General features: G+C 69.9%; 223 protein-coding genes, 5 tRNA genes, 1 other RNA gene and 1 pseudogene (2 of these 230 running past the window's edge). 93 read left to right on the top strand and 137 right to left on the bottom strand.

The window, feature by feature from the left end; genetic code table 11:
• The 6 genes and pseudogenes from ASD93_RS02955 to ASD93_RS02930 all read left to right on the top strand — a co-directional run.
• Positions 1–561: pseudogene (locus ASD93_RS02955) on the top strand (ABC transporter substrate-binding protein) (its annotated part extends 765 nt beyond the left edge of the window); the annotation flags it as partial.
• Positions 562–942: 381 nt separating this feature from the next.
• Positions 943–1,767 carry an ABC transporter ATP-binding protein gene (locus tag ASD93_RS02950; protein WP_056119149.1) on the top strand — a complete coding sequence of 275 codons (825 nt, stop codon included), beginning with the start codon at positions 943–945 and terminating at the stop codon, positions 1,765–1,767.
• A complete protein-coding gene (locus tag ASD93_RS02945; protein WP_056118378.1) occupies positions 1,764–2,573 on the top strand; it encodes an ABC transporter ATP-binding protein in 810 nt (269 codons plus the stop codon). The genes ASD93_RS02950 and ASD93_RS02945 overlap by 4 nt, the downstream gene beginning before the upstream one ends.
• On the top strand, positions 2,570–3,649 hold the full coding sequence (locus ASD93_RS02940) for an ABC transporter permease (RefSeq protein ID WP_056118376.1): 1,080 nt from the start codon (positions 2,570–2,572) through the stop codon (positions 3,647–3,649). The genes ASD93_RS02945 and ASD93_RS02940 overlap by 4 nt, the downstream gene beginning before the upstream one ends.
• Positions 3,650–3,651: 2 nt before the next feature.
• Entirely contained in the window at positions 3,652–4,716 is a 1,065-nt protein-coding gene (locus ASD93_RS02935; RefSeq protein WP_056118375.1) for an ABC transporter permease, read from the top strand.
• Entirely contained in the window at positions 4,713–7,013 is a 2,301-nt protein-coding gene (locus ASD93_RS02930) for a glycoside hydrolase family 3 N-terminal domain-containing protein (RefSeq protein ID WP_056118373.1), read from the top strand. The genes ASD93_RS02935 and ASD93_RS02930 overlap by 4 nt, the downstream gene beginning before the upstream one ends.
• A 104-nt stretch (positions 7,014–7,117) precedes the next feature.
• Here the strand turns inward: ASD93_RS02930 and ASD93_RS02925 are convergent, their stop codons facing one another.
• Together ASD93_RS02925 and ASD93_RS02920 are read right to left on the bottom strand one after the other, a co-directional pair.
• Positions 7,118–7,882, bottom strand: a complete 765-nt coding sequence (locus tag ASD93_RS02925; protein WP_056118371.1) for a DUF3027 domain-containing protein — start codon at positions 7,880–7,882, stop codon at positions 7,118–7,120.
• Positions 7,866–8,249 (bottom strand): cold-shock protein, encoded by a 384-nt coding sequence (locus ASD93_RS02920; protein WP_056118369.1) that lies wholly within the window; start codon positions 8,247–8,249, stop codon positions 7,866–7,868. The genes ASD93_RS02925 and ASD93_RS02920 overlap by 17 nt, the downstream gene beginning before the upstream one ends.
• Before the next feature lie 136 nt (positions 8,250–8,385).
• On the opposite strand from ASD93_RS02920, the gene ASD93_RS02915 reads away from it, so the two are divergent.
• From ASD93_RS02915 to ASD93_RS02890, 6 genes are all read left to right on the top strand, one after another.
• Positions 8,386–8,652: a hypothetical protein gene (locus tag ASD93_RS02915; RefSeq protein ID WP_056118366.1), complete on the top strand. Its 267-nt coding sequence runs from the start codon at positions 8,386–8,388 to the stop codon at positions 8,650–8,652.
• Positions 8,653–10,368, top strand: coding sequence for a helicase-associated domain-containing protein (locus ASD93_RS02910; RefSeq protein WP_056118364.1), 1,716 nt, complete (start codon positions 8,653–8,655; stop codon positions 10,366–10,368). It abuts the gene before it with no gap.
• 43 nt (positions 10,369–10,411) lie between these two features.
• Positions 10,412–12,070: a DNA repair helicase XPB gene (locus tag ASD93_RS02905; protein WP_056118362.1), complete on the top strand. Its 1,659-nt coding sequence runs from the start codon at positions 10,412–10,414 to the stop codon at positions 12,068–12,070.
• Between the two features lie 67 nt (positions 12,071–12,137).
• Positions 12,138–12,830, top strand: a complete 693-nt coding sequence (locus tag ASD93_RS02900) for a response regulator transcription factor (protein WP_056118360.1) — start codon at positions 12,138–12,140, stop codon at positions 12,828–12,830.
• 147 nt (positions 12,831–12,977) lie between these two features.
• The gene (locus ASD93_RS02895) at positions 12,978–14,609 is read left to right on the top strand and encodes a sensor histidine kinase (protein ID WP_056118358.1); all 1,632 of its coding nucleotides are present in this window, start codon (positions 12,978–12,980) and stop codon (positions 14,607–14,609) included.
• 136 nt (positions 14,610–14,745) lie between these two features.
• The gene (locus ASD93_RS02890; protein ID WP_056118357.1) at positions 14,746–15,033 is read left to right on the top strand and encodes a WXG100 family type VII secretion target; all 288 of its coding nucleotides are present in this window, start codon (positions 14,746–14,748) and stop codon (positions 15,031–15,033) included.
• Positions 15,034–15,178: 145 nt separating this feature from the next.
• Here ASD93_RS02890 and groL read toward each other — a convergent pair whose 3' ends face one another.
• The 5 genes from groL to ASD93_RS02865 all read right to left on the bottom strand — a co-directional run bounded on the left by groL (position 15,179) and on the right by ASD93_RS02865 (position 19,177).
• Positions 15,179–16,798, bottom strand: a complete 1,620-nt coding sequence (gene groL, locus ASD93_RS02885; protein ID WP_056118355.1) for a chaperonin GroEL — start codon at positions 16,796–16,798, stop codon at positions 15,179–15,181.
• A 173-nt stretch (positions 16,799–16,971) separates the two neighbouring features.
• On the bottom strand, positions 16,972–17,169 hold the full coding sequence (locus tag ASD93_RS02880) for a cold-shock protein (RefSeq protein ID WP_056118354.1): 198 nt from the start codon (positions 17,167–17,169) through the stop codon (positions 16,972–16,974).
• Between the two features lie 134 nt (positions 17,170–17,303).
• Positions 17,304–17,873, bottom strand: coding sequence for a LytR C-terminal domain-containing protein (locus tag ASD93_RS02875; protein ID WP_056118352.1), 570 nt, complete (start codon positions 17,871–17,873; stop codon positions 17,304–17,306).
• 47 nt (positions 17,874–17,920) lie between these two features.
• Entirely contained in the window at positions 17,921–18,175 is a 255-nt protein-coding gene (locus ASD93_RS02870) for a DUF3263 domain-containing protein (protein WP_056118349.1), read from the bottom strand.
• A gap of 9 nt (positions 18,176–18,184) precedes the next feature.
• Positions 18,185–19,177, bottom strand: a complete 993-nt coding sequence (locus ASD93_RS02865; RefSeq protein WP_056118348.1) for a DUF2332 domain-containing protein — start codon at positions 19,175–19,177, stop codon at positions 18,185–18,187.
• Positions 19,178–19,248: 71 nt separating this feature from the next.
• Here ASD93_RS02865 and msrB (ASD93_RS02860) point away from each other — a divergent pair, with 71 nt between their 5' ends.
• Together msrB (ASD93_RS02860) and ASD93_RS02855 are read left to right on the top strand one after the other, a co-directional pair.
• Complete coding sequence (gene msrB, locus ASD93_RS02860) at positions 19,249–19,656, top strand: peptide-methionine (R)-S-oxide reductase MsrB (RefSeq protein WP_056118346.1); 408 nt, start codon at positions 19,249–19,251, stop codon at positions 19,654–19,656.
• Positions 19,653–20,219 (top strand): nitroreductase family protein, encoded by a 567-nt coding sequence (locus ASD93_RS02855; protein WP_056118344.1) that lies wholly within the window; start codon positions 19,653–19,655, stop codon positions 20,217–20,219. The genes msrB (ASD93_RS02860) and ASD93_RS02855 overlap by 4 nt, the downstream gene beginning before the upstream one ends.
• 45 nt (positions 20,220–20,264) lie before the next feature.
• On the opposite strand, the gene ASD93_RS02850 is transcribed toward ASD93_RS02855, so the two are convergent.
• From ASD93_RS02850 to ASD93_RS02840, 3 genes are all read right to left on the bottom strand, one after another.
• Complete coding sequence (locus ASD93_RS02850) at positions 20,265–21,221, bottom strand: DMT family transporter (RefSeq protein ID WP_056118342.1); 957 nt, start codon at positions 21,219–21,221, stop codon at positions 20,265–20,267.
• A 2-nt stretch (positions 21,222–21,223) separates the two neighbouring features.
• Positions 21,224–21,296, bottom strand: a tRNA-Thr gene (locus tag ASD93_RS02845).
• A gap of 70 nt (positions 21,297–21,366) precedes the next feature.
• Positions 21,367–22,326 carry a DsbA family protein gene (locus ASD93_RS02840; RefSeq protein WP_056118340.1) on the bottom strand — a complete coding sequence of 320 codons (960 nt, stop codon included), beginning with the start codon at positions 22,324–22,326 and terminating at the stop codon, positions 21,367–21,369.
• Positions 22,327–22,563: 237 nt separating this feature from the next.
• Here ASD93_RS02840 and ASD93_RS02835 point away from each other — a divergent pair, with 237 nt between their 5' ends.
• Entirely contained in the window at positions 22,564–23,667 is a 1,104-nt protein-coding gene (locus ASD93_RS02835) for an ABC transporter ATP-binding protein (RefSeq protein ID WP_056118338.1), read from the top strand.
• 73 nt (positions 23,668–23,740) lie between these two features.
• Entirely contained in the window at positions 23,741–25,048 is a 1,308-nt protein-coding gene (locus tag ASD93_RS02830; RefSeq protein ID WP_056118336.1) for a DUF4032 domain-containing protein, read from the top strand.
• Between the two features lie 11 nt (positions 25,049–25,059).
• Here the strand turns inward: ASD93_RS02830 and ASD93_RS02825 are convergent, their stop codons facing one another.
• Together ASD93_RS02825 and ASD93_RS02820 are read right to left on the bottom strand one after the other, a co-directional pair.
• Entirely contained in the window at positions 25,060–26,325 is a 1,266-nt protein-coding gene (locus ASD93_RS02825; protein WP_056118334.1) for a 2-oxo acid dehydrogenase subunit E2, read from the bottom strand.
• Positions 26,325–28,505, bottom strand: a complete 2,181-nt coding sequence (locus ASD93_RS02820; protein WP_056119148.1) for a thiamine pyrophosphate-dependent enzyme — start codon at positions 28,503–28,505, stop codon at positions 26,325–26,327. The genes ASD93_RS02825 and ASD93_RS02820 overlap by 1 nt, the downstream gene beginning before the upstream one ends.
• A gap of 169 nt (positions 28,506–28,674) precedes the next feature.
• On the opposite strand from ASD93_RS02820, the gene ASD93_RS02815 reads away from it, so the two are divergent.
• Positions 28,675–29,199: a VOC family protein gene (locus tag ASD93_RS02815; RefSeq protein ID WP_056118332.1), complete on the top strand. Its 525-nt coding sequence runs from the start codon at positions 28,675–28,677 to the stop codon at positions 29,197–29,199.
• 1 nt (position 29,200) lies between these two features.
• Positions 29,201–29,890, top strand: coding sequence for a GntR family transcriptional regulator (locus ASD93_RS02810; RefSeq protein WP_082569126.1), 690 nt, complete (start codon positions 29,201–29,203; stop codon positions 29,888–29,890).
• A gap of 21 nt (positions 29,891–29,911) precedes the next feature.
• Here the strand turns inward: ASD93_RS02810 and ASD93_RS02805 are convergent, their stop codons facing one another.
• From ASD93_RS02805 to ASD93_RS02770, 8 genes are all read right to left on the bottom strand, one after another.
• A complete protein-coding gene (locus tag ASD93_RS02805; protein ID WP_056118329.1) occupies positions 29,912–30,619 on the bottom strand; it encodes an SDR family NAD(P)-dependent oxidoreductase in 708 nt (235 codons plus the stop codon).
• Positions 30,616–31,503 carry an NAD(P)-dependent oxidoreductase gene (locus tag ASD93_RS02800; RefSeq protein ID WP_056118327.1) on the bottom strand — a complete coding sequence of 296 codons (888 nt, stop codon included), beginning with the start codon at positions 31,501–31,503 and terminating at the stop codon, positions 30,616–30,618. The genes ASD93_RS02805 and ASD93_RS02800 overlap by 4 nt, the downstream gene beginning before the upstream one ends.
• A complete protein-coding gene (locus tag ASD93_RS02795; protein WP_056118325.1) occupies positions 31,503–32,885 on the bottom strand; it encodes a M24 family metallopeptidase in 1,383 nt (460 codons plus the stop codon). Before ASD93_RS02795 ends, ASD93_RS02800 begins: the two co-directional genes overlap by 1 nt.
• A gap of 64 nt (positions 32,886–32,949) precedes the next feature.
• On the bottom strand, positions 32,950–35,469 hold the full coding sequence (locus ASD93_RS02790) for an ATP-binding cassette domain-containing protein (RefSeq protein ID WP_056118323.1): 2,520 nt from the start codon (positions 35,467–35,469) through the stop codon (positions 32,950–32,952).
• Positions 35,469–36,656 carry a substrate-binding domain-containing protein gene (locus ASD93_RS02785; RefSeq protein ID WP_056118321.1) on the bottom strand — a complete coding sequence of 396 codons (1,188 nt, stop codon included), beginning with the start codon at positions 36,654–36,656 and terminating at the stop codon, positions 35,469–35,471. Before ASD93_RS02785 ends, ASD93_RS02790 begins: the two co-directional genes overlap by 1 nt.
• Positions 36,657–36,717: 61 nt before the next feature.
• On the bottom strand, positions 36,718–37,761 hold the full coding sequence (locus ASD93_RS02780; protein ID WP_056118318.1) for an ABC transporter permease: 1,044 nt from the start codon (positions 37,759–37,761) through the stop codon (positions 36,718–36,720).
• Entirely contained in the window at positions 37,758–39,140 is a 1,383-nt protein-coding gene (locus tag ASD93_RS02775) for an amidohydrolase family protein (RefSeq protein WP_056118316.1), read from the bottom strand. The genes ASD93_RS02780 and ASD93_RS02775 overlap by 4 nt, the downstream gene beginning before the upstream one ends.
• Before the next feature lie 149 nt (positions 39,141–39,289).
• Positions 39,290–40,723, bottom strand: a complete 1,434-nt coding sequence (locus ASD93_RS02770) for an amidohydrolase family protein (protein WP_056118314.1) — start codon at positions 40,721–40,723, stop codon at positions 39,290–39,292.
• Positions 40,724–40,853: 130 nt separating this feature from the next.
• Here ASD93_RS02770 and ASD93_RS02765 point away from each other — a divergent pair, with 130 nt between their 5' ends.
• Both ASD93_RS02765 and ASD93_RS02760 read left to right on the top strand, forming a co-directional pair.
• Complete coding sequence (locus ASD93_RS02765) at positions 40,854–41,894, top strand: ketopantoate reductase family protein (protein ID WP_056118311.1); 1,041 nt, start codon at positions 40,854–40,856, stop codon at positions 41,892–41,894.
• Positions 41,895–42,032: 138 nt separating this feature from the next.
• A complete protein-coding gene (locus ASD93_RS02760; RefSeq protein WP_056118308.1) occupies positions 42,033–42,746 on the top strand; it encodes a cupin domain-containing protein in 714 nt (237 codons plus the stop codon).
• On the opposite strand, the gene ASD93_RS02755 is transcribed toward ASD93_RS02760, so the two are convergent.
• The 3 genes from ASD93_RS02755 to ASD93_RS02745 are packed head-to-tail and all read right to left on the bottom strand — an operon-like array spanning position 42,747 to position 45,620.
• Positions 42,747–43,814 (bottom strand): zinc-dependent alcohol dehydrogenase, encoded by a 1,068-nt coding sequence (locus ASD93_RS02755; protein ID WP_056118307.1) that lies wholly within the window; start codon positions 43,812–43,814, stop codon positions 42,747–42,749.
• Positions 43,811–44,122 carry a Dabb family protein gene (locus ASD93_RS02750; RefSeq protein ID WP_056118306.1) on the bottom strand — a complete coding sequence of 104 codons (312 nt, stop codon included), beginning with the start codon at positions 44,120–44,122 and terminating at the stop codon, positions 43,811–43,813. Before ASD93_RS02750 ends, ASD93_RS02755 begins: the two co-directional genes overlap by 4 nt.
• Before the next feature lie 31 nt (positions 44,123–44,153).
• Positions 44,154–45,620 carry an amidohydrolase family protein gene (locus tag ASD93_RS02745; RefSeq protein WP_056118304.1) on the bottom strand — a complete coding sequence of 489 codons (1,467 nt, stop codon included), beginning with the start codon at positions 45,618–45,620 and terminating at the stop codon, positions 44,154–44,156.
• A gap of 140 nt (positions 45,621–45,760) precedes the next feature.
• On the opposite strand from ASD93_RS02745, the gene ASD93_RS02740 reads away from it, so the two are divergent.
• Positions 45,761–46,765 (top strand): ketopantoate reductase family protein, encoded by a 1,005-nt coding sequence (locus ASD93_RS02740; protein ID WP_056118301.1) that lies wholly within the window; start codon positions 45,761–45,763, stop codon positions 46,763–46,765.
• Here ASD93_RS02740 and ASD93_RS02735 read toward each other — a convergent pair whose 3' ends face one another.
• From ASD93_RS02735 to cysS, 3 genes are all read right to left on the bottom strand, one after another.
• Complete coding sequence (locus ASD93_RS02735) at positions 46,766–47,407, bottom strand: NAD(P)-dependent oxidoreductase (protein WP_056118299.1); 642 nt, start codon at positions 47,405–47,407, stop codon at positions 46,766–46,768. It lies immediately after the preceding gene.
• An 84-nt stretch (positions 47,408–47,491) separates the two neighbouring features.
• Positions 47,492–48,478, bottom strand: coding sequence for a 23S rRNA (guanosine(2251)-2'-O)-methyltransferase RlmB (rlmB, locus tag ASD93_RS02730; protein ID WP_056118297.1), 987 nt, complete (start codon positions 48,476–48,478; stop codon positions 47,492–47,494).
• Entirely contained in the window at positions 48,471–49,958 is a 1,488-nt protein-coding gene (cysS, locus tag ASD93_RS02725; protein WP_056118296.1) for a cysteine--tRNA ligase, read from the bottom strand. Before cysS ends, rlmB begins: the two co-directional genes overlap by 8 nt.
• Positions 49,959–50,020: 62 nt before the next feature.
• Between cysS and ASD93_RS02720 the strand changes: the two genes are divergently transcribed.
• Complete coding sequence (locus ASD93_RS02720; RefSeq protein WP_056118294.1) at positions 50,021–50,956, top strand: DMT family transporter; 936 nt, start codon at positions 50,021–50,023, stop codon at positions 50,954–50,956.
• Between the two features lie 56 nt (positions 50,957–51,012).
• Positions 51,013–51,525 carry a GNAT family N-acetyltransferase gene (locus ASD93_RS02715; RefSeq protein ID WP_056118289.1) on the top strand — a complete coding sequence of 171 codons (513 nt, stop codon included), beginning with the start codon at positions 51,013–51,015 and terminating at the stop codon, positions 51,523–51,525.
• Here the strand turns inward: ASD93_RS02715 and ispD are convergent, their stop codons facing one another.
• Positions 51,526–52,731 carry a 2-C-methyl-D-erythritol 4-phosphate cytidylyltransferase gene (ispD, locus tag ASD93_RS02710; RefSeq protein WP_056118287.1) on the bottom strand — a complete coding sequence of 402 codons (1,206 nt, stop codon included), beginning with the start codon at positions 52,729–52,731 and terminating at the stop codon, positions 51,526–51,528. It lies immediately after the preceding gene.
• 38 nt (positions 52,732–52,769) lie between these two features.
• Positions 52,770–53,252 (bottom strand): CarD family transcriptional regulator, encoded by a 483-nt coding sequence (locus tag ASD93_RS02705; protein WP_055966369.1) that lies wholly within the window; start codon positions 53,250–53,252, stop codon positions 52,770–52,772.
• Positions 53,253–53,397: 145 nt separating this feature from the next.
• Between ASD93_RS02705 and ASD93_RS02700 the strand changes: the two genes are divergently transcribed.
• Positions 53,398–53,871 carry a hypothetical protein gene (locus ASD93_RS02700; protein ID WP_056118285.1) on the top strand — a complete coding sequence of 158 codons (474 nt, stop codon included), beginning with the start codon at positions 53,398–53,400 and terminating at the stop codon, positions 53,869–53,871.
• 61 nt (positions 53,872–53,932) lie between these two features.
• Here ASD93_RS02700 and ASD93_RS02695 read toward each other — a convergent pair whose 3' ends face one another.
• Positions 53,933–54,616, bottom strand: coding sequence for a response regulator transcription factor (locus ASD93_RS02695; protein ID WP_056118283.1), 684 nt, complete (start codon positions 54,614–54,616; stop codon positions 53,933–53,935).
• Positions 54,613–55,833 (bottom strand): sensor histidine kinase, encoded by a 1,221-nt coding sequence (locus ASD93_RS02690; RefSeq protein WP_056118282.1) that lies wholly within the window; start codon positions 55,831–55,833, stop codon positions 54,613–54,615. Before ASD93_RS02690 ends, ASD93_RS02695 begins: the two co-directional genes overlap by 4 nt.
• A gap of 165 nt (positions 55,834–55,998) precedes the next feature.
• Between ASD93_RS02690 and phoU the strand changes: the two genes are divergently transcribed.
• Positions 55,999–56,679, top strand: a complete 681-nt coding sequence (gene phoU, locus ASD93_RS02685; RefSeq protein WP_056118280.1) for a phosphate signaling complex protein PhoU — start codon at positions 55,999–56,001, stop codon at positions 56,677–56,679.
• Between the two features lie 63 nt (positions 56,680–56,742).
• Here the strand turns inward: phoU and ASD93_RS02680 are convergent, their stop codons facing one another.
• Positions 56,743–57,492, bottom strand: a complete 750-nt coding sequence (locus tag ASD93_RS02680; protein WP_056118278.1) for a phosphoglyceromutase — start codon at positions 57,490–57,492, stop codon at positions 56,743–56,745.
• Between the two features lie 62 nt (positions 57,493–57,554).
• Here ASD93_RS02680 and ASD93_RS02675 point away from each other — a divergent pair, with 62 nt between their 5' ends.
• Positions 57,555–58,397, top strand: coding sequence for a class I SAM-dependent methyltransferase (locus ASD93_RS02675; RefSeq protein ID WP_056118276.1), 843 nt, complete (start codon positions 57,555–57,557; stop codon positions 58,395–58,397).
• Between the two features lie 25 nt (positions 58,398–58,422).
• On the opposite strand, the gene ASD93_RS02670 is transcribed toward ASD93_RS02675, so the two are convergent.
• From ASD93_RS02670 to ASD93_RS02655, 4 genes are all read right to left on the bottom strand, one after another.
• A complete protein-coding gene (locus ASD93_RS02670; protein ID WP_056118274.1) occupies positions 58,423–59,523 on the bottom strand; it encodes an FUSC family protein in 1,101 nt (366 codons plus the stop codon).
• Positions 59,524–59,548: 25 nt separating this feature from the next.
• Positions 59,549–60,658, bottom strand: a complete 1,110-nt coding sequence (locus tag ASD93_RS02665) for a YgfZ/GcvT domain-containing protein (RefSeq protein ID WP_056118271.1) — start codon at positions 60,656–60,658, stop codon at positions 59,549–59,551.
• The gene (locus tag ASD93_RS02660; RefSeq protein ID WP_056118270.1) at positions 60,655–61,251 is read right to left on the bottom strand and encodes an FABP family protein; all 597 of its coding nucleotides are present in this window, start codon (positions 61,249–61,251) and stop codon (positions 60,655–60,657) included. The genes ASD93_RS02665 and ASD93_RS02660 overlap by 4 nt, the downstream gene beginning before the upstream one ends.
• Positions 61,252–61,399: 148 nt before the next feature.
• A complete protein-coding gene (locus tag ASD93_RS02655) occupies positions 61,400–61,690 on the bottom strand; it encodes a hypothetical protein (RefSeq protein ID WP_056118268.1) in 291 nt (96 codons plus the stop codon).
• 138 nt (positions 61,691–61,828) lie between these two features.
• Between ASD93_RS02655 and ASD93_RS02650 the strand changes: the two genes are divergently transcribed.
• The 7 genes from ASD93_RS02650 (at position 61,829) to pstB (ending at position 69,965) form a co-directional block, all read left to right on the top strand.
• Complete coding sequence (locus ASD93_RS02650; RefSeq protein WP_056118266.1) at positions 61,829–62,527, top strand: DNA-binding response regulator; 699 nt, start codon at positions 61,829–61,831, stop codon at positions 62,525–62,527.
• Positions 62,528–62,612: 85 nt separating this feature from the next.
• Entirely contained in the window at positions 62,613–64,775 is a 2,163-nt protein-coding gene (locus ASD93_RS02645; protein WP_056118264.1) for an RNA degradosome polyphosphate kinase, read from the top strand.
• Positions 64,772–65,710, top strand: coding sequence for an NUDIX hydrolase (locus ASD93_RS02640; protein WP_056118262.1), 939 nt, complete (start codon positions 64,772–64,774; stop codon positions 65,708–65,710). Before ASD93_RS02645 ends, ASD93_RS02640 begins: the two co-directional genes overlap by 4 nt.
• A gap of 200 nt (positions 65,711–65,910) precedes the next feature.
• Positions 65,911–67,023: a phosphate ABC transporter substrate-binding protein PstS gene (locus ASD93_RS02635; RefSeq protein WP_056118259.1), complete on the top strand. Its 1,113-nt coding sequence runs from the start codon at positions 65,911–65,913 to the stop codon at positions 67,021–67,023.
• Between the two features lie 70 nt (positions 67,024–67,093).
• Entirely contained in the window at positions 67,094–68,035 is a 942-nt protein-coding gene (gene pstC, locus ASD93_RS02630; protein ID WP_056118258.1) for a phosphate ABC transporter permease subunit PstC, read from the top strand.
• Position 68,036: 1 nt separating this feature from the next.
• Positions 68,037–69,146, top strand: coding sequence for a phosphate ABC transporter permease PstA (gene pstA / locus ASD93_RS02625; protein ID WP_082569122.1), 1,110 nt, complete (start codon positions 68,037–68,039; stop codon positions 69,144–69,146).
• Positions 69,147–69,185: 39 nt separating this feature from the next.
• On the top strand, positions 69,186–69,965 hold the full coding sequence (pstB, locus tag ASD93_RS02620) for a phosphate ABC transporter ATP-binding protein PstB (RefSeq protein ID WP_056118256.1): 780 nt from the start codon (positions 69,186–69,188) through the stop codon (positions 69,963–69,965).
• A 53-nt stretch (positions 69,966–70,018) separates the two neighbouring features.
• Here the strand turns inward: pstB and ASD93_RS02615 are convergent, their stop codons facing one another.
• On the bottom strand, positions 70,019–70,576 hold the full coding sequence (locus tag ASD93_RS02615) for a TetR/AcrR family transcriptional regulator (protein ID WP_056118253.1): 558 nt from the start codon (positions 70,574–70,576) through the stop codon (positions 70,019–70,021).
• A gap of 70 nt (positions 70,577–70,646) precedes the next feature.
• Between ASD93_RS02615 and ASD93_RS02610 the strand changes: the two genes are divergently transcribed.
• A complete protein-coding gene (locus ASD93_RS02610; protein WP_157536845.1) occupies positions 70,647–71,099 on the top strand; it encodes a DUF2867 domain-containing protein in 453 nt (150 codons plus the stop codon).
• A 19-nt stretch (positions 71,100–71,118) separates the two neighbouring features.
• On the opposite strand, the gene ASD93_RS02605 is transcribed toward ASD93_RS02610, so the two are convergent.
• The 6 genes from ASD93_RS02605 to sigK form a co-directional block, all read right to left on the bottom strand.
• On the bottom strand, positions 71,119–72,006 hold the full coding sequence (locus ASD93_RS02605; protein ID WP_056118248.1) for an aminodeoxychorismate lyase: 888 nt from the start codon (positions 72,004–72,006) through the stop codon (positions 71,119–71,121).
• A gap of 152 nt (positions 72,007–72,158) precedes the next feature.
• Positions 72,159–72,797 (bottom strand): hypothetical protein, encoded by a 639-nt coding sequence (locus ASD93_RS02600; protein WP_056118246.1) that lies wholly within the window; start codon positions 72,795–72,797, stop codon positions 72,159–72,161.
• 185 nt (positions 72,798–72,982) lie between these two features.
• On the bottom strand, positions 72,983–73,390 hold the full coding sequence (locus tag ASD93_RS02595; protein WP_056118244.1) for a VOC family protein: 408 nt from the start codon (positions 73,388–73,390) through the stop codon (positions 72,983–72,985).
• 67 nt (positions 73,391–73,457) lie between these two features.
• Positions 73,458–73,799: a helix-turn-helix transcriptional regulator gene (locus ASD93_RS02590; RefSeq protein WP_056119141.1), complete on the bottom strand. Its 342-nt coding sequence runs from the start codon at positions 73,797–73,799 to the stop codon at positions 73,458–73,460.
• Between the two features lie 95 nt (positions 73,800–73,894).
• Entirely contained in the window at positions 73,895–74,731 is an 837-nt protein-coding gene (locus ASD93_RS02585) for an anti-sigma factor domain-containing protein (protein ID WP_056119139.1), read from the bottom strand.
• Complete coding sequence (sigK, locus tag ASD93_RS02580) at positions 74,731–75,333, bottom strand: ECF RNA polymerase sigma factor SigK (protein ID WP_200950570.1); 603 nt, start codon at positions 75,331–75,333, stop codon at positions 74,731–74,733. The genes ASD93_RS02585 and sigK overlap by 1 nt, the downstream gene beginning before the upstream one ends.
• 161 nt (positions 75,334–75,494) lie before the next feature.
• On the opposite strand from sigK, the gene ASD93_RS02575 reads away from it, so the two are divergent.
• Both ASD93_RS02575 and ASD93_RS02570 read left to right on the top strand, forming a co-directional pair.
• Positions 75,495–76,157 carry a fasciclin domain-containing protein gene (locus ASD93_RS02575; protein ID WP_056118242.1) on the top strand — a complete coding sequence of 221 codons (663 nt, stop codon included), beginning with the start codon at positions 75,495–75,497 and terminating at the stop codon, positions 76,155–76,157.
• A gap of 201 nt (positions 76,158–76,358) precedes the next feature.
• Positions 76,359–77,705, top strand: coding sequence for a serine/threonine-protein kinase (locus ASD93_RS02570; protein WP_056118240.1), 1,347 nt, complete (start codon positions 76,359–76,361; stop codon positions 77,703–77,705).
• Between the two features lie 9 nt (positions 77,706–77,714).
• Here the strand turns inward: ASD93_RS02570 and ASD93_RS02565 are convergent, their stop codons facing one another.
• Positions 77,715–78,023, bottom strand: a complete 309-nt coding sequence (locus ASD93_RS02565) for a hypothetical protein (protein ID WP_056118238.1) — start codon at positions 78,021–78,023, stop codon at positions 77,715–77,717.
• A 168-nt stretch (positions 78,024–78,191) separates the two neighbouring features.
• Here ASD93_RS02565 and ASD93_RS02560 point away from each other — a divergent pair.
• A tRNA-Lys gene (locus ASD93_RS02560) sits at positions 78,192–78,263 on the top strand.
• A gap of 37 nt (positions 78,264–78,300) precedes the next feature.
• Here the strand turns inward: ASD93_RS02560 and ASD93_RS02555 are convergent.
• Genes ASD93_RS02555 through ASD93_RS02540 form a run of 4 tightly spaced genes read right to left on the bottom strand, consistent with a single transcriptional unit; the run spans position 78,301 to position 82,363 of the window.
• Complete coding sequence (locus tag ASD93_RS02555) at positions 78,301–78,957, bottom strand: DNA alkylation repair protein (RefSeq protein ID WP_056118236.1); 657 nt, start codon at positions 78,955–78,957, stop codon at positions 78,301–78,303.
• Positions 78,950–79,495 (bottom strand): GNAT family N-acetyltransferase, encoded by a 546-nt coding sequence (locus ASD93_RS02550; RefSeq protein WP_200950569.1) that lies wholly within the window; start codon positions 79,493–79,495, stop codon positions 78,950–78,952. Before ASD93_RS02550 ends, ASD93_RS02555 begins: the two co-directional genes overlap by 8 nt.
• Positions 79,488–80,066: an isochorismatase family protein gene (locus ASD93_RS02545; protein WP_056118234.1), complete on the bottom strand. Its 579-nt coding sequence runs from the start codon at positions 80,064–80,066 to the stop codon at positions 79,488–79,490. The genes ASD93_RS02550 and ASD93_RS02545 overlap by 8 nt, the downstream gene beginning before the upstream one ends.
• The gene (locus ASD93_RS02540) at positions 80,063–82,363 is read right to left on the bottom strand and encodes an MMPL family transporter (protein WP_056118233.1); all 2,301 of its coding nucleotides are present in this window, start codon (positions 82,361–82,363) and stop codon (positions 80,063–80,065) included. Before ASD93_RS02540 ends, ASD93_RS02545 begins: the two co-directional genes overlap by 4 nt.
• Positions 82,364–82,418: 55 nt before the next feature.
• Here ASD93_RS02540 and ASD93_RS02535 point away from each other — a divergent pair, with 55 nt between their 5' ends.
• Positions 82,419–83,372: an EamA family transporter gene (locus tag ASD93_RS02535; RefSeq protein WP_056118231.1), complete on the top strand. Its 954-nt coding sequence runs from the start codon at positions 82,419–82,421 to the stop codon at positions 83,370–83,372.
• A gap of 18 nt (positions 83,373–83,390) precedes the next feature.
• Here the strand turns inward: ASD93_RS02535 and ASD93_RS02530 are convergent, their stop codons facing one another.
• The 15 genes from ASD93_RS02530 to ASD93_RS02460 form a co-directional block, all read right to left on the bottom strand.
• Positions 83,391–83,786, bottom strand: a complete 396-nt coding sequence (locus tag ASD93_RS02530; RefSeq protein ID WP_056118229.1) for a hypothetical protein — start codon at positions 83,784–83,786, stop codon at positions 83,391–83,393.
• Between the two features lie 60 nt (positions 83,787–83,846).
• Positions 83,847–83,919: transfer RNA gene (locus ASD93_RS02525), tRNA-Thr, on the bottom strand.
• Between the two features lie 98 nt (positions 83,920–84,017).
• A complete protein-coding gene (locus tag ASD93_RS02520) occupies positions 84,018–85,571 on the bottom strand; it encodes an alpha/beta hydrolase (RefSeq protein ID WP_056118227.1) in 1,554 nt (517 codons plus the stop codon).
• Positions 85,568–86,743 (bottom strand): DNA polymerase III subunit delta', encoded by a 1,176-nt coding sequence (locus tag ASD93_RS02515; RefSeq protein WP_056118225.1) that lies wholly within the window; start codon positions 86,741–86,743, stop codon positions 85,568–85,570. Before ASD93_RS02515 ends, ASD93_RS02520 begins: the two co-directional genes overlap by 4 nt.
• Positions 86,744–86,780: 37 nt before the next feature.
• Positions 86,781–87,428: a dTMP kinase gene (gene tmk, locus ASD93_RS02510; RefSeq protein ID WP_235566857.1), complete on the bottom strand. Its 648-nt coding sequence runs from the start codon at positions 87,426–87,428 to the stop codon at positions 86,781–86,783.
• On the bottom strand, positions 87,425–90,121 hold the full coding sequence (gene topA, locus ASD93_RS02505; protein ID WP_056118224.1) for a type I DNA topoisomerase: 2,697 nt from the start codon (positions 90,119–90,121) through the stop codon (positions 87,425–87,427). Before topA ends, tmk begins: the two co-directional genes overlap by 4 nt.
• A 67-nt stretch (positions 90,122–90,188) precedes the next feature.
• Positions 90,189–90,506 (bottom strand): Rv3654c family TadE-like protein, encoded by a 318-nt coding sequence (locus ASD93_RS02500; RefSeq protein ID WP_056118222.1) that lies wholly within the window; start codon positions 90,504–90,506, stop codon positions 90,189–90,191.
• Entirely contained in the window at positions 90,506–90,838 is a 333-nt protein-coding gene (locus ASD93_RS02495; protein WP_056118220.1) for a TadE family type IV pilus minor pilin, read from the bottom strand. Before ASD93_RS02495 ends, ASD93_RS02500 begins: the two co-directional genes overlap by 1 nt.
• Positions 90,838–91,053, bottom strand: coding sequence for a DUF4244 domain-containing protein (locus tag ASD93_RS02490; protein WP_056119129.1), 216 nt, complete (start codon positions 91,051–91,053; stop codon positions 90,838–90,840). The genes ASD93_RS02495 and ASD93_RS02490 overlap by 1 nt, the downstream gene beginning before the upstream one ends.
• Positions 91,054–91,101: 48 nt before the next feature.
• Entirely contained in the window at positions 91,102–92,010 is a 909-nt protein-coding gene (locus tag ASD93_RS02485) for a type II secretion system F family protein (protein WP_056118218.1), read from the bottom strand.
• The gene (locus ASD93_RS02480; RefSeq protein ID WP_082569120.1) at positions 92,010–92,816 is read right to left on the bottom strand and encodes a CpaF family protein; all 807 of its coding nucleotides are present in this window, start codon (positions 92,814–92,816) and stop codon (positions 92,010–92,012) included. The genes ASD93_RS02485 and ASD93_RS02480 overlap by 1 nt, the downstream gene beginning before the upstream one ends.
• A gap of 417 nt (positions 92,817–93,233) precedes the next feature.
• Positions 93,234–94,229, bottom strand: a complete 996-nt coding sequence (locus tag ASD93_RS02475; RefSeq protein WP_056118216.1) for a hypothetical protein — start codon at positions 94,227–94,229, stop codon at positions 93,234–93,236.
• A gap of 196 nt (positions 94,230–94,425) precedes the next feature.
• The gene (locus tag ASD93_RS15845) at positions 94,426–94,581 is read right to left on the bottom strand and encodes a hypothetical protein (protein WP_157536844.1); all 156 of its coding nucleotides are present in this window, start codon (positions 94,579–94,581) and stop codon (positions 94,426–94,428) included.
• Positions 94,578–94,916, bottom strand: coding sequence for a hypothetical protein (locus ASD93_RS02465; RefSeq protein ID WP_056118213.1), 339 nt, complete (start codon positions 94,914–94,916; stop codon positions 94,578–94,580). The genes ASD93_RS15845 and ASD93_RS02465 overlap by 4 nt, the downstream gene beginning before the upstream one ends.
• On the bottom strand, positions 94,913–95,143 hold the full coding sequence (locus ASD93_RS02460; protein ID WP_056118211.1) for a hypothetical protein: 231 nt from the start codon (positions 95,141–95,143) through the stop codon (positions 94,913–94,915). Before ASD93_RS02460 ends, ASD93_RS02465 begins: the two co-directional genes overlap by 4 nt.
• Positions 95,144–95,710: 567 nt before the next feature.
• On the opposite strand from ASD93_RS02460, the gene ASD93_RS02450 reads away from it, so the two are divergent.
• Complete coding sequence (locus ASD93_RS02450) at positions 95,711–95,917, top strand: hypothetical protein (protein ID WP_157536843.1); 207 nt, start codon at positions 95,711–95,713, stop codon at positions 95,915–95,917.
• Between the two features lie 103 nt (positions 95,918–96,020).
• Here ASD93_RS02450 and ASD93_RS02445 read toward each other — a convergent pair whose 3' ends face one another.
• The 3 genes from ASD93_RS02445 to ASD93_RS02435 form a co-directional block, all read right to left on the bottom strand.
• Complete coding sequence (locus ASD93_RS02445) at positions 96,021–96,884, bottom strand: hypothetical protein (protein WP_157536842.1); 864 nt, start codon at positions 96,882–96,884, stop codon at positions 96,021–96,023.
• A 5-nt stretch (positions 96,885–96,889) separates the two neighbouring features.
• Complete coding sequence (locus ASD93_RS02440) at positions 96,890–97,171, bottom strand: hypothetical protein (protein WP_056118203.1); 282 nt, start codon at positions 97,169–97,171, stop codon at positions 96,890–96,892.
• 103 nt (positions 97,172–97,274) lie between these two features.
• On the bottom strand, positions 97,275–97,544 hold the full coding sequence (locus ASD93_RS02435) for a helix-turn-helix domain-containing protein (RefSeq protein ID WP_056118201.1): 270 nt from the start codon (positions 97,542–97,544) through the stop codon (positions 97,275–97,277).
• A gap of 472 nt (positions 97,545–98,016) precedes the next feature.
• On the opposite strand from ASD93_RS02435, the gene ASD93_RS02430 reads away from it, so the two are divergent.
• The 3 genes from ASD93_RS02430 to ASD93_RS02420 are packed head-to-tail and all read left to right on the top strand — an operon-like array spanning position 98,017 to position 99,094.
• Positions 98,017–98,379, top strand: coding sequence for a hypothetical protein (locus ASD93_RS02430; RefSeq protein ID WP_056118200.1), 363 nt, complete (start codon positions 98,017–98,019; stop codon positions 98,377–98,379).
• Positions 98,380–98,429: 50 nt separating this feature from the next.
• Positions 98,430–98,678 (top strand): hypothetical protein, encoded by a 249-nt coding sequence (locus ASD93_RS02425; protein WP_056118198.1) that lies wholly within the window; start codon positions 98,430–98,432, stop codon positions 98,676–98,678.
• Positions 98,678–99,094 carry a DUF6941 family protein gene (locus ASD93_RS02420; RefSeq protein WP_056118196.1) on the top strand — a complete coding sequence of 139 codons (417 nt, stop codon included), beginning with the start codon at positions 98,678–98,680 and terminating at the stop codon, positions 99,092–99,094. Before ASD93_RS02425 ends, ASD93_RS02420 begins: the two co-directional genes overlap by 1 nt.
• Before the next feature lie 29 nt (positions 99,095–99,123).
• On the opposite strand, the gene ASD93_RS02415 is transcribed toward ASD93_RS02420, so the two are convergent.
• Genes ASD93_RS02415 through ASD93_RS15840 form a run of 4 tightly spaced genes read right to left on the bottom strand, consistent with a single transcriptional unit; the run spans position 99,124 to position 101,813 of the window.
• Complete coding sequence (locus tag ASD93_RS02415) at positions 99,124–99,765, bottom strand: cation transporter (protein ID WP_056118194.1); 642 nt, start codon at positions 99,763–99,765, stop codon at positions 99,124–99,126.
• On the bottom strand, positions 99,762–100,115 hold the full coding sequence (cmtR, locus tag ASD93_RS02410; RefSeq protein ID WP_056118192.1) for a Cd(II)/Pb(II)-sensing metalloregulatory transcriptional regulator CmtR: 354 nt from the start codon (positions 100,113–100,115) through the stop codon (positions 99,762–99,764). The genes ASD93_RS02415 and cmtR overlap by 4 nt, the downstream gene beginning before the upstream one ends.
• 36 nt (positions 100,116–100,151) lie before the next feature.
• Complete coding sequence (locus ASD93_RS02405; RefSeq protein ID WP_056118190.1) at positions 100,152–101,642, bottom strand: recombinase family protein; 1,491 nt, start codon at positions 101,640–101,642, stop codon at positions 100,152–100,154.
• A gap of 9 nt (positions 101,643–101,651) precedes the next feature.
• Entirely contained in the window at positions 101,652–101,813 is a 162-nt protein-coding gene (locus ASD93_RS15840) for a hypothetical protein (RefSeq protein ID WP_200950568.1), read from the bottom strand.
• A 653-nt stretch (positions 101,814–102,466) separates the two neighbouring features.
• Between ASD93_RS15840 and acs the strand changes: the two genes are divergently transcribed.
• Positions 102,467–104,434: an acetate--CoA ligase gene (acs, locus tag ASD93_RS02400; protein WP_056118189.1), complete on the top strand. Its 1,968-nt coding sequence runs from the start codon at positions 102,467–102,469 to the stop codon at positions 104,432–104,434.
• 57 nt (positions 104,435–104,491) lie between these two features.
• Here the strand turns inward: acs and ASD93_RS02395 are convergent, their stop codons facing one another.
• Positions 104,492–104,959, bottom strand: a complete 468-nt coding sequence (locus ASD93_RS02395) for a RidA family protein (RefSeq protein WP_056118186.1) — start codon at positions 104,957–104,959, stop codon at positions 104,492–104,494.
• Entirely contained in the window at positions 104,956–105,177 is a 222-nt protein-coding gene (locus ASD93_RS02390; protein WP_056118184.1) for a hypothetical protein, read from the bottom strand. The genes ASD93_RS02395 and ASD93_RS02390 overlap by 4 nt, the downstream gene beginning before the upstream one ends.
• Before the next feature lie 111 nt (positions 105,178–105,288).
• Between ASD93_RS02390 and ASD93_RS02385 the strand changes: the two genes are divergently transcribed.
• From ASD93_RS02385 to ASD93_RS02370, 4 genes are all read left to right on the top strand, one after another.
• Positions 105,289–108,078, top strand: coding sequence for a transglycosylase domain-containing protein (locus tag ASD93_RS02385; protein ID WP_056118182.1), 2,790 nt, complete (start codon positions 105,289–105,291; stop codon positions 108,076–108,078).
• Entirely contained in the window at positions 108,078–109,019 is a 942-nt protein-coding gene (locus ASD93_RS02380) for a metallophosphoesterase (protein ID WP_056118181.1), read from the top strand. The genes ASD93_RS02385 and ASD93_RS02380 overlap by 1 nt, the downstream gene beginning before the upstream one ends.
• A gap of 64 nt (positions 109,020–109,083) precedes the next feature.
• A tRNA-Pro gene (locus tag ASD93_RS02375) sits at positions 109,084–109,157 on the top strand.
• A 27-nt stretch (positions 109,158–109,184) separates the two neighbouring features.
• Positions 109,185–109,952, top strand: coding sequence for an HAD-IIB family hydrolase (locus tag ASD93_RS02370; RefSeq protein WP_056118179.1), 768 nt, complete (start codon positions 109,185–109,187; stop codon positions 109,950–109,952).
• Here ASD93_RS02370 and ASD93_RS02365 read toward each other — a convergent pair.
• Both ASD93_RS02365 and ASD93_RS02360 read right to left on the bottom strand, forming a co-directional pair.
• A complete protein-coding gene (locus ASD93_RS02365) occupies positions 109,949–111,226 on the bottom strand; it encodes an alpha-hydroxy acid oxidase (RefSeq protein ID WP_056118178.1) in 1,278 nt (425 codons plus the stop codon). The genes ASD93_RS02370 and ASD93_RS02365 overlap by 4 nt on opposite strands.
• Before the next feature lie 14 nt (positions 111,227–111,240).
• Complete coding sequence (locus ASD93_RS02360) at positions 111,241–111,972, bottom strand: FadR/GntR family transcriptional regulator (RefSeq protein WP_235566856.1); 732 nt, start codon at positions 111,970–111,972, stop codon at positions 111,241–111,243.
• Between the two features lie 74 nt (positions 111,973–112,046).
• Between ASD93_RS02360 and ASD93_RS02355 the strand changes: the two genes are divergently transcribed.
• Positions 112,047–112,880 carry a DUF1295 domain-containing protein gene (locus tag ASD93_RS02355; protein WP_056118176.1) on the top strand — a complete coding sequence of 278 codons (834 nt, stop codon included), beginning with the start codon at positions 112,047–112,049 and terminating at the stop codon, positions 112,878–112,880.
• Positions 112,881–112,882: 2 nt separating this feature from the next.
• On the opposite strand, the gene galE is transcribed toward ASD93_RS02355, so the two are convergent.
• The 5 genes from galE to ASD93_RS02330 all read right to left on the bottom strand — a co-directional run bounded on the left by galE (position 112,883) and on the right by ASD93_RS02330 (position 118,884).
• The gene (galE, locus tag ASD93_RS02350; RefSeq protein WP_056118174.1) at positions 112,883–113,902 is read right to left on the bottom strand and encodes a UDP-glucose 4-epimerase GalE; all 1,020 of its coding nucleotides are present in this window, start codon (positions 113,900–113,902) and stop codon (positions 112,883–112,885) included.
• Between the two features lie 9 nt (positions 113,903–113,911).
• The gene (locus ASD93_RS02345; protein ID WP_056118171.1) at positions 113,912–114,571 is read right to left on the bottom strand and encodes a thymidine kinase; all 660 of its coding nucleotides are present in this window, start codon (positions 114,569–114,571) and stop codon (positions 113,912–113,914) included.
• A 79-nt stretch (positions 114,572–114,650) separates the two neighbouring features.
• Positions 114,651–116,126 (bottom strand): malate:quinone oxidoreductase, encoded by a 1,476-nt coding sequence (locus tag ASD93_RS02340; RefSeq protein ID WP_157536865.1) that lies wholly within the window; start codon positions 116,124–116,126, stop codon positions 114,651–114,653.
• A gap of 152 nt (positions 116,127–116,278) precedes the next feature.
• Positions 116,279–117,349: an aspartate-semialdehyde dehydrogenase gene (locus ASD93_RS02335; protein WP_056118169.1), complete on the bottom strand. Its 1,071-nt coding sequence runs from the start codon at positions 117,347–117,349 to the stop codon at positions 116,279–116,281.
• A gap of 248 nt (positions 117,350–117,597) precedes the next feature.
• Positions 117,598–118,884, bottom strand: a complete 1,287-nt coding sequence (locus ASD93_RS02330; protein ID WP_056118168.1) for an aspartate kinase — start codon at positions 118,882–118,884, stop codon at positions 117,598–117,600.
• A 134-nt stretch (positions 118,885–119,018) separates the two neighbouring features.
• Here ASD93_RS02330 and ASD93_RS02325 point away from each other — a divergent pair, with 134 nt between their 5' ends.
• A complete protein-coding gene (locus ASD93_RS02325; protein ID WP_056118166.1) occupies positions 119,019–119,507 on the top strand; it encodes a hypothetical protein in 489 nt (162 codons plus the stop codon).
• Positions 119,508–119,530: 23 nt separating this feature from the next.
• Here ASD93_RS02325 and ASD93_RS02320 read toward each other — a convergent pair whose 3' ends face one another.
• The 7 genes from ASD93_RS02320 to pta all read right to left on the bottom strand — a co-directional run bounded on the left by ASD93_RS02320 (position 119,531) and on the right by pta (position 130,063).
• Entirely contained in the window at positions 119,531–120,487 is a 957-nt protein-coding gene (locus ASD93_RS02320) for a DMT family transporter (RefSeq protein ID WP_235566855.1), read from the bottom strand.
• A gap of 132 nt (positions 120,488–120,619) precedes the next feature.
• Complete coding sequence (gene recR, locus ASD93_RS02315) at positions 120,620–121,213, bottom strand: recombination mediator RecR (RefSeq protein WP_056118163.1); 594 nt, start codon at positions 121,211–121,213, stop codon at positions 120,620–120,622.
• Positions 121,214–121,216: 3 nt separating this feature from the next.
• A complete protein-coding gene (locus ASD93_RS02310; protein WP_056118161.1) occupies positions 121,217–123,349 on the bottom strand; it encodes a DNA polymerase III subunit gamma and tau in 2,133 nt (710 codons plus the stop codon).
• 40 nt (positions 123,350–123,389) lie between these two features.
• Positions 123,390–125,909: a glycoside hydrolase family 65 protein gene (locus tag ASD93_RS02305; RefSeq protein WP_056118159.1), complete on the bottom strand. Its 2,520-nt coding sequence runs from the start codon at positions 125,907–125,909 to the stop codon at positions 123,390–123,392.
• A complete protein-coding gene (locus tag ASD93_RS02300; RefSeq protein WP_056119118.1) occupies positions 125,906–126,664 on the bottom strand; it encodes an HAD family hydrolase in 759 nt (252 codons plus the stop codon). The genes ASD93_RS02305 and ASD93_RS02300 overlap by 4 nt, the downstream gene beginning before the upstream one ends.
• A gap of 31 nt (positions 126,665–126,695) precedes the next feature.
• A complete protein-coding gene (locus ASD93_RS02295; RefSeq protein WP_056118157.1) occupies positions 126,696–127,922 on the bottom strand; it encodes an acetate/propionate family kinase in 1,227 nt (408 codons plus the stop codon).
• Entirely contained in the window at positions 127,919–130,063 is a 2,145-nt protein-coding gene (gene pta / locus ASD93_RS02290) for a phosphate acetyltransferase (protein ID WP_056118155.1), read from the bottom strand. The genes ASD93_RS02295 and pta overlap by 4 nt, the downstream gene beginning before the upstream one ends.
• 74 nt (positions 130,064–130,137) lie before the next feature.
• Between pta and ASD93_RS02285 the strand changes: the two genes are divergently transcribed.
• The gene (locus ASD93_RS02285) at positions 130,138–130,821 is read left to right on the top strand and encodes an NUDIX domain-containing protein (RefSeq protein ID WP_056118153.1); all 684 of its coding nucleotides are present in this window, start codon (positions 130,138–130,140) and stop codon (positions 130,819–130,821) included.
• On the opposite strand, the gene ffs is transcribed toward ASD93_RS02285, so the two are convergent.
• An RNA gene (gene ffs / locus ASD93_RS15665) (signal recognition particle sRNA small type) lies at positions 130,816–130,912 on the bottom strand. The two genes, ASD93_RS02285 and ffs, sit on opposite strands and share 6 nt — an antisense overlap.
• Before the next feature lie 182 nt (positions 130,913–131,094).
• Here ffs and ASD93_RS02280 point away from each other — a divergent pair.
• The 4 genes from ASD93_RS02280 to ASD93_RS02265 all read left to right on the top strand — a co-directional run bounded on the left by ASD93_RS02280 (position 131,095) and on the right by ASD93_RS02265 (position 135,728).
• Entirely contained in the window at positions 131,095–132,096 is a 1,002-nt protein-coding gene (locus ASD93_RS02280) for an AAA family ATPase (protein ID WP_056119115.1), read from the top strand.
• A 7-nt stretch (positions 132,097–132,103) separates the two neighbouring features.
• Positions 132,104–133,351, top strand: a complete 1,248-nt coding sequence (locus tag ASD93_RS02275) for a DUF58 domain-containing protein (RefSeq protein ID WP_056118151.1) — start codon at positions 132,104–132,106, stop codon at positions 133,349–133,351.
• On the top strand, positions 133,338–135,614 hold the full coding sequence (locus tag ASD93_RS02270; protein ID WP_056118149.1) for a transglutaminaseTgpA domain-containing protein: 2,277 nt from the start codon (positions 133,338–133,340) through the stop codon (positions 135,612–135,614). Before ASD93_RS02275 ends, ASD93_RS02270 begins: the two co-directional genes overlap by 14 nt.
• A gap of 26 nt (positions 135,615–135,640) precedes the next feature.
• A tRNA-Ser gene (locus tag ASD93_RS02265) sits at positions 135,641–135,728 on the top strand.
• A gap of 131 nt (positions 135,729–135,859) precedes the next feature.
• Here the strand turns inward: ASD93_RS02265 and ASD93_RS02260 are convergent.
• Both ASD93_RS02260 and ASD93_RS02255 read right to left on the bottom strand, forming a co-directional pair.
• Positions 135,860–136,126 carry a Txe/YoeB family addiction module toxin gene (locus ASD93_RS02260; RefSeq protein WP_082569117.1) on the bottom strand — a complete coding sequence of 89 codons (267 nt, stop codon included), beginning with the start codon at positions 136,124–136,126 and terminating at the stop codon, positions 135,860–135,862.
• Entirely contained in the window at positions 136,123–136,371 is a 249-nt protein-coding gene (locus ASD93_RS02255; RefSeq protein WP_056118145.1) for a type II toxin-antitoxin system Phd/YefM family antitoxin, read from the bottom strand. The genes ASD93_RS02260 and ASD93_RS02255 overlap by 4 nt, the downstream gene beginning before the upstream one ends.
• A 130-nt stretch (positions 136,372–136,501) precedes the next feature.
• Here ASD93_RS02255 and ASD93_RS15835 point away from each other — a divergent pair, with 130 nt between their 5' ends.
• The 3 genes from ASD93_RS15835 (at position 136,502) to ASD93_RS02245 (ending at position 137,993) form a co-directional block, all read left to right on the top strand.
• Positions 136,502–136,672, top strand: coding sequence for a hypothetical protein (locus ASD93_RS15835; protein WP_157536841.1), 171 nt, complete (start codon positions 136,502–136,504; stop codon positions 136,670–136,672).
• A 46-nt stretch (positions 136,673–136,718) separates the two neighbouring features.
• Positions 136,719–137,423 carry a spermidine synthase gene (locus ASD93_RS02250; protein ID WP_056119112.1) on the top strand — a complete coding sequence of 235 codons (705 nt, stop codon included), beginning with the start codon at positions 136,719–136,721 and terminating at the stop codon, positions 137,421–137,423.
• A gap of 117 nt (positions 137,424–137,540) precedes the next feature.
• Positions 137,541–137,993, top strand: coding sequence for a pyridoxamine 5'-phosphate oxidase family protein (locus ASD93_RS02245; RefSeq protein WP_056118142.1), 453 nt, complete (start codon positions 137,541–137,543; stop codon positions 137,991–137,993).
• A 21-nt stretch (positions 137,994–138,014) separates the two neighbouring features.
• Here ASD93_RS02245 and ASD93_RS15975 read toward each other — a convergent pair whose 3' ends face one another.
• On the bottom strand, positions 138,015–138,668 hold the full coding sequence (locus ASD93_RS15975; RefSeq protein WP_056118140.1) for a pyridoxamine 5'-phosphate oxidase family protein: 654 nt from the start codon (positions 138,666–138,668) through the stop codon (positions 138,015–138,017).
• 148 nt (positions 138,669–138,816) lie between these two features.
• On the opposite strand from ASD93_RS15975, the gene ASD93_RS02235 reads away from it, so the two are divergent.
• Entirely contained in the window at positions 138,817–140,538 is a 1,722-nt protein-coding gene (locus ASD93_RS02235) for a GAF domain-containing protein (RefSeq protein ID WP_056118139.1), read from the top strand.
• Positions 140,535–141,170, top strand: a complete 636-nt coding sequence (locus ASD93_RS02230) for a response regulator (RefSeq protein ID WP_056119110.1) — start codon at positions 140,535–140,537, stop codon at positions 141,168–141,170. Before ASD93_RS02235 ends, ASD93_RS02230 begins: the two co-directional genes overlap by 4 nt.
• Before the next feature lie 9 nt (positions 141,171–141,179).
• On the opposite strand, the gene ASD93_RS02225 is transcribed toward ASD93_RS02230, so the two are convergent.
• Both ASD93_RS02225 and ppsA read right to left on the bottom strand, forming a co-directional pair.
• Complete coding sequence (locus ASD93_RS02225; RefSeq protein WP_082569114.1) at positions 141,180–142,055, bottom strand: universal stress protein; 876 nt, start codon at positions 142,053–142,055, stop codon at positions 141,180–141,182.
• A gap of 108 nt (positions 142,056–142,163) precedes the next feature.
• Positions 142,164–144,548 carry a phosphoenolpyruvate synthase gene (gene ppsA / locus ASD93_RS02220; protein WP_082569158.1) on the bottom strand — a complete coding sequence of 795 codons (2,385 nt, stop codon included), beginning with the start codon at positions 144,546–144,548 and terminating at the stop codon, positions 142,164–142,166.
• 240 nt (positions 144,549–144,788) lie between these two features.
• On the opposite strand from ppsA, the gene ASD93_RS02215 reads away from it, so the two are divergent.
• The 3 genes from ASD93_RS02215 to adhP all read left to right on the top strand — a co-directional run bounded on the left by ASD93_RS02215 (position 144,789) and on the right by adhP (position 148,462).
• Positions 144,789–145,313 carry a flavodoxin family protein gene (locus tag ASD93_RS02215; RefSeq protein WP_056118133.1) on the top strand — a complete coding sequence of 175 codons (525 nt, stop codon included), beginning with the start codon at positions 144,789–144,791 and terminating at the stop codon, positions 145,311–145,313.
• Positions 145,310–147,277: a heavy metal translocating P-type ATPase gene (locus ASD93_RS02210; RefSeq protein WP_235566854.1), complete on the top strand. Its 1,968-nt coding sequence runs from the start codon at positions 145,310–145,312 to the stop codon at positions 147,275–147,277. Before ASD93_RS02215 ends, ASD93_RS02210 begins: the two co-directional genes overlap by 4 nt.
• Positions 147,278–147,451: 174 nt before the next feature.
• The gene (gene adhP, locus ASD93_RS02205) at positions 147,452–148,462 is read left to right on the top strand and encodes an alcohol dehydrogenase AdhP (protein ID WP_056118131.1); all 1,011 of its coding nucleotides are present in this window, start codon (positions 147,452–147,454) and stop codon (positions 148,460–148,462) included.
• A 24-nt stretch (positions 148,463–148,486) separates the two neighbouring features.
• Here adhP and ASD93_RS02200 read toward each other — a convergent pair whose 3' ends face one another.
• The 4 genes from ASD93_RS02200 to ASD93_RS02185 are packed head-to-tail and all read right to left on the bottom strand — an operon-like array spanning position 148,487 to position 151,708.
• Entirely contained in the window at positions 148,487–148,891 is a 405-nt protein-coding gene (locus ASD93_RS02200; protein ID WP_056118130.1) for an arsenate reductase ArsC, read from the bottom strand.
• A 37-nt stretch (positions 148,892–148,928) separates the two neighbouring features.
• Positions 148,929–149,837: a metalloregulator ArsR/SmtB family transcription factor gene (locus ASD93_RS02195; RefSeq protein ID WP_082569113.1), complete on the bottom strand. Its 909-nt coding sequence runs from the start codon at positions 149,835–149,837 to the stop codon at positions 148,929–148,931.
• A gap of 39 nt (positions 149,838–149,876) precedes the next feature.
• Positions 149,877–150,398 (bottom strand): GNAT family N-acetyltransferase, encoded by a 522-nt coding sequence (locus ASD93_RS02190; protein ID WP_056118128.1) that lies wholly within the window; start codon positions 150,396–150,398, stop codon positions 149,877–149,879.
• Positions 150,386–151,708 carry an FAD-dependent oxidoreductase gene (locus ASD93_RS02185; RefSeq protein ID WP_056118126.1) on the bottom strand — a complete coding sequence of 441 codons (1,323 nt, stop codon included), beginning with the start codon at positions 151,706–151,708 and terminating at the stop codon, positions 150,386–150,388. The genes ASD93_RS02190 and ASD93_RS02185 overlap by 13 nt, the downstream gene beginning before the upstream one ends.
• An 86-nt stretch (positions 151,709–151,794) precedes the next feature.
• On the opposite strand from ASD93_RS02185, the gene ASD93_RS02180 reads away from it, so the two are divergent.
• Entirely contained in the window at positions 151,795–152,145 is a 351-nt protein-coding gene (locus ASD93_RS02180; RefSeq protein ID WP_056118124.1) for an ArsR/SmtB family transcription factor, read from the top strand.
• Positions 152,142–152,825, top strand: coding sequence for an aquaporin (locus tag ASD93_RS02175; protein WP_056118122.1), 684 nt, complete (start codon positions 152,142–152,144; stop codon positions 152,823–152,825). Before ASD93_RS02180 ends, ASD93_RS02175 begins: the two co-directional genes overlap by 4 nt.
• Positions 152,826–152,849: 24 nt before the next feature.
• On the opposite strand, the gene ASD93_RS02170 is transcribed toward ASD93_RS02175, so the two are convergent.
• Complete coding sequence (locus tag ASD93_RS02170) at positions 152,850–153,902, bottom strand: DMT family transporter (protein ID WP_056118120.1); 1,053 nt, start codon at positions 153,900–153,902, stop codon at positions 152,850–152,852.
• Between the two features lie 98 nt (positions 153,903–154,000).
• On the opposite strand from ASD93_RS02170, the gene ASD93_RS02165 reads away from it, so the two are divergent.
• The gene (locus tag ASD93_RS02165; protein ID WP_321163612.1) at positions 154,001–155,176 is read left to right on the top strand and encodes a MalY/PatB family protein; all 1,176 of its coding nucleotides are present in this window, start codon (positions 154,001–154,003) and stop codon (positions 155,174–155,176) included.
• 9 nt (positions 155,177–155,185) lie between these two features.
• On the opposite strand, the gene ASD93_RS02160 is transcribed toward ASD93_RS02165, so the two are convergent.
• Complete coding sequence (locus ASD93_RS02160; protein WP_056118118.1) at positions 155,186–155,674, bottom strand: bifunctional nuclease family protein; 489 nt, start codon at positions 155,672–155,674, stop codon at positions 155,186–155,188.
• A gap of 144 nt (positions 155,675–155,818) precedes the next feature.
• On the opposite strand from ASD93_RS02160, the gene ASD93_RS02155 reads away from it, so the two are divergent.
• A complete protein-coding gene (locus tag ASD93_RS02155; RefSeq protein WP_056118116.1) occupies positions 155,819–156,850 on the top strand; it encodes an LLM class flavin-dependent oxidoreductase in 1,032 nt (343 codons plus the stop codon).
• A gap of 18 nt (positions 156,851–156,868) precedes the next feature.
• Here the strand turns inward: ASD93_RS02155 and ASD93_RS02150 are convergent, their stop codons facing one another.
• From ASD93_RS02150 to ASD93_RS02135, 4 genes are read right to left on the bottom strand one after another with little or no spacing between them, the layout of a single operon-like run.
• Positions 156,869–157,231 (bottom strand): bleomycin resistance protein, encoded by a 363-nt coding sequence (locus tag ASD93_RS02150; RefSeq protein WP_056118114.1) that lies wholly within the window; start codon positions 157,229–157,231, stop codon positions 156,869–156,871.
• A gap of 10 nt (positions 157,232–157,241) precedes the next feature.
• On the bottom strand, positions 157,242–158,321 hold the full coding sequence (locus ASD93_RS02145; RefSeq protein ID WP_056118112.1) for a DNA glycosylase AlkZ-like family protein: 1,080 nt from the start codon (positions 158,319–158,321) through the stop codon (positions 157,242–157,244).
• A complete protein-coding gene (locus tag ASD93_RS02140) occupies positions 158,318–159,070 on the bottom strand; it encodes a nucleotidyltransferase domain-containing protein (protein WP_082569111.1) in 753 nt (250 codons plus the stop codon). The genes ASD93_RS02145 and ASD93_RS02140 overlap by 4 nt, the downstream gene beginning before the upstream one ends.
• A 4-nt stretch (positions 159,071–159,074) precedes the next feature.
• Complete coding sequence (locus tag ASD93_RS02135; RefSeq protein WP_056118110.1) at positions 159,075–159,830, bottom strand: NUDIX hydrolase; 756 nt, start codon at positions 159,828–159,830, stop codon at positions 159,075–159,077.
• Positions 159,831–159,901: 71 nt separating this feature from the next.
• On the opposite strand from ASD93_RS02135, the gene ASD93_RS16105 reads away from it, so the two are divergent.
• Both ASD93_RS16105 and ASD93_RS02125 read left to right on the top strand, forming a co-directional pair.
• On the top strand, positions 159,902–160,480 hold the full coding sequence (locus ASD93_RS16105) for a DUF2510 domain-containing protein (protein WP_056118108.1): 579 nt from the start codon (positions 159,902–159,904) through the stop codon (positions 160,478–160,480).
• A 189-nt stretch (positions 160,481–160,669) separates the two neighbouring features.
• Entirely contained in the window at positions 160,670–161,626 is a 957-nt protein-coding gene (locus ASD93_RS02125; RefSeq protein WP_056118106.1) for a lytic transglycosylase domain-containing protein, read from the top strand.
• 98 nt (positions 161,627–161,724) lie between these two features.
• On the opposite strand, the gene ASD93_RS02120 is transcribed toward ASD93_RS02125, so the two are convergent.
• The 3 genes from ASD93_RS02120 to ASD93_RS02110 all read right to left on the bottom strand — a co-directional run bounded on the left by ASD93_RS02120 (position 161,725) and on the right by ASD93_RS02110 (position 164,175).
• Positions 161,725–162,993 (bottom strand): HNH endonuclease signature motif containing protein, encoded by a 1,269-nt coding sequence (locus ASD93_RS02120; protein ID WP_235566853.1) that lies wholly within the window; start codon positions 162,991–162,993, stop codon positions 161,725–161,727.
• 193 nt (positions 162,994–163,186) lie between these two features.
• Positions 163,187–163,741, bottom strand: a complete 555-nt coding sequence (locus ASD93_RS02115; RefSeq protein ID WP_056118104.1) for an NYN domain-containing protein — start codon at positions 163,739–163,741, stop codon at positions 163,187–163,189.
• 89 nt (positions 163,742–163,830) lie between these two features.
• The gene (locus ASD93_RS02110) at positions 163,831–164,175 is read right to left on the bottom strand and encodes a DUF2200 domain-containing protein (RefSeq protein WP_056118102.1); all 345 of its coding nucleotides are present in this window, start codon (positions 164,173–164,175) and stop codon (positions 163,831–163,833) included.
• A 323-nt stretch (positions 164,176–164,498) separates the two neighbouring features.
• On the opposite strand from ASD93_RS02110, the gene msrB (ASD93_RS02105) reads away from it, so the two are divergent.
• Both msrB (ASD93_RS02105) and msrA read left to right on the top strand, forming a co-directional pair.
• Complete coding sequence (msrB, locus tag ASD93_RS02105) at positions 164,499–164,969, top strand: peptide-methionine (R)-S-oxide reductase MsrB (RefSeq protein ID WP_056118100.1); 471 nt, start codon at positions 164,499–164,501, stop codon at positions 164,967–164,969.
• On the top strand, positions 164,966–165,520 hold the full coding sequence (gene msrA, locus ASD93_RS02100) for a peptide-methionine (S)-S-oxide reductase MsrA (RefSeq protein WP_056118098.1): 555 nt from the start codon (positions 164,966–164,968) through the stop codon (positions 165,518–165,520). Before msrB (ASD93_RS02105) ends, msrA begins: the two co-directional genes overlap by 4 nt.
• Before the next feature lie 63 nt (positions 165,521–165,583).
• On the opposite strand, the gene ASD93_RS02095 is transcribed toward msrA, so the two are convergent.
• The 4 genes from ASD93_RS02095 to ASD93_RS02080 all read right to left on the bottom strand — a co-directional run bounded on the left by ASD93_RS02095 (position 165,584) and on the right by ASD93_RS02080 (position 169,735).
• Positions 165,584–166,543, bottom strand: coding sequence for an NAD(P)-dependent alcohol dehydrogenase (locus ASD93_RS02095; RefSeq protein WP_056118097.1), 960 nt, complete (start codon positions 166,541–166,543; stop codon positions 165,584–165,586).
• Positions 166,544–166,700: 157 nt separating this feature from the next.
• Entirely contained in the window at positions 166,701–168,377 is a 1,677-nt protein-coding gene (locus ASD93_RS02090) for an ABC1 kinase family protein (protein WP_200950567.1), read from the bottom strand.
• 54 nt (positions 168,378–168,431) lie between these two features.
• Complete coding sequence (locus tag ASD93_RS02085) at positions 168,432–169,007, bottom strand: PadR family transcriptional regulator (RefSeq protein ID WP_056118093.1); 576 nt, start codon at positions 169,005–169,007, stop codon at positions 168,432–168,434.
• An 89-nt stretch (positions 169,008–169,096) separates the two neighbouring features.
• Complete coding sequence (locus ASD93_RS02080) at positions 169,097–169,735, bottom strand: GyrI-like domain-containing protein (protein WP_235566852.1); 639 nt, start codon at positions 169,733–169,735, stop codon at positions 169,097–169,099.
• Between the two features lie 547 nt (positions 169,736–170,282).
• On the opposite strand from ASD93_RS02080, the gene ASD93_RS02075 reads away from it, so the two are divergent.
• The 5 genes from ASD93_RS02075 to ASD93_RS02055 all read left to right on the top strand — a co-directional run bounded on the left by ASD93_RS02075 (position 170,283) and on the right by ASD93_RS02055 (position 173,096).
• Positions 170,283–170,486 carry a cold-shock protein gene (locus tag ASD93_RS02075; protein ID WP_056118089.1) on the top strand — a complete coding sequence of 68 codons (204 nt, stop codon included), beginning with the start codon at positions 170,283–170,285 and terminating at the stop codon, positions 170,484–170,486.
• Between the two features lie 109 nt (positions 170,487–170,595).
• Complete coding sequence (locus ASD93_RS02070) at positions 170,596–171,051, top strand: SRPBCC family protein (protein WP_056118087.1); 456 nt, start codon at positions 170,596–170,598, stop codon at positions 171,049–171,051.
• A gap of 105 nt (positions 171,052–171,156) precedes the next feature.
• A complete protein-coding gene (locus tag ASD93_RS02065) occupies positions 171,157–172,230 on the top strand; it encodes a DNA polymerase IV (RefSeq protein ID WP_200950566.1) in 1,074 nt (357 codons plus the stop codon).
• Positions 172,231–172,339: 109 nt separating this feature from the next.
• Positions 172,340–172,651: a DUF2510 domain-containing protein gene (locus ASD93_RS02060; RefSeq protein WP_157536840.1), complete on the top strand. Its 312-nt coding sequence runs from the start codon at positions 172,340–172,342 to the stop codon at positions 172,649–172,651.
• A gap of 46 nt (positions 172,652–172,697) precedes the next feature.
• Positions 172,698–173,096 carry a gamma-glutamylcyclotransferase gene (locus ASD93_RS02055; RefSeq protein ID WP_056118082.1) on the top strand — a complete coding sequence of 133 codons (399 nt, stop codon included), beginning with the start codon at positions 172,698–172,700 and terminating at the stop codon, positions 173,094–173,096.
• 21 nt (positions 173,097–173,117) lie between these two features.
• Here the strand turns inward: ASD93_RS02055 and ASD93_RS02050 are convergent, their stop codons facing one another.
• Both ASD93_RS02050 and ASD93_RS02045 read right to left on the bottom strand, forming a co-directional pair.
• On the bottom strand, positions 173,118–174,677 hold the full coding sequence (locus ASD93_RS02050; RefSeq protein WP_056118080.1) for a molybdopterin-dependent oxidoreductase: 1,560 nt from the start codon (positions 174,675–174,677) through the stop codon (positions 173,118–173,120).
• A gap of 64 nt (positions 174,678–174,741) precedes the next feature.
• On the bottom strand, positions 174,742–175,260 hold the full coding sequence (locus ASD93_RS02045; RefSeq protein ID WP_056118078.1) for a helix-turn-helix transcriptional regulator: 519 nt from the start codon (positions 175,258–175,260) through the stop codon (positions 174,742–174,744).
• A gap of 63 nt (positions 175,261–175,323) precedes the next feature.
• On the opposite strand from ASD93_RS02045, the gene ASD93_RS02040 reads away from it, so the two are divergent.
• On the top strand, positions 175,324–176,412 hold the full coding sequence (locus tag ASD93_RS02040) for a serine hydrolase domain-containing protein (RefSeq protein ID WP_056118076.1): 1,089 nt from the start codon (positions 175,324–175,326) through the stop codon (positions 176,410–176,412).
• Positions 176,413–176,625: 213 nt separating this feature from the next.
• Here the strand turns inward: ASD93_RS02040 and ASD93_RS02035 are convergent, their stop codons facing one another.
• A complete protein-coding gene (locus tag ASD93_RS02035) occupies positions 176,626–177,372 on the bottom strand; it encodes a sulfurtransferase (protein WP_056118074.1) in 747 nt (248 codons plus the stop codon).
• Between the two features lie 119 nt (positions 177,373–177,491).
• On the opposite strand from ASD93_RS02035, the gene ASD93_RS02030 reads away from it, so the two are divergent.
• Positions 177,492–178,073: a Dps family protein gene (locus ASD93_RS02030; protein ID WP_056118072.1), complete on the top strand. Its 582-nt coding sequence runs from the start codon at positions 177,492–177,494 to the stop codon at positions 178,071–178,073.
• 137 nt (positions 178,074–178,210) lie between these two features.
• On the opposite strand, the gene ASD93_RS02025 is transcribed toward ASD93_RS02030, so the two are convergent.
• Positions 178,211–178,573 carry a hypothetical protein gene (locus ASD93_RS02025; protein WP_056118071.1) on the bottom strand — a complete coding sequence of 121 codons (363 nt, stop codon included), beginning with the start codon at positions 178,571–178,573 and terminating at the stop codon, positions 178,211–178,213.
• Between the two features lie 286 nt (positions 178,574–178,859).
• Here ASD93_RS02025 and ASD93_RS02020 point away from each other — a divergent pair, with 286 nt between their 5' ends.
• Positions 178,860–179,498: a helix-turn-helix transcriptional regulator gene (locus ASD93_RS02020; RefSeq protein WP_056118069.1), complete on the top strand. Its 639-nt coding sequence runs from the start codon at positions 178,860–178,862 to the stop codon at positions 179,496–179,498.
• Here the strand turns inward: ASD93_RS02020 and fdhD are convergent.
• Both fdhD and moaA read right to left on the bottom strand, forming a co-directional pair.
• The gene (fdhD, locus tag ASD93_RS02015) at positions 179,456–180,364 is read right to left on the bottom strand and encodes a formate dehydrogenase accessory sulfurtransferase FdhD (protein WP_056118066.1); all 909 of its coding nucleotides are present in this window, start codon (positions 180,362–180,364) and stop codon (positions 179,456–179,458) included. The two genes, ASD93_RS02020 and fdhD, sit on opposite strands and share 43 nt — an antisense overlap.
• Positions 180,365–180,368: 4 nt before the next feature.
• Entirely contained in the window at positions 180,369–181,418 is a 1,050-nt protein-coding gene (gene moaA / locus ASD93_RS02010) for a GTP 3',8-cyclase MoaA (RefSeq protein WP_082569157.1), read from the bottom strand.
• A gap of 258 nt (positions 181,419–181,676) precedes the next feature.
• On the opposite strand from moaA, the gene ASD93_RS02005 reads away from it, so the two are divergent.
• From ASD93_RS02005 to cydC, 4 genes are read left to right on the top strand one after another with little or no spacing between them, the layout of a single operon-like run.
• Positions 181,677–183,122, top strand: coding sequence for a cytochrome ubiquinol oxidase subunit I (locus ASD93_RS02005; protein ID WP_056118062.1), 1,446 nt, complete (start codon positions 181,677–181,679; stop codon positions 183,120–183,122).
• A 9-nt stretch (positions 183,123–183,131) separates the two neighbouring features.
• The gene (gene cydB, locus ASD93_RS02000) at positions 183,132–184,163 is read left to right on the top strand and encodes a cytochrome d ubiquinol oxidase subunit II (protein ID WP_056118060.1); all 1,032 of its coding nucleotides are present in this window, start codon (positions 183,132–183,134) and stop codon (positions 184,161–184,163) included.
• 58 nt (positions 184,164–184,221) lie between these two features.
• Positions 184,222–185,895: a thiol reductant ABC exporter subunit CydD gene (gene cydD / locus ASD93_RS01995; protein WP_056118058.1), complete on the top strand. Its 1,674-nt coding sequence runs from the start codon at positions 184,222–184,224 to the stop codon at positions 185,893–185,895.
• Positions 185,892–187,580 (top strand): thiol reductant ABC exporter subunit CydC, encoded by a 1,689-nt coding sequence (gene cydC, locus ASD93_RS01990; protein WP_056118055.1) that lies wholly within the window; start codon positions 185,892–185,894, stop codon positions 187,578–187,580. The genes cydD and cydC overlap by 4 nt, the downstream gene beginning before the upstream one ends.
• Positions 187,581–187,602: 22 nt before the next feature.
• Here the strand turns inward: cydC and ASD93_RS01985 are convergent, their stop codons facing one another.
• The 6 genes from ASD93_RS01985 to ASD93_RS01960 all read right to left on the bottom strand — a co-directional run bounded on the left by ASD93_RS01985 (position 187,603) and on the right by ASD93_RS01960 (position 193,018).
• Positions 187,603–189,228: an SDR family oxidoreductase gene (locus tag ASD93_RS01985; RefSeq protein ID WP_082569108.1), complete on the bottom strand. Its 1,626-nt coding sequence runs from the start codon at positions 189,226–189,228 to the stop codon at positions 187,603–187,605.
• Positions 189,229–189,289: 61 nt separating this feature from the next.
• The gene (locus tag ASD93_RS01980; protein WP_056118053.1) at positions 189,290–189,886 is read right to left on the bottom strand and encodes a GNAT family N-acetyltransferase; all 597 of its coding nucleotides are present in this window, start codon (positions 189,884–189,886) and stop codon (positions 189,290–189,292) included.
• Positions 189,887–189,908: 22 nt separating this feature from the next.
• Positions 189,909–191,015 carry a sulfate/molybdate ABC transporter ATP-binding protein gene (locus ASD93_RS01975; RefSeq protein WP_056118050.1) on the bottom strand — a complete coding sequence of 369 codons (1,107 nt, stop codon included), beginning with the start codon at positions 191,013–191,015 and terminating at the stop codon, positions 189,909–189,911.
• Positions 191,012–191,821 (bottom strand): ABC transporter permease, encoded by an 810-nt coding sequence (locus tag ASD93_RS01970; protein ID WP_056118048.1) that lies wholly within the window; start codon positions 191,819–191,821, stop codon positions 191,012–191,014. The genes ASD93_RS01975 and ASD93_RS01970 overlap by 4 nt, the downstream gene beginning before the upstream one ends.
• The gene (gene modA, locus ASD93_RS01965) at positions 191,818–192,621 is read right to left on the bottom strand and encodes a molybdate ABC transporter substrate-binding protein (RefSeq protein WP_414843692.1); all 804 of its coding nucleotides are present in this window, start codon (positions 192,619–192,621) and stop codon (positions 191,818–191,820) included. Before modA ends, ASD93_RS01970 begins: the two co-directional genes overlap by 4 nt.
• Positions 192,622–192,625: 4 nt before the next feature.
• A complete protein-coding gene (locus tag ASD93_RS01960) occupies positions 192,626–193,018 on the bottom strand; it encodes a TOBE domain-containing protein (RefSeq protein WP_056118044.1) in 393 nt (130 codons plus the stop codon).
• A 111-nt stretch (positions 193,019–193,129) separates the two neighbouring features.
• Here ASD93_RS01960 and ASD93_RS01955 point away from each other — a divergent pair, with 111 nt between their 5' ends.
• From ASD93_RS01955 to ASD93_RS01930, 6 genes are read left to right on the top strand one after another with little or no spacing between them, the layout of a single operon-like run.
• The gene (locus ASD93_RS01955) at positions 193,130–194,233 is read left to right on the top strand and encodes a ThiF family adenylyltransferase (RefSeq protein WP_056118042.1); all 1,104 of its coding nucleotides are present in this window, start codon (positions 193,130–193,132) and stop codon (positions 194,231–194,233) included.
• Positions 194,197–195,468, top strand: a complete 1,272-nt coding sequence (glp, locus tag ASD93_RS01950) for a gephyrin-like molybdotransferase Glp (protein ID WP_235566851.1) — start codon at positions 194,197–194,199, stop codon at positions 195,466–195,468. Before ASD93_RS01955 ends, glp begins: the two co-directional genes overlap by 37 nt.
• Positions 195,465–195,941 carry a cyclic pyranopterin monophosphate synthase MoaC gene (moaC, locus tag ASD93_RS01945; RefSeq protein WP_056118040.1) on the top strand — a complete coding sequence of 159 codons (477 nt, stop codon included), beginning with the start codon at positions 195,465–195,467 and terminating at the stop codon, positions 195,939–195,941. Before glp ends, moaC begins: the two co-directional genes overlap by 4 nt.
• A 4-nt stretch (positions 195,942–195,945) precedes the next feature.
• Positions 195,946–196,554, top strand: a complete 609-nt coding sequence (locus ASD93_RS01940; protein ID WP_056118038.1) for a molybdenum cofactor guanylyltransferase — start codon at positions 195,946–195,948, stop codon at positions 196,552–196,554.
• On the top strand, positions 196,551–196,820 hold the full coding sequence (locus tag ASD93_RS01935) for a DUF6457 domain-containing protein (protein WP_056118036.1): 270 nt from the start codon (positions 196,551–196,553) through the stop codon (positions 196,818–196,820). The genes ASD93_RS01940 and ASD93_RS01935 overlap by 4 nt, the downstream gene beginning before the upstream one ends.
• Positions 196,820–197,053, top strand: coding sequence for a MoaD/ThiS family protein (locus ASD93_RS01930; RefSeq protein ID WP_056118034.1), 234 nt, complete (start codon positions 196,820–196,822; stop codon positions 197,051–197,053). Before ASD93_RS01935 ends, ASD93_RS01930 begins: the two co-directional genes overlap by 1 nt.
• Before the next feature lie 103 nt (positions 197,054–197,156).
• Here the strand turns inward: ASD93_RS01930 and ASD93_RS01925 are convergent, their stop codons facing one another.
• From ASD93_RS01925 to ASD93_RS01910, 4 genes are read right to left on the bottom strand one after another with little or no spacing between them, the layout of a single operon-like run.
• Positions 197,157–197,585 (bottom strand): molybdopterin synthase catalytic subunit, encoded by a 429-nt coding sequence (locus ASD93_RS01925; RefSeq protein WP_157536839.1) that lies wholly within the window; start codon positions 197,583–197,585, stop codon positions 197,157–197,159.
• A complete protein-coding gene (locus ASD93_RS01920; RefSeq protein WP_056118031.1) occupies positions 197,582–198,061 on the bottom strand; it encodes a molybdenum cofactor biosynthesis protein B in 480 nt (159 codons plus the stop codon). The genes ASD93_RS01925 and ASD93_RS01920 overlap by 4 nt, the downstream gene beginning before the upstream one ends.
• 46 nt (positions 198,062–198,107) lie before the next feature.
• Positions 198,108–200,021 carry a helicase HerA-like domain-containing protein gene (locus ASD93_RS01915; protein ID WP_056118029.1) on the bottom strand — a complete coding sequence of 638 codons (1,914 nt, stop codon included), beginning with the start codon at positions 200,019–200,021 and terminating at the stop codon, positions 198,108–198,110.
• Between the two features lie 4 nt (positions 200,022–200,025).
• A complete protein-coding gene (locus ASD93_RS01910; protein ID WP_056118028.1) occupies positions 200,026–200,691 on the bottom strand; it encodes a phosphatase PAP2 family protein in 666 nt (221 codons plus the stop codon).
• Between the two features lie 98 nt (positions 200,692–200,789).
• Between ASD93_RS01910 and ASD93_RS01905 the strand changes: the two genes are divergently transcribed.
• On the top strand, positions 200,790–201,002 hold the full coding sequence (locus ASD93_RS01905) for a hypothetical protein (protein WP_056118026.1): 213 nt from the start codon (positions 200,790–200,792) through the stop codon (positions 201,000–201,002).
• 16 nt (positions 201,003–201,018) lie between these two features.
• On the opposite strand, the gene ASD93_RS01900 is transcribed toward ASD93_RS01905, so the two are convergent.
• The 4 genes from ASD93_RS01900 to ASD93_RS01885 form a co-directional block, all read right to left on the bottom strand.
• A complete protein-coding gene (locus tag ASD93_RS01900) occupies positions 201,019–201,636 on the bottom strand; it encodes a hypothetical protein (RefSeq protein WP_157536838.1) in 618 nt (205 codons plus the stop codon).
• On the bottom strand, positions 201,623–202,615 hold the full coding sequence (locus tag ASD93_RS01895) for a class C sortase (RefSeq protein ID WP_056118022.1): 993 nt from the start codon (positions 202,613–202,615) through the stop codon (positions 201,623–201,625). Before ASD93_RS01895 ends, ASD93_RS01900 begins: the two co-directional genes overlap by 14 nt.
• A gap of 83 nt (positions 202,616–202,698) precedes the next feature.
• On the bottom strand, positions 202,699–204,186 hold the full coding sequence (locus tag ASD93_RS01890) for a SpaH/EbpB family LPXTG-anchored major pilin (RefSeq protein ID WP_056118020.1): 1,488 nt from the start codon (positions 204,184–204,186) through the stop codon (positions 202,699–202,701).
• 79 nt (positions 204,187–204,265) lie between these two features.
• The gene (locus tag ASD93_RS01885; RefSeq protein WP_056118018.1) at positions 204,266–208,678 is read right to left on the bottom strand and encodes a beta strand repeat-containing protein; all 4,413 of its coding nucleotides are present in this window, start codon (positions 208,676–208,678) and stop codon (positions 204,266–204,268) included.
• A gap of 360 nt (positions 208,679–209,038) precedes the next feature.
• Between ASD93_RS01885 and ASD93_RS01880 the strand changes: the two genes are divergently transcribed.
• The gene (locus ASD93_RS01880) at positions 209,039–209,599 is read left to right on the top strand and encodes a nitroreductase family deazaflavin-dependent oxidoreductase (RefSeq protein WP_235566850.1); all 561 of its coding nucleotides are present in this window, start codon (positions 209,039–209,041) and stop codon (positions 209,597–209,599) included.
• On the opposite strand, the gene ASD93_RS01875 is transcribed toward ASD93_RS01880, so the two are convergent.
• A complete protein-coding gene (locus ASD93_RS01875; protein WP_157536837.1) occupies positions 209,596–210,942 on the bottom strand; it encodes a multidrug effflux MFS transporter in 1,347 nt (448 codons plus the stop codon). The two genes, ASD93_RS01880 and ASD93_RS01875, sit on opposite strands and share 4 nt — an antisense overlap.
• A gap of 299 nt (positions 210,943–211,241) precedes the next feature.
• On the opposite strand from ASD93_RS01875, the gene ASD93_RS01870 reads away from it, so the two are divergent.
• Together ASD93_RS01870 and ASD93_RS01865 are read left to right on the top strand one after the other, a co-directional pair.
• A complete protein-coding gene (locus ASD93_RS01870; protein ID WP_056118016.1) occupies positions 211,242–211,958 on the top strand; it encodes a DUF3105 domain-containing protein in 717 nt (238 codons plus the stop codon).
• A gap of 7 nt (positions 211,959–211,965) precedes the next feature.
• Complete coding sequence (locus ASD93_RS01865; protein WP_056118015.1) at positions 211,966–212,640, top strand: DUF305 domain-containing protein; 675 nt, start codon at positions 211,966–211,968, stop codon at positions 212,638–212,640.
• Between the two features lie 98 nt (positions 212,641–212,738).
• On the opposite strand, the gene ASD93_RS01860 is transcribed toward ASD93_RS01865, so the two are convergent.
• The 3 genes from ASD93_RS01860 to ASD93_RS01850 all read right to left on the bottom strand — a co-directional run bounded on the left by ASD93_RS01860 (position 212,739) and on the right by ASD93_RS01850 (position 216,511).
• The gene (locus tag ASD93_RS01860; protein WP_056118012.1) at positions 212,739–213,716 is read right to left on the bottom strand and encodes a carbohydrate ABC transporter permease; all 978 of its coding nucleotides are present in this window, start codon (positions 213,714–213,716) and stop codon (positions 212,739–212,741) included.
• Positions 213,713–215,065: a carbohydrate ABC transporter permease gene (locus tag ASD93_RS01855; protein ID WP_082569106.1), complete on the bottom strand. Its 1,353-nt coding sequence runs from the start codon at positions 215,063–215,065 to the stop codon at positions 213,713–213,715. The genes ASD93_RS01860 and ASD93_RS01855 overlap by 4 nt, the downstream gene beginning before the upstream one ends.
• Positions 215,066–215,176: 111 nt before the next feature.
• Positions 215,177–216,511, bottom strand: a complete 1,335-nt coding sequence (locus tag ASD93_RS01850; RefSeq protein ID WP_056118010.1) for an ABC transporter substrate-binding protein — start codon at positions 216,509–216,511, stop codon at positions 215,177–215,179.
• 246 nt (positions 216,512–216,757) lie between these two features.
• Between ASD93_RS01850 and ASD93_RS01845 the strand changes: the two genes are divergently transcribed.
• Positions 216,758–217,795 (top strand): LacI family DNA-binding transcriptional regulator, encoded by a 1,038-nt coding sequence (locus ASD93_RS01845; protein WP_056118008.1) that lies wholly within the window; start codon positions 216,758–216,760, stop codon positions 217,793–217,795.
• A gap of 76 nt (positions 217,796–217,871) precedes the next feature.
• Here the strand turns inward: ASD93_RS01845 and rplL are convergent, their stop codons facing one another.
• The 5 genes from rplL to ASD93_RS01820 form a co-directional block, all read right to left on the bottom strand.
• On the bottom strand, positions 217,872–218,255 hold the full coding sequence (gene rplL / locus ASD93_RS01840; RefSeq protein WP_056118007.1) for a 50S ribosomal protein L7/L12: 384 nt from the start codon (positions 218,253–218,255) through the stop codon (positions 217,872–217,874).
• 48 nt (positions 218,256–218,303) lie between these two features.
• Positions 218,304–218,792: a 50S ribosomal protein L10 gene (gene rplJ / locus ASD93_RS01835; protein WP_056118005.1), complete on the bottom strand. Its 489-nt coding sequence runs from the start codon at positions 218,790–218,792 to the stop codon at positions 218,304–218,306.
• Between the two features lie 263 nt (positions 218,793–219,055).
• Positions 219,056–220,132: a winged helix DNA-binding domain-containing protein gene (locus ASD93_RS01830; RefSeq protein ID WP_056118003.1), complete on the bottom strand. Its 1,077-nt coding sequence runs from the start codon at positions 220,130–220,132 to the stop codon at positions 219,056–219,058.
• A 115-nt stretch (positions 220,133–220,247) separates the two neighbouring features.
• Positions 220,248–221,720, bottom strand: coding sequence for an NAD-dependent succinate-semialdehyde dehydrogenase (locus ASD93_RS01825; RefSeq protein ID WP_056118001.1), 1,473 nt, complete (start codon positions 221,718–221,720; stop codon positions 220,248–220,250).
• Positions 221,721–221,856: 136 nt separating this feature from the next.
• A protein-coding gene (locus tag ASD93_RS01820; protein ID WP_056117999.1) for an FAD-dependent monooxygenase crosses the window boundary here: on the bottom strand, positions 221,857–223,022 show its 3' portion. It continues 730 nt past the right edge of the window; the window shows 1,166 of its 1,896 coding nt (coding positions 731–1,896); the start codon falls outside the window, past its right edge — the gene reads right to left on this strand; it ends in the stop codon at positions 221,857–221,859.

Here is a 223,022-nt window from a genome sequence, read left to right as displayed (position 1 = left end):
ATCCCGCAGATCGAGGACAGCTACCTCTCGGCCGACCCCGACAACAAGTTCCTCGCCTCGCCCACCGCCGGCGCGGGAACCCTGTTCATGAACCTGCAGACCAAGCCGTTCAACGACCCGGCCCTGCGCGAGGCGCTCGCCTGGACGATCGACCGGCAGGCTTACGTCGACATCGCCCGTGAGGGTGCGAGCGAGGCGATCTGGAGCGTCACGGGCCTCGCCGCCCTGCTCGAGGACGAGGTCATCCCCGAGTACGCCGGCCAGGAGTACTCGGTCGACATCGACAAGGCCCGCGAGGTCCTCACCGATGCCGGCTACACGTGGGAGGGCGAGACCCTCATCGACCCGGACGGCGAGGCGGTCACGTTCTCGATCTCGGTCCCCGCGGGCTGGAGCGACTGGAACACCGAGCAGGCACTGATCGCCGAAGAGCTCAAGGAGGGCCTCGGCATCGAGGTCAAGATCGATCAGCCCGACTGGGGCGGCTGGGATGCCGCACGCCAGGAGGGCACCTTCCAGGCGATCATCCACTGGCTCGAGGACACCGGAAACGCGTACGGCCTGTACACGTCCACGATGGACCCGAAGTGGATCGTCGACAACAAGGCGGCGTTCAACTTCGGCCGCTTCGACGACCCCGCCGTCACCGAGGCGCTCAACACGTACGCCAACGCCTCCACGGACGCCGATCGCGAAGCCGCCCTCGCGGTGATCCAGACGGCCTTCGTCGAGAACGTGCCGGCCATCCCGCTGGGGGCGCACCCGCTCCTGGGCGAGTTCAACACGCGCAACTACGTCGGTTGGCCGTCGGAGGAGGACCAGTACGCCTCCGCCGACCCGACGCAGCCCGCGATCGTGCAGATCCTCACCCAGCAGGCGGGGCGGATGCCGCGGCATCCGCCCCGCCTGCACGTCGGTCCTCATGAAAGCCTGGCCTCACCGATGAGAGATTCCCTGCTCTCCGTCCACGACTTCTCGATCGTCTACGACGTCGATCCCCCCGTGAGGGCGGTGAAGAACGTCACCCTCGAACTCCAGCGCGGTGAGATCCTCGGACTCGCCGGCGAGAGCGGATGCGGCAAGACCACCCTCGCGTACGGCATCCAGCGGCTGCTCAAGCCCCCGGCCGTCATCACGAGCGGCTCCGTCGTGTTCCACGACGCGACCGGCGTCGACGTCGATGTGAACGCCCTCGAGCCCGAGGAGATGCGCCGCTTCCGCTGGGACAAGATCTCGATGGTCTTCCAGGGGGCGATGAACTCGCTCAACCCCGTCGCCACGATCGGCTCCCAGCTGGAGGACGTCTTCGAGGTCCACCGCCCCGACCTCTCGCGGCGCGAGCGTCGCGCGGCCGTCGTCGAGCTGCTCGAGATCGTCAAGGTCGGCGCGCAGCGCTCCCGCTCGTACCCCCATGAACTGTCGGGCGGAATGCGCCAGCGCGTGATGATCGCCATGGCGCTCGCGCTGCGCCCGCAGCTCATGGTCATGGACGAGCCCACGACCGCCCTCGACGTGCTCGTCCAGCGCGAGATCCTGCGCCAGATCTCGCACCTTCGCCACGAGTTCGGCTTCTCGGTGATCTTCATCACCCACGACCTTCCGCTGCTCCTCGAGATCAGCGACCGCATCGCCATCATGCGCGACGGCGAGATCATCGAGCTCGACACCGCCGAGCGGATCTGGACGGACCCGCACACCGACTACACACGGACGCTCCTCGCCTCGTTCCCGCGACTCACCGGAGCGAGGGGGGTGGTCCACCGATGACCGTCCTCGAGTTCGACGCCGTCACCAAGGTGTACGCCGTGCGCGGCGCCGGGCAGATGAAGGCTCTCGACGACGTGAGCTTCACGCTCCGCTCGGGACAGACCATCGGCCTGGTCGGCCAGTCCGGCAGCGGCAAGTCGACGATCGCGAAGATCCTCACCCAGCTCGAGACGCCCACGAGCGGCGAGGTGCGCCTCGACGGCGAGCCGCTTCCCCGCCGCGGAAAGGCGCTGCGCGCCTACCGCCAGCAGCTGCGCATGGTGTTCCAGGATCCGTTCGCCTCGCTGAACCCGTACCACTCGATCCGCTACGCGATCCAGCGGCCGCTCCAGCTCGACGACGTCGTCCCCAAGGACCGGCTCGACGACGAGGTGCGTCGACTGCTCGACCGCGTCCGCCTCGACGCCGACGCGGTGATCGACCGTCGGCCGCACGAGCTGTCGGGCGGACAGCGCCAGCGCGTCGCGATCGCCCGTGCGCTGGCATCCCGGCCCCGACTGCTCGTGGCCGACGAGCCCGTCTCGATGCTCGACGTGTCGATCCGTCTCGGGGTGCTCAACCTGCTCGCCGACCTGCAGCGCGAGGAGGGACTGGGCGTGCTCTACATCACGCACGACCTTGCCACGGCGCGTCATTTCAGCGACGAGATCCTCGTGCTCAACCAGGGACGAGTTGTCGAACGAGGGCCCGCCGACGATGTGATCCTGCGTCCGCAGAGCCCGTACACGCAGGAGCTGCGCGCGGCATCCCCCGATCCCGATACCTACTTCGCGCACGCCGCGGGCATTCTCGGAGGTGAGAAGTGAGCGCCGTCGCCCCCCAGCTGCCGGCTCCGGACTTCGACGCGATCGAGGTCGGCACGACTGCGACCGGCGCCGTCAAGGGCCGCGCTCGCATCCCGTGGCGTTTCCTCGGCAATCGCGTGCTGTTCTATCTGTTCACGCTGTGGGCGGCCATCACGATCAACTTCTTCCTGCCGCGACTGATGAAGGGCGATGCGGTCACCGCGTACCTCGCCCGCAATCGCAACGTCTCCCCCGAGGCGGCCGAGGCGCTGCGTTCCCTGCTCGGCCTCGACACGGACAAATCGCTGTGGCAGCAGTACCTCGACTACTGGGGCCTGCTGCTGCGCGGCGACCTCGGGATCTCGCTGCTGCACGGCATGCGCCCGGTCACCGAGGTGGTCGGCCAGTCGCTGATCTGGACCGTGTGCCTCGTCGGCTTCGCGACGCTGATCGCCTTCGCCATCGGCACCATCGGAGGCGCGATCGTCGGATGGCGCCGTGGCAGCCGCCTCGACGCGCTGATCCCGATCACGACGTTCCTGAGCACGATCCCCTACTTCTGGCTGGGGCTGCTCGCCATCTCGATCTTCTCGGTGACGCTGGGCTGGTTCCCGATCGGCAAGGCGTACGGCGTCGGGGTGGCGCCGGAGTGGTCGTGGGAGTTCATCGGAGACGTGCTCCATCACGGCTTCCTTCCCGCGGCGACCATCATCATCGCCTCACTGGGCGGCTGGATGCTGGGCATGCGCAACATGATGCTCACGGTGCTCGACGAGGACTACGTCACCGTCGCACAGGCCAAGGGCATGCCGAGCAACCGTGTGCTGTGGCGCTATGCCGCGCGCAACGCGGTACTCCCGCAGATCCAGAGCTTCGCGCTCGCGCTGGGCTTCATCGTCGGCGGGACGATCGTGATGGAGATGGTGTTCAGCTACCCCGGCGTCGGCAAGCTGCTGCTCGACGCCACCAACGCGAAGGACTACGCCCTCATGCAGGGAGTGTTCCTCGTGCTCACCATCTCGGTGCTCCTGGCGAACCTCCTGGCCGATGTCGCCTACGGATTCCTCGACCCGCGCACGCGCCAGACGGAGGCCTGAGCATGGACACCATCGTCAACGACACCACGGCACAGCGTTCCGCGAACGCACCCGCGACCGCGACCCTCCGCACTCCCGGGCCTGCCGGCACGAGCGGGCCACCCAAGAAGCCGACCTTCCTGTCGAAGCTGGGCTCGGCCTTCGCGATGTTCCGCAACGGCAAGTCGATCGCCGGACTGTCGATCCTCGCGTTCTTCGTGCTCGTCGCGATCCTCGCCGACGTGCTGGCCCCCTACTCGCCGACGAAGGTCGACAACACCGCGCGATTCCAGCCTCCCTCGGCCGCGCACTGGCTGGGCACGACCCACATCGGCGAGGACGTGCTGAGCCAGGTCATCCACGGCACGCGCGGCGTCATCGTGGTCGGCTTCCTGGCCGCGATCATCGCGACGGTGATCGCGGTCGTGGTCGGCGTCATGTCGGGATACCTGCGCGGGTGGCGCAGCGAGGGCCTGTCGGCGCTCACCAACGTGTTCCTCGTGATCCCCGGCATCCCGCTGATCATCATCGTGGCCTCGATGTTCGACGACCCGCCGCTCATCCTCATCGCGGGAGTCCTCGGCCTCATCGGCTGGGCCTGGGGTGCGCGGGTGCTGCGCGCGCAGACGATGTCGCTGCGCAGCCGTGACTTCGTGCAGGCCGCTCGTGCCAACGGCGAACCGCTGCACCGCATCATCACCGTCGAGATGCTCCCGAATCTCATGGCGCTCATCGCCGCGAGCTTCGTGGGCACGGTGACAGCCGCGATCATCGGCCTCACGACCCTCTCGTACATCGGCATCATCCCCGTCACGACCTACAACTGGGGCACGATCCTCAACTGGGCGAGCGCGCAGGGCGCCTTCCGCCAGGGGCAATGGTGGTGGTTCGTGCCTCCGGGCCTGTGCATCGCTGCGATCGGCGTCGCGCTCTCGCTCATCAACTTCGGTATCGACGAGTACGTCAACCCGCGTCTGCGGTCGGCCGGTGAGCGCGCCCGTGCCCTCAAGAAGAAGGGCATGAACGTCAACGACACCGTCACGGCCGTCCGCAGCGAGCCCGCGACCTCCCGACAGGAGAATCTGTGACCCACGACGCGCCCTACCTCGACCCCGAGCTCCCGGTCGAGGCGCGGATCGCCGATCTGCTGGCCCGCATGACCCGCGAGGAGAAGGTCGGGCAGATGCTGCAGCTCGACGCCCGCGAGGACCTCGACGACCAGATCCTGCGGATGCACGCCGGATCGATCCTGCACGCCTCGCCCGCGCGCGTCCTGCGCGCACGGGACCTGACGCTGCGGACCCGCCTGCAGATCCCGCTGCTCGTCGGCGAGGACTGCATCCACGGTCACGCGTTCTGGGAGGGGGGCACCGTCTTCCCGACCCAGCTGGGCATGGCCGCGACGTGGGATCCCGCGCTCGTCGAGCAGGTCGCCCGGGCGACCGCCGCCGAGGTCTCGGCCACCGGCATCCACTGGACCTTCTCGCCCGTGCTCTGCATCGCACGCGACCTGCGCTGGGGCCGCATCGACGAGACGTTCGGCGAGGACCCGCACCTCATCGGCGAGCTCGCCTCGGCGATGGTGCGCGGGTATCAGGGAGGCGGACTCGACGACCCCGACGCGATCCTCGCGACGGCGAAGCACTTCGCCGGATACTCCGAGACGCAGGGCGGCCGCGATGCGAGCGAGGCCGACATCTCGCGCCGCAAGCTCCGGTCGTGGTTCCTGCCGCCGTTCGAGCGGGTGGCGCGCGAGGGATGCCGCACGTTCATGCTCGGCTACCAGACCACCGACGGCGTGCCGATCACGGTCAACGACTGGCTGCTGGGCGATGTGCTCCGCGGCGAGTGGGGCTACACCGGCACGCTCATCACCGACTGGGACAACGTCGGCCGCATGGTGTGGGAGCAGAGGGTGCAGCCGGACTACGCCCACGCAGCCGCCGCCGCGGTCAAGGCGGGCAACGACATGGTGATGACCACGCCGGGCTTCTTCCCCGGCGCGCTCGAGGCGATCGAGCGGGGCCTGATGGCCGAGAGCGACCTCGATCGCGCCGTGTCGCGCATCCTGCGCCTGAAGTTCGAGTTCGGCCTGTTCGAGAACCCGCGCCTTCCCGACGCGGACCGCATCGAGACGGTGATCGGCAGCGCCGCGCACGTCTCCCTCAACCTCGAGACCGCGCGCCGCTCGCTCGTGCTGCTGCGCAACGACGGCACCCTCCCGCTCGACGGGGGCGGGACTCCTCGCCGCATCGCGGTGGTCGGACCGCTCGCCGACGACGCACAGACGCAGCTCGGCGACTGGGCCGGCTCGTCGGGCCAGGTCGACTGGCTGCCCGACGGACAGCCGCGCGCGCTCATCACCACCGTGCTCGACGGACTGCGCGCACACGCCCCGTCGACGTGGGAGGTCACCCACGCCCGCGGTGCCGACATCCTCACCCTCGAGGCCGACCCCGACGGCGCTTTCTTCCCGGACGGCCAGCCCCGGCCGCAGGTCGTCGTTCCCGCCGCGCCCGACGCCGCCCTCATCGCCGAGGCCGTCTCGGCGGCCGAAGCCGCAGATTACGTCGTCGCCGTGGTCGGCGACCGCGTCGAACTCGTGGGAGAGGGCCGTTCGACGGCCACCCTCGAGCTGCTCGGCGGTCAGCAGGCTCTCCTCGAGGCCCTCGCGGCGACCGGCAAGCCCCTCATCGTGGTCCTCCTCGCGTCGAAGCCGCTGGTGCTGCCCGCCTCGGTGACGGATTCCGCAGCCCTCGTCTGGGCCGCGAACCCCGGGATGGAGGGGGGCCGGGCGATCGCCGAACTGCTGCTCGGGCTCATCGAGCCCTCCGGCCGGCTGCCGATCTCGTTCGCACGTCACGTCGGCCAGCAGCCGACGTACTACAACCAGGTGCGCGGCCAGCACGGCACGCGCTATGCGGATCTCACGCAGAGCCCCGCGCACGTGTTCGGAGAAGGACTGTCCTACACGACCGTCGAGTACGCGGATCTGCGGATCCAGGCGACCGGTCTGGAGGAGACCGACACGGTCCGCGCGACGGTCACTGTGCGCAACACGGGATCCCGTCCTGCGCGCGAAGTGGTCCAGGTCTACGTGCGCGACACCGTCACGTCGGTCAGCTGGGCCGACAAGGAACTCAAGGGGTTCACCGTCGTCGACGTCGAGCAGGGCGCCGAGGCGACGGTCGAGCTCGCGATCCCGGTCAGCGAATGCACGATCGTGGATGCCGACGGCCATCGTGTCGTGGAGTCCGGCGAGTTCGAGCTGCTGGTGGGCCCGTCCTCACGCGACGAGGTCCTCCTGAGCGCGCGCTTCTCGGTCTCGACCCGAGAGCCCGAGCGCACGGTGGAGCTGGTGGCCGGAGCCGCGCTCACCCCTTGAGGCGGAGCGGGTCGATGCGAATCGTTGACGCGCTCCGGGTCAAGGTCGAGTAGCGCGCGAAGCCCGCGTATCGAGACCTTGATCGAGGGCGGCGGCGCGGCGAGTCACTCCTCCGCGTCGTCGTCCTCGTCGGAATCGTCCTCGGAGTCGTCGTCGTCCTCGTCGGCGTCGTCCTCTTCGGAGTCGTCCTCGGAATCGGCGTCCTCGTCCTCGTCCTCGTCCTCGTCGTCGTCCTCGGAGTCATCCTCGTCGACCTCGTCGGCGTCGTCTTCGTCGTCCTCGTCGTCTTCGTCGGAGTCGTCGAGCTCGTCGATATCCACGCCGTCGACGTCGCCGGCGTGCAGGATCGAGGACCCGTCGCCGTCGAAGTCCGCGGCATCGAGGTCGTCGACGTCGTCCAGATCCTCGTCGTCCTCGTCGGACTCGCCCTCGTCGTCCGAGGCGTGAGGAGCTTCGGCGAGTGCGACCTGCGCCGCCTGGTAGTCCGCGAGGCGCACGGCCCACGGCACCCAGTCGGGTGCGAGCAGCGCGTCGTCACCCGGCAGCAGCTCGACTTCGAGCACGGTCGGCTGATCGCCCTCGACGCGCGCCAGGCTGACGGTCCAGAACCAGCCGGGGTATCCGGCGAGCCGGTTCTCGAAGCTCAGCGACACGACGCCGTCTCGCTCGAGGCGGTATCCCGCCGCGTCGCCGATCGTCGCCGCGGGAGTGATCTCGCGCAGCGCGGCGAGCGCGAGGTCGTGCGACTCGAGCAGCGTGGGATCGGGGTCCACGACGGGCGCCGGGGTCGCGGCATCCGTCTCCTCGACGACGATCTCGTCGGGCGCGGGCTCGACGGGAGCGTCGACCGACTCAGGCGTCGAGTTCATCCGCCACCTTGCGCAGCACCGCGGCGACCTTCTTGGCGTGGGCACCGGCCGGGTAGCGGCCGTGACGCAGGTCGCCGCCGATACCGTCGAGCAGCTTCACGAGGTCTTCGATGATGATCGCCATGTCGTCCGCGGGCTTGCGCGAGCGCTTGGCCAGACTCACCGGCGCCTCGAGCACGCGGACCGAGAGCGCCTGCAGCCCGCGCTTGCCGTCGGCAACACCGAACTCGAGCCGCGTGCCGGGCTTGGGGGCGGGAGCGCCCGCGGGCAGGGCTGTGGCGTGCAGGAAGACGTCCTGGCCGTCGTCGGTGGTGACGAAGCCGAACCCCTTCTCCTCGTCGTAGAACCTGACCTTGCCGGTGGGCATCGGGACCTCGCTGTGTACGGCGCCGCCGAGCGGCGGGCATGGCTGAACAGGGATCGGAGGATCCCCTCCCCTCAAGCCTACGGCAACGGAGGTCCGCGACTGCCGCGCGCACCCGCCTGGCACTAGGCTGAGTCGGATGAGCACGAACACCCCGGGCGAGGACGTTCCCGTCCGCCGGATCGACCGCCTCCTGGCCTTCATGTCGCTGGGGCTCCTCGTGCTGTCGATCCTCAGCTTCTTCGCGATCATGATCGCCTCCGCCTCGGGTGCCGATATGGCGTCGGGTGTGTGGCCACTTGTGGGAGTGCTCGTGTACATCGCGCCGATCGTCGCCTTCGCGATGATGCTCGCGGTGCTCATCATGAGCTTCGTGCGGAGGTCTCGGGCCAACCGAGGGGGCTGAGTGGTCTCCGACGAGCGCGCACTCGCGACCTGGCTCGCCGGTCGCGACGACGGCGACCTCGCGGCGACGCTCGCTGCTCGCGGCGTGTCGGCGACGGCGACCTGGAACGACTTCTTCGACGCGGCCGAAGCGCTGCTCGATCCGGCATCCGTCGACCGCGCGCTCGCGCGACTCCCCCGCGCTGCCCTCGCCGCCCTATCGGCCGGCGAGCCGGCGCCGAACCCCGTTCTCACGCGTCTCGCGCTGGCAGCCGACGACGGGCGCCCCTACGCCCCTACGGCCGAGCGGCTGGCGGCACTGACGGCCGCGCACCCGGACGCGTTCGGCACCATCGCCCTCGCGCCCTCGCGCGTACCCGCCGACGACCGCGCGGCGGCCGCGGCGGCGGAGCGCGCATTCACGACCGCCGGTTCGCTGGCCGACGTGCTGCTGGCCGGACTCCACGTTCCGCTGGCACGAACGGGCGCGGGATCGGTGACCGCCGCCGACCGGAAGCGCCTCACCGAAGCGGGCGCGATCCGCGACGACGACGACCTCGAGGACCTGCTCGCGGCCGCGAGCGCGGCGGGTCTGGCGGTGCCTGTCGAGCGCCACTGGCTGGTGACGGATGCCGGAGAGCGGTGGCTGGCCTCGCCGACGGCCGAGCGCTGGGCGGGTATCGCCGAAGGCTTCCGCTCGTCGCTCCCCGTGGGTCTGCGCACCCCGGCGGGCGGCGTCAGCGACCCCGCGACCTGGACGACGGCCTATCCTCTCGACCCGGATTGGCCCGACCGCGTGGCACGCTACCGCCGCATCGGCCGCCAGTGGGGCCTGCTCGCCGATGATCCTGCCGAGTTCGCATGGACGACGACCCTGCGGGAGGGCGCGCCTGCCGACCCGTCCGGACTGGCCGCGCACCTTCCTGCCGAGATCGATCGCGTCTACCTGCAGGCCGACCTCACCGCGATCGCGCCCGGCCCGCTGGCACCCGCGCTCGACCTCCGCCTCCGCGGCGTCGCCGTGCGCGAGTCCCGGGCGCAGGCATCCACATACCGGTTCACCGCGCAGTCGCTGGGCGCCGGCATGACCGAGGGCGAGACGGCGGACTCGATCAGCGCCTTCCTCTCGACGCTGTCGCTCACCGGCATCCCGCAGCCCCTGGCCTACCTCATCGAGAGCACCGCCGCGCGCCACGGCCTGGTGCGGGTCGGTCTGGACGCCGCCACCGGCCGGACGCGCATCGAGGCCGCCGACGCGTCACTGCGGGACACCATCGCCGTCGACCAGGCGCTGCGTCCCCTGGGCCTTCTCCCCGATGCCGGGGGCCTGGTCTCCCGCGCACCGCGCGACGCCGTCTACTGGAGCCTCGCCGACGCGCGGTACCCCGTCGTCGCGCTCGACGACGACGGTGCCCCCGAACTCGTGCGCCGGCGGACCGGCACCGCTGTCCCACCGGCCCCGCCGACGCCGTCGCAGACGTACGCGCGCCTGATGGGGACGCTGCGCGGCGGCCACGGCACCGAGGGCGAGGAGGGCTGGCTCGGTCGCGAGCTCGAGCAGGCGGTGCGCGCGCGCAGCGAGATCGTCGTGGTGGTGCGGATGCCGGACGGCTCCGAGCGCGCGTTCACCCTCGAGGCATCCGGCCTCGGCGGCGGCCGCCTGCGCGGACGCGACCGCGCCGCCGACATCGAGCGCACCCTCCCGGTGTCGAGCATCATCAGCGCCCGGCCTGCCTGACGCGCCGCCGCGACCCGCCGAAGCTCACGTAGACTGGCACGTTATGGCTGACGGCCCCCTCATCGTTCAGAGCGATCGCACCGTGCTGCTCGAAGTCGCCCACCCGGATGCGGAGAGTGCGCGCCACGAGCTCGCGATCTTCGCCGAGCTGGAGCGCGCCCCCGAGCACATCCACACCTACCGCATCACACGGCTCGGGCTCTGGAACGCCCGCGCGGCCGGACACGACGCCGCCGACATGCTGGCGACGCTCGATCGCTGGTCGCGGTTCCCCGTACCGCCGTCGGTGTCGATCGACATCGCCGAGACCGTGGGGCGCTACGGCCGCCTGGTGATCGAGCGCGCGCCAGTCGCCGAGGACGGCTCCGGTGGCGAGCTGGTGCTGCGGTCGACGGATGCCGCGGTCCTGGCGGAGGTCTCGAAGAACAAGCGCATCCAGCCCCTGCTCATCGGGCGTCCCGCTCCCGACGCGTTCATCGTCGATGCGTGGGCGCGCGGGCACATCAAGCAGGAACTGCTCAAGATCGGGTGGCCCGCCGAGGACCTCGCCGGCTACACGCCGGGGACGCCGCATCCGATCGATCTCGCGGAAGACGGATGGCACCTGCGCCCCTACCAGCGCCAGGCGGTCGACATCTTCAGCGACGGCGGTTCGGGCGTCGTGGTGCTCCCCTGCGGCGCCGGCAAGACCCTCGTCGGCGCCGGCGCCATGGCGGCGACCCGGACGACGACGCTCATCCTCGTGACGAACACGGTCAGCGCCCGGCAGTGGCGCGACGAGCTGCTCAAGCGCACCTCGCTCACCGCCGAGGAGATCGGCGAGTACTCCGGCCAGGTCAAAGAGGTCAAGCCGGTCACGATCGCGACCTATCAGATCCTCACCGCCAAGCGGAAAGGCCAGTACGCGCACCTCGCGCTGCTGGATGCTCTGGACTGGGGCCTCATCGTCTACGACGAGGTGCACCTGCTCCCGGCGCCCGTGTTCAAGCTCACCGCCGATCTGCAGGCGCGCCGCCGTCTGGGACTGACTGCCACGCTCGTGCGCGAGGACGGTCGCGAGGGCGACGTCTTCAGCCTCATCGGCCCCAAGCGATTCGATGCGCCGTGGAAGGAGATCGAGGCCCAGGGCTTCATCTCCCCCGCCGTCTGCTACGAGGTGCGCGTCGACCTTCCGGCCGGCGATCGGCTCGAGTATGCGGCCGCGGCCGACGACGAGCGATATCGACTCGCCGCCACCGCCCCCGCCAAGATCGGCGTCGTGCGCCGGCTGGTCGAGCGCCATGCCGGCGAGCGGATCCTCGTCATCGGCCAGTACCTCGACCAGATCGACGTGCTCGCCGAGGCGCTCGGTGCGCCGAAGATCACCGGGGCGACCCCCGTGGACGAGCGCGAAGAGCTCTACCAGGCGTTCCGCGTCGGCGAGATCTCGCTCCTGGTCGTGTCGAAGGTGGCGAACTTCTCGATCGACCTGCCCGAGGCATCCGTCGCCATTCAGGTGTCGGGATCGTTCGGATCGCGCCAGGAGGAGGCTCAGCGGCTCGGACGCCTGCTGCGGCCGAAGGAGTCCGGCCGAACGGCGAGCTTCTACACCCTCATCGCGCGCGACACCGTCGACCAGGACTTCGCGCAGAACCGGCAGCGCTTCCTCGCCGAGCAGGGCTACGCGTACACGATCCTCGATGCCGACGGGATCGCCGCCTGATCGACGCGAGCGCGCCTTTCCGGGCGATATCCCGCCATGGCGTCGCAACCCTGGCCATAATGAGGGCATGACCGCACCGCGCATCCTCGTCGTGGACGACGAGCCGAACATCCGCGACCTGCTCATCACGAGCCTCCGCTTCGCGGGGTTCCAGGTGAGGGCCGTATCCAACGGCGCCCAGACGATCTCGGCCGTCCTCGAGGAGGAGCCCGACCTGATCATCCTCGACGTGATGCTCCCCGACATGAACGGGTTCAGCGTCACCAAACGCCTTCGCGGCGCCGGTTACACCGCGCCGATCCTCTTCCTGACGGCGAAGGACGAGACCGAGGACAAGATCACCGGCCTCAACGCCGGCGGCGACGACTACGTCACCAAGCCGTTCAGCCTCGACGAGATCGTCGCCCGCATCCAGGCGATCCTTCGCCGCACCATGCAGGCGGACGAGGAGTCGGTCATCCGCGCCGGCGAGCTCTCGATGGACCAGGACACCCACGACGTCCAGGTCGGCGAGGCGTCCATCGATCTCAGCCCCACCGAGTTCAAGCTGCTGCGCTACCTGATGCTCAACCCCAACCGCGTGCTCTCCAAGGCGCAGATCCTCGACCACGTGTGGGAGTACGACTTCAACGGCGACGCCGGCATCGTGGAGAGCTACATCTCGTACCTGCGTCGCAAGATCGACCCGCATTCGTCCGAGCCCCTCATTCAGACCAAGCGCGGCTTCGGCTACATGCTGAAGGCGGGCAAGCCCGCGTAACCCCGCGGGACGACTCGAGGAGCTCCTCTGGCGCAGAAGACGGACGCGATCACCCGGTGGTGGCGCGGCACGAGCCTGCGCGCGAAGGTCACCGGGGTCACCGTCGCGCTCCTGGCGATCGGCCTGTTCGTCGCCGGGATCGGCACGATGGCGTTCCTGCGCAATGCACTGGTGCTCAACCTGGACGAGCAGGTGACCGCGCTGGCAGGCAGCGACGTGGCGGGACAGCTTCTCGACTTCAGCGTGCAGGACGGCCGGCTGCGAGTCGAGCCCGCAGAGGACGCCGTGCCCACCGACTACTTCGTCGCGGTGTACGAGCCGGTCGAGGGAGCGCACCTCGCGACCGTCGGCGGTGACGGCGCGGAGGACGGCTCCGAGCCAGTGTTCCCCGAGTCCTACCCCCTGGACTCGGCGCTCACCGCCGAAGGGCAGATCGTGACGCTGCCGTCGCAGGACGGCGACTCGGAGTACCGGGCGACGGTCACCGTGCAGGAGTTCCAGAACATCTTCTATGCGCAGATGGTCGCGGTGCCGGTGGCTCCCATCACGCAGATCGTCGCCAACTACGTCGGCATCTACGGCATCCTGGCCCTGCTCATCCTCGTCGCCGGCGCCGTCGCGACGCGCTGGCTCGTGACGCTGACCTTCCGCAGTCTCGGCCAGGTGGAATCCACGGCCGAGGCGATCGCGGGCGGCGACTTCAGCCTGCGCATGACCGACATCGAGCCGACCACGACCGAGGTCGGACGCCTCAAGACCGCGATCAACGCGATGCTCGACAGAGTGGATGCCGCCATCTCGCAGCGCGACTCCACGGTGCGCCAGATGCGGCGCTTCGTCGGCGACGCCAGTCACGAGCTGCGCACGCCGCTGGTGACCGTGCGCGGCTATGCCGAGCTCTATCGCATGGGGGCGATCCGGGGCGACGAGGACGTCTCGCAGTCCATGGATCGCATCGAGAAGGAGGCGATCCGCATGGGCGTGCTGGTCGAGGACCTCCTGGCCCTCGCCCGCCTCGACGAGCGTCGCGATGTCGTCATCGCTCCGGTGGACCTGCGTCCGGTGGCGAGGGATGCCGCGCTCGACCTGCGCGCGGCGGCCCCGATGCGTCCGGTGACGGTGATCGACACAACTGTCGACGAGCTTCCGCCACCTGTTCTCCCTGCGACACAGGACGAGCCGGATGAGCAGCGGCGCCCGCCCACCACCGCTCTCACGCGCGCCGGGGCGACGCTGTCGCTGCTGCGCCGACGCCCCAAGCCCGTGCCCGCGACGAGTGCGACCGGGATGCGGGCGCTGCCGCCGATCGCACCCGTGCCCGACGAGCCGGCAGCCGCGGGGGCGACGGTGCCGGTCGTGCTCGGCGATGAGAACCGCATCCGCCAGGTCGTGACGAACCTCATCGGCAACGCGCGGCGCTTCACGTCCGACGACTCCCCCATCGAGCTGAGGGTGGGCGTCGATATGACCGCGCTCCTCGGCTGGGTCGAGGTCGTCGACCACGGCGAGGGCGTCCCCGACCAGATCAAGGACAAGATCTTCCAGCGCTTCTGGCGGGCGGACACGTCGCGCACACGAGAGACCGGCGGGTCCGGGCTCGGCCTGTCGATCGTCGCCTCGATCGTCGACGCCTTGCACGGCACCGTCGGGGTCACCGACACCCCCGGCGGCGGAGCGACGTTCCGTGTGGCCTTCCCCCTGGCCGCGGAACGGGATGCGGCCGAGCATCTGCAGATCCAGACCCAGCCGCTCGAGCGCCTCCGACTCGACCAGGACTGACCGGCTCCTCCCCAGCGGCGTGCGTCGATCGCTCCTGCACCTCGGCTGTCAGCCGTCGCGCCGGGCGCCCCTGTTCGTCATAGCGTGACGACGACACCGGGGCGCGGCATCCGATCCGCCCCGAGGAAGGATCACCATGGCCGTCTACTCCGTCGACAGCGATGCCGTGCTCGCCGCCACTGCGGGCGTGCGCGGGACCATCGAGCGTCTGCAGGCCGAGTCCAACGCGATGATGGCGCAGCTGATGCAGCTGCAGAGCACCTGGACAGGCTCGGCATCGGTCGCGTTCCACACCGTGACCGATCAGTGGCGCTCGACCCAGCGGCAGGTCGAAGAGACGCTCTCGGGCATCAGCGTCGCGCTCGCGGCTGCGGGGCGCCAGTACGCCGAAGCCGAGCTGGCGACGACCAGCCTGTTCCGCTGAGATCGGGAACGACGAAGGGCCCCTCCCGGAGGAGGGGCCCTTCGTTCGTTGACTCCGGGTTTCGAATCGGGCCGCTTCGCGGTCCTCGCTCAACCTTGAGTCGATTGCGCATCAACGCGGCTGCGCCGCATTGACCCGCCCCGACTCAAAAGTCCATGCCGCCCGTGGGGTCGCCGGCCGGAGCCGAGACCTTCTCGGGCTTGTCGGCGACGACGGCCTCGGTGGTGAGGAACAGACCGGCGATCGAGGCTGCGTTCTGCAGCGCCGAGCGGGTCACCTTCACCGGGTCGTTGATGCCGGCGGCCAGCATGTCGACGTACTCGCCCGTGGCGGCGTTGAGGCCCTGGCCCGAGGGGAGCTCGGCGACCTTGTTCGCGACCACTCCGGGCTCGAGGCCCGCGTTGAGGGCGATCTGCTTCAGCGGAGCCTCGATCGCGACGCGCACGATGTTCGCGCCGGTCGCCTCGTCGCCCGAGAGCTCGAGGTTCTCGAAGGCCACCTTGCCGGCCTGGATGAGCGCGACGCCACCACCGGGGACGATGCCCTCCTCGACGGCTGCCTTCGCGTTGCGGACGGCGTCCTCGATGCGGTGCTTGCGCTCCTTCAGCTCGACCTCGGTCGCCGCGCCCGCCTTGATGACGGCGACGCCGCCGGCGAGCTTGGCGAGGCGCTCCTGGAGCTTCTCGCGGTCGTAGTCGCTGTCGGTGTTCTCGATCTCGCGACGGATCTGCGTGACGCGACCCTCGAGCTGACCGGCGTCGCCGGCACCTTCGATGATCGTGGTCTCGTCCTTCGTGATGATGACCTTGCGCGCACGGCCGAGCAGGTCGAGGGTGGCGTTCTCGAGCTTGAGACCGACCTCCTCGGTGATGACCTGGCCGCCGGTGAGGATCGCGATGTCCTGCAGCTGCGCCTTGCGACGGTCGCCGAAGCCCGGAGCCTTGACGGCCACGGACTTGAAGATGCCGCGGATCTTGTTGAGCACGAGAGTCGCGAGCGCCTCGCCCTCGACGTCCTCGGCGATGATCAGGAGCTCCTTGCCGTCCTGGATCACCTTGTCGACGATCGGCAGAAGGTCCTTGATGTTCGAGATCTTCTGGTTCGCGATGAGGATGTACGGGTCCTCGAAGACGGCCTCCTGGCGCTCCGGGTCCGTGACGAAGTACGGGTTGATGTAGCCCTTGTCGAAGCGCATGCCCTCGGTGAGCTCGAGCTCGGTGCCGAAGGTCTGCGACTCCTCGACGGTGACGACGCCTTCCTTGCCGACCTTGTCGATGGCCTCGGCGATGAGCGCGCCGATCTCGGGGTCGCCGGCGGAGATGGACGCGGTGGCGGCGATCTCCTCCTTGGTCTCGACCTCCTTGGCGTCGGCGAGCAGCTGGGTCGTGATGGCCGCGACGGCCTTCTCGATGCCCTTCTTGAGCGAGATCGGGTCGGCGCCGGCCGCGACGTTGCGCAGGCCCTCGCGCACGAGCGCCTGGGCGAGCACGACCGAGGTGGTGGTGCCGTCACCGGCGACGTCGTCGGTCTTCTTCGCGACCTCCTTGACGAGCTCCGCGCCGATCTTCTCGTACGGGTCGTCGAGCTCGATCTCCTTGGCGATCGAGACGCCGTCGTTCGTGATCGTGGGAGCGCCCCACTTCTTCTCGAGCACGACGTTGCGACCGCGGGGGCCAAGCGTCACCTTGACGGCGTCGGCCAGGATGTTGAGGCCGCGCTCGAGGCCGCGACGGGCCTCCTCATCGAAAGCGATGATCTTTGCCATGTGTGTTTCGTCCTCCCAGGACGGGGCTTTTGGATTAGCACTCAACGAACCGGAGTGCTAATCCATTCTGGCACTCACCCCTAGGGAGTGCAAGCCGCCGCGAACGGTCCCGAAACACGTGGAAACGGGATGCCGCGGCATCCCGTTTCCGTGCGAGCTGGAGCGTGGGGCGATCAGACCACGCGCACCGCCTCCGCCTGCGGGCCCTTCTGCCCGGTGCCGACGGTGAACTCGACTGTCTGGCCCTCTTCGAGCACGCGGAAGCCCGACATGTCGATGTTCGAGTAATGGACGAAGACGTCCTGCCCCTCAGCCGTGATGAAGCCGAAGCCCTTCTCGGCGTTGAACCACTTGACGGTGCCCTGAGTCATGCGAATCTCCTGATGCTGGTACGACTGGGTTCATCGTATGCACGGCTCAGGACCCGCCGAGGTCCCGAAGGCGAGTTGTTGACATGCAGGGACACAACTATTTACCGGCGTGAAACACTCGCGCCGGTAACCCGTCACGGGGTGGGCGTCGGAGTCTGTCCGGCGGCCGTGCGATCGAGCCCGATCACCACGGTCAGCTGCTTCGTGTCGGGGCTGGCGGGCTGGTAGACCTCGCTCTGCTCCACTCGCGCGCCGCCGATGACACCGGCAAGACCAGCCGCGGCAGCCTCGTCCTCGGCCCCGACGTAGTACACGGTCGTCTCCGGGAAGTCATCGGCGCTCGCGTCGCTGGGCAGCACCGATCCGTCGGGCCAGCCGGCGGCGACGACGACGTCCTTCATCTGCGTCGCGAGACCCTGCTCCGGCGTCGCATTGAGGATGACGACCTGGTAGCTCGTGTCGATGACGGGCGTCACCTCGACCGTCGGCGCGGCGGTGGGCTCGGGCGTCGGGAAGATCTCGATGCGCCCGGATGCCAGCAGCGTGCCGAAGATGCCGACCGCGATCAGGACGATCGTCGCCAGCGCAGCCCACAGCAGCACGACCCACCCGCGCATGCGAGGATTCTCGGCTCGGTGGGCACCGACGCGATCCGCATCCGGGAGGTCGTCGAAGCGATCCCGGGGGAAGGACGATCTCGACACCCGATGATCCTACCGGCAGCCCGCCGGGGAACCCGCCGGGGCCCGGCTCAGAGCGATCTCCCGCCGGCGGCGCTGTCGCTGCGGGCGCGAGCACGTTCGTCGTGCAGGCGGCGCAGCCGCTTCACGAGCATCGGATCGTGCGCCTGCGCCTCGGCGGTATCGATCAGCCGTCCGAGCAGCTGGTAGTAGCGCGCCGGCGACATGCCGAGGTCGGCACGGATCGCCTCTTCCTTCGCGCCGGCGTGACGGCGCCATTCGGCCTCGAAGGCGAGGATCGCGAGATCGCGCTCGGAGAGGGGCACGTCCTCACGCTAGCCGCGCGGCCGCCGATCGTCCTCGCGCCACTCCACGAACGCGCCGAGCGGGTCGACGGCGGCGAGGGGCACGCCGTCCCGGCCGAGCACGAAGCCCCCCCACGTCGCCGGATCGACGGGCGGATTCCACTGGTCGTGGAGTCCCGGCGGGTCGATCGAGATCCACACCGCGTCGAGGCCGCGCAGCGCCGCGAACAGGCGCTCCCGCCCCGCCCGCGGGATGTGCGGAAGCACGCCCGGCGTCGTGATGACGAGCGTCGCCCCCCGTGGCGCGCGTCCCGCCGCGCGCGCGAGCACTGCGGGATCGGTCGCATCGCCGGCGATCAGCAGCGGCGGATCCGCGGCCGCGATGTCGAGGGCCGCCTCGATGCGAGCGGCGCGGCCGGTCTCGCCCGGCCACACCAGCGAGGTGAGGAACCGCCGATCCGCGCGGTCGGCGGCGTCGAGGGGTGCCAGGTCGATGCCCGCCCGCCAGACGACGTCGGGCAGCCGGAGGGGCGGATCTCCCGCGACCGCGCATTCGAGCACCACCGGCGATGTCCCGTCCGCCGGGTCGAGGGCGATCCCGTTCGAGAAGCGGTACGAATACCGGTCCGGGAAGAGACAGAGTCCGGCGCTCGCGCCGAGCTCGAGCAGCGCGATCGGCCCCTCGACCGCGGCGAGCGCCGGCAGCAGGGCGGCACAGCGCAGCGGCTCGTTCGTCTGGAGACTGCGCGCGGATGCCGCGGCCACGACATCGTCCGCGTGCGACGACAGCCATGCTGCCCACTGCCGGAACGGTGCTTCCGGCGCTCCCAGCATCCGCGTGACCGCGAAGACGAGGGGCGGCTGACGGTGCGTCGCGGGAATCCGGGCGATCGTCGCAGCCGACACCGGATCGGCGGCGACGCCCGCGGCCCATTCGGCGTAGAGCGCGCTCCGCCCGGGTGCCTCGTCGCGCGCGAATCGGGCGTAGCGCAGGGCGACGGCGGCAGGAGCATCCGGTTCCACTCCCCCATTCTCGCGGCCGACGTCCAGCCTGCGCGGACCGCCGAGCCCGGGACTGGGGTTGAATGGATGCCATGACCTACGCCGTTGACAAGAGCGACGACCAGTGGCGGGCGGAGCTCAGCCCGCAGCAGTACGCGGTGCTGCGGGAGGCGGGCACCGAGCGCGCGTGGACCGGTGAGCTGCTCGACGAGGGCAGGGCGGGCCTCTACACGTGCGCGGCGTGCGGCACGGAGCTGTTCCAGAGCGGGACGAAGTTCGACTCGCACTGCGGGTGGCCGAGCTTCTACGAGTCGATCCGCCCCGAAGCCGTCGAGCTCATCGAGGACAACAGCCACGGGATGCTGCGCACCGAGGTGCGCTGCGCGAACTGCGGCTCGCACCTGGGCCATGTGTTCCCCGACGGGTTCGGCACGCCCACCGGCGACCGGTACTGCATGAACTCGATCTCCCTCAGCTTCTCCCCCGACGAGACGGCATGAGCCTCCCCGCGCACCCGGCGCTGGAGGCCGTGCGCGCGCGGCGCTCGTGGTCGAAGGTCACCGACGAGGCGCCGACGCACGCGGAGCTGCTCACGCTCGTCTCCGCCGCCGGCCGTGTCGCCGACCACTCCTCGCTGCGGCCGTGGCGCCTCATCGAGCTGCGCGGCAGCGACCGCGAGGCGCTGGGCCGCGCGATCAGCAAGGCCGAGGGAGCAGAAGGCGCTTCGTCGAAGCCGCTGCGCGCCCCGCTGCTGATCGCCGTCGTCGCCAGCTACCGGAAGAGCGACAAGGTTCCCCGCTGGGAGCAGGAGGCCGTCGCCTCAGGCGTCGCCCACGTGCTCAGCCTGCTGCTCGACGAAGCGGGCTGGGGCGTCATCTGGCGCACCGGCGGCTATACGCGCTCGAAGGCGGTCGCCAAGGCGCACGGCCTCGGAAAGAAGGAAGAGCTGCTCGGCTGGCTCTACGTCGGCGGCAAGCCCCCGCGCTCGCGTCTCGGCCGCCGCAAGGGCGTCGAGGCACGTAAGCACGTGTCCCGGATGCCGAAGCCCGACAAGAAGGGCTGAGAGGCCGCGCCGCTGCTCGGCTCCGGCCGTCTCGCTCGGGCCGGTTCAGCGGCGCAGCGAGCGCCACGGCACGGCTGCGACGACGACCGACGCCAGGGCGAGCACCACCATCGCGAGCTCCTGCGCGAACCCCGGACTGGCTGGAGCGGGCCACAGCGCGTCGAGCACGACCGAGGTGAGCAGCTGGCCGACCACGGCGCCGAGTCCGAGCAGCAGCACTCCGGTGTACTGGACGACCGCTGCCGACAGGAAGATGTACACGACGCCGACGGGACCGCCCAGGTAGAGCCATGGCTCGGCGGGGAGCGGCTGAGGAGGACCCACGCTCGCGACGTGTACGAGCGCCGCGACGACGAGCAGCACCGTGCCGCCGGTGAAATTGACGAGGGTCGCGGTGAGCGGCGTGCCGACGCGCTGCCGCAGCCGGCCGTTCGTGGCCTGCTGCCACGCGATCGCGATTCCCGCGAGGAAGGGAAGCACGAGCATCCACAGCGGCACGCCCGACAGGCCGTCGCCGACCAGCGCGAGACCGACCGCGCCGAGCGCCAGGGCGCCGCCGACGAGTCGCGGAACGGTGACGGCGACGACGCCGGCCGGACCGAACCCGATCCGGTCCAGGAAGAGCCCGTTGACGGTCTGCCCGGCCACGACGCCGACGGTGAACAGCGACACCCCGATGAGGCCGACGGCGAGGCCCTGCGTGGCGACGGTGAGCGCCCCGGCGGCGCCGCCTCCCAGCATCCACAACGGGATCCCTCCGGTGCGCACACCGGCGACCAGGCGCGCAACGCCGGCGCGGCCGGACGGCAGCGCCGCGGAGAGGACGACGAGGATCACCAGGCCCGAGCCGAACGACACGACCGCGGCGACGAACCCGTCGTCCAGCCGGAGGCCGAGCTGGCCGTTGATGCGGGCCTGGACGGCGGTCATCACCCCGATCGCGACCGCAAGGGCGAGCGCCAGCCACGCGGGCATGCGCCGCGGCGCAGACGAGGAGTCCATCGAGCCGACTGCGGGACTTGAACCCGCAACCCCCTAATTACAAGTTAGGTGCGCTACCAATTGCGCCAAGCCGGCAATGCGGCCAGTCTACCGGTGGCGATGGCGTGTGCCCGCTCGCTCGGAGCGGCCGCGGGGAGCGGCGCGACTACGGCGTCGGAGTCGTCGTCGGAGTGGGTGTCGGGCTCGGAGTCTCCTCGTAGTACGCATCGCTCGCGACGGTGAGCACGAACTGCGCGAACTCCTTGGGGTCGTTCATCGCGCCGACGTAGGGCTCGCCGTTGACGAGCACCATCGGCGTGCCCGTGAGGGCGATGTCGTCGGTGCCGGGAAGCCCGTCGAGGGCGCGCTCCGTGGCCGTCTTGGCCCACGAGGCGAAGTCCTGGTCCTCGATGCACGCGCGCACGACCTTCGCACCGACAGCGCCCGACGCGATCGCCATGTCGGCGAGCTCGGCGTCGGTGTAGCCGTCCGAGTCGATCTCGGGCTGCTGCGTGAGGAGCGTGTTGTTGTACGCGAAGAAGTAATCGGGCGAGTGGGTGGCCACGCAGGCCGCGGCGCTCGCAGCGCGCAGCGAGTACTTCGTGCCGTTCGACTTCGACGTGAGCATCGCGACGGGGTAGTAGCTGAGGGTCACCGCGTCCTCGGTCACCCACTTCGTGAGCTGCTGCGCGTTGGCGAGCTGGAATTCACGTGAGCCGGTCGAGAGGTAGTCGACGTAGACGCGGATGTCGACCACGGGCTGCTCCGTGGGAGTCGCCTCCGGCGTCGGGGTGGCCGTCGGAGTCGCGGTCGGCGTCTCGCCTTCGACCGTGCCGGTGCCGCCCGGGTCGTCTCCGGCGATCCCGAGACCCATGACCCCGGTCACGACGAACCCGTCGTCACTCACGTTCTGCGGGCTGAGCATCGGCTTCGACGCCGCCGAGGAGACGGCCCAGGTCACGACCACCGCGACGACGGCCACCACCGCGATGACCGCAGTGGTGACGACGGAGCCGCGGATCAGACGCGCTCGCGACTGCTGCGCCTGCACCTGCAGCGCCTTCTCGCGCACGGCGTCACGCCGCTCGCTGGCGGCAGCGGCGTTCGATGACTCGTCGCTCGACATGGAACCTCTCGGGACGGATGCGGGGCCGGGATCGGGATCTGGATCGGCGGGGCCTATCCGGGGGAATCGGCCGCACACGATGCTAGCCAGCCACCCTGGGAAATGCCCAGACGAGGGCTCCATGCGAGCCGTGCCATACTGGTCGTGCGCCCGATGACGGGCGTGCGGGTCAAGCCCCCGCTCATTCCATCACTACGGATCGTCCGGCACGTACCTGCCGGTGAAGGAGAAGAGAACATGGCGTCCGTCACCTTTGACAACGCAACCCGTCTGTACCCCGGGGGCACTCGCCCCGCTGTGGACAAGCTCGACCTGGATGTCGCCGACGGCGAATTCCTCGTCCTCGTCGGCCCCTCGGGCTGCGGAAAGTCCACGTCGCTGCGCATGCTGGCCGGCCTCGAAGAGGTCAACTCCGGCCGCATCCTGATCGGCGATCGCGACGTCACCGACGTCCCGCCGAAGGACCGCGACATCGCGATGGTGTTCCAGAACTACGCGCTGTACCCGCACATGACCGTTGCCGAGAACATGGGCTTCGCGCTCAAGATCGCGGGCATCGGCAAGGAGGAGCGCGCCGCGCGCGTCCTCGAGGCCGCCAAGCTCCTCGACCTCGAGGACTACCTGACGCGCAAGCCGAAGGCGCTCTCGGGCGGCCAGCGTCAGCGCGTCGCCATGGGCCGCGCCATCGTGCGTCAGCCGCAGGTGTTCCTCATGGACGAGCCGCTGTCGAACCTCGACGCCAAGCTCCGCGTCCAGACCCGCACCCAGATCGCGTCGCTCCAGCGCCGCCTCGGTGTCACCACGGTCTACGTCACGCACGACCAGACCGAGGCCCTCACCATGGGTGACCGCATCGCCGTGCTCAAGGACGGCCTGCTCCAGCAGGTCGGCACGCCGCGCGACCTCTACGAGACGCCCAAGAACGTCTTCGTGGCCGGCTTCATCGGCTCGCCCGCGATGAACCTCTTCCCGGCGCACCTCGCCGAAGGCGGCGTGCAGTTCGGCGACACGGTCGTCGCCATCGAGGCCGACACCCTGGGCAAGGCCCACGGGTCCGACGTCACCATCGGCGTCCGCCCCGAGGACATCGTCGTCGCTCCCGAGGACGGCAAGGGCCTCTCGGTCATCGTCGACCTCGTCGAGGAGCTCGGCGCCGACGGCTACCTCTACGGCCACGCCGACGTCAACGGCAAGCGCACCGACATCGTGGCGCGCGTCGACGGTCGCCGTCACCCGAACGCGGGCGACACCGTGACCCTGGCTCCGGTTCCCGGACACGTCCACGTGTTCGACGTCGAGTCGGGCGACCGCCTGACCGACAAGGCCATCGCCTCGGCGTAAGCACGTTTCCGTCGCAACGGCGCGGGTGGGAGAATATCCCCCCGCGCCGTTGCGCATTCCCAGGGGGTGACCGTTGCCGGACGCGTTGAGCATCACGGCGAGCAGCGTCGATCCCGGCCTGCTGACGCTGCCGTGGTCGACCACGCTCGCAGACTGGCCGTCGAGCAACATCGTCTATCTGCCCAAGGGGATCTCGCGCCACCTGGTGCGCTTCGCGAGCCTCTCCGGGCGCGTCGTCGCCATCAAGGAGACGACCGAGCAGATGGCTCGTCGCGAGTACGACATGCTCGGCAATCTCAGCCGGCTCGATGTGCCGTGCGTGCAGCGCGTCGCGGTGATCGCCGGACGCACGGATGCCGCGGGCGACCCTCTCCCCGCGGCGCTGGTCACCGCGCACCTGAAGTTCTCGCTCCCCTACCGTGCGCTGTTCACGCAGGTGCTGCGCCCCGACACCGCCACGCGCCTCGTCGATGCTCTCGCCGCCCTCCTCGTGAACCTGCACAACGTGGGGTTCTTCTGGGGCGATGTGTCGCTGTCGAACACGCTCTTCCGCCGCGACGCGGGCGCCTTCGCGGCGTATCTCGTCGACGCCGAGACCGGCGAGCTCCACGAGAGCGGCCTCACGCCGGGACAGCGTGCGCACGACCTCGACGTCGCCCGGACGAACATCGCGGGCGAGATCATGGACCTCGAAGCCGGCGGCCGCCTCGAGGGCGGGGTCGATGCGATCGCGATCGCCGACGGCATCGTGTCGTCCTACCACGCGCTGTGGGCCGCGCTCACCGACCGCGAGAGCTTCGGCGCCGACGAGGTGTGGCGCATCACCGAGCGCGTGCAGCGGCTGAACGATCTGGGCTTCGACATCGGCGAGATGTCGATCAAGACCACCGAGGACGGCACGCGCGTCTCGATCCAGCCCAAGGTCGTCGACGCGGGCCACCACACCCGCCGACTCATCCGCCTCACGGGACTCGACGTCGAGGAGAACCAGGCGCGGCGGCTGCTGAACGACCTCGACGAGTTCCGCGCGCGGGTCTCGCGGCTCGGCGACGACGAGGAGATGGTGGCCCACGAGTGGCTCACGCGCGTCTTCGAGCCGGTCGTGAAGTCCATCCCGTGGGATCTTCGCGCCAAGCTCGAGCCGGCCGAGGTCTTCCACCAGGTTCTCGAGCACCGCTGGTACATGTCACAGGCGCGCGGTCGCTCCGTGCCGCTGGCGGAGGTGCTCACCAGCTACATCGACGACGTGCTGCGCCACCGCCGCGACGAGGCGACCCTGATGGGACCTCCGACCGAAACGGTGTCGCTGGCGGTGATCACGGCGAGTACGCCCGTCGTGGACGACGACGAAGACGACATCGACTGGCGCGACCTGGTCTGAGACCCCAGAGCTCAGACGATCATGCTCAGAGGGTTCTGGATGCGTCGGACGAAGGCATCCAGCCACTGAGCCGCGAGCGCTCCGTCCAGCACGCGATGATCCGCGGACAGCGTCACCGTCATCACCGTGGCGACCGCCAGCTCGCCGTCGTCGCCGACGACCGGTCGGCGGGTGGCCGCGCCCACGGCGAGGATGCCGGAGTGGGGCGGGTTGATGATCGCCGAGAACTCCGTCGTGCCGTACATCCCGAGATTGGACACCGAGAACGATCCCCCCTCCAGCTCCGCCTGGCCGATCCTTCCGTCCCGCGCGCGTTCGGCGAGCTCGCGGACGCGGCGGCTGAGCTCGCTCAGGCGCAGGCGATCCACACCGCGCACCACCGGCGTCACGAGCCCGCCCGGCACGGATACCGCGACCGCGATGTCGACACCGGAGAACTGACGCGTCGCGTCGTCCGTCCAGATGGCATTCGCCTCCGGCACATCCTCCATCGCCGACGCGACCGCCTTCAGCACGAAGTCGTTGACCGAGATCCGCGCGGCTCCGCCTTCGTTGACCCGTGCGCGCACGGCGAGCAGTTCATCGACGCGGCAGTCCGCCACGAGGAAGAAGTGCGGAACGGTCGTGGTGCTCTCAGTGAGCCGCCGCGCGATCGCACGCCGCATGCGGGTGTGCGGCACATCGGTGTACGCGGCGACGGCGGACGTCCTGGTGTCGGCAGCCGGCGCGGATGTCGCCGCCGCGGGTGCCGGAGCGCTCGCCGGGCCCAGGTCGTCGATGTCGCGACGGACGATCCGGCCGTTCGGCCCCGAGCCGGTGATGGCGTCGAGGTCGAGCCCGCGCTCCTTTGCGAGACGGCGGACGAGCGGGCTCGCGAAGAGCCGACGGGACGAGGTGGTGTCAGCGGATGCGGGTGCTCCCGCGCTCGGGGCGGCGGGGGCAGAGTCGGGCGCGGACGGCTCGGAGGCCGACGGCGCGTCGACGGTGTCCGCGCCGACCGCGGCACCCGCCTCGGCGAGGGCATCCGCCGCGCTCTGGCCGGGGCCGGCAAGCACGGCGATGGGCGCGCCGACGGCCGCAGCCTCACCCTGCGGCACGAGGATGCCGGCGAGAGTGCCGCCCGCCTCGGCCTCGTACTCGACGACGGCCTTCTCGGTCTCGATCTCGACGATCGCCTGTCCGGCGCTGACCTCGTCGCCGACCGCGACGAGCCATGACTGGATTGCGGCCTCCGCCGCTCCTGCGGCGAGCGCCGGCATCCGCACGACGGTGGACATCAGCGCCCTCCCCATGCCGCGCGGACCCGCTCGAGGCCCTCGACGACCTCTTCCGTGCGGGCGATGGCCGCGCGTTCGAGCACCTTCGAGATGCTCGGGCTGGCGATACCGCCCGTGACGCGCTCGATCGGCTGATCGAGCCAGTCGAAGTGCCTGCGCTGCAGCTCGTCGGCGAGCCAGCCCCCGTACGACGGGCCGCGCGCGCCCTGCTCGACGATGAGCACGTTGCCCGTCCTGCGGATGCTCTCGCCGATCGTGTCCCAGTCGAGCGAGGCGCGATCGAGCCAGCGCAGGTCGATGACCTCTGCGTCGATTCCCGTCTGCTCGACCGCGTCGAGCGTGTGCCCGACCATCGAGAGGTAGGTGAGGACGGTGAGATCCTTCCCCTCTCGGCGGATCGCGGCACTGCCCGGGGGGATGACGTAGTCCAGGTCGCCCTCTGGGACGCGGTCGGCGACACCGTAGAGGTCGACGTGCTCGATGACCAGCACCGGGTCGTCGAGGGCGAGCGCCGCGTTCATGAGCCCGACGTAGTCGGCCGCCGTCGATGGGGCGACGATGCGCCACCCTGCCTGCGTCGCGAAGATGCCTGCGGGGTCCATGAGGTGCTGTGACCCGTACCCCGAGCCCATCGCGATCTTGGTGCGCAGCACGAGGGGCACGGTGTTGTTGTCGCCGAACATGTGCCGCGCCTTGCCGACCTGGTTGAAGACCTGGTCGGCGGCGACCCACATGAAGTCGGGGTACATGAACTCGACGACCGGCCGGAACCGGCCATCCAGGGCCATGCCGCCCGCAAGTCCGAAGAAGCCGTTCTCACTGATGGGGGTGCCGATGATCCGCTCGGGGCCGTACTTCTTCGCCAGGCCTTTGGTCGCGCCGTTCGTGCCGCCGTTGAGCCGGTGCACGTCCTCGCCCATGACCACGATCCGCTCGTCGGTCTCCATGCGCCGATCCATCGTCTCCGCGACGGCGTCGATGAACTTGAGGTTGCGCCATCCCGTCCCCGTGGGCTCAGGGTCGAGTCCCGCAAGCTCGGAGGCGTCCCCGCGGATGCCGGTGTCGACCATCGCAGGATCGGGCCAGAGCTCGGGGCGGATGCGCTGACGACCGGCATTCTCCGGGTCGTCCTCGGTCAGCGCGGCTACGGCTGCGGACATCGCGGAGGTCGCCTGCTCCCGCACCGCGAGTACCTCGGCGTCGGAGAGGAGACCGAGCGCGGTCATCTCCCGCGCCATCCGCTGGAGCGGATCGCGCTCACGCCAGCGCGCCTCTTCGTCTTTCGAGCGATAGCCGAAGGCGCTGCCGGGGTAGGGGCCGTTCTGGTGGAAGAAGCGGTAGACCTCCGCCTCGACGATCGCCGCACCCTCCCCGCCGCGGAGGCGGGCGAGGGCCTCCTGCGTCGCCAGGTGCACAGCGAGCGGGTCCATTCCGTCGACCCGCCATCCCGGCACCCCGAAGCCCTGCCCGCGCACGGAGAACCTCACGTCGGCCGTCACCTCTTCGGCGTGCGTCGAGACCGCATAGAGGTTGTTCTCGACGAAGAACATCACCGGAAGCTTCCACGCAGCGGCGAGGTTGAGCGTCTCGAGCACCGAGCCGATCTGACTCGCACCGTCGCCGAAGTAGTTGATCGATACGTCCGTCGTGCCCGCGTGTTTCTGGGCCCACGCGTTGCCTGCGGCGATCGGAGCGCCCCCGCCGACGATCGCGTTCGTGCCGAGGGCGCCTGCGTCGAGCCACTGCAGGTGCATCGAGCCGCCTCGACCGCCCGAGAAGCCCTGTGCGAGCCCGAGGATCTCTGCCAGTGTCCGTTGGAGCAGGGCCTGCAGATCGGCCGTGACGAGTGCGGCGGGATCGAGGCGCCCGCTCGAGACGTGCTCGATCGCCTTGGCGAGGAACTGGTGGTGTCCGCGGTGCGATCCGTTGACGGCATCCGTCGAACGCAGTCCGTGGATGGAGCCGACCGCTCCGCCCTCCTGCCCGATGCTGGAGTGCGCGGGACCGTGCACGAGACCCTGCGCGGCGAGGTCGAGGACCGCCTCCTCGAACGCCCGGACCAGGTGCAGCTCGCCGAGCATCGTCGCCAGCATCGCCGGGTCCGCCGACTTCCAGTCGGCGGCGGTCGTCGACAGCTGCACCCACGCGGTGCCGGTCTCGAGCCTTCGGCGCTTCGGCATGTTCGTCTCCATCGATGCTCATGCTCCGCGATCGCGGATTGATTCGATGATAGGCACGATTGCATCCAATCACAACCATCACCGTCGAAAACCGGGCGGCTTGTCGCGGTTCATCCTCTGATCTGGATACAATTGCGCATCACGCTGCCGTGACCGAGAGGAGACTCCCATGGCCCTTCCCGGAATGCGAGGGATCGATCACTTCGGATTCACCGTGCCCGATCTGGACGAGGCCGAACGGTTCCTCGTCGATGTACTGGGCGCCGTCCCGATCTACGTGCTCGGGGCGAAGCGGGCGGACGACGACTGGATGACCGTGCAGCTCGGCGTGAACGCGCGAACGACGATCAGGGAGATCCGGTTCTATCGACTCGGCAGCGGGACGAACCTCGAGGTGTTCGAGTACGACAGCGCCGACGGGCAGGCGGAGCAGCCACGCAACAGCGACATCGGCGGGCATCATCTCGCCCTGTACGTCGATGACATCGACGCTGCGGCAGACTATCTGCGTGGAGAGGGCGTCGACGTGATGGGCGAGCCGGTGGCCAGTGCGGGAGCATCGGCCGGCCAGCGATGGCTCTACTTCCGCTCGCCATGGGGCATGCAGTTCGAGCTCGTCAGCTTCCCCGACGGCAAGGCATACGAGCGCGGGGCGGCGACCCTTCTCTGGCATCCCGCCCGGCCTGGGGCGTGAGATGACCGACATCGCGACGGATGCTCCGGATGCCGCGCGCCCGCGCGACGGCGATGCCGGCGCGCGCATCGCCGACGGCATCCGATCGGGGATCGTCGCGGGGCTCTACCCACCCGGCACCCGCATCCGCCAGGAGGACCTCGCCGCGCAGTACGGCGCGAGTCGCGTTCCGGTGCGCGAGGCCATCCGGCAACTCGAGTACGAAGGCCTCATCACCGTCGTGGCGAACTCCGGCGCGTGGGTCGCCCGACTCACCCTCGCCGAGTGCGAGGAGATCTACCTCATGCGCGAGCGCCTCGAACCGCTCCTGCTGCGCTACAGCGCCCCGCACCTGACGGACGTCGAACTCGAAGGGCTCGCTGCCCTCGCTCAGCGGATCAGCGTCGTCGGCGCCGACACCGATGCATTCCTCACGCTCGATGCCGAGTTCCACCTCGCCAGCTACGCCGGGGCGAAGACCTCCCAGCTCGACGACCTCGTGCGGCGTCTGTGGAACACCACCGCACCGTACCGGCGCGCGTACGTCGCCTCGTGGGCGCCGGAATCCCGGCGGATCGCCCACGAGGAGCACCACCTCATGGTCGCGGCGCTGCGCGAGGGGGACGTGGAGGAGGCCGAACGCATCCTCGCCGGGCACATCCGTCGCACTCGCCGGCAGCTCGCGAAGAGCCCTGAGATCTTCGAGGGCTGACGACGGGACGCCGCGAGCGACTCAGGTGAGGCGCCATCCCCGATCGACGTAGATGCTCGTGCCGGACACGCCCCGGTTGCGCAGCAGGAACTGCGTGGCATCCACGATGTCCGCCATCGTCGCCAGCTCACCCCCGGGAGTGCGGCTCTCGTAGCCGTCGAGCACGCCCTCGGGCTTGGAGGCCCAGAACGGGCTGTCTCCGATGATCCCGGGGTGGATCGCGTTGACCCGCATCGGAGCGAGCTCGAGCGCGAGCGTGCGGACGAGTCCCTCGACTCCGCCGTTGATCGTCGATACGGTCGTCGACCCGGGGTACGGGGCGTCCTTCGCGCGACCGCCGAACAACACGATGCCCGTCTCCCTCGAGGGATCGAGCCGGTCGAGCAGTGCGTGGACGACCTCCGTGTAGCCGATCAGCTTGAGCGTGACCAGACGCCTCGCGCGAGCGATGTCGTATTCGCGCACGGTGTTGGCGTCGCGCTCGATGGCGGCGAGCACCAGCCCGTGCACGGCGCCCAGCGGGGCCAGCTGGCCGGCGATCGCCTCGGGCTCGGAGATGTCGAGGGCGATCGCCGACGCCCGCTCCCCTATCGTCGCCGCGACCTCATCGGCCCGCGCCTGGTCGCGCCCCGTGATCACGACACGATCCCCGCGCGCCACGATGTCGCGAGCGAGATCGAGACCGATCCCCGACGTTGCGCCGACGACGACGATGGTGCGATCAGTCATGATTCCTCCGCTGGTGGGACGTACAGGTCTCGGCGCATGACCTCGGCGGCCGCGCCCCAGTCGAGGCGCGCGAGGTCCGGATCCGCCACGGCGATCTCGTAGACGCGGCGGATCGCGGGCGCGGTCGGGAGAGCGGCGCCACTCTCCGCAGCGACCTCCTCTGCCAGCCGCAGGTCCTTGAATCCGAGAGCCATGACGAACCCGGGCGGGTCATAGGTCTGCTGGACGATCTCGGCACCGTAGCCGCGATACGCGACCCCGTCGAACAGCGTGCTCGTGAGCAGTTCGTGGAAGAGCGCGGGATCCACACCCTGGCGCTCGGTCATCGCGATCGACTCCCCGAGGGCTTGGATGGCGTGGATGATGTTGTAGTTCACCGCGACCTTGACGGCATTCGCGACGCGGGGCCGCTCGCCCAGGCGCCAGATGCGCGAACCGAGGGTCTCCAGGATCGGAATCACCTCATCGACCGTCCCCTGCGGCCCCGCCACCAGGATGTTGAGTCTGCCCTCGGCCGCCACCGCCGGTCGCCCGAGGACGGGCGCGGCGACGTAGTCCGTCCCGGATGCGCGGAACAGGGCCTCGAGGCGATCGGCGGCGGCGGGACTGATGGAGGCCATGTTGATGTGGATGCCGCGCGCCCGCGCGACGGCCGAGACGTCGAGCACGCCCTCCGCCGCAACGTCGTCCGCCAGCATCGACAGGGAGAGACCGACCTCGAGTGCGTCGCCCGGCGAGTCGACGAGCGTCGCGCCCGCTTCGACGAGCGGCGTCGCGGCGGCCGGTGACCTGTTCCACACCCGCACGTCGTGGCCGGCCGCGACGAGCCGGCGCGCCATGGCGGAGCCCATCGTGCCGAGGCCGAGGAAGCCGATGGTGCTCATCAGGCCTCCCCGCGACCCCAGGGGGTGTTGAGGTGGGATTGACTGTCGCGCTGAAGGTTCAACGGCCCATCGATCGTGTAGTACCGCTTGCCCGCGACGATGAGCTCCTCTGCAGGGAACTTCGTGATGACTTCGCACCCATCGGCGGTGACGACGAGTTCCTCCTCGATGCGCGCGGCACCCCACCCGTCGGCGGACGGCCAGTACGTCTCGAGGGCGAACACCATCCCCTCCTGAAGCACCTCCGGATGGTCGAGTGAGACGAGGCGCGAGAAGATCGGCTTCTCCCAGATCGACAGGCCGACACCGTGGCCGTACTGGAGGGCGAAGGCCGCCTCCTCATCGGCGAAGCCGAACTCCTGGGCGGTCGGCCACACCTTGACGATGTCCGCCGTCGTCGCACCCGGCTTCACGAGCGCGATCGCCCGATCCATGTACTCGCGGGCACGGGTGTAGGCGTCGCGCTGCGCGATGCTCGCCGAGCCCACCGCGAACGTGCGGTAGTAGCAGGTGCGATAGCCGTTGAACGAATGCAGGATGTCGAAGAACGCCGGATCGCCGGGTCGGATGAGGCGGTCACTGAAGACATGCGGATGCGGCGAGCATCGCTCCCCCGAGATCGCGTTGACCCCTTCGACGTACTCGGAGCCCAGGTCGTACAGCGTCTTCGCGACGACGCCGACCGCCTCGTTCTCGCGCACACCCGGCCGGAGGAACCGGTAGAGCTCCTCATACGCGGCATCCACCATCGAAGCCGCCTGCGTGAGCAGTCGGATCTCGTCGCCGGTCTTGATGCGGCGCGCCTCCATGAACAGCTGCTGGCCGTCCACGACCCGGATGCCCTCCTTCTGGAGGGCGAACAGGATCGGCAGCTCGATCACGTCGACACCGAGCGGCTCGTTCGCGACGCCGAACTTCTCCAGCTCGCGCTTGATCTTCTTCGCGACGCCCTCGGCGATCTCCGCATCGGGGGTGAAGGCTCCACGGAGCGTCGAGATCCCCGCGCGGGCGCCGGACTCCAGCCGCGGCCGCGGCGCGTTCTCGTGCGGCGCGTTGGGGTCGGCATCCATCTCCGCCGTCGTGACATCCAGCCACGGGTTGTACAGGGCGTGGTGCTTGGCGGCCGAACCGAAGTCCCACGAGATCGGGTCGCTGTTGCGGGTGAGGAGACTGAAGCGGATCAGCTTGTCCATCGCCCACGTGCCGATGTGCGTGGCCGTCATGTACCGGATGTTCGAGAAGTCGAACGCCAGCACCGCGCCCATGTCGGAGCGGTCGAGTTCGGCCTTCAGTCGCGCGAGACGTTCGCTGCGGAGCCGGTCGAAGTCGACACGGGCCTCCCAATCCACGGCGTTCGTGCCGGTGGTCCCGGTGTTCTTCATGAGTGTCCTCTCTGACGTGCTGCGGCGTTCGACGTGCGGTGGGCGCGGGAGCTGGAGTCGATCATCAGCCCGTCCTGAGCGAGGTCAGTTTCGTGCGATCCTTGCGGACGATCGCGATCACGATCGGCACGATCGCCGCGAACAGGACGAAGGCGCCCTGAATCCAGTACTGCCAGGAGAGACCCACGGACAGGAACGAGAGTGCGCTTGTCACCGTCTGGAGCAGGATGCCGGCCGCAGCGACCGCCAGCGCGGAGCCGGAGCCGCCGAAGATGCTCGCGCCCGCGATCACCACGGCGGTGACCGAGGTCAGCGTGAGTGCCTGGGCGGCGTTCGCGTCCCCGATTCCGGATCGGGAGTAGACCACCAGCCCTGCGAGGGCGGCCAGCACGCCGGCGGCGACGGCAGCGTACAGCCTCGTCCTCGGCACACGCACGCCCATCCGGTTCGCCTTGACAGCGTCGGAGCCCGCCGCGCGCAGCCCTCGGCCCGCTCCCGTGCGCTGGATGACGAACCACATCGCCACGGCCACCGCCACGGCGATCGCCAGAACGAGGGGGATGCCGGCGATCGCAAGCCCGAGCGTCGTGAGGAGCTCGCCGTCCGCCGAGCCTCCCGGGTACGGCCTCAGCACCTGCGCGATACCGAGAACGGCGATCGAGGTGACGAGCGTGGCGATGACCGGAGGAAGACCCAGGCGCGTCACGAGGAGACCGTTCACCAAGCCCACGATCCCCCCGGCCGCCAGGGCGAGCAAGGCGCCCAGCGCGAAGAATCCGATGCCCTGCTGACCGAAGAACGAGACGACGACGGCGGAGAGCGCGACGACCGAGCCGATGCTGAGATCAATGCCGCCGGTGATGACGACGACGAGCTGCGCGAGTCCGACCAGAATCAGCACGGCGGACGCCGCAAGCAGCTGACTGATGCTGAGCGGGCTGAGGAAGGCCGACGAGACGAACGATGCGACGATCGACAGCGTCACCGCGAGACCCAGGAGGATGGCAGCCTGCCCTTCGCCTGCGAGGAGTCCACCTCGCCTGCGGCGTCGCGCCGTGGAGGCGACGACGACGTTCGCGGTCTCCGAAGACAGCACGGCCGCGCCGGTGATCGACCGTTCATCGACGTCGTCGCCCGACAGAATCGCCTGCACGCGTCCGCGGGAGAAGACGACGACGCGATCGCAGAGTCCTTCGAGCTCGACGGCGTCGGTGGAGAGCACAACGACTGCGACGCCCGAGTCCGCCATCGCCCGCAGGAAGGCATAGATCTCCACGCGAGCGCCGGCGTCCACACCCTGCGTCGGATCCTCGACCAGGAGCACCCTGGGGTTGCCGAGCCGGCCGCGCGCGAGGAGGACCTTCTGCTGGCTTCCGCCGGAGAGGGCGCTGACGGGCACCTCGAGGTGTGGGGACTTCACGGCGAGCCCGGCGACGCCCTCACGGGTGAGCGCATATTCGCGTCGCCGATTGACGAGGCCGAACGGCATCGCCACTTTCAGCGACGGCGCGACGGTGTTCTCACGGATCGACATCTTGCCGAACATGGCTTCGCCGATCCGGTCCCCCGGAAGGAATGCGATGCCGGCGGCCGCAGCGGAGCGCAGCGATCTGATAGACACCTGCTCGCCGGCGATCAAGACCTTGCCCTCGGTGGAGCCGCTTCCGGCGATGCCGCGGAGGACGGCACGCTGCCCGTTGCCCTCCACGCCGGCGAGTCCGACGATCTGGCCGGGGTGGACGGCGAAGGAGACGCGCTCGTAGCCGGGCCCGCCGAGCTCGAGGACCTCGAGCGCGGGAATCGCGTCCGAGGGCGGTGCGGGCGCCTTGTCGGGGAACGTGGTCTCGAGGGATCGGCCGATGATGAGTTCGACGATCTGATCGGCCGTGAACTCCGAGACGAGGCCGCTCCCGACGACCCGACCGTCGCGGAGCACGCTGAGGTCGCTCGCGATCTCGATGACTTCGGGGATGCGGTGGGTGATGTAGATCACCGCGACGTTCTTCTCGACCAGCCCGCGCACCCGGTCGAACAGCCACGCGGTCTCCTCGGGGCCGAGAGCCTCGGTCGGCTCGTCGAGGACGAGCACCGACGGGTCGGAGAAGAGGGCGGCGGCGATCTCGACGAGGTGCGCTTCGCGCAGTGACAACGACGAGACGAGGGCGTTCGGATCGATCGAGAGCGAGAGCGAGTCGAAGTGCTGGGTGAGCCAGGAGTTCGCCGAGCGTCGCGACGGTCGCTTCGACTCCGGCAGAAGCAGCAGCACGGCATCGACGACGCTCAACGACGGGGCCAGCGCGGGAGTCTGGTACACGATCGCAAGACCCGCTTCGCGTGCTTCGCGAGGCTGGATGCGATCGTAGGTCCTGCCGGCGAGGCCGATGGATCCGGAATCCGGAACCACCGACCCCGCCGCGATCCCCACGAGGGTCGACTTCCCCGCGCCGTTCTCACCGAGAACGGCATGGACGCGTCCGGCCGCGACATCCACCGTCACACCGTCGAGGGCTTTCACCCCTGGGTATGTCTTCGTGATGTCGGTCAGGGTGAGCGCCGAGGTCACCATCGCGGGGATCTGGTTCATCAGCCGAACAGCTCCTGGATCTCGTCGGCCGTCAGCAGCGTCGACGGAGTCGCGTCGGACGGTGCGTCGGGGAGGCATGCCTCATCAGGGGAGATCGCACCGGCTGCGGAGCCGGTCGAGTCCTCGAAGAGGGCGAGCTCGTACAGCGACGGCTCCTGGTTGCTTCCGCCCTGGAATGCGGCGACCGCCTTGCGGAGCGCGACGCGTCCGATCCAGGTCCGCGACGACACGGTCGACAGCTCGTAGTCCGCGTTGGCGGCCTTGAGCGCTGCGAAGCCGCAGCTGAGGGAGTTGTCGTCGGTCGTCGAGATGATCGGAAGCGGCTCACCCGCGGCCTCGTAGGCGCGGATGATGCCGGACGCGGATGCGCCGTAGTCGGCGATCACCGCGTCGATGGGCGTGCCCTGGGCGAGGACGCCCGCCATGGCCTGCTGTGCCTGGGCGGGATCCCAGTTCGTCGCGATCGGCTCCTCGTTGATGAGCGTGATCTGGGGGTTGGCGTCGAAGATCTCCTTCGCACCCTCGTACTCCTGCGACGACACCAGTGCGCCCGCGGGGCCACCGAAGAAGACCACGTTGCCGCCTTCATCTCCGAGCTGGTCCACGACCCACTGGGCCTTCGACTTGCCGACGAACTGCGGAATCTGGTCGGTGTAGTCGAGGTACTCGACACCGGCCTCACCCTGCGGGTCGGACGCGAAGTTGATCACGATCGCCCCGGCCTCGGTGGCCTGGCGGATCGCGGGGAGGTGGGCCTCGCCGGGTCCGGCGTCCGGGATCACCAGGATGATGTCGGTGCCCTTCGCCGCGAGGCTCGTGATGCCCGAGGTGGTTGCCTCGAGGTCACCGCGTCCCGCGACGAACTCGACGCTCGTGATGGCGGGGCACTTCGCGGCCTCGCTCTCGATCTCAGCGAGGACGGTCTTGGACCAGGTGTTGGTTCCGTAGCCGTCGACGACACCGACGGTCATGTCCTCGGCGTCGTCCGCGCACACCTCGGACATCTCGATGAACTGATCGACCGTCCCGACGCTGAGCGCCGCGATGTCGGCCTCGAGGTTGTTGGGTGTCGTGCCCGAGGGCTCGCCGCCACCCGTGCTGTTGGTGGACGAGCATCCCACCAGGATGAGCGCGCTCAGCGCGAGCACGGCGACGGCGCCGCGTCGCGCAGATGCTGTGGAATTCATGGATTACTCCTCTTCGAGTTGCGTGATTTTCGGGTTGCGTGATGTGTGAGAGACCGCTCGATCACTCGGGTGCGGGGGTGCCGTCCCCCGTTCGACGACGCACCAAGCCACGGATGCGCGACGTTGTTCCGCCCAGTTGCAGCTGGGCGACGATTCCGACGCCGATGATCAGCGCGGTGACGATGTTCTGGACCGCGGTCGCCTGCGTGAAGGTCTGCACCAACTGGGTCAGCTGCGCCAGGAAGAGCGCGCCCAGAGCGGTGCCGATGACACTTCCCTTGCCGCCCGTGAGCGCGGTTCCTCCAAGGACCACCGCGGCGATCGAGGGAAGCAGATAGTCATCGCCCGCTGTCAGCGTCGGCGTGCGCAGCAGCCCGGCGAGCAGCACGCCGCCCACGGCGGCGAGCGCCGTCGAGAGCACGTAGGCAGCGATCGTGTACCCGCGCGTGCCGATGCCGATGTTCGCGGCGCTGCGCGGGTTCTCGCCGACGAGCTCGAAGCGGCGCCCGACGCGCGTGCACTTGACCACGATGTGGGCGATCACGACGAGGCCGACGGCGAAGAACACCAGGACGGGGATGCCCCCGATCCTCCCGAGGGCGAATTGGCTGAGCGCCTCGGGACTCTGACCCGCGAAGCCGCCGGAGAGCGCCTGGACGGTGCCGATCATGAGCGCGTTGATCGCGATCGTCACGACGAGAGGCGGCAGTCCGAAGAGCGTGATGACGAGGCCGCTGATGAGGCCGAACACCGCGGTGCCGATGATTGCGACGCCGATGGCGACGGGCAGTCCGAGCGCGTCCTCTCCCCCGAATCGCGCGACGATCAGGGCGCCGAGCGTCACCGCTCCGGGAATCGACAGATCGAGGCCGCCCTGCTGGATCACGAGGGTCTGTCCGATCGCCACGATCGCCATCAGGGCGGCGAACGGGAGCATCGAGACGATGGCGGTCGGGCCGATGCTTCCCGGCGCGATCAGCGGGCTGACGATGAACAGCGCGGCGACGGCGATCAGCGCCCTCGTGCCCGGCCAGGAGAGGAACATCGCCGGCCACGGCGCGTGATCGCTCGGGACGCGACGCACCTCGGTGGATGCCGAGGTCATGACGACGCCAGCTCCGGGTGCCAGGTGCCGTCGAGGCGGGCTTCGGGCATCTCTCCCAGGAGGTACTCGCGCGACGCGAGTGCGTCGCCCTTGAGCTTCGCGAGATCGACGCCGACGAGCGCGCCGTCCTTCTTGACTCGGCGCCCCTGAACGAACACGTCGCGCACGAGCCCCGGGTGAGCCGAGTAGACGAGGCTGCCCAGAGGATTGTTCAGGGGGGTGAGCGCGAGCGACCGGTCGTCCAGAACGACGAGATCCGCCGCCTTGCCGACCTCGATCGACCCCGTGACCCCGCTGAGGCCCGCGGCGTGGGCACCGTCGATCGTAGCGAAGCGCACCACCTCCGCGCAGGTCAGGCTGATCCGCTCGACGACCTCGCCGGTCTCGACCGACGGCGCGTTGTCGAGCGCCCGCTGCATTCCGATCGCGGTCCGCATGGTCGCGAACATGTCGCCGCCGTTCGAACTGCACACGTCGATCGAGAAGGTGGGACGGATGCCGGCGCGCAGCAGGCGCCCGGTGGCGGGGAATCCGTGTCCCATCTGCATCTCGACGTCGGGCGCGACCGATGCCGTGCCGCCGCTGTCGGCGATGAGCGCGAGTTCGTCGTCGCCGAGGGTGCAGCAGTGGACATACGTGGTGCGATCCGACAGCAAGCCGTCCTCGGCAAGCTTGCGGATGGGCCCGGACTTGCCCCAGTACCCGTCTCCCACGTGGACGGTCACGCGCAGATCGAGGTCCTTGGCGAGTTCGAAGTCTGTTCGGTTGACCTCGGGAGTGGTGAACTGCGGGCCGCGCAGAGCGAGGGCCATGGTGACGAGCCCGTCGTCGTTCGAGAAGTACTCGTCCCGGACGCGACGGGCGTCGTCGGGGTGCGGGACGGACGAGGGAAGCGAACCCCACTGGGCGGCGCCGCCGCCGTGCGCGAAGACCGCGCGCATCCCGGTGTCCTGGAGTGCGTTCACGGCGGCGTCGGCGTGCTGCGGAGTCGCGAGGTTGTGCGACCAGTCCACGAGCGTGGTGATGCCGGAGTCCAGGGCCTCGAGAGCTCCGAGGTAGTTGCCGGTGTAGGTGTCCTCCGGGCGGAAGTGCTTGCTGAGCCCGGTGTGAAGACCCGCGAGGTACTCGGTGAGCGACCAGTCCGATGCGAGGTTGCGGACGATCGACTGCCACGTGTGCCGGTGGGTGTCGACGAAGCCGGGATGAACGATCCGTCCGGCGACGTCGATGATCTCCGCGTCGACGGCGCTGAGGTCGCGGCCGATCTGCTCGATGGTGCCGTCGGCGCCGATGAGGATGTCCGTGTTCTCCAGGACTTCACCCGGCTGTGCAGCCGTGATGACGATTCCGCCGCGGAGAAGAGTGCGAGTAACGCCCATGTTCTTCGTTGACTCCCTTGTCAGCTGAGGCGCCGCAGGTCATCGCGGGCCATCCGTTGTGCTGCCGATCCTAGAAAGCGTGACTGCACGCCGTCAAGTATTAGTTACCAAATTGCCATTTGTGTCCAGTAACGCTTTAGCAACGGTCGTCACGCGCGCTCTCGGTAGAGCGGGATGTCGATCGGCGGCTGCGGAATGAACCCCCCGTGGCGATGCATCTCCTCGTAGAGGCGGTCATGCGAGTCGTCGAGAAGGCGTACCGCGGCCGACGAGTCGACGTCGGTGAGGATTCCGTGGCGCTTCACCACCCGCCCGTCGATCAGGACGGTGTCGACGCATCCCGCATTCGCCTGCGAGATGACCGCCCCTGTCGGGTCCTGCCGGTTCCATCCCGCCTGGCTGATCCCCCGCATGTCGACGAGCACGATGTCGGCGTGCTTGCCGGGGGTGAGGGACCCGACGAGGTGATCCACGCCGGCCGCCCGGGCGCCGTTGATGGTCGCCCACCTGAGAGCATCGCGCGTGGTCCATGCCATCTCCTGCGGCGCGCGCCATTCCTGATAGCCGGGTTCGTCGGCGCGGTAGCGGGATGCCTGGAGCACGAGTCTGCTGTGCGAGATCATGTCGCCGCTGTTGCCGCTCACGCAGTCGATCCCGAGGCTCGGTCCCCCGGTGTGACGCGTCGTCTCGTGGATGGCGGGATAGCCCATCCCCATCTGCATCTCGGTCTCGGCGCAGACCGACACCGTGACGCCCGAGCCGTCGAGCAGCTCCCACTCCTGTGGCGTGTTGAACGTGCAGTGGACGAGCAGGAGGTCATCGGCGAGCAGTCCGCTGCGATGGAGGACCTCGACATCCTTGAAGAGCTGGCGCACCATGACCTGGTTGGCGTGGATGGTGATGCGGGCATCGAGCTCCCGCGCGAGTCGGAACTCGCGTGCCACCTCGTCGACCGGGGCGATCGCGAGCTCCTGCGGCGCGATGCCGAACCGCAGAAGCTGGTCGTCGCTCGAGAAGTACGCGTCCCTGATCTCGCGGGCGAGCTTCGCACGCGTGTCGAGGTCGGCGGGATCGCCGCCGCTGCGCGACCCTCCTCGCGACTCGCCCCACGTGTTGGTCAGGATGGGGGTGAGGCCATGCGCGTAGAGGGCCCGGATGCCGGCATCCCGCAGTCCTCCGACGGCGGCATGTGCGCAATCGGGGTCGAGGATGTTGTGGCAGTAGTCGACCAGGGTGGTGACTCCGCTGTTGATGGCATCAAGAGCACCGACGTAGTTGCCGGCGTACATGTCCTCCGCACGGTACCTCGGAGCCATCTGAAGACGGATCCCGCGAAGATAGTCCGGGATGTTGCCGTCGGCGAGGATGCCACGCAGGGCCGTCTGCCAGGTGTGGCGGTGCGTGTCCACCATGCCCGGAATCGCGATCATCCCGCTGCCGTCGATCACCTCGTCGGCCTCGGCCTCGATATCGGGCGCGATCCGCGCGATGAGGTGGTCGACGATGAGGATGTCGGTGCGCTCGAGATCTCCCAGGAGGTCATCGACGGTTGCGGCGGCGACGCCGCGGATGAGGGTTCGCATCGCGCTCCTTTGCGGGGAATCCGGCTCCCGGAAGCCGGACTGTTGCTGTGGACTGAACAGAACTGTACAGTCGAGACACTTGTGTACAGTGCAAACGCACACGACGCAAGCCCCGCGTCAAGGAGGACCGATGGTGGACACACAGCCGAAGATCGCCGTGCTCGGATCTGGAGCACAGGGATCGGGGATCGGTGCCGACTTCGTCCGAGCGGGCCTCGATGTGACCTTCATCGAGCAATGGCCCTCTCACGTCGAGGCCATGAAGGCGAGTGGAATCGAGGTCCGCCTCCCGGACGAGACGGTCGTCACGCCCGTCAACGCGATCCACCTCTGCGAGGTGGCGACCCTCCGAGAACCGTTCGACATGGTGTTCGTGGCCGTGAAGGCCTACGACACGCGGTGGGCGTGCGAGCTGATCAGACCCCATCTCGCCGACGACGCCCTCGTCGTCGGACTGCAGAACGGGATGTCGCACGACGACATCGCCGCTGCCGTCGGTGCGCACCGCACGATGGGCGCCGTGATCGAGATGGCGTCGAACATGTACGAGCCGGGCATCGTGAACCGGCAGACTCCCGTGAGCGGCGCATGGTTCGCGGTCGGCTCCTACGACGACGCGGCACGCGGCCGCGAGGCCGAGGTGCAGCGGGTGCTGTCGCACGCGGGAACCGTCGCCGTCTCCGACGACATCCGATCATCGAAGTGGATGAAGCTCGTCGCCAACGCGGGGGAACTCGTCCCTTCCGCGATTCTCGACGTGGCCCTGGCCGATGCCGTGCAGATCCCGGGCGTCCACGACTTCATGATCGAGTGCGGCAAGGAGGCGGCGCGCGCAGCGCTGGCCGACGGATGCTCGCTCGTTCCCATCTTCGGGCTCGAGGATGCAGCGGTCACGGAGCCTGACCGATATGCCGCCGACCTGCTCGGCAAGGTACTGGAGAGCTACTCGCTCCCCGATACGAAGACAACGGTGCTCCAGGACTGGATCAAGGGACGCCACTCCGAGTACGCCGAGGTGAACGGCCTCGTCGTCGACGTCCTCGCACGCGCCGGGGCCGCTGCCCCCTTCAACGCGCACACGGTGCGTCTGGCGAAGGAGATCGAGGCGGGTCGGCTGCAGCGCAGCGTGGCCAACCGGGATCTGCTGCTCGATGTCAGCGTCGCCGTCTAGACGATCGACGCATGGTCCCGCAGGAATACTGTGCAGGCGAGGCGTACACGTGCCGGGCGATGAGAACGGTAGCGTAATCCTCCATGGAGGCGGATCGAGTACATGAGGTCTGCCGACTTCCCCGCCAGAGGAGGCACCGTGGTCGCTGAAGACATCGGCACGCGGCTGCGCGTCGCAAGGATGCAGAAGGGCATGAGCCTGCGCAGCCTCGCCGGCTCGCTCGGTGTCTCGGCGAGCCTCATCTCCCAGGTCGAGACCGGCAAGACGCAGCCGTCCGTGTCGACCCTCTACGCGATCGTCACGCACCTCGGGATCTCGATCGACGAACTGCTCGGCGTCTCCGTGCCGACGGCCCCGAGTGCGCCGGCCGCGGATTCGCCGGCGCCGATCGCAGCGTCATCGATTCCCGGCAGAGCCTCGGTGCAGCGCGCCGAAGACAATGCGGTGCTCGAAATGGAGAACGGCGTGCGGTGGGAGCGCCTCGCCGCCGGCGAAGGCCCGGCCGACGCGCTGCTCGTGACGTACGAGCCCGGCGCCACCAGCTCCGTCGAGGGCAAGCTCATGCGCCACGCCGGCGTCGAGTACGCCTATCTTCTCGAAGGCGAACTCACCGTGCAGATCGACTTCGACACCTTCACGATCCGGCCGGGCGACAGCCTGCACTTCGACTCCGTACGGCCGCACCTCTACCTCAACCGCAGCGATCGGATCGCGCGCGGAATCTGGTTCGTCGTCGGCCGACGCGAGCAGAACCAGTCGATGCCCGCAGCGTCGGGCGTGGGCCAGGCTCCCCCGACGTCGATCGGCTCAGCGGTCGATGTCCTGCGCGCGATGGACGACCTCGACCGCTGATCAGTCGCCGGGCCCGCTGTGCACAGCGGGACGAGGCTCGCTGATCCAGGGATCGATCAGCGTCTTGACCTGTCGGCTCGCGCCATCGAGCATCGGGCCGAGGGCATTCTCGGCGACACCCGAGAGCGGAAGCACCTCCGACGCGATATCGCTCCAGTCGTCCCTCGCTGCGAGGAGTTCGACGGCACGCGGCAGGTCTGCGGCGATGGCGTGCGCGACTGTGCCCACGATCGTGTACTCCCTGAGGGTCCAGCTCCCGAGCGGCACGGCGACATCGGTCCGCTGGATGCCGATCGGCACGATCGTCGCGCCGGGCAGCGCGGCATCCAGCACCTCGGCGAGCCCGCCGGCCGATCCGCTCACCTCGAACAGCACATCGGCCTCCCAGCCGAGGTCGTCAAGGTGCTCGCGGAGGGTTCCGTCGCCCGCCATGAGCCCCTCGACCGCGCCGAGCGTGCGGGCGAGCTCGAGCCGTTCGGCGCTCCGATCCACAGCGAGGATGCGCGCACCCGTCGCGACCGCCGCGTGCACGAGGAATGCGCCGATCCCGCCGACGCCGACGATGACGGCCTCCTGTCCCGCACGCAGACCACTGCGGGCGACCGCGTGCACGGCGATCGACATGGGCTGGGCGAGACCCAGGGTGTCGGTCGGCAGGTCGTACGCCGAGACGTCGATGAGCGTCCGAGCGGGGACCGTCACGTGACCCGCGAGGCCACCGTCCACCTGGAGTCCCGCCGTCCGGTAAGACCGGCACAGGTTCGTCCTGCCCTCTCGGCACGGCTTGCACTCTCCACACGAGATTCCGGCGCCGCAGACGACGGTGGCGCCGACCGCCAGGTCGACCCCTTCGCCCACTGCCTCGACCGTGCCGGCGAACTCGTGGCCGAGCGTGACGGGAAGCACCGTGAGAACAGGACCTCGGGAGAACTCCGTGGCGTCCGACCCGCAGACTCCGCACACGGCGACGCGCACGAGTGCATCGCCGGGGCCGACGGGAGAGACCTCGCGGTCCTCGATGCGCAGGTCTCCGGGACCGTAGAGGACAGCGGCCCTTGTCGTCGTCACAGGGCGATCCCTTCGGGGACGGTGAGCTGCGACGCCTGTCGCTCGGCCACCATCGCCGTCAGGTGCTCCGCGTAGACGCGAGCATGCGCCGGATCGTCGAGGTACGCCGAGAGCCCGGCTTCATCGTCGACTGCGGCGACGACGGCGAAGTCGGCGGGGCTGGGACGCAGGCGCAGGTTCGCGCCGCACCGATAGCCGCGGATCTGGGGGATGCCGGCGGCCATGCTCTCGAGCGCCTCGACGAGCGCCTCGACATCCTGCTCGGTGACGGATGGCTTCCACTGGAACAGCGCCACATGCAGGATCATCGAAGCCCTCTCGGTCGCGGACTCCGCGACGTCATTCGGTTCCCTTTGCGACGACGTGCGCGTCGCCGTCGGTGTAGCGATACGGGTTCTCGATCTCCTCGTCGGCCGGGATCTCGGGGTGCATCCCCTCTTGCCACGCCTCCTCGCCGAGCTTCGACCGCACGTACTCCACCGAGGCCGCGACTTTGTCACGAATCGGCGCCAGCGGCAGTCCGATCCGTTCGCCCGCGTACTTCACGACTCGTCCGTTGACGACCACCGTGTGGATGTCCGCGGTGCCCGCCTGATAGACCACGTGCGCATAGGGATGCAGGATCGGGGTCATCGCGGGCGACTCGTCGTTCTTGATCAGGACCAGGTCGGCTCGCTTGCCCGGGGTGATGGATCCGATGGTGTCCTCCATGCCGAGGGACTTCGCGCCTCCCATCGTCGCCATGTGCAGCGCGTCCTCCGCCCGCAGGCGGTTCGTGACGATCGTCTCGCCCAGCGCGTGCGCCTCGAGGTGATCGCGTGACCGGTCCGCACTGAGGGTGGCGCGCATCGCCGAGAAGAAGTCCGCGCTCCACCAGACGCTCGTGTCCATGGACAGGGAAGCCGGGATGCCGTGCTTGCGGATCGCCCAAGTCGAGGGGTACCCCTGGCCGGCGCTCTGCTCGGACTCCGTCGCGACAGACACCGTCCCGCCCGTTGCGGCGATCTTCTGGTAGCTCTGCTCGTTGAGTGACGCCGAGTGGACGTAGGTGACCTTGTCGTCCATGAAGCCGGCCTCGTACATCTGCGTGATCGCCGTGTCGGTCGTCGCGCCCCAGACTCCGGCATGGGTCGTCACCCGGAGGCCGAGCTCACGCGCGGCCTCGAAGGCGCCGCGCTCGGGGAAGTCGGATGCGCCGGGCACATCGAAGGCGAGCTGCAGCCCGAGCATGTCGTCGGGAGCGTTGAAGTTCTTCGTCACGAAGTCTCTGAACTCCGGACTGTTCGACCACTCCCACGGCGCGCCGAGGTAGTTCCCGTAGGCGAGGACGAACCGGCCGGGGATCTCGCGGAACGCCTGAAGCGCCGCTTCACCGTATTCGGGGTTGCGCAGGCCATGCGACCAATCGAGCGTCGTGGTGACACCGGTGTCGACGGATTCGAGGGCGCTCAGGAGGTTGCCCGCGTAGATGTCCTCGGGCCGGAAGACCTCGCCCCAGTTCAGGTAGTAGAACACGAAGTACTGACTGAGAGCCCAGTCGCCGCCGTAGCCGCGCAGGCCGGTCTGCCACATATGGCGATGCGTGTCGACGAAACCGGGCGTGATGATTCCGCCCGACGCGTCCACCTCCAACGTTCCTTCCGGCACGTCCAGCCCGGGGCCGACCGCGGCGATATCCTTGCCGACCACGAGGACATCGGCGTTCTCGATCACTCCCGCGCTGTCCATCGTGATCACGGTGGCATCGCGAAAGACGAAGGGCCGGTCGCCGTCGAACTGGTCGGGGTGGGGGGCTTGTTCGCTCATGTGCTCTCCTCGTTGAGAATGTTCAGTTTTGGTTTACACTCTCACTCGGAATCTCCGCAAGAGCAAGTACTTTGTGAACCAATCGCGAATGAATTGGTCCAGATGCGCGAAAGTGTAAACCAATACTCCAGGGAGCGTGCATGTCAGATCTGTCGATCGCCGTCGTGGGCTCCGGTGCGAACGGCGCGTCCATCGGAGCGGATCTGATCGAGGCCGGCCATGATGTGACGCTCGTCGAGCAGTGGCCGGCGCACGTCGAGGCGATGCGCAGCGACGGACTCACGATCCTGATGCCCGATCGCGAGCTCTCGCTCCGGCCGAAGGCGATCCATCTGTGCGAGGTGGCCGAGCTGCGGCATCCGTTCGATGTCGTGCTCATCGTCATGAAGGCTTACGACACTCGCTGGGCCGCGGAGCTCATCGCGCCGGCGGTCGGGTCGCGGGGACTCGTCGCCGCAGTGCAGAACGGGATGACGACGGATGCCGTGGCGGCAGCGGTCGGCGCGGACCGCACCGTCGGCACGGTCATCGAGGTGTCCTCGACGATGGAAGAGCCCGGCGTCGTCCATCGCCACACACCGCCCGAGCGATCCTGGTTCGCCGTGGCTGCGTCGCCGCGAGCCGACCACGTCGCCGGGCTGCTGGCCGCCTCCGGCACCGTCGCCCGATTCGACGACATCGCGTCGGCGAAGTGGATGAAGCTCGTCAGCAACTGCTCGGTGCTCGTGACCACCGCAGCGCTCGGACTCCCCATGGCGGACGCCATCGCAGTGCCGGGGATGCGCGACGTGATGGTGCGTGCGGGTCAGGAGGCGCTGGATGTCGGCCGCGCACGCGGGCACACACCGCTGCCGATCTTCGGACTCACCGAGGACGACCTCGCCGACGAGAGCGCCATCGTCTCCACGATGCTCGACACGCTGTACGAGCGATTCGTCGTCCCCGCTGCGACCACCACCGTCCTGCAGGACTGGCGGAAGGGGCGGCGCAGCGAAGCGGGCGACCTCAACGGCCTCGTGGCCTCGGAAGGCGCCCGGCTCGGTGTGCCGACCCCGGTCAGCGACGCCCTCGTCGACCTCGCTCGCCGCATCGAGCGAGGCGAGATCGCACCCGAGCCCGCCAACGCGGCCCCGCTCGTCGGGTGATCAGTAGCCGACGGTGAAGCGCTCGCGCGAGTGCCGGGGATCCTCGATCTCGTCCACCACGGCGACACCGAGGTCGGCGCCGGAGATGTAGGACTCGCCGTCCCCGTCGGTCACGAGCACGTCCCCGCCGTCGCGGTAGGTGCCGGTGCGCTCGCCCGGGTTCCAGAACCCGAAGCCGCCTGCCGGGTGCACGTAGAACCAGTCGCGCGAGGCAGGGCCCCGCTGCAGGTCCTCCAGGATCCCGATGGCCTCGAGCGCCTCGGGCTTGTACTCCTCGGTGAACGAGGGCTGATCGACCAGTCGCTCGCCGCCGGGAGCAATGAGGCTTCCCCCGGCGCCGCCGATCACGCCGACACGCACATGAGCGGGCAGCTCGGCGAGCAGCTCGGCGACGTTCGAGCGGACCTGTCCCACCATGTCGCCGCGGGCCGGAACCGTCGAGACGACCACGTCCACACCCTCGAGCTCGGCCACCAGGCTGGGCACGTCGAGGAGCGTTCCCTCGACATACGTGGCGCCCTCCACGCGTTCGGCCGGAACCGAGCGGGCGACGGAGACCACCGTGTGGCCGCGGCTCACCGCCTCGGCGACGATGTGACTGCCGGCGTAGCCGGTCCCTCCGATGACGGCGATGCGAGCCATGCTCTCCCTTTCGACGGTTGTCCTGGATGCAAGACGAGAGCCCGGCGCTTCATTCCCATGAATACGCCGGGCGGCGGCATCCGGTCAGTCCTTGGCGCTGCGCATCGTCGCCACCTGGTACAGGGCGACGGATGCCGCGATCCCGGCGTTGAGCGACTCGGTCGCGCCGGAGATCGGGATGGACACGACCTGGTCGCACGTCTCGGTGACCAGGCGCGAGAGGCCCTTGCCCTCGGAGCCGACCACGATGACGACGGGCCGGTCGGCCAGGGCGAGCGAGGGCAGCGAGACGTCGCCGCCGCCGGCCAGGCCGAGGACGAACACCCCCTGCTTCTTGAACTCCTTGAGCGTCGTGGTGAGATTCGGTGCGATGGCGACGGGGATGCGCGCGGCCGCCCCGGCGCTCGTCTTCCAGGCGGCGGAGTTCACGCTCGCGGACCGTCGTTGCGGAAGGATGACGCCCTGACCGCCGAATGCCGCGGTGGAGCGGATGATCGCACCGAGGTTGCGCGGGTCGGTGATGCCGTCCAGCGCGACGAGCAGCGGGGTCGCGCCGGTCTCGATGATGTTCTCGAGCAGATCCTGCGGGTGGGCGTACTCGTAGGGCGGGACCTTCAGCGCGACGCCCTGGTGCACGCCGTCGAAGCCCGCCATGCGGTCGAGCTCGGGACGGGTGACCTCGAGCACCGGGATGTCGCGGTGCGTGGCGATCGACAGCATCTCCTTGACGCGGTCGTCCATCTCGACGCGCTGCGCGATGTAGAACGCCGTCGCGGGGATCTTCGCGCGCAGCGCCTCGAGCACCGAGTTGCGGCCCGTGACCGTCTCGGTGTCCTCGTCCTTCTTCGCGCGCGGCGCGCGGCCCCCGCCCGACGAGCCGGGCTTGCCCTTGCCGCCCGCTGCGGCATAGCGCTCAGCGGCCGCCTTGCGCTTGCCGGCGGGGTGCCATGCGCGGTCCTCCGCCTTGGGGGTCGGCCCGCGTCCCTCGAGGGAGCGCTTGTTCTTGCCGCCCGTGCCCTTGGTGGGGCCCTTCTTGCCCTTGGCGGCGCCGGGGCGTCCTGGCTTAGTCATGAATACTCCAATGTGTTCCGTCTGCGCTGTCTTCCAGCGTGATTCCTGCCGCGGCGATCGCGTCGCGGATGCGGTCTGCTGCCGCCCAGTCCTTCGCAGCCCGCGCGTCGGCGCGCTGGGTGATCATCGTCTGCACGAGGGCGTCGAGTGCGGATGCCTCGACCGACGCACCGGCGCGCGTCCACTGCGCGTCCAGCGGGTTCAGCCCGAGGATGCCGGTCATCTTCCGCACCTGCCGCCCCCATTCCCACGCCTCGGCGTCGTCGCCCGCGTCGAGGGCCGAGTTGCCGGCCCGGACCGCGTCGTGCACGACGGCGAGCGCCTGCGGGACGCCGAGGTCGTCGTCCATCGCGGCGGCGAACGCGGCGGGGACCTCCTCGGACCACGGGCCGCCTGTTTCCGGCTCCGCGGCCGGCTGCTCGTCGTCCGGGTCGAGTCCCTCCGGGCGTTCGGCGGTCCACCCGAACGGGCTCGGTACGCGCTCCAGTCGCTCGAGGAAGGTGCGGATGCGGCCCACCGCCGCCTGGGCCTCCTCGAATCCGCGCTGCGAGACGTCGAGGCTGGACCGGTAGTGCGCGGCGGCGAGCGCGTAGCGCAGCACGAGCGGATCGAACTCGTCGAGGGCGTCGGAGGCGAGCAGGAAGTTGAACAGCGACTTGGACATCTTCTGGCCGTCGACCGTCACGAGGCCGTTGTGCACCCAGTACCGGGCGAACGCGTCACCGGCCGCCGTGGACTGCGCCAACTCGTTCTCGTGGTGCGGGAAGCGCAGGTCCAGGCCGCCGCCGTGGATGTCGAACTCGGGACCGAGGTAGCGGCGCGACATCGCCGAGCACTCGATGTGCCACCCGGGGCGGCCCGCACCCCACGGCGAGTCCCAGGTCGCCGACGCCGGCTCGCCGGGCTTGGCGCCCTTCCACAGCGCGAAGTCCCGCGGGTCGCGCTTGCCGCGCGGGTCGGCGTCGGCCGCCGGCTCCATCGCGTCGAGCGACTGATTGGTCAGCGAGCCGTAGGCGGGCCACGACCTCACGTCGAAGTAGACGTCGCCCGCGGCATCCGACCCCTCAGGCGCGGCGTATGCGTGCCCGCTTTCGATCAGGCGCTCGATGAGCTCCTGCATCTGCGGGATCGATGCGGTCGCCCGCGGCTCGTAGGTGGGAGGAAGGATGCCGATCGCGCCGTAGGCCTGCGTGAATGCGAGCTCCATGCGGTACGCCAGCGCCCACCAGGGCTCGCCGTCGGCGGCGTTCGCGAGCACCTTGTCGTCGATGTCGGTCACATTGCGCACGAACGTGACGCGCGCGAAGCGGTACGCGAGCCAGCGCCGGAGGATGTCGAAGCTCAGGGCACCGCGGAGGTGGCCGATGTGCGGACCCGACTGCACCGTCGGGCCGCAGACATAGATCGTGACGTTCTCCGGGTCGAGCGGCACGAAGTCGCGCAGAGCCTGCGCCTTGGTGTCATAGAGCTGTACCGTCACCGGACCAGCCTACCGGCGGGCACCTGTGCGAACCGGGTGCGCCGACGCGGTAGAACTGGAGGGTGCTGCACGTTCTCGCCGTCCTCGCCGCCGCCGTGCTCTTCGGCACCACCGGCACGTCGCAGGCGCTCGGCCCGGAGGGCACGACGCCCCTCTCGATCGGCGTCGTGCGCATGGTCATCGGCGGCACGGGCCTCGCGGTGATCGCCTTCCTGCTCGCGGCGCGCCATGCGCGGCGGCGTCCCGCGGATGCCGCTCCCCCGCCGCGCCTCGGCATCCGACCGCTCGCGCTCATGGTGCTCACCGGCGCGTGCATCTCGATCTACCAGCCGCTGTTCTTCCTGGGCACGTCGCTCAACGGCGTCGCCGTGGGCACAGTGGTCGCCCTCGGCTCCGCCCCGATCCTCGCCGGCCTGCTCGAATGGGGCCTCACGCGGCGGATGCCGAGCGTGACGTGGATGGGCGCGACCGCTCTCGCGACGATCGGCGTCGTGCTGCTCGGCTTCGGCGGCGAAGCCGGCAGCACCGGCGGCACCGACCCCCTGGGTCTGCTCGGCTCCGTCGGTGCGGGCGCCTCGTTCGCCGTGATCGCCAACGCGCAGCGCCGGCTGCTCGACGAGGGGTGGGACCCGTTCACCGTAGTCGGTGCGATGGGGGCCTCGTCGGCGCTGATCTGCGCATTCGCCGTGCCCTTCGTCGATCTGTCCTGGCTCGGCACGCCGAGCGGCGTCTCGATGGCGCTGTGGCTCGGGCTCGCCACGATCTCGGTCGCCTACGTGCTGTTCACCTGGGGCCTGAGCGGGCTCACGGCGGCGACGGCGGCCACGCTGACCCTCGGCGAGCCGCTGACGGCGAGCATCCTCGGCATCGTGGTGCTGGGTGAGCGGCTCTCGGCGCTGGCGATCGTCGGACTCGTGGTGCTCGGCGCCGGACTCGCACTGCTCGCGTGGGGGTCGCGAGCACCTCGCGACCCGATGCCGTACGCCGTCGAGGCGTGACCGCGGGCGCGTGACGAAACGCGCACGCAACGCGTCCGTGGCACACTGCTGACGACATGCAGACCACGATCCACATCCGTCCCGACGACCTCAGCGGCGATGCGACCCGCCGCCTCATCGCGCAGCATCTCGCCGGCATGCACGCCACGTCGCCGCCGGAGAGCGTGCACGCGCTCGACCTCGACGCGCTCACCGACGCGTCGATCTCGTTCTGGTCGGCGTGGGCGGCACGCCGGCAGGACGGTGATGTGGCGCAGAACCCCCGCGAGCCCGTCGAGGAGCTCGCCGGAATCGGCGCGCTCAAGACGATCGACGGAGCACGCGGCGAGCTGAAGTCGATGCGCGTGGACGACCGCTTCCTCGGTGCGGGCGTGGGCAGGGCGCTGCTGCGTCACATCGTCGCCGTCGCGCGCGCACGCGGCATGACGAGCCTGTGGCTCGAAACCGGTTCGACCGCGGAGTTCGTCCCCGCCCAGCGCCTGTACGCGAGCGAGGGGTTCGTCGAGTGCGGGCCGTTCGAGGGCTACGCGCCCGACCCGTTCTCGGTCTTCATGACGCGCGCGATCTGATCAGGCCCGAACCACGAGGGCCATCGCGAACGCTGCGACGCCCTCCCCGCGGCCCGTGAACCCGAGTGCGTCGGTCGTCGTGGCCGACACCGACACCGGCGCTCCGCCGAGGGCGGCGGAGAGCACCGCCTCGGCCTCGGTCCGCCGGGTCGCGAACCGCGGTCGATTCGCCTGCACCTGGACCGAGACGTTGCCGACGCGCCAGCCTGCGTCGCCGAGCAGGCCGAGGGTGCGGGCGAGGAAGACCGCGGCATGCGCTCCGGCGTACTCGGGGTGGTCGGTGCCGAAGTGGGTGCCGATGTCGCCGAGCCCCGCGGCCGCCAGGAGCGCGTCCACCATGGCGTGCGCGACCGCGTCGCCGTCGGAGTGCCCCGACAGCGCCGGCTCGCCCGGCCACTCCAGCCCCGCGAGCCACAGCGCGCCGTCGCCGCCGAAGGCGTGCACGTCGGTGCCGACCCCGACTCTCGGGACGGCGAGGTCGTGCTCGAGGCGGGCCGAGACGGGCGCGATGGGGGTGGCAGCCACGAGACCGCGCGCGCGGTCCAGGTCTGCGGGGGTGGTGATCTTGAAGGCGAGCGGATGCCCCGGCACCGCCGCGACGACGTGTCCGGCATCCGCGACCAGCGCCGCGTCATCGGTGAACTCCCGCGACGCGCCGCGGTAGGCGGCATCCAGCACATCGCGGCGGAAGCCCTGCGGGGTCTGCGCCGCCGACAGCTCGGAACGATCGACCATGCCGACGATGACGTCGCCCGCGACCCGCTTGATCGTGTCGATCACGGGGAGCACAGGAACAGCCCCGTCCCGCCCGCTGTCGACCGCGGCGATCACACGCTCGAACACCTCAGGGGGTGTCAGCGCGCGGGCCGCGTCGTGCACGAGCACGACCTCGACGTCACCCCACAGGACGCTCAGCCCGGCGGCGACGGAAGCCTGCCGGGTGTCGCCGCCCGCGACGACGGTCACCAGATCGCGGCGTTCGCCCGCCGCCTCGAGAGCCTCGCTGCGGGCATCGCCCTCGCGACCCGGCGGCGCGACGACGACCACCTGCGCCGACGGCGCCCGGAAGACGCGCTCCAGCGCGTGGCGGAGGATCGTGTGACCGTCGACGCCGACGAAGCCCTTCGGCGCCCCGGCGCCCAGCCGCGTGCCGGACCCGGCCGCGACCACGATGATGCCGATGCGGGGAACGGGAGCAATGGTCACGCGACCACGCTAGCGGGTGCGCTGCACCCGCTCAGCCGTCAACTGGCCAGGACCTCATCGAGGATGACGCCGGCCTTCTCCTCGTCGGTCTTCTCGGCGAGTGCGAGCTCGGAGATGAGGATCTGCTTCGCCTTCGCGAGCATGCGCTTCTCACCGGCCGACAGACCGCGGTCCTGATCGCGGCGCCACAGGTCGCGCACGACCTCGCTCACCTTGATGACATCACCGGACGCGAGCTTCTCGAGGTTCGCCTTGTAGCGGCGCGACCAGTTCGTGGGCTCTTCCGTGAAGGGGGCGCGCAGCACCTCGAAAACCTTGTCGAGGCCTTCCTTGCCGATGACGTCGCGGACACCGACCAGATCGACGTTCTCTGCAGGGACCTCGATGATGAGGTCGCCCTGGGTCACGTTGAGCTTGAGATACTTCTTCGTCTCGCCCTTGATGATCCGGTCTTTGACCTCGATGATCGTTGCCGCGCCGTGGTGGGGGTAAACGACCGTCTCGCCAACCTCAAAAAGCATGGAGTTATGTCCTTTCGGCAACCTCCAGGATACCACAGGCGACATACGCTAAGGTTCGCCGCCCACGGCCCGGCGACGCACCTCACGGCGGTCGCGGCGAACCCCTAGAATGCTGAGGAAGCCGTCATCCGTCCTGGGAGGACCCGTGAAACCCCGTCACTTCGCGTCGATCGCCGTCGCAACCGCTCTGGTTCTCGGCACGACGGGCTGCAGCATGATCTCGCCCCAGGCGACGACGATCGAGTACTCGGCGGCTGAGGGCGTCAACGTCTACGACGCCGGCCCCCTCGACGTGCGCAACGCCTACATCGTCGCCACCGACGACGGCGACACGGGCAACTTCGTGGCCGCGATCGTCAATGACACCGACGAGTCGCACACTCTGCGCGTCGAGCTCGGTGAGGGAGACGACACGATCACGCTCACGCAGCGCGTGCCCGCGCGCACCACGGTCAGCCTCGGCGCCGACGGCGAGGACCCCATCCTCGTCGAGGGCCTCGATACCCCTCCCGGTGCCGACATCCCCGGTTACTTCCAGTCGGGCGACGAGAACGGCACGCTCATCTCCGTGCCGGTGCTCGACGGCGCACTCCCCTACCTGGCGCCGCTCGTCCCCTGACGACCGACCGCACGCAAGAGCCCGCCCGCGCAGATCGCGAGGCGGGCTCTCTCGTTTCGGCTCAGCCTTCGAACCGGTAGCCGAGTCCGCGCACCGTCACCAGCATCTCGGGAGCGCCCGGGTTCGATTCGATGCGCGAGCGGATGCGCTTGATGTGCACGTCGAGCGTCTTGGTGTCACCGAAGTAGTCGCTCCCCCACACGCGGTCGATCAGCTGCCCGCGGGTGAGCACACGCCCGGCGTTGCGCATCAGCACCTCGAGCAGCTCGAATTCCTTGAGGGGCATGCTGATCTCCGAGCCTTCGACAGCGACGGTGTGGCGGTCGATGTCGAGCACCACGCGTCCGCCTTCGAGCACACGGTCGTCGAGGTCGGCGTCGACCTGCGCGAACCGCCGGAGCACCGCGCGCATGCGTGCGAGCAGCTCGCGGGCGGAGTACGGCTTGGTCACGTAGTCGTCGGCTCCGAGTTCGAGACCCACCACGATGTCCACTTCGGAGTCCTTGGCGGTCAGCATGATGACGGGGACCGACGACGAGGCGCGGATCTGACGGCACACCTCGGTTCCCGGCATGCCGGGCAGCATCAGATCGAGGAGCACGATGTCAGCGCCCCGCTCACGGAAGGCCACGAGCGCGGCGGGACCGTCCTCGGCGATGTCGACCTCGAATCCCTCCCGACGCAGCAGGTAGGCCAGCGGGTCGGCGAGGTCGGGCTCGTCCTCGACGATCAGAACGCGGGTCATACGGATTCTCCATTCACGGGAAGGGGTCGGGGTTCCTCGGTGGCCGCGACGCGCTTCTTCTTGCGGCCGCGCTTGGGTGCGGCCCGCTCGACCGGCGCGGCCGTCCCGGGAAGTCGGATGGTGAAGGTCGATCCGCGACCGGGGCGCGACCACAGGCGCACCTCGCCGCCATGGCGCTGCACCGCGTGCTTGACGATCGACAGACCCAGGCCGCTGCCGCCGGTACGGCGGGCTCGGGCCGGATCGGCGCGGTAGAACCGCTCGAAGACGCGGTCCTGCTCGCCTTCGGCGATGCCGATCCCGCGGTCGGTCACGGCGATCTCGACGACGCCGTCCACGAGCTTGACGCCCACTCCGACGCTGGAGCCCTGGGGCGAGTACGCGATCGCGTTGGCGATGAGGTTTCCGACGGCCTCGCTCAGCACCTGCGCGTCGCCGCGCACGTACAGCCCGCGCGTGCCTCCCCGGACCACCTCGACTCCGGCCGAGTCCGCCTGGATCGCGTGGGCGTCCAGCGATGCGGCGACCACCTCGTCGATCGACACGTCGCGCTCCTCGGTGAGGTCCTCCGAGGACTGCAGGCGGGACAGGTTCATGATGCGCGAGGTCAGCAGGGCGAGACGGTTCGCCTCGGCCGTGAGCCGCGCCGCGAAGATGCGCACCTGAGGCGGATCGTCGGCAGCCGATTCGATGGCCTCGGCGAGCAGGCTCACCGCGCCCACCGGGGTCTTGAGCTCGTGGCTCGTGTTGGCGACGAAGTCGCGGCGCATCTGCTCGACGCGCTCGCGCTCGGTGATGTCGCGCAGCACGAGAAGCGTGAGCCGCGGCGAGATGCGCGTCGCCCGCACGATGACCAGGCGCGGTTCCGCCGGCGGAGCGCCTCGCCGCAGCCGGATCGTCTCGGTGGCGGCCCCGGTGGCGCCGCGGGCGGCGCGGGCGACGCCGCGCAGTTCGTCGGCGGGTACCGAGCGCCCCTCGACGAAGTGGAAGGGGGCGGCGGGCGCCGAGGCGGCGAGCACCGTGAACGAGGCGTCGATGACCACCGCGGCGTCATCCATGCCGTGCAGCACCTCGCGCACCCCCTCGGGAATGGCCAGCGAGGTCTCCACACGGGCACGATCGCGCGCTCGCAGGGAGGTGACGATGACCGCGGAGACGGAGCCCCCGATGATGACGCCGGCGAGGAGGGCGAGCAGCGCAAGCTGCGTCGTATCCATGGTGACAGCGTAGAGGGAGCCCGGGAGCGCGGCCCGCCATACGGCCGGAGTCTCGCGGGTGCGCCGGGTACTATTCACCGCGGTGGCACCGTTCGTTAACCTTCGCTGGCGACAATCGCCACTGATCGAGGTGGCAGGTGCTGCCCGAGTCACGAAAGGTGCGTCATGCGCGAAGTCTTCCACCAGTCGCTCGAGGATGTGCAGAGCCGTCTCGTCGAGATCGCCGAGCTGGTCACGGTCGCCATCGACAAAGCGACGCGCGCATTCAGCACGAGCGACGTCTCGCTGGCCGAGGAGGTCATCGAGAACGACGCCGTCATCGACGAGAAGGCCGTCGCACTCGACGAGCTCGCCATCGAGATCCTCGCGCGCCAGCAGCCCGTGGCCCGCGATCTGCGCATCGTCGTCAGCGCGCTGCGCATGAGCGCGTCGCTCGAGCGCATGGGCGACATCGCCGAGCACATCGCCCAGCTCACACGCATGCGATTCCCCGAGCGCGCCATCCCCAAGGGCCTCAAGTCCACGTTCACGAAGATGGGCGAGCTCGACGTCGAGGTGGCGCGCCAGCTCACCGAGCTCCTCCGCACGCAGGACCTCGCCCTCACCGAGCACATCCGCAACGCCGACGACGAGATCGACGACCTGCACGTGTCGGTCTTCGAGAAGGTGCTCAGCGACAGCTGGCAGGGCGAGGCATCCGCCACCGTGGACGCGACCCTCGCGAGCCGCTACCACGAGCGCTTCGCCGACCACGCGGTCTCCGTGGCGAAGAAGGTCGCCTACCTCTCCACCGGCGATTGGACGCCGGCGACCGACGCGCTGGACATCGTTCAGACCCAGCTCTAGCTCGCGCCGCACAGCAAGAGACCGGATGCCCCGCGGAGGGGCATCCGGTCTCTTGCCGTCGACCTACTTCTTGCCCTGCGCGGCGACGGCGGCAGCGCCGGCGGCGGCCGCCTCGGGGTCGAGGTACTCGCCGGGTGCGAGCGGGCGGAGGTTCTCGTCGAGCCGATAGACCAGCGGGATGCCGGTCGGAATGTTGAGCTCGGCGATGTCGGCATCGCTGATGCCGTCGAGGTGCTTGACCAGGCCGCGGAGAGAGTTGCCGTGAGCGGTCACGAGCACTGTCTTCCCGGCCTGGAGGTCGGGCACGATGTCGCTGTGCCAGTAGGGCAGCATGCGGTCGATGACGAGCGCGAGCGACTCGGTGTCGGGCACGTCGCCGTCGATTCCGGCGTACCGCGGGTCTCCGACCTGGCTGTACTGGTCGTCCGCGGGCAGCGGCGGCGGCGGGACGTCGAACGAGCGGCGCCACAGCATGAACTGGTCGTTGCCGAACTCCTCGAGCGTCTGCGCCTTGTCCTTGCCCTGCAGCGCGCCGTAGTGACGCTCGTTGAGGCGCCACGTGCGCTTCACGGGGATCCAGAGGCGGTCGGCGCTGTCGAGGGCGATGTTCGCCGTCTGGATGGCGCGGCTGAGCACCGAGGTGTGGAGGACGTCGGGAAGGATGCCGGACTCGGCGAGCAGCTCGCCGCCGCGCGCGGCCTCGGCCTTGCCCTGTTCGGTGAGGCGGACATCGACCCAGCCCGTGAACTGGTTGGTCTTGTTCCACTCGCTCTGGCCGTGTCGGAGGAGGATCAGCGTGTAGGGCGCGGTCATGGGCCCATGATATCGGCGCCCTGCGAGCGACTGCGGTCGATGACGGCTGGCATCATGGGGACATGGGCTCCGCTCGCTCCTCCGCCGCGCGCGTTCCGAGGGTCGGGCGGATCACCCGCGGGACGACCGGCACGAATCGTCTGCGGCGGATCGACCGCTGGATCGCCCGTCATCCCTCGCTGCGACGGGCCGACGATCCCCTCGTGATCGATCTCGGCTACGGTGCGAGCGGCGTCACGGCGCTCGAGCTGCAGGCCCGCCTGGCGCGCACGCGCCCCGATGTCGAGGTGCGAGGACTCGAGATCGACCCGGCTCGCGTCGCCCGCGCCGACGAGCAGCTGGCGGCGGTGCGAGCCGGCCTGACGTCGTTCGCGCCTGACGCGAAGGTCTCGTTCGGCCTGGGCGGCTTCGAGGTGCCGGTTCCGGGCGGGCGGCGCCCGACGGTCATCCGCGCCTTCAACGTGCTGCGGCAGTACGACGAACCCGAGGTGGCCGCGGCGTGGACATCGATGGCGGCGCGGCTCGCGCCCGGCGGGCTGCTCGTCGAGGGGACGTGCGACGAACTCGGTCGCATCGCGACGTGGATCGCGCTGGATGCCGCGGGCACGCCGGTCTCGTTCACCGTCTCGCTGCGGCTGGCCGGGCTGGAGCATCCGTCCGTCGCGGCGGAGCGGCTCCCCAAGGCGCTCATCCACCGCAACGTCCCCGGCGAGCGCGTGCACGCGCTGCTCGACGCGCTCGACGCGGAGTGGGAGCGAGCGTCCGCGATGTCGCCGTTCGGCCCGGTGGAGCGCTGGCGCGTGGCGCTCGAAGCGCTCGGCCGCGCCGGCTGGCCGGTCCGAGATCGGTCGCGATGGCGACTCGGTGAGCTCACGCTGCCGTGGGAGGCCGTGGCGCCCCTTTAGACGGGCGCGGGCGAACCGCCGCGGATCAGATGCGGGGTACGGCGGCGCGGGCGTCCTCGGGGGTCATGCCCGTCGCGGTGAGCAGGTCGACCACGAGTGGACGCATCGCCGCGATCAGGTTCTGCTCGCCCAGCGACGCGCCGGGGACGAGCGCGGCGGGGTCGAGGCGCGACACGACAGCGGAGATCGCCGCGCGCGCCGCGGGCTCGAGCGAGATGTCGTCGAGCGAGTCCGAGACGAAGCCGGCGCCCCGCACGATCTCCGCCAGCACGTCGGCCGCGACCGGACGGTTGACCCCGTCGTCGCACAGATAGACGACGCGACGCGCGACCACGCGCAGGTTGCGGGTGGCGAGGTCCGTCGAGGCGCGGATGCGCTCCTGCCGCTCCAGTTCGAAACGCTGGCGGCGCAGGAACGGCGAGATGCGGGCGATGGCGCGGCCCGACTCGAGGGAGGATGCCCACTCGTCGAGCAGCGGCTGCAGCGCACGGGCCCTCTCGAGGCCGCGTTCCGCGCGCAGTCGGTCGCCGCGCCGCAGCGCCTGCGTGAGCGCCGCCGACGCCTTGTCGACCGCCGCGAAGACGGCCCGCCCCTCACGGAGGGCGTCTCGCAGCGGATTGCGGGGGATGAGCGCCGTCACGAGCAGGGCGGCGATGCCGCCGATGATCCCGTCGATCAGGCGAAGGAACGGCATCGTCGCGGGGATCACCATCACGATGAGGGACTGGATCGCGGCGGCGATGGCGAAGCCCGCCTGAGCGGACAGCAGGCGCGCAACGACGAGCGTGAGTCCGAGCGCCAGAGCGAGCTGCCACCAGCCGGTGCCGGTCAGGATCAGCAGCAGCTCGGCGATGAGGATGCCCACCAGCATGCCGAGCACGGTCTCGAGCACGCGGCGGGGCCGTGCGTCGCGCACGAGGCCCAGGCTGCCCACGGTGACGGTCGCCGCCAGCAGAGGCGCCGGGTGGCCGAGCGCGTAGTGCGCGAAGGCATACGATCCGGTCGCCGCGACGACGATCTGGATGATCGGGATGCCCGACTCGCGCAGGCGCACGAGCGCCGGGCGAGGGTCGAGCCGGGCGCGCCAGCCCGTGGGGATGGCCGTGGTCGTGGGAGGACCGCTCATCAGCCTTCGCTCCCCCGGCCCGTCGTCACTGCGCGGAGGCGCGTCGCGAAAGCCGTGTGATCCGGGGGATGTTCGCTGTCGCGCCCGCGTCGGGCGGGACCACGACCTCCTGCGTCGCGGCGATCGGTCCGTCGTCGGTGTCGACGAGCAGGGTCGCATCGATCGGAGTCGAGCGCCGCACGATCGCGAGCGCGATCGGACCTTCCTCGAAGTGCAGCGCGGCGGACGTCACCGCACCCACCGCGTCGTCGCCGACGCGCACCGTCGCCCCGTGAGCGGGAAGAACACTCGAGCTGCCGTCGAGCTGGAGCGCCACGAGCCGCCGGGGCGGGTGGCCGAGATTGTGCACCTTGGCCACCGTCTCCTGGCCGCGGTAGCACCCCTTGCTGAGGTGCACGGCCGTGCGCAGCCAATCCAGCTCGTGCGGGAGCGCACGCTCGTCGACGTCGGCCGACCACCGCGGTCGCCAGGCGGCGATGCGCAGGGCGTCGGCGGCGACGAGGCCCGCGAGAGCGAGGTCGCCGCGGGAGGCGGCATCCGCGATCCGCTGCTCCTCCTCGCGCGTGACGATCGCCTCGGCCCAGTCGCGCTCCGTGCCCGGATGCGGATCGACGGCGGCGTACCCGTGACCGCCGGGCGCGACGTCGGGCCACGGATCGATCCACACGAGAGGAAGGCCCGCGGGCACGGCGGGATCGACGGCGGCGAGGCCCGCCGCCGTGCCGCCGATGACGGCGAACTCGTCGCCGGCGTCGCGGGGGTCGACCCGCAGGCGGAACCGCATCTTGCGCAGCCACGACAGGAGCCCCTCGGCATCCGCGCGATCGACGATCAGCCACGTCGTCTGGCCGTCGTCGATGACGGATGCCGCATGCTCGACGTGACCTTGCGGGTCGAGCACGAGCAGCTCGGTGCTCACTCCCGGCGGGAGCGCGGCGAGCGCCTGCGACGTGAGCGAGTCGAGCCACGAGAGGCGGTCCTCCCCGGGAACGGCGAGGACCGTGCGGTCACCGAGCGGCACTACGGCGCGGCCGGCGGCGAGGGATCGCTGCTCGGCGAGCGGGCTGCCGAGGTGCTGCAGTCCGGTCTCGTCGACCACGGCGGCCGGAAGCCCGGCGAACGGCGAGTCCATCATTCCGCCCTCGCGAGGCGAGCCGACGCGTGTGCGCCGAGCTCCTCGTCGAGCGCGGCCATGTCCCACGCCCACAGCAGGTGTCCGTCGACGAGCCCGTACATCCGGGTCGCGGCCGAGTAGGTCTTGGCGGCCGCAGGACGCACGACTGCGTCGGTGGCGATGTCGATGCGCGGGCCGCGGATCTGTCCGAGGTAGAGCTCGCTCACGCCGTCGGCGTGGACGAGGACGACCTCGATGTCGAAGCCGCCTTCCGCATTGCGCAGCAGCTCCACGTCGTCGGCGGTGCGTGGCGGCGCGGTGGCGAGGGGCGGCAGCAGGCCCGGCCCAGCATCGGCGTCGGTCGCGGGCCGCGAGAGTCGCCAGTACCCCATCTCTGCGACGAGGGGCGTGCGGGCGTCGCCTTCGCCGTGGATCCAGGCGCTCGCGGAGTAGTTCAGGTAGTCGCCGCCGTCATGGCTGAAGCTCACGCGGTGCGTGAACTCGCCCGCGTAGGCGTGGTCGGCGTAGTCGATGACCCCAGTGCCCTCCCACACGCCGACGAGCCACGAGAGCGGGGCGAGATCGGCCGGGAGGTCGGTCGGCAGGTCGAACACGGCGCGGACGATCAGCGCTGGCCGCGGTACAGGTTCTTCAGGACGACGACCGAGACGAAGGCGATCGCAAGCGTCGCCAGTCCGAGGAGACCCACGAAGAACATCTCGAGCGCGAAGAGATCCATGGGTCCAGTCTAGCCAGCCGGATTCAGCCCGGGACGATGGAGGCCAGGCCGAAGCCGAGACTGATGACACCCATGACCAGGAGAGCGCCGAGAGCGCTCGCGGCGACCCGTTCGGTGAAGCCCTGCGAGCGACCGCCCCACAGCTGGATGGCGAACGCGAGGATGAGGCATCCGCCCAATCCGACAGCCAGCCACTGCGCGCGCCACTCATCCCCCGCCAGCAGGCCCACGAGCACGCCGATCACAGCAGCCACGACCCACACGGCGATGACGCCGCCGAGGGTGCGACGGGGAGCGAGTTCAGGCACGGCCACGCGCCCATTCTCGCCCACCGCGCCGCGAGATGCATCACTGAGACGGATGTCCCGGGTCATCCGGGCGCGGATCGGCCCCTCGACCACGCCCTACACTGGGGGCGACGGCGTGTCCGCGCACGCCGGGAAGGCAACGCTTTGGCACAGCTCCTGGTTCTGAGCTCCGCACACGGAGCCGGTCCCGTCCTGCCCTCGCTCGAGCTGCTGAGCCACCGCGTCCGCCAGATCCCCGCGGAGCCCGCGCAGCTGGTGAACGCCCCCAGCGCCGACGTGATCTTCGTGGACGCGCGGATCGACCTCGTCGGCGCCAAGTCGCTGTGCAAGATCCTCAACACCACGGGCCTCGACGCCCCCCTGCTGCTCGTCGTCACCGAGGGCGGCCTGACCGCGGTGTCCACGGACTGGGGCATCGACGACGTGATCCTGATGACGGCCGGACCCGCCGAGGTCGACGCGCGCGTCCGGCTCGCGATCGGCCGGATGAGCAAGGAGCAGGTGTCGACCCGGATCCAGACGTCGGGCATCACGATCGACGAGTCGTCGTACTCGGCGAAGGTGCACGGCAAGCCGCTCGACCTCACCTACAAGGAGTTCCAGCTCCTCCACTTCTTCGCGACGCACCCGTCGCGCGTGTTCACCCGCGAGCAGCTGCTGAGCGAGGTGTGGGGCTACGACTACTTCGGGGGCACGCGCACCGTCGATGTGCACGTGCGGCGACTGCGCGCGAAGCTCGGCGACCTGGAGCAGCTGATCGGCACCGTCCGCAACGTCGGCTATCGCTTCAACGTCTACGAGGACGACCAGATCCCCGCACCGCGCGAGCGCACGGGCGCCTGACGGGCGAGCACCTGCACCGCCCTGAGCGAGCGGAGCGAGTCGAACGGTTCACACTCTCGTCATCTGTCCCTGCAATGATGAGGGGATGATCGATCACGAGGTGCTCGACGCGGGGCTCGGCGACGCGGACGACGACGACTTCGACATGGACGAAGAGCCGGATGCGCAGCTTCCCGAGCACCGCTATCTCGACCGCGAACTGAGCTGGCTGGCGTTCAACCAGCGGGTGCTCGAGCTGGCCGAGGACCCGAACCTGCCGCTCCTCGAGCGCGCGAACTTCCTCGCGATCTTCGCGAGCAACCTCGACGAGTTCTTCATGGTCCGCGTCGCCGGCCTCAAGCGCCGCATCGTGACCGGCCTCGCCATCCCCACCAACGTCGGGCGGGCTCCCGCCGAAGTGCTCGCCGACATCTCCGCCGAAGCGCACCGGCTGCAGCTGCGCCACGCCGACGCGTGGATGCGGCTCATCAAGCCCGAGCTCGCCGGAGCCGGTGTCGACGTGCTGAGGTACGACGCCCTCGACGAGGACGATCGCGCCGCGCTGTACGAGTACTTCCAGGCGCAGGTCTTCCCGGTGCTGATGCCGCTCGCGGTCGACCCCGCCCACCCCTTCCCCTACATCTCCGGACTCTCGCTCAACCTCGCGATCCGCATCCGCAACGCCCGCACCGGACGCCAGGAGTTCGCGCGGCTCAAGGTGCCGCCGATGCTCCCCCGGTTCGTCGAGGTGCCCTCGGCCGAGGGCGTGCTGCGCTACCTGCCGCTCGAAGACCTCATCTCGAACCACCTCGACGACCTCTTCCCCGGCATGGAGGTGCTCGACCACCACGCGTTCCGCCTGACCCGCAACGAGGACGTCGCGATCGAGGAGGACGAGTCCGAGAACCTCATCCAGGCGCTCGAGGCCGAACTCCTGCGGCGCCGCTTCGGCCCGCCGATCCGGCTCGAGATCACCGACGACATGGACGACCTGACGCTGGACCTGCTCATCCGCGAGCTCGACATCACGGCGCAGGAGGTCTACCGCCTCCCCGGCCCGCTCGACCTGCGCGGACTGTTCGACCTGCGCATCGACCGGCCCGATCTCAAGTTCAAGCCGCACGTGCCCACCACCGCGATGGCGTTCCAGCCCGGCGACAACAACGAGCGGCCCGACGTCTTCGCATCGATCCGCAAGGGCGACGTGCTCGTGCACCACCCGTACGAGTCATTCGCGACGAGCGTGCAGGCGTTCCTCGACCAGGCGGCCAAAGACCCGCACGTGCTCGCGATCAAGCAGACGCTGTACCGCACCTCGGGTGACAGCCCGATCGTCGAGGCGCTGATCGACGCCGCCGAGGCCGGCAAGCAGGTGCTCGCGCTCGTCGAGATCAAGGCGCGCTTCGACGAGGCGAACAACATCCTGTGGGCACGCAAGCTCGAGAAGGCCGGCGTGCACGTCGTTTACGGCCTGGTCGGCCTGAAGACGCACTGCAAGCTCGCGCTCGTCATCCGCGAGGAGGGCGGCGTGCTGCGCAGCTACAGCCACATCGGCACCGGCAACTACAACCCCAAGACCAGCCGCATCTACGAGGACTTCGGCCTGTTCACCGCAGACGACCAGGTCGGACGGGACCTCACGCGCCTGTTCAACGAGCTCAGCGGCTACGCCATCGAGAAGAAGTTCAAGCGCCTGCTCGTCGCTCCGCTCCACCTGCGCAAGGGCCTGCTGCGCCTGATCGACAAGGAGCGTCGCAACGCCCTCGCCGGACGCACGGCCAGCGTGCGCATCAAGGTCAACTCGATGGTCGACGAGCAGATCATCGACGCCCTCTACCGCGCGAGCCAGGCCGGCGTGAAGGTCGACGTGTGGGTGCGCGGCATCTGCTCGCTCAAGCCGGGCGTTCCCGGCATGAGCGAGAACATCCGAGTGCGGAGCATCCTGGGCCGCTACCTCGAGCACTCGCGCATCTTCTCGTTCCACAACGACGGCGACCGGCAGGTCTACATCGGCAGCGCCGACATGATGCACCGCAATCTCGATCGCCGCGTCGAGGCGCTCGTGCGGGTCGTCGCACCCGGTCACCTCAAGGAGCTCCACGACTTCTTCGACCTGGCGATGAGCGACTCGTCGAGCTCGTGGCACCTCGGCCCCGACGGCGAGTGGATCCGCCACAACGTCGGCGACGACGGCCATCTCCTCGTCGATGTGCAGGACCGCACCATGACCAACGTGCAGCGCCGTCGGCGGGCACGCGCGGTGCGATGACGGAGACCGCGGTCTATGCCGCGGGCGGAGTCGTCTGGCGCATGGTGGACGGAAAACTGCGCGTGCTGCTCATCCACCGCACCCGCTATCGCGATGTGACGCTTCCCAAAGGAAAGGTCGATCCCGGCGAGATGCTCGCCGAGACGGCGGTGCGCGAGATCTTCGAGGAGACCGGCATCCGTGTCGCCCTCGGCATGCCCGTCGGCGTCTCCCGCTACCGGCTGCCCAGCAAGCGCACCAAGATCGTGCACTACTGGTCGGCGGAGGCGACGGAGGCCGCGATCCGCGCGTCCGCGTTCGTGCCGAACAAGGAGATCGCCGCGATCGAGTGGGTGACGGCGAAGAAGGCTCGCTCGCGCCTCAGCTATCCGGTCGACCTCGAGATCCTCGAGCACTTCCTGCAGCTCGTCGACGAGGGAGTCCTGCGCACCTTCCCCATCATCGTGCTGCGCCACGCCAAGGCGCTCGGGCGCGAGGAGTGGGACGGGGAGGATGCCGCGCGCCCGCTCGCCCCCCGTGGCAAGAAGCAGGCGAACTCGATCGTCGGTCCGCTGCTCGCCTTCGGCGCGCGCAAGATCGTCTCGAGCCCCGCTGTACGGTGCATGAAGACGGTCACGCCTCTCGCCGCCGCGCTGGGGCGCAAGGTCGAGAAGTCCTCCCTCATCAGCCAGGACGCCTGGGAGGAAGGCGAGTCCGACGCGCGCACGATCATCGGTCAGCGCGTGCGCGGCCGCAAGGCGGCCGTGCTGTGCAGCCACGGGCCGGTGCTGCCCGACATCCTGTCCGAGCTCGCGCTCGCCACGGGGACGCTGCGCGGGTCGTACCTCGGCAGCGCATCGGCGCTCGAGCCGGGCGCGTTCTCGGTGGCGCACCTGTCCGTCGAGAACCCCGGATCCGGCATCGTCGCGATCGAGACCCACATACCCAAGGTCTGAGCGCGAGCCGAACACCCCGCGAAGGTGAACGAGCGTGCATCCCCGTGCATGGATGTCGGTGCTCCGTTCACCTCCCGTTCACCATCCCAGCGCAGTCTCTTAAGAGTCCGAGCCTACGTTTCAGTGCGAGCCCTGCACCGGGTTCACTACCCGAAGCCCGACCCCGGGCCTCATTCCCTGACACGTGAAGGATTCACACAGTGAAGATCTCCCGCATCGCCCAGGTGGGCGCTGTCGCCGCAGTCGCGGCCCTCGCCCTCGCCGGCTGCGCGTCCAACGAGACGCCCTCCGGCGGCTCCTCGGGCGAGCCCACCGTCTCCGACCTCTCCGGCGCGATCGCCGGTGGCGGCGCCTCGTCGCAGGAGGTCGCGGTCGCCGCATGGACCGCCGGCTTCCAGATCGCCAACCCCGAGGTCGACGTGACCTACGACCCCGCCGGTTCCGGCGCGGGCCGCGAGTCGTTCCAGGCGGGCGCGTTCCCGTTCGCTGGTTCCGACCGCGCCTTCAAGATCGAGGAGATCGAGGCCGGTCCGTTCGACGGCTGCGTCGAGGGCACGGACATCATCGAGCTCCCCACCTACATCTCCCCCATCGCCGTCATCTTCAACATCGAGGGCGTCGACTCGCTCAACCTGGACGCCGACACCATCGCGGGCCTGTTCTCGGGTGAGATCGCCAACTGGAACGACCCGGCCATCGCCGCGCTGAACGAGGGCGTCGAGCTTCCCGATCTGGCCGTGACGCCGGTGCACCGCGCCGACGACTCGGGCACGACCGAGAACTTCACCGATTACCTCTTCCAGGCCGCGCCCGAGGCGTGGACGGCGGAGCCGGACGGCGTGTGGCCGCTCAGCACCGGTGAGGCCGCTCAGGGCACGTCGGGCGTCGTCTCGGCCGTCGCCGGCGGCAACGGCACGGTCGGCTACGCCGACGCCTCGCGCGCCGCCGAGGAGGGCCTCTCGACCGCCGCCGTCAAGGTGGGCGACGAGTTCGTCACCTACTCCCCCGAGGCCGCCGCGGCCGTCGTCGACGCCTCGCCGTTCGAAGAGGGCCGCACCCCGGGCGACCTCGCGATCTCGCTCGACCGCACGTCGGCCGAGGAGGGCGTGTACCCGATCGTGCTCGTGAGCTACATGATCGCGTGCGAGGAGTACATCGACGCCGCGGTCGCTCCGGTCGTCAAGGGCTACCTCCAGTACGTCGCCAGCCCCGAGGGCCAGGATGCCGCGGCCGCAGCCGCCGGAAACGCGCCGATCTCGGACTCGCTGCGCGAGCAGGTCAACGCGGCGATCGATCTGATCGTCGTCGAGTAATACCCCGAGACCCGGTCCGGCAGTCGCCGGGCCGGGTCTCACCCCTCACGACCCGAACCAGAAGGACACCATGACGACGACGACCGCCCCGGCGGCCACGGTCAAGCAGCGGCCCGGCGACCGCTGGTTCTCGGGCACGGCGCTCGCGGCCGGCTCCATGATCCTCGTGACGCTCGCAGCCGTCGCGATCTTCCTCATCGTCCAGTCGATCCCGGGGTTGACCGCGACCAGCGATACCGCGTCGCTCCTCACCTCGAACTTCTGGGACTACGTCTGGCCCCTCGCGTTCGGCACCGTCTGGGCCTCGTTCCTCGCGCTCCTCATGGCCGTGCCGCTCGCCGTCGCGGTGGCGCTCTTCATCTCGCACTACGCTCCGCGCCGCCTCGCGCAGGGTCTCGGCTACATCGTCGACCTGCTGGCGGCGGTTCCCTCGGTCGTCTTCGGCCTCTGGGGCATCATGGTGCTCGCGCCCGCGGTGCAACCCGTCTATGCGTGGCTCAACGCCAACATGGGCTGGTTCCCCCTCTTCGGCGGCACCGTCTCGGCGACCGGCCGTACGATCTTCACCGCGGCCATCGTTCTCGCCGTCATGGTCGTCCCGATCATCACCGCCATCTGCCGCGAGATCTTCCTGCAGACGCCGGTCCTCCACGAAGAGGCGGCGCTCGCGCTCGGCGCCACCCGCTGGGAGATGATCCGCATGGCCGTCTTCCCCTTCGGCCGCAGCGGCATCGTCTCGGCCTCGATGCTGGGCCTGGGCCGCGCACTCGGCGAGACCATGGCCGTCGCCATGGTGCTCTCCGCCACCGGCGTGATCACCTTCCAGCTCTTCACGTCCGAGAACCCCAGCACGATCCCCGCGAACATCGCGCTGACGTTCCCCGAGGCGTACGGAACGAACATCAACGTCCTCATCGCCACGGGCCTCATCCTCTTCATCGTCACCTTCGCCGTGAACGCGATCGCCCGCTGGATCGTCAGCCGGCGCAAGGAATTCTCGGGAGCCAACTGACATGACCATCGTGACTGCTCCCCCTTCGCAGGAGACTCCGCCGCCGGTGCTGCGCGAGCACCAGCGGCTCACCAGTGGCCACCTTCCGACGTGGTCCCCCTGGGGCATCCTCATCGCCAGCGGCGTGCTGACGGCTCTCATCTTCGGCGTGCTGGCCATGGCGGACGGCTCCGAGTTCAGCATCGCCGGCTGGGCCGTCGTCACCGCGCTCGCCTACCTTGTGTTCATCACGCTGATCTCCAGTGTCGTCGAGGGGCGCCGCAAGGGCGTCGACCGCCTCGTCACCGGCGTCGTCACGGTCGCCTTCGGCATCGCGATGGTGCCGCTCGTCTCGGTCGCCTGGACCGTGCTGGTCAACGGCATCGCGGGCCTGTCGGCGGAGTTCTTCAGCAGCTCGATGCGCAACGTGGTCGGCGAAGGCGGCGGCGCGCTGCATGCCATCGTCGGCACGCTCCTCATCACGCTCGCGGCCGCCGTCATCTCGATCCCGATCGGCATCTTCACGGCGATCTACCTCGTCGAGTACGGCGCGGGCAAGCGTCTGGCGCAGGGCATCACATTCCTCGTCGACGTGATGACCGGCATCCCCTCGATCGTGGCCGGCCTGTTCGCCTACGCCCTCTTCGCGCTGTTCCTCGGCCCCGGCATCCGCATGGGGATCATGGGATCCATCGCCCTCTCGGTTCTGATGATCCCGGTCGTGGTGCGCTCGAGCGAGGAGATGCTGCGCCTCGTGCCGAACGAGCTGCGCGAGGCCGCCTACGCGCTGGGCGTGCCGAAGTGGCTGACGATCTCGAAGGTCGTCCTCCCGACCTCGATCGCCGGCATCACGACGGGCGTCATGCTCTCCATCTCACGGGTGATCGGCGAGACGGCGCCGCTGCTGCTGACGGCGGGCGTCGCGACATCCATGAACTACAACCTGTTCGAGGGCCGCATGATGACCCTGCCCGTGTTCGCGTACACGCAGTACATGTACGCAGGCATCCCGGTGCAGGCGTACCACGACCGGGCCTGGGCCGCCGCGCTGGTGCTCATCGTCATCGTCATGGTCCTCAACCTGATCGCGCGTCTGGTCGCGAAGATCTTCTCCCCCAAGCTGGGCCGCTGAGCGGCCCCGAAAACTTCCCGAAGCGAAATCAGAGGAATCGTGTCCAAGAGCATCGAAGTCAACGACCTGAACGTCTACTACGGCGACTTCCTGGCCGTCGAGGGCGTCTCGCTCGACATCGAGCCCCGCAGCGTCACGGCCTTCATCGGCCCGTCGGGCTGCGGTAAGTCGACCTTCCTGCGCACGCTGAACCGCATGCACGAGGTCATCCCCGGCGCTCGCGTCGAGGGCTCGGTGCTGCTCGACGGCGACGACCTGTACGGTCCGAGCGTCGACCCGGTGCTCGTGCGGCGTCAGGTGGGCATGGTCTTCCAGCGCCCGAACCCGTTCCCCACGATGTCGATCCGCGAGAACGTGCTGGCCGGCGTCAAGCTGAACAACAAGCGCATCTCGAAGTCCGACAGCGATGCCCTCGTCGAGAAGTCGCTCAAGGGCGCGAACCTGTGGAACGAGGTGAAGGACCGCCTCGACAAGCCGGGGTCCGGCCTTTCGGGCGGCCAGCAGCAGCGCCTGTGCATCGCCCGAGCGATCGCCGTCTCGCCCGAGGTCATCCTCATGGACGAGCCCTGCTCGGCCCTGGACCCGATCTCGACGTACGCGATCGAGGAGCTCATCGGCGAACTGAAGAACGACTACACGGTCGTCATCGTCACCCACAACATGCAGCAGGCCTCGCGTGTGAGCGACAAGACGGCGTTCTTCAACATCGCCGGCACCGGCAAGCCCGGCAAGCTGATCGAGTACGACGACACCAGGTCGATCTTCACGACCCCCACGGTGCAGGCCACCGAAGACTACGTCTCGGGCCGCTTCGGATAAGCCCGATCCACACCTCGCGAAGACCTCTGCCTCCGGGCGGAGGTCTTCGCGGTTCAGGCGACGTGCGTGGTGCTTCCGGTGGCCAGCGCGTGGAGCGTGTCGACCAGTGAGCGGGGGTCGGATGCGGCATCCCACCCGCTCGAGACGAGCTGCTGATAGCCGATGACCGCCGACACGATGATGACGGCGCGGCGGCGTGCCTCGTCGGGTGCGACGCCGGATGCCTGCACCAGCGAGGCGAGATACGCGACGCGTCGCTCGGTCACGGCCGAGACGAAGTCCCGCACCGGGCCCGTCGCATCCGCGTAGAGCGTGCGCTCCCCCGAGCGCTGGCCCGTGCGGTGTGCGATCAGCTCGAGCAGGCCGCCCAGTCTCGCCGATGCCGGCTCGATGCGCTCGACCTCGGCGATGAGGTGCTCGGTCTCGAGCTCGCGCCAGCGCTCGAGGACGGCGTCGACGAGCGCGCGCCGGTCGGCGAAGTGCCAGTAGAACGAGCCCTTCGTCGCGCCGACGGCGCGGGCGACGGGTTCGACGGCGACGGCGGTGATGCCGTCTGCGCTGAATCGCTCGTACGCCGCGGCGATCCAGTCTTCGCGCGTGAGCCTTGCCATGTCCGTACCGTACCGTATAGTCTCACTCCTGGACTCCATACGGAGGCGTATGGCTCACTGGGGAGGCGTCATGAGACAACCGACGTTCTGGTCGCTCGCGCTGGCCGACATCAGCGACCCCGACTACACCCACGTCTGGATCGACGTGCTCCCGGCGCACGCCACGGCGGACCCGGCCGCCTGGGCGCGCAACCTCTTCTCCCGCACGGCGCTCCCGCGCTGGCTCGCCGGCGCGATCGTGGTCGGCTCGCTGCTCCGACGCGAACGCCGCCGGTGCGACGTGTTCGCGGTGCGGCGCGTCGAAGGCGAGGAGGCCCTCGTCGCGGTCGACGCCCGCCGCGTCGACATGCGCGTCGGCGTCGGAGTCGACGAGGAGCGCGCGCTCGTGCGCGTCGTGACCGCCATGCGGTTCAAAGGGCGCGGGGCACGTCTGTGGTCGCTGCCGCTGCGCCTGTCGCTCGCCGTGCTCATGCGCGGCATGATCGCGCGGGCTCGACGCGAGCTCTCCGGTGTGACTCGCTGAACCCGCTCCCGCTGCCGATTCAGGTGCGCGGGCTGAGGAGGTAGTCGTTGAAGGATGCCGTCAGCTCGCGATCGATCGGCACCTCGACGCCGTCGATGGCCGAGATCGGCGCCGCCAGACGCACGCTCGACAGCAGCCACGCGGCATCCGCCTCCGCCAGCGCGGTGACGGGGATCGTCTCGTACGCGGTGGCGTGGCCGAGCGCCGCGAGGTGCTCGAACAGGCTCAGCTGGGTCGTGCCGTGGAGGATGCCGGCGTTCGGCGCAGGCGTCACGAACCGGTCGGCCACGCGCAGGACGAGCGACGCCGTCGGCGCCTCCAGGACGAAGCCGTCGGAGGTCACGAAGACGGCGTCGTCGGCGCCGCGCCGCCGCGCCTCGCGGATCGCCGCCATGTTGACCGCGTACGACAGCGTCTTCGCGCCGAGCAGCAGCCACGGCGCCCGCGCAGGCGTGTCGATCGCGTAGCCGCGGTCGAGGGTGACGACCCGCACACCGTGCTCGCGGACCGCCGAGTTGTCGGCGGCCTGCGCCGCCGTCGCCCACGCCGTGGGCGCGGGGCCGTGCTCGACGCCCCGGCTGAGGATGAGCTTGATCACACCCTCCCCCGCCGCCGGACAGTGGGCAGCGGCGGCGGCGACCGCCTGGCGCCACTGCTCGAGATGCGGAGCAGGCAGGTCGCACAGCGCCGCAGAGTGAGCCAGGCGCTCGAGATGCGCCGTCACCTCCTGCGGATGCCCGTCGACGACGCCGATCGACTCGAAGATGCCGTCGCCGCGCTGCGTGCTCAGCTCCCCCACGCTCAGCGCCGGGGCCTCCGGATCGATCTCGCGGAAGGTCGTCGCGAAATCGGTACGGGGATCATCGGATGCCGCGGGCTCGAGCACGAGCGCGTAACGCCAGGTCATGGCACGAGCCTAGGCCTTCCGGGAATGCCGGAGCCGCCCGCTCGGTTACACTGGATCGGCCGGGCCGCAGTAACCCCGGGCTCCATCTTCTGCCGCTCCGAGCGGCTCCGCGCCGAGAGGCGTTCTGCGGCCCGGCTTCATCGTTCCCGGGCTCAGGTCAAGGCTTCGCGGCGCCACAGCGCCGCGCACGCGGAGAGGTCGGCGGCGTAGTCCGAGAGCCGCAGCGCCCGGGTCGTGAACGCCGAGGCGCGCTCGGGCTCGGTCGCGTCGTAGTCGTCGGCGAGATGCGTCGCCCCCGCTGCCTGGACACGGCAGAACGCGGCCGCGCGGTCGAGCGCGACGGCGAAGTCACCCTCGAACAGTCCGCGCAGGATCTGGTCGACGAGTGCGACGAGCTCCTCCGGCCCTGCGGGGGTCGGAGCACCGGCGACCACCTCGTCGACCGACGCGAGCTCAGCGCGACCGCGTTCGTACAGCAGCGCGGCCGTGCGCGGGTCATCGTGGATCGAGAGCTGCACGAGATACAGCCGCCACAGCGCACCCGGCAGCGTCTTCGCCGGCGAGCGCGACCACAGTTCGGCGATGTCGTCGATGCCGTTGTCGTGCGTGAACGCGACGAGGCGGTCGACGACTTCACCGTCGGGGTCGGCACGCACGCGCGCGAGCAGCGCGTGCGCCGTGGAGTGCGCGACCCGCGAGACTTCGGCGGGGTCCTCGGCGGCGAACAGTCGATCGAACAGCTCCGCGGGCCGGCGCACCGGCTTGTGGAACCCTCTGGACTCGTCGCTCACCCCGTCAAGGCTACCGGGCGCTCGGCACGAGTGGCCGGTCGGTCTTCGGCGGCGCGAGAGGAGGGGATGTCACGGAAGGAGGATGGGCACGCGGCATCCGATCCTCCGCTCGCCACATCTCCTCCCTTCGCGACGGCCTCTCCCGTCGCCGCGCGCTGGGCGGCCTCCCACGGCAGGCACACGGGTCAGACCTGGTTGATGCGGATGTGGTTGCCCGACGGGTCGCGGAATGCGCAGTCGCGCGGGCCCCAAGACTGCTCGATGGGCTCCTGAAGCACCTCTGCTCCGAACGCGCGCAGTCGCTCGAACGTCGCGTCGATGTCGGTGGTCGAGAAGACGTAGGGCCCCGGGCCCGATCCCTTCACCACGAGCCGCTTCAGCGCGTCGCCGTCCTCGGGCGAGCGGCCCGCCTCCGGATCGGACACCACGAGCGAGAGGCCCTCCTGGCCGGCGAGGCCGAAGCTCACCCACCGGTGACCGTCGTAGGCGACGTCGTTGACGATCTCGAGTCCGAGACCATCCCGGTAGAACGGGATCGCGGCCTCGACGTCGTCGACCGTGATGGGGCAGTACGCGAGAGAGATGCTGGTCATGGAAGCCAGGCTAGGGGAGCACGTCCGCAGTCGCTTCTCCGATCCTGCTCCATCGTCGTCCGGTTGCTCAGCGGCGCGGACGAGTGAGGATCTTCGCGACGCACAGCGGCATCGCCTCGGCGGCATCGTGCGGCCGCGATCTGTACGAGCTCGGGGTCTCACCGACGATCTCGGTGAACGTCGAGCTGAACGAGCCCAGCGACGTCGCACCCACCGCAGTGCAGGCATCCGTCACCGACGTCCCCGCTCGCAGCAGCGCCATCGCCCGCTCGATGCGTCGGGTCATGAGGTACGCGTAGGGCGTCTCGCCGTAGGCCGCCTTGAACTCGCGCGAGAAGTGCGCGGGCGACATGAGTGCCTTCGCCGCCATGGTCGGGACGTCGAGCGGTTCGGCGTAGTCGCGGTCCATCAGGTCGCGCGCGCGTCGAAGGTGCACGAGGGTCTCTGTCGTCTGCGGGGCGGGTGCCACGCCTCCACGCTACCGGCGGGGGCGGCCCGTCTACCTCACGCGGTGGGGATCTGGACGATCGGGTCCGACGTCGGCTGGCCGTCGGGCGACCCGCCCTGCGGCTCGACGGTCACCGCGATGACGTCACCGGGCTCCACGGTGCCCTCGAGAACAGCGGTCGACTCGCCGGTCTCCGTCGGCTCGAAGGTGCCCGCCGAGACCGCCGCGCCATCGCGCACGAACCACAGTTCGAAGCTCTCGTCGTCGGCGATCTCGGGCAGCCCCGCCGACACGAGCACCGCCTTGCCGACGGACTCCGACCAGTGCGCCGTCATCGTGCCGCCGTCGTCGAGCTCGGCCGTGACCGACTGGGAATCGGGTGCTGCCTCGATCTCCTGGAGCGCGACGACCTCGGGCGATCGATTGACGACCTCGTTGATCGACGCTGCGCCGAAGCCCAGCACGACCAGGACGACGATCGACGCGGCGAGCGTGAGCAGACCGCGCGTCCAGTTGCGGCGCGAGATCGCCTGGATGGTCGCGGTCGTCGGCGCAGGGTCCACGGCCGGCGATTCAGCGGGAGAGTCGGATGCCTCGGCCTTCGCCTCGGCGGCGGTGGGCCAGGCCTCGGCCGTGGCTGCATCCGCCGCCGCGAGGTCGGGAAGCTGCGGCATGGTGGCGATGCGGGAGAGCAGCGTCGAACGCAGGGTCAGCGGCGGAGCGGCGTCAGGGATGCTGTCGGCGAGCGCGGTCGCCGTCGCGGCATCCGACTCGACCCAGTGGTCCCACTCGGGATGCGCCGCTCGCGCCTCGTCGAAGGTGCGACGGTCGGCGGGCGAAAGTGCGTCGAGCGCGAAGCCGGACGCCAGTTCGGCGAACTCCTTCTCGTCCATCACGCGGTCACCCCCATCTCAGCCCGCAGGCGGGACAAGCCGTCCCGCATCCTCGTCTTGATCGTTCCCAGCGGCGCACCCACGAGCGCCGCGATCTCGCTCTGACTGTAACCCCCGAAATACGCCAGGGTGAGGGCCTCCCGCTGCACGTCGGGCAGCGCGGTGAGCGCTGCCGTGACCTTCTCGCCTTCGATGCGGAGCTCGACCTGTTCGGCCACCCCGTCATGCGCGACGTCGAGGTCGCGGAAGCCCGCACGGACATCGCGATCGGTGCTCGCCTGTGCCGACCGCACGCGGTCGACGGCCCGGCGATGTGCGATCGTGAGCACCCAGGACCTTCCCTGGCCTCTGTTCGGAGTGAAGCGCGAGGCGGATTGCCACACTTCGAGGAACACCTCCTGCAGCACTTCCTCGCTCTGTGCCCGGTTGACCAGGACCCGCAGGATGAGTCCGAACACGCGCGGAGAGATGAGGTCGTAGAGGCGTGCGAAGGCCGTCTCGTCGCCGCCGGCGACGCGCTGCAGCAGCTCACCGACATGGTCGACCGGTTCGGCGCCGTCCTCCGGCACGTCGATCCCGTCGATCACCATGAGAACCAGCATGCCCTACTCGTCGCCGGGTCCCGGAATCGCTCGATCCCGATCCGGTTCCAATCCGTTCCTCGCCAGCCTCCGAAGAGCCCGTGTCGCCGCTCCTGCGGCGCAACCCCGCACCGCGGGGCCAGCAAATCACGGTCCGCACCGGACCTCAACAGGAGGAAGCCATGTCCCGCATCACCAAGAAGCGCGTCTCAGCCGGTCTCGCCCTCGCGCTCGCCGCCACCTTCGCGCTGTCGGCCTGCTCTATGGGCGGAAGCGCTGAGCCGGCGGATGAACCCTCGACCCCCGCGATGGAGGAGTCGGAAGCACCCATGGAGGAGATGGACCCCGCGGCGAACCTCGTCGGGCCCGGCTGCGAGGCCTACGCCGAGGCAGTGCCGGACGGCGACGGCTCCGTCGCAGGCATGGCTCAGGACCCGGTCGCCACCGCCGCCTCCAACAACCCGCTCCTCACGACGCTCGTCGCCGCGGTGAGCGGACAGCTCAACCCCGAGGTCGACCTCGTCGACACGCTCAACGGCGACGAGTTCACGGTGTTCGCACCCGTGGATGAGGCCTTCGCGGCCATCGACCCCGCCACGATCGAGGCGCTCAAGACCGACACCGCGACGCTGACGTCGATTCTGACGTACCACGTGGTCCCCGGCCAGGTCGCCCCGGCCGACATCGCCGGCATGCACACGACCGTGCAGGGCGCGGACCTCGAGGTCACGGGCTCCGGCGACGAGCTCATGGTGAACGGCGCCAACGTCATCTGCGGCGGAGTGCAGACGGCGAACGCGACGGTCTACCTCATCGACGCGGTGCTGATGCCTCCGGCACAGTAACCGACCAGCCGGCTTCGGCCGGCGAGCGGCGTGGCCGCCGGTGCCTGGCGAGGGGCACCGGCGGCCTCGTCGTGTCCCGCACATGCACGTGCCCCGGGCACGCGTCAAGACTGTCGTGCGGGAACGCGCGGGAGCGTATCGTCGGTGGTCGCTCGGCCCGACGATCCATGCCCGTCGACAGCGAGGCCGGCGGGGAGGACCATGTCGGACCTGCGTGAAGCCGGCGAACTGTCGACCGGTGAGATCCTCGGCCACCGATACGTGCTCAAGGAGCGCATCGGCGAAGGCGGGATGGCGCGCGTCTACCGAGCCGACGACGAAGCACTCGGACGCACGGTCGCGATCAAGGTGCTGCGCGGCGTCGACGCGATCGGATCGGTGGACCGCGCCAGAACCGAGACGACGCTCCTCGCCGCACTCAATCACCACGGCCTGGTCACCCTGTTCGATGCGCATATCGCCGACCAAGGCCCCAACTACCTCGTGATGGAGTACGTCGAAGGGATCACTCTGCGCGAGCGCATCGCGCAGGGGCCGCTCCCGCCGACCGAGACGGCATCGATCGCCGTCGACCTGGCGGAGGCTCTGCACGTGGCGCACTCCTCCGACATCGTCCACCGGGATATCAAGCCCTCGAACGTGCTGCTGTGGAAGTCACCGCTGCCCGGACGCGAATGGCGCGCGAAGCTCGCGGACTTCGGGATCGCCCACCTGCTCGACTCGGCGCGCGTGACGACCCCGGGCATGATCGTCGGGACGGTCGCGTACGTCGCGCCGGAGCAGGCGCGCGGCGACGCGCCCGCTCCCCCGGCCGACATCTACGCGCTCGGGCTGCTGCTGATCGAGGCTCTCACCGGCGAGCGGCCGTTCGCCGACGCAGAGGGCATCGGCGCCGTGATGGCCCGGCTGGCGGCACCGCCCCAGGTGCCGGAATCGTTGGCACCCGAGTGGCGAGGGCTGCTTCGCGGCATGACCGCGATGATGCCCGGTGATCGTCCGACCGCCCTGGAGGTGGCCATCACCGCCGAGCGTCTGGCGCTCGGAGTCGCGCCGCTGCCCGCCGCGATGGCCGAGCAGGCGACGCAGGCCGCACCCGTGGTGGAGACCGGCCCGACACGCGCACTCCCTGCCATCGCGGCCAGCGCCACGGGCCCGACCGCGCTGCTGCCACCGCCGATTCCCGGTGCCGCACCGCCGACGTCGGGCACCGCGGTCCCGCGCCCCGCAGGAACCGACGATCGGCGTCGACGGACGGTCCTGATCGCCATCGTCGTCGCCGCGGTGCTCGCCATCGGGGCGGTGACCGCGTCACTGTGGTGGTCGACGCGCGCGGGCGCCGGAGACACGCCCGAGCCCGTGCCGAGCGTCGTCGACACGCCCCAGCCGAGCGAGACGCCCGTCGACGAGCCGGCACCGCAACCCAGCGACGGCGGCACGGACAACAGCGGTTCCGGGAACGGGAACGGGAACAGCGGCCCGGGCAACAACAACGGCAACGGCGGTGGGAACGGGAACGGCAACGGGAACGGCAACGGCAACGGCCCCTGAGCGGTGCGCTCACGTATTCGACTCCATCGCGCGTGAGCGCCAGTTATCACCCCCGCGTTCCAACGTGACGATCGCATGGCAGTTGCGGCACCGCACGTCGCACTTGGCGATCTCCTCGGAGAGCTTCCGAATGCTGAACCCGTCCTTCACCATCGCCATGACCTCGTTGCGCTTGGCACTGCCCGGTCGATGGTCGAAGTCCAGGACGCGAAGATCGGCCAACCCACAGTCGATGCACGGGTGCTCGCGCAGATAGGCGACGAGGAACTCCTTCGCCTCCCTGCGCCGCCTCGCCGTCCGCTCGACGACGATGCGCACGTGCTGCTCCCGATTGCGGGCGTAGTACTCCCTCGAAGATGCACGATTGCACTCTCGGCAGACTTCCTGGAGCCCATCCGCCCGTGCCGCCTTTCGGTTGAAATCCGCGAGTGGCTTAGACTTCCGACAGGTGCCGCAGAGTCTTGTCATGTCGCTCGGGCTCCTCCCGCCCCCGTAGCTCAGAGGCAGAGCAACCGGCTTTTAACCGGTGGGTCGAGATATCGTAATTCTCCGGGGGCACACCGTTTCTACCCCCCGCTCCCGACATTGCCGGCGGTCAGATCAGGGCGGAGCGAGCCGTGCGCCGAGCGTGCGCCGTCAGATCCGCTCCCCGCCGTGCGAGGAACTGCTCGAGACGACCCGGGTCGATCCGCCCGATCTCGCGCAGCGCGACGCCGACGTTGTTCTGCACGTACGCCTCGGGGTCGGCCGCGAGCAGCTCGCACAGCGCGAGCGGATCGTCGAGATCGCCCGCGCGGATGATCCAGAACGCCGCGGTGATCGCCGCCCGCCTGTGCCATCGGTCGGTGGAGCGCGCGAGCTCGAACAGCACATCGCGCGGACGGTCCAGGAGGTACCACCCGATCACCCGCGGCGCCGACCTGTCGATGAGGTCCCACGTGTCGATGCGGTCGATCCGCCGCATCCACAGCTCGTAGAGCGCCTGCCGGTCCGCGCCCTTACGCCGCGCCCGGAAGTCGAGAATCGACACCGCGACCATCCGCAACTCGTAGGCGTCGGAGTCCAACAGCCGATCGACCTCGGCCAGCGGCATCCGCTCGAAGTCCTTCGCGATGTCGAAGACCGTGCCCATGCGCACGCCGATGACCTCGGTGCGGTCGTCCGTCAGGCGCTTGCGCGTCCTGACGGCCTCGTCGACGGATGCCGCAGCCTCGAGCCGGGCACGGACCGCGGCCGCGGTCGGCTCAGGCATCGCCGAGCGTCCGCGACATCTCGAGCTCGCGGCCGTTCTGGCCGTCGATGGTCCGTCCGGTGGCCGTGAAGCCCAGCCGGGTGTACGCGGCGCGGGCGCGGGCGTTCTCCTCGTGGACGTCGAGGAACAGGATGCCGCAGCCCTGCGCGCCCGCCCACGCGGCACCCGCGTCGATCAGCCGCGCGAGGATGCCGCGACCGCGATGCTGCGGAGCGACGTAGACGGCGACGAGCAGCGCGGTCCCCGCCTCACGGACGCGTCCGAAGTAGTCGGGCAGAGCCGGCTCGGGCACGAGGATCGTCGCCGTTCCCACCCACGCGGATCCGAGTTCCGCGACGAACTGGGCCGTCGACGAGGTCAGCGCGGCGCCGACGGCGCGTTCGTCCCAGAACGAACCCGGTCGTGCGGCCGCGGATTCGTAGGTGTCGAGGAAGGCGATCCCGGCCGCAGCATCCTGCAGCGCCTCGAGCCGCAGCGCGCGCAGCCGCTCCCCTTCGGTCGCGAGCACACGACGGACGCGGACCGGGGCGTCAGACACCGGAGGCCGCGAGCTCGGCGCCGGCGTGGGCGAGCTCGGCGAGCGCGGCGTCGCTCGATTCGGCCGCGACTCCCGCGACGAGGTCGGTCAGGATCCGCACGTGGCGGCCGTGCTCGATCGCGTCGAGCGCCGATGCCCGCACACAGTAGTCGGTCGCGATGCCGGCGATGTCGACGTCGACCACGCCGTGCACTTCGAGCAGGTGCGCCACCGTCTCGCCGTCGTCGGTCGTTCCTTCGAAGAGCGAGTAGGCCGGGCGGCCCTGGCCCTTCTTGACGTGGTGGGTCACCGCGGCGGTGTCGAGTGCGGGGTCGTACTCGGCGCCCTCGGTGCCGCTCACGCAGTGCACGGGCCACGAGTCGATGAAGTCGGGCTCCGGGTGGAAGTGCCCGCCGTTGTCGTTGTGCGCGTCGTGCCAGTCGCGGGAGGCCACGATCACGGCGTAGTCCTCGGCGTGCGTCGCGAGGAACCCGGTGATCCGCTCGGCCACGGCGTCTCCGCCTTCGACGCCGAGCGCACCGCCCTCGGTGAAGTCGTTCTGGACGTCGACGATGAACAGCGCCTTGCTCATGAGTCGAGCGTACGCCTGTACTCCTCCCGGGTGAGTGGATGCCCGTCCTCGGCGACCAGCTCGCTCGAGTCTTCGGCTGCGGGGCCGCGGGGCGCGGCATCCGCCGTCTTCTCCACGCCGTCGCGCCACAGCCTGGACGGCCACCAGATCGCCCGTCCGATGTCGTACGAGAGCGCCGGCACCAGGAGGGAGCGCACGACGAACGTGTCCAGCAGGACGCCGAAGGCGACGATGAACGCGATCTGGGCGAGGAAGAGGATCGGGATGACCCCGAGTGCGGCGAAGGTCGCGGCGAGCACGAGGCCGGCCGAAGTGATGACGCCGCCCGTGGCCACGAGTCCGCGCAGGATGCCGCGCCTGGTGCCGTGCACGAGGGACTCCTCGCGCACCCTCGACATCAGGAAGATGTTGTAGTCCACTCCCAGCGCCACGAGGAAGACGAACCCGTACAGGGGCACAGCGGGGTCTGCGCCGGGGAAGGCGAAGACGCCGTCGAAGACGAGCGCGGCGACGCCGAGCGCCGTCGCGAACGAGAGGATCACCGTCGCGATCAGCACCACGGGCGCGAGGATCGAACGCAGCAGCAGCATCAGGATCAGCAGGATCACGGCGAGGATCACCGGGATGATCACCGTGCGGTCGCGGATCGACGTGTCGTTCGAATCGATGTCGGTCGCCGTCTCGCCGCCGACGATCGCCGTCCCCGCGCCGAGCGCCTCATCGAGGTCGGTGCGCAGCTCGCGGACGGTGTCCTCCGCAGCGACGGAGTCGGCGGCGTCGGTGAGCGTCCCGATCACGAGGACATCACCTGCCGACACGGTCGGCGTGGGGGCGGGAGTTCCCGGCGCGCCGACCGCCGTGAACACCGGCTCGCCGCTCTCGAGCTCGACGCTCGCCTGACCCGTGGGCGAGTCCTCGGACGCCACGGCCACCGATTCGATCCCGTCGCTGCCGTCGAGCACCTCGACGGCTCCGGCGAGCTCCTCTTCGGGGACGATCACATACACAGGGCTGCCGGAACCGGCCGGGAAGTGCTCGGCCAGGACCGCCTGACCGTCGCGCGCCTCGGACTGCCCGAGCACCAGGTCGCTCGAGGGGACCCCATCGGCCTTCAGCTGGGTGATGCCCAAGGCGCCGACCAGCAGGACGACGGTGCAGATCACCCAGACGGCGCGCGCGTGGCGGGCGATGAACCGCGCCTGGCGCGGCCAGAGACCCTTCACGGGCTGCGTGAGGTCGTCGGGGATCGTGGCGATCGGCGCCTTCGGGATGAACGGCCAGAACGCCGCGCGCCCGAACAGCGCGAGCAGCGCGGGAAGGAAGGTCAAGGCGGACAGCACCGAGAACGCGATGCCGATCGAGGCGATCGGGCCGAGCGCGCGGTTCGTCGCGAGGTCGGAGAGCAGGAGACAGAGGAGTCCCGCGATGACGGTGCCGCCTGAGGCCAGGATGGGCTCGAACGATCCGCGCCACGCGCGGACCGTGGCATCCCACCGTCTGTCACCGTCGGCGACGGCCTCGCGGAACCGCGCCACGTAGAGCAGCGCGTAGTCGGTCGCGGCACCGATCACGAGGATGAAGAGGATTCCCTGCACCTGCCCGTTGAGCACGAAGATGCCTGCGTAGGCGAGCCACCAGACCGTGAGCAGCGCGACGCACAGGGCGAAGACCGAGGTCAGCAGCACGAGTACGGGCAGCAGCGGCGAGCGGTAGACGATCACCAGGATCACGAAGACCGCGATGAGCGCGACGGCGAGGAGCAGCCCGTCGATCCCGAGGAATCCGGCGACGAGATCGGCGGTGAAGCCCGCCGGCCCGGTGACCCAGCCCTCGAGAGGGCTGGCGAGATCGTCGTCCACGAGGGTGCGGATCTCGTCGACGATCTCGGCGACCTCGCCCGAGGCGTCGACCGGCACGAACAGCTGAGCCGCTTCACCGTCCTCCGAGACGATCGCGGGCGACACGCCCTCGAGCACGCCGGGGACCTCGGCGATGTCGTCGGCCAGCGTCTGGACGTCGGCCAGCTGGTCCTCGGTGAGCTCGCCGTCGCCCGTGACGACCACCACCGCCGGGATGCTGTCGTCCCCGAGGAAGTCCGGCAGGCGCTCGTTCACCTGCGTCGCGTCGGCGCTCTCCGGAAGGAACGACGAGCGGTCGTTGGAGGAGACCTGATCGACCTTCCCGAAATAGGGTCCGCCGATCGATCCGACAACGAGCCACACCAGCACGAGGAGAGCGGGGATTCCGATCCGGAGCCAGCGGGTGGGCGTACTCCGGGCGTGGTGGGGGGTAGCCATATCGCTAGCTTAGCTAGCGAAATGGCCGCACCGCGACGTCCATATGCTGAGAGCGATGATTTCCGCACTGCTCGCGCTCGTCGGCGCCCTCATCTACGGGGCGGCCGACTTCCTCGGTGGCCTGGCAGCCAAGCGACTGAGGTCGATCGTCGTCACTGCGGTCACGGCCGTCTCCGGACTCCTCGCGCTCGCGATCGTGCAGCCGTTCATCGGCGGGACGTGGACACTGGAAGACCTCGCCTGGGGCGTGCTCGCCGGCGGGTTCGGCGCGCTCGCGATCGTCCTGCTCTACGCGTGCCTCGCGATCGGGCCGATGAGCATCCTGTCGCCGCTGACCGCCGTGGTCTCCGCCATCGCGCCGATGCTGTGGGGCCTGCTCGTCGACGGCGAGACCCTCTCCCCCGTCGCCTACGCCGGCCTCGCCGTCGCGGTGGTGGCCGTCGTGTTGGTCGGGTTCATCCCCGGCGAGAAAGTCGTGCGGCCCCGCATCGGAGGCCTGCTGATGGCCGTGGGAGCCGGCGTCGCGATCGGCGGATTCCTCATCGTGATCGATCAGACCTCGAGCACCAGCGGCCTCGTGCCGCTGATTCTGAGCCGATCGACCACCTTCGTCGTCGCCGGCATCGCGGTCGGAGTGCTGGTGCTGGCGGCGGTCCGGCGCGGGCGGGGCGCGGCATCCGTCCTCACTCCTGGCGTCGGAATCGGCGTCACCCCCACGGGCCACGCCGACCTCGAGCACGCCGACGCGACGCACCCCACCCCGGTGCCCTCCGTCGCACAGGCGTGGCTGCTCGCAGCGACGTGCGGGATCGTGGACGCCGCCGCCAATGCGCTCACGCTGCTCGCGCTGCGTGGCGGCGACCTCTCGATCGTGTCAGCGCTGACCGCCCTGTATCCGGCGGGGACGATCCTGCTGGCGGCCGTCGTGCTGCGCGAGCGGGTTGCGGGCGTGCAGTGGGCAGGTCTCGCACTCGCGCTCGTGGCCGGCGGGATGCTGGCCCTCGGGTGACGTCGCCGAGCGGAGCGCTCAGCCGCGGGCGAAGAGCAAGACGCCCGAGACGACGATCGCGAGCACGCCGATGCCGATGAGCCCGCCTGCCAGGTAGGCGACCGCGCGCACGGCCGGGGATCCCTGCGTGAGGCGCATGCGCCCGCGCGCGCCCCGACGGTAGAAGATGTCGGCCATGTCCTTGCCGGCGAGCTCGTGCTCCTGCTCGTGCGACAGGTGGGCTTCGTTCACCCCGCCGTCCTCGTCGAACCAGCGCACCATGCGGCCGTGCTCGGAGTCCTCGATGACACCGCGTGCGGGCAGCCAGGTGCCGTCGAGGAGGTACATGATGAGCGCGATTCCGGCGACCAGTGCCCCGACGGCGAAGCCGACCCAGGAGAAGATCTCCACCAGGGCGTCGATCGCGGAATCCATCGGCTCCTCATCCTGAGCGGATACGGAAAACGGCCGCCGCGGGCGGCCGTCTCCGGTTCGAGCCACCTAAGGGAATCGAACCCTTGACCTATTCATTACGAGTGAATCGCTCTGCCGACTGAGCTAAGGTGGCGCGCTTCGCTTGCGCGATGCACGATCAACGATCTTACAGGGTCACGGGAGCGCTCGCGAACACGCCCCGACGCCTCTCGACGTGACTGCGGGGACCGCTCACCCGCAGGTGAGACCGTCCTCCGGCACGGTGCCGTCGAGCAGGTACCTCTCGACCGCGTCGTCGACGCAGTCGCTCCCCTTGTTGTAGCCGGTGTGGCCCTCGCCCTGACGGGTGATGAGCACGCCGGAGGACAGCTGCTCGGCGAGTGCCACCGACCACTCGTACGGCGTCGCCGGGTCGTTCGTGGTGCCGACGACGACGATGGGCGCGGCACCCTCGGCCGTGATCTCTCCGCGCTCACCGGTCGGGGGATACGGCCAGACCTCACAGGAATCGGGGCCGAACCAGTACGGTGCGACCGTCGGCGCCTCGGCCGCCAGGTGCTCCTTGGCCGCCGCGATGTCGGCCTCGGTGGCATCGACGGGGTAGTCCATGCAGTTGTACGCCCGGAACGCCTCGGTCTGGTTGCCGACGTAGCTGCCGTTCTCGCGGTTGTTGTAGAAGTCGGCGAGGAGGAACGCCGTCTCGGGGTCGCCCTGGAGGGCACCGTCGAGGGCCAGGGTGAGGTACTCCCAGCTCTCCTGCGAGTAGAGGGCCGCCACGATCGCCGTGAGGAGCGAATCCGCGCCCAGCTCACGCCCGTCGGCCGCCGGGAGCGGGTCGCGGTCCACCGACGCCAGCAGCGCCCCGAGGTCGGCCATCGCGTCGTCGACCGAGCCTCGGAAGGGGCACTCGCTGCTCTCGAGGCAGTCGGCCATGTACGCGCGCAGTGCCGACTCGAAGCCGATGCCCTGGGTCACGTTCATCTCGACGCCCGAGATCGCCGGGTCCACCGCGCCGTCGAGCACGAGGCGCCCGACCTTGTCGGGGTAGAGCTCGGCGTAGGTCGCACCGAGGAAGGTGCCGTACGAGTAGCCGAGGTAGTTCAGCGCGCTGTCGCCGAGCACCGCCCGCAGCAGATCGATGTCGCGCGCCGAGTTCGTCGTGGTGATGTACGGAAGGATGCCGTCGCTGTTCGCGTCGCAGGCCTCGGCGAAGGCCGCGTGCCGCTCGAGGAGCTCGTCGGACCAGGCATCCGTCCCGCGTTCGTTCTCGGGGATCTCGTACAGGTAGGCGTCCATGTCGGCGTCGTCGAAGCACGTGACGGCGGTCGACTCGCCCACGCCGCGAGGGTCGAAGCCGATGACGTCGAACTGCTCGCGCAGCGGCTCCCCCACGGCGAAGGTCAGCGAGTCGCGGATCAGCCCCACGCCGCTCACGCCCGGGCCGCCGGGGTTGGTGATGAGCGAGCCGATCGGGTCGCCGCCCGCGGCGCGGCTGCGGATCACCGACAGCTCGAGCTCGCCCTTCGAGGGATCCGCCCAGTCCAGGGGCGCCGTCACGGTCGTGCAGTCGAGGCCCTCGTCGCACGCGGTCCAGTCGAGCTCCTGCTCGTAGTACGGCAGCAGCTCCTCCGGCACGCCCGCGGTGTCGGGTGCGGGACTCGAGGTCGACACCGCCTCCTCCGGGATCATCGCGTAGAGGCACCCGCTCAGGGCGAGGGATGCCGCCGCAATCGCCGCCACGACGGCGACGACGCGATGGGCACGGCGACGGGGGGACGCTTTCACGGTGTCCTTCCGCTCGCGACAGTCACGAGCATGCTCTCGAGGGCGAGGGTGGGGGCGGCGTTGAGCTCGACGTTCTCGCGGGTGACCGCGATGCGGTCGACCACGGTGAGCGTGCGCTCCGGCGACCATGCGGCGGCGAGCGCGCGAAGATCGGGCTCGAGCTCGCGGTTGATGAGATCGGCGTCGCGGCCGAACTGGAGCATCAGCACGTCGCGGAACATCGACTCGAGGTCGGTCAGCACGCGATCGATCCCGTCGCGCAGGCTGCGCGTCGCGCGGCGCTTCTGATCGTCCTCGAGCGCCGAGAGCTGGGCTCGCACGGCCGGCGGCACGGCTCCGCCCTCGGGGATGCCGAGCGTGCGCAGCAGCGACGAGCGCTCGGCCTCGTCGCGCTCGGCGGTGAGCGCCTTGGCGTCGTCGGTGGCGGCCTGCACGATGCGCCCCGCGACGTCCACGGCGTCGCCGACACCGCGCACCCGCAGGACCGCACGGAGCATGGCGTCGCGGCGGGCGCGGGTCGCGGCATCCGTCGCCAGTCGCTGCGCCATGCCGATGTGGCGCTGGGCATGTCGGGCGGACTGCTCCGCGGTAGCCGCGTCGACGCCGGTGCGTTCGACGATGAGCCGGGCGACGTCGGCGATGCCGGGCTCGCGCAGCCGGAGGGTGCGCACGCGGGATCGGATCGTGGGCAGGAGGTCGGCGTCGCTCGGCGCGCACAGCACCCAGACGGTGCGCTCCGGGGGCTCTTCCAGGGCCTTGAGCAGAACGTTCGAGGTGCGCTCGGCCATGCGGTCCGCGTCTTCCATCACGATGACGCGGTAGCGGCCGAGTGACGGCGAGAAGTACGAGCGCTCGACGAGGGCACGGGCGTCCTTGATCGAGATGATCACGCCCTCGGTGCGCAGCGAGCTCAGGTCGGGGTGCGTCCCCGCCAGCACCTGCCGCATCGCATTCTCGTCGCCGGGCTCGGCGATGAGCGCGGCGGCGAAGGCGTAGGCGAGGGTCGAGCGACCCGACCCGGGCGGGCCCGTGATGAGCCACGCATGGGTGAGGGCGGCGGGATCGGATGCCGCGTCCTGCAGCGTCGCGACCGCCTCGTCCTGCCCCCAGACCTCGCCCCAGGGGACCTCGGCATGCACGGTCGTCGCCGCCGCGCCCGCCGTCGATTCCATGCCAGTCAGCCTAGTCGCGGCCACAGACGACCCCGGCTCAGCCGAGGAGCGCCTCGACCCGTCGTCGCACTGCCGCGGAGAGCTCCTCGGGCGGGAGCGTCGCGTCGAGCACGAGGAACCGCGCGGGCTCGGCGGCGGCGAGAGCGAGGAACTCTTCGCGCACCCGCACATGGAACGACTCGCGCTCGGCCTCGAGCCGGTCGAAGGGCTTGTCATCGGCGTCGAGCCGCCCCCGTGCGATCGAGGGGTCGAGGTCGAGGAGCACGGTGAGATCGGGCAGCAGGTCACCGGTAGCCCACAGCGACAGGCGCCGGACCTCGTCGGTTCCGAGCACGCGACCCGCACCCTGGTATGCGACCGAGGAGTCGAGGTAGCGGTCCTGGATCACGACCTCACCCCGCTCGAGCGCCGGGCGCACCACCGTCTCGACGTGGTGGGCGCGGTCCGCCGCGTACAGGAGTGCCTCGGCGCGCGCGGCGACCTCCCCGCGATGATGCAGGACGATGTCGCGGATGAGCCGCCCGACCTCGGTGCCGCCCGGCTCACGCGTGCGGACGACGCGGCGCCCGGCATCCGTCAGCCACTCCTCGAGCAGCGCGGACTGCGTCGTCTTGCCCGCGCCGTCGCCGCCCTCGAGCGTGATGAACAGCCCGGCGTCCGAGCCGGGCACGGTCGGGGCGGTCACTTCTTCGCCGGAGCCTTCTTCGCGGGGGCGCGCCGCGTGGCGCGCTTGGGCGCCGGACCCTTCGCGCGCTTGTCGGCGAGCAGCTGGACGGCACGCTCGTGGGTCACGTCGTCGACGCTCTCACCGCGTGGGATCGTCGCATTGGTCTCACCGTCGGTCACGTACGGTCCGAACCGACCGTCCTTGAGCTTGATCGGCTTGCCGCTGGTGGGGTCGTTCTCGAACTCCTTGAGCGCGCTGCTGGCCCCCCGCGCGCCGTACTTGGGCTGGGCGTACACGGCGAGGGCCTCGTCGAGGGTGATGTCGAAGAGCTGCTGCTCGCTCTGCAGCGTGCGGGAGTCCGTGCCCTTTTTGAGATACGGCCCGTATCGGCCGTTCTGCGCGGTGATCTCAGCGCCCGACTCGGGGTCGGCGCCGACGACGCGCGGCAGATCGAGCAGGCGCAGCGCCGTCTCGAGATCGATCGTGTCCACCGACATGGACTTGAACAGCGACGCGGTCCGCGGCTTGGGCGCGGTCTCCTTCTTCGCGCCGCGCTTCTTCGGCGCGGGCGTCGCCTCGACGATCTCGCCGGTCTCCTCGTCCACGTCCTCGGCGGCCGGCGGGTCGGCCTCCTGCACGTACGGCCCGAAACGGCCGTCCTTGACGACGACGAGCTTGCCGTTGGCGGGATTCTCACCGAGCACGCGGTCGCCCGCCACCGGCGCGTCGATGATCTCCTGCGCCTTCGCGGGGGTGAGCTCGTCGGGCGCGAGGTCCTCGGGGATGTTCACGCGACGCGGTTCGCCTTCGGGGTTCTCCCGATCGGGCACCTCGAGGTACGGGCCGTACTTGCCGAAGCGCAGGGTCGCGACGTCGCCGATGGGCGTGGAGTTGAGCGCTCGTGCGTCGATCTCTCCCAGGTTGTCGACGATGTTCCGCAGGCCGACCTGCCCTTCGGAGCCGAAGTAGAACTCCTTGAGCCAGTCCTCGCGCCGCTGCTCGCCACGGGCGATCGCGTCGAGGTCGTCCTCGAGCGCCGCCGTGAAGTCGTAGTCCACGAGGTCGGCGAAGTGCTCCTCGAGCAGACGCACGACACTGAACGCGAGCCAACTCGGGATCAGGGCCTGACCGCGCTTGGAGACATAGCCGCGGTTGAGGATCACATCGATGATGCTCGCGAAGGTGGACGGGCGTCCGATCCCCTTCTCCTCGAGCGCCTTGACGAGGCTCGCCTCGGTGTAGCGCGGCTTGGGGCTCGTCGCGTGCCCCTTGGGCTCGACCTCGGTGAGCCGCAGCGCGTCACCCACGGCGAGGACGGGCAGCGACTGGTCGTCGGCCCTGTCGGCGTCGCCGCGCTTCTCGTCCTTGCCCTCCTCATATGCGTCGAGGAAGCCCTTGAAGGTGTACACCGTGCCCGACGCCGTGAACTCGGCGCGCCTGCCGCCGGCCTCGGCCGTGAGCGTGACGGTCGTCGTCTCGTACTTCGCGTCCGACATCTGGCTGGCCATCGTGCGCTTCCAGATGAGGTCGTAGAGCCGCTGCTCGTCGCGGTCGAGCTCGCCGGAGACGGAGGCGGGCGTGCGGAACTCCTCACCCGAGGGCCGGATGGCCTCGTGCGCCTCCTGCGCGTTCTTGCTCTTGCTGGCGTACGTGCGCGGGTTGAGCGGAACCGCCTTCTCCCCGTACATCGCGACGGCCTGTGCGCGTGCAGCCTGGATCGCCTGCGTGCTCAGCGCCGTCGAATCGGTGCGCATATAGGTGATGAAGCCCTTCTCGTAGAGGCGCTGGGCGACGCTCATCGCGTGCTTGGCGCTCATCGAGAGCTTGCGGCCGGCCTCCTGCTGGAGGGTCGAGGTCGTGAACGGCGCGCGCGGGCTGCGGGTTCCGGGCTTCGATTCGACGGCGGAGACGGATGCCTCGCCCACGGCCTGGATCGCCTCGGCGAGCGACCGCGCCTCGGCCTCGTCGAGGACGAGCACGGCCTTCTTCAGGGAGCCGCTGTCGTCGAAGTCGGTGCCGCGGGCCAGCGGCGCACCGTCGACGCGGGCGAGGCGTGCGCCGAACGACTCGGAGGCCTTCACCGCGAGCGTCTCGATGTCCCAGTACGAGGCGGACACGAACGCCATCCGATCGCGCTCGCGCTCGACGACCATGCGGGTCGCGGCGGACTGCACGCGTCCGGCGGACGTTCCCTGCTGCACCTTGAACCACAGCACCGGGCTGACATCCCAGCCGTACAGCCGGTCGAGGATGCGGCGCGTCTCCTGCGCGTCGACCAGCGCGAGGTCGAGCTCACGCGTGTTGTCGACCGCGGCGCGGATCGCGTCCTGGGTGATCTCGTGGAACACCATCCGCTTGACGGGGACCTTGGGCTTCAGCGTCTGGAGAAGGTGCCACGCGATGGCCTCGCCCTCGCGGTCCTCATCGGTCGCGAGCAGGAGTTCGTCGGCTCCCTTCAGCGCGCGCTTGAGCTCGGCGACGGTCTTCCGACCGCGCTCGCTCTCGACGTAGTAGGGATCGAAGCCGTTCTCGATGTCGATGGAGTACTTGCCGTACGCCTGCTTCTTGTCGGCCGGAATGTCCTTCTTGTCCGCGAGATCGCGAATGTGCCCGACCGAACTCAGCACCTCGTAGCCGTCGCCGAGATACCCCTGGATCGACCTCATCTTCGTCGGGGACTCCACGATGACGAGCTTCTTGCCATCTGCCAAAGGGATGGTCCTTTCTTCGACGCAAACCATACACGCCATATTTCGGTGTGGCGTCTGTGAGACCTCCTCATGACGCCGGGCCCGCGCGTGCCTGCGCCGTCGCGGTGAGCGCGCCGAACCGGCCTGACACGGTCACCGTCGCGATCAGACCGTCCAGGTCGCAGACGGCGACGGCGACCCCGGATGCCGCGGCCACCTCGTCCGCGCGTTCGCACGGGACCCCGGTCACGGCGCCGGAGGCGGCGTCCGCCGCGGCCAGGGCCGCCGCATCCGCCGCGCCCGCGAGACGCTGCCCGAACACGGCCGCGGCGGACACCGAGGCCAGGCCGACGGTGAGTGCGGCCGCCGCTGCCATCACGCCCACGGTGACGACGGCGCCGGGCATCAGAGACCCCCGGCGAGCGCGCAGGCGCTGGCGCGAACCTCGATCCCGAGCACGGCCGGAGCCGACGCGGTGACGCAGACGAGATCCTCGCGTGCCTCGATCGCGCCGGTCGCCCCGGGCACTCCCCCCGCGATGGCCGCACGGACGCGGTCGTCCGATTCGCCCCGCGCCGCCAGTCGCGCGGCGTCGGATACCGCATCCTGCAGTCGCACGTGCCGCCCCCCGGCCGCCAGTGCACCCGCCCCCAGGAGCAGGACCAGGGCGACGGCGGGCAGCGCGACCGCGAACTCGGCGACGACCGAACCGCGATCGTCGCCGGATCGCGGCCGCATCAGGCCACCGTGAGCGCGCGGCGGACCAGGTCGGTGAGGATGCCGCGCACCTCGTCGGATCGCATGATGACGACGAGCATGCCGGCGAAGGCCACGGCCGCCATCGTCGCGATCGCGTACTCGGCGGTGGCGGCGCCGGTGTCGTCGGCGTTCGCGTCGGTGAACAGCCGCGCGGCGCGGCGGGCTGTGAGCGGGGGAAGGACGAAGCGGTGCATGTGCATCTCTTTTCTGTGTGCGGATGGGAACGGCGGGCACGGTCTGAGTCACCACGAGAACGACATCGTCCAGGCGACGCTGAGCATCATCGGCGCAACGCCGAGCAGGAGGAAGGCGGGCAAGGTGCACACGCCCAGCGGCAGGAGGAGTCGGGAGGAGAGCCGAGCGGCTCGCAGCCGCCCGTCGATGCGCGCACGATGGCGCGCGAGCGCGGCCGACGCCCGGAGCAGCTCGACCGCCGGCACCCCCGCAGAGCGTGAGAGGGACAGGATGCCGTCGGTCGAGGCATCCGGCTCGGAACCGCAGTTCCCAACGAGAGTCGTCGCGCGATCGATGGACACCCCGCCGCTGAGAGCGATCGCCAGCAGCTCGGCGCCGTGACCCGCGACACCGGATTCGGCGCGGGCGCGCCGGACGAGCGCCGCCGTCCACCATCGTGCCGCGACGATGAGCGCCGCACCCGCGCCGAGGCACACGAGGCCGAGCGGATGGCCGACGAGCGCGCCGAAGGTGTCGAATCCGAGCGCGGCGCCGAGCGCGACAGCGACCAAGGGCAGCCATCCCATGAGTCGCGCCGTCCCGGCGGGCTCTGCGAGCGCGACCCGCACGTCGTCGGCGGCTTCCTGTGCGTCGCGGAGCGCCGCGGCCAGCCCGCGCAGGCTCTCGGCCAACGGCGCACCCACCGTGGTCGCCACGCGCCACGCCGACCCGACATCGGACCACACGCGGGAGTCCGCGGCCGACTCGGCAGCGCCGCTGATCGCCGCGGCCAGCGGAGCACCGGCCTCCGTCGCCGCGACGACGCGGGCGGCCGCCGCATCGCCCGCGCTGGCGAGATACGCCCAGGCGCGCGTGGGAGCCACACCGGCCTGGAGGAGCACGGCGAGTCGCAGCACGGTCTCGGCAGCGGCCGAGGCACCGGGCCCTTTCTCGGACCGACCCAGCAGTCGGCGCATCAGAGCTCCTCGATCCCGAGGCAGCCACGCTCGTCGACGACGGGACGCCCCATCGCAGCGAGCCGCCGGGAGCCGTCAGGAGCGCGCTCGACGTGCAGCACGCAGCCGATCGCGCTGGCCACCTGCCGCGCGAGCGCACGATCATCGAGCCCCGCCAGCGCGCCGAGCGCCTCGAGACGCGCCGGCACGTCGTGCAGACCGTTCGCATGCACCGTGCCGGCCCCGCCGTCGTGACCGGTGTTGAGGGCGGAGAGGAGCTCCCGCACCTCGTCCCCGCGGCACTCCCCGACCACGAGACGATCGGGCCGCATGCGCAGGGCCTCGCGGACGAGCCGGGCGAGTCCGATGGCGCCCGCACCCTCGAGGTTCGGCTGCCGCGCCTCGAGTCGAACGTGGTGAGGATGGTCGATGCGGAGCTCGGCGACGTCTTCGATCGTGATGATGCGCTCATGCGGGGCCGCGCAGCCGAGCAGGCTCCCGAGCAGGGTCGTCTTCCCGGCGCCGGCCGCGCCCGACACGAGAATGTTCTCGCGTCGAGCGACGAGGTCCTCGAGCGTGCGTCGCATCACGTCGTCGAACGCGCCCGTCTGCTGCAGCGCGTCGAGGCTCGGCCGGTCGAGGCGCGGGACGCGGATCGAGATCGCCGTGCCCTCGGCCGACACCGGCGGCAGCACGGCATGCACGCGCATGCCGCCGTCCAGGCGCACGTCGACCGCGGGGCTCGCATCCTCAATACCAAGTTTTAGACATATTGCTGACCTGGGCTTTTCTGAAAGCTGGGCGATTTCGGCTCGCTTGCCTCCCACGCGTCACTGCTGCCCCGCTCACAGCATCGCTGGGCGTGTGGCACCTGTGAGGCACAGCCCCGGACGCGGATGCGTCTGGCGGCCGCCGGCTGAAACGTGCCACAACGCGAAGCGGGCGGAGATGTCCTAGGACACACCCCCGCCCGCGTGGGCGCTAGCCCTCGTTGGCTAGCTGAATTCTCCGTTCCCCAGTTGCTTCCACGTTCCGCAGAAGCGGCATCCGTATCCGACCACTGCCCGGTGCTCCTCGTCGTTCGGGCAGGCTATTTCCGATTCGAATGTGCAGTTCTCTGCCATCAGTCGTCCGTTCGTTGTGGACAGGTACGTGATGGGGGAACTACCCACCTCAACGGTAGGGCTGGGCTCCGACATTCGCGGGCTTCTCGCTGTCGGCGAAAACGCCGAGATGGCCGGGGGTTATGCGCTACGCCGGGCAGTTGCAAACGGCGCGATCTCCTCACTCAACGGCGAGAGATCGACGTGATCCCACGCCGTCGCGTTCGGCTGCACACCGCGCAGCACCGCCCAGCCGACCACGCCGAAGTCCGGGGCGGCGGTCTCCCACCGAGGGCCGAAGTTCGCCCCGAGGTAGTCCAGGATGCTCGCGCGCATCGCGGACTGACCCACGCCCCCGGCGGCGTCGATCGCCTTGTCGCATCGAGGGCAAACCGCGCCCTCGATGGGCTCCGGGGTGGGCCTGCCGCCGATCGCCTGTGCGTCGGCTTCCATCGCGGTCCATGCGTGCGAGGCCAGCGACGGCAGCACGTCGACCGTGCCGACGCCACACAGCATGCAGCCCGAGGGGCGGCCGTCGTAGTCCGTCAGCGCCACCGGCTTGGGCCGCTCCGTCCGCTCGCGGAACTCCTCGACGCGCACCCGGTGCAGGGCCACGTGCTCGGCCGTTCCGAGGTGGCTCCACCGGGATGACGACGCCGGGGTGTCGAACACCCGCTGCCCGCCAGCCCGGCGCGCGTGGCTCGACCACCAGGCGCCGCCACCCGCCGCAGCGTACTTGTCGATCAGGCGCATGATCGCGCGTCCCGTCTTCGTGTGCTCGTCGATCACGCGGTGATCCGTCACCCCGAGGGCGTCCAGCGCGCTCAGGGCGAGCTCGAGGCGGTACAGCGCGATCTCCGGCGAGCCGATCGCGCGCTTGACGTCGGGGTTCGCTCGCAGCATGTCGACCGCGCTCTCGCGGATCCGCCAGCACTGATCGCAGCGCGTGACCTGCGCGTCGAGGCTGTCGGACACGTGCCTGAACCCGTTCTCGAACCCGACCTTCACCGCGCGAAGTGGGACCTCCAGGACCTCGACGCGCTCGGGGTAGATCGCAGACACCGCGACGCCGCAGGCCGCACAGGGCAGCGCCCGGCCGCGCAGCCGGGTCCAGGGCTGGTACTCGTCTTCAATCACAGCGGCATCGTCTCCCAGTCGTCTCCGAACAGGTGGCGTGCCACCCGATCGATCTCCGAAGCACTCGGCCCCGTGGCCGGTGCGGTGGCGGGTGCACGATCCAGAGGACGCGCCGCGAAGAAGTCACGGCGTCGCGCAGCTTCGGCGATGGGCGCGTGACTCGCCGGGACGATCGTCGGCGGCGTGCGGCGGCCCATCACTTCTCCCGAGGGGACCAGTCGTCGCGACGGCTGTCCTCGACAGCGTCCGAGTTGTTGGACGACGAGTCGGCCAGCATCTGCCGCGGGTTGTCAAAGACCTTCGTGCGCCCCGCTCCCGGGTTGATCGTGCCGCGCTTGTCGTTGGTGCTCATGGCCTTACCTCCTGTCCTGCTGCCCGGGCGATCCGGGCGGTGACGCGGGCTCGCGCCCGGGACTCGTTCGAGGCTCGACGTTCGGCTCGCTGCGCCTCGCGCTCACGCTTCGCGATCGCCTGGCGCTTCTCGTCGCGCTCGTTGCGGCTGTCGACCTCGGCGTGGTGGCGCTCGATGCAGACGAACCCCTGAGGGTGCTCCTCCGAGGGCGGGTAGCAGGCCACGCCGGCCAGCGCGTGCTCATGCCCTCGCGCCGGGCATCGGACCTCCAGACACCGGCTCAGCATCCGGACTTCCGCTGCCCTCTCGGCCAGCCAGTTGCCGTCGCCGCTCATCGCTTCGGCTCCCGTGGTGTGAATGTCAGCTCGTCGCCGTTGATCGCGGTCAGCGACCACATTCCGGCGCGCCACTGCGCCAGCAGCTCGATCTGCTCGGGGTCGGTGGACTGAGCGAGCCACTGCATCTTCTCGCGCACGACGCTCAGAGGGATCTGACGGTTGAAGGCTCGGGACTCAGCCCGTACCCGGGCATGCTCCTCGCGGCTGAATGCCTGGGCGGTCATCCCTGTCGACCTCCTCGCGGCTGCACTCGACGCGCAGGAGGCTCGGGATAGCCCGCGCGCCGCGCGACCTCCCGCCGCTGCTCGTCGAGCGCAGCCAGTCGCTCGTTCTCCGCTTCGCGAATCTCGCTGATCATGTCGCCGAGTTCGTCTCTCATCGCGTTGCCGCCCTTCGGATGACGCGCTCGGCGCACGCCTCGATGCGGGAGCCGCAGACGCCGCGCGCGGTGCGGAAGCACGGCTCATCGATCGCGGCCTGATGGACGTCGCACTCGACAGACAGGATGGTCGGCACGACGGCGGTTCGCTTGACGCGCAGCCGAACGAGGGCCGGGGGCGGTCCCTCATCCCGAGGGTCGCGGACGTCGGTCGAGTGGGCGGGAGTGGCGGTGGGCGACATGGGCAGGGCTTTCGGCTCATGCCCGGCCCATGGTCCAGCGGCGACTCTGGGACGCGACGTCCCTGTGGCGTCAACCGTACTACGCCACCTCGCGACGTGATACCCCCAAGGGGTATTGTTGTCGTACCACACTGCCAACTCTGGCGTGCTACGACAACCGAGGAGCAGGGATGACCCAGCAGTCAATGACCGCGCGCACAACGAACTTCGACGCGCGCACCGACGCCTTCAGCGCGAACCCCGTCGTCGCTGGCGTCGCCTCGACCCGCGCCATGCAGAACGACCTCACGCCCCGCCAGCAGCAGATCCGCGACAACGGCCGTCGCCGTGTCGATGCCCTCCTCGCCACCGGCCTCTACGGGCCGGTCCACGCCTGAGCGCTCCGCGCCGCGCCCACAGTGACCGGTGCCTCTTGCATTGCCTGCCTGCCGCCCTGTTACGTAGTAACAGAGGGCGGCAAGGCAAGGCGATGCAGAGGCACTAGGGCACCGTGGGACGGCGCTTGCGGAGCTTGACCCCGGCATAGACCGCGCTCTGCGGCGGGCACCCCGGCAACTCCTTCACCCTTGCCCACGTGGCCTTCTCCCCGAGGGCGTCCGGCACCTCCCGAGAATCGAGCCACTCAGCCGTCTCCTCGGGCGTCAGCGTCGGCTTAGACGGCTTCGCCTCGACCTTCCTCGGCTGCGCGCCAAGGAGTTCGAGACTGACCGCACGCTGAAACTCACTCCAGAGCATCCGGCGCCCGCCGTAGACGATCTCCTCGCTCGCGCCGGCCCCCGCGTGGCTCGCCGCCTCGTCATAGCGCTCCGTCCACCAGCGAGCATTGGCGATCTTCCACCGGCGTCGGATCTCGCGCAGCAGCAATGCCACCGGGGAGGTGTCGTTGCGGAGCGTCCACACGCCATCGATGTACCCATCACTGATATCGAACGGCGCGTGGTCCGGGTCGTGCCGGTCACTGTCCTCACCCGCCTCGCACCGCGGGCACATCAGGAGCCATCGCGCGATGACGTCCGAGCCACACAGCGTGCACGGCGAGTCGGGATCGAGCGACCACCAGCCGACGCTCTCGATGATGATCTGGACCCTTGCGCGGTCGCGGCGGTCCTCGGTGCGATGACCGTGCGGGCACTGGAACTGCACCGCGAACGGCAGCTTCTTCGGATAGCCGCCCTTCGCGCTCGTCACCCACCGAGTTCCGTGCTCGGCGCGTACACCGGCGGCGACCAGCGCCGCGATCCACATCGAGACTGCGGTCTCCTCGGTGAGTGGTTCATCGAGGCGGCGCAGCATCGCCCCGAGGTCGTACAGCGCGTCGCTGACGGCCTCCTCGGCGCTCTCCACATTGCTCATGTCCCGACCCCCCTCCCGGCCATGTGCTCGTTCAGCTCAGCCAGAGCCGCGCGGCACTGATCCACGACGTCTTCACGCATCGCCACCTCCTCGGGGAGCGGCGGCGCAGGCTCCACGACCTTTGCGCGTCCCGCGCACTGCACGGTGCAGTACAGGCCCACCGCGCCGCTCCACGGGCGAAACTCGCGCGAGCACATCCGGCAGACCGCCACAGGCCGGTCTCGGTTGGGGTGGTTGGGGTGGCGGATCGGCGCCAGCGCGAACTCATCGGCGATCATGATGGCACCGCCTCGGGCTTGGGTGCGAGGCTGAGCAGCGCCGCGATGCGGCGGCACTGGTCGTCCGAGAGCGGCCCGAGAGCGGCGGCCGCCTCCGCGGGGCTCACAGCTCGCTCCCCTCGGGAACGACGATCGCGACGACGCGGCCCCGTGCGCCACGACGGCGGCCGTCGCGCATCTTCGGGGCGTGCACCTTGAACGCGCGGTCGACCTCATCGATGTCGAACAGGATCGGCCCGGCGCCGTCGACGCGGAACGCGCGGATGAAGCCACGCGACAACCAGTTCTCGACGGTGGCGGGGTGGACCATGAAGTGCCGAGCGGTGTCGGCGGTGGTGCGCAGGCGCTTACCGTCTGCGGTGTCGATGGACATGCGAAAAGCCCCCTGTGGGTGCTGTTCGACGTACCGACCTCGCTGTGCCGCAACCGGCCGGTCCGTCTATCTCATGCACCGCAGGAGGCTCGTTGAGTCTCTGCATCTGCGCCCACCGGAGGGGCGCTCGATCCGTCCATTTCGCTTCCGCCTGGTGCGCAGGCTTCTCGCTCTTACTTCGACCCCGGGGAGTGCTCCGACGGCTGGCTCTGGGGCTTCGCTCGGCACCCTCGGCGGGGTGCCTCGCTGGTATCTATCTTACCGTTTCCTGCGACTTCTGGCCGGTTCCGAAACCTGCCATATCCGGCGTTCTCCGCCGTTCTGACGGCCTGGGCCTGCTTGCCGTTACCGAGAGCTGCCGAACGCCGAAGAACCCCGGATATGCCAGATTTTCGGTACCGGCTTAGGCCGCGCGACTCGCTCCAATCACAACCCGCGTTGGCTACTTGCGAGCGCCGATACGATGATCCGCGTGGTACGCCCGTTCCGCACCCGAGACGAGCCCGCACTCAGCGGCAGCGACTTCGTGGTGCGCGGCGGGCCGCTGGATCGCGACGCGACCGAGCGGACCTTCAACCGGTGCGTTGAGGTCCACGGCGTGCCAGCGATCTCGGTCGCGGCGGCCGCCGGCCTCGATCCAGAGCAGATAATTGAGGAGTCGAAGATTCTGCGGAATCTCTTCTCCGAGTATCTGTGGTGCCACGTGAGTGATCTTTGGAACGGGAATTACTCGCTCCTGGCTACGAACGCTCGGCCACATTATTCATTGATTCTTCCCGGCGATCTTGATAACGATACGTGGGAGGATCTGGCGGAGAGATTTCGCCCGCTCTAGGCTTTGCCGCTAGGGAGAACATCATGAGGTTTTCAGTCGACTTTCAAGCGATGGACGAGCACGACGAGCTCACCATCACCTTCAACGACCTCCTGGACGGGCCGTCAGCGGTCCTCGTCGGCAACCGAGTCATCCTCGATGATCTCGAAGGCAACCAGGCCGAGGGGCTGGTGAAGGACATCGAGGATGACCTAATCGACGTGGTTGTCGACCTCGCGACGTGGCGCTCGAACAGGGAAGAGCGCCTCTCGGGCTGGTCACACGCCTCGTTCACCTCGCGCGTGCCTCAACTGGCGTAGTGCGGGGGTTCGTGATCCTCTGCGATTTCGCGGAGGCAATCAACGGCAAGCTTTACATCCAGGGTGGTGGATGGAGCCGCCTGACGGCTCTCCCCGGCCTGCCGGTCACGCTGACGCTCGCTGGCCAGATCCTGCTCCCATGGGACGATGCCAACCGGCGCCGCAGCCTCGTCATCCAGCTCTTCAACGAAGACGGACAAGAGGTGTACGCAGGCGATCCTGCGCAGCCAGTCGAGGTGCGCGGCGAGTTCGAGGTCGGGCGCCCGCCAGGGATCACCCCGGGTTCCGAACTGGACTTCCCCTTCGCCACGAGGTTCGAAGGGGTTCCCCTCGTGCCAGGTCGCTACAAGTTCATCGTCACGGCGGGCGTCGAGCGAATCGGCGAAGCCGTCTTCGAGGTAATCACTCAGGCGTAACCACGTCTTGCGGTTACCCGGGCCGAGGATCAATCGTCCTTCATGTCCGACAGCACCTCGAAGGGTGACTCGACCTCTCCCTGCCAGGCCTCGATCCCCTCGCGGATCGCCAGGGCGGCAACCAATAGTGCCGCCACAGAGTCAGCCCACCACCAGCCGAGCAAGGTGTTGAGGATCAGACCAAAGAAGACGGCGCCCGAGAGGTAGACGCACAGGATCAACTGCTTCGCGTCGGCGATCACGCTCTTAGAGCCAAGCTCGCGGCCGGTGCGAACCTCGAACCACGCGAGCACCGGCATCACGATCAGGCTCAGCGCCGTGATCGCGAGGCCCAGCGGACTATGCTCCGGGGCCTCCTGCGAGATGAGGCTTAGGACTGCATCAACGGTCACATACGCGGCGAGCGAGAAGAACGCCAGTCCGATCGCGCGGACCGTCGCCTTCTCCCAACGCTCCGGGTCCTTGCGCGTGAACTGCCACGCCACGGCGGCGGCCGAGAGAACCTCCACGACCGAGTCGAGTCCGAAGCCGATTAGGGCAGCTGACGAAGCGAGCGATCCGGCGGTGATCGCCACGATCGCTTCCAGGACGTTGTAGGCGATCGTAAAGGTGACGATGAAACGCACGCGGCGGTGGAGACGTTCGCGACGCTCAGCACTGAGCGTGGTCATTCCGCGACCTCGCAGCAACCGGGAACAGAGCACGAGGGGTCCAGGCACGGCGCGTTCTCGTCGACGGCGAGAGTCACGTCAACCAGGGCGGTGAGCGCTGCCGCTAGGTGCGGGTCGGCGATCTCGTAGCGCGTCTGACGACCTTCGGGCTCAGCGACCACGATTCCGCAGTCGCGCAGGCACGTTAGATGGTTGGAGACATTGGGGCGCGTCAGATCGAGGCTCCGGGAGATCACAGCGGGATAGCTCGGACCGTCGAGCAGCATCATGAGAATCCGGGACCGCGTGGGGTCGGCCATAGCTCGGCCGAGGCGGTTCATCACGTCGAGGCGTGTGGCAATGGTCAGCACACGCTGACTATACAGCAGCCGCTGAACAGTACGGGATCAGGCAGCCGGACTCAGCACCAGGCGCTCCGGGGTCCACTTCGTCCCCCTCCGCGCCTGAGGCACGACCTCGACGCGCAGCGCCGATGCCAGCACCGCCCGCTGCACGTCGATGGGAGCGGCCAGGAACGCCGCTCCGGGGTCTGCGGCGCGCAGCACCGAGGAGGACGCCGACTGCCGGAGCGCCTTCGCGAGCCGGGCGTCTACCGCCTCCAACTCGGCATTGACCGCCGCCGTCGCCCGCTGCAACTGCGCGCCCGTGATCGTCCCGAGGGCGTAGTCCCGCTCGAAGTTCTCGAGTCGGAGTGTCAGCCGCGTCCGCTCCTCGCGGTCCGCGGCGAGCGTGGCGTCCGCGTTCGGATTCATCGCGGCCACCACCCGCGGGTCGCGGACCAGATCGGCCACGACCTGCCGCACGTATTCGTCCGTCTGGTCCTGCCGAGAGGTCAGGTGCGCGCTCGCAGGGCAGCGGTACAGGTATCGCCGCGTGTACGGCTTCGCGCGGGTGCCGCCGTGCGGCGCCACCCTCAGCGGCGTGCCGCAGCGGATCGGCTCGCCGTGCTCATCGAGCTCGCCGGTCGGCACGCCGCACCGGTAGATGCCGCTGCCCAGCCACTTGGTCTCGCGCTTCTGGCCGGTCATCCGGCTCGGGTCCACGATCATCGCGACCAGGGCGCGCCACTTCTCCTCGGGGACGATGGCCGGCCATTGGGCCTTGCCGATCTCCTCGTATGCGCGCGTGCTGTTGCTCGTGCTGGCGCTGCGGTTCGGGAGCCCGGAGGCGAGGATGCCCGCGTTGCGCGGCCGGATCAGCATGTCCCGCAGGTTGTTGTAGTTCACCGGCTTCCCGGTGGTGCCCGTCACCCCTCGGGCGGCGAGCTCGCGCGCGACCGAGGTCATCGTGCGGCCCGCGAGGATCGCGTCTGTCGCCTCGCGGACGATCGCCGCCTCGCTCTCGCGCACGGTCACGCCGTCCTTCTCGTACCCGAACGGCCGAGGGCCGCCGCGGTACTGCCCGGACTGCGCGGCCTGCTCCTTCTGCCGCTTGATCCGGTCCTTCATGTTGTCGACCTCGCCGCGGGCTGCCGCGCCGAGCATGCGCGCCACCATCTTCCCCGAGGAGGTCGACAGGTTCAGATCACCGGCCTTCACAGTGTGGATCTGCACCCCGGTCTTCTCTACCAGGTCGATGAACTCCTCCAACTCGACCATGCGACGGTGCAGCCGGTCGGTGTGCCAGGCGACGATGCCCCGCACCTCCCCCGCCCGCACCGCTTCGAGCATCGCTCGGTACTGCGGCCTCGGTGCCCCGCTCGCGGCCGAGATGTCGTTGTCGATGAACACCGCCACGACATCCCAGTCCAGGCGCGCGGCGAGGAGGCGGCAGTCCGCCTCCTGGCGCTCTACGCCCAGGCTCGCGCCCTCCCGGTCGCGGCTGATCCGGGCGTAGATCGCGGCTGGGATGGGGGCCGGTGTGCTCGTCTTGCTCATATGTCTATTTTATGGTTTTGCATCGTCGATATGACGTCCGCCGAGCGCGATGAGCGCGACGGCGAGGTCGCGCACGTCGTCCTCGTCGGCGTGCCAGCCCGGCTCGGGGACCGGGCCCATTCCGCGATCCACGAAGAGTCCCGTGGACCCGTTGACGAAGACGTCGGTCACCGCGGGATCGTCGAGGTACCCCGCCAGCGCATCGAGCGATGGGTGACGGGGCCGCCGTCTCAGAGGCGGAGACGCCGGCAGCGGCATCCATCCCCCACCCGGGGATCCCGACGTCGGCGCCGACCCGACGGGTCCGGGCACCACCACGACATCGGGACCAGGCGGCGGCGCCGCATCACGGGGTTGGACGACGAACGGCTCGGGCATTCTCCGACGCTAGGAACGAGCGGCGCCGGCAATCGTCCGGATGGGAACGATGGCGCGAACCGGACAGCCGAGCGGTCCTGTGGAGGAGAGTCCGACACGAGGGACCGGGAAAAAAATAGGGCGGCATCCCATGGGGGGAATGGGATGCCGCCACGCGCGACACCACAGTTCGGGGGGTGATTCGGGTGCCGCAATGCCAGAATCGATGTTCGGCCGCTGGACAGCATATGCGAGGAAAGGGTCCGTGCAAAACAGTTGATGAGAACGTTCTCACCGATATATCTCCCGCGTCCGGCAATGACCGCCGCTCCCCACTATCGGGGGTGGTGACCTCCCGCGCCGCTGGCTACATTGCAGTCAGACTCGGCCGACATCGCGGCCGCCGGATCTTGCGCGGCGCAGCCGTGCACCGAGATCTCCACCCAGTCCGCAAAGGAGCGCGCTCAATGAGCAGCCAGATCGACCACCTGCTGAACGAGGACCGGCGGTTCGCGCCGACCGAGGAGTTCGCCGCGAACGCCATCGCCACCGCCGCTCTCTACGACGGCGCCGCGGCCGACCGGGAGGGCTTCTGGGCCGAGCAGGCGCGCGAGCTGCACTGGCACACCCCGTTCACGCAGACACTCGACTGGTCGAATCCGCCGTTCGCGAAATGGTTCGCCGACGGCGAGCTCAACGTCGCCTACAACTGCCTCGACCGCCACGTCGAGGCAGGCGACGGCGACCGCGTCGCCCTGCTGTGGGAAGGCGAGCCGGGCGACGAGCGCCGGGTGACATATGCGGAACTGACAGACGAGGTGAAGCGACTCGCGAACGTGCTGCAAGGGCTGGGCATCGGAGCCGGCGACCGCGTCGCGATCTACCTGCCGATGATCCCGGAGGCGGTCGCCGCAATGCTCGCCGTGGCGCGCATCGGGGCGATCCACTCGGTGGTCTTCGGCGGCTTCTCCGCCGACAGCCTGCGCGCCCGCATCGACGACGCCGGCGCGCGGGTCGTGATCACCGCCGACGGCGGCTACCGCAAGGGCAAGGTGTCGCCGCTGAAGCCGGCCGTCGATCTGGCGCTCGCCGACCGCAACGGCTCGGGCCCGCAGGAGACCGTCGAGCACGTGATCGTCGTCAAGCGCGGCGGGAACGAGGTCGACTGGCACGAAGGCCGCGACCTGTGGTGGCACGATGTCGTGCCGCAGGCCTCCGCGGACCACGAGGCCCAGGCGTTCCCCGCCGAGAACCCGCTGTTCATCCTCTATACGTCGGGCACCACCGGAAAGCCCAAGGGCATCCTCCACACGTCGGGCGGCTATCTCACGCAGGCCGCGTTCACGAACAAGGTCGTGCACGACATCCACCCCGAGACCGACGTGTTCTGGTGCACCGCCGACATCGGCTGGATCACCGGGCACAGCTACGTCGTCTACGGCCCGCTCGCGAACGGGGCGACACAGGTGATCTACGAGGGCACGCCGGATGCCCCGCACCCGGGCCGCTGGTGGGAGATCGTCGAGAAGTACGGCGTCACCATCCTGTACACGGCCCCCACGGCGATCCGGTCGTTCATGAAGATCGGCCGCGCCGTGCCGCAGAAGTTCGACCTGTCGTCCCTGCGGCTGCTCGGATCGGTGGGCGAGCCCATCAACCCCGAGGCGTGGATGTGGTACCGCAAGATCATCGGCGGCAAGACCGCGCCGATCGTGGATACGTGGTGGCAGACCGAGACCGGGGCGATCATGGTGTCCGCGCTGCCGGGGGTCACCGAGACCAAGCCGGGGTCGGCGCAGGTGCCGGTTCCCGGGGTGTCCGTGGACGTGGTCGACGAGGACGGATCGCACGTCGGCAACGGCAACGGCGGCCTCCTCGTGATCACCGAGCCGTGGCCGTCGATGCTGCGCGGCATCTGGGGAGACCCGGAGCGCTTCGTGGAGACGTACTGGGAGAAGTTCCAGAAGCAGGGCTACTACTTCGCCGGTGACGGCGCGCGCCTGGACGACGATGGCGACGTGTGGCTGCTGGGCCGCGTCGACGACGTCATGAACGTCTCGGGCCACCGCCTGTCGACGACCGAGATCGAGTCCGCGCTCGTCGGCAACGAGGCCGTGGCCGAAGCCGCCGTCGTCGGCGCCTCCGACGAGACGACCGGCCAGGCGGTCGTGGCGTTCGTCATCGTGAAGCAGTCCTACCTCGACGAGCACTCCGCCGAGGGACTCGCCCAGTCGCTGCGCGGCTGGGTCGGCGAGCAGATCGGCCCGATCGCCCGTCCCCGCGACGTGTACATCGTGGGCGAACTGCCCAAGACGCGCTCCGGCAAGATCATGCGGCGCCTGCTGCGGGACGTGGCCGAGGGGCGCGAGGTCGGCGACACGACGACGCTCGCCGACACGGCAGTGATGAGCGTGATCTCGGCGCAGGTGAAGTAGCGGCGAAGACGACGGATGCCCCGGCACGTGCTGTGCCGGGGCATCCGTCATGCGCTTCTAGGCGAAGGAGAAGACGACCTCGACCTCGACGGGCGAATCCAGTGGCAGCACGGGGACGCCGACGGCGGATCGCGCATGCCTGCCGGCATCGCCGAAGACCTCGCCGAGCACTTCGCTGGCGCCGTTGATGACACCGGGCTGCCCGGTGAACTCGGGAACGGATGCCACGAACCCGACGACCTTGATCACGCCGGTGAGCCGGTCGACACCGCCCACAGCGGCCGCAGCGGCGGCGATGGCGTTGAGCGCGCACTGACGGGCATAGGTCTTCGCGTCGGATGCCGGCACCAGGCCGTCGCCCTCCCCGACCTTGCCGGTGGCCGGCAGTGCGCCGGAGACCATCGGCAGCTGCCCCGCCGTGAACACGAGGTCACCGTGCGCCTTCGCGGGGACATACGCGGCGACCGGCGGGACGACCTCGGGAAGATCGATGCCGAGCTCGGCGAGCCGCTGCGTGACGGTCATGCGCCGCCCTCCTCGAACTGCTTCGCCGCCTGCGCCGCGGCACCCAGTCCCGCGTTCGCCTCGCCGCCGCCGCTGGGACGCTTGAGGTAGGCGACCAGCCCGCCCTCGGGACCCGGCACGACCTGCACGAGCTCCCAGCCCTGCTTGCCCCAGTTATTGAGGATCGCGGCGGTGTTGTGGATCAGAAGGGGCGTGGTGAGATACTCCCACGTCGTCATCGCGGCTCCTTGAGTCGGCGAACGGAATCGGGCTTGAGGATGGCTGGGAAACACCCGGTGGGCGCACGTCCGTCAGGGAATCGCCCAGGTAGGTCCCTTACGATCAAGCCTATGCCTGATACCAATCGATCGGCTAGCGGTGTGCTCGGCGGACTCGCCGGCCTCGTAGGCCTCAGCGCTGTCGCCGGCGTCCTCGTCGCGGCGACTGTCACTCCCGCGATCGCGCTCTCCGGCGCCGCGGCCACCAGCGCGATCACGATGTTCGACAACCTTCCGAGCGTCCTCGACATCGACAAGCTCATGCTGCCGACCACGCTGTGGGTGAAGACCGACCCCACGAAGGACGACTACGTCGTCATGACGCAGTTCTACGACCAGAACCGCTCGCCGGTCGACTACAACGAGGTCAACCCCCTCATGTACGACGCGATCCTCTCCAGCGAGGACCCGCGCTACTACCAGCACGGCGGCGTCGACCTGATCGGCACGACGCGTGCGGTGCTGTCGAACCTGCAGGGCGGCGGCGAGACCCAGGGTGGCTCGACCATCAGCCAGCAGTACGTCAAGAACATCCTCGTGCAGCGCTGCGAGGCGGACGCCAAGACCGAGTACGAGACCGACGAGAACGGCGCGGTCGTGCTCGACGAGAACGGCCAGCCGGTCGTCGCCGTCTCGCTCGAGCAGGCGAAGCTCGACTGCTGGACGCAGGCGACCACCGCGGTGGGCGACGAGGGCATTCAGCGCAAGCTCCAGGAGATGCGCTACGCGATCGCCCTCGAGAAGAAGTACGACAAGGAGACGATCCTTCTCGGCTACCTCAACATCGCCAACTTCGGCGGCACCACGTACGGCATCGATGCTGCGGCACGGTATTACTTCGGCGTCGCGGCGAAGGATCTCACGCTCGGCCAGGCGGCGACGCTGGCCGGCATCGTGCAGAACCCCAACACCTACAAGATCGACAAGCCCAAGGGCTCGATCGTCGACGGCGACGGCGTCGGATACAACAAGGCACCCGACGGGCTCATCGACGACGTCAACCCGAAGCAGATCGCCGCGCTGACCTCGAAGCTCGAGGCGGGCGAGATCACGCAGGAGCAGTACCTGGCAGCCGCCGACGGCTACAGCTCCACCAAGGGCCGCCAGCTCTACGTCCTCAGCCGCATGCTCGACGACGGGAAGATCACGCAGGAGCAGTACGACGCCGCGGTGATCGAGCCGATCGTTCCCAAGATCACGTCGCCGAAGGTGGGCTGCGCCGCCGCGACGGGTCTCGAGTACTTCTGCCAGTACGTGCGGTACGTCATCGAGCGCGATCCCGCGTTCGGCGCGACCCAAGAGGAGCGCACCCAGAGCCTCCGCCGCGGCGGTCTGAACGTGTACACGACCCTCGACATGCGTCTCCAGAAAGAGGCGCAGACCACGATGAACACGCTGGCTCCGTCATCGGTTCCCGGGGGCTACTTCGGCGCGACGTCGATCAGTCTCGAGGCATCGACCGGCCGCATCCTGGCCGTGGCGCAGAACACGAAGTTCAGCGAGTCGATCACCGACGACCCGAACTACTCATCGATCGTGTACGCCGGCGACCTGCAGTTCGGCGGTTCCCGCGGCTTCAGCGCAGGCTCGACGTTCAAGCTCTTCACCCTCATCGACTGGCTCGAGAAGGGACACTCGGTCAACGAGGTCGTCAACGGACGCAACCGCATCATCAAGGAGTTCCCGGACTCCTGCTACAACGGCGGCACGTACTACAACGCGAACTGGAACCCGAAGAACTTCAAGAACCAGTCGGGCTACGTCGGCACGCCGATGCAGTTCACCCGCGACTCGCTCAACACCGGATTCCTCGCCATGGCCTCTGATCTCGACCTGTGCGACATCGGCAAGGCCGCGACGCGCATGGGCGTCGAACTCGGCACCGGCGAACCCATCGTGATGACGGGTCCGAACAAGGTCATCGGCGACGATGCCATCTCGCCGCTCGCGATGGCCTCCGCCTACGCGACGGTCGCGAACAAGGGCATCCAATGCCAGCCGCAGGCGATCGACCGGGTGACCGACTCCGACGGCAACGAGATCGCCAAGCCGGACCGCAAGTGCAGCCAGGTCATCGATCCGGCCGTCGCGGCCACGGCAGCCTATGCCTTCCAGGGTGTGATGGCTCCCGGCGGAAGCGCATACCCCGGCAACCCGTTCGACGGCACCCAGGTGATGGGAAAGACCGGTACGCACGAGGAGACCCACACCTGGATCATCGAGTCCAGCACCAAGGTCACCACCGCCGTCTGGACCGGAAACGTCCAGGGCGAGATCTCGCTGTACGACAAGTACTGGACCGGCAGCTACGAGCCGCTGAGCCGCATCCGCTTCCAGATGGCCCGGCAGCTCCAGCATCTCGCCAACCAGCTCTACCCGGCGGGCGGCTTCCCCGGGCCCGACAGCAACCTCTCGCGCCAGGTGTACACCGACCTGCCCAACGTGGTCGGCAAGTCGATGGACGAAGCCAAGGCGATCCTGCGGGACGCCGGCTTCGAGGTGACGGACGGCGCCCCCGTGGACTCCGACATGCAGAAGGGACTCGTCGCCACGCAGAGCCCCGGCGCGGGAAGGGTCGCGGGCGGCACCGTGGTCACGATCAGTCCGAGCAACGGTCAGGGTCTGACCGTCCCGGACGTCTCGGGGCGCAAGCTCGACCGCGCCATCGCCGAACTGCGCCAGGCCGGATTCGGCGATGTGCTTCCCGGGGCGTGTACGCAGCGCGACGACGCCGATCCCCAGGGTGACGCAACGGGAACAAAGCCGGCCGCCGGTACGGTGACCAACCGCAACACCGCCATCACCGTGGACTACGCCGCATCCGACTGCGGCGGCGGCAACGGCGGCGGCGGCGACGACTAGTGCCGCATAGCGCATCCCGCACCGCCCTCACCACCCTCGGCGTGGTGGGGGCGGTCGGCGCGGGAGCGGCGGTGTGGGGCATCGGCATCGAGCGGTATCTCTTCACGATCCGCTGGCACGAGCTCGCTCTCCTGCCCGCGGGCTCGCGCCCGCTGCGGATCCTGCACCTGTCCGACGCCCACATGGCGCCGTGGCAGAACCGGAAGCAGCGGTGGATCGCCGCACTCGCGGACCTCGAGCCGGACCTCGTGGTCAACACCGGCGACAACATGGGGCATCCCGACGGCCTGCGAGGCCTGCGGGCCGCGTTCGACCCGCTGCGCGGCATCCCGGGCTTCTTCGTGCACGGGTCCAACGACCACGTCGCGCCCTCGCCGCGGAACCCCTTCAAGTACTTCGTCGGGCCGTCCCGCAAGTCGGCACAGCACCGCGCGGAGCCGCTCGACACTCAGGCGCTCGACGGGTATCTGACGGACGAGCTCGGCTGGATCGACCTCAACAACGCGGTCGGGTCGGTGGATGCCGCCGGCACGCGTATCGAGGCGTTCGGCGTCAGCGACGCCCATCGCGAGTGGGATCGCCTCGACGTGCTCCCCGGCCTGCTGGACGGCATGCGCTCCGACTCCGAGCGCGCGCTGACGATCGGTGTCACGCACGCGCCCTATCGCCGCGTGCTGGACGAGTTCACAGACCTGGGCGCCGAGGCGATCTTCGCAGGACACACCCACGGCGGCCAGGTGCGCATCCCGGGTTCGCCCGCCGCGCTGGTCGCGAACTGCGACATCCCGCTGCGTCAGGCCCGCGGCCTCAGCACCTGGTCCCACGAGCGACGGCGCATCCCGCTCAACGTGAGCGCCGGGCTCGGCCACTCGATCTACGCTCCGGTGCGGTTCGCATGCCGGCCCGAGGCGTCGCTGCTCACCCTCACCTCTCGTCCCTGAGGCCGAAGCCCCCACCCGGTTCGGTGCACGGCTTCAGATCGGTTAGACTCGGAGGGTTGCAAAACGGGGTGTGGCGCAGCTTGGTAGCGCGCGTCGTTCGGGACGACGAGGCCGCAGGTTCAAATCCTGTCACCCCGACCGGACAGGCCACGAGGCGAGGAGCACATGACAGCTCCTCGCCTCGTCGCCTTCGACCTGGATGACACGCTCGCGCCGTCCAAGAGCGCGATCGATCCCCGCATCGGCGATCTGCTCGTCGCTCTCGCGGAGCGCGTGGAGGTCGCCATCATCTCGGGCGGCCAGCTCGCCCAGTTCACCACGCAAGTCGTCGATCGACTGCCGGATGCCTCGGCCGCGACCCTCGCGCGCCTGCACCTGCTTCCCACCTGCGGCACGCAGTACTACCGCCTCACGCCGGACGGCATCGCGACCGTCTACGCCCACACGCTGAGCGACGACCAGAAGGCACGCGCGCTCGCCTCCGTCGAGGAGGAGGCGAGACGCCTGGGGCTGTGGGAGAGCGAGACGTGGGGCGAGATCCTCGAGGACCGCGGCTCCCAGATCACGTTCTCCGCCCTCGGCCAGCGCGCGCCGCTCGACGCCAAGATCGCGTGGGATCCCACCGGATCGAAGAAGAGCGCGCTCCGCGCCGCCGTCGCCGAGCGCATTCCCGATCTCGAGGTCCGCTCGGGCGGATCGACATCGGTCGACATCACGCACCAGGGCATCGACAAGGCCTACGGCATGACCCGGCTTTCGGAGCAGACCGGCATCGCGCTCGACGACATGCTGTTCGTGGGCGATCGCCTCGACCCCGACGGCAACGACTACCCCGTGCTGGCCATGGGCGTGGCCTGCCATGCGGTCGAGGGGTGGGAGGACACCGCCGAGTTCCTCGACGGCCTCATCCCCACTCTCCCCACGCGCGACTAGGCCTTCGCGCTGCGCGCCCGTGCGGGCGCACGCCGGGGAGCCGTCGCGATCGGCTGCAGTCGTGCGAGCTGCGTGACGTGCCGCGGCTCGAGCTCAGCCAGCGATGCCACGCCCAGCAGCTGCATCGTGCGCTCGATCTCGGTGCGCAGGATCTGGATCGTGCGATCGACTCCCTCCCGTCCCCCCGCCATCAGACCGTAGAGGTACGCGCGACCGATGAGGGTGAACTTCGCACCGAGTGCGATCGAGGCGACGATGTCGGCGCCGTTCATGATGCCGGTGTCGATCATCACCGTCGCGTCCTTGCCGACCTCGCGCACGACGTTCGGGAGCAGATGGAAGGGGATCGGCGCGCGGTCGAGCTGACGTCCGCCGTGGTTGGAGAGGATGATGCCGTCGACACCGGCATCGATGAGGCGCACCGAGTCCTCGACGGTCTGCACGCCCTTGACCACGATCTTGCCGGGCCAGATGTCCCGGATCACCGCCAGATCGTCGTAGCTGATCGTCGGGTCCATCGCCGCGTTCAGCAGTTCGCCGACGGTGCCTCCGGTCGTCAAGAGCGAGGCGAACTCGAGCTTCGGCGTCGTGAGGAAGTCGTACCACCACCATGGGCGCGGGATGGCGTTCACGATCGTGCCGAGGGTGAGCTGCGGCGGGATCGCGAACCCGTTCCTCTTGTCGCGCAGGCGGGCGCCCGCCACGGGGGTGTCCACCGTGAATTGCAGCGTGTCGAATCCGGCCTCCGCCGCCCGGCGGGCCAGTCCGTAGGAGATCTCGCGGTCGCGCATGACGTACAGCTGGAACCAGTTGCGACCGTGCGGGTTCGCCGCCTTGACGCCTTCGATCGAGGTCGTGCCGAGCGTCGAGAGGGTGAACGGGATGCCGGCGGCCCCCGCCGCCGACGCGCCGGCGACCTCGCCCTCGGTCTGCATCAGGCGCGTGAACCCGGTGGGAGCGATGCCGAAGGGCAGCGCGCTCGGACCACCCAGGATCGAGGTCGAGGTGTCGACCTCGGGTGCGGGACGGAGGATGCCGGGGTGGAACTCGATGTCCTCGAACGCCTGGCGGGCGCGCGAGAGCGACAGCTCCCCCTCGGCCGCGCCGTCGGTGTAGTCGAATGCCGCCTTCGGGGTGCGGCGCTTCGCGATCGTGCGCAGGTCGTAGATCGTGAGGGCCGCCTCCAGGCGACGCTTCCTGCCGTCGAACTCGGGCTTCTTGAATTTCATCAGCTCGAGGAGCTCTGCAGGATTGGGCAGCTGACGCTGGACCATGGGTTGTGCTTCCTTCACTCGGTGCGGCGGGCCAGGCCCGCTTCGGCGTAGTAGCCGGTGATGTGGTCGTGGATGCGCGTGCGCGCCAGCTCGGCGTCGCCCGCGTCCACGGCGTCGAGGATCGCGCGGTGCTCGCGGCGCAGTCGGCCGGCGGCAGCATCCCAGTCGTCGATGCCGGCGGCTCCCGCCTGGACGTAGGACTCGATCGCCGTGCGCAGGCCCGCCATCATCGCGGCGATGACGACGTTGCCGGATGCCTCGGCCAGCGCCAGGTGCAGCTGGGCGTCGAGCGCGAGGAACTCCGCGGGCGTGAGGTCGGCGGCCTCCATCGCGTCGACGACGGCGCGCGCCGCGAGCGTGTCGCGGTCGGGGTCGGCGGCAAGCGCGTCGACGACGGCGGATTCCAGGACCAGACGCGTGCGGACCACGTCGTCGAGAGGGAACCCCTGCGCGGCGACCTGAAGGCGCAGCAGCGCCGACATGCCGCCCTGCGGTGTGGCGATGATGATGGCGCCCGCCGACGGCCCCGAGCCGGTCGCCGTTCGGATGAGGCCCATGACCTCGAGAACGCGCAGCGCCTCGCGCACGCTCGAACGGCCCACCCCCAGGGTGGCGGCGAGTTCGCGCTCGGGAGGCAGGCGATCGCCGGGCTGCAGTGCGCCGTCGAGCAGGTCGGTCTCGACGCGTTCGAGCACGAGCTGCCACGCCCGGGCGGTCGGCGTCGGCGTCTGCGATGACAGGGCCACGGAACTCCTCGTCGATTGTGGTCGGACCACAGTATCGTGTGGTCGGACCACATGCAACCGGGTAGCCTGGCGCCATGGATCCCCTCCTCGTCGTCCTCATCGTCGCGGGCGCTGCCTCCGCGTTCTGCTGGATCGCCTCGCTCATCACGAAGGACACCTCGTGGGTCGATCGCCTCTGGTCGATCGTCCCGGTCGTGTACGTCTGGATCTTCGCGATCTCAGCCCTTCTGGCCGGCGAGGACGCCGTCCGCCTGATCGTGATGGCCGTGCTCGTCACGGCCTGGGGCGCCCGGCTCACCTTCAACTTCGCCCGAAAGGGCGGGTACACCGGCATGGAGGACTACCGCTGGGCCATCCTGCGCGGTCGTATGAAGCCGTGGCAGTTCCAGCTGTTCAACCTGTTCTTCATCGTGCTGTACCAGAACGCCCTGCTGGTGCTCATCACGCTCCCGGCATACATCGCGTGGCAGCATCCGGTGCCGTTCGGCGGGTGGGATGCCGCGTTCGCCGTCCTCTTCGCGGCCTTCCTCGTGGGAGAGTTCGTCGCCGACCAGCAGCAGTGGGACTTCCATGAGAAGAAGAAGGCCGCGGGCGGTCACCTCGAGCCTGGATTCGTGACGAGCGGCCTGTTCGCCTACAGCCGTCACCCGAACTTCTTCTTCGAGCAGGCGCAGTGGTGGGCGTTCTACGCGATCGGCGCCGTCGCGCTCGTCGCGGATGGCGGGAGCTGGCTCAACTGGACCATCGCCGGGGCCGCGCTGCTCACGCTGCTGTTCATCGGCTCGACGATCTTCACCGAGTCGATCACCGCATCGAAGTACCCCGCGTACGCCGATTACCGGCGAACGACGTCGATGCTCGTTCCGCTCCCGCGTCGGCGCGGTGCGGCGGCACCCGAGACCTCGTAGCCTCAGGCTCCGGCGTAGCCGTTCGGGTTGCGCGTCTGCCAGTTCCAGTAGTCCCGGCAGGCGTCGTCGATCGTGAGACGCGTCGACCATCCCAGCTCCCGCCCGGCCTTGGACGGGTCGCCATAGGTGGCGGCGACGTCTCCGGGGCGACGCGGCGCGAGCTTCTTCGGGATCTCGCGTCCGCTCGCCCGCTCGAACGCGGCGATGAGCTCGAGGACCGAGACCGGCTCCCCCGTCCCGAGGTTGTAGACGTCGTACCCGGGCCGGGCGTGCTCGAGGGCGGCGACATGGCCGGCCGCGAGGTCGGTGACGTGGATGTAGTCGCGCTGTCCGGTCCCGTCAGGCGTGTCGTAGTCGGTGCCGAACACCGCCACCTCAGGGAGCGTCCCGATCGCGACGCGCGACACGAACGGCATGAGATTGTTCGGGATGCCGTGCGGGTCCTCCCCGATGAGGCCGGACGGGTGCGCGCCGACAGGATTGAAGTAGCGCAGGCTGATGGCGCGCAGGTCGGGTGCTGCCGCAGCGGCGTCGGCGAGGATCTCCTCGATCATGCGCTTGGTCTTGCCGTAGGGGTTCGCGAGGTCAATACCCGTGGGCGACTCCTCGGTGAGAGGGAGGTGCTCGGGCGTGCCGTACACGGTCGCCGAGCTGGAGAACACGATCGTGGGGATGCCCTCGGCCGCCATCACCTGGAGCAGAGTGATCGACGAACCGAGATTGACGTCGTAGTAGCGCACCGGCTCGGCCACCGAGTCGCCGACGGCCTTCAGACCTGCGAGGTGGATCACGGCGTCGACCGGCGCGTGCGCGCGCACGAACGCCGTGAGCGCCTCGTCGTCGCGCACGTCTGCCACGAGCAGCGGGACGGATGCCCCCGTGATCTGCTCGACGCGCGCCACGGCCTCAGGACTGGTGCCCGACATGTCGTCGACGATGAGCACGTCATGACCCGCCTCGATGAGCGCGATCGCGGTGTGCGCACCGATGTAGCCGGCGCCGCCGGTGAGGAGAACTCGCATGCTCCCAGACTAGTTGGCGCCGATTCGCCCGCCCGACTCGCGCAGATAGCACTCCGCGCACATCGACTCGTAGGTGACGCGGGCCGTGGAGAGCTCGTCGATCGCGACCTGGTCGCCGTCGAACACGAACCGGCCGCCGACGAGTCGGGCGTTGAAGAGCGCCTTGCGTCCGCAGCGGCAGATCGTCTTGAGCTCCTCGAGGCTGTGGGCGAGTTCGAGAAGGCGACGCGAGCCCGGGAAGGCCTGCGTCTGGAAGTCCGTGCGGATGCCGTACGCGAGCACGGGGATGCGATCGAGCACGACGATCCGCAGCAGGTCGTCGACCTGCTCGCGTGTGAGGAACTGAGCCTCGTCGATCATCAGGCAGGCGACGTCGGGTGCCGCGCCGGTGGCCGAGGATTCCGGGATCAGCGCGTCCTCGGCCCGCTCCTGCACCTTCGCCCGATGCTCGGCGAAGAGCGCACGGAGGTCGGCTCCCGGCGGGATGAGGAAGTCGACGGTGCGCTCGACCCCGAGACGGCTGGAGATCTGGTCGGCGCCCTTGGTGTCGATCTCGGGCTTGGCCAGGAGCACGTGCTGACCGCGCTCCTCGTAGTTGTACGCGGCCTGCAGGAGCGACGTGGACTTGCCGGAGTTCATCGCCCCGTAGCGGAAGTACAGTTTGGCCACCCGGCGATTCTACGGAAGTCGGCGGCCGCCGAATCCGCCTCCGCCCGGGAGAGGCGGGCGCCTTCAGCCCGTGAGGGTGTCAGGCGGAGAGGGCGAGTGTGGCTGCGGTCTCGGTGAGCGACTCCTCGGCGACCGCGGGACGCGGGTTGAGGGTCTCTCCGTAGCTGGGGATCAGCTCGCGCAGGCGCGGCTCCCACCCGTCGACACGGTCGGGGAAGCACGTCTTGAGCAGGCCGAGCATGATGGACGCAGCAGTGGAGGCCCCCGGAGATGCCCCGAGCAGCCCGGCGATCGAGCCGTCGGCACCGGTCACGACCTCGGTGCCGAACTGCAGGATGCCGCCCTTCTCCGGGTCCTTCTTCATCACCTGCGCGCGCTGGCCGGCCTGGATCAGCTCCCAGTCCTCGTCCTTCGCGGTCGGCATGAACGTGCGCAGGCTGTCGACCTTGCGCGCATGGTTCTTGAGGAGCTCGCCGACGAGGTAGGTGATCAGCGACGGGTTGTCCCACGCGACCTTCATCATCGGGCCGAGGTTGTGCGGCCGCACCTGGCTGACGATGTCGAACATCGAGCCGTTCTTGAGGAACTTCGGGCTGAACGTCGCGAACGGACCGAACAGCAGCGAGGCCTCACCGTCGACCACGCGCGTGTCGAGGTGGGGCACGGACATCGGAGGGGCGCCGACCGACGCCTGCGAGTACACCTTCGCCTTGTGCTGCGCGACGACCGCGGGATTCGTGGTCTTGAGGAACTGGCCGCCGATGGGGAAGACGCCGTAGCCCTTGATCTCGGGGATGCCCGAGCGCTGCAGCAGCTTCAGCGCCCAGCCGCCCGCGCCGACGAACACGAACTTCGCGCGGATCTCACCGGGGGTGCGGCCGATGGAGCGCCGGTACTTCACGCCCCACGTGCCGTCGGCGAGACGCTTGAGACTGCGGACCTCGGTGTTCGTGCGGACGTCCGCGCCGTTCTCGGCCAGATGCGCGAGCAGCTGACGCGTGAGCGCACCGAAGTCCACATCGGTGCCGGCGGGCACGCGGGTCGCGGCGAACGGCTCGCCCTTGCGGCGCTTCTGCATCAGCAGCGGCGCCCACGTGTTGATGACGCGCGAGTCCTCGCTGTACTCGATCCCGGCGAAGAGCGGCTCCTGCTTGAGCGACTCATAGCGCTTCTTGAGGTACGCGACGTCCTTCTCGCCCTGCACGAACGTCATGTGCGGCGCCGAGTTGATGAACGTCGAGGGGGCATCCAGCACGCCGCGCTCCACGAGCGACGACCACAGCTGGCGGCTCTGCTGGAACTGCTCGTTGATCGAGATCGCCTTGGCGGGGTCGACCGACCCGTCCTTGCCCTCGGGCATGTAGTTGAGCTCGCACAGGGCGGCGTGACCGGTGCCCGCGTTGTTCCAAGCGTTGGAACTCTCCAGAGCGACGTCGGACAGACGCTCGAACACGGCGATCTTCCACGTCGGCTGAAGTTCCTGGAGCAGCGTGCCGAGCGTGGCGCTCATGATCCCGCCGCCGATCAGCAGCACGTCGACCGTTCCCGAGGGCAGGTCGCTGTCGTCGGGGTCAGGCAGGGCGTCGGAGGGCGTTTCGGTCACCCGACAAGTCTAGTTCGGGCCGAAAGCGCTCCCGGCCGCGTGCGCGGATTCCGCGCGAAAGAACACGGCATCTTGCCGGGCGGTCAAACGAGCGGATGCCGCGCTCAGGCGTGTGCGCCGAGAGATGCCGCGACGACCTCGGCGATCTGCACCGCGTTGAGGGCCGCGCCCTTGCGCAGGTTGTCGTTCGAGATGAAGAGCACGAGGCCCTTGCCCTCGGGCGCGGACTGGTCGGCGCGGATGCGGCCGACGTACGTCGGGTCGCTCCCGGCCGCCTGCAGCGGCGTGGGCACCTCCTCCAACGCCACGCCCGGCGCCGCGGCGAGGATCTCGCGCGCACGCTCGGGGCTGATGTCCCGCGCGAACTCCACGTGGATCGAGAGCGAGTGTCCCGTGAACACGGGGACGCGCACGCACGTGCCGGCGACGCGGAGGTCCGGCAGCTCGAGGATCTTGCGACTCTCGTTGCGGAGCTTCTTCTCCTCGTCGGTCTCGTTCATTCCGTCGTCCACGAGGCTGCCCGCAAGCGGGATGACGTCGAACGCGATCGGCGCGACGTACTTCTCGGGCTCGGGGAAGTCGACCGCGGAGCCGTCGTGCACGAGGTCCAGCGTGTGGCCCTGGGCGAGGACGCCCTCCACCTGGCCGAGAAGCTCCTGCGCACCGGCGAGGCCCGAGCCGCTCACGGCCTGGTAGGTCGACACGATGAGTCGCTCGAGGCCGGCCTCGGCATCCAGGACCTTCAGCACCGGCATCGCGGCCATCGTCGTGCAGTTGGGGTTGGCGACGATGCCCTTTCGAGCCTCGGCGATCGCGTGGGGGTTGACCTCGCTGACGACCAGCGGCACGTCGGGGTCCATGCGCCATGCGCTCGAGTTGTCGATCACGAGTGCGCCGGCCTCGGCGAATCGCGGAGCGTGCGCACGGCTGCCGGTGGCGCCGGCCGAGAAGAGGGCGACGTCGATGCCCGCGGGATCGGCGGTCGCGATGTCTTCGATGATCACGGTCTCGCCTGCGAACTCCACGGCCGTGCCGGCGGAGCGCGCGGTCGCGAACAGGCGGAGCTCGCGGATCGGGAAGCTGCGCTCGAGGAGGATCTCGCGCATGACGGTGCCGACCTGGCCGGTCGCGCCGACGACGGCGACGGAGAGTCCTGAATCGGAGATACGGGTCATGAGGGATCCTTGGTGCGAAGAGGTCGCGCAGACGCCATCGGCGCGCGGGATGTGTGCGATTCTACCGGCCGGGCGTCCAGACCCACGCCGTGTGACCCTGCCTCGAGCGCCGCACTGCGCAGGATTCGCGCCATTCCGTGCCCGGCCGGCGCCGCCGGGCTCAGGCGATCTGCCGGGCTCAGGCGATGACGCCCCGGATCTGCCTGATCCGGGGAGAACTCCTGACTCCGGCCGGCGACCGCGACGTGTCAGCGGCCGGTGCCGGCGTGCACGACCGCGTCGCCGTCCCCGTCCAGTCCATAGGCGGTGTGAACGACGCGTGCGGCCTCGGCCAGCTCGGTGCCGCGCACCACGACCGAGATGCGGATCTCGGACGTCGAGATCATCTCGATGTTGACGCCCGACAGGCTCAGCGCCTCGAACAGCGTGGCCGAGACACCCGAGTGGGTACGCATCCCGGCGCCGACGACCGAGAGCTTGCCGATCTGGTCGTCGTGGACGAGGTTCACGAAGCCGATCTCGGACTGGTCGCCCGCGAGCGCCTTCAGCGCCGTGGCGGCATCCGTCTTGGGAAGCGTGAACGAGATGTCGGTGCGACCGGTCGTGGCCGCCGACACGTTCTGCACGATCATGTCGACGTTCGCGCCGGACTTGGCGACGACCTTGAAGATCTCGGCCGCCTTTCCGGGCACGTCGGGAACGCCGGTCACGGTGATCTTGGCCTGGCTGAGGTCGGTCGCGACGCCCGCGACGATCGGCTCTTCCATGTCTTCTCCTGATTCGCCGTCGGGGTGGGTCATCCCCGGACCGAGCACGTAGGTTCCGACGCCCGAGCTGAACGTCGAGCGAGCGTGGATCAGCACACCGTGGCGACGCGCGTACTCGACCGCCCGGATGTAGAGCACCTTGGCGCCGTTGGCGGCGAGCTCGAGCATCTCCTCCGAGGAGACGACCCCCAGCTTGCGCGCCTTCGGTACGACCCGCGGGTCGGCGGTGAAGATCCCGTCGACGTCGCTGTAGATCTCGCACACGTCGGCCTCGAGGGCTGCCGCCAGCGCGACGGCCGTCGTGTCGGAGCCGCCGCGGCCCAGCGTCGTGATGTCGCGGGTGTCGCGGTTGAAGCCCTGGAAGCCGGCCACGATGACGATGGCGCCCTCGTCGAGCGCGTCGCGCAGGCGGATCGGGGTGACGTCGACGATGCGCGCGGCGCCGTGGTCGGCGGTGGTGATCATGCCCGCCTGACTGCCCGTGAACGAGCGCGCCTCGAAGCCCATGGAGTGGATCGCCATCGCCAGCAGCGCCATCGAGATGCGCTCACCGCTGGACAGCAGCATGTCGAGCTCTCGCGGCGCGGGGATGGGCGCGACCTGCGACGCGAGGTCGAGCAGTTCGTCGGTGGTGTCGCCCATCGCGCTCACGGCGACGACGACGTCGTGTCCGGCACGGCGCGCATCCACGATGCGCTTCGCCACGCGCTTGATGCTCTCGGCATCCGCGACCGACGATCCGCCGTATTTCTGGACGATCAGCGCCACGTTCGAACTCCCGGGAAAGGCGAACGCGATCGGATGCCGCGCCCCCAGCGTCCATCTTACGGACGCCCCGATTCCGCTCCGGCCATGTGTCGGGCGCGCGCGGTCGCGGCCCCTCGGGCGCTAGCATCCAGCGCATGGACGGGATCGCGCAATGGACGGACTTCAACGTCGCCATGGTGGGGGCGACCGCGGCGCTCGCGGGTCTCGTGATCGTGGCGGCGAGCGTCAACATCGCCGAGATCATCACCTCGCGGACGCTCACGTCGCGCCTCGCCGCGGCGATCGCCGCCCTCGTGCTGGCGATCGTCGTGTCCGCGGTCGGGCTCGTCCCCGACGTCTCGCCGCTCTGGTACGGCGTCGCGGTGCTCCTCGCGACGGCCACCGCGGCGATCTTCCAGGTCCACGCGACCTCGGTGATCTCGAGAGATCCGACCCCCGAGGACCGTGCGCGCTTCCTCAAGGCCCTGCTCGGATTCGCGCCCATCGTCTGCTACGCGGTCGCCGGCACGATGCTCCTCGTCGGCCATTCCGCAGGCTTGGCGGTCGCCGCGGGCGGGGCCATCATCGCAATCATCTCGGCGATCGTGGTGTCGTGGATCGCCCTCGTCGAAGTGCTGCGGTAGGCGGCGGGGCGCCGGGGTCGCGCTCAGCCGGGAGCGACCGGCGGCAGTTCGGAGTCGAGGTCGCGCTGCGGCGCGGGGTCTGGTTCTCGTGGGCGGAACGTGCCGCCGGTGGCCGCCAGCCAGCATCCGAGGATCACGAGAGGGAAGCCGACCAGCAGGCCGACGGTGAGAGCCTCGCCGAGGATGATGGTGCCGAGGATGATCGCGACGACGGGATTGACGTAGGTGAACAGCGGCGCGCGAACCGGACCGACCCGCTTGATGAGCGCGAAGAAGACGATGAACGCGACCGCGGTGCACAGGACGCCGAGCAGAACGAGGGCAACGGTTGCGTCGATGGTCGGCACCTCGTGCTGCGTGAGCAGGCCGATGGGCAGGTAGAAGATGCCGACCGCGAAGAGCGAGAGGGTGATCGTGCCGAGAGCGGGGACGTCCTTGAGCTTGTGCGCCACGATGAACGGGGCGATCGCGTAGCAGACGGCCACGAGCAGGACCTCCCCGACCGCGATGAGTCCGCCGCCCCCCTCGATCGCGAGGCCCGGTCCTGCCACGATCACCGCGACGCCGGCGAAGCCGACCAGGAGACCGATCGCGCGTGCGGGCTTGAGCACGGACCGGTCGCCCCCGCTGAACGCGATCAGCGCGGCGAAGAGCGGAACGGTGGCGACGAGGAGTCCGGTGAGGCCGGACGGCAGGGTCTGCTCGGCGTGCCCGAGCAGCAGGAACGGGCCGGCCATCTCGATCGCGCCGAAGGCCAGCACCCACCCGATCTTGGAGAACGCGGGTCTCAATGCACTCTGCCGCAGCGCGAAGGGCAGCAGGAGGATGGCGCCGATCAGCGTGCGGCCGGCGACCATCGCCGCGGGCGAGTAGGAGTCGACGGCGACCTTGATGAAGAGGTAGGGGATGCCCCACACCAGCGCCATGATCGCGAACAGCACCCACGCGCGGGAATCGAACCTCTGCACGGCGGCGTTCACATCGTCACTTCCATCTGTCCAGGATCGTGGGTGTCGTCGCCTCGACTGAGGCCCGCGACTGCCAATGTACGGCGGACCCCGGACAGACCGCCGCCTCGGGTACGGCGCCGGCGATCCGCGGAGCCCGGGAACTCAGACCGAGCGGCGACCCTCGAAGGCGCGGCCGAGCGTGACCTCGTCGGCGTACTCGAGGTCGCCTCCGACGGGGAGCCCTGACGCGAGACGAGTGACCGAGATCTCGAGCGTGTGAAGGAGCCGGCTGAGGTAGGTGGCCGTCGCTTCGCCCTCGAGGTTCGGGTTGGTCGCCAGGATGACCTCCTGCACCGTCCCGTCGGCCAGTCGCTGCATGAGCTGGGTGATGCGCAGGTCGTCGGGTCCGATGCCGGCGATGGGGCTGATCGCGCCGCCGAGGACGTGGTAGAGCCCACGGAACTCGCGGGTGCGCTCGATCGCCGACACATCCTTGGCGTCCTCCACCACGCAGATGAGACTCGGATTGCGGCGCGGGTCGCGGCAGATCGAGCAGCGGTCCTGCTCCGACACGTTGCCGCAGACCTCGCAGAAGCGCACCTTCTCGCGCACCTCGGCGAGGAGCTGGGCGAGGTGCGAGACGTCGAAGTTGGGGGTCTGCAGGATGTGGAACGTGATCCGCTGAGCGGACTTCGGCCCGATGCCGGGAAGACGCCCGAACTCGTCGATCAGGTCTTGGACGATGCCGTCATACATGGACTAGTTGAACCTCGTCGGGGGCTCGTAGGGCTCTTCCCGCACGAACGTGGCGCCCAGAACCTGACGCACGACGGCTTCGCCGTAGCGCTGCACGCCGTCGTTGCGCGTCGACGCGACCGGGGGCAGCGGCGGTGCGACCACGGGCGGCACCGGGGTGTCGGTCGCGGCATCCGCTCCCTCGTCGTCCTCGTCGTCGACCTCGATCGACGGCTCGACGTCGGCGGCGCGCAGCACCTCGCCCTCCCGAGCGGGCGCCAGCGTCGCGACGCGGGCGCGCGCGGCGTCTTCGGGCTCGTCATCGACGGCGAACTGGCCGAGCGCCGACATCGCGGCGGGACCGGGATCGGGCGGCGGCGCGTCGGCATCGGTCGGGATGGGCGCGACCGCCCACTCGGTCACGGGCGCCGCAGCCGCAGGGGCGGACGCGCGCGCTGCGGCGGGCCGGACAGGTGCCGACGGGGCGGCAGGCGGGGCGGCGGGCGGGGAAGGCGGGGCGGCCGGGCCGTCGTGCTTCGCGAGGTACTTCACGCGGATGCCGAGCACCGCCAGGATCGCCTGTCGAAGGTCTTCGCTCGGACCACCGCCGGCCGCGCGCTGCTTGAACTTGGTGACGTCGGCCTGACTCGCGAACGACAGGGTCAGCACGTCGTCGTCGAGTCCGGCGACCTCGGCGTTCGAGGCGAGCAGCCACGACGCGCGGCTGAGGTCTTCGAGTCTCGCGAGCACTTCGGGCCACGCATCGCGCATGCGCTGCGCCGTCACCGGGCCCGATGGCACGGGCTCGTCGGCGGCCGATTCGGGCGCGGCTGCCGACGATTCGGGCGCAGCAGCGACCTGCTCCGGCTCGGGCTCCTCCTCGGGCTCCGGCGCGACGTCCACGGGTTCCGGGGCGGAGTCCGGCTGCTCTGCGGGCATCGCCGCCGGAGCCGGTGCAGCGGCGGCCACCGGACGCGCGGCAGGCGCCGGGCCGCGTTCGACCACGGCGGCGGCACGCTCCACGGGCACGACCGGCGCGGGCAGGGACGCGGCGCCCGCTCCCCTCGCCATCACGCGAGCGACCATGAGCTCGAGCTGAAGACGCGGTGACGTGGCGCCGGTCATGTCGTCGAGCGTCGCGATGACGAGGTCGGCGATGACGGAGAGGCGCGCCGTGCCGAACGCATCTGCCTGACGCTGCATGCGCAGGAGGTCTTCGGCCGAGACGCCGCGCAGCACAGCCGCCGCTCCCTGGCCCGTCGCCGACACGACGATGAGGTCGCGCAGTCGTTCGAGCAGGTCGTCGACGAAGCGGCGGGGGTCCTGCCCGGTCTGCACCACGCGGTCGATCGCGGTGAAAGCGGCCGAGGCGTCGCTCGCGGCGAAGGCGTCCACGACCTCGTCGAGCAGCTCGGCGTGGGTGTACCCGAGGAGCGCGACCGCGCGCTCGTAGCGCACGCGCCCCTCTTCGGACCCTGCGATGAGCTGGTCGAGCAGCGAAAGGGTGTCTCGCGGCGACCCGCCGCCGGCTCGCACGACGAGCGGCAGCACGCCGGCCTCGACCTCGACGCCCTCCTGCTCGCACAGCGACTGCACGTACTCGAGCATCGCCGCCGGAGGCACCAGCCGGAACGGGTAGTGGTGCGTGCGCGAGCGGATCGTGCCGATGACCTTCTCGGGCTCGGTCGTGGCGAAGATGAACTTCACGTGGTCGGGGGGCTCCTCGACCAGCTTGAGCAGGGCGTTGAAGCCCTGCGGCGTGACCATGTGCGCCTCGTCGAGGATGAAGATCTTGAAGCGGTCGCGCGCGGGAGCGAACACCGCTCGCTCGCGCAGATCGCGGGCGTCGTCGACGCCGTTGTGGCTGGCGGCGTCGATCTCGACGACGTCGAGCGACCCGCCGCCGCCGCGCCCGAGTTCGATGCAGCTGTCGCAGGTGCCGCACGGAGTGTCGGTCGGCCCCTTCGCGCAGTTGAGGCAGCGCGCGAGGATGCGCGCCGAGGTCGTCTTGCCGCAGCCGCGCGGGCCCGAGAACAGATACGCATGCCCGACGCGGTCGCCGCGCAGGGCCGTCATGAGCGGCTCCGTGACCTGCGACTGGCCGATCATCTCGCCGAACGACTCGGGCCGGTAGCGGCGGTAGAGGGCGGTGGTCACCCCCACAGCCTACGGCGAAGGACCGACATCCGACCCCGGCTCACAGTGCGTCCGCGCCGTGTTCGAGGTCGGCAAGGCCGACGACGATCGGGATCGACGTGGTCACGCTGGGCACCGACGCCGACAGGTACGAGCCGTCCTCTCGCTTCACATCGGTCAGCTGCCGCAGCGTCGGGCGTCCGGGGATCACGCGGCCCTGGCCCTCGAGGCGCACGACGACCTCCTCGCCGGCGCCCACGACGTAACCGGTTCCGCGGACGCTGAAGCCGACGGGGTCGCCGTCGCTGGCCGCGACGCGCAGCTCTTCGCGGGTGACGGTGATCTGCAGACGGGTGCCGTGCCAGTGCAGCACGAAGGCCAGTTCTGGCCAGTCCGCAGGCAGCCGGGGATCGAACGAGAGCTCGCCGAAGTGGTCGCGCATGCCGCCGAACCCCGACACGAGCGCGGTCCACACGCCGCCGGCGGAGGCGACGTGGACGCCGTCGGCGGCGTTGTGATGCAGGTCGGCGAGGTCGACGAAGATCGACTGGCGGAAGTACTCCAGCGCGAGCTCCTGATATCCGACCTCGGCGGCGAGGATCGACTGCACGACGGCCGACAGCGTGGAGTCACCCGTGGTCAGCGGGTCGTAGTACTCGAAGTCGGCGAGCTTGTCCTCGTCCGAGAAGTGGTTGCCCTGCAGGAACAGCGCGAGCACGACGTCGGCCTGCTTGAGCACCTGGTAGCGGTAGATCACCAGCGGGTGGAAGTGCAGCAGGAGCGGATGCTTGTCGGCGGGGGTGTTCTCGAGGTCCCAGATCTCGCGCTCGAGGAACACGTGGTCCTGCGGATGGATGCCCAGGGCCGAGCTGAAGGGGATGTGCATCGCCTCGGCGGCGCGTTCCCAGCCCTCGGGCTCGGCGGGATCCAGGCCGAGGCGGTCGACCATCTTGCGGTAGTCCTCGCCGTCGAGCTCCGCCATCTCGCGCACGGTGCGGGCGGCGAAGCGCAGGTTGAAGCGCGCCATCACATTGGTGAACAGGTTGTCGTTGACGACGGTGGTGTACTCGTCGGGACCGGTGACGCCGTGGATGTGGAAGGTCTCCTCCCCCGCCCCGTCGACCGAACGCCAGAAGCCGAGGGTCGCCCAGAGGCGGGCCGTCTCGACGGCGATGTCCACACCCTCGCGGTGCAGGAACTCGACGTCGTCGGTGGCCCGCACGTACTTGGCCATGGCGAAGCTCACGTCGGCGTTGATGTGGTACTGCGCCGTGCCGGCGGCGTAGTAGGCGGATGCCTCCTCACCGTTGATCGTCCGCCACGGGAACAGCGCGCCGTGCTCGTTGAGCTGGAAGGCGCGCTTGCGGGCCGCGGGCAGCATCAGGTACCGCATCCGCAGCGCGTTGCGCGCCCACAGCGGGGTCGTGTACGCGAGGAACGGCAGCACGTAGATCTCGGTGTCCCAGAAGTAGTGCCCGCTGTACCCCGAGCCCGTCATGCCCTTCGCGGGAACGCCCTGGCCGTCCGCGCGCGCCGAGGCCTGCGCGAGCTGGAAGAGGCACCAGCGTGTGGCCTGCTGCAGGTCGTCGTGGCCGCCGATGCGCACGTCCGAGCGCTCCCAGAAGCCGTCGAGCCACGCCCGCTGCGCGGCGAAGAGCGCCGGGACTCCGATGCCGCGCGCGCGGTCCAGTGCACGGCGGCCCCGGTCGACGATCTCGCGCGCGGGCACCCCGCGCGACGTGTGGTAGCTCACGATCTTCGTGACCCTCACCGGCACCCCGGCCTTCGCCTGCACGCGGAAGACGTTCTTGGCGATGTCCTGCTCGCTGAGGTAGCGCGAGTCGTACTCGTTCTCGGTGTCGATGATGTGGTCGGCGACCACGGCGATCGTCATGCCCGATTCCGCCACCCGGTACGACAGGGCAGACCGGTCGCCGTCCTGCCAGAACTCCTGAGGCTCGAGCACCCGCTCATTGAGCTTCTCGGTCTTGCGCGGATCGAATCCCGCCCGCTTGGGGCTGGCGGGCATCCCGCCGTACACGTCCTCGCCGTCCTGCCGGTTCAGCAGCTGGCAGCTGATCGTCACCGGAGCGTCGGCGTTGAGGACGGTCACCTCGAGGGTCATGATCGCGAGGTGCTTCTCCTCGAAGGACACCATCCGCTCGAAGTCGATCCGCACGTCCTTGCCCGACGGCGTCACCCACAGGATGTGGCGGCGCAGGACGCCGTCGCGCATGTCGAGCACCCGCTCGTACTCGCGCACGTCCGCCAGATCGAGCGAGAGCGGCTCGTCGTCGACGTAGACCCGCATCACCTTCGCGTCGGGCGCGTTGATGATCGTCTGGCCGACCTCGGCGAACCCGTACGCCTGTTCGGCGTGACGGATCGGGAACGTCTCGTGGAACCCGTTGACGAACGTGCCGTGCTCCTGCGCGTGGCGGCCCTCAGGGTGATTTCCGCGCATCCCGAGGTAGCCGTTGCCCACGGCGAACAGCGTCTCGGTCACGCCGACGTCCTCGAGATCGAACTCGGTCTCGACCAGGCGCCAGGGGTCGACGGGGAAGCGATCGCGATCGATCATGCGGTGGGCTCCTCGGAGGCTTCGGTGGGGGCGGCGATGAACTCCGCCAGATCTTTGACCACGATGTGGGCCCCGACATGACGCAGGGCCTCATCTCCGGCGCCGCGATCGACGCCGACGACGAGGGAGAACTTCCCGGCGACGGCCGAGGCCACGCCGCTCAGCGCGTCCTCGACGGCGGCGCTGCGGCCGGGATCGACGCCGAGCATGCGCGCGGCTTCGACGAACACGTCCGGTGCGGGCTTGGATGCGAGATGGTCGCGCTCGGCGATGACGCCGTCCATCACGACGGCGAAGCGATCGCGGATGCCGGCGGCCCGCAGGACCTCTTCGGCGTTCTTGGAGCTCGACACGACCGCGACGGTCGTGCCTGCTGCGGCCAGCGCATCCAGCAGCGCGAGCGAGCCGGGGTACGGCGCGATGCCGTCGGCGCGCAGCACGCGCTCGAAGACGACGTTCTTCCGATTGCCGATGCCGCACACGGTGTCGGCGCTGACGGGGTCCGACGGATCGCCCCACGGGACCTCGACGTCGCGCGAGCGCAGCAGCGCGGCGACGCCGTCGTAGCGTTTCTTCCCGTCGAGATGGTCGAAGTAGTCCCGCTCGGTGTACGGCGGGCTGATCTCCCACGCCGTGAAGAGCTCGGTGAACATCGACTCCCACGCGTGCATGTGCACCTCGGCGGTGGGAGTGAGCACACCGTCCAGATCGAACAGCACGGCGTCGTAGTCGGCGAGGTCGGGCAGGGATTCCATCGTCACGTGCCCCAGCGTAACGAGCCTGCCCTCATGCGCGAGAGACGGCGAGGGTCTGTCGGGCGATCTCCAGCTCTTCATCGGTGGGCACGACCAGAACCGCGACCTTCGAGGCATCCGTCGATATCCTCCGGATGCCGCGCGACGGCGCGAGATTTCGCGCCTCGTCGATTTCGACGCCGGCGAAGCCGAGCGTCTCGAGCGCCCGGGCGCGCACGAGCGGAGCATTCTCGCCGACCCCGGCCGTGAAGGAGATGACGTCGGCGCCGCCGAGCTGGGCGAGGTAGGCGCCGGCGTACGCACGCAGTCGGTGCACGTAGACGTCGACGGCGAGGCGGGCCTGGGCGTCTCCCTCCTCGAGGGCCGCCCGGATGTCGCGCAGGTCGGAGGACCCGGCGAGGCCGAGGAGGCCGCTGCGCTTGTTGAGCAGGTCGTCGAGCTGATCGATGGTCATGCCCTCGCGGCGGGCGAGGTGGAAGAGCACGGCAGGGTCGAGGTCTCCCGACCGCGTGCCCATCACGAGCCCTTCGAGCGGCGTGAATCCCATCGACGTGTCGACCGAGCGACCGCCGTCGATCGCCGTCACGGAGGCGCCGTTGCCGAGATGGAAGACGATCTGCCTGAGATCCTCCAGCGGTCGGCCCACGAACGCTGCGGCGGCTTCGCTGACGAACTTGTGCGAGGTTCCGTGGAAGCCGTAGCGACGGATGCGATGGGATGCCGCCAGCTTCGCGTCGATCGCGTAGGTGTAGGCCTCCGGGGCCAGGGTCTGGTGGAATGCCGTGTCGAACACGGCCACGTGCGGCACCGCCGGGAAGGCCTCCCTCGCCGCCACGATGCCGGCGAGGTTGGCGGGATTGTGCAGCGGAGCCAGGACCGAGAGCTCGTCGATGTTGATCTCGACCAGGGGCGTGATGACGGTCGGCTCGAAGAACCGGGCGCCGCCGTGCACGACGCGGTGTCCGACGGCGAAAGGGGGGTGCTCTGCGAGCGAGGGTCCGTCGGAGGCGAAGGCCTCGAGCATCACACGGAAGCCCGCCGTGTGATCGGGGATGGGCAGCTCGCGGGTGTAGCTCGCGTCCGTGAAGGTCGCCCCGCCGCCCTCGGGCGCGGGGGCCTTCACGGTGTGCGTCGCACGCCCCACGGGCTCTCCGATGCGCTCCACCAGACCCGACGCGAGGGTGGTCTCGGCATCCATGTCGATCAGCTGATACTTGAACGAAGACGACCCGGAGTTGACGACGAGCACGGGGGTCATGCGGATGCCTCGCCCTGCGCCTGGATCGCGGTGATCGCGATCGTGTTGACGATGTCGTCCACGAGCGCGCCGCGCGAGAGGTCGTTGATCGGCTTGTTGAGCCCCTGGAGGACCGGACCGATCGCCACGGCGCCCGCGGAGCGCTGCACCGCCTTGTACGTGTTGTTGCCGGTGTTGAGATCGGGGAAGACGAAGACCGTCGCGCGGCCGGCGACCTGGGACCCGGGCATCTTGGCGGCGGCGACGGCGGCGTCCGCCGCGGCGTCGTACTGGATCGGTCCTTCCACGAGGAGTTCCGGCGCCCTCTCGCGCACGAGAGCCGTCGCCTCCCGCACCTTCTCGACCTCGGCTCCCGAGCCGGACTCGCCCGTCGAATAGGACAGCATCGCGATGCGCGGGTCGATGCCGAACTGCGCCGCGGTCGCGGCGGAGGACACCGCGATGTCGGCGAGCTGCTCGCTCGTCGGATCGGGGATGACCGCGCAGTCGCCGTAGACCAGCACACGGTCGGCGAGCGCCATGAGGAACACACTCGAGACGACCGAGACGCCGGGCTTCGTCTTGATGATCTCGAAAGCGGGGCGGATCGTGTGGGCCGTGGTGTGCGCAGCGCCCGACACCATGCCGTCGGCGAGGCCGAGATGGACCATCATGGTGCCGAAGTACGAGACATCCGTCACGGTGTCGGCGGCCTGGGCGAGCGTGACGCCCTTGTGAGCCCGCAGGCGGGCGTACTCCTCGGCGAACCTGTGGACGTGCACGGCGTCCAGCGGCGACAGCACGTCGGCGGCCTGGATGTCGAGGCCGAGCTCGACCGCGCGGGCGCGCACCTCGAACGGTTCGCCGAGGATCGTGAGGTCTGCGATTCCGCGCTTGAGCACGGTCGCGGCGGCCCGCAGCACGCGGTCGTCGTCGCCCTCGGGGAGCACGATGCGCTTGCGCTCGGCGCGGGCGCGCTCGATCAGCTGGAACTCGAACATGAGCGGCGTCACGACCGTTGCGCGCGCGACGCCGAACGACGCGAGCAGCTCGTCGGTGTCGACGTTCTGCTCGAACAGCGCCAGCGCGGTGTCGTAGCGTCGCTGCGAATCGGCGGCCAGGCGTCCGCGCGTGCTCATGATGCGCACGGCGGTCTCGTAGGTGCCGAGTTCCGTGGTGATGATCGGCACGTTCGAGCCCAGGCCGTCCAGCAGCCTCATGACGGGCTCGGGCAGCTCGAAGCCGCCGTTGAGCACGATGCCCGAGATCGACGGGAACGTGCCCGACGCGTTCGCGAGGAGCGTCGCCAGCAGCACCTCCGATCGATCGGCAGGGATGATCACGACGGCGCCCTCGAGCAGCCGCGGGAGCACATTGACCATCGACATGCCCGCGACGACCACACCCAGCGCCTCACGCGTGAGTCGATCCGGGTCGCCCGCGAGCAGCTCGCCCTCGACGGCGCGCATGATGCCGCGGATCGAGGGCGCGACGAGGAAGCGGTCCTCGGGAATCGCCCACACCGGGATGCGTGCGGCCTCCGTGGAGCCCGATTCCTCGAGAGACCGGCGGATCGCGGAGATCGTCTCCTGCGCATCGTCGGGCTCGGTGCGGTTCGCGACGATCGCGAACAGCTCGGCGCGGCCGTGGGCGAGCTCGGTGAGCGCGAGGTCCGCGATCTGACCCATCTCGGCCGCGGTGCGCGGAAGCGAGGATCCGAGCTGCTCGGGCTGCGTCTGTCCCTGCGCCGAGCGGCCGCCGAGCACGAGGAGCACGGGCGCGCCGAGATTGGCCGCGATGCGGGCGTTGTAGGCGAGTTCGGCGGGGCTGCCGACGTCGGTGTAGTCGCTGCCGAGCACCACGACCGCGTCGCACTGGGCCTCGACGGCCTTGTAGCGCTCGACGATGGCCGCGAGCGCGGCATCCGGATCATGACGCACGTCGTCGTAGGTGACGCCGATGCACTCGTCGTACGGAAGATCGACGCCGTCGTGGTCGAGCAGCATCTCGAGCACGTAGTCGCGCTCGATCGTCGAGCGGGCGATCGCGCGGAACACGCCCACGCGCGGCGTCGCGTGGCTGAGGGCGTCGAGGACGCCGAGCGCGACCGTGGACTTCCCCGAGTGACCTTCCGCCGACGTGATGAAGATGCTCCGTGCCACGACTCCACCCTACGGGCGGGCACGACGGCGGGCCAGGCGCGGCCGCGTCCGGAGCACGCCGCTACGCTCGGGACATGGATGCCCCTCGCCTCGGAATCGAGGTTCCCGATCACCGTGGCCGCACCGGTCTCGATCGGATCGGGCGAGATCTCGTGCGCAACCCCGACGTGCGCGTGATCGATGTCGAGGTGCTCGCCGCGGCCTGGCACGTGCTGCGACGCACCACGCTGGAGTACCGCGATCCGAGTGGTCAGTGGGAGCTCCAGCAGCGCGAGACGTATGACCGGGGCAACGGCGCGACCGTGCTCCTGTACGACCCCGAGCGACGCCGTGTGCTGCTCACGAGGCAGTTCCGCTACCCCGTCTACGTCAACGACCACCCCGACGGGATGCTGATCGAGACGGCCGCCGGGCTTCTCGACGCCGACGATCCGGCGACCGCGATCCGACGCGAGGCGGCCGAGGAGACCGGTGTCGAGATCGGCGCACTGGAACACGTGTGGGACGTGTTCATGAGCCCGGGCTCGGTCACGGAGCGACTGCACTTCTTCGCAGCGCCCTACGACAGCGGCGCGGTCGTGGGCGACCGCGCCGGCCTCGCCGAGGAGGGTGAGCACATCGAGCTCGTCGACCTCGACATCGATGACGCGCTCGACATGGTGCGCAGCGGCCGCATCCAGGACGCGAAGACCATCATGCTGCTGCAGTGGGCGGTGCTGGACGGCCCGTTCGCCCGCGGCGGCGCCCGGGAAAAGTAAGACTCTCCGCGAACCCGGCAGAGCCTGGTTACCCTTGCTACGTTTCCGTCCTGGGGGAGTTGGCCTGGATGCCGCCTCGCGGAGAGCTGCCCCCAGTCTAACCCGCGCCGCGCCGAGGTCCGAACCCGGGCGGGCGCCGGTGAACCTCGACCACTCCCCCAGCGTTCTCCCAGTGCCGGGGCCTGCGCCCCGCGATTAGGATCGGGACAGATGCGCGATGAGGCGCCCTGGACGTCGGCGCCACCCGAGGAGGCCGCAGTGACGGATACCGCGATGACGGATGCTGCTCCCGACGCGTCGAGCGCGATGACGGCCGATGCCTTCGCCCGCACCACCGAGGCGATCCTCGCGTCGGTGGGCGGCGTGATCGACGGCAAGCCCGAAGCGGTGCGCAGCGCACTGGTCTGCCTTCTCGCCGAAGGACACCTCCTCATCGAGGACGTGCCCGGCGTCGGCAAGACGATGCTCGCCCGCGCACTGGCTGCCTCGGTCGACGCGACGGTGCGGCGCATCCAGTTCACGCCCGACCTCCTCCCGGGCGACGTCACCGGCGTGAGTGTCTTCAATCCCGTCGATCGCGAGTTCGAGTTCAAGCAGGGCGCGATCTTCGCCAACATCGTGATCGCCGATGAGATCAACCGCTCCTCCCCCAAGACGCAGTCCGCCCTCCTGGAGGCGATGGAGGAGGGACAGGTGACCGTCGACGGCCGCACACACCCGCTTCCGAGCCCGTTCCTCGTCGTCGCGACGCAGAACCCCCTCGAGATGGAGGGCACGTACGCGCTCCCGGAAGCCCAGCGGGACCGCTTCATGATGCGCATCTCCATGGGCTACCCCGACCAGCGGTCCGAGGCGCTCATGCTGCGCCAGCGCGACACCCTCAACCCCCTCGACCAGCTCTCGGCGGTCGTCTCCGCCGATCAGGTGACCGCACTGATCGCGTGGGCTCGCGCCGTGCACGTGGCTCCGACGATCGAGGACTACGCCGTCGCCCTGTCGCACGCCACCCGCACGCACGCCGATCTGCGGCTCGGCGCGAGCCCGCGCGCGACGCTCCAGCTCGTGCGTGCCGCCAAGGTGTGGGCGGCGCTCGACGGACGCGGCTTCGTCATCCCCGACGACGTCACCGCCCTCCTCGCCCCGGTCTTCGCCCACCGGCTCATTCCGACCCGCTCCGCCGGCGGGGCGCGGGCACGGGGTTCCGCCGACGCCGTCGCCACGATCCTCGAGCGCATCGCGAGCAACGTGCGCGTCCCCATCGCCGCCCGTCAGTGAGTCCGCGATGAGACGCCTGTGGCCCCTGACCGTGCGAGGCACGGGCGCGCTCATCCTGGCCCTGACGTGCTTCGTGATGGCCTCGGAGTTCGGGGTGTCCGAGCTGATGTACTTCGGGATCCTCCTCGTGGCCGTGATCGTCGCGAGCGTGGCTTCGCTGTATCTCTCTCGTCGCTCCGATGTGGTGACCCGGTCGCTGGCGCCGGATGTCGTGACGGTCGGGCGCGAGTCGCTCGTCTCGGTCACGGTGGGGGTGCGCACTGCACTCCCGACGCCACCAGGGGTCTGGAGCGACGTGCTGCCCAAGGGGCTGCGGGGCAAGCCGGAGGGCATCTTCCCGGCACTCGCCTCCGGCCTGCGGCGCAGTGAGCGCGTCGTCGAGCTCTCGTATGTCGTCACCGGCATGCGTCGCGGAGTGCACCGGATCGGACCGCTGGCGGTGCGCTCGACCGACCCGTTCGGCCTCGCTCGGCGGCACACGGTTTTCGGCGAGCGCACGCCGGTCACGGTCGCACCGGCGCTCATCGACCTGCCGCCGCTGACCGACTTCGCCGGCGAGACGGGCGGCACGCTCCACACGACGACGAACCAGCTCGGGCAGGGCGCGGACAACCTCGTCGCGCGGCCGTACAGTCCGGGCGACTCCATGCGCCGCATCCACTGGCGAGCCACCGCCCACCGCGACGAGCTGATGGTGCGGCAGGAGGAGCAGGAGTCCACTCCGGAGGCGAGCGTCGTGATCGATCGCGGAGTGCTGCGGTGGTCGACCGAGGCGATGCAGGCGCCGGGAACCGATCCCGGATTCGAGGCGGCGGTGTCGGCGTGCGTGTCCGCCGTCGCGCGTCTGGTTCATGACGGCTACGCGGTCGAGGTGATCGATTCCGACGGAACACTGCTCGCCGAGCGCATCGACGGCGGCGACATGGCCGAGGTCGAGGCCATGCTCGGCCAGTTCGCGACGCTCACGGCCCGCCGCGACGACGATCTCACGCGGCTGACTCGCCTGTTCGCCGGGGTGATGACGGGCCCGGTGATCCTCATCGTCGGGCGTTTCGACGCTTCCGACGCGCAGGCGGTCGCCCCGGTCGTCCACCACAGCTCCCTGCCGATGCTCCTCGCCGTGTCGCCGGTCGGCGACGCACTGGACCGCGCGGCGGACAGCGGCTGGCGCGTGGGTGTGATCGATCCCGACGGCGATCTGGCCGGGTCGTGGGCGAACGCGGTCGGGCGCGGGGTGAGTCATGTCATCGCCTGACGCGCTCGCGCAGCGGGCGGGCCGCCGCGGCGGCGAGCTCGTCCTGACGGTCGCCGTGCTGGCCGCCCTTCTCGCCGCGCTCATCCCGGTCGTGCGCGTCGTCAAGCCCGGAGGCTGGCTGCTCGGCTCGGTGCTCCTGGCCACGGCGGTGCTCGCGGCCGGTTTCATCGCGCGCCGCTTCCGCCTTCCCGCCGTCGCCGTGAGCCTCATCGAGGCCGGCGTCTGGGTCGCGTTCATGACGGTCGTCTTCCTGCGGCACACCGCGCTGCTCGGGGTGGTTCCGACGCCCGAGACCTTCCGAGCCGTTCCGCCGCTCATCGACGAGGCCATCGAGCGCATCACGTTCGGTGCGGCGCCCCTCGACGATCACATCTCGCTCGCCTTCCTCATCGTGGGCGCCATGGGGCTGCTCACGCTGATCGTCGACCACGTCGTGGTGACCGCACGGATGCCGCTCCTCGCGTCGATCGGGATCGTCGCCGTCTCACTCATCCCCGCGATCGCGGTGCCCCGCGAGGTCGACGTCGTGGCGTTCGTGTTCCTCGCGGTCGCGATCCTGTTCCTCATCCGCGCCGAGACGCGCTCGCGCGAGCGCCCGGTGGAGCGCGAGTCGGAGCGCACCGCGGGAGTGCCGGCGACCGCGCTCGGGATCGGCGCGATCGCCATCATCGTCGCGGTAGTCGCGACGCCGCTGCTGCCGCAGCCCGCGGTGCGGGCCGGCGGCGCACTCGGCCCCGGGCCGGGCATCGACGCGAGCCTTCAGCTCGGCGATGACCTGCGTCGCCCGGAGGCGGTCGAGGTGCTGCGCGTGCGCACCGACGCTCCGTCCGCCCCGTACCTGCGCGCCACGACGCTGTCTCGCTTCGAGGGCGGCATCTGGGAGCCCGACCAGGTGCGCACCGTGCCGCTGGACAGCGAGTTCGGGCTCGGCCGCGTCGCCGTCGGCACCGGGGTGCGCGTGTCCGAGTACACGACGTCGGTCGAGGTCGTGAACCTGTCGACAGTGTGGCTGCCGGTGTCGTTTCCCGCCGTCTCGGTCGCCGGACTCGACGGACGCTGGGCCGCCGTGCCCTACAACCGCACGGTGATCTCGCAGTCGGGCTCGACGCAGGGGCAGGCCTACGACGTCGTGGCCAATGTTCCCCGCCCGACTCTCGAGCAGATCCGCAGCTACAACGCCGGCGGGCCCGAGCTGAGAGACGAGACGACCCAGCTGCCGGAGAACACTCCGCAGATCATCATCGACCTCGCCGCCGAGGTGACTGCCGGCGCCACTAACGACTACGACCGCCTCATCGCAATGCAGCGCTGGTTCCGCGGCGGAGAGTTCCGCTACTCCCTCGACGCCCCGGTCGAGGACGGGTTCGACGGGAGCGGCGCCGAGGCGGTCGCGCAGTTCCTCGAGGTGCGCGAGGGTTACTGCATCCACTTCGCCTCGGCCTTCGCCCTCATGGCTCGCAGCCTTCACATGCCGACGCGCATCGTCGTCGGCTACCTCCCCGGTACCGCGACGACCGATGTGATCGACGACCAGACCGTCTACTCGGTGTCCAGCTCCCTGACGCACGCGTGGCCCGAGGTCTTCTTCGACGACGTCGGCTGGGTGCCGTTCGAGCCGACCGCCGGCCTCGGCGTGCCGACGACCTTCACTCCCGCGTCCACGCTGCCCGGCGATCCCGACGACCCGTCGACCGCGACGCCGGGCGCGACGCCGACGCCGACGTCGAGTTCGAGCGCCAACCCCAACGATTCGATCAACCCGCGCGACGAGGCTCTGCCGGGAACGGCGCTCACCGGCACGAATCCGCTGCCGACGCTCGGCGTGATCCTGCTCATCCTGCTCGTGCTCGCCCTCCCCTTCCTCGTGCGCGAGGTACGACGCCGGCAGCTCACGGCGTCCGGGCGCGGGGGCGACGCCGCCGCAGCGTGGACGATCGTGCAGGATGCCGCCATCGACGTGGGCATCTCGGTGCCGGCGAGCGAGAGTCCGCGCGGGTTCGCCCAGCGCCTCATCGATCAGCACGGCGTCTCGCCGGAGAACATGGAGATGCTCGTGGCCGCGATCGAGCGCGCCTCGTACGCGCCGTCCGGCGGGCGGGACTACTGGCTGGGCGACGCAGCGACGGATGCCGCCATCGCAGTGCGCGCGCAGCTGATCACTGCGGCGCCGGTCGCGCGGCGGATCCTCGCCGTGATCGCACCGCGCTCGCTCATCGTGCGCCCGGGCAGCGTCTACGCAGGAGGCGCTCCGGCGACCAGGTAAGATGTTCCGTGGCCCTCCGGGGCCATGGAGGATTCGCCTAGTGGCCTATGGCGCACGCTTGGAAAGCGTGTTGAGTGAAAGCTCTCAGGGGTTCGAATCCCCTATCCTCCGCCAGATGAAGATGAGGGTTGCCCCGTAGGGGTGGCCCTCATCTTCGTCTATTTTGGGTGAGCGATTCGAGGAGGAGCGCAGCGACGGACTCCCCTATCCTCCGCGAGGCAACGCAAGGCCACAAGCTGCTCTCCTCAATAGTGATATAGAGCCTGAAGGATCGTCACGTGCTGATCGTCAGCGACGTACACGAGGCGGTTGCTCTCATCGATTCGTCGTGACCAGGCACCGGCAAGAGCATGCTTGAGGGGTTCAGGCTTGCCGATTCCCTCGAACGGGTCATCCCTCAGAATGTCGCCGACCAGCGCATTGATCCGCCTCAGCGTCTTTCGATCCTGCGTCTGCCAGTAGAGGTAGTCCTCCCAGCCCTCGGCAGTCCACGCAAGCTTTCGGTCTGTCAAGGCTCGAGCAATTCGCGCTCTGTCACCTCACCCGATCGGGCGCTCTCCATCGCACTCAGCAACCGACGCGCGTTCTCGGGTGAACGCAGAAGGTAGCTGGTCTCGACCAGCGAGTCATACTCGTCCTTCGACATCAGCACGGCCGAACCCCGCTTCGAGGTGATCTCCACCTCGCTGTGGTCGAGGTTCACGCGCTCGATGAGTCCGAACAGGTCGCGTCGAGCTTCGCTCGTCGTGATCGCCATGATGCCTCCAGGAAGTTGTACAATATATGGTACCACTCAGCCAGTGATCCCCTCGCCGAATTGCTTCGCACAGGGCGCAATGCGGCGAAAGCGGCATACGCTGTGAGCGTCGCCGACCGAAGGATTCGCCATGGCGCCCCAGACCGAGCACTCTTCCCGGAATCACATTCCCCGGGCAGACGAACCGTCCATCCCGGAACTGGAAGCAGACGAGACCATTCCGCCTCGACCGGAGGAAGAGATCGCCGACGTCCTGCGTGCCCGACCGGACCTCGACGACCACAGCCGGCATCCCGGGTGACGAGGAACGGCGCATCGCTCAGACGCCAGAGAACGGAAGCAGCTGCATGATCGCCCGATTCGAGGAACTCGACTGGCAAGAGACGCGGATGGGCGAGCTGATCCTCCGTCGGCGTATCGACCCGACGACGGGTGACCTCATCTACGAGGTGAGCCTGAACGACGACTTCCTGATGTCGAGTCAGTTCACCGTCGCCGAGGAAGAGCTCGCTACGCTGGGCCTCGCCGCGACCGAACGCGTCGACCTCGACGTGCTCGTGGGCGGCCTCGGCCTGGGCTACACGGCCGCAACCGCACTGCGCGACCGCCGCGTCCGAAAGCTCGACGTGATCGACGCGCTCCCCGCGGTGATCGGCTGGCATGAGCGGGAACTGCTCCCGATGTCGGTGCAACTCGTCAGGGATCCCCGCACGACTCTGGTTCACGACGACTTCTTCGCCGTGATGCGCCGGACGCCCGAACGGGAGGACGCGCGCTACGACGTCATCCTGCTCGACGTCGACCACTCCCCGCGCCACATCCTCGATCCGAGTCACGCCGACCTCTACACCGTCGCAGGGCTCGAGTCCCTCGCTCGGCGCCTGAACGATCGGGGCGTCTTCGCTCTGTGGTCGGACGACCCGCCCGACGACGACTTCCTGGCCGTGCTCTCATCCGTCTTCGACGAGAGCACAGCCCATGTCGTGGCCTTCGACAACCGTCTGACGGGCGGGACCTCGTCGAACACCGTGTATGTCGCGACCCGACCGTAGACCGAAGAGCAATGCGTCTGGTCCGGCGGGACCTTCGACCCCACGGTGCTGGAGCATACGAGGTTCGCTGGATCGTGCGGTCGCGACGCGACCGGCATACGCGATGGAGGCGAGATCATGGACGAAGCGAGCGGCACAGTCGTGTCCGCGATGGGCGAAGAGGACTGCTGGAACCTCCTCGCACGGAACCAGCTCGGCCGTCTGGCCGTAGCTGTCGGCGACGAGCCCGACATCTTCCCGGTGAACTACGTCACGGACGGTCCGTCACTCCTGTTCCGCACCGCACCCGGTTCGAAGCTGGCTGAGCTGTCGGTCAACCCGCGAGTCGCCTTCGAGGTGGACGAGTACGACGAGACCTTCGGTGCCAGCGTCGTACTGAAAGGTGCCGCCACGCGGCTGGAACTGCAGCGCGAGATCGACGAGGCCGACGCGCTGCCGCTGACGCCGTGGATCCCCACGCTGAAGTACCGCTGGGTGCGCATCCAACCGACGTCCGTCACCGGCCGACGCTTCACGCGCGGCCCCGAGCCGGATCGCTACGCGGCATCCGCGAACGACGCCTGGACGTGAGCCCTCCGGCTGCCGACGCGATCAGTCCTCGCGCAGCGGAGAGAAGTGAGGGATGGGATCGGGCTTGAGATCGTGACGCTGCCCGCCCTCGATCGGCGTGGGGTCGGGCAGTGGCGCGCTCCCCCGGTCCCGATGATCGCGCTTGCGGAACCGACGCCCGGTGATGCTCTCCGGAGTGAGCCGGATGAAGTCGGCCTTCGCCGTCGGACTGGCCGAGATGAGCTCCAGCACCCCGCTGGCCTCGATGTCGGTGTCGAGGTCGAGTCTGTGGGCGGCGGCATGGAGCACGACGCTCCAGTGGTAGTTGGTCGTCTCGCCGTCGATCTCGAACGCGACCGCCGGATGCTTCGCGATGCTCCTCAGCTTCGTGCCCGGCGCCGACCGGATGAAGAGGTTGCCATCGTGGACGAGATAGTTCACGGGGAACACGTCCGGGCGTCCATCGTGCCCTTCGATAGCGAGCCGGCCGACCTTCGCCGCCTCGAGCAGTCGCCAGCAGTGTGCGGTCTCGAGCTCCTCGACCCTCCGGTCGCGTTCGGGACTCGCCTCAGGAGCCGCCGCGAGGTAGGGGTTCGGTCGCTCACCGGCGGACTCGGACGCGGAGTCGACCGCTCCGGGATCCGGAGCACCCGTGGGCGAGTCGGCCTCGATCGATGCGGAGTCAGTGCCGAGCATGGCGTGCCGTCCTTTCGTGGGTGAGTCCAGTGAACGCTCGCCGAGGGCGTCCGTGCGGGTCGAAGGTCCCGGGAGGACGCAGCGTGCTGGCGGAACGGCTCGCACGGTCATAGATTTGCCCCACCGGCTGTGGGACGGAGGACCAACCGTGGCCGAATCCGGCTCGCTCTCGTTTCCCGACGGACCGCGCACTGACCTCGAGGATGCGATCGAGTCCCTGGTCGCGCAGAGCGAGCGCGTCATGCGTGCGCAGGGGCGGCTGCGCGCTCTCCTGCGCGCCACGCAGGCAGTCGTCGAGCAGAGCGATCTGAGTCGCGTGCTCCGCAGCATCGTAGAGGCCGCCATCGAGCTGGTCGACGCACGGTACGGAGCAATGGGCGTCGTCAATCCCGAGCACGATGGGCTCGAGCAGTTCATCTATGTCGGCATTCCCGATCAGGATGCCGCAGCCATCAGCCACCTTCCCGAAGGCCGCGGCCTCCTGGGCGCCTTGATCACCGATCCCCGCCCGATCCGCCTCGCGGACATGGCGGGCGATCCGCGCGCGGCGGGCTTTCCGTCGCACCACCCGCCGATGACGTCGTTCCTCGGAGTGCCGGTGCGCGTACGCGGCGCCGTCTTCGGCAACCTCTACCTCACCGATCATCGCGACGGAGACTTCAGCGAGGAGGATGAGCAGCTGGTGGAGGCACTCGCGGCGACCGCGGGGTTCGCTGTCGAGAACGCGCGACTTCTCGGGGAGGCGCAGACGCTCACGAAGTGGATGACCGCGGCGGCGGAGTTGTCCGCCGCCATCATCTCGACGTCGACCAGCACCGGTCTCGACCTGGTGGCGACCCGCGTGGGCGACGTCGCGGAGGCCGACCTGGTCACGATCCTCGTCCCCGATGCCCACAGCGGGCAGCTCCGTGTCGCTGCCGCGAGCGGCGACGACGAGAACTCGTTGCGCGGCTCCGTTCTCGATCCGGCGGCGGTCTTCGCGGGACGGGTCATCGAGGACGCGCAGACGCACTCGCAGCCCCGGATCCACGAGGCCGAACCCGACCCGCTTCTGAGCGCGGCCGATGGCGCCACAGGCCCCGCAGTCGCGATCCCCCTACGCACCGGGCCTCAGTTCTGGGGAGTGCTGTGCATCGCGCGCGGACCCGACCAACCTCGGTTCTCGCCCGCCGAGGTCGAGGGCGCGATCGACCTGACCTCTCGCACGAGCATCGCCCTCGAGCTCGCACGCGCCGCCGAAGATGCGCGGCGAGCCCTGCTGGCGGACGACCGGCGCCGGATCGCACGCGACCTGCACGACCACGTCATTCAGCAGCTCTTCGGTGCCGGGCTCGGGCTCCAGGCCCTGGCCGACCGAACCGGACCGGGGCCCGACGGCGAGATCCTCGGCGAGACGATCGATCGACTCGACGACGCGATCACGCAGATCCGGACCGTCATCTTCGCGCTCTCCCATCGCGACGAGGCATCCGTGCGCCACCGCCTCCTCGATGTGGTCGCCGAGCTGTCGGGCTCGGTCCGCAGGCCGCCCGCGATCCGGTTCACCGGCCCGGTCGATCTCATCGTCCGCGATCAGCTCGCCGAGGATGTCGTGGCGGTCGCTCGCGAACTGCTCAGCAATGCAGCCCGGCATGCCCGCGCCGATCACTTCTCCCTCGAGGTCGGAGTGCTCGCTGACGAGGTCACCGTGACCGTCGAAGACGATGGCGTCGGCATCCCGGCGGACGCCTCCTACAGCGGACTGAGCAACCTCCGCGAGCGCGCCGTGCAACGGCGGGGAACGTTCTCGGTGGCGACGTCGGACACGGGCACGATCGTCTCGTGGAGAGCCCCGACGGGCTCCTCCCCTGCCGCGAGGGAGGAGCGGTGATCAGGGTGTTCCTCGTCGACGACCATGAGATCGTCCGCCGCGGCCTCACGGACCTGATCAGCGCACAGCCGGACATGGAGGTGATCGGCGAAGCCGCGACGGCGCGGCAGTCGGTGGGCCGGATCGAAGCGACGCAGCCGGATGTCGCAGTGCTGGACGTGCGGCTCCCCGACGGGAGCGGCATCGACGTGTGCCGCGACATCCGCTCACGAGCACCCTCCGTCGCGTGCCTGATCCTGACCGCGTACGACGACGACACCGCTGTCTCGGCCGCGGTGCTGGCAGGAGCGGCAGGCTATGTGCTCAAGGACATCGGCGGCTCCCGCCTGGTGGACGCGGTCCGCGCGGTGGCAGCCGGGCGGATGCTGCTCGACGCGAATGCTGTGCGGCAGGCGAAGGCGCAGATGCAGGTTCGCGCCGAGGAGGATCCTCGTCTGGGCTCGCTGGGTCTTCGTGAGAGGCAGATTCTGAAGCTCATCGCCGACGGTCTCACGAACAGGCAGATCGGCGACCACCTCGGTATCGCCGAGAAGACGGTGAAGAACTACGTCTCATCGATGCTGAGCAAGCTGGGGCTCGAGCGTCGAACGCAGGCCGCGATCTTCCAGCTCGAGCATCCCTCGCCCGAGTAGCCGGAACGACTACCCACGACCCGCTTCGACGGTGGACGTCGCCGGCGTCAGCCCCGGCTCTCTCCGCTGCTGGGGCGGGACGACGCACACCGGGCAATCCGCACGCCAGAGCACCTCTTGTGCAACCGAACCGAGCAGGCTCCCGGCGAGCACGCCCCTGCGGTGCGTGCCGATGAGCAGGAGGGACGATCTCGAGGCGAACCTCAGGAGTGCCGCGGCCCTGCTGTCGCGAATGAGCTCGCTCTCCACGGCCACAGCGGGCCCGCCGTGCAGGACGCGCTCCACGCCGGCGCGGAGTATCTTCCGATGGTCCTCGATCACCGCCGTCGGATCGACGGCGATCGCGGTCCCGTAGTCGAAGACGGGGCTCGGCATCAGCCACGAGTGCACGAGACGGACACTCACTCCGGTCGCGATCGCCTCCGCGACGCCGAAGTCGATCGCAGACTGCGATGACGCGTCGTCTGCGACCCCCACCGTCACGGGGTCATCACCTTCAACCCACCCGACAGGGACCATGCAGACCGGCGCAGTGGCCCGGATGCTGACACGCAACGGCGACCAGCCGGCCGCGGCGGCCCGGATCGGATGTCCGGGATGGATCCCGATCACGACCAGGTCAGCCCCTTCGGCTGCCTCCGCGAGGGACTCGGGCACCGACCCGTCGAGGCGGTGCAGCTCGACTTCGAGCCCGGGGACCCGCTCCCGCAGAAACGCCTCAGCGTCGCCGAGCCGTTCCAGGCCGGGTGCACGATCCTTCGAGAAAGGAGAGGCGACGAGAACGACATCGACGCGAGTGGATCCCCGGGCCGACCGGGCCGCAGTCCAGCTGAGCGCCGCGACCGACGCCACGCTCCCGTCGTAGCCGAGCACAATCCGTTCCATCGGAGCATCTCCCTGCCCGGCACCGATCAGGCGCCTGAGGCGAACGTACGTTTCTGCGCCGACCGCCCCAGGGACGAAGGTCCCTCCGCGCCGGACGCGGCATCCATCTCACACGGTCACCGCAGCGGCCTCCGCCAGCCGGAGCCACGTCTTGACGATCGCGTCGGCGTTGAGCGACATCGAGTCGATGCCCCGCGCCACCAGCCAGTCCCCGAGGTCGGGGTGATCAGACGGTCCCTGCCCGCAGATCCCGATGTACTTGCCACGGCGATTGCAGGCCTCGATCGCGCGTCCCAGCAGGTCGAGCACTGCGGGATCTCGTTCGTCGAACGATCCGGCGACGAGAGCGGAGTCCCGGTCCACGCCGAGCGTCAGCTGCGTCAGATCGTTCGAGCCGATGGAGAACCCGTCGAAGTGGTCGAGGAACGCATCGGCGAGAAGCGCGTTGGAGGGGATCTCGCACATCATGATGACCTCGAGACCGTTCTCCCCACGCCGCAGGCCGTTCTCGGCCAGGAGGGCGATGGTCGCAGAAGCCTCTTCGACCGTCCGCACGAACGGGATCATGATCTTGAGGTTCGTGAGGCCCATCCGATCGCGGACATGGCGTAGCGCTTCGCACTCCATGTCGAAACAGGCTCGGAAGCTCGGGGTGGTGTAGCGCGACGCGCCCCGCCATCCGAGCATGGGGTTCTCCTCGTGCGGCTCGAAGAGGTCGCCGCCGAGCAGACCGGCATACTCATTGGTCTTGAAGTCGCTCATGCGCACGATGACCGGCTTCGGCGCGAAGGCCGCCGCGATGGTCGAGACCCCTTCTGCGACCCGTTGGACGAAGAAGTCCCGCGGCGACGGGTAGGCGGCGGTTCTGCGCGCCACCTCTTCCCGCAGAGGCTCGGGCAGTGTGTCGAACTCGGCGAGGGCGCGGGGGTGGATGCCGATCGCGCGGTTGATGATGAACTCGAGCCGCGCGAGCCCGACCCCGCGGTTGGGGAGCTGAGCGAGCGTGAACGCCTGATCGGGAACCCCGACGTTGAGCATGAGGTCGACTGCGAGCTCCGGGATCCCGTCGAGCGGCGTCTCATCGACCGCATAGTCGAGGATGCCCCGGTACACCAGGCCGTCATCGCCCTCCGAGCAGGCCACGGTGACGCCCATCCCGTCCACGAGCGATCGCGTCCCCTTCCCCGTTCCGACGACGGCCGGGATGCCGAGTTCCCGAGCGACGATGGCCGCGTGGCACGTTCGGCCGCCGCTGTCGGTCACGATCGCGGAAGCCATCTTCATGATCGGCTCCCAGTCCGGATCAGTGCGGTCTGCGACGAGCACGTCACCGGCTCGGAACTGGTGCATCAAGCTGAGATCGTGCATCACCCGCACGGGTCCATGGCCGATCCGCTCGCCGACCGCCCGGCCGGCGGCGAGGACGTCACCGCGCTCTCTCAGCACGTAGCGGCGCAGGACGCTGCTGTCGCGCCGGGTGACGACTGTCTCAGGCCGGGCCTGGACGATGTAGAGAGTGCCGTCCACTCCGTCCAGAGCCCACTCGATGTCCATCGGATGCCCATAGTGCGCCTCGATGGCGAGCGCACTGCGCGCGAGCTCCTCGACCTGCTGGTCGGTGATGCTGAATCGGGCCCTGTCGTCGTCGGCGACATCGGCGAGAACGGTGCTGTCCCCGATGCGAGTTCCCGCCGCATACCGGAGGGCGACCGTCTTCGACCCCAGCTCACGTCGGAGGATCGACGGTCGATCCTCGCGCAGAGCCGGCTTGTATACGTAGAACTCGTCCGGATTGACGGATCCCTGCACGACGGTCTCGCCGAGACCGTACGCACTCGTGATGAAGACCACATCGTCGAAGCCGGACTCAGTGTCGATCGTGAACATGACCCCTGACGCGCCTACGTCCGATCGCACCATGAGCTGCACGCCGGCCGAGATGGCGATGTCGTCCTCATCGAACCCCCGCTGCGCCCGGTAGACGACCGCGCGGTCGGTGTACAGGGACGCGAACACGCCCCGGATCGCCTCCAGAACGTTCTCGACGCCGTCGATGTTGAGGAAGGTCTCCTGCTGACCGGCGAACGACGCGTCGGGCAGGTCTTCGGCGGTCGCCGACGACCGCACGGCCCAGGTCACCCGCTCAGGATGCTCCTGCTCTGCGACCAGCGTCGCGTACGCGGATCGGATGTCGTCGTCGAGCGAAGCCGGGAACGGCTGCCCTTCGATCCAGCTGCGGATCCTGAGCGCGACCACGGCGAGCGCGCGCACGTCGGTCGTGTCGAGATCTTCCAGCTCGCCCCGGATTCGACCGGCGAGCTCGCCATGAGCCAGAAATGCCCGGTAGGCGTCGGCGGTCGTCGCGAAACCCCCCGGCACGCGAACCCCGGCCCCGTGGATACGGGAGACCATCTCACCCAGTGAGGCGTTCTTCCCGCCTACGCGGGGAAGGTCGGACATCGTGATGTCACGGAACCAGAGCAGATTGGACATGTTGCGGTCTCCCGTCATCGGCGCCGTCGAGCCAGCCCGTCAGGCGCCTGAGGGCACTGCTGATCGGGACGCGGCCACGGCGAGGTCGCTCATGAGCCCATACTCGGCACCGGCGCACGGGCGACGTGGGCCGAAGGTCCCGCCGGCGTGAGCTCTCCGATGCGGCGGGACGTTCGACCCAGTGCCTCCTCCGCGCGGGCGACGAGACTCGGGTCCACCAGCCCACGAAGGAGCCATGCCATGAACGCACTCATCGTGTACGAATCGATGTTCGGCAACACCCGCACTCTCGCGGAAGCCATCGCCGACGGGCTGACGACCCAGGGAGTCGACGCGCGCGTGACCCTCGCCTACGACGCTCCCGCCGACCTCAGCGACTACGCGTTGGTCATCGTCGGCGCACCCACCCATGCCCACAGCCTCCCTCGAACGACGTCGCGCACCGAGGCCGCCGCGTGGGCGGCGGACCCGACGAAGGAGCTGACGCTCGAGCCGATGGCGGGGGCCAGTGGCGTTCGCGAGTGGCTGAAGCGGATCTGGCTCGTGGGCGATCCTCACTTCGCCGTGTTCTCGACGCGGGCGGACATCCCGTCCATCTTCTCGGGCGATGCCTGCAAGGCCATGACGAAGGGACTGAAGCGCCGCCTCGCGCGCGTCGACAGCCACGCCGACTTCCTCGTCGGTCTCGACAACCGACTCCTCGAGGGCGAGGAGACGCGGGCTCGCGAGTGGGCGAGCGGACTCGTCCCCCTTCCCATCGCGTGAGGGCGGTCGTCAAGGCCTCACCCGATATGGACGGACCCGGGATCGACACGGACGCAGCGGCCCGTCAGATGGGCCTGAAGCCCGGACACGGCCGCGCGATACCGCGATCGGCGGGCTTCCTCGATGGCGTCCAGCGGGCCGCGTCTGCGATCCGCCGCTTCCCCTGGGTGGCGGCGACCGTGGGCGTCGCGATGATCGGCGGCGCTCTCGCGCTCACGGCCGGTCCCGCCACGGGCGAACTGGTCGTGACGGCATTCGTGGTCGTGATGGCGGCCCGCTCCGCCGTGGCGATGATCCGCACCCTCCGCAGCGGCAGGCTCGGAGTGGACATCATCGCCGTGACGGCGATCGTCGCCGCGGTCCTCGTCGGAGAGGTCTGGGCGGCGCTGGTCATCGTACTGATGCTGACCACGGGGCAAGCCCTCGAGAGTTACGCGGAGCACCGCGCGAGGCGCGACCTCTCCGACCTGCTCGCACGCAATCCGCAGGCCGCGCACCGGGTCCGCCGCGACGGAACCATCGAGGACGTGACGATCGGCGATGTCCTTCCGAATGATCGCGTGCTGGTGCGCGCGAACGAGGTGGTGCCCGTCGACGGCATCCTCGTCGATCGTGAGGGAGTGTTCGACGAGTCCTCTCTGACCGGCGAGAGCCTGCCGGTGGAGAAGATCGCGGGGGACGACGTCCTCAGCGGAAGCGTCAGCGGCCCGGCATCCGTCGTCCTTCAGGCCACCCGAGCGGCTCAGGACAGCCAATACCAGCAGATCGTCGCCCTCGTGGAGAGCGCTGCGAACAGCAAGTCCCCCATGGTGCGCCTGGCCGACCGTTTCGCACTGCCCTTCGCGATCACCGCGTATGTCATCGCCGGGCTCGCCTGGTGGCTCTCCGGCGACCCCGCGCGGTTCGCGGAGGTGCTGGTGGTGGCGACACCCTGCCCGCTGATCATCGCGGCGCCGGTGGCGTTCATGGGCGGAATGAGCCGGGCGGCCCGCGACGGCGTCATCATCCGGAGCAGCTCGACCCTGGAGAAGCTCCACCGCGTGCGCGCATTCGCGTTCGACAAGACCGGAACGCTGACGCGAGGCGAACCCGTCCTCGTCGACATCCGCGCGGAACAGGGCATCTCGGCCGACACCCTGCTCCAGTTCGCCGCTTCGGTGGAGGCGAACTCGACGCACGCCTTGGCGAGGGCGATCCTCAACGGGGCGAGCGACCGCGAAGTCACCCTCCTCGAGGCGGACGACGCGGAGGAGGCGACCGGCAACGGCGTCATCGCCCGGGTCTCGGGATGCGTCGTCGCCGTCGGCAAGCGCGATTTCATCGCCGAGCATGTGGGACGCAGCATCCCGCGCACGGAACTGGCGAGCGGCGAGATGGCGACGTACGTCGCTCTCGGCGGGGAGCCGGCCGGGGTCCTCGTCTTCCGCGACGAGGTCCGCGCGAACGCCGCAGCGACCGTGGCCGCCCTGCGCGGGCAGGGCATCGAGGCGGTGACGATGCTCACCGGCGACGACCGTGCCACCGCCGACCACATCGCCGGCGAGGTCGGGATCGTCGACGTCCACGCGAACTGCCTGCCGGTCGACAAGGTCGAGTTCATCACCCGCTCGCCCCACCGTCCGATCGCGATGGCCGGGGACGGCATCAACGATGCGCCGGTGCTGGCCGCCGCGGATATCGGCATCGCGATGGGGGCGCGCGGCGCAACCGCCGCGAGCGAGGCCGCCGACATCGTCGTGCTCCCCGACGACATCGGGCGGATCGCGGATGCCGTCACCATCGGCCGTCGCACGGTCGACATCGCACTGCAGGCGATCTGGATCGGGATCGGCCTCAGCCTCGTCCTGATGCTTCTGGCGGCCTTCGGCCTGGTGCCCGCGATCGTCGGCGCGTGGCTCCAAGAGGCCGTCGATGTCATCGCCATCCTGTGGGCATTGCGCGCGACCCGGATGCGGGTGCGCTGACCCGAACTCGCGGCGAGATCTCGGCAGCGGCCGCGCACGCGCCCACCCGTGGGAGCACCCCGAGGGACTTTCGGCCCAGCGCTCACTCGCCCGCAGGCGAAACATGGCAGGTGCGTCGGGATTCCGCGTATCCCGATGTCGTGTGTTTCGTGCGCGCCAGAGCTAGGACAGGTCATGAAAGCAGCCGTCGTCTCGTCGTTCACCGCCCCTCTCGAGATCCTGGATCGCGAGATTCCGGAGCCGGGCGCCGGCCAGGTCCTCGTGCATCTGGAAGCGTGCGGGCTGTGCCACACGGACATCCACGCCGCCCACGGCGACTGGCCGGTCCAGCCGGGTCTTCCGTTCGTTCCTGGCCACGAGGGTGTGGGCATCGTGGAGAAGCTGGGCGCCGGCGTCACGGGCCGGGCGATCGGAGAACGGGTCGCGATCCCCTGGCTGGGATATGCCTGCGGCGAGTGCCGCTACTGCATCGACGGCCGTGAGACGCTGTGCGAGCAGCAGCAGAACAGCGGCTACTCCGTCGACGGCGGGTTCGCCGAGTACGCCGTCGCCAGCGCGAAGCACGTCGTCACCGTCCCCGACGGAGTCAGCTCCCTGGATGCCGCCCCCCTCACGTGCGCCGGCGTTACGACGTACAAGGCGCTCAAAGTCGCCAACATCGTCCCGACGGAGCGCGTGGCCGTGTTCGGCATCGGCGGACTGGGTCATCTCGCCGTGCAGTACGCACGGCTCATGGGCGGATCCGTCATCGCCGTGGACGTCGAGGAGCCGAAACTCGAACTGGCCCGCGAACTCGGCGCCGACCATCTGGTCAATGCCGCCCAGGTCGACCCCGTCACCGCGATCCAGGATCTGGGCGGAGCCGATGTGGCTCTGGTGCTCGCGGCATCGCCTCGCGTCTTCGAGCAGGCGTTCTCGTCGTTGAGTCGCGGCGGTCGACTCATCTGCGTCGCGTTGCCGAAGGACGAGAAGATGAGCGTCTCGATCTTCGAGACCGTGCTGAAGGGCATCTCGATCATCGGGTCGATCGTCGGCACACGTCAGGACCTCGCGGAGGTGTTCGCGCTGCACGCGGCCGGGCGTACGAGGATCATCGCCGAGCGCCGCAGCCTCGACGAGGTGAACGAGGCGATGGAAGAGGTTCTCTCCGGTCACGTGCTCGCTCGGCTCGTCTTCGAGTACTGAGGCGATCACCCGCTGCGGCGCGGATCAGCTCGCGATGAGCTCGGACAGGAGCTGCTCCACCCGCCCACGGATGTCGTCGCGGATGGGCCGCACGGACTCGATGCCCTGACCCGCCGGGTCATCGAGTTCCCAATCCTCGTATCGCTTGCCGGGAAAGATCGGGCACGCGTCGCCGCAGCCCATCGTGATGACGACATCCGATTCGCGCACGGCATCCACGGTGAGCACCTTCGGGATGTTCCCGGCGATGTCGATGCCCACCTCTGCCATCGCCTGAACGGCGACCGGGTTGATCGCGTCCTTCGGCGCCGACCCCGCCGAGAGTACCTCGACGTCATCCCCCCCGAGTTCGCGCACGAACCCGGCCGCCATCTGGGAACGGCCCGCGTTGTGGACGCAGACGAACAGAACAGTGGGCTTGTCGGTCATGGTCTCTCCCTCTTCAAGGAAAAGAATAGACCACCATCTATCTAATTGGGGAAACGCCGGGTGAACGATCGACCAGAAGTTCGTCGAGCAGGCCGCGCACCCGCGCATCGACCTCGTCCCTGATCGCGCGCACCTCGTCGACGGGCTTTCCCGCCGGATCGTCGAGTTCCCAGTCGAGGTACCGCCGACCGGGATACACGGGGCACGCGTCGCCGCACCCCATCGTCACCACGACGTCGGCGGCTCGCACGACCTCATCGGTCAGCGGCTTCGGGTACTCGTCGCCGATCGCCACTCCGATCTCGTCGAGGACTCCGACGACCGTGTGGCGGATGTCGCCGGCCGGCGCGGAGCCGGCGGTCTGCACCCTGACGGCATCGCCGGCGAGCTGCCGCAGGATGCCGGCGGCCATCTGGGACCGACCGGCGTTCTGCACGCACACGAACAGCACGGTCGGCGTCCCCGTGGGAGGGTCCGCGGAACGACGGAGCGCCTCGAGCCGGGTCGCCGCGAACGCCGCGGTACGACTGCTCAGCGAGGCCGTCGCCCCCGCTTGCGCGAGCAGCTCCCTACTCTGCTCGACAGCCGCCCGGACGGTCTGCGGGCTGAAGACGCCGCGGAAGCGCAACGACAGGTCGTCGGAGATCCGGTCGAGATCGGGTGCCGCATCGAACCGGGTGTCCGCTCCGAGGAGCGCGTCGATCCGGTCGGCCTGCGTCGGAGCGATGGAATACCACACACGCCTGCCCTCGGGCTCTCGCACGACGAGCCCGTCGGCGTGCAGCGCCTTCATGTGGTGGCTGACCGTCGGCTGTCGCAGCGCGAGCTGCTCCGCGAGCCGGCCCACCAGCATCCGACCGTCGTCCGAGTCGCGGATCAGACGGAGGATGCGCGCGCGCGTCGGGTCGGCGAGCGTGGCCAGATCCTCGAGCTCCGCGCGACCCATAGACAGCAGTCTATCGAGTGATCGCCCAGCCCGATCGACTCAGGCCCGGCCGTTGCGTGTGCTCCGGCGTTCGATGAGCACAGTGTCGCGCCACTGACCGGCGTGCGGGCCGGCGCCGGCCCTCGCGATCCGCTCTCGGCGGCCGATCACGCGGAAGCCCGCGCGCTCGTGCAGCCGCAGGCTCGCAGCGTTCTCGGGGAAGACGCTCGACTGGATCGTCCAGAATCCCGCCTGCTCCGCCGCCTCCACGAAGGCGTCGAGCAGGAGGCGCCCCACCCCCGCGCCCCGCGCGTCGCGGTCGATGTATACGGAGTGCTCGACGACGCCGGCGTACGCGGGTCGCGAGGACACCGACGATGCCGCCACCCACCCCAGGGTGCGGCCGTCGGCGGCGACAGCGACAAGCCGCGCCCGCGTCAGCCTGCCGGCGTCGAACGCCTGCCAGGTCGGGGTCGCGACCTCGAAGGTCGCCTCGCCATCCTCGATGCCCTGGGCGTAGATCCTCTCGACCTCGGGCCAGTCGTCCGGTGTCATCGGCCGGCAGTGCGTCACGAGCAGCATCCTCCGCCATCGGCGGACAGGTCTGTCGAGCACACCCCGGTCGCGGGCAGCACGAGCTCGACCTGAGACGCCGAGGCCACATCGCCGGCGAGCCAGGCGGCCACCGAGCGCACCTGCTCGTAGCCGGTCGCCAGCAAGAAGGTGGGAGCGCGACCGTACGACTTCATCCCCACGATGAAGAACCCCTGTTCCGGATGCGTGAGCTCACGGAATCCGTGGGGCTCGACGGTGCCGCACGAGTGCACGTTCGGGTCGATCAGGGGCGCGAGCCGCCTCGGCGCCTCGACGATGTCGTCGAGGTCGAGTCGGATCTCGCGCAGGATGTCGAGGTTCGGGCGGAATCCGGTCGCGTTGACGACGACATCCGTCGCGTGCTCGACGACCTCGCCTCTGCGGTGTCCGACCAGCTCCACGTGCCCGCTGGAGCGCCGCCCGCGGATGATCTCGAAACCGTCGAGAACGGCGATCTGCCCGTCCGCCACGGCCTGGTCGACGCGGCTCCCGAGTCGCGCGCGATCGGCGAGTTCGTCATCGGCCGAGGAGGAGACGCGCACGGCCTGGGCGTTGCGGATCAGCCAGGTCACCGTCGTACCGGGCTCCTGCTTCGCCAGCTCGACAAGGCCGAGGAGGGTGTTCGCCGCGGAGTGCCCGGCGCCGACGACCGTGGTGTGGCGCCCGGCGAAGCGTCCGCGGTCGCGGCCGAGAACGTCGGGCAGGGCCGGGGTGACGGCGTCTGCGATGTCGGCCATGCCGAGCAGTTCCAGCCCGCTGGAGGACAGCGAGTTGGGCGACAGGTACGTGCCGGAGGCGTCGATCACCGCGCGCGCGGAGACATCCTCTCCCACTCCGTCCACGGTGCGGATGCGCACAGAGAACGGGGTGGTCGCGCGGGCGCGCGTGCGGGTGCGGTCCATGCCCTCACGCGTCACACCGAGCACCTCGACGCCCAAGCGAACGCGAGACGCGATCTGGGGCAACGCCGCCAGAGGTGCGACGTACTCGTCCACCAGCTCCGCGCCGGTCGGTGCGCGCTCCGGGTCGGGAACCTCCCACCCCTGCGCAGCAGCAAGAAGACGGGCGGATGCCGGGTCGACAAGGTGCTTCCACGGCGAGAAGAGACGGGTGTGGCCCCACGATCGCACGCTCGCCGCGATCCGTTCGCCGGATTCGAAGACCACGAAGTCGATGCCGCGCTCGACGAGATTCGCGGCAGCCGCAAGCCCGATAGGGCCGGCTCCGATGATCGCGACGGGCAGGGTCGAAACTCGCTCCGCGCTTGTGGCGCGGGGGGTGAGGTCGAGCAGGGTCACAACAGCCTCCACAGATATCGATGAACTTCGATACCCGATTCTGCATCGGTCCATCGACATCTGTCAATATCCACTAGTATCGATATATGGCCACGATGCTCGACCTTACCGACGTCTCCGCGAGCGCGTGCTGCGCTCCGCTGGTGCGGGAGCCGCTGACCGCTGCAGAGGCCGATCAGCTCGCGACGACGATGAAGGCTCTCGCCGATCCGACCCGGCTGCGACTGCTGTCGATCGTCGCCGCTTCGGAGAATGCCGAGGCCTGCGTGTGCGATCTGATCGAGCCGGTCGGACTGAGTCAGCCGACCGTGTCCCACCACCTCAAGATTCTCACCACCGCCGGCTTCCTGACGCGAAGCAAGCGAGGTACCTGGGCGTACTTCACGCTGGTTCCGGGCGCCCTGGACCGCGTCTCGCAGCTCCTCGTCGCGTCGTGACACACGCCGTGCGCGCTGCTGCGGGAGAGTTCCTCGGCAGTGCAGGACTCGCCGCTGTCGTCGTCGGCTCGGGGATCGCCGCGCAGCGCCTCTCCCCCACCGATGTCGGGCTGCAGCTGTTCGAGAACGCCTTCGCCACCGCCCTCGGGCTGGCGGTGCTCATTCTCGTGTTCGCCACCGTGTCGGGAGCGCATTTCAATCCCGTCGTGACGCTGGTCGACATCGCTCTTCACCGGCGGTCGTGGTCGACCGCCGCGATCTACCTGCCTGTCCAGATCGTGGGCTGCATCGCCGGCGCCATCCTCGCGAACGTGATGTTCGCGGCACCCGCCGTCGCCTGGAGCACGACCGACCGATCCGGCTGGCCCCTGCTCCTGTCCGAGGTCGTCGCCACGACCGGCCTGATCCTGGTGATCTTCGCGCTGGCTCGCACCGGCCGCTCCCACCGCGCCGCACCCGCGGTAGGTGCGTACATCGGTGCGGCCTACTTCTTCACGTCGTCCTCGAGCTTCGCCAACCCCGCGATCACGATCGGCCGCATGTTCACCGACACCTTCGCCGGGATCGCACCGGCGTCGGTGCTCCCGTTCATCGCCGCACAGCTCGTCGGGGCGGCGCTCGGACTCGCCGCCGTCCGGCTGCTCTTCCCGCGGCCGGCGCCGGAGCCTGTCGCCGCCTGACATCGGGTGGGGTGCGGGAGTGCGTCAGTGCGCGTGGCGGTGATGGGAGTCGGGGTAGTGCTCGTGGGCGTGGGTGAGCTCCTCGTGTGAGTGCTCATGCCGGTGACGGGTTCCCGCGGAGACGGGCTCACGGTGCTCGTGCGTGTGATGCCCGTCGTCGTGGCTGTGCCAGTGGTCGTGCACGACGGGCTGGTGGGTGTGCTCATGGACGTGGTGTTCGGTGAGGTGCAACCAGATGCCGAGTCCCATGAGGAGTCCGGCGACCATGAGCTGCCACGTGACCGGATCGCCGAGCAGGATCGCGAGGAGCGCGCCGAAGAACGGCGCGACCGAGAAATACGCGCCGGCGCGAGCGGTGCCCACGTGCCGCATCCCGACGATGAAGAGGGCGAGGCTGACGCCGTACGCGAAGAATCCGACGACAAGCGCCGCGGCGATACTCCCGGCCGCCGGCAGCGCGGCACCGAGCGCAAACGCGAGTATCAAGTTCACCGGACCGGCGACCAGGCCCTTGGCGGCGGCGAGCCAGGTGGCATCGTTGAGAGCGATCTTTCGGGTGAGGTTGTTGTCCAGTCCCCAGAAGAAGCACGCTCCGAGGATCGCCAGCGAGGGCCACGGACTGCCCAGTTCCGCGCCGGTGGGGATGCTGAGCAGGACAGCGCCGGCGACGATCGCGATCATGCCGGTGGCGACGCGACGGTCGACGTTCTCTCGGAAGACGAACCACGCCAGCAGAGCGGTGAAGACTCCCTCCGCGTTGAGGAGAAGAGACGCCCCCGAAGCGGGCATCTGCGAGAGTCCGACCATCAGCAGAACCGGTGCGATGATGCCGCCGCTGAGGATCGCTCCGCCGAGAGGCAGGAGTTCCCCCCGCTCGAGCCGGACGCGCGGTGCGTGACGCAGCAGACGCAGGCCGCCCAGCCCGATCCCGGAGCCGCAGTAGAGCAGGCCGGCCAGCAACCACGGGCTGATGTCGCCCCCGAGGAGGAGTTTTGCCAGCGGCGTCCCCGCGCCGAACAGCAGCGCAGCCAGGAGCGCTGCCTGCACGCCGCGGTGAGAGAGAGCTGTCCGGCGCATGCGTCCAGTTTCTCACCGTCTTGGCGTTGGGCCCGTCGTCCGTCAAGTGGGCCTCCTGTCGGGCAGACTCGAACCACCGCCACCCGAGGGAGCACCGCTTGTCCGCCATCGCCACCACCGCCGACCCGATGTCGATCCTCCGCCGGCGCAGCAGCGTGAAGTGGCGCGCCTACCCGGACGACATCCTGCCGATGTTCGTCGCCGAGATGGACTTCCCCCTCGCCCCCGCCATCAAGGCGGCGCTCCTCGAGGCCGTCGAGCTCGGCGACACGGGGTACGTCGACGGGGACGATCCGGCCGTCCGGCAGGCCTTCCGCGACTTCGCCTCGACGAAATGGGGGTGGACGCCGGATCCGGCGGACATGCGCCTGACGACCGACGTGAGCGTCGTGATCGCCGAGTCGCTCCGAGCGCTGATTCAGCCCGGCGACGGCGTGATCATCACACCGCCGGCCTACCCGCCATTCTTCGACCTCATCCCCGAAGGCGGCGGGGTGGTGGTGGAGGTGCCCCTCCTCGACGACGGCGCCGCCTACTCGCTCGACCTGGAGGGGATCGACCGCGCGATGGCCGCCGGGGCGAAGGGCGTGCTGCTGTGCAACCCGCACAACCCCGTCGGACTCGTGCACGATCGCGCCGCCTTGGCGGAGCTGTCGCGCATCGTCGATCGGCACGGCGGGTTCGTCGTCTCCGACGAGATCCACGCGCCGATCACCCACCACGGCGTCGAGTTCACGCCCTACCTCACCGTGTCCGACGAGGCGCGCAGCCACGGCATCGCGGCCGAGTCGGGAAGCAAGGCGTTCAACCTCGCCGGGCTGAAGGCGGCACTGTTCGTCACGGAGTCCGACCGCATGCGGGACGTCGTCCGCGGGCTCCCCGCGGAGGTCACCTATCGCACCGGCCAGTTCGGGCTGATCGCCACACGCGAAGGCTTCGCCCGCAGCCGGGACTGGCTGGATGCCATGATCACCGCCGTGGAGGCGAACTTCGACCACCTGCGGGCTGAGCTCGACGCGCACCTGCCCGAGGTCGTGCTGCGCCAGGCATCCGCCAGCTACCTCGCCTGGCTCGACATGTCGGCACTCGGCTGGGGCGATGACCCGGCCGCGACGGCGCGGAAGAGGGCGCGCGTCGCACTCGCGAACGGGCCGTCGTTCGGACGGGAGGGATCGGGCTTCGCGCGGATGAACGTCGCGTGCGCCCCCGAGACGATCACCGAGGCGGTGCGACGCCTGGCGGCGACCGCGCGGGGCGTCACCGGGGCGGCGTAGAAACCCCGGTCATGCCTCGAAGTCCTCGGGCTCCACGTCGTCGAGGAACTTCTTGAACTCGTCGAGGCTCTCCGAGGCGTCGGACTCCGTGAGGACGTCGGGCACCCCGGCCTCGGCCATGACGGCCTCGGCGACCCAGATGCCGGCACCGGCGCGCGTCGCGAGGGCGACGGCATCCGAGGGTCGTGCGTCGACGGTCACGGCGCGGTCCCCCGCGGTCAGAGTGATCTCGGCGTAGAACGTGCCGTCGTCGATGCGGGTCACCTCGACGCGCGTGATCTCGGCCCCGAGCGTGTCGATGATCGAGATCATGAGGTCGTGCGCGAGCGGTCGCGGCACGGGCGCCTGCTCCACGGCGACGAGGATCGAGGTCGCTTCGAGCTGCCCGACCCAGATCGGCAGCACCATGCCGTCGCCGGGAAGCTGGTCGATGGGCTTGAGCAGCAGGACGTGCTGCCCGGAGGCGTCGAGTGCGACGCCGGCCACTCGCACCTGCATCTCTGACCCCCCTCACGCGTCGACTCCTGCCATCGTAGGCACGGGTGGCCGTCGCGGGGGGGCGGATACCGGCGAGGACCGGGCGGGCGCGGCATCCGCTTCATCCACCGGAATGGAGATCGCGCGCGTACCGTTGCAGTCGACATGGAGCGATTCGGAACCCTCTCGTTCGGACACTACGGCCCGCTCGGCGGCGGACGGCAGCTCTCGGCCGGCGACTCGATGCTGCAGGCGATCGACCTCGCGCAGGGGATGGACGAGCTCGGCGTCGACGGCGCGTACTTCCGCGTGCATCACTTCGCCCGCCAGCAGTCCTCGCCGATGCCGCTGCTCGCGGCGATCGCGGCCAAGACGGAGCGCATCGAGGTGGGCACCGGCGTGATCGACATGCGGTACGAGAACCCGCTGTATCTCGCCGAGGAAGCGGCAGCGGTCGACCTGATCTCGGGAGGACGACTCGCGCTCGGCGTGAGCCGCGGCTCACCCGAGACGGTGGTGCGGGGGTTCGAGGCCTTCGGGTACACCGGATCCGGCGACCCGCGCGGGGCGGACATCGCCCGCGATCACTTCGACCTGTTCCTGCGCGCGATCGACGGCGAGGGCCTGGCGGAGCGGGATGCCTCGTCCCCGTTCGGCACCGGAGCCGCCGGAATGCAGCGCATCGAGCCCCACTCCCCCGGACTGCGCTCACGTGTGTGGTGGGGAGCCGGCAACCGCGACTCCGCCGAGTGGGCCGGCCGCGTCGGCGTGAACCTCATGTCCTCGACCCTCCTGACGTCGGCGGACGGCCGCCCGTTCGACGTCCTTCAGGCCGAGCAGATCAAGGCCTTCCGGGCGTCCTGGCGCGAAGCCGGGCACGCGGGCGAACCGCGCGTCTCGGTGAGCCGCTCGATCTTCCCCCTCATGACCGCGGAGGACCACCTCTACTTCGGCGGACGTCAGGACGGCGACCAGATCGGCGTCATCGACGGCATGCGCTCCACCTTCGGCAAGACCTACGCGGCCGAGCCGGACGTGCTCGTGGAGCAGTTGAAGGCGGATGCCGCGATCGCCGCCGCCGACACGCTCATGCTGACGATTCCGAGCCAGCTGGGCGTCGAGTTCAACCTCCGCGTCGTCGAGGCGTTCGCCACGCACGTCGCGCCGGCGCTCGGATGGGTCGGCACGCGCACCTGACCGGTCACGGATCGCGCGTCAGCCGGCGTCTTCGATCAGGTGCAGCTGGGTGCCGTCGGGGTCGATGAGGAATCCCGCGCGGTGTCCCCACTCCTGCAGGGCCACCGGGACCAGGCGCGGGATGCCGATCGTCTTCTCCGGCACGCCGCTGCCGCGCACCTGCGCGTAGAGGTCATCGAGGTCGCCGACCCGGATGCTCGCCATGAACCAGCTCTCGTACGGATCGTGCTCGGGCGCGAGGAAGAACTCGAGCACCACTGTGCCGCGCGAGAGGATGAGCCAGCCGCCGTCCCGGTAGGTCTCGGCGAAGCCGAAGCCGCCGTAGAACGAGATCGTCGCGTCGAAGTCGCGCGACGGGAGGTTCGGCACCGAACGGTCCATGACTCCGAATCTACGGCAGTCCGATCACCGGCAGTCCGAGCCATTCGCCGAGTTCCGAGATCTCGGACCGCACGATGTCGTGCTCCTCGGGCTCGAAGGGCAGGAACTCGTGCACCGCGTTGACGCGCAGCGCCTCCCGCTCCTTGTCGACCTCGGCATCCAGCATCCCCACGAAGCGGTCCCCCATGAGGATCGGGTGGGCGAAGTAGCCGTAGATGCGCTGGGGCTTGGGCTTGAACTGCTCGAGCACGTAGTCGAATTCGAAGATCTCGCTCAGCCGCGGACGGTCGAAGAGCATCGGGTCGTAGGGGTTGAGGAACGCGACCCGGCCGTCATCCTCGGCCTCGAGGGCGGCGAGCGCCTCCGGGTCGACGCGGAACCTCCATCGGCTGCCCTCGACGGTGGCGGGCTCGCCTGCCTCGGCGATCTGCGACCACGGCGACTTCAGCTTCGCGATGCCGACGGCCTGGAGCCGGCGCTCGGCGAGCGCGCGGGCGGCCTCGTCGGGGTCGAGGCTCGGAAGGCCTTTCGGGTACACGCGCTCGGCGAGGTCCCACCGGCGGTGCCGCCCCTCACGGCCGACGATCGCGACCAGTCCCTGACGGCTGAGGAAGTCGAGCATGTGGGGCACCTGGTTCTTGCCGTACCACCCGTCGGGAGCGCGGTCCACCTGCGCCGTGTCGGGGATGTCGCTCGCGAGCAGCGGCCCCTCGCCCTTCAGTCGGGCGAGCACGTCCTTCTTGAAGGGGGCGTTCGCCTCGAGCCATTGCCGGCTGCTCTCGCGCCGAGGCCACTCCCGCATCGCCGGCAGCATGAGCGGCAGCAGGCTGATGGGGCGGAACGCGCCGTCGAACTCGAACAGGAGCCGGTCGATCTCGACCGCCTTCTGCAGCTGGCCCGCCTCATACGACCATCCGATCCGTGACCACAGGATCGTGTGCTCGCAGGGCGCGATCGTCGCGGTCGGGTCGATCTTGACGTAGCCGAGCTGTTCGGCCACCTCGACGACGTCGCCGGGCCGCTCGGCGTCGAGCAGCTGCGCGCGCACCGCGATGCGGCGTGCCTCATCGCGGGTGAGGTGGTGCGTCACGGTCGCTCCGCAAGCGCCGAGACCGCCGGCGCGAGGGCGTCGGCGAGCGCAGGGTCGTGGCGGCCCACCTCGTCGTGGAAGAGCGCCAGGAGCGCGCGCTTCGACCGATCGAGCTCGTCGAGGTTCAGCGACGGGGCCCGCGACTGCTCGAGGAGGCTGAGGGATGCTGCAGCCAGCCGATCGACGTCGCGGCCGTGCCACGGGTTGAGCCCGGCGCGAAGGCACTGCAGCGCGACGATCTCGTCGCGCAGATCATCGAGCATCATGGCCGCCTGCCACACCTTGCCGCGGGCGAGGGCAGACCGCGCGTGGAGCGCGTACAGCCAGCCCATGCCGATCATCCGGCGCGGATCGCGAGCGGGTGGGCGCGTCGGCGCCGCCGCCGTGCCGAACTGCAGGGCGAAGCCCGCCTCGGTCTCGCGGAAAAGGTCGTGCGGCCAGAACGACACGTCGATCTGCAGCGACGTCGGCAGGAGGAAGACGCGATACCGCACATTCTCGGCGGCGAACACGTCGAGCGTGTCGGCGATGCCGAATCGGTCGCGGATCTCGCTCGTCCACCGCTCGACGACGGCCGCCTCGTCGGCGCCGCGCGCGAGCTGGAGCACGAGGTCGATGTCGGACCAGCGGTCCTCCGCGCCCCGGGCAGCCGAGCCGACGAGCGCGGCTCCGGCGATGTCGGGATCGGCGCGCGCGGCCCGGAGGAGCTCGTCGCGGATCCGTGCGCGGTCGGCGGCGTCGAAGATCATGAACTCATGATGCCGCGCGACCCGAGCTCGCCTCGGAATCGTCGAACCCGGCGCGTTCGAGCGGCAGCTCGCGCGAGGCGTCCCACGGCTCGGTCCAGCCCAGGCGATCGAACAGGCCGTCGAGCACCATTCCCGTGAAGCCCCACACCAGGTGATCGCCGTCGGGCGACGGAACGAGGAAGCCCGGACCGCGCCACACCTGGCCATCGCGGCGGATGACGGTCGAACCGCGGTTGGCGGGGTCGAGCAGATCTGCCACCGGCGCCCGGAACACGTCGGCCGACTCCGCTTCGTCGACCACCCGGACGGGCGACGGATGCCGCCACCACGCCAGCACCGGAGTGACCAGGTGCTGGGAGTAGACGAGCGGGATGTCCTCGAGCGTGCCGAGCACCTCGACGCCGGCGGGGTCGAGGTCGGTCTCCTCCCGCGCCTCGCGCAGCGCCGCACCGACGGCGCCGTCGTCATCGGGGTCGACGCGTCCTCCCGGGAAGGCCACCTGGCCCGCATGGGAGCGGAGCGTGGACGCTCGCGAGAGGAGGAGAACGTCGAGATCGCGCGACACCGCGCGAGCCTGTGCGTCGTGGTCGCTCGGCAGCGCGTCGAGCACGCCGAAGAGCATGAGCACCGCGGCCGGCCGCGCATCGTCGGGCACGCTCAAGCCGGCGAATCCCGGAAGGGGGCGTGGGTCGCGGGACGCGGCATCCGCCACCGCCGCCAGCTGCGCCCGCGCGGACTGCGGTGTCGGATCGGCGAGCATCAGCTCAGGCTACGCCGGATCGCCGACACCCGGCTCGTGCGGCCGGGGCGGGTGCGAACTACGCTCGTCGCATGAGCACGCAGGCAGCTCCGGGCTGGTACGACGACGGCACCGGCCGGCAGCGCTGGTGGGACGGCGCGCGGTGGACCGAGGAGTTCATCGACCTGCGTGAGGCGCGCACCGAGCTGCACACCGGCGCCGCCCCCGTGAGCACCGCCGTCGCGGCCGCGGGCTGGTACGACGACCAGCGGGGCCGGCAGCGCTGGTGGGACGGCGCGCGGTGGACGAGCGCGGTTCGCTACAGCGGCCAGGAGCAGGACTTCGCGGGAGTCGTCCTGGACGGGCGGTGGGTGCACTTCGGCGACCTGAGCCAGCACGTGGGCGGGGTCGAGGCATCCGTCGACTCCGGCGACCGGCTCCTGCGCACGCCGGCGTTCACGCGGACCGCGGTGGAGCGACGGCTGTTCGGCGCGAGCGGACCGATCAGCTCCCGCACCATGAATCGCGCGATCGACCGGGCGGGGACGTACCTCTTGGTGGCGGGGCAGACACAGGTGTGGATCGCTGCAGTGCCGGCGGGTCAGGATGCCGCAGCCCGCCAGTTCGCAGGATGGGTGCAGGCGAGCTCCACGCACTACCGATACGGGTGATTCCGGCCGATCGGCCACTCTCCGCAGCCTCTTGATCAGGACTTTTCGTCCGCCGCGCTCCCATGTAACGCTCAGGTAACGCACCGGAACCGTCCAGAACAGGTGGGCAGACTCTGGGGCTTGTGCCCGCCGCGCGGGTGCGTGCGCCGCCCGATCGGCGCCTTTCACCATACGGAACTCGGTTACTTCATGCGCTCCAGCTCACCCATCGCCCTTGATCGTCGCACCCGAATCGCCCGCCGTCGCACCCGTCGGCGCACCACCGTCCTCACGACCGGACTGGCGTTCGGGCTGATCACCGCCGTCGCCGTCAGCACGGTTCCGCCCGTCTCGCCGGCCGAGGCCTCGGCCCCGACCGGCGGCTTCGCCCTCGCATCGTTCACGATGCCCGCCGAGCCGACCGCGCTCGTCGTCGCCGGCGGCACGGACGAGATCTCGACCCAGGCGACGCAGGCTCTGGACGACGCGGACGCCGCGATCGACGCCGCCGCGCAGGTGACCGCCGATACGAAGGCCTCCGGCCTGGATCTCGGCGAGGTCGAGACCACCGTCGACACGGCCGAGCTCGGTTCGGCCGCCGAGCGGCTCTCGGGCGGACTCGACCTTCCCGCTCCCCTCGTCCCCGACCTCATCGACGACGTGACCGCACTCGTCACGACGGTCGAGGCCCGCGTGGCCGAGCTGCGTGAGAGCCTCGACGCCGCGAAGGCGGCGAAGGCGAAGCGGGAGGCCGCGGCGAAGGCCAAGCGCGAGGCCGCTGCCCGCGCAGCCGCCGAGGCCGCTGCCTCGGCATCCGGCGGTGGCTCCGCTCCTGCGCCGGTCGCCGTCGGCGGCGGCGCGAGCGCGGGCGAGGCCCAGGCGATCGCGAAGAGCATGCTCGGCAGCTACGGCTGGGGTGGCGACCAGTTCTCGTGCCTCGTCTCGCTGTGGAACAAGGAGTCGGGCTGGAACTACCGCGCCTACAACGCCTCTAGCGGCGCCTACGGCATCCCGCAGGCCCTCCCCGGCAGCAAGATGGGGAGCGCCGGAGCCGACTGGCAGAGCAACGCCGCGACGCAGATCCGCTGGGGCTTCGGCTACATCGCCGGTCGCTACGGCTCGCCGTGCGGCGCATGGTCGCACTCGCAGTCCGTCGGCTGGTACTGATCCACCGGGGACGCTCGGCGAGGCTGGTCAAGATCGGGCGGACACGATGCCCGAAGTGGCCCCCACCCGCTCTTCGCTCTCCGGGAGTCCGGCTCTGTTCAGAAGGGGGCGTCTCGTCCGTCTGAGGGAGCGGATGGCCGGAAGACGGGGACGTGTCTCTCGGGTTTGACGAGGTACTCCCGTCCGGTCGGCGAGGTCCACAGGAGCGCGCCGCCGTCGAGGTGTTGGATATTCCAGCCGCCGTGGTGCTTGACGGTGTGGTGCCCGGTGCACAGCGGAGCGTGGTTGTTCAGGGCCGTGTGCCCGCCGTGTTCCCAAGCGATGTTGTGATCGATCTGACATCTCGACGCGGGAACTCCGCAGCCGGGTGCCATGCACCGTTCGGAGCGCCAGGCGATGAGTCTGCGCAGTTGCGGGGGCGGCCGGTACTGGGTGCGGCCGACGGAGAGCACCATCCCCGTCTCGGGGTGGGTGAGAACTCGCGTCCAGGACGGGTCGCCACCGCAGAGGACCTTGGCATCGGCCAGCGGGATCGGCCCGATGCCTTCCACGGTGGCGGGGGCGAGCCCGCGCGCGTGCCGGTCGGTATCGTCGCCGGCGAGGAGGGCCAGGGCCGGAACGGTGACCGAGACGGTGGACCGGATGCCGCGGGCTTCGGGGGTCAGCGTCGTGGTGTCGCCGTCGATGAGCAGGTCGCCGAGGATGTCGACACGCACCTGATCCAGCGTCCGACTGTCCTCGGAGAATCCGGGGTCGCCAGCGCCCGCGTCGCTGCCGCCCGTGCCTGCGGTCTTGTCCCGCACGCCGGCGTTCCGTCCGGTGATCGCCTTGCCCATCGCGGTGAGCCGGCCATGTATCGCATGTGCTTCGACTGCGGGCAGCAGAGCATGCAACCACGCCATGCCGTCCGTTGCGGGCTCGATCAGCACCCGCCGCAACGTGAGCGCATGAGCGTGGCGCTCGGTCAGGGTCGCGGAATCCTCGGTCTCGACGAGCCGGCGCAACGCCCGTCGGAACGAGCCGACCGGCAACTCTTCGGCCAACGCGACCGCCCGCGCACTGAGCCGTTCCCGCACCTCGACGCGCGCGGCATCCAGCAACTCCACCAGCACCTGTGCGTGGCGCTCGGTCATACGTGCGCTCCCTAGCGATGCCAAAGCATCGGGGAATCGACGCACGAGCGCTTCCGCCTGCGCCATCAGCATGCCGGCCGCACTCTCGGTCATCCCGAGCGCCGCCGCGAGCTCCAACCGCACCGACCTCTCCACGACCTCCGCGGCACCCCTGCCATAGCGGCCTGCGTTCTCAACCGCGTTGGACCGGAGCCTCTCGATTCGATCGAACCGCTCCGCCGCGAACACCGACATCATTCTCGAGACTTCGGTCACGAGTTCGACGTCGTCTGGCACCGGCGCCGCCCACCCCGGCGCGCTGCCGGACTCGAAATCCGGCTCGTCGAGGAGGAATGTCATGCCTTGAGGTTAGAACATACCTACGACATTCCGAGTTCAGAGAGTGGCGAAAGTGGTCGATAGATGCGAATGATGCGGTCGGTGGATCTCAGCGCAGGAAGGCGGCCGGGTCGAACTCGTCGATCGGAATCACGCGCACGCGCGGCAGCGGCGCGTCGAAGGCCTCGGCGTCGTACTCGATGTCGAAGAGTTCGATGCCGGGGATGGCCGAGAGCTCCGAGCTGCGGAACTCGGCGAAACCGATCACGCCCACTCGCCGACCCTCCCCCGAGAGATTCGCGAGATCCTCGACGAAGTCGCGATCGTGGCTGACGAGAGCGACATCGTCCTCGCGATCGGCGAGTGCGCGCAGAGTGCGCTGGATCGCGATGTCGACGACCTTCTCATCGGCGGCCCCCGACAGCGGCACCGGCTGGTAGCCGAGCGCGAGCAGCGCCTGCACGAACGACATCGGAAGGTGCGAGCTCGCGTTGAGGAAGAACAGTCCCTGCGACGGCTGGTCCCACCGCTCGGCGATGAAGGTCAGCAGTCGATCCCATCGCGGCCGTTCCTCGGGCTGCGGCCGTCGTCCGAGGATCGATCCGCCGAGAGTCGCGTCGATGTTCTCGCCGTCGACCAGCACCCAGCTCCTGCGCTCCGCCACGTCTTCCCCTCGCCTCGCGACCGCAGGCGCGGTCGGCGTTCCCGAACGTATCAGGCGCGCCCGCTCGAACGGCGAGCGGATGCCGCCCCTCAGCTCCCGCGGAGGATCTTCTCCATCGCCCGACCCTTGGCCAGTTCGTCCACGAGCTTGTCGAGGTAGCGGATCTTCTGCATGAGCGGGTCCTCGATCTCCTCGACGCGCATGCCGCAGATCACCCCGGTGATCTGCGACGCGTTCGGATGGAGGTGGGCGTCGTCGAAGAAGTCTTGAAACGTCGTGCTGTCCTCGAGGTGAGCTCGCAGCTGCGCGTCGTCGAAGCCCGTCAGCCACTCGATGACCTCGTCGAGTTCGGCCGTCGTGCGCCCCTTCTTCTCCACCTTCGTGATGTAGAGCGGGTAGACGGAGGCGAACGGGATGCCGTAGATGCGGTGCACGCGGCCAGCGTAGCCCGCTGCCGGGATATGCTCCGCGTCACGGACGCAGGGATGGCCCCGGGCGGGTGCCCACCCGCCGGGGCCATCGCGCGACTGCAGGAGGATCGGACCCGAACACCGATCCTCGACCGCACCGCGCATCACTGCTCCGCCAGGCTATGTCGCAAGGGTGCGCCAGCGCCGCCCCTTGACACCGCGGCCGGACTCGGTATACGCCTTCCCGGATTCGAAGCCGGCTCCCAGGTTCACGGGACCAAAAAGGACGCGGCATCCGTTCTCTCCCTGTGACGGCGCAGCCAGCGACGTCGCCCGAGGAGGAACCCGTGAATCCGAACGACTACCGCAGTACCCCCGAGGCGCTCAGCCGCCTCACCGATACGCAGTACCGCGTCACGCAGGACGACGGCACCGAGCCGCCGTTCCGCAACCCGTACTGGGACAACCACGAGCCGGGCATCTACGTCGACGTGGTCTCGGGCCAGCCCCTGTTCTCGTCCGTCGACAAGTACGACAGCGGCACCGGGTGGCCGAGCTTCACGCGGCCCATCGACGCCGCTGCCGTCACCACGAAGACGGACCGCGCCCTCTGGATGTCGCGCACGGAGGTGCGCTCGTCGGGAGCCGACAGCCACCTCGGCCATGTCTTCCCCGACGGCCCCCGGGATGCCGGAGGCCTGAGATACTGCATGAACTCGGCCGCACTGCGCTTCGTCCCCGCCTCGTCACTCGAGACCGAGGGCTACGGCGCCTACCGAGACCTCTTCCCCACCGAGAACCAGGAGCACGCATCATGACCAGCGGTCCCTTCGACACCGGCGAGATCACCCGCACCCCCGGCACCGAGACGGCGGTCCTCGCCGGCGGATGCTTCTGGGGCATGGAGGATCTCATCCGCCGCCAGCCCGGCGTGCTCGGCACGCGGGTCGGCTACACCGGCGGCGAGAACGCCCACGCCACCTACCGCAAGCATCCCGGGCACGCCGAGGCGGTGGAGATCGTCTTCGACCCCACGCAGACGACGTACCGCGACATCCTGGCGTTCTTCTTCCAGATCCACGACCCCTCCACCAAGGACCGTCAGGGCAACGACATCGGCTCGAGCTATCGCTCGGCCATCTTCCCCCTGTCCCCCGAGCAGGAGGCGGTCGCCCGCGACACCATCGCCGATGTGGACGCCTCCGGCCTGTGGCCGGGCAAGGCCGTCACCACGATCGAGGCGGAGGGCGCGTTCTGGGAGGCCGAGCCCGAGCACCAGGACTACCTGATCCGCATCCCGAACGGGTACACCTGCCACTTCCCGCGCGCCGGCTGGGTGCTGCCCAAGCGCGCCGACGCCACGGCGTAGACGAAGGATCCGGATGCCGCGTCCCTGCCGGGGCGCGGCATCCGCCGTTCCTGCGCCGGGTCCTCAGGACTCTCGGACCGCGACGACGACCTTTCCCCGCGCCCGTCCCTCGCCATGCCAGGCGAGCGCGGCCGGGACCTCATCGAGGGGGAACACCCGGTCGATGCGCACCGAGGCTCCACCGCTCTCGCACAGGTCGGCGATGCTCGCGAACCCGCCCGGCCCCTGTCGCACCAACAGCACGCCCAGGTGCGCGCCGGTGAGCATGCCCAGCAGCGGTCCGACCGTGACCATGCGCAGCAGCGTGCGGGCGGTTCCGCCCACGATCACGCACTTGCCACCGCGTGCGAGCGCGCGACGATAGGCGAACACGGAGCGATGCGCGACGAGATCCACGATGAGGTCGTAGGGTCCGGTCCGCGTGAAGTCGGTGCGACGGTAGTCGATCACGTGCTCGGCGCCGAGCTCGCGCAGGAAGTCCAGCTTGCCCGCGTTGTCGACGGCGGTCACGTGCACTCCCTTGGCCACGGCCAACGGGATCGCGAGGGCGCCCGCACCTCCCCCGGCGCCGTTGAGCAGCATCCGCGTGCCCGGCGCGGCGAGAGCCACCGCTTGGGAGGCGATCGCGCCGGACTGGGGAATGGCGGATGCCTCGGCGAACGTGAGCGCCGCGGGCTTGTGCACGATCGCGGACTCGGGGACGGCGACATACTCGGCGAACCCCCCATAGCGGGGAAGGTTGTCGCCGTACACCTCGTCACCCACGGCGAAGTGCGTCACGCCGTCGCCCACCGCGGTCACCCGGCCCGCGACATCCGTTCCGAGAATCGGATGCGCCGGCCGCCGCAGCCCTCCGAATCGCGCGTAGGCGGGCGAGCCCCGCAGCGCCTCCCAGTCCGACAGGTTGATCGACACCGCGACCACCTCGACGAGCACCTCGCCGGGTCGCGGCGACGGCACCGGGACGTCGCGCACCTCGAGCACCTCAGGCCCGCCATACCTCTCGTACACGACCGCTCGCACACCCACACCCTAGGGACTGCGGGCCACCGGCGGCGCATAACTCCTGCAGAAATCACCCGCTTCGCGCACGACTCCCCGCCCTCCTGCGGCTCGCGCGCTCATGCCCGCAGAAGTGCAGGAGTTATGCGCCCGGCGCGACTCGCAGCGATGACCCGGCTCAGCCGCGGCGGCCTGCCCCCGCGAACACGGCGTGCAGCAGCGGGATCACCGACACCGCCATCAGCACCGTGCCGAAGACCGCCTCATCGGCGCGCAGCACGGCGCCGCCGATGAAGAGTCCGGCGAACAGCACGGCCGACACGGCGCGGCGCACGACGCGCTCGAGGGACTTCATGCGCTGCTCGACGCGCGGCGACTCGACCGCCAGCCGGCCCTCCTCGGCACGGGTCACGATGTCGTCGACACGGCGCGGCAGCCGCGCGGCGATGCCCGCGATCGAGACGGCCTCCTTCGCGAACGCCTGCACGACGTTGCCACCCTCGTCCCGGATGAGCTGCGCGGCGTACGGCTCGACCGCGTCCCACATGTTGAAGTCGGATTCGAGCGATGAGCACATGCCGGAGGTGAGGGACACCGCACGCACGATCAGCAGGAAGTTCTCGGGCAGCTGGAAGGGCAGCGACCGGATGACGTCGCCGAACTCCCGTGCGAAAGCCTCGAACTCACGAGGATCGACCTTCTGCAGCTCGGCGAATCCCATCCCGCCGAAGCGGGCGAACAGCGCGGTCATCGCCCGCTCGAGCTCGGCGGTGTCAGCCGACGGCAGCAGCACGCCGACATCGCGGATGCTGCTCACCAGCTGTGTGCCGTTGCGCGAGGCGACGGCGATCATGACCTGCTGCAGATCGCGGCGAAGCCGGTCGGGGACCTCGCCCATCATGCCGAAGTCGATGAATGTGAGGTGCCACGGCCGCTCGCCGCCCGGAGTCGGCGTGACGAAGATGTTGCCCGGATGGGGGTCGGCGTGGAAGTACCCGTCGCGGAAGAGCTGGTCGAACATCACGGTCGCGAACTCGGCCGCGACGTCGGCGGGCTCGATGCCCGCGGCGCGCAGACCGTCAACGTCGTTGATCTTGATCGCGGTGACGTCGGCGAGCGTGAGCACCCGCTTCGTGCTGCGCTCCCACGCGATCTCCGGCGCGTCGACGCGCGGGTCGCCGACGAAATTCTCAGCGAAGCGCACCGCGTTGCGCGCCTCGTGGAGGTAGTCGATCTCCTCCTCGCTGGTGTGAGCGAACTCCTCGATCAGCACGGGCAGGTCGACGTGATCGCGCACGATCCGCACGCGGCTGAGCCATTGGGCCACCCGCCGCAGGGCCGCGAGGTCCACCTCGACGATCTGCTCGATCCCTGGGCGCTGCACCTTCACCACGACATCGGCGAACCCGGTGTCGGCGGCGTCGGCCGGCACGAGCCTCGCGCGGTGCGCCTGCCCGAGGGATGCCGCGGCCACGGGAACCGGGTCGACCCACTCGTAGGCGACCTCGAGCGGCACCCCGAGCTCTGCCTCGGCGAGCCGACGGATCGCGTCGAAGGCGACGGCCGGCACTTCGTCCTGCAGCCCTTCGAGCTCCTTCGTGATCTCGGGCGGGAGCACGTCGAGACGTGACGACATGAACTGCCCGACCTTGATCATGAGGCCGCCCAGTGACACGGCCAGCGCATGGAATCGGCGCGCGAGCCTCGTCAGCCGCGCGGCGCGACCGCGTGCGGCGAAGCGGCCGAGCCCGATGCGCGGCAGGAAGAGCTCGTACCACCACGCCTGCACCATGTAGCGGGCGGCGAAGCGCAGTATCCGGCGGTAGCGGGCGCGCGAACTCCCGGCGTCGGCCATCGAGACTCCCTGATTCGGGACAGCAGCGGGCCGACGTTCCGGCGGCATCCGGGGTCAGTCCTGGGCGAGGATCGAGTAGAGCTTACGCCGCGCCTCGTCGAGCACCTCGACCGCCTGCTGCACCTGCTCGGGCGAACCGCTCGTGGCGACCTGCGCCGCGGCCTGGGCGAGCTTCGCGCCGGCCTTCGGGAGCACGGTCGCGCGCGCGGCATCCTTCCGGCCTGCCGACTCCCAGGGAGCCGACCGATCCTCACTCGCGGCGGCTTCGGCGCGACCGGCTTCGGTGAGCGAGTAGGTCTTCTTGCCCCCGGCCTCCTCGGCCGTGATGAGGCCCTCGTCGGCGAGCAGCTGGAGGGTCGGGTAGACCGAGCCGGGGCTGGGCTTCCACGTGCCGCCGCTGCGCGCCTCGATCTCGTAGATGATCTGGTAGCCGTGCATCGGCCGGTCGGCCAGCACCGCGAGGATCGACGCGCGGACGTCGCCGCGGCCCACCCGAGGGCTCATGACCTTCTGCTCGAACATGTCGCGCAGCTGGTCCATCGCCTCCCACAGACCTCCGCCTCCGGGGCGACCCTGATCCTGCCCGCGGTCACGCGGACCGAACCACTCTCCTGTGAACGAATCGCTCATGACGACCTCCCTGAGATGACCTCACCGATATGCCGGCGATACTCAACGATATATCGTTAAGGCTCGTCCGGCCAGGGCTGCCATCGGGATCAGTCCGCGTCCTCGACCGGCTGGCGCAGGATCGTCCGCAGCCGCTCGGGGGCGGTGCGCCGGGGGTCGGCGAGGTAGATCTCGTGGTGGAGGCCCCTCATCCGCAGCCCCGCGCCCGGGATGAAGCGGTGGTGCATCTCGTCGAGCACCGGAGCCTCCTCGTCGTACGAGCCGACGTGCAGCGTCTGCACGCACCGCCCTTCCGCCAGCTCCTCGAAGCGGAGAGCGTCGACGGCCGCGGTGCCCTCCTTCGACGCGACGACGGCTCGTGCGGCGTCGACGTGGGCGCCTTCCGTCCAGTCCGGAACGAGGATCATCATCGTCCAGCTCCACTGCGACTTGTCGCGAGCCGTGGTGAACGAGGCCATGTCGTCCGACCACCACAGGCCCTCGAGCGGCATCACGACGTAGTCGCGCCCGAGGTCGACCTTGCTCTGGAACTTCAGCTTGTAGGCCACCCCGTACAGCGCCGAGACGGCGTCGGCATACGCCGCCGAGGAGTTCGGATCGCCGCGTCCGTCCACCATGAGATACCGCCGGGGAGGCACGTCGATCACCTCGAACCGGCCGTGCGGCGCCGAGTACGACGCGAGCTCCTTCTTGAGATCGGCCTTGCGCCGCACGCTCCCGGAATCCACACGCGTCACGGTACCCGCCGCACCGCGAGGCGCGCATCGGGCAGATGCCCAGGCAAACAGGGTAGAGTGGACTCCTGCCCGCTCGGGCACCCCGGTCGTTCACCTCCGCCTCATCGTGGAGCGACAGCGTGCGCGACTGTCCTCCGCCATCACGGCGCTTCATCTCTCACCTGCGTGTGAGGTCGCTGGTGCGACATCCACGCCCCATCCCTAGGCTGCCCTGACTTCCGTCGTCTCACCCCCGTTCGCGTCTCGCGGTGCCGTTCATTGGCGCCCCGCCGACGACGACATCTTCGTCGCGACCATCGCCGGCGAGTACGCCGGCTTCGTCGGCGTCACATCGCGCGGCCACGAGGCTCACGGCCCGCGCGGCGAGGAGCTCGGGGTGCACCACGCCCGGCATGACGCCATGGCCGCGGTCGAGGCATCCGATCCCCGGCTTCCGTTCCCCTCGGCGGGCCCCGCCCGCCGCAAACGTCCGCTCCGCACACAGCGGCGCGGCACCCCGGTCGCTTCACGCGGCCCGAAAAGTAGAAGGAAAGACACGATGGCCACTGGCACCGTGAAATGGTTCAACTCCGAAAAGGGCTTCGGCTTCATCGCCCCTGACGACGGCGGCGCCGACCTGTTCGCCCACTTCAGCGCGATCACGGGCGACGGATACAAGGAGCTCCGCGAAGACCAGAAGGTCGAGTTCGAGGCGGAGCGCGGCCCCAAGGGCATGCAGGCCGCCAACATCCGGCCGCTCTGACCCACTCGATCGGCGGCCGCGTTCTGCGCGAGCCGCCGATCGTTACCCTCCGACCCGCGCGCGGGTCAAGGGGGTGTGCGGCGCGCGCTGCGCCGCCGAAGCTGGTCTCATGACTCAGATCATCGAGACCATCGACGTGAACGTGCCGGTCACCACGGCCTACAACCAGTGGACGCAGTTCGAGAGCTTCCCGCACTTCCTCGACGAGGTGGAGTCGATCACCCAGCTCGACGACACCCACACCCACTGGACGGTGAAGGTCGGCCCGTTCCAGCGGGAGTTCGACGCCGAGATCACCGAGCAGCACCCCGACGAGCGCGTCGCGTGGCGCAGCACCGGCGGCGATACCGCCCACGCCGGAGTCGTCACCTTCCACAAGCTCGACGACACGACCTCGCGCGTCACCGTGCAGATCGACTGGGAGCCGAGCGATGCGATCGAGAAGCTCGGCTCGCTCGTCGGCGCGGGACAGCATGCGGTGAAGAAGGACCTCGAGAACTTCAAGGAGTTCATCGAGAAGGCCCACAGCGAGACGGGCGCCTGGCGCGGCGAGGTCGCACGCTGACCCAGGACGGACGGATGCCGCGGCCCGCGCTCGCGCGGAGGTCGCGGCATCGTCGTACTCGGTGAGCGCTCGACGGAGCTTCCGGGACCGGCCACACTGGACGACATGTCCGAGGCCTCGTGGGTGCTGCACGTCGACCTCGATCAGTTCATCGCCGCCGTCGAGGTGCTGCGGCGACCCGAGCTCGCCGGCAGGCCCGTGATCGTCGGCGGCCGGGGTGATCCCACCGAGCGCGCCGTCGTGTCGACGGCATCCTATGAGGCGCGGGCGTTCGGCGTCGGATCGGGGATGCCGCTGCGCATCGCCGCGCGGAAGGTTCCGGACGCCGTGATCCTGCCGGTCGACGCGCCCGCGTACACGGAGGCCTCGGAGGAGGTCATGTCGGCGCTGCGCGCGCAGCCGGGCGCGATCGTGCAGGTGCTCGGATGGGACGAGGCATTCGTCGGGGTCCGCACCGAGGATCCCGAGGCGACCGCGCGGGAGATCCAGCGCGCGGTTCTCGAGCGCACCCTGCTGCATTGCAGCGTGGGTGTCGGCGACACCCTCATCCGCGCCAAGAACGCGACCGACTTCGGCAAGCCGCGCGGGGTGTTCCGCCTGACCGCCGAGAACTGGCTCGAGGTGATGGGCGACAAGCCGACGATCGAGCTCTGGGGCGTGGGGAGCAAGATCTCGAAGCGGCTGGCCGGGCTCGGCATCCGCACCGTCAGCGACCTCGCCCACGCCGACGAGGCTCCGCTCGCCGGGGAGTTCGGACCCAAGATGGGCCCGTGGTACCGCCAGCTCGGTCGCGGAGACGGATCGGCGGTCGTCGACGACACCCCGTGGGTGGCGCGCGGGCACGGACGCGAGACGACCTTCCAGCAGAACATCGTCGAGCCCGCCGAGATCGAGGCGGCGGCGCGCGAACTGCTGACCCAGGTGCTGGCGGATGTCGCCGCCGAGGGGCGTCCGGTCGTCGGCGTGGGCCTGAAGGTGCGCTACGCCCCATTCCTCACGAAGACGTTCGTGCACAAGATCGCGACCACGTTCGACCGCGACACGGTGATCGCGGAGACGTTGAAGCTCGTCGAGCGGATCGAGCCGGATCGCCCGCTGCGTCTGCTCGGCGTGAGGGCCGAGATGGAGATGCCCGACGACGCGCGCGAAGGTCATACCCCGACCCGCGGAGGTTGGTGAGCTCAAGGTCTGGAGGAATGCCGCCTCTATCCGCTACTCTTCGTGCAAGGCGGTTGGGGAACCGTCCGAGGCGGTCGGGGAACCGTCTTTACTCTCAACTGGGGATGAGATGAGCGAAGACACTCGTGTGGGTGCGCCCGCACCAGGTTGGCTGTACGACGCCGAGACCGGTCAGACGCGGTGGTGGGACGGCCTGCGTTGGACAGACCTCGCCAGGCCGCTCGATCCGGTCGTGCGCACCGGCCCGGCCTATCGACCGTCGTCCGGCTCGGCGAGCGGGTGGACCGCGCCGCCGACGCCGAAGAACGGACCCGCCACGGCATCGCTCGTGCTCCTGCTCGTCGCGGTGGTGGGCGCGGCAGCCGCGTTCAGCCTTCTCGCTGCGGGCGATCTCGTCGCGTGGGTGAGCAGCCTGACCTGAGGGTCGGCCGGGCCGAGGCATCCGCCCTCCCGCTAGCGTGGGACGGGTGACGTTCCCGCACGCGACAGTGCCGCTGTTCGTCTACGGCAGTCTGCGCCCGGGCATGGCGCTGTGGGGAGCGATCGCGCCGCACGTGGACGAGTCGCGACCCGCGAGCGTCGCGGGCCGTCTGCACTGGCACGAGGGCGGCGAGTGGCCCCTCCTGCTCACCGGCGGCACCGACCGGGTGCGCGGCGAGCTGCTGTCGCTGCGACCGGGTGACGAGGTCAACCGCGTGATCGTCGACGAGGAGCTCCTCTACGGATACGACGCGCGGTGGCTGCCCGTCGCGACCGACGACGGCGAGGAGCACGCGGCGCTCGTCCTGGTGTGGCCGCGCGAGACCGAGCTCGGCCCGCGCATCGCCGGCAATGACTTCTCGGGCGTCACGCGGGGCGAGGACTGACGGCGAGCGGACGGCGCGCCCTCACGTCACGCGCACGAGCGTGCGCTGCCACCCGGTCGAGCCGTCGGGGGCGATCGGCGCTCGGTCCTCGATCTGCAGGTCGCCGTCGCGGTTCACGGCGCGGACGGTGACGTTGTAGGTTCCGGGCGTCGCGTCCCACTCCAGCATCCACTGCACCCAGGTGTCGTCGTTGACCGGCGCGGAGAGCGTGGCGGCCTGCCACTCGCCGCCGTCGATGCGGACCTCGACGCGTTCGATGCCGACGGTCTGCGCCCACGCGACGCCGGCGAGCGGGACCCGCCCCGCCGCCACCGGCTGTCCGGTGCGCGGGGTGTCCAGGCGTGAGGAGAACTTGATCGGCGCCTCCGCGCTGTAGCCCCGCGGCGTCCAGTAGGCCTCGTCGGCCGCGAAGGTCGTCACCTGCAGGCGGGTGAGCCACTTCGTCGCGGAGACATACCCGTACAGACCCGGCACCACCATGCGCACGGGGAAGCCGTGCTCGAGGGGCAGCGGCTCGCCGTTCATCGCCACGGCGAGGATCGCGTCGCGATCCGGGTCGGTGAGCGCTTCGACCGGCGTGCTGGCGGTGAACCCGTCGATGCTGTGCGAGAGCACCATGTCGGCGTCGCCCTGCGGGCCGGCGAGGGCCAGGATGTCCCGCACGGGCACGCCCAGCCACTTTGCCGTGCCCAGGAGCTCTCCCCCGACCTCGTTCGACACGCACGTGAGGGTGATCGAGTACTCGTCGAGTCCCATCTCGACGAGCTCGTCGAACGTGAGCTCGATCTTCCGGTCCACGAGTCCGTCGACGGTCAGCCGCCACGTGGCGGGATCGACGGACGGCACGGTCAAGGCGGTGTCGACGCGATAGAAATCGGCGTTGGGTGTGTAGAGCGGCGAGATCCCCGGCACGTCCAACTCGGCGCCGGCGGGCACGTCGACCCGGGAGCGCGGCTCCGGCAGCCGCAGCGCCCGGCGCACCGCGGCGATCGAGGTCGTGGCGACGTTGGCGACGCGAGCGCCGACTCCGGCGATCAGAGCGGATGCTCCGGCGATCGTGAGCACCTGGAGGAAGACTCGCCGGTCCAGGCGCCCGGAATCGGAGTCGTCGTGCGTGGTCGTCGCGTGCGCCCAGCGGCGCAGCCGCGCGACTGTCACCCCGAGGACGACCGCGCCGGCGATCGTGCCGAGCACCGGCGGCACCCACGCGAGCGGCGTGGCACCGGCCCGCGTGACGATCGCCGCGACGGAGAGGGCACCGGCGATCCCGAGCGCGATGATGCCGAGCGGCGGCCGCCACAGCTGGAGAAGGCCCGCGATCGCTGAGGCGACGATCACCGCGAGGCAGAGACCGGCCAGGAGCACGGGCTTGTCGTTCTCGCCGAACGCGGTGATCGCGAACTCCTTGAGGGGCTGCGGCACGACGTCGATGACGAAAGAGCCGACCGCGAGGATCGGACTGCTCTGGCGCGCCACGAGAAGGGCCGCCACTTCGGCCACGGCGAGGAAGACTCCCGCGCTCACTACCCCCGCGAGCGCGGCCCACGCCGCGAATCGCACCCTTCGCGCCCGACCTGGCATGCCGCACCCCGTTCCCGCCGTCGCCTGGTCTTCGGCGCGGGGGGCGTGCCGGATTGCCGCCGTCTCAGTCGAGGCCGTCGAGCCACGACAGAGCGAGCTCGTGGGAGCGCAGGCCGTAGTCGAGCGTCGCGCCTTGGTACGCGAAGATCTCGGCGAACTCGTCGGGGATCTGCGCCGCATCGAGCCCGTCGGCGACGGCGCGCAGCTCGGCGAGCCCCGCGGCGGCGCTGCGGCGCAGCTCGCCGAGCGCGGCAGCCCGCTCTCCGCCCCGCGGCAGCAGTCCCAGCAGGAACACCTTCGCCAGCATCGAGGTCTCGGCGTGCGCACCCGCGAGCGGCTCGCGCATCCACGCGCGCCAGGCCTCGACGCCCTCGTCGGTGGGAGTGTGAAGATTGCGGCGACGGCCGGAGGACGAGGCATCCGTCACCGTCACCCACCCCTGCGCGATGAGCTGCCGGAGCGCACGCTGCAGGCTGCCGAAGCTCGCGCTGTAGAAGAGCGACGGGCCCGCGGCGAACTGCTTGTGGAGGTCGTAGAGCGACATCGGCGCGATCATCAACAGACCCAGGATCACGAACTGCATGTGGCACCTCTCTCACCGTTCTGCCAATATATCCCCTAGATATATCTCAGGGGGATATCACGCATGGCTCGACACACCGATCTCGCCTCGGATCTCGCGAGGATCGCCGACGGCTTCGCCCGCAGGAGGGGCGCGCTTCCTGCGCCGCAGGTGCTGGTGCGCGCCCCCGGCATCGAGTTCGCGTGCGGTGATCGCGATCGGCGCTTCCACGCCGCGAGCGTGGGGAAGATGCTCACCGCGACCCTCGCGTTCCAGCTCGCCGAGAGCGGGGCCCTCGACCTCGACGCACCCCTCCCCAGCCTGCTGCCGGCATCCGAGGTCGCCGGGCTGTTCGTGCGCGGGGGGACGGATGCCGCAGCCGCCGCCACTCCTCGGCACCTGCTCACCCACACGAGCGGCGTCGCCGACTACTTCGGGGGCCCGAACGACGCGGGAGAGTCTTTCGCCGAACGCGTCACGCGACGGCCCGACGAGCGCTTCCTCCCGTCGGACCTGCTCGCGTTCTCGCGAGAGCATCAGCGCCCCGTCGGGGTGCCCGGCGAGCGATTCTCGTACTCCGACACCGGCTACGTGCTCCTCGCCCGCGTGATCGAGGAGCTCGGCGGCGATCCGCTGGGCGCGCAGCTCCATGAACGCATTCTCGAGCCCGCCGGGATGGATGCCTCCTGCCTGCTGTTCCACACGATGCCCGGGGGCGCAGCATCCGTCGCCCAGCCCGGTGCCGCACTCGACCTGGCGCCCATCCTCATCGACGGCGTGGACCTCAGCCGCGCCGAGAGCCTCAGCTGCGACTGGGGCGGGGGCGGCATCGTGACGACCGTCGACGATCTGCATCGGTTCGCCGCCGCGTGGCACGGCGGCGCACTCATCGGCGAGGCGTCACGCGCGGCCATGGCGACGATCGCGCATCGGTTCCGCAACGGCATCCACTACGGAGCGGGGCTGATGCAGCTGCGGTACGGCGGCTTCTTCCCGCTCCTGGCCGGCCTTCCCCGCACGGTCGGACATCTCGGGGTCACCGGCGCCCACCTCTTCTCCGAGCCGGTCCGCGACATCACGATCGTGCTCAACCTGCACTCGACGGCCGAGATGACGCGGAGCTTCCAGCTGCACATCCGGCTGCTGCAGCGGGTGCTGCGCGCGACCCGCTGACAGATCGGTTCCCGCCCGATGTATTTCGGCGGGCGGAGCGCACTCCTCAGGAGCGATGCCGGTCGAGTGCGAGGGGTCGGGGGGCAGCCGAGCGCATACCGCATCCTGCCGCGGCATCCGTCCTGCTCTTGGACGGGTGCCGCGGTCTCTCTCGCCCGCAAGGATGCGTCAGCGAGCGGGAGGCGAGCGAGTGCGGCGCCACCGGGCCCGGGGTCAGGTCGCGGCGACCGGCTCGCGCGGTGCGAGGTCGGGGGTGAGCGCCTCGCGCCCGTCGAAGACGAAGCAGGCGCCGTTCCAATGGGCGCCGCCCACGTGCTCGAACCAGCCGAGGATTCCGCCGTCCAGCTGCAGCGCGTCGACGCCGGTCTCGCGCAGGTGGATCGCGGCCTTCTCGCAGCGGATTCCGCCTGTGCAGAAGCTCACCACCGTCTTGTCGCGGAGCTCGTCGCGGTGGGCGGCCGCGGCATCCGGGAACTGCGTGAAGCGCTCGATGCGCCAGTCCACCGCGCCCGTGAAGGTGCCGTACTCGACCTCGAACGCGTTGCGCGTGTCGAGGAGCACCACCTCACGACCTGCGTCGTCGTGGCCCTGGTCGAGCCACCGGCGCAGGTCGGCCGGCGCGACGGCAGGCGCCCGGCCCGCCTCGGGCTGGATCGTCGGGCGGTCCATTCGGATGATCTCGCGCTTGAGCTTCACGAGGAGCTTGCCGAAGGGCTGCTCCGGCGACCAGCTCTCCTTCGCGGTGAGGGCGGTGAACCGTGGGTCCGCACGCAGGTGATCGAGGAACGACCGCACGGATGCCGCATCCCCGGCGAGGAACAGGTTGATGCCCTCCTCGGCGAGGAGGATGGTGCCCTTGAGCCCGAGCTCCGCGGCGCGATCGCGCAGGACGGGGCGCAGCTGCTCGCGGTCGTCGATGCGCGTGAACAGATACGCGGAGACGTTGAGGACCGAAGACACGAATCCCAGCCTACGTTCCGCCGAGTCCCGCTAGCACTCGACGGCGTGCGTCGCAATCCCCGGGCGGGGAGGTCGCACCGGGGTTAGCGTCGAAGCGTTCGGACGTGAGGAGAACGACCGTGGCAACGACCACCGCCAAGAAGACCACCTCGAAGGCCAGCGCATCCCCTGCGGGCAACCGTCGTCGCGCCGCGCGCGGCGGCTCGGGAGCAGAGCTCACCAAGGAGCAGAACGCCGAACAGGGCTTCAGCGCCTCGGAGTCGCTCAGCGAAAACCTGCAGAAGGTGCTCGTCGACCTGATCGAGCTGTCTCTCCAGGGCAAGCAGGCGCACTGGAACGTGGTCGGGCGCAACTTCCGAGACACCCACCTCCAGCTCGACGAGATCATCGAGGCGGCCCGCGAGTTCGGCGACACCGTCGCAGAGCGGATGCGGTCGCTGCACGCGCTGCCCGACGGCCGCAGCGATCTGGTCGCGCAGACCACGACACTGCCCGAGTTCCCTCAGGGCGAGATCGCGACGACCGAGGTCATCGACCTCATCACCGAACGCCTGGACGCCGTCGCGACGACGTGCCGCGACGTGCACGACGACGTCGACGACGAAGACCCCACGAGCGCCGACATCCTGCACGCGATCCTCGAACGCGTCGAGCAGCTCTCGTGGATGGTGAGCGCGGAGAACCGCACCCCCAGGCGGTGATCCCAGGCGCCCCAGACGCTGCCCGCCGGTCCCTCGGGACGGTGGGCAGCGCCGATGCCGGGATCCTGCCGCTGGATGCCGAACGGGCAGGCGCGTCATGAGACGCACCCGCCCGTCACGACGTGGTGGTGGGAGGGTCAGAAGACGTACAGCTGCCCCATGATCAGGATCGCGATGAAGAAGACGCCGAGGATCGCGGCGATGATGCCGATCGTCTTGCCCGACAGCTTGGCCACGCCCCAGCCGACGAGGAACGGCAGTGCGAGCAGGAGGATCGTGACGACCCACCAGAACAGCACGTAGCCCGTCGTGGTGGCCTCTTCGAGTCGTCCGCCGAACAGCTGCTGCGTGCTCGGATGCGTGGCGAAGCGGAAGGCGGCCGAGATCGGCACCGCGACGAACGCGAAGACGATGAGGCCGATGAGCGCGCCCCACAGTCCGGGGCTGCCGTTGCCGCTGAGGACGCCGCCGTGCGGTTCCTGGTCGTGACGTGTTGCCATGCCGTTGACCCTATCCGGCGGGCACGGGCCTTTCGCGTCCCCCACTCAGGATGAGAACGGCCGGGGCCTGCGTCTCCGGGCACGGCGGGCCGCGGCATCCGCTCCGCAGGAGATCCCCGCTTCCGCAGGAGATCGCCGCTTCCGCAGGAGCATTGCGGCCTGCCGAGTCCTGCGCAAGCGGAGAGTTCCTGCGCGAGCGCGGGCTGAGTCTCACGTGGCGGGCCGCGGGCGGCGGATGGCGGGTGAGTGTCGCGGCTGGCCGGCAACTCCTCGCCATAATGGAGCCATGGCGGCCGGCTACAGCGCGATCTCGAGCTATTCGCGCGTCGAGATCATGCACCTCGTGCAGCAGCAGCCCCAGCGCCCGATCGCCGAACTCGTCGAGGCGACAGGACTGCACCCCAACACGGTGCGCGAGCATCTCCAGCGCCTGATCGACGCCGGATACGTCGTGGCCGAGACCGAGCGCCGCACCACGCGCGGCCGGCCTCGCGTTCTCTACACCGCCGCGACCGGCGAGGAACAGGCATCCAGCCCCATCGCCGCACAGCGGGTGCAGGATGCCGCGCGCCGTGGCGACCTGCTGCGTCGCGTCTATCCGTCCGGCGAGGAGGAGAATCTCGCCCCCGACGCCCTGCACCAGCTCGACGCGCTCGTCGAGGACCTCGGCGGGGCCGGCTTCGACCCGCTCATCGACGAGACCGCGCTCACGGTCGATCTCACGCCGTGTCCCCACGCGACGACGGCCGACCACCGCGGCACGCTGTGCCGCGTGCACATCGGACTCATGGACGGAGTGCTGGCCCAGGCCGGCGGCCCGCTCAGGGTCGACGGAATCGCGGCGTCGTGCGACCCGGCCCAGTGCGTGGTGCAGCTGTCGCTTCAGCCCTCGGCGTCGAGTCTCACGCGCTCGGGACGCGAGTAGACGTTCATCGACGCGCCCCGCACGAATCCGGCGAGGGTGAGGCCGGAAGTCTCGGCCAGCTCCACCGCGAGAGACGACGGAGCGGACACGGCCGACAGGATCGGGATACCCGCCATCACGGCCTTCTGCACGAGCTCGAAGCTCGCCCGGCCCGACACCTGCAGCACAGCGCCCGTCAGCGGCAGCCGATCGGCCAGTGCCGCCCAGCCGACGACCTTGTCGACGGCGTTGTGCCGCCCGACGTCCTCCCGGACGACGAGCAGCTCCCCCGTCGCCGCGTCGAAGAGCCCCGCCGCGTGCAGACCTCCGGTCTTGCCGAAGACGGCCTGCTCTTCGCGCAGCCGATCGGGCAGGCCCAGGAGCCAGCCCGCGTCGACGGGTGCGGCATCCGCCCCGACGTCGTACGAGGAGACCATCTCGACGGCGTCGATCGAGGCCTTGCCGCACAGCCCGCACGAACTGGTCGTGTAGAACCGCCGCGCGAGGTCGGGGTCGGGCGGTGCGACTCCCGGCGCGAGCGTGACATCGAGGACGTTGTAGGTGTTCTCGGCGCTGCGCGCGCCACCGATCGAGCCTGCGCCACCGATCGCCACGGCGCCGCCGACCGCTCCCGTGCCCGGCCCCCCGCAGTGGATCGCCGAGCGGAACTGTCCTCCGCGCGAGATGACGCCCTCCGACACGAGGAAGCCCGCCGCGAGCTCGACGTCGTGCCCCGGTGTGCGCATCGTGATCGCGAGCGAGACGCCCCCGACCCTGATCTCGAGGGGCTCCTCGACGACGAGCGCGTCGCTGCGGCGCCGGCTCCCCAGGCTCTCGCCGTCGTGGGTGATGCGGACGACGGGGCGATGGACGGTGAGCCGGCCCACCCCGTCAGCCGCCGATCGCGTTCATGCCGCGGGCGGGCTGCAGGAACGCCGGGTCGTTGATCGCGTGACCGGGGAGCTTGCCGTGCACGCAGGAGCGGAGCATCCGATCGACCGCCTGGTCGCGCGCGTCATCGGCGGCTCCGCGCAGGATGGGCAGCAGGTCGTACTCGGTGGCCGAGAAGAGACAGTTGCGCAACTGCCCGTCGGCCGTGAGGCGCAGCCGGTCGCAGTCGCCGCAGAACGGCGCCGTGACCGATGCGATCACGCCGACGGTGTGAGGCCCGCCGTCGAGGTACCAGCGCGCGGCAGGCGCGCCGGCGCGACCGGGAACGGGTGTGAGGCTCCAGCGTGCCGAGAGCGCCGCGAGGATCTCGTCCTGCGTCACCATGCTCGTGCGGTCCCACGTGTGACCGGCGTCGAGCGGCATCTGCTCGATGAACCGCATCTGCGCGCCGTGCGAGATCGCGAACTCCGTGAGGTCGACCAGCTCGTCGTCGTTGACGCCGCGCATGGCCACCGCGTTGAGCTTGAGCGGTCGCAGACCGGATGCCGCGGCCGCCGCGATCCCGTCGAGCACGTCGTCGAGCCGGTCGCGTCGGGTGAGGTCGCGGAACCGGTCGCGCCGCAACGTGTCGATCGAGATGTTGAGGCGGCGCAGGCCCGCAGCCGCCAGGCCGGGCAGGAGCTCGCGCAGCCGGATCCCGTTGGTCGTCATCGCGATGTCGACCGGCCGGCCCTCGGGTGTGCGAAGCGCGGCCAGCCGGCCCACGACGTCGACGATGTCAGCGCGCAGCAAGGGCTCCCCGCCGGTGAGCCGGAAGGTCGCGATGCCATCCGCCGCGGCGATGCGCGCGATGTCGACGATCTCGTCGACGGTCAGGATGCTCGACTTCGCGAGCCACTCGTTGCCCTGCTCGGGCATGCAGTAGGTGCAGCGCAGCGAGCAGCGGTCGGTGAGCGAGATGCGCAGGTCGCGGTGGACCCGGCCGTGCGTGTCGACGAGCGGGTCGCCGGGCCGCGACGCGCCGGGATCCGCCGCGGCGGTGCGAGGCATCCGCGGCGCGATCGTCACCGGGATCGCCGTCACGCCGACGCCCTCCGGACCCGATTCGTCATGCTTCGAGGTTAGCCGCGCGGCGAGGCTGTGGCCCCGCCGCGCGGTTATTCACGGCCGCGACCAGGTGCGTCCGCGGGCGTCCCCTGGGAAGCTGTGGATCGGAGGGACCGCTCGCAGGGCGGACTCCCGTGTGGTCAGACCACATGCTAGTGTGGTCAGACCACATGATCGGCTCGAGCGATCGGAGAACGCATCGTGGATCTGCTGGACCCCCTGCTGCTGGCGCGCTGGCAGTTCGGCCTCACGACGCTGTACCACTTCCTCTTCGTGCCACTCACACTCGGCATGGCGCTCACAGTGTCGATCTTCCAGACGGCCTGGTTCCGCACGGGCAACGTCAAGTGGCTGCACCTGACCCGCTTCTTCGGCAAGATCTTCCTGATCAACTTCGCCATGGGTGTGGTCACGGGCATCGTGCAGGAGTTCCAGTTCGGCATGAACTGGTCTGCGTACTCGAGATTCGTCGGCGACGTGTTCGGCGCCCCGCTGGCCTTCGAAGGGCTCATGGCCTTCTTCTTCGAGGCGACCTTCATCGGCCTGTGGATCTTCGGCTGGGATCGCCTGCCCAAGGCGCTGCACCTCGCGAGCATCTGGATCGCGACGATCGGCGCCTGGTTCTCGGCGTACTTCATCCTCGCCGCGAACGCCTTCATGCAGAACCCCGTCGGCTACAAGATGGCCGAGGACGGCTCCCGCGCCGAGATGACCGACTTCCTCGCGGTGCTCACCAACCCCGTCGCCCTGGCCGCCCTCCCCCACACCCTGTTCGCTGCCTTCATGATGACGGCCGGCGTCATCATCTCGATCTCGGCCTGGCAGCTCGCCCGCGGGCAGAACATCGCGATGATGCGCTCGTCCCTCAAGTACGGGCTGTGGGGCATGATCGTCGCCTTCGCCGGCGTCGCGCTCTCGGGCGACCAGCTCAGCCTCGTCATGGTGTCGACGCAGCCGATGAAGATGGCGGCCGCCGAGGCGATGTTCGACAGTGCCTGCGGAGCCGATGCCTCGTTCTCGATCTTCACCCTCGGAACACCTGACGGCTCGAGCGAGCTGTTCTCCATCCGGGTGCCGTACCTCCTCGCCTTCCTGTCCACGCACTCGCTGCAGGGCTGCGTCGAGGGGATCAACGACCTCAATGCGCTCTATACGACGGAGATGTTCCCCCAGTTCGCCGACCAGGTCGACGGCAACTTCGCTCCGGTGCTGTGGATCACGTACTGGTCGTTCCGCTGGATGATCGGCCTCGGCGGCGTTGCCGCCCTCACCGCGGTCGTCGGCCTCTGGCTCACCCGCAGGAAGGCGAAGCGCGACGTGCCGCAGTGGGCGTGGAAGCTCGCGATCTGGGCGTGGCCGGCATCCCTGTTCGCGATCCTCGTCGGCTGGGTCTTCACCGAGATGGGCCGCCAGCCTTGGATCGTGTTCGGACTCATGCTCACCGAGGACGGCGTATCGCCGAGCGTCCCCGGCTGGACCGTGCTGATCTCGCTCGTCGCCTTCACCCTGATCTACGCCGCGCTGGCCGTGGTCGAGATCGGGCTGATCATCAAGACCTCGAAGAAGGGGCCGGACCCCTTGCCCGGACCCGACGATCCCGACCCGGGCGAGCTCGCGGTCGCCGACACTCCGACGACGGTCTACTAGGAGCGCGCCATGGACCTCGCATACCTCTGGTTCTGGATCGTCGGATTCCTGTTCGTCGGATACTTCGTGCTCGACGGGTTCGACTTCGGCGTCGGCATGTCACTGCCGTTCCTCGGCAAGGACGACATCGGCCGCCGGCAGATCATCAACACCATCGGCCCCGTCTGGGACCTCAACGAGACGTGGATCATCGTCGCCGGCGCCTGCCTGTTCGCGGCGTTCCCGGAGTGGTACGCCACGCTCTTCAGCGGGTTCTACCTGGCGCTGCTGCTGATCCTGCTGGCGCTGATCCTGCGCGGTGTGTCCTTCGAGTACCGGCACCAGCGCGACAGCCTGCGCTGGAAGAGGGGCTTCGACACGATGATCGTCGTCGGCTCGGCCGTGCCCGCCCTGCTCTGGGGCGTTGCGGTCGCCAACATCGTGCAGGGCGTGCCGCTGGACGCAGACCACGAGTTCACCGGCTCGCTCGTCACGCTCCTCAACCCCTACGGACTTCTCGGCGGGCTCACGACCCTGCTCCTGTTCTTCACGCACGGGGTGTACTTCGTGGCGCTGAAGACCGACGGCCAGGTCGCCGCGGACGCGCGACGGCTCGCGGGACGTGCCGGCCTCATCACGATCGTGGTCGCCGCGGCGTTCCTGGCCTGGACGGTCGGGATGGCGTTCGGCGAAGGGCGCGAGTTCGCGATGGTGACGGCGATCCTCTCGGCGGTCGCCGCCGTGCTGCTCATCGCATCGTGGATCTCCAACGCGCGAGGCCGCGAAGGCTGGGCGTTCGGCTTCGGCGCCGCCACGATCGTCACTGCGGTGCTGGCCCTGTGGTTCGCGCTCTTCCCGTTCGTCATGCCGTCGAGCACCGACCTCGCAAACAGCCTCACGATCGAGAACGCGTCGAGCACCGACTACACGCTGACGATCATGTCGTGGGCGGCCCTCATCTTCCTGCCCCTCGTGCTGCTCTATCAGGGCTGGACGTACTGGATCTTCCGCAAGCGGGTGTCGCGGACTCGGATCGAGAAGGCCGCCGCGACCGTCCATTGAGTACCGGTGCGCGACTCTGTCGGGCGCGCGGCGTGGGGTCGGTAGGGTCGAAGACGTTGTGAGCAGCGAATCGGAGAGCGCGGGGCCGCCCCGCACGTCAGGCAGGCCCGTCGATCCGCGCCTGCTGCGGTACGCCGGCGCCTCCCGCGGCTTCTTCGTGGCGATCGGGGCGATCGCCGTCGCGCAGACGGCCGTCGTCGTCGCCTTCGCGTGGCTGCTGACGCGGGCGATCACCGGCGCGATCGACGGGATGCCGCTCCCCGACCTCGCTGTCACGCTGGGCGCCCTCGCCGCGGTGGTCGCCGTGCGGTCGGTCCTGATCTGGGCCCGCGAGGCCGTCGCCGCCCGCGCGGCCGCGCGCGTGCAGATGCAGCTGAGGACCGCCCTGGTCGCGGCGGTCGGAGTCCTCGGACCGGAATGGCTCGGCATCCGCAATTCGGCACAGCTGGCTGTCACGGCGGGACGCGGGCTCGACGCGCTCGACGCGTACTTCGGCCGGTACCTGCCCCAGCTGGTGCAGACGGTCGTCGCCACGCCGATCATCGTCGCGGTCATGTGGTGGCAGGACTGGATCTCGGGCCTCACGGTCCTGCTGACGCTCCCGCTCATCCCGATCTTCATGGTGCTCATCGGCCTCGCCACCCGCACCGTGCAGCAGCGGCAGTGGCGCACGCTGCAGCGCTTGGCGGCGCGCTTCGCCGACACCGTCCAGGGCCTGTCGACGCTCAAGGTCTTCGGCCGGCAGCACCGCGCGGCGGCATCCATCGAGCACGTCACGGGCCAATACCGCCGCGAGACGATGCGGGTGCTGCGCATCTCGTTCCTGTCGGGCTTCGCGCTGGAGTTCCTGGCGAGCATCTCGGTGGCGATCATCGCGGTCTCGATCGGATTCCGCCTCATCGACGGCGCCCTCGCGCTCACGGTCGGACTGTTCGTGCTGCTGCTCGCGCCCGAGGCCTACCTTCCGCTGCGGCAGGTGGGGGTGCAGTTCCATGCCGCCGCCGAGGGCGTGGCGGCGACCGACGACGTGTTCGCCGTGCTCGACGCCGCCCGCGGTGCGCGGGCCGGCGCGACCGCTGTATCGGCGGCAGTGCCGGGTTCGGTATTGACGCTGACCGGCGTGCGCGTGCGGCGCGGCGAGCGGATGCTGCCTCCCGTCGACCTCGAGGCGGCGCCCGGATCGGTCGTGCTCATCGAGGGGCCGAGCGGCGCGGGCAAGTCGAGTCTGTTCGCGGCACTCCGCGGCGCCGCGGACTACGAGGGCGCGGCGGCGTACGGCGGCGCAGACGTGCGGACGCTCCCCCCTTCGGCGTGGCTGGCGTGGGCGGGGCAGCACCCCGGCCTCGTCACCGGCTCGATCGCGGCGAACGTGGCCCTGGGCGACGGCGCCCCCGATCCGACGGTCGTGCAGCGCGCCCTCGACCTCGCCTGCGCGAGCGAGCTCGACCCGGCGAGAGAGCTGGGCGTGCAGGGAGCGGGACTCTCGGGCGGCCAGGCGCAGCGGGTCGCGGTGGCGCGCGCGTTCTACCGGCACCTGTGCGGCCGCGCCGCGGTGCTCGCCCTCGATGAGCCGAGCTCCGCGCTCGATCCCGACACCGAGGCCGCCCTGTGGACCGGCGTGCGCGCGCTCGCCGACGGCGGCGCCGCCGTGCTGCTGATCTCGCATCGTACGAGCGCGCGCACGATCGCCGATGCGATCGTGCGCCTCGAGCCGAGCGAGGTGGCCGCATGAGCTCCCCCGGCACCGCCGCGACGACGTCGAACGTCCTCCGCGGCGCGCTCCCCCCAGTGCGCCGGTTCTGGCCGGCACTCGCGTCGGGCTTCGCTTCGGAGGCCTCGGCCGTGGCTCTGCTCGCGGTGAGTGCGTGGCTCATCGTGCGTGCCAGCGAACAGCCGCCCGTCCTCTACCTGTCCGCCGCCGTGGTCGGCGTGCGCTTCTTCGCTCTGTCCCGCGCGTCCTTCCGCTACCTCGAGCGCCTCACCGGCCACGACGCCGCCCTCCGGCAGCTCGCCACGACCCGCGCCTCTCTGGTGCGTCGGCTGGTGCCGCTCGCGCCCGACGGCCTGTCGCACACGCGCCGTGGGTCCGTCCTGGGCGCCCTGGTCGACGACGTCGACGACCTCCAGAATCTGCCGCTGCGCGTCGTTCAGCCGCTGGTGGCCTCGGCGACCGTCGCGCTCGGGGCGGTCGTGCTGGTGGCGTTCGTGTGGTGGCCCGCTGCGCTCACGCTCCTCGCGTGCCTGCTCGTCGCGGGGGTTGCGGCCACCCTGTGGGGCTGGGCTGCGGGCGGCCGCGCGGAGCACGAGATCGCGCCGTTGCGTGCGCGCCTCGCGGATGCCGTGCTCGACCACCTCGGCAGCCTCGACGTGCTCCTCGCGTACGGGGCCGAGGAGCAGAGCCGCGCGAGGATCACGGGCGCCGACTCCGCGCTCCGCCGCGCGGTGGTGCGCCGGTCGGGCGCCCAGGCCGGCACCGCCGCCGTCGTGTCGCTCCTGGCCGGCGCGGCATCGATCCTCGCCGTCCTCGCGGCGCTCCCAGGCGCAGCATCCGGAGCGCTCGAGGGCCCGTCGCTCGCCGTCGCCGTCCTCGTTCCGCTGGCCGTGTTCGAGGTGTTCGCCGCGGTACCGATGGCGGCAGCGGCGTGGCGGCAGGTCAGGGCGTCGGCCGAGCGCATCGCCGGCGCGCTTCCCGGCACCCTGCCCGACGGGCTCGTCGAGGAGACCGTGAGGGCGACCGGCGAGGCTCCGGCACTCGGCGACGGCGTGCGGCTGCGGCTGCGGGGAGCCTCCGTCCGCTGGCCGGGAGATGAAGACGCGGGCCTGCACGACGTCGATCTCGACATCCGCCCCGGCGAGCGCGTGCTCGTCATCGGTCCGAGCGGCGCCGGCAAGACCACTCTCGCCCATGCGCTCGTGCGATTCCTCGAGGTGGACGGGGTGTACGAGATCGGCGGGCGTTCCGCGCACGACCTCGCCGGCGACGACGTGCGCCTGACCGTCGGGCTGTGCGAGCAGCATCCGATGCTGTTCGACGAGGACATCCGGCAGAACCTGCTGTTCGCCCGCGAATCGGCCACCGACGCCGAGCTGGAGGCGATCCTCGGTCGCGTCGGCCTCGGCGACTGGCTGCGCGCCCGCGGCGGACTCGACGCGCGCGTCGGCGAGCGCGGATCGCTCGTGTCGGGCGGCCAGGCGCAGCGCATCGCTCTGGCACGCGGCCTGCTCCGGGGCTTCCCGGTGCTCGTGCTCGACGAGCCGACCGCGGGCGTCGACCCCGAGGCATCCGATGCCCTCCTCGCCGACCTGCTCGGCGCCGTCGAACCCGATCAAGCCGTCGTGCTGATCTCCCACGTCGCCGTGCCGGAATGCCTCGTGGACCGTGTCGTGCGCATCGCGGCGGGCCGCGTGCACTCCTGAGGGCAGCCCGAGCGCCGAGACCTCACGGAGCCGTGTCGGCCGCGAGCGCCTCGGCCGTCCCGCCGGGGACCGCTGACGGATCGACCTGCTCGACCGACGGGGCCGGCCCGGCGGCACCCGGCGTCGATGCCTGCGCCGCCGCCGCGATGCGGGTCGCCATCCCGGCGAAGATGAAGCCGTGGAAGGGCAGGACAGCGAACCAGTAGAGGCGCCCCGCAAGGCCCTTCGGGAAGAACACGGCGCGCTGGTCGTAGCGGGATCCGGCACCGTCCGCGGTGGCGCGCAGCTCCAGCCACGCGAGTCCCGGCACCTTCATCTCGGCGCGGAGCCGCAGCATCCGCCCCGGCTCGATCGCCTCGACGCGCCAGAAGTCCAGCGCATCGCCGACCCCGAGTCGGGCGCGCGAGCGACGTCCGCGGGCGAGTCCGATTCCGCCGACGAGCCGGTCCATCCAGCCGCGCACCGCCCACAGCAGCGGTGAGGAGTACCACCCGTTCTCTCCGCCGATCCCCTCGATCACGCGCCACAGCGCCTCGGGCGGCGCCGTCGTGTGCGCGGTGCGGGCGTCCGTGAAGGCGACGCGACCGGACCAGTCGGGGTCGCTCGGGAGCGGATCGCTCGGCACTCCCAGTACCTCCGCGTCGGCCCAGCTGGTCTCGACGGCGTCGCCCGCGACGCGGCCGAGCGCGAGCCGCACGGCCTGCCGGTACGGCGTCAGGCCGCCGGCGGGCGGCGGGATGAGCGCATCGACCGCCCGGTCCTTCATGACGCACTCGTTCTGCAGCGACTCGACGAGAGGACGGGCGAGGGATGCCGGGATCGGCGTGACGAGGTTGACCCACAGCGACGCGAGCCTCGGCGTCAGCACCGGCAGCGCCGCGATCGGACGCTGGTGCAGGCCTGCCTCGACCGCGTAGCCGTTCATCATCTGGCCGTAGCGCAGCACGTCGGGTCCGCCGATGTCGACCGCGCGATTCACCTCGGGTGCCACGCGCGCCGCCCCGAGCAGGTAGTGCATCACGTCGCGGACGGCGATCGGCTGGATGTGGTTGCGGACCCAGCGCGGCGCGGGCATATAGGGCAGCACCTCGGTCAGATGCCGGACCATCTCGAACGACGCGGAGCCCGAGCCGATCACGACCCCGGCCTGCAGCACGAGCGTGGGGACGCCGCTGCCGAGCAGCACCTCGCCCACCTCGACGCGCGAGCGCAGATGGCCGGACAGCTCGACGCCCGACGGGTGGAGCCCGCCGAGGTAGACGATGCGGCGGACGCCGGCGTCGGAGGCGGCCCGGGCCACCGTCTCGGCGGCACGGCGGTCGGCGTCGGCGAAGTCCCTGCCCGCCGCCATCGAATGGACCAGGTAGAACAGCACATCGACGTCGCGCACGGCACGGGCGACGGCGGCGGCATCCGTCGCATCCCCGCCGGCGACCTCGACCCGGCTCCCCCACGTGAAGGCCGAGACCCTGCCCGGATCGCGAGCCAGCACGCGCACGTCGTATCCGGCCCCGAGGAGCCGGGGCACGAGGCGCCCGCCGATGTATCCGGTCGCTCCGATCACGAGGGCGCGCGGTGCGGTGCCGTCCTCGCGCGGGACGGCAGCCAGTTCCGGCTCGTGGCCGGTGGGTGCCGAGAGGTCCTCCATGCTGGCAGGCTACGCCCGCCCGCGGCGCCGGAGAGGGGGTTGACGCGGACCCGGGAACCCGTCAGGAGAGCGTCATGCCGAAGGCCCGGGCTCCGTCGGGCGACGGCAGGGGTGCGAAGCCCACCCGCGGGTAGAACGCGATCGCGCCGGCGTTGTCTGATGACGCGACGAGGTGGAGCCCGGCGACGCCCTGCCGCGCGAGCTCCGTCACGAGCGTGTCGATCAGACGTCTTCCCAGCCCGTGTCCCTGCGCCTCCGGCAGGAGGTCGATGTGCAGGTGCGCGGGATAGGCGTCACCGAACGAGTCGGCGGCCCCACCGCGCTGGTACGCGTAGAGCACGATCCCGTCCTGCCGCGTGACCTCGGACTCCGGTCGGGGCCACCGGCCCTCGTGACGCGGCCACCACTCGGCGCGGAACCACTCCTCGAAGGCCTCGGTGTCCGGCGCGGCGACGATGTAGCCGACGACGCGCTCGTCCTCGGTCTCGGCGACGAAGGCGAGGTCCGGGTGGCGCGCGACGTAGGGCAGCACGAAGATCTCCGCCCACAGGTCGTCGTCGTCGAGGACGCCGGTGCCGTCTGCCCCGGCATCCGCCGTCTTCAGGCAGATCTCTGCGAGCGCCGGCTCGTCGCCGGGGCGGAAGGGACGGATGCGCACCCGATGAGTCTAGGAGTGCGGCTCAGGGCATCGCGACGAATCGCACGACCGACGCCGCGAGGCGCAGGTGCGCGATGACGCCGGGAGCGAGCCCGAGCTCGAGGGCGGTGTCTGCCGGCACATCCACCGCGACCTCGGGATCGGCGGTGCGCACCCGGACGCCGGCGGGAGTCTGTTCGAGCCGAGTCACCCGGGCTGTCCAGTCCCCGGCGCGGGACGGGGACTCGACCCGCAGGCTGATGGCCCCCGTACCGGGGGCGACGGACGCGATCTCCACCGACGACGGCCGGAAGACGGCCGCCACCTCGGTCCCCTCAGGTGCAGCGGATGCCACGCCCGACGTCGCGAGCGTGAGGGGCCCCTGCACCCAGCGCCCCGATCGGATCGACCCGACGACACGGTTGAGTCCGGCCACCGCCGCGGCGAACCGGGTCGCAGGCGAGGCGAGCACGTGGCGCACCGGGCCGGACTGCGTGACGCGGCCGTCCTCCAGCACGACCAGGCTGCTGGCGAGCGACACCGCGTCGACCGCATCGTGCGTGGCGACGATCGCCGTGGTGTGCGTGGCCGCGAGCTGGTGGTGCAGGAGCGCGCGGATGTCGGCGGCGGTCTCGGTGTCGAGCGAGGTCAGGGGTTCGTCCAGGAGCAGCGCGGCCGGCGCGGTCGCGAGCGCACGGGCGAGGGCGACGCGCTGCTGCTGCCCGCCTGAGAGCTCCGCGGGGCGCCGATCCCCCATGCCGTCGAGCCCGACCCGCCACAGCCACTCGTCGGCCTCCCCCAGCGCACCCGCTTTGGCGACGCCGCGCACCCGCAGGCCGAACGCGATGTTCTCATGGGCCGTGAGGTGAGGGAAGAGCCGGGGCTCCTGTCCGAGCAGCACGATCCCGCGCTGCGACGGTGTCGTGCGCACCCGCGGTCGCGGCGCCCGGTCGAGCTCGCGGTCTCCGAGCCTGATGTGCCCCTCGCCGAGATCGACGAGCCCCGCGAGGGCGCCGAGCAGGGTGGACTTCCCCGCACCGCTCGGTCCCATCACGGCCACCACCTCGCCCGGCGCGGCGGTCACCTCGGCGTCCAGCCGGAATGCCGGACGCTCGACGACGACGCGGGCGTCGAGGCCCGTCCCGGTCATCGCTGCGCCTCCGGGCGCCAGGCGCGCACGAGCAGGAGCACGCCGACCGCGGTGACCAGAAGGAGCAGCGACAGTGCGACGGCGGTGCCCTGCGAGACGCCGGCGCCGTTGAAGGCCGTGTAGATCGCGAGCGGCATGGTCTGCGTGACACCCGGGGCGTTCCCGGCGAACAGCGCGGTGGCCCCGAACTCGCCGATCGCCCGCGCGAAGCACAGCACGATGCCGGCGATGAGGCCCGGAGCGGCGAGCGGCAGCGTGACCCGGCCGAGGATCGTCCAGCGACCGGCGCCGAGCGCGGCGGCGGCCTGCTCGTACCCGACGCCCGTCGTCCGCAGCGATCCCTCCAGCGCCAGGACCAGGAACGGCAGAGCGACGAACGTCTGCGCCAGCACGACGGCGGTCGTGGTGAACGGGATGCGCAGCCCCCACTCGGCCAGGATGCCGCCGAGCCAGCTCGTGCGCCCGAACAGGAAAAGCATCGCCACGCCGCCGACCATCGGAGGCAGCACGAGCGGGACGGTGACCACAGCGCGGAGCACGGCCGCCATCCGAGAGCCGCTGCGCGCGATGAGGAGGGCGAGCGGCACGCCGAGCACGACGCACACCGCGGTGGCCGTCAGACCGGTGGCGAGGGAGAGCCCGAGGGCGGACACCGCCTCGGGCGAGGTGACGTCGCTCCACAGCGTGGACCAGTCCACGCGCAGGACGAGGGCCGTCAGGGGAAGAGCGAGCAGCGCCAGCCCGAGCAGCGCCGGGACGGCGAGGATGCGCGGGACGAATCCGACGCGGTCGGCGCCCGCGCTCACGGCGGCCCGAAGCCGAAGCCCTCGAGCACGGCGCGGCCCTTCTCCGAGAGCACGAACTCCACGAATGCTGCGGCTGCCGCGGGATTCCCGGCCTCCGCGAGCGCCGCGATCGGGTAGCGGTTGACGACCTCGCCGGCGCCCGCCGCCTCGACCGGTTCGACGTCATCGCGGCCGAGCACGTCGGTCGCGTAGACGAGTCCGGCATCCGCTTCGCCCGCGGCGACCTTGGTGAGGACGGCGGTGACGTTCTGCTCGAGGCTCGCGGGCGAGACCGTCACGCCGTTGTCGGCGAGCAGAGTCCGAGAGGCGGCGCCGCACGGGACCTCCGGCGCACACAGCACCACGGTGAGACCGTCCTCGCCGAGGTCCTCGATCGATTCGACGCCGCCCGGGTTTCCGGCGGGCACGGCGATGACGAGCGTGTTCGAGGCGAACAGCTCGGGGGCGCTCGCGAGCCCGGCGTCGACCACCCTCTGCATGTTGTCCTCGTCGGCTGACGCGAACACATCGGCCGGCGCGCCCTCGATCAGCTGCGTGGCGAGGGTGCTCGATCCGTCGTACGAGATCGGCAGCACCTCGAGCTGCGGATGCCGCGCCTCGAACTGCGTCGCGAGCTCGTCGAAGGCGGTGCCCAGCGATGCCGCGGCGAAGATCGTCAGCTCGCCGGTGAGCTCCTCGGTCACCACCGGCTCCGAGGGGCCGGGCGTGACCGGCCCCGCGGGCTCGTCGCCGACCGACGCGCACCCCGCGACGGCGAGCAGGCCGGCGATCAGGGCGGTCATGAGGATCGGGCGTCGCAGCATGTCAGCTCTTCGGCACTTCCACGATCACGGTGGTGGCCTTCACGACCGCGACGGCGAGCGAACCCACCGCGAGTCCGAGATCGTCGGCGGCCTCGGCCGACATCAGCGACACCACGCGGTGCGGACCGGCTTGGATGTCGACCTGCGCCATGAGCCCGTCGCGCTGCACGCGCGTCACCAGGCCGACGAAGCGATTTCGCGCGCTGGAGAGCCGGTCGCCTTCGCCCGCGGGCGCTGCGGCGAGCTCGACCGCGCGCGCGGCGAGGGCGTCGCCGGGTACCTCGGCGGGGGTCGACCCCGTCGTGGGGAGCGCACCGGCGTCGATCCATCGGCGCACGGTGTCGTCGCTCACGCCGAGCAGTCGTGCGGCCTCGGCGATCTTGTAGCTCGGCATGATCGCACGATATCACCGCATGCGCGGACAACAGCCTGCTGAGGCTTCCGCATCTGCGGACGCGGAGAGCGGACCGAGCCGCTCCCCACGCCCGCGCAATACCCTGGACCCATGCCGATTCCCCCGCTCGTCGAGCCCGTCGCGGCCCTCACCGACGACGAGGTCGCGCGGACGGCGCGGCACGCCCGCCTCGCCGGCTTCGGCGAGACGGCTCAGCGCAGGCTCGCCGGCGCCCACGTCGCGATCATCGGGGCCGGCGGCCTCGGCTCACCGACCGTCCTGGCCCTCGCCGCGGCCGGCGTCGGCACGCTCACCGTGATCGACGACGACGAGGTCGAGGCATCCAATCTCCAGCGCCAGGTGATGCACCGCTTCGCCGATGTCGGACGCCCCAAGGTCGACTCCGCCCGGCGCGTCGCCCAGGACCTCGCGCCGCACACCGTCGTGCACACCGTCCGCGCACGGCTGACCCGCGACAACGCGACCGAGCTGCTCGCCGCAGCGCACGTCGTCGTCGACGGGACCGACACGTTCGACACGCGCGCCGCGGTCGCCGACGCCTGCGAGCGGCTGGGCGTCCCGCTCGTGTGGGGCGTCGTCCAGGAGTTCCACGCTCAGGCGACGGTCTTCTGGTCGGCGCCGCCGGCCGGCTATCCCGCGGTGCGACTGTCGGATCTGTACCCGCCCGAATCCGTCGGCGACGTTCCCTCGTGCGAGCAGGTCGGCGTCCTCGGCCCGCTGTGCCTGCAGGTCGGCGGGGTGCTCGCGACGGAGGCAGTGAAGCTCGTGACCGGGATCGGCGAGCCGCTGCTCGGCCGCGTCATCGTGATCGACGCGCTGCGCGGGCGCACCGACGAGGTCCCACTGCTCCCGGCCCGCGCGCCCTCGCCCGTTCCCGCCGGCGACGATCCCGTTCCCCAGCTCGACCTCGACGCGGCGATCGCCGCGCAGGCCTCGGGAGCGACCCTGCTCGACGTGCGGGAGCCGTACGAGACCGCGACCGGCGTGCTGCCGGGCGTCGTCGAGGTCCCGCTCGCCCGCGTGCTCGCGGACCCGGCGATCGCCGGCGAAGGCCCGATCGTCGTGGTCTGCAAGGTCGGCGTGCGCGCGGAGCGCGCGGCCCGAGCCCTGCGGATTGCGGGGATCGAGGCATCCGTCCTCGCCGGAGGCATGGACGCGTGGGCCTCGGCACCGCGCGAACGGTCGCACGCGTGACGGCCGACGGCCTCGTCTCGATCGAGGACCATCTCGCGACGGTGCTGGCCGCGACAGTGCTCGTCGACGCCGTGACCGTGCCGGTCGCCGCGGCGCGCGGGCGCACTCTCCGCGAAGCCGTGAGGGCGGCCGTCGACATTCCCGTCTTCGACAATTCCGCGATGGACGGCTTCGCCGTGCGCTTCGCGGACGTGGCGGATGCCGCAGCAGACTCTCCCGTGACGCTGACGGTCGTCGCGGACCTTCCCGCGGGGACGAAGCTCGACCCCGCTCTCGGTCCGGGCGAGGCGGCACGCATCATGACCGGCTCCCCCGTGCCGTCCGACGCGACGGCGATCGTGCCGTTCGAGGACACCGCCGGCGGCCTGGCCGATTCGCTCGTGCGCGTCGAGGTGCTGCGCGCGCCGCGCGCCCCCGGCATCCACGTGCGCCGCCGCGGCGACGACGCCCGAGCGGGCGACGAGCTGCTGCCCGCGGGCACGCTGCTCGGCCCGCTCCAGCTCGCCGCGATCGCCGCGGCCGGCGTCGCCGACGTGGTGGTGAGCCGGATGCCGCGCGTCGCCGTCGTCTCCACCGGATCGGAGCTCGTCGCCCCCGGCACGCCGCTGGAGCGCGGCCAGATCCCCGAGTCCAACAGCGAGCTCCTCGCCGGGCTCGCTGCCGAGGCCGGAGCGGAGGTCGTCCTGCGCCTGAGCGTGAGCGACGACGGCGACGGTCCGCGCGAGGCCGTGGCGGCCGCGGAACTGCTCGGCGCCGACGTCGTCGTGTTCTCCGGCGGGGTGAGCGCCGGCGCCTACGAGGTCGTCAAGGGCACCCTCGGCGACGTGATGGCGTTCACGAAGCTGCGCATGCAGCCGGGCAAGCCGCAGGGCTTCGGCCGCACCCCCGCCGGCACGCTCCTGTTCGGGCTGCCGGGCAACCCGGTGAGCGCGGCCGTCTCGTTCGAGGTGTTCGCGCGCCCGGCGCTGCTGCGGATGCAGGACCGCTCCCCGCTCTCGCGCCCCGTGCTGCGGATGCCCGCGGCGACCGGGTGGCGCACTCCGCCCGGCCGCACCCAGTACCTGCCCGTCACGATCGACCGCGGCGACCCGTCGGCCTGGCGCGCGGTTCCCGCGACGGGTGGCGGATCGCATCTCGCGGGCGGCCTCGGGCGCGCCGAGGCGTACGCGGTCGTGCCCGCCGACGTCGCCGCGGTGGCGGCAGGAGACCCGGTCGATGTCATGCTGATCACATGAGCTTCACGCACCTCGACGATGCCGGCCGAGCGCGCATGGTCGACGTCACGCAGAAGCAGCCGACGGTGCGCTCGGCCACGGCCCGCGGATTCGTGCGCTGCTCCCCCGAGGTCGTCGCGGCCCTGCGGGACGGCACGGTGCCCAAGGGCGACGTCCTCGCGGTGGCCCGGATCGCCGGCATCCAGGCGGCCAAGCGCACGCCCGACCTCCTCCCCCTCGCTCACGTCATCGGCGTGCACGGCGCGGTCGTCGACCTCGAGGTCGAGGACGACGGGGTCGCCGTCGAGGCGACCGTGCGCACAGCCGACCGCACCGGCGTCGAGATGGAGGCGCTCACCGCCGTCTCGGTCGCCGCGCTGGCCGTGGTCGACATGGTGAAGGCGCTCGACAAGTCCACCTCGATCGAGCGTGTGCGCCTCGTGGCGAAGACCGGCGGCAAGAGCGGCGACTGGGTGCGCGCCGACGAGGACTGACCGCGTGGCCGACCTCGGGGCGATCCTGCTCGCCGGCGGGCGCGCCTCGCGCGTGGACGGTGCGGCCAAGCCCCTGTTCGAGGTGGGCGGCACGACCCTGCTCGCCGCAGCGGTGTCTGCGGCGACGGATGCCGGAGCCCGCCCGATCACCGTGGTGGCGCCGGTCCTCGACCCCGCGCTGGCCGTCGAGTGGGTGCAGGAGGACCCGCCGTACGGCGGACCGGCGGCCGCCGTGGTGACCGCGCTCGACGCCTGGCCGCAGGGCGCCGATCCGGAATGGACGCTCCTGCTCGCGTGCGACCTGCCGGCGGCGGGCCCGGCCGTCAGGCGCCTGGTCGCCGACCTGCTGCTGCTGCCGGCCGATACCGACGGCATCTGCCTCGGCGACGCGGCCAGCCGGCCGCAGTGGCTCACCGGCCTCTACCGCACGAGCTCGCTGCGGAACGCGGCATCCGCTCTCCCCGACGGCGGGCGCGATGCGCCGGTCCGCGCCCTCCTCGCCGACCTTGCGATCGCCGTCGTGGCGGCTCCCGGCGACCTCACGCGCGACGTGGACACGTGGGAGGATCTGGAAGAGGCGCGCGCCCGCGCCGCGCACGAGGAGGCGTCATGAGCGATCCGTCCCGAACCCTTCCGCCCGAGGCGCTCGACGCGTGGGCCGCGACGCTGCGCGAGCGATTCGGGCTCGCCGAAGATGACGTTCCCGTGGCCGCGGTGCTCGACCTCACGCGCGATGTCGCGAACGGGGTCGCGCGCCCTGCCGCCCCGCTCGGCGCATTCGTCGCCGGACTGGTCGCCGGGCGCGCCGGCACCGACCCCGCAGAGATCCGCGCGGCCCTGGCCGCGGTGGCGGCTCTCGCCGAGGCGTGGGACGCGTAGTGGCGGTCGTCCGCTACTTCGCCGCAGCCCAGGACGCCGCCGGGCGCGACACCGAGCAGCGCGCCGAGACCACCCTCGGCGAGCTCCGGCGATCGCTCGCGGCCGATCACCCGGGGCTCGGCGGCATCCTGCCCCGCTGCGCCGTGCTGGTCGGCGGCTCACGCGTCGGAGACGACACGGCACTGGGCGACGACGACCTCGTCGACGTCCTGCCGCCCTTCGCAGGCGGCTGACGAGCACAACGTCGGCAACGGCCCCACCGGCGACCGTGGTGCAGCTCCCACACGGCGCCGTGCCGTGGATCGCCGACGTTGTGCCCGCCCAGCGGCCGTGGTGTCAGCCGCCGAGGCCGAGCCAGGTCGACGTGCCGTCGGACTCCACCTGGCGCTTCCAGACCGGGAGCCCGGTCTTGATCGTCTCGATGACCGCCCGGCACACTTCGAACGCCTCCCCGCGGTGCGCCGCCGCCACCGCGATGACGACGGCAGCATCCCCGACCTCGAGCGTTCCCACGCGATGCGACACCGCGACCAGCGCGCCGGTCACGCCGGCGGCCTCCTCGGCGATGCGCCGCAGCGTCGCCTCGGCATCGGGGTGCGCGGAGTACTCGAGCGCGACCACCGGGGCGGCGGCATCCGGGTCGTGGTCCCGCACGCGCCCGACGAAGGTCGTGACGGCGCCGACCGAGGGGTCGTCGACGGCGGCCAGATGTGCGTCGAGGTCGAGGGGTTCCGCGCTGATCGCGGCCAGACGCACCGGCATCAGTGGTCGCCCCCGCCGAGCTGGTCGAGCACGTGCCCGGCGACCGACAGCAGCACCGGCATGCCGGACGCGACCCCTCGCGGAGAGCCTGGCAGGTTCACCACGAGCACGCCGTGCGGATCGGCCACGCCGGCGACGCCGCGGGTGAGCATACCGGCGGGCTTCTCCGCCGCGCCACGGCGCCGGAGCTCTTCGGCGATGCCCGGGACCTGCCGCGTGATCACCCGCATCGTCCCTTCGGGGGTCTCGTCGCGAGGTGCGACGCCCGTGCCCCCCGTCGTCACGATGAGCTTCACTCCGGCGACGATCTCGGCCTGGAGCGCGCGCTCCACGCTGTCGGCGCCGTCGGGCACCACGACCGCGTCGGCGCAGTCGAAGCCCGCCTCGCGCAGGGCGGCCACCGCGACGGGACCGCTCTCGTCGGGACGTTCGCCCCGCGACGACCGGTCCGAGACGGTGATGACGGCAGCGCGGGTCATGGTCCCAGCCTAGAGATGCCGCGGACGCGGGGGCACCGTCGGGCGTTCAGCGGCGACCGGTGCCGAAGATCCCGCGGATGACGCCGCCGAGGATCGTCTGAGTCGACTTCGAGTTGAGAATCTGCTCGATCGGCGACTTCTGGGTGCTGCGCGTGGTGCGTGTGGTTCCCTGCGTCTTCTTGAGCAGCCGCTCGTACTCCTGCTGAGCCTTCTTGTCGGCGGCGGCCTGCGCCTTGTCGATCGCGGCCTGCTGCTTGGCGAACTCGGCGTCCGCCCTCGCCTTGGCCAGCGCCGCCTCCTCGGCCGCCGCGGCGTCGTCGGCCGCCTTCATCTTCGCCGTGAGGATCTCGCGTGCGGACTCCCGGTCGATCGCGGTGCCGTACTTCGCCAGCAGCGGGGATGCCTTCACCGTGGCATCGATCGCGGGGTCGGGCGTCGGCGACATGAGGCCCTGCGGCGCGCGCAGCCGCGTCCACGCGACTGGAGTCGGCGCGCCCTTCTCGCTCATCACGGTGACGATCGCCTCGCCCGTGCCGAGCTCCTGCAGGGTGCGCTCGAGGTCGTAGCCGGACTTGGGGTAGGTGCCGACGGTCGCACGCAGCGCCTTCGCGTCGTCGGGCGTGAACGCGCGCAGCGCGTGCTGGACGCGGGATCCCAGCTGCGCGAGCACGTCCGATGGCACGTCCTTCGGCGTCTGCGTGACGAAGAAGACGCCCACGCCCTTGGACCGGATGAGGCGCACCGTCTGCACGATCGCCGACTCGAAGTCCTTGGAGGCATCCTTGAACAGGAGATGCGCCTCGTCGAAGAAGAACACGAGCTTCGGCTTGTCGAGATCTCCCACCTCGGGCAGGAGCTCGAACAGCTCGGCGAGCAGGTACATCAGGAACGTCGAGAACAGCGCCGGCTTGTCGACGACACCCGGCACCTCGAGCAGGCTGATGACGCCGCGGCCGTCGGGGGCGACGCGCAGGAAGTCGGTGACCTCGAACTCCGGCTCACCGAAGAACACGTCGGCTCCTTCGTCGGCGAAGGTGATCAGCTCACGCAGGATCACGCCGGCCGTCGCCGCCGAGAGGCCGCCGAGCGCCTTCAGCTCGGCCTTGCCCTCATCGCCGGTGAGGTAGGTCAGCACCGCGCGCAGGTCCGACAGGTCGACCAGCGCGAGCCCCTGCTGATCGGCGTAGTGGAAGACCAGGCCGAGACTCGACTCCTGCGTCTCGTTGAGCCCGAGCACCTTGCTCAGCAGCAACGGGCCGAACCCCGACACCGTCGCCCGCACCGGCACGCCCTTGCCGATGCCGCCCAGCGCGAAGTAGTCGGTGACGGAAGCCTCGGGCTTCCAGTCCTGTCCGATCGCCTGCGTGCGCGCGAGCAGCTTCTCGCTGGACTCGCCGGGCGTGGCGACGCCCGACAGGTCGCCCTTGATGTCGGCCGCGAACACGGGCACGCCCTTCGCGGCGAGCTGCTCTGCCAGCCCCTGCAGGGTGCGCGTCTTGCCGGTGCCGGTCGCGCCGGCGACGAGGCCGTGCCGGTTCATCATGCCGAGCGGGATGCGCACCTGCGCCGCGGGTACCGCGTCGCCGTTGACCAGAGCGCCGAGATCGAGGGTTGCGCCCTCGAAGCGGTATCCGGAGGTGATCTTCTCGATGTCGGCTTCGGTGAGGGGGCCGCCGTGCGTCGTCGAGGGGGCAGGGTGATCCTTGCCCGTCGTGTCGGCCGACGTGTCCGCGGGGACGACCTCAGAGGGGGCAACCTCTTCGGGGGCGACCTCTTCGGGCGCGGCATCCGGAGCCTTCGCCGCCTTCGCCTTCGCCGCCTCGGCCTGGGCGGTGGCCAGGGCAGCCTTCGCCTGCGCGGCCTTGAGTTGCGCCTCCGCGGCTTCGGCCTCGGCGGTCAGCCGCGCGAGCTCGGCCTCGGCAGCGGCGACGGCGGGATCGGGCGTCTCTGGCGCGGTCATGCGCTCAGCCTAGCGAGGCCGCTTTCTCGACCGCTCGAGCCTTCTCGCGCGCCATCGGCACAGCGAAGGCCGCGGCCACGAGGAGTGCCGCGCCCGCTCCGATCAGGACCCCGCCGACGGTGTCGCTCAGCCAGTGGGCGTGCAGGTACGTGCGGCTGAAGGCCATGAGAACGACCCACACCGCGCCGACCACGGCCACCCAGACACGCGGGAAGATGACGAACGCGGCCACCGCGAGCGTCGTCGCATTGGCCACATGCCCCGACGGGTATGACCCGTAGTCGGACACCACGATGATGTCCTCGGGGCGCACGCGGCCGAACAGATGCTTGAGCACCTGCACGCCCCCGGCCGACACCGCCTCCGCGGCGAGGAAGTACGCGGCGGCCCACGGCCGGCGCACGATGATCAGCGCGACCGCCCCGCCGATGGGCACGGCGAGCACCCCGAACCAGCCTCCGCCCAGCCAGTTCATGACGCGGGAGAACCCGGTGAGCACCGGCGAGTACCACTCGGCGACGAGCGCGTTCCACCACACGTCGATCGCGAACGGGGCTTCGCCGTGCGTGAAGATCCAGAAGCCGAGCCCGCAGGACAGCGCGACCAGCACGAGCCCGGTCACCAGATAGCCGATCGCGGGGCCTCGACCCGGCATGCTGTCGTCGCTCATCGCCCCATTCTGCCGGGCCGCTCACCGGATCGGGCCCGAACCGCACCTTTAGCAGCGCTTCTCTGGGCGCCGCTCCCGGGCTCGGTAGAGTGCGTGGCATGGCCACGAACGTCACGCTCTACATCGGGCTCCCCCCTTACCAGACGAAGTTCCGCTTCACCGACGCAGAGACCTGGGCGCGCGTCCGGACGCAGATCATCGCCGCCATGAACGCGGGCACGGGAACCATCGAGATCGACCGGAAAGGGGACAAGGCCGTCTACGTCTACAGTCCTGTCCTTCTGGTCAACTGGATCGAGACCTCCGACTGAGAGCGCCGACCCCGGACTATGGCGCCGTCTGATCGGCCGCCGGGGCGAGAGCAAGGAATCTCATCTTGTTCTCGCCGTAGTAGCAGGTCTGCACCATGAACTCGCCCGTCATTCCCTTGAGCAGTTCCACCTGGGACCACTTCGGCGTGTGTCGTTCCTCCACGACCTCGTAGATCACGTCGGATCCGGCGACCCGCACACGCTCGCCCAACTCCCAGCCGAGGATGATGTCGCCGCCGCAGCGGTGGTGCGCGGCATACAGCGGCAGCACCTCGTCCATGCGGTAGCTGATCATCTCGGTGAAGGTGCCATCGCACTGGTCCATCTCACGCATGCCCCCCTCCGGGCCCAGCGTGATCTCGGGGAGGGTGCCGGGAGCGACGATCTCGTGCACCGCCTTCCGCACGGCGACCTCCGTGTTGCCCACGATCTTCTCCACGGCATCCGGCGCGATCATCACCCCGCCGAGCAGTGCGACGCCTGCGCTGATCAGCAGCACGCTCACCACGAGGACGGCGAGGTGGCCCTTCCGGCGTCGCTTCTCGCGCGGGGGCCCGTGGCTCGGCCGGTCGGAGTCGGCGTCGGCCGGCGGCGTGGCGACGTCGGTCGGCGCGAGACGCTCAGTCGTCAGCACGGCGGGGATCCCCTCCGACGTCCTGACCAGCGGGCGTCGCCGCGCGGCGTGGGCGACGTCGGCGCGCGGGCGTGCCGCGCGGCCTGATGACGATGAAGGTCACCACGGGCACGGCGATCAGAGCGAGAATCCACCAGGGGAAGCCCGCGGCGGGGCTGTCGTCAGCGACGACGGCGGTCTCCTTCTCGTCGCCCGTCGGCGCGTCCACGCGCTCGGCCCGCACCAGCAGGCGGTGGCTGTTGACGCCGGTCGGTGTGCAGGTGACGAGGCTGAGGTAGTCCTTGGTGGGGTCTTGACGGAGGGCTTCGGTCTCGTCGGGGAGGACCGTGATCGTCTGATCCACCTCGTAGTAGAGGTCCTCGCCGAGCACGGTGATGACGATCGTGTCACCGACGACGAGTTCGGGGATGTCATCGAAGAGGGTGGCCTCCACGACGCCGCTGTGGCCGGTCAGAACTGCATGGGTGCCGATCCCGCCGACCGGGAGCGCTGAGCCGAAGAGGTGGCCGATGCCGCGAGCGAGAGTCGCATCACTGGTGCCGTGGAAGATCGGCAGATCCACGTCGATCGTCGGGATCCGGATGCGCGCCATCGCCTCGGTGCCGGGCACGTCGAGGGTGTCGAAGTAGGCATTGCTCCCGTCGCCGACCGCGGTCTGCTGACCGTCCGCGCCCAGCGCGTAGGGGTCGCGAAGCGGGCCGGCAGGGAGGTGCTCGTTGTACTCGCGAGCCTCCTCGAGCAGTTCTTGGCCCTGCTCGGCGGGGAGGTTCTCTATCGAGCGGACGTAGCCGTCCACGTCGGTGTCGTGCCGCCATGCCGACATCCAGGATGCCGCTGAAGGATAGGCCAGGACGCCGACGCCGAGAATCGCGACCACCATCACCACCGTCTGCGACCAGCCCCAGCGCGGACGCCGCGCAGGCGCGGGACGCGCGGTGCCGGATGACTCCGGTGCCGGTGGCGCTGCGGTGATGGTCATGGGGTTCCTTGTGGTGCGGGTGAACGGGAGGGGCCGTGCGGGGAGAGGGTCTCACTCTCCCCGCACGGCCGGTCCGTCAGGTGCTACGCGTCAACCTGGTTCTTGCGGCGCGTGTACACCGCGAGGAACACGGCTCCCGCGAGCAGCAGCAGGCCGCCGGCGATGAAGACCGTGGTGCCGGTGCCACCTGTGAGCGGCAGTTCGAATCCGGCGTTGGAGGGCACGTTCTCGACGGTGAGGTCGACGCCCACCGCGGTGGTCGCCGCGGTGATCGTGAACTCGATCGGCTCGGCCAGCAGCTCGAATCCGTCGGGCGCGACGATCTCAGCCAGCCAGTAGGTCTGGTAGTTCGGGTCGCCCGGGGCGACGGCGACACCGTCGGCCCAGTCCGAGTACCGCAGACCGGAGATCGTGACGGTTCCGTCTGCGGCCGTCGTGAACTCCGTCGCACCGCCGAGGACGATGGCGTTCGTGCCCGCCTGCGCGTCGGCCTCGGTCAGGTAGACCGAGAACACGGCACCGGTCAGCGGTGCTGCTGCGTCGTCGGTCTTCAGGATCGTGAGGTCACCCCACTTGGTGATGACCTCAGGGGTCTCCGTCGGGCCGCCGGGCTCGCCCGGCTGAGCGTTGAACGACGCGGCGTTCGGGTAGAGCAGCGCGGTGTTGGCGATCTCGCCGACCGTGTTGACCGTCGTGGTGATCTCGGCCACGACAGTGGCGTCGGTGTGCAGCTCGAGCAGGTCGAGGCCCGCAGCCGTGAAGGTGATCTCGACGAGCGGTCCACCGGTCGTCGCCGCGGCGGGCGTGACCGTGTAGTGGGTGCCCGCGACCAGTGCGGTTCCGTCGCTCAGCGTCACAGACGTGCTGACGTAGTCGAGCTTCGGGTCCAGGTCGTCGGCGATCTTGTAGCCGTCGATGATGGCGACGTTGGGGATGTCGCCGGTGATCGTGAACTCGATCTCGTCTCCGAGCTTGATGTCCTCGGAGTCCTCGACCGTCTTGGTCGCCTCGGTCAGCGCGTTCTTCGGGTAGACGTGCACGTCGTACAGCCACGCGTCGAGGTTGTTCGGGTCCGTGAGCGGCACCGTCACGAGGAACGGGGCAACGGCCGTCGAGCCGGCGAGCGGGGAGGTCTCCACCACGTAGTACAGCCCGAGGTCGAGCCCGGTCAGCGTGATCTCACCAGCGGCGTCGGTGAGCTGCTCCGCGCCGACTGCCGTGGCGGTGAAGCCCGCGCCGGTGATCGATCCCGTGGTGCCGTCGAAGACGTCGGCCAGATCGGCCGCGTCCTGCCATCCGGCGTTGGTGGTCAGGTCGATCGGGTCGACCTTATAGACCGTGAACCCGACGCCCGCCAGCGGCGGCAGCGCAACGGTCTGCTCGGTGCCGTCGTTGGGGAGCCCGGTCGGGGTCTCGGGCGCCTCGTACTTGTGGATGGTGAGCGAGCCCACCTCGTTCGGGTCGACGAGGTTGTCTGCGTGTGCGGGTGCCGCCATGGTCAGTACGGCGAGCCCGGCTGCCAGGATGGCCGCCGCCGCGCGGGTACCGCGCCACTTGCTGTGTGTGTTCACTGTTCTTCCTTTTCGGGTGTGCCGAGTTGCCCCGGCGTCGGTGATGTCTGGACTGGTGGATGGGACTGCTGCGGATGGGTCAGGTATCGATGTCATGCGGGCTCTCGGAGGGTCGGCGATTTCGGCGCCACACCATGAGCGCCAGAACTCCGGCGAACAGGACGAGGAGCACGCCGCCGACGACGAACGGGGCGCTGCCGGAGCCTCCGGTGGCCGGGAGTTCCATCGCCGGCACATCGCGGACGGTGATGAGGGTGCCCGTCGCGGTGACGAGGCCGCCGCCGTTCGCCGTGATCGACACGACCCCGGCCGAACTGATCACGAACTGCACCGGCTCGGCGAGCAGACTGAACCCATCAGGGGCGGTCAGCTCGGACAGCCAGTACGTGCCCTCCACCATGTCGTCGATCTGGAAGAGCCCGGTCGACACATCGGTGATCGTGAGCGCGATGACGGTGCCGGGCTGGCCATTGTCGTCAGTGAGAATGGCGAACGACGAGCCGTCCATGCGGACCCAGGTGCCCGCCTCCGATTCACCGATCTTCTCGATCTGGAGCGTGATCTCGGTGGGAGGAGGCGGTTCGTTCGTGATCGTGCAGAGGATGTTCGCGCCGGTCGCTCCCGTGTCGGGAACGGTGACCGTTCCGGAGGAACCGGACCCGGCGCTGAGCACGGCCCCGGTGGTCTCGTTGACGCACCGCCAACTCGACACGTAGCCGGCCAGGACCGTACCCGACGCGCCCGTCTCCGCGATCGTGTAGGTACGGCCAGGGACACCGACGACGGGCCCGGCGGTGGCCGTGTCAGCGGTCTGCTGTCCGGTCGTGGTCCCGCTCGTGACCCCGGTGTTTCCGAGTGTCACGCCGTTGCCGCTGATCGCCAACGCGAACTGGTCCGCGGGAGCGACCCGCTCCACGATGTTCTTCTGCAGCCGGATCGTGCTGTTGTAGGTGCACGACGCGAGGTCGCCGATGTCGCCGTTCGGGGTGCCGTTCGGGTTCGTGATCGGATCGGTCGCCAGCTGCGCACCCGAGTTCGGGTCGATCTGAGCGAGAGTGCGGGCTCCGCCGAGAAGGCCGCTCGCGTTGTACTCGACGTACAGCATGCCGTCCGTGCCGAACGCAATGCCGGCGAACGCGGCCGAGGAGGGCTGCGGGTTCGCGATCAGAGTCGCCGGGGCGGCTGTCCCGTTCGTCGGCAGCGTCTCGACCACGGCGAGCTGGCTGTCCGCCTGCACGCCGCCCGCGGCGCTCATCACGACGAACAGGCGCCCGGAACGATCGAACACGAGGTCACCGTTGTAGCTGGTGTCCACGCTCGGGGCGTAGGGGATGAAGAACTGCAATCCACCGACCTGCGTGTTCGTCGTCGTGTTGAACGCGTAGAAGTCGAACCGATCCAGAACCGTGTTGTACGCCGCGACGTAGTACAGGCCGTTCGCCGGGTTGATCCCTCCCATGACGATGAAGTCGTCGTCGGTGCCCACCGTGATCGTGCCGACGTTCGTGCTGGTTCCCGTCGCCGAGTCATACCGGTGCACGTTCCGTATCGGATTGTTCGCAGGAGACTCGTTCTGCTGGGTGGCGTACGCGTACGTCCCGTTCGCCGTGATCGCCAGCGCGTTCAGCGAGATCGGCGAATCGAACCGGCCCGCCGTCGCCGTCGCACCCGTGACCGTGTTGACCGCGTAGAGCGTGTGCTCGCCGGTCTGGTCCAGCCCGTAGACCGTGTCCGCCACACAGGCGATGGGAGCAGCCGGGGTGTCCGTGTCGCTCGCCGTGTTGTTCGCCGGCGTCGGATCGGTGTACCCGGTGGGGAGGTTCGCGGTGAACGTATTGGTGAGTTCGCCCGAGCGGCCGACGGGGATCGGCATGGTGATCGTGTAGGTGGCGACGCCGTTCACCGGCAGGCTCACGGTCGAGCTGATCGCCCCCGTTCCGCTCGCCGCGCCACACGAGCCGCCGGCAGTGGCCGAGCAGGTCCAGCTCGCGGTCGCGATGCCCGCCGGCAGCGGGTCGGAGACCGGGGCGTTGACGATTCCGAACGGGCCGTTGTTGGTGACCGTCACGGTGTACACGTTCGTTCCACCGGCCACGTAGAAGGTCTTGCCGTCGGTCTTGGTGACCGAGAGGTCGGTGTTGATGATGATGTTCGCCGTCGGGCAGTTGGCGCCGTCGTTCAATGTCGCCTGGGGCGAACCCGAGATGAGGGTGCGCGCTCCCGTCACCAGGTCGAACTGGTAGAACCCGGAACCCGAGTTCTCTGTCGCGAACAGGCCGTTCGGGGCGCCCCACAGCGCGCCGTAGCCGAGCACCGCGCCCGACGGCGCACCGATGGTCGCCACGGCACCTGTCGTCGGATCGATCGACAGGAGCTGGCCGGCGGAGGTGACCGTGTAGATCGTTCCGCCGATCCACGCGAGGTCGCGGATGTCGCCGGTGGAGGCCGACAGTGCAACGGTGGTCGCCACCCGGGTGGTGAGGTTGATGCGGTACATCGCAGTGGTGACCGCGTCCTGCGCGACGTAGAGGAATCCGTCGGTGCCGATCACGCCGGCGTCGAAGAACCCGGTGGGAAGCCCGGTGACAGCGCCGAGATCGACGGTCGACCCGTCCAACCCGACGCGGATGAGCCGGTCACCGCTCCCGGCGACGTTCAGGATGCCGTAGAGGAAGTTGTCGGCCGGGTTGTATCCGATGCCGTTGTAGGTGGTCGATCCCTGGCCCAGAGCCGGATACGTGAACGGGTTCGCTGTGGTGTTCAGCGCGTAGAGCGTGCTGTTGGTCACCGCATTCGGCGACTGCATCAGGTACATCCGCCCGTCGCACGCGAACAGCGGCTGCGGCTGGTCGATGTCGGTGGCCGAGTTGTTCGCGGGGGTCGGATCCACGACGCCGACGGGCGTGGTGGCCGTGAAGGTGTTGGTGAGGTCGCCGGTGCGGCCGGCCGGAATGGGCATGGTGATCGTGTAGGTGGCGACGCCGCTCACCGGCAGGTTCACGGTCGAGGAGATCGCGCCGGTTCCCGAGGTGGCGCCGCACGAGCCGCCCGCGGTGGTGCTGCACGTCCACGACGACGTGGTGATGCCACTGGGGAGCGGGTCCGAGACGGTCGCGCCCGTGACTGCGGAGGGGCCGTTGTTCGTGACGGTCACCGTGTAGACGGTGCTGGTTCCCGCGCCGTAGAGCGTGCGCCCATCGGTCTTGGTCACGGCCAGGTCGGCGGCCGGTGCGATCGCGACCCGGTAGTCCTCGACCTCGCCGGAGTCCTCGCGGCCGGTGGGGCCGACGACCGTGCCGTAGGCGGCGCGGAAACGCGCGTAGGTGTTGCCGGGAGTCGTTCCGGCAGGAACGGTCCACGAGAGATTGGCGGAGGTCGCCCCTGCGGCGAAGGTCGCGCACGCCTGCTCCGTCGTCGTGTTGAACGTTCCACCCTTGTCGAAGTCGACCCATCCGCAGACCTGGCCGGCCTTGGACGCCCCCGAGAGCGGCACCGTCAGGGCATACGTGCCCGTCGACGGCACGGTGGGGAGCGTCGTGAACGCATTCTCGTCGGCGCCATCGCCGTTGGTCCCGTTGTTGTCGGCACCCGCCGCCACCGCGAACGGAGACGCGGTCGCGTTCGCGACGGTGGGGTTGTCCGCGTCGATCGTCGAGCCGAGCTTCAGGTCCCCGACGATGTGCACCGGCGCCTGGGCCGCGTTGTAGGTCGCGGGAGCATCGGAGAAGTCCTCCGACGTCGTGACCGCGAAGTTCCAGGTCTCCCGGGAATCCGATCCGTTGGTGCCCGAGCCGACCGCATTGATGTCGACGCGGAACGTCAGCGTCGTGACCGTGCCGTTGACCGTGACCGAACCGCATCCTGCTGCAGGGCTGTCGGTGCAGCCGGTGTTGGTCGCCGCCGTGATCGTCCGGATCGCATTGCCGCCGGTGACTTGGAGGTTGGTCGCGCCCGCGGCAGGACCTGTCAGCGTCGCGCCCGCGGGCGCAGACGACGTCAGGTTGAGGATGGTGCTGAAGTTGTTGGTGTCGTTGGCGCCGAACCCCTCGAAGTGGAGGACCGGGTTGGTGACCGGCTGGCTGAACGAGACCGTCCACGTGCCGCGGTTCGCGCAGACGGTGCCGCCCGCGGATGCTGTGCAGCCGTCGCCCATCGGAGCAACGGCGATGGCCGGTCTGGTCGCCACCCCGGGCGTGAACATCGCTGCCGTACCGCCACGGCTGCCGATTGCGTCCGCACCACGGTTCTGAACACCCGCTCCGGAGACCTGGGAGGAGACGACCAGGCCGCTGGGCATCGTCTGGGTCGCGGTGGTGTTGAAGCCGATGGTGTTGCTCCACGCCGCGGTGCCGACCGAGTACGCGTCCGCCGAATCGGAGGTCCCGGCCGTCAGCCCGGCGACGACGACCGACACCACGACGGCGGCGGCGGCCAGAGCCCGGCCGATACGACGGCTGCGCCGTTCACCGGTCACGACGGTGCGGCCGCTCATGGCTTCCCCCACGTCGTTCGATGCACGAGCTCGACGACGATCGCCGCCGTGCGCTCGGACATCTCACGAAAGTCCACGCTGTCGTTCACCACATCTCCCCAAAGCCTCAAACACGAGTGCTCCGCCGGGAGTCGCAGGTGCGTGCATCTCCAGCGGTGAGAACCGTTTCGGGTCGGTTCTCGCAGTCATCTGTGCGTTCTCGATCACTTTCGAAATCGAGTACCAACTGGCAAGACGCCGAATCGACCAACTCATGACGCGAGGTCGGAAAGTTCTCGGACGAGTCCGGTCGCGCCCACGAGAGACCGCCACTCACCCGACGTGCGATCGGTTCTCGGCACTGCGTGGAATCATGGGGCGATGCCGGAGTCGCCCGAGCTGCAGGAGCTCGCGGCCGTCGCCGGGCCGACGGGAGGAGCTCGCATGACCGGACTCGTCGACGCGTTGCGCGCCGTCCTCGCGCCGATGACCCGCACGCCCTGGTTCCGGTGGTTCGCGCGGACCGGACTCCCGCCGGTCGAGCGGTTCGTCTCGCGGATCTCACGCGGCCGGGTTCAGCTGACCGCCTTCCTGGTCCCGTCGCTCGTGCTCCACACGGTCGGCGCGAAGTCCGGCGAGCCGCGCGACGCCCCGCTGATGTACACCGCCGACGGCCGCGGACGCGCCCTCGTCGCGGGCACGAACTGGGCCGGGGCGCGGCATCCGGCGTGGACGACGAACCTCTTGGCGCATCCCGACGCCGCGATCACGGTGCGCGGGCGCCGGATGCCCGTGCGGGCGATCCCGGTCCCCGACGATGAGCGCGACGCCGCGTGGGCGATCATGGAAGCGCAGTGGCCCGACTACCGGGAGTACGAACGGGACTCCGGACGCACCGCCCGGCTGTTCATCCTCCAGCCGGTACGCCCGCAGACCGACTAAGGGGCGAGACGCTCGACCGTGCGCGGGCGCACGACGAACCACAGCGACAGCACGCCGATCACGGCGCAGCCGGCCATCACGACCGCCATCGTCGTCGCGGTGATGCCCGACCCGACAGAGATCCAGCCGACGAGCGGGGTGATGATGCCGGCGACGCCGAAGTTCGACGCCCCGATGATGGACTGCGCGGTTCCCGCGGCCTTGCCGTGCCGGTCGAGGGCGAGCACCTGCACGCACGGGAACGTGAACCCGCAGGCGGTCATGAAGACGAAGAGCGGGATCACGGTTCCCCACAGGCCGAGCCCGAGCTGGTCGGTGATGATGATGGCGGATGCCGCGACCACGAGCACCGCCGTCGACCACGCCATCACCCACTGGGGTCCGTACCGTGCGGCCAGCCGCGCGGCGACCTGCACGCCGAGCACGACGCCGAGGGAATTGGCGGCGAAGAGCAGGCCGTACTGCTGCGGGTCGAATCCGTAGGTCTGCTGGAACAGGAACGACGACGCCGACAGATAGGAGAACAGCCCGCTGAAGGTCATGGCGCCGATGATGAGCACTCCGACGAACACGCGGTCCGTCAGCACGCTGCGGTAGCGCTGCCACACCGTCGTCGTGCCCTTCTCGCTGCGGCGAGCGGGCGGGAGGGTCTCGGGGATGAAGATGGCGGCGGCGACGAGCATGACGCTGCCGTACACGCCGAGGACGACGAAGATCCCGCGCCACGGCATGACCAGCAGCAGCGCCGACCCGACGAGCGGCGCGAGCACCGGCGCGACCCCCGACACGAGCGCCAAGCGGGACAGCATCACGACCAGGCGACGCCCGCCGAAGAGGTCGCGCACGACGGCGGCCGCTATCACGCCGCCGGCAGCCGCACCGGCACCCATGAACACGCGGGCGAGCGAGAGCAGCTCGAGGCTGGGGGCGAGTGCGGCAGCGACGCTGGCCACGACGTGCAGCGCGGTGACGGCGAGCAGCGGCACGCGGCGCCCGACCTTGTCGCTCAGGGGTCCGACGATGAGCTGCCCGAGCGCGAAGCCGACCATCGTGCCGGTGAGCGTGAGCTGGATCGCGGCCGCCGTCGTCTGGAACTCGGACTCGAGAACGGGGAACGCCGGGAGATACAGGTCGATGGTGAACGGCCCGAGCGCGGTGAGGGCGCCGAGCAGCACGATGTACAGGACGCGGCGCCGGTGCGGGATCGCATCACCCGGGTGCAGGACGATCGGCGCGGTGGCCGGGTCCGGGCCGAGCGCGCGGATCGCGCCGGTGGACGTCGGGTGCGCAGCGGGCTCGCCTGCGGCGGAACGCTGGGTGGGGATGGAGGCGGTGTCGAGCACGTGGGATCTCTGTTCGGCGGCGAGGCGGTGAGGCGTCGACGCCGGTCATCCGGCTCAGGCGCGCACGGTGGGGAAGGTGGATCGACGACAGGATCGAATCGATTCGACGTCCATTGTATCGGATGCTCCCGCCCCGCCCGCAAGCGCGCGTGCGACTCGGCATCGAGGAGGGTCGCAGTCCGCTGTCGGGGCCTTCTCAGTCCCCTGCGCATGCGCTCGCATAGGATTGTCGCGTCCTTGTCCCCTGCCCGCGGATCGCGTGACGCGCCACGCCGGGTGCCCGAGCCGAGATCACGCACATGACCCCGACACCCCCGAGCCCCGCCGACAAGCGTGCGAGCGGAAACCCCGCGAAGCAGGCCGAGATCAACCTCACCGTCAAGCAGCAGCGCGAGCAGAAGCGCCAGGAGAAGCTGGCCGAGTACCAGAGGCAGCTGGCCAAGCGCCGCCGCAGCAAGCTCGTGTGGTGGGTGGTCGGCATCACCGCCGCCGTCGTCATCGTCGGCCTCATCGTCGCGTCGGTCGTGTTCGCACCGGCGCCGCCGCAGGAGTACACGCCCGGCGGCGAGGGCGCCGACATCGAGGGTGTCCAGACGTACGAGAACGAGACCCAGCATGTCGAGGGCACCGTCGAGTACGAGCAGTCGCCGCCTGCCGGCGGCCCGCACAACGCGGTCTGGCTCAACTGCGGCATCTACGACCAGCAGGTGCCGAACGAGAACGCCGTCCACTCGCTGGAGCACGGCGCCGTGTGGGTCACCTACAACCCCGACGACATCTCGGGTGACGAGCTCGCGACACTCGAGAGCCAGCTGCCCTCGAGCTATGTGGTCCTCTCCCCCTACGAGGGCCTGGACGCGCCCATCGCGGTGACGAACTGGAACCACCAGCTCAAGGTCGACTCGGCCGACGACGAGCGCATCTCCCAGTTCCTCGAGGAGTACTGGCGCAGCGCCGACGTGCCCGAGCCCGGCGCCGCGTGCACCGGCGCGCTGGACGCACCCGGCAAGCGCTGAGCAGGCCATGACCGACGAGCCGATCCCGCCGTCGCCCGCCCGGCGCTGGTGGGTGGTCGCGCTCGTGCTGCTCGCGGTCGCCGCACTCGCTTTCGCGATCGGCCGCTTCTCGACCTTCGGCGCCCAGAGTCAGGGCAGCGCGCCTACGACGACGTCGCCCGAGGCCGGATTCTCCCGCGACATGCAAGTGCACCACGCGCAGGCCATCCAGATGGCGATGGAGATCTACCGCAAGACCGACGACCCCGAACTGCGCGTGCTCGCCTACGACATCGCGACCGGTCAGGCTGCCCAGCGCGGTGAGATGTACGACTGGCTCGTGAAGTGGGGCCTCTCGCAGAGCGGCGAGCCGATGATGTCGTGGATGAGCGGGTCGGACGCCGGCCATGCCCACGGCGGCGCGGCCGACGAGCCGATGACCGCCGAGGAGGCGCACGAGGCGATGGGCATGGCGACCGACGCGGAGCTCGCCGCGCTCGAGGCCGCGACCGGCCAGGAGGCCGACTGCCTCTTCCTCGAGCTCATGATCCGCCACCACGAGGGGGCGGTCCCGATGGCGGAGGCGCTCCTCGAGCTGGGCTCCGAGCCGCGCGCGCTGCAGGTCGCGCAGGCCATCAAGGACGGTCAGACCGCCGAGATCGATGCCATGGAGTCGATGCAGGCCCGCCTCAGCTGCGGCTGACCCCGACACGACACCGGCCCGCGGGCAACCTCGCGCGGACACGACGACGGCGCGGCGCCCGGGCCCCCCGGACGTGCGCCGCGCCGTGTCGCGTCTTGTCAGCCCTTCGTCGCGCCGGCCAGGAGCCCTCGCACGAAGAACCGCTGCAGGGCGAAGAAGACGATCAGCGGGAACAGGATCGTCAGGAACGTTCCCGCCGCCTGCAGGAACCACTGGTTGCCCCACGTCCCGGACAGCGAGGCCAGGGACTGCGTCATCGGCAACGATGACGACGGCGCGAAGATCGTCGCCACCAGCAGGTCGTTCCACACCCAGATGAACTGGAGCACTGCGTAGGACGCGAGCGCAGGAGCCGCCAGCGGGATGATGATCCGGAAGAAGATCTGCCCGTGTCCGGCCCCGTCCACCCGTGCCGCCTCGATCACCTCGTGCGGGATCTCCGCGATGAAGTTGTGCAGCAGGAAGACGGCGAGCGGGATCGCGAAGATCGTGTGGGCGATCCAGATCGTGGCGAAGCTGCGATCGACATCACTCATGTCGAGCCCCGGGAAGATCGTCACCCCGTTGATCGTGAGTCCGCGCGAGAACAGGCTGAGCAAGGGCACCAGCGCCATCTGGAGCGGCACGATCTGCAGAGCGAAGACCGCGACGAACAGGATGCTCTTGCCCTTGAAGTCGATCCACGCGAACGCGTAGGCGAGCATCGAGGCGACCGCCATCGCGAAGAACGCGACGGGGATCGTGATCGCGAGCGAGTTGACGAACGACTCCGCCAGGGTGAGCGTCGTGCCACCGGCCGTGAGAGCCGCCTCGTAGTTGTCGAGGGTGAACTCCGGATCGGTGAAGACCGTCCACCAGCCAGTCGACTGCACGTCGGCGGGCGGACGGAACGACGTGATCAGCAGACCGAGCGTCGGAATCGTCCAGAAGAACGCGATCACGATCGCCGCGATCGTCGCCCCCTTGGACGACAGCCGCTTCTGGGCGAGCTTCTCGTGCTTGGCCGTCTCGCGAGCGACCTGGCGAGCCGTGGGTGCATCCGGATTCGGCTCGATGACCTCCACTCCGACAGTCATCGGATCTCCCTCTGCTTCCTGATCTGCACGACGTTGAACACGATCAACGGGACGACGAAGAGGAACAGCACCACGGCCAGCGCCGCGGAGTGCCCATAGCTCTGGAACCGCTGCTGCTGATTCACCATCTCGAACGCGAGCACGCTCGTGTCGTTGCGGCCACCGGTCATCACCGCGACGATGTCGTAGATCTTCAGTGCGCCGATGGCGATGGTCGTGAAGACCACGACGATCGACGAGCGGATGCCGGGAACCGTCACGTTGCGGAACCGCTGCCAGGCGCTCGCGCCATCCAGTGCGGCCGCTTCGATCTGCTCCGTCGGCACCGCCTTGACCGCCGCCGAGAGGATGACCATCGCGAGGCCGGTCTGGCTCCAGATGAACACCGCCAGCAGCAGCAGCGTGTTGATCAGCGGCGTGATCGTGAGCCACGGGACCGGCGGTAGGCCGACGGCAGTGACGATCGCGTTGAGCAGGCCGATCTGGTCGCCCTGCCGGTAGTCGTACATGAAGCCCCAGATGATGCCGGCGCCGACGAACGAGATCGCGAACGGCATGAAGATCAGGATCTTCAGCGCCTTCTCACCCCGGGCCCGGTCGATGAAGACCGCGTACGCGAGACCGATGACCGTCGCGAAGGTCGGGGCCACGAGCACCCAGATGATCGAGTTGATCACCGACCAGAACCCCTGCGGGTTGGTGAAGACCCACACGTAGTTCTCCATGCCGACGAAGTCCTTGCCGGACTTGTCGAAGAACGACTGGATGAAGGTCGAGATCGCCGGGTAGACCAGGCCGATCAGGAGCAGGATCGCCGCGGGTGCCGTGAACAGGATCAGCTGGTAGAGGAATCCCGCGCCCTCGCGTGCGCGGTAATCGACCCAGAACAGCAGCGCCCCGAGGACCACGGCGATGGCCAGGACGTAGATCACCGCGTTCTGATAGGGGCGCAGCAGCATGAAGGCGATCACCGGGAGCAGGAAGCAGGTCGCCAGACGCAGCCAGAAGTAGAAGGTCCCCTTGCGCGGCGCGTACTCGATCAGGAGGAGGACCAGCCCGACCACCGCGAAGAACACGAGGAGGACGACGGGGATCTGCAGGATCGGGTTGAGGTCGCCCAGCCAGCGGAAGAAGCTGTTGAACGAGAAGCCGATCGTGGTGGGCCGCGTCTCTGTGGGAGGCCGCGTCACCATGAAGAGGAACAGCGCCGCCACGAGGATGAAGCCGATCGTGGCGACGATGATCGTGAGGCGGCGCCTCTTGGAGAGGCCTGCCTCCTTCTCATCTGAATAGTCGGTGCCGGTGCGAGCGGAGTCCGTCGCTTCTGACACTTTCGTCGTGTCGGTCATGGATGCCTTCCGAGTGCTTCTTCGGACTGGGATGGAATCAGGGTCGGGCACGCGTGAGTGCCGACGGGCCGCTCGCGTCGGCGAGCGGCCCGCCTCCCTCTGAGCCTGAACTCAGTCGTCGTATCCGGCCTGGATGTCACTCAGCACGGTCGCGGTGTCCTTGCCGTCGATCCAGTCGACCATGCCGCGCCAGAACGAACCGGCGCCGACGGTGGACGGCATGAGGTCGGACGCGTCGAAGCGGACCGTGGTGTTCGGGTCCTGCAGCAGCGTCATGGCCTCGGTGAGGAACTCGCTCGAGGCGAGGCTCGGGTCGGCGTTCAGGTTGGCGGAGATGTTGCCGCCGAGACCGACACGGAAGTCGGCCCACTCGGGAGTCGACATGTACTCGAGAACAGCCTGCGTGGCCGCGTCGTCCGAGAACGCCGTGACGAACTCGCCACCGACCTCGATGGTCGCCGCGCCCGCCTCGTAGCCGGGGAGGACGAAGGCGTACACGTCGCCGTCAGGTGCGACGTCCGGCGTCGCGCCGTCCGCCGTCTGCACGTCGAGGAAGTTCGCCGACAGGAACGAGGCCTGGTGCGTCATCGGGCAGCTGCCGTCGGCGACCTTGGCCGCGACATCCGCGAACGCCGTCGAGTTGATGCTCGCGACGTCGCCGTAGCCGGCGTTGACCCACTCGGTGTTCAGCAGGATCTCGCCGACCGCGTCGAATGCGTCCGCGATCTCGGGGTCGGTGAACTTGACCTCGTTGGCCACCCACTGGTCGTAGACCTCGGGGCCGGACTGACGCAGGACGAGGTCCTCGATCCAGTCGGTACCCGGCCAGCCGGACGCCGCCTCGGACTCGAAGCCGGCGCACCACGACGGGCCACCGGTGGCGTCGGCGATCGTCGCCGAAACCTCGAGCAGTTCGTCCCAGGTCGTCGGGACCTCGACGCCCCATTCCTCGAAGCTCGCCGGCGAGTACCAGACGTAGCCCTTGATGTTCGCGAGCATGGGTGCGGCGTAGAACACGTCGTCGACGGTGCCGTAGGCCTTCCAGTCGGGCGACCAGTTCGCATCGACGTTGGACTCGACCTCGGCCGGGGCCTCTTTCACCTCGCCGGTTCCGACGAGCGTCTTGAGCAGGCCGGGCTGGGGGACGATCGCGATGTCGGGGGCGTCGCCGCCCTGGACCTTGGTGACGATGTTGCCCTCGAACGCCTTGTCACCGGTGTACTCGACGATGACGCCGGTCTCCTCGGTGAACGCGTCGAACGACTTCTGCATGTTCTCGGCTTCGATGCCGGTGATGCCGCCCGAGATGCTGACGGTCTCACCTTCGATGTTGCCGTCGTCGCCTTCGTCGCCGCCGCCTTCGGCGCAGCCCGCGAGAGCGAGTGCCGCGATGGCGGTCGCTCCGACCGCGGCCAGCATGCGCCGGCGGGATCGCATTGCAGTCATTAGTGCCTCCTCATTGAGTTCCGCAGAGCGGGTCGAAAACCTGGGCTCCGCTGCAGGAACATAGGGAACCGATTCCATGCTCACGCTAGGGGATGGACGGTTTCGACACAATCACGGTTGATCACAACTCGATAAATACGCGAGCGGAGGTGGAAATCCGCGGGATAGAACGGCACAATGAGCCCGGAACCGGTTCCACATATCGCACCGATGCGAGGGATGCGCCGGACTGCCGAGGAGGGCTGCATGGCGGGCATCGCCGACGTCGCTCGCTCCGCCGGCGTGTCCAAGTCGACGGCGAGCCGCGCGCTCACCGGCGCCGGCTACGTCTCCGACGCGACGCGGGCGCGGGTGCAGGATGCCGCAGCTGCCCTGGGCTACGTCCCCACCACGAGTGCGGTCAGCCTCGTCACCGGCCGCACCCAGACCATCGGGGTCGTCATGCCCACCTTCGACCGCTGGTTCTTCGCGCACGTCCTCGAGGGCATCCAGGACGCGCTGCTCGAGCGTCGCTACGACCTCGCGCTCTACAGCGCTCCCCCCGAGTCCGACGCCCGGCGAGAGATGTTCGAGCACTTCCTCGCCCGCAAGCGGTTCGACGGACTGATCGCGGTGGGCATCGAGCCGAGCGCGCACGAGCTCGAGCGTCTCGTCGAGTTCGGCAAGCCGGTCGTGAGCGTCGGCGGGTACGACGTCGGCACCAACGCCGTCTCGATCGACGACCGCGCAGCCGGCCGCATAGCCACCGACCACCTCCTGGGACTGGGGCACCGGTCGATCACCTTCGTCGGCGGCGACCCCGACGGTCGGCGCACCAGCTACGGGGATCAGCAGCGCCTGGACGGCTACCTCACCGCCATGCGCGACGCCGGGCTCGAGGCATCCGCGGTCCACGTCTCATCGGAGGTGTCGATGCCCGGAGGGTACGGAGCGGCCGTCGAGCTGCTCGGCGATCGGCGCACGCGGCCGACCGCCATCGTGGGCGTGTGCGACGAAGTCGCCGTCGGGGCGATCATCGCAGCCCGGCGGCTCGGCATCCGAGTCCCCGATCAGCTGAGCGTCGTCGGCATCGACGATCACGCGTACGCCGAGATGTTCTCCCTCACGACGCTGCAGCAGAAGCCGCATCAGCAGGGCCGCGCGGCCGTGCAGCTGCTGCTGTGGCAGCTGGACGATCCGGATGCCCCGACCCACCGCATCTATGAGGCCTCGCCCCTCCTCGTGCGCAGTTCGACCGCGGCGATCGACGATGCGGCCTCGGCGATCGTGGGCGTCGGGCGCTGATCCGCACCACGGAACGACGAAGGCCCCGGATGCCGAAGCATCCGAGGCCCGCGTGCACCAGCAGAGCTGGCGGGAATTACTTGAGGGTGACGGTCGCGCCGGCCTCTTCGAGAGCGGCCTTGGCCTTCTCGGCGGCCTCCTTGTTGGCGCCCTCGAGGACGGCCTTGGGGGCACCGTCGACGACGGCCTTGGCCTCGCCGAGACCCAGCGAGGTGAGCTCGCGGACGGTCTTGATGACCTGGATCTTCTTGTCGCCGGCAGCCTCGAGGATGACGTCGAACGAGTCCTTCTCCTCCTCGGCAGCGGCCTCGGCACCCGCGCCACCGGCGCCGGCAACGGCGACGGGAGCAGCAGCGGTGACGTCGAACTTCTCCTCGAACGCCTTCACGAACTCGCTGAGCTCGACAAGGGTCAGGTCGGCGAACTGCTGAAGCAGTTCCTCAGTGGTGAGCTTCGCCATGATGTATCTCCTAGATAGATGGGGTTGTGAGAAGAGATCGCCGGACGCTTACGCGGCCTCGGCGGTCTCGAGCTTTTCGCGAAGCGCGTCGATGGTCGCGGCAGCCTTGCCCATCGTCGCCTTCATCATGCCCGCAGCCTTCGCCAGCAGAACCTCGCGGCTCTCGAGCGAGGCGTACTTGTTGACCTCGTCGGCGGTGAGGGAGTTGCCCTCGAAAACGCCGCCCTTGATCACGAGAAGCGGGTTGGCCTTGGCGAAGTCACGCAGAGCCTTCGCGGTGGCGACGAAGTCGCCGTGCACGAATGCGATGGCCGACGGACCCTTGAGGTCGTCGTCCAGCGACGAGATCCCCGCGTTGTTCGCGGCGATCTTGGTCAGCGTGTTCTTCACCACGGCGTATTCCGCGTCCTGACGGATGCTGTTGCGCAGCTGCTTGAGCTGGGCAACCGTCAGACCGCGGTACTCGGTCAGCAGAACGGCGTTCGAGTCCTCGAAGTTCTTCGTGAGCTCGGCAACCGATGCGTCCTTCTGCGCCATGGTCACTCCTTGTGTGTGTGAGACGCTCCACGGTGGCGGGGCGTCGACCTCGACATCCGCTCATCTGCTCTCGTCACGGCAAAGAAAAAAGCTCCGGCGCAAGCGCACGGAGCGGGATTCGGGAGAATCTTTCGTGACACCTGCGCGGGCCTCTGCAAATGCAGTGCTTCGATCCCCTGCGCTTGCGCGCATGGCGATGACCGGCGGTCTTCGGTTGCCACGAGTCTACGTGATGCCCCGACCCCGGCCAAATCGACGCCGGCCTACGCCGTGATGAAGTCGCGATACCGGTCGAGCGCGGCGGCGACCTCTTCCGCGGACGCGGCGCCCTCGGTGAAGAGCTCGGGGATCGGGTCGTCCGCGTGGCGCCCCACGGCGAGCGAGTGGGTCCAGACGCCGATGGCCTCTCCGCGGGCGACGATGATCGGTCGCACGATCCCGTTCATGCTCGGGCCGATCGCCCGCAGGAACTCAGGGGCGCACGGGACCGTCCGGTCGACGTACGACAGGTAGTACTCCTCGAACGGCGGGAGGGCGACGACGTCGGGGGCCGCCGGCGACCGGCGCGGCGCCGGGGCGACGACGTACTGCGGCTCGGGCTCGTCGCCCACGATGGTGAGGCGCTCGGATGCCTGCTCCGCGGCCGCGCGCGACACCCCCAGCGGGAGCCCGGACCACCACGCGAAGTCGCGGGCCCCGGCCGGGCCGTGGGAGGCGACGTACCGGACGAAGAACTCGGCGAGCGGATCGGCGGGGGACGCGGCATCCGTCACCCATTCGTCGGCGAGGACGATGTACTGCTCGCGCGTGGGGCCGGCATCGCGAGGCACCACCGGTCCCTGGCACACCACGACACGCAGCGAGAGCGCGACGAGCAGGTGGTAGCCGCGCTGATGCGCCGTGCTGACGCCGCCGGCCTCGAGCACGGCGAACAGCTCTTTGCGGGTGAGGCGGTTGCCTCCCGCGAGGGCCGCGCGGGTGAGGGCCTCGGCGCGGGAGAGCTCGGCCTCGTCGATCGCCTCGGCCCTCCGCACCGCCGCCGCCTGACGCGCCTGCCGCTCCCCCGTGATCGAGAGGACCCAGGCGAGGTCGCGCGCCGGGATGACGTGGATCGTGCCGCGCATCGTCCACGACCGCACGATCTCGCCGCGATCGAACGAGGCGTCCACGTCGCGCACGGTGGTGCGCCCGCGCGTGCGTGCGGCGATCGCCCATCGGCCGCCCCAGAACTCCTGGCCCTGCGTCGCCAGCATGTGCGACGCCGCCTGCGCGACGGTCGCAGCCGGCGCGCTCAGCCGATGCGACCTGAGCCGCTCGCGGCGCACCGTCGCAGCATCCATGCCCCCATCATGCCCGGGGGCTCCGACCTCGGTCACTCGCCAAGACACGCCGGCACGCGGCGCGCGAAGCGGCGTGTCTTGGCGACTCGTCGGCTGAGGAACCGGACGGAGCGGGTCAAGCGAACGGGTTGGCCGTGAGGGTGTACTTGGTCTGGAGGTACTCGTGGATGCCCTCGGCGCCGCCCTCGCGGCCGAGGCCCGACATCTTCCAGCCGCCGAACGGGGCGGCGGCATTGGAGACCACGCCGACGTTGAGGCCCATCATCCCCGTCTCGAGGCGCTCGATCATGCGCTGGCCGCGGGTGAGGGACTCGGTGAAGACGTACGAGACCAGGCCGTACTCGGTGTCGTTGGCGATCGCCACCGCCTCGTCCTCGGTGTCGAACGGCACGATCGCGAGCACCGGTCCGAAGATCTCCTCGCGGAGGATGTCGCTCCCCGGCTGCACGTCGGTGACGACGGTCGGCTCGTAGAACGTGCCCGCCCCGTCGATCTCGTTGCCGCCGGTGCGCACCTGCGCGCCGCGTGAGACGGCGTCGGCCACGAGCGAGGCGGCCTTGTCGACGGCGTCCTGGTTGATGAGGGGGCCGATGGCGACGCCGTCCTCGGTGCCGCGGCCGATCTTCATGCCCTGCACCCGCTCGGTCACCCGGCGCGCGAACTCGTCCGCCACCGACCGCTGCACGATGAAGCGGTTCGCCGCCGTGCAGGCCTGGCCGATGTTGCGGAACTTCGCGAGCATCGCGCCGTCGACGGCCTTGTCGAGGTCGGCGTCCTCGAACACCACGAACGGGGCGTTGCCGCCGAGCTCCATCGACGTGCGCAGCACCCCCTGCGCGGACTGCTCGAGCAGCCGCTGGCCGACGCCGGTCGAGCCCGTGAACGACAGCTTCCGCAGCCGCGGGTCGCGGATGATCGGCTCGGACACCTTGCCCGACGTGGACGTCGTGAAGACGTTGACGACACCCTTCGGGAGTCCGGCGTCCTCGAGCAGCTTCGCGAAGGCGAGCGTGGTCAGAGGGGTCAGCTCTGCCGGCTTGATCACGACCGTGCAGCCCGCGGCGAGCGCCGGCGCGATCTTGCGGGTCGCCATCGCCAGCGGGAAGTTCCACGGCGTGATGAGGAAGCACGGGCCCACCGGATGCTGCGACACGATCATGCGACCGGTGCCCTCGGGGTTCGCGCCGTAGCGGCCCTGCACGCGGGCGGTCTCCTCGCTGAACCAGCGCAGGAACTCACCGCCGTAGCCGACCTCGCCGCGCGCCTCGGCCAGCGGCTTGCCCATCTCGATCGTCATGAGGAGCGCGAAGTCCTCCTTGCGCTCCTGCAGCAGGTCGAAGGCACGGCGCAGGATCTCCGCCCGCTCCCGTGCCGGGGTCGCCGCCCACGCCGGGAACGCGTCGACGGCCGCATCGAGGGCGGCCTTGCCGTCCTCGGGCGACGCGTCCGCGATCTCCTTCACCACGGCACCCGTCGCCGGGTCGTAGACCTTCAGCGTCCGCCCCTCCGCGGCCGCGCGCCACTGGCCGCCGATGAACAGCCCGTCGGGCACAGACGCCAGGAGCTCGGTCTCACGGTTCTCGGTCACGGGGACTCCCTCGTCGGTTCCGGATGCTGCGGCATCCCAGTTCGATGACTTCCGGGGCAATTCTGCCCCGTGCCGGCCGGTCGGCCGATATACACGACGTACACGTACAGGGCTCGGTTCACCCCGCTGGACAGGTTCAGCCCGCGGCGCTCCGGTCGGTCAGCGCCCCCGCGAAGAAGGCGCTCAGCTCGTCGGTCGCGGTCAGCGGCAGGACGGCCGCGACGTACTGGTCGGGACGCACCACGACCACGACGCCGTCGCGGGACAGCTCGCGCTCGCGGAAGATGTCGTCGGTGCTCCACGCGCTCGGCGCGGCGGCGTAGACCTTCTCCCAGTCGATGAGCCCGAGCGGGCCGGTGCGCGGGAGGAAGGCGTCGGGCACGGCCGTGAGGTCGACGTCCTCGAACCGCTGCTGGTAGATCGCCTTGACGTCGAACACGGCGTCGACGTCGGCACCCGGGGGCGTGTGGCGCGCGAACGGCGAAGCCTGCGAGGACGCCCAGTCCGCCCAGGCCGCGAGCGCGGAGTCCTCCCCCGCAGGTGCAGCGTCGGCGAAGGCGTACACACGCCAGCGCCCATCGGCCTTCGCATGGTGTCCGAGGTGCACGACATTGCCGTCGCACACCCGCACGACCTCGACGGACTTGAAGCGCTTGCCGAGGGGGAAGCCCGCCGCGAGGGCCTGGTGCGCAGCATCCGTCACGACCATCGACGGGCCGTACTGCGTCATGAACCCGGAGGGGAACTCGGCGGTGCCGAGGTAGAAGGTCGCGAGCTCCTGCGGGTCGGAGATCTCCTCGGGCTTGCGCGCCATGAGGGACGACCACTCGCGGTCGAAGTCGATGAGCTGCTGCGCGACCGGCTGGCGCTCCGCCGAGTAGGTCTCGAGCAGCGACGCGGGCGCGAGGCCGGTGAGCACGTGGCCGAGCTTCCAGCCGAGGTTGAAGCCGTCCTGCATGGAGACGTTCATGCCCTGCCCGGCCTTGGCGCTGTGCGTGTGACACGCGTCGCCGGTGAGGAAGACGTGCGGCGGCCGGCCGTCGTCGCCGTCGTCGAAGCGGTCGGTCACGCGGTGGCCGACCTCGTACACGCTGTGCCACGCGACCTGCTTCACGTCGATCGTGTAGGGATGCAGGATCTCGTTGGCGCGGCGGATGATCTCCTCGATCGGCGTCTGACGCACCCGGTGGTCGTCGTCCTCCGCGACCTCTCCGAGGTCGATGTACATGCGGCTGAGGTAGCCGCCCTCGCGGGGGATGTGGAGGATGTTGCCCGCCGTCGAGTTGATCGCGCACTTGGTGC

The sequence above is a fragment of the Microbacterium sp. Root180 genome (assembly GCF_001428485.1).
In the GTDB taxonomy this organism is placed as follows: Bacteria; Actinomycetota; Actinomycetes; order Actinomycetales; family Microbacteriaceae; genus Microbacterium.
This window is presented reverse-complemented; position numbering and strand designations above follow the sequence as displayed.

What these genes read in the sequence shown, in the direction of transcription:
- ASD93_RS02950 (WP_056119149.1), top strand. Translation starts at nt 943, where the DNA reads ATGAGAGATTCCCTGCTCTCCGTCCACGACTTCTCGATCGTCTACGAC.
- ASD93_RS02945 (WP_056118378.1), top strand. Translation starts at nt 1,764, where the DNA reads ATGACCGTCCTCGAGTTCGACGCCGTCACCAAGGTGTACGCCGTGCGC.
- ASD93_RS02935 (WP_056118375.1), top strand. Translation starts at nt 3,652, where the DNA reads ATGGACACCATCGTCAACGACACCACGGCACAGCGTTCCGCGAACGCA.
- ASD93_RS02925 (WP_056118371.1), bottom strand. Translation starts at nt 7,882, where the DNA reads ATGAACTCGACGCCTGAGTCGGTCGACGCTCCCGTCGAGCCCGCGCCC.
- ASD93_RS02920 (WP_056118369.1), bottom strand. Translation starts at nt 8,249, where the DNA reads ATGCCCACCGGCAAGGTCAGGTTCTACGACGAGGAGAAGGGGTTCGGC.
- ASD93_RS02915 (WP_056118366.1), top strand. Translation starts at nt 8,386, where the DNA reads ATGAGCACGAACACCCCGGGCGAGGACGTTCCCGTCCGCCGGATCGAC.
- ASD93_RS02905 (WP_056118362.1), top strand. Translation starts at nt 10,412, where the DNA reads ATGGCTGACGGCCCCCTCATCGTTCAGAGCGATCGCACCGTGCTGCTC.
- ASD93_RS02900 (WP_056118360.1), top strand. Translation starts at nt 12,138, where the DNA reads ATGACCGCACCGCGCATCCTCGTCGTGGACGACGAGCCGAACATCCGC.
- ASD93_RS02895 (WP_056118358.1), top strand. Translation starts at nt 12,978, where the DNA reads ATGGCGTTCCTGCGCAATGCACTGGTGCTCAACCTGGACGAGCAGGTG.
- ASD93_RS02890 (WP_056118357.1), top strand. Translation starts at nt 14,746, where the DNA reads ATGGCCGTCTACTCCGTCGACAGCGATGCCGTGCTCGCCGCCACTGCG.
- groL (WP_056118355.1), bottom strand. Translation starts at nt 16,798, where the DNA reads ATGGCAAAGATCATCGCTTTCGATGAGGAGGCCCGTCGCGGCCTCGAG.
- ASD93_RS02880 (WP_056118354.1), bottom strand. Translation starts at nt 17,169, where the DNA reads ATGACTCAGGGCACCGTCAAGTGGTTCAACGCCGAGAAGGGCTTCGGC.
- msrB (WP_056118346.1), top strand. Translation starts at nt 19,249, where the DNA reads ATGACCTACGCCGTTGACAAGAGCGACGACCAGTGGCGGGCGGAGCTC.
- ASD93_RS02855 (WP_056118344.1), top strand. Translation starts at nt 19,653, where the DNA reads ATGAGCCTCCCCGCGCACCCGGCGCTGGAGGCCGTGCGCGCGCGGCGC.
- ASD93_RS02850 (WP_056118342.1), bottom strand. Translation starts at nt 21,221, where the DNA reads ATGGACTCCTCGTCTGCGCCGCGGCGCATGCCCGCGTGGCTGGCGCTC.
- ASD93_RS02840 (WP_056118340.1), bottom strand. Translation starts at nt 22,326, where the DNA reads ATGTCGAGCGACGAGTCATCGAACGCCGCTGCCGCCAGCGAGCGGCGT.
- ASD93_RS02835 (WP_056118338.1), top strand. Translation starts at nt 22,564, where the DNA reads ATGGCGTCCGTCACCTTTGACAACGCAACCCGTCTGTACCCCGGGGGC.
- ASD93_RS02825 (WP_056118334.1), bottom strand. Translation starts at nt 26,325, where the DNA reads ATGTCCACCGTCGTGCGGATGCCGGCGCTCGCCGCAGGAGCGGCGGAG.
- ASD93_RS02820 (WP_056119148.1), bottom strand. Translation starts at nt 28,505, where the DNA reads ATGCCGAAGCGCCGAAGGCTCGAGACCGGCACCGCGTGGGTGCAGCTG.
- ASD93_RS02815 (WP_056118332.1), top strand. Translation starts at nt 28,675, where the DNA reads ATGGCCCTTCCCGGAATGCGAGGGATCGATCACTTCGGATTCACCGTG.
- ASD93_RS02810 (WP_082569126.1), top strand. Translation starts at nt 29,201, where the DNA reads ATGACCGACATCGCGACGGATGCTCCGGATGCCGCGCGCCCGCGCGAC.
- ASD93_RS02805 (WP_056118329.1), bottom strand. Translation starts at nt 30,619, where the DNA reads ATGACTGATCGCACCATCGTCGTCGTCGGCGCAACGTCGGGGATCGGT.
- ASD93_RS02800 (WP_056118327.1), bottom strand. Translation starts at nt 31,503, where the DNA reads ATGAGCACCATCGGCTTCCTCGGCCTCGGCACGATGGGCTCCGCCATG.
- ASD93_RS02795 (WP_056118325.1), bottom strand. Translation starts at nt 32,885, where the DNA reads ATGAAGAACACCGGGACCACCGGCACGAACGCCGTGGATTGGGAGGCC.
- ASD93_RS02790 (WP_056118323.1), bottom strand. Translation starts at nt 35,469, where the DNA reads ATGAACCAGATCCCCGCGATGGTGACCTCGGCGCTCACCCTGACCGAC.
- ASD93_RS02785 (WP_056118321.1), bottom strand. Translation starts at nt 36,656, where the DNA reads ATGAATTCCACAGCATCTGCGCGACGCGGCGCCGTCGCCGTGCTCGCG.
- ASD93_RS02780 (WP_056118318.1), bottom strand. Translation starts at nt 37,761, where the DNA reads ATGACCTCGGCATCCACCGAGGTGCGTCGCGTCCCGAGCGATCACGCG.
- ASD93_RS02775 (WP_056118316.1), bottom strand. Translation starts at nt 39,140, where the DNA reads ATGGGCGTTACTCGCACTCTTCTCCGCGGCGGAATCGTCATCACGGCT.
- ASD93_RS02770 (WP_056118314.1), bottom strand. Translation starts at nt 40,723, where the DNA reads ATGCGAACCCTCATCCGCGGCGTCGCCGCCGCAACCGTCGATGACCTC.
- ASD93_RS02765 (WP_056118311.1), top strand. Translation starts at nt 40,854, where the DNA reads ATGGTGGACACACAGCCGAAGATCGCCGTGCTCGGATCTGGAGCACAG.
- ASD93_RS02750 (WP_056118306.1), bottom strand. Translation starts at nt 44,122, where the DNA reads ATGATCCTGCATGTGGCGCTGTTCCAGTGGAAGCCATCCGTCACCGAG.
- ASD93_RS02745 (WP_056118304.1), bottom strand. Translation starts at nt 45,620, where the DNA reads ATGAGCGAACAAGCCCCCCACCCCGACCAGTTCGACGGCGACCGGCCC.
- ASD93_RS02740 (WP_056118301.1), top strand. Translation starts at nt 45,761, where the DNA reads ATGTCAGATCTGTCGATCGCCGTCGTGGGCTCCGGTGCGAACGGCGCG.
- ASD93_RS02735 (WP_056118299.1), bottom strand. Translation starts at nt 47,407, where the DNA reads ATGGCTCGCATCGCCGTCATCGGAGGGACCGGCTACGCCGGCAGTCAC.
- rlmB (WP_056118297.1), bottom strand. Translation starts at nt 48,478, where the DNA reads ATGACTAAGCCAGGACGCCCCGGCGCCGCCAAGGGCAAGAAGGGCCCC.
- ASD93_RS02715 (WP_056118289.1), top strand. Translation starts at nt 51,013, where the DNA reads ATGCAGACCACGATCCACATCCGTCCCGACGACCTCAGCGGCGATGCG.
- ASD93_RS02705 (WP_055966369.1), bottom strand. Translation starts at nt 53,252, where the DNA reads ATGCTTTTTGAGGTTGGCGAGACGGTCGTTTACCCCCACCACGGCGCG.
- ASD93_RS02695 (WP_056118283.1), bottom strand. Translation starts at nt 54,616, where the DNA reads ATGACCCGCGTTCTGATCGTCGAGGACGAGCCCGACCTCGCCGACCCG.
- ASD93_RS02690 (WP_056118282.1), bottom strand. Translation starts at nt 55,833, where the DNA reads ATGGATACGACGCAGCTTGCGCTGCTCGCCCTCCTCGCCGGCGTCATC.
- phoU (WP_056118280.1), top strand. Translation starts at nt 55,999, where the DNA reads ATGCGCGAAGTCTTCCACCAGTCGCTCGAGGATGTGCAGAGCCGTCTC.
- ASD93_RS02680 (WP_056118278.1), bottom strand. Translation starts at nt 57,492, where the DNA reads ATGACCGCGCCCTACACGCTGATCCTCCTCCGACACGGCCAGAGCGAG.
- ASD93_RS02675 (WP_056118276.1), top strand. Translation starts at nt 57,555, where the DNA reads ATGGGCTCCGCTCGCTCCTCCGCCGCGCGCGTTCCGAGGGTCGGGCGG.
- ASD93_RS02670 (WP_056118274.1), bottom strand. Translation starts at nt 59,523, where the DNA reads ATGAGCGGTCCTCCCACGACCACGGCCATCCCCACGGGCTGGCGCGCC.
- ASD93_RS02665 (WP_056118271.1), bottom strand. Translation starts at nt 60,658, where the DNA reads ATGATGGACTCGCCGTTCGCCGGGCTTCCGGCCGCCGTGGTCGACGAG.
- ASD93_RS02645 (WP_056118264.1), top strand. Translation starts at nt 62,613, where the DNA reads ATGATCGATCACGAGGTGCTCGACGCGGGGCTCGGCGACGCGGACGAC.
- ASD93_RS02640 (WP_056118262.1), top strand. Translation starts at nt 64,772, where the DNA reads ATGACGGAGACCGCGGTCTATGCCGCGGGCGGAGTCGTCTGGCGCATG.
- pstC (WP_056118258.1), top strand. Translation starts at nt 67,094, where the DNA reads ATGACGACGACGACCGCCCCGGCGGCCACGGTCAAGCAGCGGCCCGGC.
- pstA (WP_082569122.1), top strand. Translation starts at nt 68,037, where the DNA reads ATGACCATCGTGACTGCTCCCCCTTCGCAGGAGACTCCGCCGCCGGTG.
- ASD93_RS02615 (WP_056118253.1), bottom strand. Translation starts at nt 70,576, where the DNA reads ATGGCAAGGCTCACGCGCGAAGACTGGATCGCCGCGGCGTACGAGCGA.
- ASD93_RS02610 (WP_157536845.1), top strand. Translation starts at nt 70,647, where the DNA reads ATGAGACAACCGACGTTCTGGTCGCTCGCGCTGGCCGACATCAGCGAC.
- ASD93_RS02605 (WP_056118248.1), bottom strand. Translation starts at nt 72,006, where the DNA reads ATGACCTGGCGTTACGCGCTCGTGCTCGAGCCCGCGGCATCCGATGAT.
- ASD93_RS02595 (WP_056118244.1), bottom strand. Translation starts at nt 73,390, where the DNA reads ATGACCAGCATCTCTCTCGCGTACTGCCCCATCACGGTCGACGACGTC.
- ASD93_RS02590 (WP_056119141.1), bottom strand. Translation starts at nt 73,799, where the DNA reads ATGGACCGCGACTACGCCGAACCGCTCGACGTCCCGACCATGGCGGCG.
- ASD93_RS02585 (WP_056119139.1), bottom strand. Translation starts at nt 74,731, where the DNA reads ATGGACGAGAAGGAGTTCGCCGAACTGGCGTCCGGCTTCGCGCTCGAC.
- sigK (WP_200950570.1), bottom strand. Translation starts at nt 75,333, where the DNA reads ATGCTGGTTCTCATGGTGATCGACGGGATCGACGTGCCGGAGGACGGC.
- ASD93_RS02575 (WP_056118242.1), top strand. Translation starts at nt 75,495, where the DNA reads ATGTCCCGCATCACCAAGAAGCGCGTCTCAGCCGGTCTCGCCCTCGCG.
- ASD93_RS02570 (WP_056118240.1), top strand. Translation starts at nt 76,359, where the DNA reads ATGTCGGACCTGCGTGAAGCCGGCGAACTGTCGACCGGTGAGATCCTC.
- ASD93_RS02555 (WP_056118236.1), bottom strand. Translation starts at nt 78,957, where the DNA reads ATGCCTGAGCCGACCGCGGCCGCGGTCCGTGCCCGGCTCGAGGCTGCG.
- ASD93_RS02545 (WP_056118234.1), bottom strand. Translation starts at nt 80,066, where the DNA reads ATGAGCAAGGCGCTGTTCATCGTCGACGTCCAGAACGACTTCACCGAG.
- ASD93_RS02540 (WP_056118233.1), bottom strand. Translation starts at nt 82,363, where the DNA reads ATGGCTACCCCCCACCACGCCCGGAGTACGCCCACCCGCTGGCTCCGG.
- ASD93_RS02535 (WP_056118231.1), top strand. Translation starts at nt 82,419, where the DNA reads ATGATTTCCGCACTGCTCGCGCTCGTCGGCGCCCTCATCTACGGGGCG.
- ASD93_RS02530 (WP_056118229.1), bottom strand. Translation starts at nt 83,786, where the DNA reads ATGGATTCCGCGATCGACGCCCTGGTGGAGATCTTCTCCTGGGTCGGC.
- ASD93_RS02515 (WP_056118225.1), bottom strand. Translation starts at nt 86,743, where the DNA reads ATGGAATCGACGGCGGGCGCGGCGGCGACGACCGTGCATGCCGAGGTC.
- ASD93_RS02500 (WP_056118222.1), bottom strand. Translation starts at nt 90,506, where the DNA reads ATGCCCGGCGCCGTCGTCACCGTGGGCGTGATGGCAGCGGCGGCCGCA.
- ASD93_RS02495 (WP_056118220.1), bottom strand. Translation starts at nt 90,838, where the DNA reads ATGCGGCCGCGATCCGGCGACGATCGCGGTTCGGTCGTCGCCGAGTTC.
- ASD93_RS02490 (WP_056119129.1), bottom strand. Translation starts at nt 91,053, where the DNA reads ATGCACCGCTTCGTCCTTCCCCCGCTCACAGCCCGCCGCGCCGCGCGG.
- ASD93_RS02485 (WP_056118218.1), bottom strand. Translation starts at nt 92,010, where the DNA reads ATGCGCCGACTGCTGGGTCGGTCCGAGAAAGGGCCCGGTGCCTCGGCC.
- ASD93_RS15845 (WP_157536844.1), bottom strand. Translation starts at nt 94,581, where the DNA reads ATGAGCACCAACGACAAGCGCGGCACGATCAACCCGGGAGCGGGGCGC.
- ASD93_RS02465 (WP_056118213.1), bottom strand. Translation starts at nt 94,916, where the DNA reads ATGAGCGGCGACGGCAACTGGCTGGCCGAGAGGGCAGCGGAAGTCCGG.
- ASD93_RS02460 (WP_056118211.1), bottom strand. Translation starts at nt 95,143, where the DNA reads ATGACCGCCCAGGCATTCAGCCGCGAGGAGCATGCCCGGGTACGGGCT.
- ASD93_RS02450 (WP_157536843.1), top strand. Translation starts at nt 95,711, where the DNA reads ATGACCCAGCAGTCAATGACCGCGCGCACAACGAACTTCGACGCGCGC.
- ASD93_RS02440 (WP_056118203.1), bottom strand. Translation starts at nt 97,171, where the DNA reads ATGATCGCCGATGAGTTCGCGCTGGCGCCGATCCGCCACCCCAACCAC.
- ASD93_RS02435 (WP_056118201.1), bottom strand. Translation starts at nt 97,544, where the DNA reads ATGTCCATCGACACCGCAGACGGTAAGCGCCTGCGCACCACCGCCGAC.
- ASD93_RS02425 (WP_056118198.1), top strand. Translation starts at nt 98,430, where the DNA reads ATGGACGAGCACGACGAGCTCACCATCACCTTCAACGACCTCCTGGAC.
- ASD93_RS02415 (WP_056118194.1), bottom strand. Translation starts at nt 99,765, where the DNA reads ATGACCACGCTCAGTGCTGAGCGTCGCGAACGTCTCCACCGCCGCGTG.
- ASD93_RS02405 (WP_056118190.1), bottom strand. Translation starts at nt 101,642, where the DNA reads ATGAGCAAGACGAGCACACCGGCCCCCATCCCAGCCGCGATCTACGCC.
- acs (WP_056118189.1), top strand. Translation starts at nt 102,467, where the DNA reads ATGAGCAGCCAGATCGACCACCTGCTGAACGAGGACCGGCGGTTCGCG.
- ASD93_RS02395 (WP_056118186.1), bottom strand. Translation starts at nt 104,959, where the DNA reads ATGACCGTCACGCAGCGGCTCGCCGAGCTCGGCATCGATCTTCCCGAG.
- ASD93_RS02390 (WP_056118184.1), bottom strand. Translation starts at nt 105,177, where the DNA reads ATGACGACGTGGGAGTATCTCACCACGCCCCTTCTGATCCACAACACC.
- ASD93_RS02385 (WP_056118182.1), top strand. Translation starts at nt 105,289, where the DNA reads ATGCCTGATACCAATCGATCGGCTAGCGGTGTGCTCGGCGGACTCGCC.
- ASD93_RS02370 (WP_056118179.1), top strand. Translation starts at nt 109,185, where the DNA reads ATGACAGCTCCTCGCCTCGTCGCCTTCGACCTGGATGACACGCTCGCG.
- ASD93_RS02365 (WP_056118178.1), bottom strand. Translation starts at nt 111,226, where the DNA reads ATGGTCCAGCGTCAGCTGCCCAATCCTGCAGAGCTCCTCGAGCTGATG.
- ASD93_RS02355 (WP_056118176.1), top strand. Translation starts at nt 112,047, where the DNA reads ATGGATCCCCTCCTCGTCGTCCTCATCGTCGCGGGCGCTGCCTCCGCG.
- galE (WP_056118174.1), bottom strand. Translation starts at nt 113,902, where the DNA reads ATGCGAGTTCTCCTCACCGGCGGCGCCGGCTACATCGGTGCGCACACC.
- ASD93_RS02335 (WP_056118169.1), bottom strand. Translation starts at nt 117,349, where the DNA reads ATGACCCGTATCTCCGATTCAGGACTCTCCGTCGCCGTCGTCGGCGCG.
- ASD93_RS02325 (WP_056118166.1), top strand. Translation starts at nt 119,019, where the DNA reads ATGGACGGGATCGCGCAATGGACGGACTTCAACGTCGCCATGGTGGGG.
- recR (WP_056118163.1), bottom strand. Translation starts at nt 121,213, where the DNA reads ATGTATGACGGCATCGTCCAAGACCTGATCGACGAGTTCGGGCGTCTT.
- ASD93_RS02305 (WP_056118159.1), bottom strand. Translation starts at nt 125,909, where the DNA reads ATGATCGATCGCGATCGCTTCCCCGTCGACCCCTGGCGCCTGGTCGAG.
- ASD93_RS02300 (WP_056119118.1), bottom strand. Translation starts at nt 126,664, where the DNA reads ATGGAATCCCTGCCCGACCTCGCCGACTACGACGCCGTGCTGTTCGAT.
- ASD93_RS02295 (WP_056118157.1), bottom strand. Translation starts at nt 127,922, where the DNA reads ATGACCCCCGTGCTCGTCGTCAACTCCGGGTCGTCTTCGTTCAAGTAT.
- ASD93_RS02285 (WP_056118153.1), top strand. Translation starts at nt 130,138, where the DNA reads ATGGATGCCCCTCGCCTCGGAATCGAGGTTCCCGATCACCGTGGCCGC.
- ASD93_RS02280 (WP_056119115.1), top strand. Translation starts at nt 131,095, where the DNA reads ATGACGGATGCTGCTCCCGACGCGTCGAGCGCGATGACGGCCGATGCC.
- ASD93_RS02275 (WP_056118151.1), top strand. Translation starts at nt 132,104, where the DNA reads ATGAGACGCCTGTGGCCCCTGACCGTGCGAGGCACGGGCGCGCTCATC.
- ASD93_RS02270 (WP_056118149.1), top strand. Translation starts at nt 133,338, where the DNA reads ATGTCATCGCCTGACGCGCTCGCGCAGCGGGCGGGCCGCCGCGGCGGC.
- ASD93_RS02255 (WP_056118145.1), bottom strand. Translation starts at nt 136,371, where the DNA reads ATGGCGATCACGACGAGCGAAGCTCGACGCGACCTGTTCGGACTCATC.
- ASD93_RS15835 (WP_157536841.1), top strand. Translation starts at nt 136,502, where the DNA reads ATGGCGCCCCAGACCGAGCACTCTTCCCGGAATCACATTCCCCGGGCA.
- ASD93_RS02250 (WP_056119112.1), top strand. Translation starts at nt 136,719, where the DNA reads ATGATCGCCCGATTCGAGGAACTCGACTGGCAAGAGACGCGGATGGGC.
- ASD93_RS02245 (WP_056118142.1), top strand. Translation starts at nt 137,541, where the DNA reads ATGGACGAAGCGAGCGGCACAGTCGTGTCCGCGATGGGCGAAGAGGAC.
- ASD93_RS15975 (WP_056118140.1), bottom strand. Translation starts at nt 138,668, where the DNA reads ATGCTCGGCACTGACTCCGCATCGATCGAGGCCGACTCGCCCACGGGT.
- ASD93_RS02225 (WP_082569114.1), bottom strand. Translation starts at nt 142,055, where the DNA reads ATGGAACGGATTGTGCTCGGCTACGACGGGAGCGTGGCGTCGGTCGCG.
- ppsA (WP_082569158.1), bottom strand. Translation starts at nt 144,548, where the DNA reads ATGTCCAATCTGCTCTGGTTCCGTGACATCACGATGTCCGACCTTCCC.
- ASD93_RS02215 (WP_056118133.1), top strand. Translation starts at nt 144,789, where the DNA reads ATGAACGCACTCATCGTGTACGAATCGATGTTCGGCAACACCCGCACT.
- adhP (WP_056118131.1), top strand. Translation starts at nt 147,452, where the DNA reads ATGAAAGCAGCCGTCGTCTCGTCGTTCACCGCCCCTCTCGAGATCCTG.
- ASD93_RS02200 (WP_056118130.1), bottom strand. Translation starts at nt 148,891, where the DNA reads ATGACCGACAAGCCCACTGTTCTGTTCGTCTGCGTCCACAACGCGGGC.
- ASD93_RS02195 (WP_082569113.1), bottom strand. Translation starts at nt 149,837, where the DNA reads ATGGGTCGCGCGGAGCTCGAGGATCTGGCCACGCTCGCCGACCCGACG.
- ASD93_RS02190 (WP_056118128.1), bottom strand. Translation starts at nt 150,398, where the DNA reads ATGCTGCTCGTGACGCACTGCCGGCCGATGACACCGGACGACTGGCCC.
- ASD93_RS02180 (WP_056118124.1), top strand. Translation starts at nt 151,795, where the DNA reads ATGGCCACGATGCTCGACCTTACCGACGTCTCCGCGAGCGCGTGCTGC.
- ASD93_RS02170 (WP_056118120.1), bottom strand. Translation starts at nt 153,902, where the DNA reads ATGCGCCGGACAGCTCTCTCTCACCGCGGCGTGCAGGCAGCGCTCCTG.
- ASD93_RS02160 (WP_056118118.1), bottom strand. Translation starts at nt 155,674, where the DNA reads ATGCAGGTGCGAGTGGCCGGCGTCGCACTCGACGCCTCCGGGCAGCAC.
- ASD93_RS02155 (WP_056118116.1), top strand. Translation starts at nt 155,819, where the DNA reads ATGGAGCGATTCGGAACCCTCTCGTTCGGACACTACGGCCCGCTCGGC.
- ASD93_RS02150 (WP_056118114.1), bottom strand. Translation starts at nt 157,231, where the DNA reads ATGGACCGTTCGGTGCCGAACCTCCCGTCGCGCGACTTCGACGCGACG.
- ASD93_RS02140 (WP_082569111.1), bottom strand. Translation starts at nt 159,070, where the DNA reads ATGATCTTCGACGCCGCCGACCGCGCACGGATCCGCGACGAGCTCCTC.
- ASD93_RS02135 (WP_056118110.1), bottom strand. Translation starts at nt 159,830, where the DNA reads ATGCTCGCCGATCCGACACCGCAGTCCGCGCGGGCGCAGCTGGCGGCG.
- ASD93_RS16105 (WP_056118108.1), top strand. Translation starts at nt 159,902, where the DNA reads ATGAGCACGCAGGCAGCTCCGGGCTGGTACGACGACGGCACCGGCCGG.
- ASD93_RS02125 (WP_056118106.1), top strand. Translation starts at nt 160,670, where the DNA reads ATGCGCTCCAGCTCACCCATCGCCCTTGATCGTCGCACCCGAATCGCC.
- ASD93_RS02120 (WP_235566853.1), bottom strand. Translation starts at nt 162,993, where the DNA reads ATGTCGGTGTTCGCGGCGGAGCGGTTCGATCGAATCGAGAGGCTCCGG.
- msrA (WP_056118098.1), top strand. Translation starts at nt 164,966, where the DNA reads ATGACCAGCGGTCCCTTCGACACCGGCGAGATCACCCGCACCCCCGGC.
- ASD93_RS02090 (WP_200950567.1), bottom strand. Translation starts at nt 168,377, where the DNA reads ATGGCCGACGCCGGGAGTTCGCGCGCCCGCTACCGCCGGATACTGCGC.
- ASD93_RS02085 (WP_056118093.1), bottom strand. Translation starts at nt 169,007, where the DNA reads ATGAGCGATTCGTTCACAGGAGAGTGGTTCGGTCCGCGTGACCGCGGG.
- ASD93_RS02075 (WP_056118089.1), top strand. Translation starts at nt 170,283, where the DNA reads ATGGCCACTGGCACCGTGAAATGGTTCAACTCCGAAAAGGGCTTCGGC.
- ASD93_RS02070 (WP_056118087.1), top strand. Translation starts at nt 170,596, where the DNA reads ATGACTCAGATCATCGAGACCATCGACGTGAACGTGCCGGTCACCACG.
- ASD93_RS02065 (WP_200950566.1), top strand. Translation starts at nt 171,157, where the DNA reads ATGTCCGAGGCCTCGTGGGTGCTGCACGTCGACCTCGATCAGTTCATC.
- ASD93_RS02060 (WP_157536840.1), top strand. Translation starts at nt 172,340, where the DNA reads ATGAGCGAAGACACTCGTGTGGGTGCGCCCGCACCAGGTTGGCTGTAC.
- ASD93_RS02050 (WP_056118080.1), bottom strand. Translation starts at nt 174,677, where the DNA reads ATGCCAGGTCGGGCGCGAAGGGTGCGATTCGCGGCGTGGGCCGCGCTC.
- ASD93_RS02045 (WP_056118078.1), bottom strand. Translation starts at nt 175,260, where the DNA reads ATGCAGTTCGTGATCCTGGGTCTGTTGATGATCGCGCCGATGTCGCTC.
- ASD93_RS02040 (WP_056118076.1), top strand. Translation starts at nt 175,324, where the DNA reads ATGGCTCGACACACCGATCTCGCCTCGGATCTCGCGAGGATCGCCGAC.
- ASD93_RS02025 (WP_056118071.1), bottom strand. Translation starts at nt 178,573, where the DNA reads ATGGCAACACGTCACGACCAGGAACCGCACGGCGGCGTCCTCAGCGGC.
- ASD93_RS02020 (WP_056118069.1), top strand. Translation starts at nt 178,860, where the DNA reads ATGGCGGCCGGCTACAGCGCGATCTCGAGCTATTCGCGCGTCGAGATC.
- moaA (WP_082569157.1), bottom strand. Translation starts at nt 181,418, where the DNA reads ATGCCTCGCACCGCCGCGGCGGATCCCGGCGCGTCGCGGCCCGGCGAC.
- cydB (WP_056118060.1), top strand. Translation starts at nt 183,132, where the DNA reads ATGGACCTCGCATACCTCTGGTTCTGGATCGTCGGATTCCTGTTCGTC.
- cydC (WP_056118055.1), top strand. Translation starts at nt 185,892, where the DNA reads ATGAGCTCCCCCGGCACCGCCGCGACGACGTCGAACGTCCTCCGCGGC.
- ASD93_RS01985 (WP_082569108.1), bottom strand. Translation starts at nt 189,228, where the DNA reads ATGGAGGACCTCTCGGCACCCACCGGCCACGAGCCGGAACTGGCTGCC.
- ASD93_RS01975 (WP_056118050.1), bottom strand. Translation starts at nt 191,015, where the DNA reads ATGACCGGGACGGGCCTCGACGCCCGCGTCGTCGTCGAGCGTCCGGCA.
- ASD93_RS01960 (WP_056118044.1), bottom strand. Translation starts at nt 193,018, where the DNA reads ATGCCGAGCTACAAGATCGCCGAGGCCGCACGACTGCTCGGCGTGAGC.
- ASD93_RS01955 (WP_056118042.1), top strand. Translation starts at nt 193,130, where the DNA reads ATGCCGATTCCCCCGCTCGTCGAGCCCGTCGCGGCCCTCACCGACGAC.
- moaC (WP_056118040.1), top strand. Translation starts at nt 195,465, where the DNA reads ATGAGCTTCACGCACCTCGACGATGCCGGCCGAGCGCGCATGGTCGAC.
- ASD93_RS01935 (WP_056118036.1), top strand. Translation starts at nt 196,551, where the DNA reads ATGAGCGATCCGTCCCGAACCCTTCCGCCCGAGGCGCTCGACGCGTGG.
- ASD93_RS01920 (WP_056118031.1), bottom strand. Translation starts at nt 198,061, where the DNA reads ATGACCCGCGCTGCCGTCATCACCGTCTCGGACCGGTCGTCGCGGGGC.
- ASD93_RS01915 (WP_056118029.1), bottom strand. Translation starts at nt 200,021, where the DNA reads ATGACCGCGCCAGAGACGCCCGATCCCGCCGTCGCCGCTGCCGAGGCC.
- ASD93_RS01910 (WP_056118028.1), bottom strand. Translation starts at nt 200,691, where the DNA reads ATGAGCGACGACAGCATGCCGGGTCGAGGCCCCGCGATCGGCTATCTG.
- ASD93_RS01905 (WP_056118026.1), top strand. Translation starts at nt 200,790, where the DNA reads ATGGCCACGAACGTCACGCTCTACATCGGGCTCCCCCCTTACCAGACG.
- ASD93_RS01895 (WP_056118022.1), bottom strand. Translation starts at nt 202,615, where the DNA reads ATGACCATCACCGCAGCGCCACCGGCACCGGAGTCATCCGGCACCGCG.
- ASD93_RS01885 (WP_056118018.1), bottom strand. Translation starts at nt 208,678, where the DNA reads ATGAGCGGCCGCACCGTCGTGACCGGTGAACGGCGCAGCCGTCGTATC.
- ASD93_RS01880 (WP_235566850.1), top strand. Translation starts at nt 209,039, where the DNA reads ATGCCGGAGTCGCCCGAGCTGCAGGAGCTCGCGGCCGTCGCCGGGCCG.
- ASD93_RS01870 (WP_056118016.1), top strand. Translation starts at nt 211,242, where the DNA reads ATGACCCCGACACCCCCGAGCCCCGCCGACAAGCGTGCGAGCGGAAAC.
- ASD93_RS01865 (WP_056118015.1), top strand. Translation starts at nt 211,966, where the DNA reads ATGACCGACGAGCCGATCCCGCCGTCGCCCGCCCGGCGCTGGTGGGTG.
- ASD93_RS01860 (WP_056118012.1), bottom strand. Translation starts at nt 213,716, where the DNA reads ATGACTGTCGGAGTGGAGGTCATCGAGCCGAATCCGGATGCACCCACG.
- ASD93_RS01855 (WP_082569106.1), bottom strand. Translation starts at nt 215,065, where the DNA reads ATGACCGACACGACGAAAGTGTCAGAAGCGACGGACTCCGCTCGCACC.
- ASD93_RS01850 (WP_056118010.1), bottom strand. Translation starts at nt 216,511, where the DNA reads ATGACTGCAATGCGATCCCGCCGGCGCATGCTGGCCGCGGTCGGAGCG.
- ASD93_RS01845 (WP_056118008.1), top strand. Translation starts at nt 216,758, where the DNA reads ATGGCGGGCATCGCCGACGTCGCTCGCTCCGCCGGCGTGTCCAAGTCG.
- rplL (WP_056118007.1), bottom strand. Translation starts at nt 218,255, where the DNA reads ATGGCGAAGCTCACCACTGAGGAACTGCTTCAGCAGTTCGCCGACCTG.
- rplJ (WP_056118005.1), bottom strand. Translation starts at nt 218,792, where the DNA reads ATGGCGCAGAAGGACGCATCGGTTGCCGAGCTCACGAAGAACTTCGAG.
- ASD93_RS01830 (WP_056118003.1), bottom strand. Translation starts at nt 220,132, where the DNA reads ATGGATGCTGCGACGGTGCGCCGCGAGCGGCTCAGGTCGCATCGGCTG.